The 230,686-nt window shown below is 33.9% G+C and carries 194 protein-coding genes, 5 tRNA genes, 1 rRNA gene, 1 other RNA gene and 3 pseudogenes (1 of these 204 only partly in view); 115 read left to right on the top strand and 89 right to left on the bottom strand.

The genetic code is table 11. From position 1 onward, the window contains the following. The 6 genes from AAGD42_RS01630 to AAGD42_RS01605 form a co-directional block, all read left to right on the top strand. Positions 1-669 carry the 3' end of a hypothetical protein gene (locus tag AAGD42_RS01630; protein ID WP_341753019.1) on the top strand. It extends 2,004 nt beyond the left edge of the window, so only the last 669 of its 2,673 coding nucleotides appear in the window; its start codon lies off the left edge, out of view; its stop codon occupies positions 667-669. A 51-nt stretch (positions 670-720) separates the two neighbouring features. After that, the gene (locus AAGD42_RS01625) at positions 721-7,191 is read left to right on the top strand and encodes a hypothetical protein (RefSeq protein ID WP_341753018.1); all 6,471 of its coding nucleotides are present in this window, start codon (positions 721-723) and stop codon (positions 7,189-7,191) included. Between the two features lie 19 nt (positions 7,192-7,210). After that, complete coding sequence (locus tag AAGD42_RS01620; RefSeq protein WP_341753017.1) at positions 7,211-7,576, top strand: hypothetical protein; 366 nt, start codon at positions 7,211-7,213, stop codon at positions 7,574-7,576. Positions 7,577-7,703: 127 nt separating this feature from the next. Continuing rightward, entirely contained in the window at positions 7,704-8,069 is a 366-nt protein-coding gene (locus AAGD42_RS01615; RefSeq protein ID WP_341753016.1) for a hypothetical protein, read from the top strand. A 10-nt stretch (positions 8,070-8,079) separates the two neighbouring features. Then, positions 8,080-8,358, top strand: a complete 279-nt coding sequence (locus AAGD42_RS01610) for a hypothetical protein (protein WP_341753015.1) — start codon at positions 8,080-8,082, stop codon at positions 8,356-8,358. A gap of 96 nt (positions 8,359-8,454) precedes the next feature. Next, positions 8,455-8,877, top strand: coding sequence for a hypothetical protein (locus AAGD42_RS01605; RefSeq protein ID WP_341753014.1), 423 nt, complete (start codon positions 8,455-8,457; stop codon positions 8,875-8,877). Between the two features lie 415 nt (positions 8,878-9,292). On the opposite strand, the gene dnaK is transcribed toward AAGD42_RS01605, so the two are convergent. Together dnaK and AAGD42_RS01595 are read right to left on the bottom strand one after the other, a co-directional pair. Continuing rightward, positions 9,293-11,182: a molecular chaperone DnaK gene (dnaK, locus tag AAGD42_RS01600; RefSeq protein WP_341753013.1), complete on the bottom strand. Its 1,890-nt coding sequence runs from the start codon at positions 11,180-11,182 to the stop codon at positions 9,293-9,295. A 62-nt stretch (positions 11,183-11,244) separates the two neighbouring features. After that, the gene (locus AAGD42_RS01595; protein ID WP_341753012.1) at positions 11,245-11,910 is read right to left on the bottom strand and encodes a hypothetical protein; all 666 of its coding nucleotides are present in this window, start codon (positions 11,908-11,910) and stop codon (positions 11,245-11,247) included. Between the two features lie 606 nt (positions 11,911-12,516). On the opposite strand from AAGD42_RS01595, the gene AAGD42_RS01590 reads away from it, so the two are divergent. The 4 genes from AAGD42_RS01590 (at position 12,517) to AAGD42_RS01575 (ending at position 14,781) form a co-directional block, all read left to right on the top strand. After that, on the top strand, positions 12,517-12,837 hold the full coding sequence (locus AAGD42_RS01590) for a hypothetical protein (protein ID WP_341753011.1): 321 nt from the start codon (positions 12,517-12,519) through the stop codon (positions 12,835-12,837). A 25-nt stretch (positions 12,838-12,862) separates the two neighbouring features. Next, positions 12,863-13,234 carry a helix-turn-helix domain-containing protein gene (locus AAGD42_RS01585; protein ID WP_341749594.1) on the top strand — a complete coding sequence of 124 codons (372 nt, stop codon included), beginning with the start codon at positions 12,863-12,865 and terminating at the stop codon, positions 13,232-13,234. Then, on the top strand, positions 13,198-13,719 hold the full coding sequence (locus tag AAGD42_RS01580; RefSeq protein ID WP_341749620.1) for an IS630 family transposase: 522 nt from the start codon (positions 13,198-13,200) through the stop codon (positions 13,717-13,719). The genes AAGD42_RS01585 and AAGD42_RS01580 overlap by 37 nt, the downstream gene beginning before the upstream one ends. 243 nt (positions 13,720-13,962) lie before the next feature. Beyond that, complete coding sequence (locus tag AAGD42_RS01575) at positions 13,963-14,781, top strand: hypothetical protein (RefSeq protein ID WP_341753010.1); 819 nt, start codon at positions 13,963-13,965, stop codon at positions 14,779-14,781. Positions 14,782-14,971: 190 nt separating this feature from the next. Here AAGD42_RS01575 and AAGD42_RS01570 read toward each other — a convergent pair whose 3' ends face one another. Together AAGD42_RS01570 and AAGD42_RS01565 are read right to left on the bottom strand one after the other, a co-directional pair. Then, positions 14,972-15,715: a DNA polymerase III subunit delta' gene (locus AAGD42_RS01570; protein ID WP_341753361.1), complete on the bottom strand. Its 744-nt coding sequence runs from the start codon at positions 15,713-15,715 to the stop codon at positions 14,972-14,974. Between the two features lie 143 nt (positions 15,716-15,858). Then, positions 15,859-16,128 (bottom strand): hypothetical protein, encoded by a 270-nt coding sequence (locus tag AAGD42_RS01565; RefSeq protein WP_341760748.1) that lies wholly within the window; start codon positions 16,126-16,128, stop codon positions 15,859-15,861. Between the two features lie 552 nt (positions 16,129-16,680). Here AAGD42_RS01565 and AAGD42_RS01560 point away from each other — a divergent pair. Continuing rightward, the gene (locus AAGD42_RS01560; RefSeq protein ID WP_341753008.1) at positions 16,681-17,232 is read left to right on the top strand and encodes a helix-turn-helix transcriptional regulator; all 552 of its coding nucleotides are present in this window, start codon (positions 16,681-16,683) and stop codon (positions 17,230-17,232) included. Here the strand turns inward: AAGD42_RS01560 and AAGD42_RS01555 are convergent. Next, the gene (locus tag AAGD42_RS01555) at positions 17,161-17,451 is read right to left on the bottom strand and encodes a palindromic element RPE2 domain-containing protein (protein ID WP_341753007.1); all 291 of its coding nucleotides are present in this window, start codon (positions 17,449-17,451) and stop codon (positions 17,161-17,163) included. The two genes, AAGD42_RS01560 and AAGD42_RS01555, sit on opposite strands and share 72 nt — an antisense overlap. Positions 17,452-17,571: 120 nt before the next feature. Here AAGD42_RS01555 and AAGD42_RS01550 point away from each other — a divergent pair, with 120 nt between their 5' ends. The 8 genes from AAGD42_RS01550 to AAGD42_RS01515 all read left to right on the top strand — a co-directional run bounded on the left by AAGD42_RS01550 (position 17,572) and on the right by AAGD42_RS01515 (position 25,598). After that, positions 17,572-17,859: a hypothetical protein gene (locus AAGD42_RS01550; RefSeq protein ID WP_341760747.1), complete on the top strand. Its 288-nt coding sequence runs from the start codon at positions 17,572-17,574 to the stop codon at positions 17,857-17,859. A gap of 798 nt (positions 17,860-18,657) precedes the next feature. Then, a tRNA-Val gene (locus AAGD42_RS01545) sits at positions 18,658-18,733 on the top strand. A gap of 138 nt (positions 18,734-18,871) precedes the next feature. Further along, positions 18,872-20,674 carry a DnaA N-terminal domain-containing protein gene (locus AAGD42_RS01540; protein WP_341753005.1) on the top strand — a complete coding sequence of 601 codons (1,803 nt, stop codon included), beginning with the start codon at positions 18,872-18,874 and terminating at the stop codon, positions 20,672-20,674. Positions 20,675-21,257: 583 nt separating this feature from the next. After that, positions 21,258-21,782 carry a hypothetical protein gene (locus AAGD42_RS01535; RefSeq protein ID WP_341753004.1) on the top strand — a complete coding sequence of 175 codons (525 nt, stop codon included), beginning with the start codon at positions 21,258-21,260 and terminating at the stop codon, positions 21,780-21,782. Next, positions 21,782-22,249, top strand: a complete 468-nt coding sequence (locus tag AAGD42_RS01530) for a hypothetical protein (RefSeq protein ID WP_341753003.1) — start codon at positions 21,782-21,784, stop codon at positions 22,247-22,249. The genes AAGD42_RS01535 and AAGD42_RS01530 overlap by 1 nt, the downstream gene beginning before the upstream one ends. 17 nt (positions 22,250-22,266) lie before the next feature. Further along, positions 22,267-23,166: a hypothetical protein gene (locus AAGD42_RS01525; protein ID WP_341760746.1), complete on the top strand. Its 900-nt coding sequence runs from the start codon at positions 22,267-22,269 to the stop codon at positions 23,164-23,166. A 58-nt stretch (positions 23,167-23,224) separates the two neighbouring features. Then, the gene (locus tag AAGD42_RS01520) at positions 23,225-24,805 is read left to right on the top strand and encodes a hypothetical protein (protein ID WP_341753001.1); all 1,581 of its coding nucleotides are present in this window, start codon (positions 23,225-23,227) and stop codon (positions 24,803-24,805) included. Further along, positions 24,798-25,598: a portal protein gene (locus AAGD42_RS01515; protein WP_341753000.1), complete on the top strand. Its 801-nt coding sequence runs from the start codon at positions 24,798-24,800 to the stop codon at positions 25,596-25,598. Before AAGD42_RS01520 ends, AAGD42_RS01515 begins: the two co-directional genes overlap by 8 nt. A 14-nt stretch (positions 25,599-25,612) precedes the next feature. Here AAGD42_RS01515 and AAGD42_RS01510 read toward each other — a convergent pair whose 3' ends face one another. Then, complete coding sequence (locus AAGD42_RS01510) at positions 25,613-26,134, bottom strand: IS630 family transposase (RefSeq protein WP_341749620.1); 522 nt, start codon at positions 26,132-26,134, stop codon at positions 25,613-25,615. After that, complete coding sequence (locus tag AAGD42_RS01505) at positions 26,098-26,469, bottom strand: helix-turn-helix domain-containing protein (protein ID WP_341749594.1); 372 nt, start codon at positions 26,467-26,469, stop codon at positions 26,098-26,100. Before AAGD42_RS01505 ends, AAGD42_RS01510 begins: the two co-directional genes overlap by 37 nt. A gap of 50 nt (positions 26,470-26,519) precedes the next feature. On the opposite strand from AAGD42_RS01505, the gene AAGD42_RS01500 reads away from it, so the two are divergent. From AAGD42_RS01500 to dnaJ, 5 genes and pseudogenes are all read left to right on the top strand, one after another. Continuing rightward, positions 26,520-27,284 (top strand): portal protein, encoded by a 765-nt coding sequence (locus tag AAGD42_RS01500; protein WP_341760777.1) that lies wholly within the window; start codon positions 26,520-26,522, stop codon positions 27,282-27,284. 10 nt (positions 27,285-27,294) lie between these two features. Beyond that, positions 27,295-27,588 carry a hypothetical protein gene (locus tag AAGD42_RS01495; protein WP_341752998.1) on the top strand — a complete coding sequence of 98 codons (294 nt, stop codon included), beginning with the start codon at positions 27,295-27,297 and terminating at the stop codon, positions 27,586-27,588. 23 nt (positions 27,589-27,611) lie between these two features. Next, complete coding sequence (locus AAGD42_RS01490) at positions 27,612-28,583, top strand: Rpn family recombination-promoting nuclease/putative transposase (protein WP_341752997.1); 972 nt, start codon at positions 27,612-27,614, stop codon at positions 28,581-28,583. 85 nt (positions 28,584-28,668) lie between these two features. Beyond that, a pseudogene (locus AAGD42_RS01485) lies at positions 28,669-29,758 on the top strand (IS481 family transposase). A 408-nt stretch (positions 29,759-30,166) separates the two neighbouring features. Beyond that, positions 30,167-31,303, top strand: coding sequence for a molecular chaperone DnaJ (gene dnaJ / locus AAGD42_RS01480; protein ID WP_341752996.1), 1,137 nt, complete (start codon positions 30,167-30,169; stop codon positions 31,301-31,303). Here the strand turns inward: dnaJ and AAGD42_RS01475 are convergent. The 4 genes from AAGD42_RS01475 to AAGD42_RS01460 form a co-directional block, all read right to left on the bottom strand. Then, positions 31,298-31,954, bottom strand: coding sequence for a queuosine precursor transporter (locus AAGD42_RS01475; RefSeq protein ID WP_341750654.1), 657 nt, complete (start codon positions 31,952-31,954; stop codon positions 31,298-31,300). The genes dnaJ and AAGD42_RS01475 overlap by 6 nt on opposite strands. A 131-nt stretch (positions 31,955-32,085) precedes the next feature. After that, complete coding sequence (locus tag AAGD42_RS01470; protein WP_341752995.1) at positions 32,086-32,649, bottom strand: phospholipase D family protein; 564 nt, start codon at positions 32,647-32,649, stop codon at positions 32,086-32,088. 43 nt (positions 32,650-32,692) lie between these two features. Further along, positions 32,693-33,607: a lipoyl synthase gene (gene lipA / locus AAGD42_RS01465; protein ID WP_341752994.1), complete on the bottom strand. Its 915-nt coding sequence runs from the start codon at positions 33,605-33,607 to the stop codon at positions 32,693-32,695. A gap of 13 nt (positions 33,608-33,620) precedes the next feature. Beyond that, positions 33,621-34,616 carry an Mrp/NBP35 family ATP-binding protein gene (locus AAGD42_RS01460; RefSeq protein WP_341750659.1) on the bottom strand — a complete coding sequence of 332 codons (996 nt, stop codon included), beginning with the start codon at positions 34,614-34,616 and terminating at the stop codon, positions 33,621-33,623. 159 nt (positions 34,617-34,775) lie between these two features. Between AAGD42_RS01460 and hflK the strand changes: the two genes are divergently transcribed. From hflK to AAGD42_RS01440, 4 genes are all read left to right on the top strand, one after another. After that, the gene (hflK, locus tag AAGD42_RS01455) at positions 34,776-35,816 is read left to right on the top strand and encodes an FtsH protease activity modulator HflK (RefSeq protein ID WP_341752993.1); all 1,041 of its coding nucleotides are present in this window, start codon (positions 34,776-34,778) and stop codon (positions 35,814-35,816) included. 6 nt (positions 35,817-35,822) lie between these two features. Next, positions 35,823-36,680 carry a protease modulator HflC gene (gene hflC, locus AAGD42_RS01450; protein ID WP_250310738.1) on the top strand — a complete coding sequence of 286 codons (858 nt, stop codon included), beginning with the start codon at positions 35,823-35,825 and terminating at the stop codon, positions 36,678-36,680. A gap of 149 nt (positions 36,681-36,829) precedes the next feature. Next, complete coding sequence (locus tag AAGD42_RS01445; protein ID WP_341752992.1) at positions 36,830-38,374, top strand: Do family serine endopeptidase; 1,545 nt, start codon at positions 36,830-36,832, stop codon at positions 38,372-38,374. Between the two features lie 366 nt (positions 38,375-38,740). Further along, positions 38,741-39,496 (top strand): rhodanese-like domain-containing protein, encoded by a 756-nt coding sequence (locus tag AAGD42_RS01440; protein ID WP_341752991.1) that lies wholly within the window; start codon positions 38,741-38,743, stop codon positions 39,494-39,496. 8 nt (positions 39,497-39,504) lie between these two features. Here AAGD42_RS01440 and AAGD42_RS01435 read toward each other — a convergent pair whose 3' ends face one another. Together AAGD42_RS01435 and AAGD42_RS01430 are read right to left on the bottom strand one after the other, a co-directional pair. Further along, complete coding sequence (locus tag AAGD42_RS01435; protein ID WP_341752990.1) at positions 39,505-40,074, bottom strand: cell cycle transcriptional regulator TrcR; 570 nt, start codon at positions 40,072-40,074, stop codon at positions 39,505-39,507. 280 nt (positions 40,075-40,354) lie between these two features. Then, positions 40,355-41,068: an OmpW family outer membrane protein gene (locus AAGD42_RS01430; protein WP_341752989.1), complete on the bottom strand. Its 714-nt coding sequence runs from the start codon at positions 41,066-41,068 to the stop codon at positions 40,355-40,357. Positions 41,069-41,245: 177 nt separating this feature from the next. On the opposite strand from AAGD42_RS01430, the gene AAGD42_RS01425 reads away from it, so the two are divergent. The 5 genes from AAGD42_RS01425 to AAGD42_RS01405 all read left to right on the top strand — a co-directional run bounded on the left by AAGD42_RS01425 (position 41,246) and on the right by AAGD42_RS01405 (position 45,527). Then, positions 41,246-42,151: a DMT family transporter gene (locus AAGD42_RS01425; RefSeq protein ID WP_341752988.1), complete on the top strand. Its 906-nt coding sequence runs from the start codon at positions 41,246-41,248 to the stop codon at positions 42,149-42,151. Beyond that, on the top strand, positions 42,144-43,397 hold the full coding sequence (locus tag AAGD42_RS01420; protein ID WP_341752987.1) for an MFS transporter: 1,254 nt from the start codon (positions 42,144-42,146) through the stop codon (positions 43,395-43,397). The genes AAGD42_RS01425 and AAGD42_RS01420 overlap by 8 nt, the downstream gene beginning before the upstream one ends. A 153-nt stretch (positions 43,398-43,550) precedes the next feature. Beyond that, positions 43,551-43,787: a DUF2312 domain-containing protein gene (locus AAGD42_RS01415; RefSeq protein ID WP_094649130.1), complete on the top strand. Its 237-nt coding sequence runs from the start codon at positions 43,551-43,553 to the stop codon at positions 43,785-43,787. Between the two features lie 16 nt (positions 43,788-43,803). Beyond that, entirely contained in the window at positions 43,804-44,721 is a 918-nt protein-coding gene (secF, locus tag AAGD42_RS01410; RefSeq protein ID WP_341752986.1) for a protein translocase subunit SecF, read from the top strand. Between the two features lie 89 nt (positions 44,722-44,810). Next, positions 44,811-45,527 (top strand): polysaccharide deacetylase family protein, encoded by a 717-nt coding sequence (locus tag AAGD42_RS01405; protein WP_341752985.1) that lies wholly within the window; start codon positions 44,811-44,813, stop codon positions 45,525-45,527. Between the two features lie 66 nt (positions 45,528-45,593). On the opposite strand, the gene AAGD42_RS01400 is transcribed toward AAGD42_RS01405, so the two are convergent. From AAGD42_RS01400 to AAGD42_RS01390, 3 genes are read right to left on the bottom strand one after another with little or no spacing between them, the layout of a single operon-like run. Further along, positions 45,594-46,043 carry a type II toxin-antitoxin system RatA family toxin gene (locus AAGD42_RS01400; protein ID WP_341750678.1) on the bottom strand — a complete coding sequence of 150 codons (450 nt, stop codon included), beginning with the start codon at positions 46,041-46,043 and terminating at the stop codon, positions 45,594-45,596. Positions 46,044-46,065: 22 nt separating this feature from the next. Continuing rightward, on the bottom strand, positions 46,066-46,194 hold the full coding sequence (locus tag AAGD42_RS01395; RefSeq protein ID WP_094649133.1) for a DUF1674 domain-containing protein: 129 nt from the start codon (positions 46,192-46,194) through the stop codon (positions 46,066-46,068). A 20-nt stretch (positions 46,195-46,214) separates the two neighbouring features. Further along, complete coding sequence (locus tag AAGD42_RS01390; RefSeq protein ID WP_341752984.1) at positions 46,215-47,015, bottom strand: isocitrate lyase/phosphoenolpyruvate mutase family protein; 801 nt, start codon at positions 47,013-47,015, stop codon at positions 46,215-46,217. A 319-nt stretch (positions 47,016-47,334) separates the two neighbouring features. On the opposite strand from AAGD42_RS01390, the gene AAGD42_RS01385 reads away from it, so the two are divergent. From AAGD42_RS01385 to rpoC, 17 genes and pseudogenes are all read left to right on the top strand, one after another. Further along, the gene (locus tag AAGD42_RS01385; RefSeq protein ID WP_341752983.1) at positions 47,335-48,063 is read left to right on the top strand and encodes a 16S rRNA (uracil(1498)-N(3))-methyltransferase; all 729 of its coding nucleotides are present in this window, start codon (positions 47,335-47,337) and stop codon (positions 48,061-48,063) included. A gap of 61 nt (positions 48,064-48,124) precedes the next feature. Continuing rightward, positions 48,125-48,595 (top strand): crossover junction endodeoxyribonuclease RuvC, encoded by a 471-nt coding sequence (gene ruvC / locus AAGD42_RS01380; protein ID WP_341752982.1) that lies wholly within the window; start codon positions 48,125-48,127, stop codon positions 48,593-48,595. A 33-nt stretch (positions 48,596-48,628) separates the two neighbouring features. Further along, the gene (locus tag AAGD42_RS01375; RefSeq protein WP_341752981.1) at positions 48,629-49,366 is read left to right on the top strand and encodes an RNA methyltransferase; all 738 of its coding nucleotides are present in this window, start codon (positions 48,629-48,631) and stop codon (positions 49,364-49,366) included. 183 nt (positions 49,367-49,549) lie between these two features. Further along, entirely contained in the window at positions 49,550-49,936 is a 387-nt protein-coding gene (rpsL, locus tag AAGD42_RS01370; protein ID WP_341752980.1) for a 30S ribosomal protein S12, read from the top strand. Positions 49,937-49,957: 21 nt separating this feature from the next. Then, entirely contained in the window at positions 49,958-50,437 is a 480-nt protein-coding gene (rpsG, locus tag AAGD42_RS01365; RefSeq protein ID WP_341752979.1) for a 30S ribosomal protein S7, read from the top strand. 18 nt (positions 50,438-50,455) lie between these two features. Continuing rightward, the gene (fusA, locus tag AAGD42_RS01360) at positions 50,456-52,531 is read left to right on the top strand and encodes an elongation factor G (RefSeq protein ID WP_341752978.1); all 2,076 of its coding nucleotides are present in this window, start codon (positions 50,456-50,458) and stop codon (positions 52,529-52,531) included. Positions 52,532-52,856: 325 nt separating this feature from the next. Further along, a tRNA-Trp gene (locus AAGD42_RS01355) sits at positions 52,857-52,932 on the top strand. 21 nt (positions 52,933-52,953) lie between these two features. Next, entirely contained in the window at positions 52,954-53,154 is a 201-nt protein-coding gene (secE, locus tag AAGD42_RS01350) for a preprotein translocase subunit SecE (RefSeq protein ID WP_341751060.1), read from the top strand. A gap of 5 nt (positions 53,155-53,159) precedes the next feature. After that, positions 53,160-53,708: a transcription termination/antitermination protein NusG gene (nusG, locus tag AAGD42_RS01345; protein WP_341751059.1), complete on the top strand. Its 549-nt coding sequence runs from the start codon at positions 53,160-53,162 to the stop codon at positions 53,706-53,708. 208 nt (positions 53,709-53,916) lie between these two features. Beyond that, a pseudogene (locus AAGD42_RS01340) lies at positions 53,917-54,072 on the top strand (palindromic element RPE1 domain-containing protein); the annotation flags it as partial. Positions 54,073-54,130: 58 nt separating this feature from the next. Further along, entirely contained in the window at positions 54,131-54,565 is a 435-nt protein-coding gene (rplK, locus tag AAGD42_RS01335; RefSeq protein WP_341749675.1) for a 50S ribosomal protein L11, read from the top strand. A gap of 3 nt (positions 54,566-54,568) precedes the next feature. Next, on the top strand, positions 54,569-55,297 hold the full coding sequence (rplA, locus tag AAGD42_RS01330) for a 50S ribosomal protein L1 (protein WP_341752977.1): 729 nt from the start codon (positions 54,569-54,571) through the stop codon (positions 55,295-55,297). A 21-nt stretch (positions 55,298-55,318) separates the two neighbouring features. Then, on the top strand, positions 55,319-55,828 hold the full coding sequence (gene rplJ, locus AAGD42_RS01325) for a 50S ribosomal protein L10 (protein ID WP_341752976.1): 510 nt from the start codon (positions 55,319-55,321) through the stop codon (positions 55,826-55,828). A gap of 32 nt (positions 55,829-55,860) precedes the next feature. Continuing rightward, on the top strand, positions 55,861-56,229 hold the full coding sequence (gene rplL, locus AAGD42_RS01320) for a 50S ribosomal protein L7/L12 (protein ID WP_341749672.1): 369 nt from the start codon (positions 55,861-55,863) through the stop codon (positions 56,227-56,229). Between the two features lie 140 nt (positions 56,230-56,369). Next, complete coding sequence (locus AAGD42_RS01315; RefSeq protein ID WP_341752975.1) at positions 56,370-56,594, top strand: palindromic element RPE2 domain-containing protein; 225 nt, start codon at positions 56,370-56,372, stop codon at positions 56,592-56,594. A 623-nt stretch (positions 56,595-57,217) separates the two neighbouring features. Continuing rightward, the gene (gene rpoB / locus AAGD42_RS01310) at positions 57,218-61,324 is read left to right on the top strand and encodes a DNA-directed RNA polymerase subunit beta (RefSeq protein ID WP_341752974.1); all 4,107 of its coding nucleotides are present in this window, start codon (positions 57,218-57,220) and stop codon (positions 61,322-61,324) included. 366 nt (positions 61,325-61,690) lie between these two features. After that, positions 61,691-65,836: a DNA-directed RNA polymerase subunit beta' gene (rpoC, locus tag AAGD42_RS01305; protein ID WP_410520940.1), complete on the top strand. Its 4,146-nt coding sequence runs from the start codon at positions 61,691-61,693 to the stop codon at positions 65,834-65,836. Between the two features lie 359 nt (positions 65,837-66,195). Here rpoC and mgtE read toward each other — a convergent pair whose 3' ends face one another. The 20 genes from mgtE to yidC form a co-directional block, all read right to left on the bottom strand. After that, complete coding sequence (gene mgtE, locus AAGD42_RS01300; RefSeq protein ID WP_341752973.1) at positions 66,196-67,566, bottom strand: magnesium transporter; 1,371 nt, start codon at positions 67,564-67,566, stop codon at positions 66,196-66,198. Positions 67,567-67,806: 240 nt separating this feature from the next. Then, positions 67,807-67,891, bottom strand: a tRNA-Leu gene (locus tag AAGD42_RS01295). A 397-nt stretch (positions 67,892-68,288) separates the two neighbouring features. Beyond that, positions 68,289-69,521 (bottom strand): DEAD/DEAH box helicase, encoded by a 1,233-nt coding sequence (locus tag AAGD42_RS01290; protein WP_341752972.1) that lies wholly within the window; start codon positions 69,519-69,521, stop codon positions 68,289-68,291. 429 nt (positions 69,522-69,950) lie between these two features. Next, a complete protein-coding gene (locus AAGD42_RS01285; RefSeq protein WP_250311867.1) occupies positions 69,951-70,160 on the bottom strand; it encodes a cold-shock protein in 210 nt (69 codons plus the stop codon). Between the two features lie 236 nt (positions 70,161-70,396). Continuing rightward, positions 70,397-73,399 carry an efflux RND transporter permease subunit gene (locus AAGD42_RS01280; RefSeq protein WP_341760745.1) on the bottom strand — a complete coding sequence of 1,001 codons (3,003 nt, stop codon included), beginning with the start codon at positions 73,397-73,399 and terminating at the stop codon, positions 70,397-70,399. Positions 73,400-73,409: 10 nt separating this feature from the next. Then, positions 73,410-74,138, bottom strand: coding sequence for a hypothetical protein (locus AAGD42_RS01275; protein ID WP_341752970.1), 729 nt, complete (start codon positions 74,136-74,138; stop codon positions 73,410-73,412). Further along, the gene (locus AAGD42_RS01270; RefSeq protein WP_341752969.1) at positions 74,080-74,679 is read right to left on the bottom strand and encodes a hypothetical protein; all 600 of its coding nucleotides are present in this window, start codon (positions 74,677-74,679) and stop codon (positions 74,080-74,082) included. Before AAGD42_RS01270 ends, AAGD42_RS01275 begins: the two co-directional genes overlap by 59 nt. 46 nt (positions 74,680-74,725) lie before the next feature. Then, positions 74,726-76,132, bottom strand: a complete 1,407-nt coding sequence (locus AAGD42_RS01265) for a hypothetical protein (protein ID WP_341752968.1) — start codon at positions 76,130-76,132, stop codon at positions 74,726-74,728. 18 nt (positions 76,133-76,150) lie between these two features. After that, the gene (locus AAGD42_RS01260) at positions 76,151-77,878 is read right to left on the bottom strand and encodes a hypothetical protein (RefSeq protein ID WP_341752967.1); all 1,728 of its coding nucleotides are present in this window, start codon (positions 77,876-77,878) and stop codon (positions 76,151-76,153) included. A 151-nt stretch (positions 77,879-78,029) separates the two neighbouring features. Further along, positions 78,030-79,124, bottom strand: a complete 1,095-nt coding sequence (locus tag AAGD42_RS01255) for an efflux RND transporter periplasmic adaptor subunit (RefSeq protein ID WP_341752966.1) — start codon at positions 79,122-79,124, stop codon at positions 78,030-78,032. An 897-nt stretch (positions 79,125-80,021) separates the two neighbouring features. Next, the gene (locus tag AAGD42_RS01250) at positions 80,022-83,270 is read right to left on the bottom strand and encodes a type IV secretion system protein (protein WP_341752965.1); all 3,249 of its coding nucleotides are present in this window, start codon (positions 83,268-83,270) and stop codon (positions 80,022-80,024) included. A gap of 298 nt (positions 83,271-83,568) precedes the next feature. After that, on the bottom strand, positions 83,569-86,274 hold the full coding sequence (locus AAGD42_RS01245) for a type IV secretion system protein (RefSeq protein ID WP_341752964.1): 2,706 nt from the start codon (positions 86,272-86,274) through the stop codon (positions 83,569-83,571). 44 nt (positions 86,275-86,318) lie between these two features. Continuing rightward, a complete protein-coding gene (locus tag AAGD42_RS01240) occupies positions 86,319-89,156 on the bottom strand; it encodes a type IV secretion system protein (RefSeq protein ID WP_341752963.1) in 2,838 nt (945 codons plus the stop codon). A gap of 22 nt (positions 89,157-89,178) precedes the next feature. Continuing rightward, on the bottom strand, positions 89,179-91,191 hold the full coding sequence (locus tag AAGD42_RS01235; protein ID WP_341752962.1) for a type IV secretion system protein: 2,013 nt from the start codon (positions 91,189-91,191) through the stop codon (positions 89,179-89,181). Then, positions 91,178-94,192, bottom strand: coding sequence for a type IV secretion system protein (locus AAGD42_RS01230; RefSeq protein ID WP_341752961.1), 3,015 nt, complete (start codon positions 94,190-94,192; stop codon positions 91,178-91,180). The genes AAGD42_RS01235 and AAGD42_RS01230 overlap by 14 nt, the downstream gene beginning before the upstream one ends. 7 nt (positions 94,193-94,199) lie before the next feature. Then, the gene (locus AAGD42_RS01225; protein WP_341753359.1) at positions 94,200-96,614 is read right to left on the bottom strand and encodes a VirB4 family type IV secretion/conjugal transfer ATPase; all 2,415 of its coding nucleotides are present in this window, start codon (positions 96,612-96,614) and stop codon (positions 94,200-94,202) included. A gap of 27 nt (positions 96,615-96,641) precedes the next feature. Further along, positions 96,642-96,929, bottom strand: a complete 288-nt coding sequence (locus AAGD42_RS01220) for a VirB3 family type IV secretion system protein (RefSeq protein ID WP_341749661.1) — start codon at positions 96,927-96,929, stop codon at positions 96,642-96,644. Between the two features lie 129 nt (positions 96,930-97,058). After that, entirely contained in the window at positions 97,059-97,985 is a 927-nt protein-coding gene (locus tag AAGD42_RS01215) for an acetylglutamate kinase (protein WP_341752960.1), read from the bottom strand. Beyond that, the gene (gene yihA / locus AAGD42_RS01210; protein WP_094648607.1) at positions 97,939-98,547 is read right to left on the bottom strand and encodes a ribosome biogenesis GTP-binding protein YihA/YsxC; all 609 of its coding nucleotides are present in this window, start codon (positions 98,545-98,547) and stop codon (positions 97,939-97,941) included. Before yihA ends, AAGD42_RS01215 begins: the two co-directional genes overlap by 47 nt. Then, entirely contained in the window at positions 98,537-100,228 is a 1,692-nt protein-coding gene (yidC, locus tag AAGD42_RS01205; RefSeq protein WP_341752959.1) for a membrane protein insertase YidC, read from the bottom strand. The genes yihA and yidC overlap by 11 nt, the downstream gene beginning before the upstream one ends. A gap of 492 nt (positions 100,229-100,720) precedes the next feature. On the opposite strand from yidC, the gene clpB reads away from it, so the two are divergent. The 3 genes from clpB to AAGD42_RS01190 are packed head-to-tail and all read left to right on the top strand — an operon-like array spanning position 100,721 to position 105,147. Beyond that, positions 100,721-103,300: an ATP-dependent chaperone ClpB gene (clpB, locus tag AAGD42_RS01200; protein ID WP_341752958.1), complete on the top strand. Its 2,580-nt coding sequence runs from the start codon at positions 100,721-100,723 to the stop codon at positions 103,298-103,300. Between the two features lie 15 nt (positions 103,301-103,315). Then, positions 103,316-104,323 carry a mitochondrial fission ELM1 family protein gene (locus AAGD42_RS01195; protein ID WP_341752957.1) on the top strand — a complete coding sequence of 336 codons (1,008 nt, stop codon included), beginning with the start codon at positions 103,316-103,318 and terminating at the stop codon, positions 104,321-104,323. Positions 104,324-104,376: 53 nt separating this feature from the next. Then, a complete protein-coding gene (locus AAGD42_RS01190; protein ID WP_410520952.1) occupies positions 104,377-105,147 on the top strand; it encodes a TatD family hydrolase in 771 nt (256 codons plus the stop codon). A 237-nt stretch (positions 105,148-105,384) separates the two neighbouring features. Here the strand turns inward: AAGD42_RS01190 and AAGD42_RS01185 are convergent, their stop codons facing one another. The 3 genes from AAGD42_RS01185 to AAGD42_RS01175 form a co-directional block, all read right to left on the bottom strand. After that, complete coding sequence (locus AAGD42_RS01185; protein WP_341752956.1) at positions 105,385-107,457, bottom strand: tetratricopeptide repeat protein; 2,073 nt, start codon at positions 107,455-107,457, stop codon at positions 105,385-105,387. A gap of 4 nt (positions 107,458-107,461) precedes the next feature. Next, positions 107,462-107,641, bottom strand: a complete 180-nt coding sequence (locus tag AAGD42_RS01180) for a hypothetical protein (protein WP_341752955.1) — start codon at positions 107,639-107,641, stop codon at positions 107,462-107,464. A 128-nt stretch (positions 107,642-107,769) separates the two neighbouring features. Then, a complete protein-coding gene (locus AAGD42_RS01175) occupies positions 107,770-107,892 on the bottom strand; it encodes a hypothetical protein (protein WP_341749850.1) in 123 nt (40 codons plus the stop codon). A 431-nt stretch (positions 107,893-108,323) separates the two neighbouring features. On the opposite strand from AAGD42_RS01175, the gene AAGD42_RS01170 reads away from it, so the two are divergent. Next, complete coding sequence (locus AAGD42_RS01170) at positions 108,324-108,854, top strand: acyloxyacyl hydrolase (protein WP_341749849.1); 531 nt, start codon at positions 108,324-108,326, stop codon at positions 108,852-108,854. 25 nt (positions 108,855-108,879) lie between these two features. Here the strand turns inward: AAGD42_RS01170 and AAGD42_RS01165 are convergent, their stop codons facing one another. Together AAGD42_RS01165 and AAGD42_RS01160 are read right to left on the bottom strand one after the other, a co-directional pair. After that, entirely contained in the window at positions 108,880-109,755 is an 876-nt protein-coding gene (locus tag AAGD42_RS01165; RefSeq protein WP_341752954.1) for a bifunctional 5,10-methylenetetrahydrofolate dehydrogenase/5,10-methenyltetrahydrofolate cyclohydrolase, read from the bottom strand. After that, the gene (locus AAGD42_RS01160) at positions 109,755-110,756 is read right to left on the bottom strand and encodes an NAD(P)/FAD-dependent oxidoreductase (protein WP_341752953.1); all 1,002 of its coding nucleotides are present in this window, start codon (positions 110,754-110,756) and stop codon (positions 109,755-109,757) included. The genes AAGD42_RS01165 and AAGD42_RS01160 overlap by 1 nt, the downstream gene beginning before the upstream one ends. A gap of 105 nt (positions 110,757-110,861) precedes the next feature. Here AAGD42_RS01160 and AAGD42_RS01155 point away from each other — a divergent pair, with 105 nt between their 5' ends. The 4 genes from AAGD42_RS01155 to AAGD42_RS01135 all read left to right on the top strand — a co-directional run bounded on the left by AAGD42_RS01155 (position 110,862) and on the right by AAGD42_RS01135 (position 115,302). Beyond that, the gene (locus AAGD42_RS01155) at positions 110,862-111,122 is read left to right on the top strand and encodes a monovalent cation/H+ antiporter complex subunit F (RefSeq protein ID WP_341752952.1); all 261 of its coding nucleotides are present in this window, start codon (positions 110,862-110,864) and stop codon (positions 111,120-111,122) included. Then, positions 111,122-112,279 (top strand): FAD-dependent monooxygenase, encoded by a 1,158-nt coding sequence (locus AAGD42_RS01150; protein ID WP_341752951.1) that lies wholly within the window; start codon positions 111,122-111,124, stop codon positions 112,277-112,279. The genes AAGD42_RS01155 and AAGD42_RS01150 overlap by 1 nt, the downstream gene beginning before the upstream one ends. A 213-nt stretch (positions 112,280-112,492) precedes the next feature. After that, positions 112,493-113,995, top strand: a 16S ribosomal RNA gene (locus AAGD42_RS01145). A 593-nt stretch (positions 113,996-114,588) separates the two neighbouring features. Then, entirely contained in the window at positions 114,589-115,302 is a 714-nt protein-coding gene (locus AAGD42_RS01135; RefSeq protein ID WP_341752950.1) for a hemerythrin domain-containing protein, read from the top strand. On the opposite strand, the gene AAGD42_RS01130 is transcribed toward AAGD42_RS01135, so the two are convergent. From AAGD42_RS01130 to AAGD42_RS01110, 4 genes are all read right to left on the bottom strand, one after another. Beyond that, positions 115,264-115,416: a palindromic element RPE2 domain-containing protein gene (locus AAGD42_RS01130; protein WP_410520939.1), complete on the bottom strand. Its 153-nt coding sequence runs from the start codon at positions 115,414-115,416 to the stop codon at positions 115,264-115,266. The two genes, AAGD42_RS01135 and AAGD42_RS01130, sit on opposite strands and share 39 nt — an antisense overlap. A 20-nt stretch (positions 115,417-115,436) precedes the next feature. After that, the gene (locus AAGD42_RS01125) at positions 115,437-115,625 is read right to left on the bottom strand and encodes a palindromic element RPE1 domain-containing protein (RefSeq protein ID WP_341752949.1); all 189 of its coding nucleotides are present in this window, start codon (positions 115,623-115,625) and stop codon (positions 115,437-115,439) included. A 25-nt stretch (positions 115,626-115,650) separates the two neighbouring features. Continuing rightward, positions 115,651-115,803 carry a Sec-independent protein translocase subunit TatA gene (locus AAGD42_RS01120; protein ID WP_341749841.1) on the bottom strand — a complete coding sequence of 51 codons (153 nt, stop codon included), beginning with the start codon at positions 115,801-115,803 and terminating at the stop codon, positions 115,651-115,653. 317 nt (positions 115,804-116,120) lie between these two features. Then, complete coding sequence (locus tag AAGD42_RS01110) at positions 116,121-117,620, bottom strand: Npt1/Npt2 family nucleotide transporter (RefSeq protein WP_410520938.1); 1,500 nt, start codon at positions 117,618-117,620, stop codon at positions 116,121-116,123. A gap of 286 nt (positions 117,621-117,906) precedes the next feature. On the opposite strand from AAGD42_RS01110, the gene tgt reads away from it, so the two are divergent. From tgt to AAGD42_RS01090, 4 genes are all read left to right on the top strand, one after another. Next, positions 117,907-118,992, top strand: a complete 1,086-nt coding sequence (gene tgt / locus AAGD42_RS01105; RefSeq protein ID WP_341752947.1) for a tRNA guanosine(34) transglycosylase Tgt — start codon at positions 117,907-117,909, stop codon at positions 118,990-118,992. Between the two features lie 204 nt (positions 118,993-119,196). Continuing rightward, positions 119,197-120,279 (top strand): LptF/LptG family permease, encoded by a 1,083-nt coding sequence (locus AAGD42_RS01100; protein WP_341752946.1) that lies wholly within the window; start codon positions 119,197-119,199, stop codon positions 120,277-120,279. Continuing rightward, positions 120,276-121,757: a UbiD family decarboxylase gene (locus AAGD42_RS01095; protein ID WP_341752945.1), complete on the top strand. Its 1,482-nt coding sequence runs from the start codon at positions 120,276-120,278 to the stop codon at positions 121,755-121,757. Before AAGD42_RS01100 ends, AAGD42_RS01095 begins: the two co-directional genes overlap by 4 nt. Before the next feature lie 166 nt (positions 121,758-121,923). Beyond that, positions 121,924-122,439, top strand: a complete 516-nt coding sequence (locus AAGD42_RS01090) for a hypothetical protein (RefSeq protein WP_341752944.1) — start codon at positions 121,924-121,926, stop codon at positions 122,437-122,439. 250 nt (positions 122,440-122,689) lie between these two features. On the opposite strand, the gene AAGD42_RS01085 is transcribed toward AAGD42_RS01090, so the two are convergent. From AAGD42_RS01085 to AAGD42_RS01075, 3 genes are all read right to left on the bottom strand, one after another. Further along, positions 122,690-122,929, bottom strand: coding sequence for an exodeoxyribonuclease VII small subunit (locus AAGD42_RS01085; RefSeq protein ID WP_341752943.1), 240 nt, complete (start codon positions 122,927-122,929; stop codon positions 122,690-122,692). Positions 122,930-122,961: 32 nt separating this feature from the next. Further along, positions 122,962-124,152: a fatty acid desaturase gene (locus AAGD42_RS01080; protein ID WP_341752942.1), complete on the bottom strand. Its 1,191-nt coding sequence runs from the start codon at positions 124,150-124,152 to the stop codon at positions 122,962-122,964. 80 nt (positions 124,153-124,232) lie between these two features. Further along, positions 124,233-124,685 carry a hypothetical protein gene (locus tag AAGD42_RS01075; protein WP_341752941.1) on the bottom strand — a complete coding sequence of 151 codons (453 nt, stop codon included), beginning with the start codon at positions 124,683-124,685 and terminating at the stop codon, positions 124,233-124,235. Positions 124,686-125,113: 428 nt separating this feature from the next. Between AAGD42_RS01075 and AAGD42_RS01070 the strand changes: the two genes are divergently transcribed. The 4 genes from AAGD42_RS01070 (at position 125,114) to AAGD42_RS01055 (ending at position 128,864) form a co-directional block, all read left to right on the top strand. After that, complete coding sequence (locus tag AAGD42_RS01070) at positions 125,114-125,572, top strand: division/cell wall cluster transcriptional repressor MraZ (protein WP_341752940.1); 459 nt, start codon at positions 125,114-125,116, stop codon at positions 125,570-125,572. Then, positions 125,569-126,516, top strand: a complete 948-nt coding sequence (gene rsmH / locus AAGD42_RS01065) for a 16S rRNA (cytosine(1402)-N(4))-methyltransferase RsmH (protein WP_341752939.1) — start codon at positions 125,569-125,571, stop codon at positions 126,514-126,516. The genes AAGD42_RS01070 and rsmH overlap by 4 nt, the downstream gene beginning before the upstream one ends. Continuing rightward, positions 126,506-126,916 carry a hypothetical protein gene (locus AAGD42_RS01060; protein WP_341752938.1) on the top strand — a complete coding sequence of 137 codons (411 nt, stop codon included), beginning with the start codon at positions 126,506-126,508 and terminating at the stop codon, positions 126,914-126,916. Before rsmH ends, AAGD42_RS01060 begins: the two co-directional genes overlap by 11 nt. Before the next feature lie 289 nt (positions 126,917-127,205). Further along, positions 127,206-128,864 carry a penicillin-binding protein 2 gene (locus AAGD42_RS01055; protein WP_341753355.1) on the top strand — a complete coding sequence of 553 codons (1,659 nt, stop codon included), beginning with the start codon at positions 127,206-127,208 and terminating at the stop codon, positions 128,862-128,864. 50 nt (positions 128,865-128,914) lie between these two features. Here the strand turns inward: AAGD42_RS01055 and polA are convergent, their stop codons facing one another. Beyond that, a complete protein-coding gene (gene polA, locus AAGD42_RS01050; RefSeq protein WP_341752937.1) occupies positions 128,915-131,551 on the bottom strand; it encodes a DNA polymerase I in 2,637 nt (878 codons plus the stop codon). 202 nt (positions 131,552-131,753) lie between these two features. Between polA and AAGD42_RS01045 the strand changes: the two genes are divergently transcribed. Then, positions 131,754-132,032 (top strand): CopG family ribbon-helix-helix protein, encoded by a 279-nt coding sequence (locus AAGD42_RS01045; RefSeq protein ID WP_341752936.1) that lies wholly within the window; start codon positions 131,754-131,756, stop codon positions 132,030-132,032. Then, positions 132,032-132,322, top strand: a complete 291-nt coding sequence (locus AAGD42_RS01040; protein WP_341752935.1) for a type II toxin-antitoxin system RelE/ParE family toxin — start codon at positions 132,032-132,034, stop codon at positions 132,320-132,322. The genes AAGD42_RS01045 and AAGD42_RS01040 overlap by 1 nt, the downstream gene beginning before the upstream one ends. 306 nt (positions 132,323-132,628) lie before the next feature. Here AAGD42_RS01040 and AAGD42_RS01030 read toward each other — a convergent pair whose 3' ends face one another. Continuing rightward, complete coding sequence (locus AAGD42_RS01030) at positions 132,629-133,906, bottom strand: MFS transporter (RefSeq protein WP_341752933.1); 1,278 nt, start codon at positions 133,904-133,906, stop codon at positions 132,629-132,631. A 93-nt stretch (positions 133,907-133,999) separates the two neighbouring features. On the opposite strand from AAGD42_RS01030, the gene AAGD42_RS01025 reads away from it, so the two are divergent. Together AAGD42_RS01025 and AAGD42_RS01020 are read left to right on the top strand one after the other, a co-directional pair. Beyond that, complete coding sequence (locus AAGD42_RS01025; protein WP_341749826.1) at positions 134,000-134,425, top strand: DedA family protein; 426 nt, start codon at positions 134,000-134,002, stop codon at positions 134,423-134,425. A gap of 14 nt (positions 134,426-134,439) precedes the next feature. Further along, positions 134,440-137,445, top strand: a complete 3,006-nt coding sequence (locus AAGD42_RS01020; RefSeq protein WP_341752932.1) for a PD-(D/E)XK nuclease family protein — start codon at positions 134,440-134,442, stop codon at positions 137,443-137,445. A gap of 327 nt (positions 137,446-137,772) precedes the next feature. Here AAGD42_RS01020 and AAGD42_RS01015 read toward each other — a convergent pair whose 3' ends face one another. Continuing rightward, positions 137,773-139,626, bottom strand: a complete 1,854-nt coding sequence (locus AAGD42_RS01015) for an AAA family ATPase (RefSeq protein WP_341752931.1) — start codon at positions 139,624-139,626, stop codon at positions 137,773-137,775. Between the two features lie 157 nt (positions 139,627-139,783). Here AAGD42_RS01015 and AAGD42_RS07085 point away from each other — a divergent pair, with 157 nt between their 5' ends. The 4 genes from AAGD42_RS07085 to murA all read left to right on the top strand — a co-directional run bounded on the left by AAGD42_RS07085 (position 139,784) and on the right by murA (position 144,907). Beyond that, positions 139,784-140,080: a transposase gene (locus tag AAGD42_RS07085; protein WP_410521048.1), complete on the top strand. Its 297-nt coding sequence runs from the start codon at positions 139,784-139,786 to the stop codon at positions 140,078-140,080. Between the two features lie 228 nt (positions 140,081-140,308). Beyond that, positions 140,309-142,351: a ComEC/Rec2 family competence protein gene (locus tag AAGD42_RS01010; RefSeq protein WP_341752930.1), complete on the top strand. Its 2,043-nt coding sequence runs from the start codon at positions 140,309-140,311 to the stop codon at positions 142,349-142,351. A gap of 224 nt (positions 142,352-142,575) precedes the next feature. After that, complete coding sequence (locus tag AAGD42_RS01005) at positions 142,576-143,433, top strand: hypothetical protein (RefSeq protein WP_341752929.1); 858 nt, start codon at positions 142,576-142,578, stop codon at positions 143,431-143,433. 199 nt (positions 143,434-143,632) lie between these two features. Beyond that, complete coding sequence (murA, locus tag AAGD42_RS01000) at positions 143,633-144,907, top strand: UDP-N-acetylglucosamine 1-carboxyvinyltransferase (protein ID WP_341752928.1); 1,275 nt, start codon at positions 143,633-143,635, stop codon at positions 144,905-144,907. Positions 144,908-145,326: 419 nt separating this feature from the next. On the opposite strand, the gene AAGD42_RS00995 is transcribed toward murA, so the two are convergent. Both AAGD42_RS00995 and AAGD42_RS00990 read right to left on the bottom strand, forming a co-directional pair. Continuing rightward, entirely contained in the window at positions 145,327-147,597 is a 2,271-nt protein-coding gene (locus AAGD42_RS00995; RefSeq protein WP_341752927.1) for a hypothetical protein, read from the bottom strand. A gap of 180 nt (positions 147,598-147,777) precedes the next feature. Then, complete coding sequence (locus AAGD42_RS00990; protein WP_341752926.1) at positions 147,778-148,815, bottom strand: hypothetical protein; 1,038 nt, start codon at positions 148,813-148,815, stop codon at positions 147,778-147,780. Positions 148,816-149,388: 573 nt separating this feature from the next. On the opposite strand from AAGD42_RS00990, the gene AAGD42_RS00985 reads away from it, so the two are divergent. The 4 genes from AAGD42_RS00985 to AAGD42_RS00965 all read left to right on the top strand — a co-directional run bounded on the left by AAGD42_RS00985 (position 149,389) and on the right by AAGD42_RS00965 (position 155,515). Then, a tRNA-Arg gene (locus AAGD42_RS00985) sits at positions 149,389-149,465 on the top strand. Positions 149,466-150,383: 918 nt separating this feature from the next. Beyond that, positions 150,384-151,895 carry a leucyl aminopeptidase gene (locus tag AAGD42_RS00980; RefSeq protein WP_341752925.1) on the top strand — a complete coding sequence of 504 codons (1,512 nt, stop codon included), beginning with the start codon at positions 150,384-150,386 and terminating at the stop codon, positions 151,893-151,895. Beyond that, positions 151,885-152,691: a division plane positioning ATPase MipZ gene (locus AAGD42_RS00975; RefSeq protein ID WP_250311781.1), complete on the top strand. Its 807-nt coding sequence runs from the start codon at positions 151,885-151,887 to the stop codon at positions 152,689-152,691. Before AAGD42_RS00980 ends, AAGD42_RS00975 begins: the two co-directional genes overlap by 11 nt. A 544-nt stretch (positions 152,692-153,235) precedes the next feature. Continuing rightward, on the top strand, positions 153,236-155,515 hold the full coding sequence (locus tag AAGD42_RS00965) for a Sca4 family protein (RefSeq protein WP_341752924.1): 2,280 nt from the start codon (positions 153,236-153,238) through the stop codon (positions 155,513-155,515). Positions 155,516-155,870: 355 nt separating this feature from the next. On the opposite strand, the gene AAGD42_RS00960 is transcribed toward AAGD42_RS00965, so the two are convergent. Beyond that, complete coding sequence (locus AAGD42_RS00960) at positions 155,871-156,635, bottom strand: SDR family oxidoreductase (RefSeq protein WP_341752923.1); 765 nt, start codon at positions 156,633-156,635, stop codon at positions 155,871-155,873. Positions 156,636-156,894: 259 nt separating this feature from the next. Here AAGD42_RS00960 and AAGD42_RS00955 point away from each other — a divergent pair, with 259 nt between their 5' ends. The 10 genes from AAGD42_RS00955 to AAGD42_RS00905 all read left to right on the top strand — a co-directional run bounded on the left by AAGD42_RS00955 (position 156,895) and on the right by AAGD42_RS00905 (position 161,696). Further along, complete coding sequence (locus AAGD42_RS00955; RefSeq protein ID WP_341752922.1) at positions 156,895-157,236, top strand: TfoX/Sxy family protein; 342 nt, start codon at positions 156,895-156,897, stop codon at positions 157,234-157,236. 457 nt (positions 157,237-157,693) lie between these two features. Next, positions 157,694-157,852: a hypothetical protein gene (locus AAGD42_RS00945; RefSeq protein WP_341752920.1), complete on the top strand. Its 159-nt coding sequence runs from the start codon at positions 157,694-157,696 to the stop codon at positions 157,850-157,852. Positions 157,853-157,880: 28 nt separating this feature from the next. Next, on the top strand, positions 157,881-158,612 hold the full coding sequence (locus AAGD42_RS00940; RefSeq protein ID WP_341752919.1) for an ABC transporter substrate-binding protein: 732 nt from the start codon (positions 157,881-157,883) through the stop codon (positions 158,610-158,612). Continuing rightward, on the top strand, positions 158,600-159,082 hold the full coding sequence (locus AAGD42_RS00935) for a flavin reductase family protein (protein WP_341752918.1): 483 nt from the start codon (positions 158,600-158,602) through the stop codon (positions 159,080-159,082). Before AAGD42_RS00940 ends, AAGD42_RS00935 begins: the two co-directional genes overlap by 13 nt. Further along, positions 159,079-159,825, top strand: a complete 747-nt coding sequence (dapB, locus tag AAGD42_RS00930) for a 4-hydroxy-tetrahydrodipicolinate reductase (RefSeq protein ID WP_341752917.1) — start codon at positions 159,079-159,081, stop codon at positions 159,823-159,825. The genes AAGD42_RS00935 and dapB overlap by 4 nt, the downstream gene beginning before the upstream one ends. 206 nt (positions 159,826-160,031) lie before the next feature. Beyond that, entirely contained in the window at positions 160,032-160,325 is a 294-nt protein-coding gene (rpmB, locus tag AAGD42_RS00925; RefSeq protein WP_341752916.1) for a 50S ribosomal protein L28, read from the top strand. Beyond that, on the top strand, positions 160,322-160,549 hold the full coding sequence (gene rpmE, locus AAGD42_RS00920; protein ID WP_341750292.1) for a 50S ribosomal protein L31: 228 nt from the start codon (positions 160,322-160,324) through the stop codon (positions 160,547-160,549). Before rpmB ends, rpmE begins: the two co-directional genes overlap by 4 nt. A gap of 88 nt (positions 160,550-160,637) precedes the next feature. Then, positions 160,638-160,714 (top strand) — tRNA-Met (locus AAGD42_RS00915). Positions 160,715-160,903: 189 nt separating this feature from the next. Then, on the top strand, positions 160,904-161,047 hold the full coding sequence (locus AAGD42_RS00910; protein ID WP_341752915.1) for a palindromic element RPE1 domain-containing protein: 144 nt from the start codon (positions 160,904-160,906) through the stop codon (positions 161,045-161,047). Positions 161,048-161,279: 232 nt separating this feature from the next. Continuing rightward, positions 161,280-161,696 (top strand): nucleoside triphosphate pyrophosphohydrolase, encoded by a 417-nt coding sequence (locus AAGD42_RS00905; protein ID WP_341752914.1) that lies wholly within the window; start codon positions 161,280-161,282, stop codon positions 161,694-161,696. A 173-nt stretch (positions 161,697-161,869) separates the two neighbouring features. Here the strand turns inward: AAGD42_RS00905 and ruvX are convergent, their stop codons facing one another. Further along, complete coding sequence (ruvX, locus tag AAGD42_RS00900) at positions 161,870-162,337, bottom strand: Holliday junction resolvase RuvX (protein ID WP_341750288.1); 468 nt, start codon at positions 162,335-162,337, stop codon at positions 161,870-161,872. A 39-nt stretch (positions 162,338-162,376) separates the two neighbouring features. Here ruvX and AAGD42_RS00895 point away from each other — a divergent pair, with 39 nt between their 5' ends. Together AAGD42_RS00895 and lpxB are read left to right on the top strand one after the other, a co-directional pair. Then, on the top strand, positions 162,377-163,939 hold the full coding sequence (locus AAGD42_RS00895; protein WP_341752913.1) for a phosphoethanolamine transferase: 1,563 nt from the start codon (positions 162,377-162,379) through the stop codon (positions 163,937-163,939). A gap of 1 nt (position 163,940) precedes the next feature. Continuing rightward, positions 163,941-165,104 (top strand): lipid-A-disaccharide synthase, encoded by a 1,164-nt coding sequence (gene lpxB, locus AAGD42_RS00890; RefSeq protein WP_341752912.1) that lies wholly within the window; start codon positions 163,941-163,943, stop codon positions 165,102-165,104. Between the two features lie 167 nt (positions 165,105-165,271). On the opposite strand, the gene AAGD42_RS00880 is transcribed toward lpxB, so the two are convergent. Both AAGD42_RS00880 and AAGD42_RS00875 read right to left on the bottom strand, forming a co-directional pair. Next, a complete protein-coding gene (locus AAGD42_RS00880; RefSeq protein ID WP_341752910.1) occupies positions 165,272-166,519 on the bottom strand; it encodes a hypothetical protein in 1,248 nt (415 codons plus the stop codon). Between the two features lie 7 nt (positions 166,520-166,526). Continuing rightward, on the bottom strand, positions 166,527-168,215 hold the full coding sequence (locus AAGD42_RS00875) for a LuxR C-terminal-related transcriptional regulator (protein WP_341752909.1): 1,689 nt from the start codon (positions 168,213-168,215) through the stop codon (positions 166,527-166,529). 319 nt (positions 168,216-168,534) lie between these two features. Between AAGD42_RS00875 and AAGD42_RS00870 the strand changes: the two genes are divergently transcribed. Next, positions 168,535-169,158: a bifunctional (p)ppGpp synthetase/guanosine-3',5'-bis(diphosphate) 3'-pyrophosphohydrolase gene (locus AAGD42_RS00870; RefSeq protein ID WP_341750285.1), complete on the top strand. Its 624-nt coding sequence runs from the start codon at positions 168,535-168,537 to the stop codon at positions 169,156-169,158. A 202-nt stretch (positions 169,159-169,360) separates the two neighbouring features. Then, positions 169,361-170,092, top strand: coding sequence for an HD domain-containing protein (locus AAGD42_RS00865; protein WP_341752908.1), 732 nt, complete (start codon positions 169,361-169,363; stop codon positions 170,090-170,092). Between the two features lie 426 nt (positions 170,093-170,518). Here AAGD42_RS00865 and AAGD42_RS00860 read toward each other — a convergent pair whose 3' ends face one another. The 8 genes from AAGD42_RS00860 to AAGD42_RS00820 all read right to left on the bottom strand — a co-directional run bounded on the left by AAGD42_RS00860 (position 170,519) and on the right by AAGD42_RS00820 (position 176,991). After that, positions 170,519-170,713, bottom strand: coding sequence for a palindromic element RPE2 domain-containing protein (locus AAGD42_RS00860; protein ID WP_341752907.1), 195 nt, complete (start codon positions 170,711-170,713; stop codon positions 170,519-170,521). After that, positions 170,713-171,330: a 30S ribosomal protein S4 gene (gene rpsD, locus AAGD42_RS00855; RefSeq protein WP_341752906.1), complete on the bottom strand. Its 618-nt coding sequence runs from the start codon at positions 171,328-171,330 to the stop codon at positions 170,713-170,715. The genes AAGD42_RS00860 and rpsD overlap by 1 nt, the downstream gene beginning before the upstream one ends. A gap of 120 nt (positions 171,331-171,450) precedes the next feature. After that, on the bottom strand, positions 171,451-172,062 hold the full coding sequence (gene ccmA, locus AAGD42_RS00850) for a heme ABC exporter ATP-binding protein CcmA (RefSeq protein WP_341750965.1): 612 nt from the start codon (positions 172,060-172,062) through the stop codon (positions 171,451-171,453). Beyond that, the gene (locus tag AAGD42_RS00845) at positions 172,063-172,947 is read right to left on the bottom strand and encodes a hypothetical protein (protein ID WP_341752905.1); all 885 of its coding nucleotides are present in this window, start codon (positions 172,945-172,947) and stop codon (positions 172,063-172,065) included. It abuts the gene before it with no gap. Positions 172,948-173,429: 482 nt separating this feature from the next. Beyond that, positions 173,430-174,473, bottom strand: coding sequence for a hypothetical protein (locus tag AAGD42_RS00835; protein WP_341752904.1), 1,044 nt, complete (start codon positions 174,471-174,473; stop codon positions 173,430-173,432). 37 nt (positions 174,474-174,510) lie between these two features. Continuing rightward, positions 174,511-175,068, bottom strand: coding sequence for a hypothetical protein (locus AAGD42_RS00830; RefSeq protein ID WP_341752903.1), 558 nt, complete (start codon positions 175,066-175,068; stop codon positions 174,511-174,513). 556 nt (positions 175,069-175,624) lie between these two features. Further along, a complete protein-coding gene (locus AAGD42_RS00825) occupies positions 175,625-176,128 on the bottom strand; it encodes a hypothetical protein (RefSeq protein ID WP_341752902.1) in 504 nt (167 codons plus the stop codon). A 134-nt stretch (positions 176,129-176,262) separates the two neighbouring features. Continuing rightward, positions 176,263-176,991, bottom strand: coding sequence for a hypothetical protein (locus AAGD42_RS00820; protein ID WP_341752901.1), 729 nt, complete (start codon positions 176,989-176,991; stop codon positions 176,263-176,265). A 488-nt stretch (positions 176,992-177,479) separates the two neighbouring features. Here AAGD42_RS00820 and acnA point away from each other — a divergent pair, with 488 nt between their 5' ends. From acnA to AAGD42_RS00795, 5 genes are all read left to right on the top strand, one after another. Beyond that, entirely contained in the window at positions 177,480-180,128 is a 2,649-nt protein-coding gene (acnA, locus tag AAGD42_RS00815) for an aconitate hydratase AcnA (protein WP_341752900.1), read from the top strand. A gap of 18 nt (positions 180,129-180,146) precedes the next feature. After that, positions 180,147-180,503 carry a hypothetical protein gene (locus AAGD42_RS00810; RefSeq protein ID WP_341752899.1) on the top strand — a complete coding sequence of 119 codons (357 nt, stop codon included), beginning with the start codon at positions 180,147-180,149 and terminating at the stop codon, positions 180,501-180,503. 1 nt (position 180,504) lies between these two features. Continuing rightward, entirely contained in the window at positions 180,505-181,335 is an 831-nt protein-coding gene (gene queF / locus AAGD42_RS00805) for an NADPH-dependent 7-cyano-7-deazaguanine reductase QueF (RefSeq protein WP_341752898.1), read from the top strand. Between the two features lie 288 nt (positions 181,336-181,623). Then, positions 181,624-182,283 (top strand): amino acid ABC transporter permease, encoded by a 660-nt coding sequence (locus AAGD42_RS00800; protein WP_341752897.1) that lies wholly within the window; start codon positions 181,624-181,626, stop codon positions 182,281-182,283. Between the two features lie 11 nt (positions 182,284-182,294). After that, positions 182,295-185,327 (top strand): efflux RND transporter permease subunit, encoded by a 3,033-nt coding sequence (locus tag AAGD42_RS00795; RefSeq protein ID WP_341752896.1) that lies wholly within the window; start codon positions 182,295-182,297, stop codon positions 185,325-185,327. 235 nt (positions 185,328-185,562) lie between these two features. Here the strand turns inward: AAGD42_RS00795 and AAGD42_RS00790 are convergent, their stop codons facing one another. The 3 genes from AAGD42_RS00790 to AAGD42_RS00780 all read right to left on the bottom strand — a co-directional run bounded on the left by AAGD42_RS00790 (position 185,563) and on the right by AAGD42_RS00780 (position 187,657). Further along, positions 185,563-185,799: a GapR family DNA-binding domain-containing protein gene (locus tag AAGD42_RS00790; RefSeq protein ID WP_341752895.1), complete on the bottom strand. Its 237-nt coding sequence runs from the start codon at positions 185,797-185,799 to the stop codon at positions 185,563-185,565. A 42-nt stretch (positions 185,800-185,841) separates the two neighbouring features. Further along, a complete protein-coding gene (locus tag AAGD42_RS00785; protein ID WP_341752894.1) occupies positions 185,842-187,077 on the bottom strand; it encodes a D-alanyl-D-alanine carboxypeptidase family protein in 1,236 nt (411 codons plus the stop codon). 79 nt (positions 187,078-187,156) lie between these two features. Next, entirely contained in the window at positions 187,157-187,657 is a 501-nt protein-coding gene (locus AAGD42_RS00780) for a pyrimidine dimer DNA glycosylase/endonuclease V (protein ID WP_341752893.1), read from the bottom strand. 307 nt (positions 187,658-187,964) lie between these two features. Between AAGD42_RS00780 and AAGD42_RS00775 the strand changes: the two genes are divergently transcribed. Beyond that, a complete protein-coding gene (locus AAGD42_RS00775; protein ID WP_341752892.1) occupies positions 187,965-190,007 on the top strand; it encodes a hypothetical protein in 2,043 nt (680 codons plus the stop codon). 302 nt (positions 190,008-190,309) lie between these two features. After that, positions 190,310-190,624: a hypothetical protein gene (locus tag AAGD42_RS00770; protein WP_341752891.1), complete on the top strand. Its 315-nt coding sequence runs from the start codon at positions 190,310-190,312 to the stop codon at positions 190,622-190,624. Here the strand turns inward: AAGD42_RS00770 and AAGD42_RS00765 are convergent. From AAGD42_RS00765 to AAGD42_RS00755, 3 genes are all read right to left on the bottom strand, one after another. Next, positions 190,581-191,267, bottom strand: a complete 687-nt coding sequence (locus AAGD42_RS00765) for a TIM44-like domain-containing protein (protein ID WP_341752890.1) — start codon at positions 191,265-191,267, stop codon at positions 190,581-190,583. The genes AAGD42_RS00770 and AAGD42_RS00765 overlap by 44 nt on opposite strands. 74 nt (positions 191,268-191,341) lie before the next feature. Continuing rightward, positions 191,342-191,500: a palindromic element RPE2 domain-containing protein gene (locus AAGD42_RS00760; RefSeq protein ID WP_341752889.1), complete on the bottom strand. Its 159-nt coding sequence runs from the start codon at positions 191,498-191,500 to the stop codon at positions 191,342-191,344. Positions 191,501-192,026: 526 nt separating this feature from the next. Then, the gene (locus AAGD42_RS00755) at positions 192,027-192,938 is read right to left on the bottom strand and encodes an Rpn family recombination-promoting nuclease/putative transposase (protein WP_341752888.1); all 912 of its coding nucleotides are present in this window, start codon (positions 192,936-192,938) and stop codon (positions 192,027-192,029) included. 183 nt (positions 192,939-193,121) lie between these two features. On the opposite strand from AAGD42_RS00755, the gene AAGD42_RS00750 reads away from it, so the two are divergent. From AAGD42_RS00750 to terL, 3 genes are read left to right on the top strand one after another with little or no spacing between them, the layout of a single operon-like run. Then, entirely contained in the window at positions 193,122-194,288 is a 1,167-nt protein-coding gene (locus AAGD42_RS00750; RefSeq protein WP_341752887.1) for a phage portal protein, read from the top strand. Beyond that, the gene (locus tag AAGD42_RS00745; RefSeq protein WP_341749493.1) at positions 194,285-194,548 is read left to right on the top strand and encodes a hypothetical protein; all 264 of its coding nucleotides are present in this window, start codon (positions 194,285-194,287) and stop codon (positions 194,546-194,548) included. The genes AAGD42_RS00750 and AAGD42_RS00745 overlap by 4 nt, the downstream gene beginning before the upstream one ends. Further along, positions 194,545-195,948 carry a phage terminase large subunit gene (terL, locus tag AAGD42_RS00740; RefSeq protein WP_341752886.1) on the top strand — a complete coding sequence of 468 codons (1,404 nt, stop codon included), beginning with the start codon at positions 194,545-194,547 and terminating at the stop codon, positions 195,946-195,948. Before AAGD42_RS00745 ends, terL begins: the two co-directional genes overlap by 4 nt. A 139-nt stretch (positions 195,949-196,087) precedes the next feature. Here the strand turns inward: terL and AAGD42_RS07080 are convergent, their stop codons facing one another. From AAGD42_RS07080 to coxB, 4 genes are all read right to left on the bottom strand, one after another. Continuing rightward, positions 196,088-196,372, bottom strand: coding sequence for an RDD family protein (locus AAGD42_RS07080; protein ID WP_410520936.1), 285 nt, complete (start codon positions 196,370-196,372; stop codon positions 196,088-196,090). Between the two features lie 180 nt (positions 196,373-196,552). Continuing rightward, positions 196,553-198,130: a cytochrome c oxidase subunit I gene (ctaD, locus tag AAGD42_RS00735; protein ID WP_341752885.1), complete on the bottom strand. Its 1,578-nt coding sequence runs from the start codon at positions 198,128-198,130 to the stop codon at positions 196,553-196,555. 82 nt (positions 198,131-198,212) lie between these two features. Next, on the bottom strand, positions 198,213-199,460 hold the full coding sequence (locus AAGD42_RS00730) for a PD-(D/E)XK nuclease family transposase (RefSeq protein WP_341752884.1): 1,248 nt from the start codon (positions 199,458-199,460) through the stop codon (positions 198,213-198,215). Between the two features lie 289 nt (positions 199,461-199,749). Further along, positions 199,750-200,697: a cytochrome c oxidase subunit II gene (gene coxB / locus AAGD42_RS00725; RefSeq protein WP_341752883.1), complete on the bottom strand. Its 948-nt coding sequence runs from the start codon at positions 200,695-200,697 to the stop codon at positions 199,750-199,752. A gap of 175 nt (positions 200,698-200,872) precedes the next feature. Here coxB and AAGD42_RS00720 point away from each other — a divergent pair, with 175 nt between their 5' ends. The 6 genes from AAGD42_RS00720 (at position 200,873) to AAGD42_RS00695 (ending at position 206,035) form a co-directional block, all read left to right on the top strand. Next, on the top strand, positions 200,873-201,625 hold the full coding sequence (locus AAGD42_RS00720) for a YebC/PmpR family DNA-binding transcriptional regulator (protein WP_341752882.1): 753 nt from the start codon (positions 200,873-200,875) through the stop codon (positions 201,623-201,625). A gap of 1 nt (position 201,626) precedes the next feature. After that, entirely contained in the window at positions 201,627-202,367 is a 741-nt protein-coding gene (locus tag AAGD42_RS00715) for a sugar phosphate nucleotidyltransferase (RefSeq protein WP_341752881.1), read from the top strand. Between the two features lie 3 nt (positions 202,368-202,370). Beyond that, positions 202,371-203,021, top strand: coding sequence for a dienelactone hydrolase family protein (locus AAGD42_RS00710; protein ID WP_341752880.1), 651 nt, complete (start codon positions 202,371-202,373; stop codon positions 203,019-203,021). Positions 203,022-203,033: 12 nt separating this feature from the next. After that, complete coding sequence (gene glyA, locus AAGD42_RS00705; protein WP_341752879.1) at positions 203,034-204,305, top strand: serine hydroxymethyltransferase; 1,272 nt, start codon at positions 203,034-203,036, stop codon at positions 204,303-204,305. Positions 204,306-204,378: 73 nt separating this feature from the next. Further along, positions 204,379-204,909: a hypothetical protein gene (locus tag AAGD42_RS00700; RefSeq protein ID WP_341752878.1), complete on the top strand. Its 531-nt coding sequence runs from the start codon at positions 204,379-204,381 to the stop codon at positions 204,907-204,909. A 316-nt stretch (positions 204,910-205,225) separates the two neighbouring features. Then, positions 205,226-206,035, top strand: coding sequence for a hypothetical protein (locus AAGD42_RS00695; protein WP_341752877.1), 810 nt, complete (start codon positions 205,226-205,228; stop codon positions 206,033-206,035). 329 nt (positions 206,036-206,364) lie between these two features. Here AAGD42_RS00695 and tkt read toward each other — a convergent pair whose 3' ends face one another. After that, a complete protein-coding gene (gene tkt, locus AAGD42_RS00690) occupies positions 206,365-208,344 on the bottom strand; it encodes a transketolase (RefSeq protein WP_341752876.1) in 1,980 nt (659 codons plus the stop codon). A gap of 74 nt (positions 208,345-208,418) precedes the next feature. Between tkt and AAGD42_RS00685 the strand changes: the two genes are divergently transcribed. The 4 genes from AAGD42_RS00685 (at position 208,419) to AAGD42_RS00670 (ending at position 211,756) form a co-directional block, all read left to right on the top strand. Next, on the top strand, positions 208,419-209,279 hold the full coding sequence (locus AAGD42_RS00685; RefSeq protein WP_341752875.1) for a DUF1189 family protein: 861 nt from the start codon (positions 208,419-208,421) through the stop codon (positions 209,277-209,279). A 192-nt stretch (positions 209,280-209,471) separates the two neighbouring features. Continuing rightward, positions 209,472-210,185, top strand: a complete 714-nt coding sequence (locus tag AAGD42_RS00680; RefSeq protein ID WP_341752874.1) for a pseudouridine synthase — start codon at positions 209,472-209,474, stop codon at positions 210,183-210,185. After that, entirely contained in the window at positions 210,182-210,739 is a 558-nt protein-coding gene (gene rsmD / locus AAGD42_RS00675) for a 16S rRNA (guanine(966)-N(2))-methyltransferase RsmD (protein WP_341752873.1), read from the top strand. The genes AAGD42_RS00680 and rsmD overlap by 4 nt, the downstream gene beginning before the upstream one ends. A 228-nt stretch (positions 210,740-210,967) precedes the next feature. Then, positions 210,968-211,756: a hypothetical protein gene (locus AAGD42_RS00670; RefSeq protein WP_341752872.1), complete on the top strand. Its 789-nt coding sequence runs from the start codon at positions 210,968-210,970 to the stop codon at positions 211,754-211,756. A gap of 130 nt (positions 211,757-211,886) precedes the next feature. On the opposite strand, the gene queA is transcribed toward AAGD42_RS00670, so the two are convergent. The 3 genes from queA to gyrA are packed head-to-tail and all read right to left on the bottom strand — an operon-like array spanning position 211,887 to position 215,872. Then, positions 211,887-213,011, bottom strand: coding sequence for a tRNA preQ1(34) S-adenosylmethionine ribosyltransferase-isomerase QueA (queA, locus tag AAGD42_RS00665; protein ID WP_341752871.1), 1,125 nt, complete (start codon positions 213,009-213,011; stop codon positions 211,887-211,889). Further along, entirely contained in the window at positions 212,998-213,177 is a 180-nt protein-coding gene (locus AAGD42_RS00660; protein WP_341752870.1) for a palindromic element RPE1 domain-containing protein, read from the bottom strand. Before AAGD42_RS00660 ends, queA begins: the two co-directional genes overlap by 14 nt. Next, positions 213,155-215,872 carry a DNA topoisomerase (ATP-hydrolyzing) subunit A gene (gyrA, locus tag AAGD42_RS00655; protein ID WP_341760743.1) on the bottom strand — a complete coding sequence of 906 codons (2,718 nt, stop codon included), beginning with the start codon at positions 215,870-215,872 and terminating at the stop codon, positions 213,155-213,157. The genes AAGD42_RS00660 and gyrA overlap by 23 nt, the downstream gene beginning before the upstream one ends. 181 nt (positions 215,873-216,053) lie before the next feature. Between gyrA and AAGD42_RS00650 the strand changes: the two genes are divergently transcribed. Further along, complete coding sequence (locus AAGD42_RS00650) at positions 216,054-216,221, top strand: hypothetical protein (RefSeq protein WP_341752869.1); 168 nt, start codon at positions 216,054-216,056, stop codon at positions 216,219-216,221. A gap of 241 nt (positions 216,222-216,462) precedes the next feature. On the opposite strand, the gene AAGD42_RS00645 is transcribed toward AAGD42_RS00650, so the two are convergent. From AAGD42_RS00645 to gatB, 10 genes and pseudogenes are all read right to left on the bottom strand, one after another. Next, entirely contained in the window at positions 216,463-217,800 is a 1,338-nt protein-coding gene (locus AAGD42_RS00645; protein ID WP_341752868.1) for a hypothetical protein, read from the bottom strand. A gap of 35 nt (positions 217,801-217,835) precedes the next feature. Beyond that, on the bottom strand, positions 217,836-219,008 hold the full coding sequence (locus AAGD42_RS00640) for a palindromic element RPE2 domain-containing protein (RefSeq protein WP_341752867.1): 1,173 nt from the start codon (positions 219,006-219,008) through the stop codon (positions 217,836-217,838). Continuing rightward, positions 218,983-219,285, bottom strand: a complete 303-nt coding sequence (locus tag AAGD42_RS00635) for a hypothetical protein (protein ID WP_341752866.1) — start codon at positions 219,283-219,285, stop codon at positions 218,983-218,985. Before AAGD42_RS00635 ends, AAGD42_RS00640 begins: the two co-directional genes overlap by 26 nt. Positions 219,286-219,612: 327 nt before the next feature. Further along, positions 219,613-220,016: RNase P RNA component class A (gene rnpB, locus AAGD42_RS00630), an RNA gene on the bottom strand. A gap of 49 nt (positions 220,017-220,065) precedes the next feature. Next, complete coding sequence (locus tag AAGD42_RS00625; protein ID WP_341752865.1) at positions 220,066-221,046, bottom strand: pyruvate dehydrogenase complex E1 component subunit beta; 981 nt, start codon at positions 221,044-221,046, stop codon at positions 220,066-220,068. Between the two features lie 4 nt (positions 221,047-221,050). Further along, positions 221,051-222,037, bottom strand: a complete 987-nt coding sequence (gene pdhA, locus AAGD42_RS00620) for a pyruvate dehydrogenase (acetyl-transferring) E1 component subunit alpha (protein ID WP_341752864.1) — start codon at positions 222,035-222,037, stop codon at positions 221,051-221,053. Between the two features lie 312 nt (positions 222,038-222,349). Further along, positions 222,350-222,970: pseudogene (locus AAGD42_RS00615) on the bottom strand (septal ring lytic transglycosylase RlpA family protein); the annotation flags it as partial. Between the two features lie 4 nt (positions 222,971-222,974). Next, positions 222,975-223,601 (bottom strand): BON domain-containing protein, encoded by a 627-nt coding sequence (locus tag AAGD42_RS00610; RefSeq protein ID WP_341752863.1) that lies wholly within the window; start codon positions 223,599-223,601, stop codon positions 222,975-222,977. A 530-nt stretch (positions 223,602-224,131) separates the two neighbouring features. Beyond that, on the bottom strand, positions 224,132-225,172 hold the full coding sequence (tsaD, locus tag AAGD42_RS00605; RefSeq protein ID WP_341752862.1) for a tRNA (adenosine(37)-N6)-threonylcarbamoyltransferase complex transferase subunit TsaD: 1,041 nt from the start codon (positions 225,170-225,172) through the stop codon (positions 224,132-224,134). Further along, the gene (gatB, locus tag AAGD42_RS00600) at positions 225,169-226,617 is read right to left on the bottom strand and encodes an Asp-tRNA(Asn)/Glu-tRNA(Gln) amidotransferase subunit GatB (RefSeq protein WP_341752861.1); all 1,449 of its coding nucleotides are present in this window, start codon (positions 226,615-226,617) and stop codon (positions 225,169-225,171) included. The genes tsaD and gatB overlap by 4 nt, the downstream gene beginning before the upstream one ends. A 645-nt stretch (positions 226,618-227,262) precedes the next feature. Here gatB and AAGD42_RS00595 point away from each other — a divergent pair. Then, positions 227,263-229,881, top strand: coding sequence for a hypothetical protein (locus AAGD42_RS00595; protein WP_341752860.1), 2,619 nt, complete (start codon positions 227,263-227,265; stop codon positions 229,879-229,881). 299 nt (positions 229,882-230,180) lie between these two features. Further along, positions 230,181-230,627, top strand: coding sequence for a hypothetical protein (locus AAGD42_RS00590; protein ID WP_341752859.1), 447 nt, complete (start codon positions 230,181-230,183; stop codon positions 230,625-230,627). Positions 230,628-230,686: the final 59 nt, after the last annotated feature.

Here is a 230,686-nt window from a genome sequence, read left to right as displayed (position 1 = left end):
GCTTTACTTAAGCAGGAGTTATTTGATTATATAAAAGAACACCACTCACAAATACATTATCAAATATTATTTAATACAAGTTTGGACTCACTAGATAAGTTGCTCAATGATGAGTTAGCGGAGCATAGTATAGCTAAAGTATATGATAAGTCTAAACTAATTGGCGAGGAATTAAATAAGTTAATTGATTTGCTTAAGGGTGATGGCGTACAGAATATAGGTAGATTATATCAGATAATTAGTAAGACACTAATAGTTAATCCTGACTTATTTAGTGAATGTTTGCTATTAGTGCAGCGAATAATTTTGCTATACTCAAATGATTTAAAGGAGAGTACAAATGAAGATATTAAAGTAATTAATCAGCTGATAGATTTTAAGCAGATATCTTACCGGGATTTGTGTTGGTTCCTTAGTAAAGGCTGCTACTCGAAGTTATTACATAAGGCTATTGAGGAATATTTTAATAGTAATATTGATAAATTACTAGAAGATTCTCATACCTTGAGAGAGATGCTTGGAGGTCTAAGTTCTTTGGTAGTGATTAGTGGTGATTTAGCTTTAGATACTATTAATAATTTGATTAGTTTAGCTAAGGATTTACCGGCTCAGGCGGTTAATATTATCAGGATTATTCAGCTAAATAAGGCGAATTTAGCTGATTATTAATTTAGCTTATTAGAAGAATTATTTAACAATAGTAATAAACAACTAACCTTAGTGCTATCGAACTTATGGGCTAAGGCTGGTAAACAATTGCTACTTCCTAAGTCAATTGCAGTATTATTTAAATTTTTAGAGTCCAAAACACCCTTGGGAATTTTGCCTACTAGTCAACTTAGAGAGGAAGCAAAAATCTTATTACAATTGCGATCAGCGGATGCCAGTATAGATAAGATATCTCTAATTACCTCTCTGGAAGGTAGAGAATTACAAATAGAGAGCATTAATACCATTTTACACTTAATCAAATCAAAAAATTTGACTAAAGCATGTATTAAAGTTTTAGCTAATTTATTCCCTCCACCTTATTTAGATGAGGAAATAAGTGAAATTATTTGTAAATCCCGTGAGGGGTTAGAGGACGAATATCTTAAGTTAAAGGCATTTTTAACCGGTGATGTGGAGGTTTTTTTACTAAGTGAACAGCAGAGAAGGATTAAAAATATTATAGAGATTAAATTCCCTGATTGGCATTTAACTCATTTCTATCTTGAGCAGTTGGAGAAAAGCTTAAATTATCATTCCGATAGTCCAGAGTTTATGGAGGAAATTTTATTGGGAATAATATTAGAGAAAGCAAGCTCTATAGAAGAATATAGTAATTTCTTGAAATTAATAAACAAGCATAATATTAGCCAACAAGAGATAATAAGTAATTTAGGCTATGCCAGCCTAGCAAATATAATAGATGTTATAGAAACTAAAATATTATCTGAATCATTAGAGAACCTTGAAGGTCTTGGAGCAGACGATATTTTGGCAAGGATTAGGCAGTTTTGCTATCAATTAAAGTCAAAAGGCTGGTCAGTAAGTAACTTAGTTGAGATTTTACAATATATTAATGCAAATAATATATTGTTTTTTGTAAGTGGCTTTACAACTATTTATGAATATCAAATAACCGATGAACAAAGGAACAAAGAAGGTGATACGGTAGTTGATATTGTTAGTAAAGAGCCTGGCAAGAAATTGGAGCCAGCCATTTATACTATTGCTAGTAATCAATTTGAGCATAAATTGGAGAATAAGGGGGCTGAATTACTAAAAAAGTTTGTTGAGCTTAACCCTGATTTAGCAGGGAAAGCTGAAGAATATGTAGCTACTTTACAGAGAATCCAAAGTTTATATTCAGCTAGTGATAATGGGTTAGCTATAAAAGATTGGAATGCAGAACAAGTAAAAGAGTGGGCAATAAAATTTAAGGCTAGTTGTTCACCGGGAAGTGTTATTAGTAAAGATGATCTAGTAAAACTTATAGCAGTACTACAAAGAGCTAATAATCTACATACGGTACAAAATGGTAAAGAAGGGCATTTACTTCGCGATACGCAAATAGCCTCCCTATTATTGTTACTTGATTATGCTCCAATTAACAAAGGTAAATTACTACAAATCGCAACTGGTGAGGGCAAATCAACAATATCTGCCATGCTAGCTGCCATACTAGCCTTAAATGGAGAAAAAGTAGATTTGATCACTAGTTCACCTGTTCTGTCTAGCATTGGTTATGAAGGAGCTAGGGGTTTTTTTGAGTTATTGGGACTAAGCGTTGATATTAATATCGGGAAAGCCAATACGAGTGGAGAAAAAGCTTGTTATTCCTGTGATATAGTATACGGAGATGCATTAAGTTTTCAAACCGACTTTCTCAGTAATACTAGTGGTCAAGGTGCAAGCCGTGGTGATAGAGATTTTGCCGTCACGATAGTAGACGAAGTAGATAGTATGCTAGTAGATAGCAGCAATCATATTGCTAAACAAACAGCACCTGTTCCGTTGATGGAATATTTACTACCTATTCTGACTATAGCATGGAATAATTTTCAGAAAGTCATTCTACCTATGAATTTTGAAGAAAGTTTTGCTATTGAAAGGACTAGGGAAATGATAGAGAGCATTATCGATGCATCACCCATACCAAAACATCTAGTGCAATATGCTAAATTCCAGGCAGGTAATTGGGCGGCAAGTTTAGTAGGAGCTGCACTTAAGTTGCAATTAGATATAGACTATGTAATTAACATTAATGCTGATGGTAAGAAAGTAATCAACCCTGTAGATAGTAGTACAGGGGTAACGCAAGAAAATATGGTATGGCAAAATGGCTTGCACCAATTCTTACAAATAAAGCATAATTGTCGTATTTCTTCAGAAGGATTAACTACCTTTTTTATTAGCAATATTTGTTATTTCCTAAAATATGGCAAAATTCTTGGCATGACCGGTACACTTGGCTCTGATAGTTCACAGAAATTTGTAAAAACTGTATATGGAGTAGATATTACCTTTGTCCCAACTTATAAAGACAAACAGGTTATAGAGTTACCAGCTAGGCTTGAACTAACCTTAGATGATTTAAGAGAGGCAGTATGTGAGAGTAGCTACCAAGAAGCGATATTGCACAATAGAGCTGTACTAATAATATGCAAGAACATCAAGGATGCAGCAGAGCTTTGTACAGCGTTGGAAAATAAATGTGGCAATAAGGGGAAAATTATTAATTATTCAAGAAGTGAAAAGACCTTATATAACTCCGATATAGAGCAATTAGCCCGATCTAATACTATTATAGTTGCAACTAATTTAGCTGGTAGAGGAACTGACATTAAGACTAGTTCAGAGGTTGAGGCAAATGGTGGGCTACATGTTATATCTACTTTCATTGCCGAGAATGCCAGAGATGAAGCACAAGTAAAGGGTAGGACTGCAAGGCAAGGTAATAGTGGAAGTTATCAGATTATCGCGTTAGATAACAACTATTATGAGTATCAATCTCTAGGTATAAGTAGCGAGGAAGTAGTTGCTGCTAAAAAGCAAGAGCGTGATGCACAAGAAAGTTATCATGTTACCCATAGTATAGAGCATACTATACCAGGTTTTCTTGTTCAAGATGACTTATACCAAAAATTTACTTCTGTCTACTCAGAATTCGCTAAAGCAGTTGGGGATAAAAGAAGAGTTGATGGCAAGGTTAAGCAATTCATCGAGGATTTTGGCTTATGGCTAAAAACCCACAAAGAAAGTGATAATATAGATACGTTTATTACCGCTGCTAAAGCTAAGCATCAAGCTGGTAATTATAGCAATCCTAGTTATGTAGTTCTTCACTATTATGGTCTTAGTGATTCTGGAGCTATTCTTAGAACTCTTGGCAAAGCCACAAATATTGATGATATCTATAATTTTGCTGCTCATTATTATACAGCAGAATGCTTTATTAACAGAGGTCCCGAAAATGATGAGAACTATAAAAGTAATGCAATATCGTCGTTACTGGAAACTGGCAACAGATTATCTGAAATTTTATCATATTTAACAGCCATGGCTACAACAGTAGCTACCTCCACCAGTGCTGACAATGAATTATTAAAACAAATTACTACTAAAATTGGTTTTTTTAAGAGTTTTTATGAGCATATAAACTCAGCACTTAAGGTCATTAACGAATCTGGTGAGTTGGAAGTAAGAGTTAAATCAAATATTGGCAAAGACAAACTAGCTCCTGATTTAAGCAAAGACGATATAGTGGAAATCGAGTTTATGGGCATTAGTACAATATTTGAGCTAGATACTTATAAACCACGGCAAGAATGGCAAGATACCATGTTAGTAGCAGTTTGTGCTATTGCCCAAATGGCAGTAGGGGCATTTATTGCTGTTGGGACGCTAGGTGGTGGTATGCCACTTGCTACTAGTATTTTTATTGAAGGGTTGATGGATGCCTATAAGGTAGCTGCTAGCGTTGCTAAAGGTAAAGCAATTAATTTAGAGGATTATTTCCTCGGTAAAGCAATTAGCTATGCGGTAATTGGTGCACAAGTTGGTTGTACTAAACTAGCTGAAGCTTCTGCTGCTAGAAAAGCCGCAGCAGAAGGAACAAAACAAGCAGCAACTGAGGCAACCACGAAAAAATCTTTAGAAACTACAGTAGTTCAAGGAGCTACCAAGAATCTAGAATTAGAGACAGTTAAGCAGCTAGCTAAAACAGCAGGGGTTCAATTCGCTAAAACTATAGCTGTTGAGCAAGCCTGTAATTGGGTAAGTAACGAAATAAGAGAAAATGTCCTAGATGGTGTAGAAGAAAGGATAGCTGGCGGTGTTGCAAAGGTAGCAAGTAATGCTTTAAGTCATAATACTATATTACTAGGCAAGGGTAATGTAGAGCGTCACCAGATGATGACAGAAATACAACATGGTATTTTCCATGCTACTAAGACCAGGGAACATGCTAGGATTATCAATGAGTTAGTGTCTGGAATATCTTCTGCTGCAGCTAAGCATAGTGATTTGGCAGGGGCTATACATACTGTCCATAGAGTAGGCGGTATGATAGATATAGCGAGCAAATTAGAGCCGATCATAGATGATATAAAACATAATATAGAAACTAGCATTAATAAAGCAGGAGGAAGAGCCAAAGCTAAGTTTAAAGATCAGACTATGGAAATGAGTAGTAGCGAGCAGGATAGTAAAATTGCCGATTTATCTAAGGAGATAGGTAATATGGTTGGTAAAGCGATGTTAAATCTTATTCAGGGGAAGCTAGTTAATCCGATTGTAGGTAGTGGTATTAGTCTAGTTGCTGATAAGTTGCTTGAGAATTACCAAAAAGAGCAAATGAATCAATTAAATAAGTATAAGAAAGAAATTGATATGAGAAAGGCTGAACTTGCTGCTTATCGTCCTGCTAGCTATAGTGGTGCTATTCCTAAACTTAGTGGTGGTCCTCCTTACCCTAAACCCAGTGGTCATCCTAACTCCAATAGTTATCCTAACCCCAATAGTCATCCTGAACGAAGTGAAGGAACTAATAAAGCTCCAGATACCAATCTTCCGTGGTTGACCAGCGGCGATCTAGTACTCAATTCGCTATCGAGAAAGTCAGGTTCTATGGTTGGTAATGACTATTCAATGGTATTATTGTCATCTTCATTGAAACAGCCGATCTATGTCTTTGAAAATGGTAAGATGTTGCAATCTTATGGCAAAAGTCAGGGTGGTAAGGCAATTACTATCGGTTATAACCCAACTAACCAGCAATATTTTAGTTTTTCTAATAAAGGTTCGAATAATAGTGGCAGCATATATGATGCTATATCCGGTAGCACTCAAGGTAAGTACTCAGCAGATATCTTAAAGGGCATAGCCTGTCCGATTGTGCCTAAAGAACCCTTAAACCCACCATCACCATCAACTCCTCAACCGAAACCCTTAAGTCCAGCAGAATTATCGGGAGCTAAATTTTTGCTAGCTACTCTAACAGCCGATAAACAGGCAGCACAAGCCAAACAGCAGCAATATTACCAAAACATCCTGCAAATTGCTGGGCAGAATATGCGTGATGCTGAAGCCAAGAAGCTCGCCCGGGATGAAACCTTAATGCAACAAGCTTATGCAGTAGGCGGGGAGATGGGGGGTGCTATAGCTAAAATTATTAAACCAATGGAGGAGTGCAAAACCACTGGAGATACTGATAAGAATATAGCTGACTATTTCAATAATCCAAATAACAAATATGCTAATAATCAGCTAGTTAAGTCAGTAGCCCAGGCTGGAGAAGTGATAGAATGGGCTGGTAGCAATTTTGCATATGCGGTATCGCATATGGAAGGTGGGCGAGAAACACTGGCAGCTATAGGTGCGGTTGTTGGAGGTGCAATTGATGGGGTCAAATATGTTGCCAAGGGTGCTACAAAAATCGTACTGCCTAAAGATGTATATAACCATATAGCACAGCACTATAATGACTTACCACGAGGGGTGCAAATATCGCTAGAAACAGCTTTACTCTCTGCTATGCCAGTTGGGACTGTTGTAAAAGTTGCAGGTAATACTATAGGAAAAATTCCATTAGCTAATGTACCAAAGCTACTTGCTGTGAAACCTATCCCTCATATCCCTATAGACCCCCTCTCTCTGGTTAAATCCAAACATTACAATCCACTATTGGCTATCGAAGATGGAGTTGGTAAAATATCTGTTGACACAGGGGCTGTCCTAACCAAACCAACTATCCCACTGGAAATCAAACCCATAACCTCATCTGTGCTTCCTAAGGTTGAGCATAAATTACCAACTTCTGAAGTGGCAATTGAAAGTAGTGGCAAGGTAATAGAGGGAGTAGGAAAACTGCCTGTTAAATATGAAGGTGAAAGTATATTGTTCCAGTCACGTGATGCTGCAAGACAGTTTGGAGATACCCCGCAAGTACAAAAAGCTGCTAATAAGTTTTTTGGTAGTGCTACTAATGAAATTCATGAAGCTACGAATACTTTAAAATATGGAGATTTTGAGATAATAAAAATGGAAAATGGAAATATAGTTATGAAACATACTGTAAAATCCAAAACTCCTGGATATAATAAAAGCTTCATTAAGATTATTGATAATGATGGTACTACATTACGTCATTTTAAGGAAACAATTGATCCTAGAGGTATTGTTATCGAAATAAAAATAATAAAATAAAAATTTATGGTATAAAATTATGTTAGAATTTGTAGTGGTTACTCGAGAGTATTTATTAAGCTTACTGGATGCTTGGCAACAAAATAAAATAACAGCAGCTGAGCTATATGAAACGGCTAATCAGCTTTATGATGCTGATAACACAAAAGTTTTAGATTGGGAAAATGGAGATGGTTTTTCAGTGACAATGGAAGTGCTACAATATCTTGAGTCGCTAAATATGAATTTTATAGTTCAAGAAGATATTGAACCATGTAAAGAATTTCTGCAAACAAAAATGGGTCATTATAAGGAAGGAACAAAGAAGTGGCAGCAGTATACCTCTTCAATAAATTACGAAGAAAGAATGAAGCAACTAAAAGGTCAATATCCATATATTAGCTAGCTAAATACTGTATCTATTAATACAAGAACTTCCTGCTAGTGAGGCTAGTAAAACAGGGGCATCTCTTGGTGAAAATATCCTAACCAAACCAACTATCCCACTGGAAAGCAAACCCATAACCTCATCTGTGCTTCCTAAGGTTGAGCATAAATTACCAGCTTCAGAAGTGGGAGAGCTATCGCAATCTACTTGGAGTAATTGGGAAGATGTAGAGAAAGTCATTATAAACAATAAAGAGTATGGAAATTTATTATATACTAGACATGCTCTAGAAAATACTTATCCTGCTTCACTAGGTAGGGTGGCTGGACATACATCAAATCACCCACCTGTAGGCATACCGCCTAATTTTGTACAAATGATCATTGAATCCCCTTATACTAAAGTATATGAAAAGGTGAAGGATGGAATAGGACGAACAATATATGAAACTGAAAACATAAGAGTAATTACTGAAAATAATATAGTTGTTACTATTAGTAGAAAGAAATAGGGGTGCAAATATGCATAATGGTAATAAAAATATTTTAAATAGAGTATTTGATAGTATAGAAAAATTTCGTACAAAGCAAATAAATGCAGATGATATGGTAGCAAACTTGAGTGGCAATATCAGCGCACTAGAAGGTGTAACCCAGGAATTCATAGATAATTTTCATGGATTTATAGGAGAAATAGATTTTATTAAATATACTGAAAATTCCAATTTGGTAGATGATCTTATATTAAAGGAGGTTAATGATTACGACAGTTATTTAAGAAAATACTTTAGTAACAGGTAATATGAAATTAACACATTTTATAAAATAACCTAACCAAATTAAATGCTCAAGAGATAGAACCTAAACCTAAATTGGAAAATAAAAAGTAGGATCAAAATGAGGGATTGGTGGTCAAAGCAAGAGAGGAAAGATATTAAAAGAGTCTGTAATAGATGGATTAAGGGTAATTTAACTGCTAAAGAAATCAAAAAAAATATTGGTACGCTATCTTGGGCAGTTAGTTGCTTATTACCTGAATTAGAAAAAGAAGTATATGCTAGCAATGCAGTAGATATATTAATTGATGATATTTTAGAAATGGATTCAATATCTAATGAAGAAAAAGATGAGTCAATACTAGAATTGGTAGAAATTAATAAGGAAGAATTACAATTTCTAGCTAAAAGGGTAATTGAACAAATAGATATTAATACACGGGAATATCTGGAGTGGTATAAAAAAGAAGCAGAGGAGCGTGGTTTTTGCCGTAAATCAACAGAAGAGCTAATAGCAAGACATACCGATACAGAAGATGAATGATCAGCTCCTCGATGATTACTAATAATTTCTTTTAAATTATTATATTTTTTTCATTCTGCTACTTAGTGGTAGTGATTTTTGGTGTATATTATAGCAAGTTAAGAAAATTAGTTGCTATGTTAAATCTTATTCAGGGGAAGCTAGTTATAGCTAACCAGGCTAATATTACGCCGAATTCACAAACGTCTATTAGCGAGAAGGTCACTTTACAACATTACGTCATTGCGAGAAGGCGTGAGCCGACGAAGCAATCCAAGAAAGTGATTAGATTTGGATTGCTTCGTCGCAACAAAGCTACTCCTCGCAATAACGTTTGGGATGTATATACGTCATTGCGAGACCATGTAAATGGTTGAAGCAATCCATTAAACTAGATTGCTTCGGAGGTTTACACCTCCTCACAATGGCATAGTAATTACTTATTACTTACATCCTCGTAATTAGCATCAACTACTTTATCGTCATCACTTGCCTTAGCTTCTGTATTACTATCATCTTCTGACGGAGATTTGTACATAGCTTCTCCAATTTTCATGCTTGCTGCCATAAGAGCGTCAGTTTTCGCTTTAATTTCTTCAGGATTATCTGACTCTAAAGCTGCCTTTAACTCTGTTATAGCATTTTCTACTTGTTGTTTATCACTAACTGATATTTTACCATCATATTCTTTTAGAGTCTTTTCAGTTGAATAAATCAAGCTATCGGCATTATTTTTAGCTTCAATTAATTCACGACGCTTTTTATCCTCATCAGCATTTTTTTCCGCATCTTTGACCATTTGTTCAATTTCTGCATCACTAAGCCCTCCAGAAGCCTGGATAGTTACTTTTTGTTCTTTACCACTAGCTTTATCTTTGGCAGAAACGTGAACTATACCATTAACATCGATATCAAAGGTTACTTCAATTTGTGGTGCTCCTCGTGGGGCAGGGGGAATACCATCAAGATTAAATTGCCCAAGCAGCTTATTAGCAGCTGCCATTTCCCGTTCACCTTGGAATACTCTAATCGTTACCGCATGTTGGTTATCGTCCGCCGTAGAGAATGTTTGACTTTTCTTGGTAGGAATAGTTGTATTACGATCAATCAGCCTAGTAAATACCCCCCCAAGAGTTTCAATACCTAAAGATAAAGGGGTAACATCTAGTAATAATATATCAGTAACTTCTTTGTTTAATACCCCACCTTGAATAGCAGCCCCTAGAGCTACAACTTCATCAGGATTTACTCCTCTATGTGGTTCGCGACCAAAAAATTCTTTTACCTTGTCAATAACTTTTGGCATTCTAGTCATACCGCCAACTAGCACTACTTCCTGAATATCTGAGGCTTTTAGCCCAGCATCTTTTAAAGCTTTCTTACATGGTTCTATTGTATCATCAATTAGCGTTGCCACTAAGGATTCTAATTTTGCTCTAGTAAATTTTATATTTAAATGTTTAGGACCTGAACTATCAGCTGTAATATATGGTAAATTAACATCGGTTTGCGGTACAGATGATAATTCTTTTTTAGCTTTTTCTGCAGCTTCTTTCAAACGCTGTAAAGCTAAAGGATCTTTGCGTAAATCCATACCGCTTTCTTTCTTAAATTCATCGATTAAATAATCTAGAATTCTTGAATCAAAATCTTCCCCACCAAGGAAAGTATTACCGTTGGTAGATTTAACCTCAAATACTCCGTTACCTATTTCTAAAATTGATACGTCAAACGTACCGCCACCAAGATCATAAACTGCAATTATTTTGCTTTCAGCTTTATCAAAACCATATGCTAAAGCTGCGGCTGTTGGTTCGTTGATTATCCGTAATACGTCCAAACCAGCAATTTTTCCAGCATCTTTGGTTGCTTGACGTTGTGCATCATTAAAATATGCTGGTACAGTAATAACTGCTTGCGTTACCTTTTCACCAAGATAATTTTCAGCTGTTTCCTTCATTTTTTGCAGAATATAAGCACTAATTTGACTAGGTGAATATTTTTCTCCGTTAACTTCAACCCAAGCATCATTATTAGCAGCTTTTACGATTTGGTACGGTACAAGGTCTTGATCTTTTTTAACCATAGGATCAGAGAAATTTCTACCTATCAATCTTTTAACGCCATATAAAGTATTCTTTGGATTGGTCACAGCTTGACGCTTTGCTGGTTCGCCAATTAATTTTTCACCACCGCTAGCAAATCCTACCATTGAGGGAGTCGTTCTAACTCCTTCGGCATTTGCTATAACTTTCGGTTCTTTCCCTTCCATTACTGCAACGCAGGAATTTGTTGTTCCTAAATCTATACCTATAATTTTTGCCATATACACTCCTAATTCCGATTAAACAATTCAACTTAACAAGTTCTGATATAGTAATTTACAATCTATTTTACAAGAGGTGGTGGTGAAAAAAAATCGTGAAAATACTTATTATGGGAGAAGGGGATAGGGCATTTGGACGAGTCACCTATTTCACTTTGCACATTTCTACGATTTTGAATTCCCCTAATCTTTTCTTTATTAGAACCTTCTCTTACTTCGATTAATCCTTGCTCTAGATATTTTAACTTAGAGCTTTCAGCATAAAGAACCATATGCTGAAAAAATTTTGTAAACTTACCCACTAACTTATTACCACCATTCCAATACAGATCCTCAATCATCAGCATCTCGTTAGGTTTTAGCTTATCCCAAGACTTACCATAAATATTTTTTAGTTCGATGCGATTAACAGCACTCTTGTAGTCGTATATCATTCGAGATTGTTGAGTTGTAATAGTTTGCTGACCATTATAAACTTTGTCAAATGATATCAAACCCTGAAATATTGCCTGCCAAACAATTTTTGCTTTGGGATTATCCATATTAAAACCTATTCCTATGGTCTTGTTGCCCTTAATATCTTTATATATCTGTAATATTTCATTTTCATTACCTTTAATAAAAACAAATACCATTTCTTGATAAAATTGTAGATGTTGCGGGTTAGAAAGATTTAAACCATGTAATTTATTCCGTAATTCAGCGGCAAATTTTATACTTACTACCATAAATTTATAACCATTATTATCTTAGACTTCTTGCATAAGTCAATCTAGTTGGGGGTTTTGTTGTCGAAACTCGCCTCCGCTCCTCATGTACGTTTATGTACACGAAGGTAGCAGGCTTCGTTTCTCCTAAAAATCCCGAGAGCTTTTTTGACTTATGCAAGAAGTCTCTTGAAAAAATCAATAATAACAGATTTTTAGCTAGCACTAAGAGTGTCAGCACAATTTTTTATTTTTTTTGACTATTTCTTGTATATTCATTTTGAGGGTTCCTTATTAAGTTGTTTGTGAATCCTCACTTATACAATCTTAAGTCGTATTTTCCTATATCTTTTTCATCTCATTTTCCTTGAACTGATGCTTATGCACAATGACGAGACTGTTCTTACCCAAGCGTCACTACGAATACCTTGCAATAGCCCGTCATTGCAAGACCACGCAAGTAGGTCGTGGCAATCTACTATTCATTGGATGTTATTTTTTTATACAACTTTGAAATTAAATATTGACTTCTATATAAAAAACCTATTATATCAATTTAGTTAGTTTTTATTAACTATCTTGTTAAACTAAATGTTAATCAATATTATAAAATAGGAAACAATTTTTATGAAATATTTCTCGCCTTCTCATCTTCTTACCACATCTCTTGTTCTACTTTATACTACAACCTCAACTTTAGCTAAGGTAGTCTTTACAAGAGAAAATACGGGTATAGAAAAAGCTAATGATAGTACTTCCGAGCTAGATGTATCATCATCCCTACCGTCTATTTATCAATATCAGAATGATCCAGCATTGGTAAAAATAATTAAAGAAGCTACTGAAAAACCTACATACGGTGACCCTGTAGCTAAACAACTTAGGTTAGATAGGGAAGAACGCTCAGAACTCAAAGAGTATATAGTAAAGGCAGTTGAGTTATGTTAGTGATTGTGATAATATAAAATGAAAAATGTCAACTAGCCCATACAGTATAGATTTAAGAGAAAAAGTAATAAAATATCTAGAAGCAGGAAATAGTCAAAGGTCAGCATCTAGAGTTTTTCAATTGAGCCCTACAACAGTAAATACATGGCATGTAAGGTATAAGAAAGAAGGTCATTATCAAGCAAGGAAGTATAAAGGAGCAAAGCCTAGTATAGAAATGGATGATTTTATCAAGTATGTAGAAGAAAATCCTAATAGCAAAACGGAAGATATTGGTAAGAAATTTGGGATAAGCGCTAGTGGGGCAAGATATTGGCTAAGACAATTGGGATTTAGTTATAAAAAAAAGCCTTTACCTATGTGGAAGCTAATGCTGAAAAGCGATGTAAGTATTTAGAAGATATCAAAGATCTAGCTACAGATGCGCTTGTGTATATAGATGAGAGCGGAATAGAGATGAACATTACCCAAGATAGAGGTTGGGGAAAGAAAGGTCAAACACTACAAGCAAAGAAGAGTGGGAAGTATTACCAAAGGACGAATATTATAGCAGGTTTGGTAGGTAATAAATCTATAGCCCCTTTTGTATTCAATGGCACCTGTAATACCGAACTATTTAATAATTGGGTAGAGCAATTTTTGATAAAAGAGCTTATAGCTGGTCAAGTTGTGATTTTAGACAATGCTGCTTTTCATAAGTCTAAGAAGACTAAAGATTTAATAGAATCAGTAGGATGTAGGGTAATATTTTTACCACCTTACTCTCCTGACCTAAATCCAATAGAGAAATTTTGGGCTAATATGAAAAGGTGGATTAAACAAAAAATCGGGCTTTCACAAGAATTGTATAACACCATTTGTGCATTCTTTGCTGTAACATAACTTAACTGCTTTTGCTATAATAGTCTAGATGGCGGTGACCTCAACTCTTTATTTAAAGAACCTGTAGATAATTCTGATGTAGTTCTTCATAATAGAAGTAAGCGTGCTGCGGATGAGATCGTAGAAGTAAAGACCCTTACTTTGCCAAATGGTAGCTGCTTGATGGTTGGAAAGGGAGCAGTGTACACTCCTCCGCACTGGCTATTTTCTCCAGAACGAACCAACTTATATGCCAAGTGTTTAGTGGATGAACCCTGCCAAAATCAGAGATTTACTTTAAGCGAAGAAGGGGAGCAAGTTACTTGGGGAGATTCTTTGCGAGAGCTACAACTAACAAGCTCTACGGAGCCGCAAATAGCACAGATAGCTTTTACACATAAGCAATATTATGAGAGTGATGTAAGAAACACTTATGTTAAGAATTACAAATGTGGTTTACCATCTTCATCGCATTATGAACATTTTAAGGAGTGCAAAAGTTTGAAGTCTAAAGGTAAACATGAGGAAGCTCTAGTAGAATGCGCTAAGTCTCTTGAAGCACATCCAAATTTTGCACCAGCCATGGAACTGTTGGATGAGCTAAACACAATACTAGAACCAGTAGTTACTAATATTGAACCATCTTCTTCTGTCTCTTTTATTGAGGAAAACTCTACTACTATAACGGAAGAAACAATTACTCCCGTAGACCCTTCTAATGCTGCATTTAAGGGCATTGCCGCTCCTACAGCAACGCCACAGGAACAAACTACTATAGGTCAAGAAGGAAAAGTAATGGGTGGTCCAGTATACGGAGGAGCTGCAGTTATTGCTGCAGTAGCAGTAGCTGCTACTGCTTATGCTTGCAAGAAAGTTAAGGATATTCATTATAAACGTTGTAATGGCGTGCAAAAAGCAATAGTCGAAGCAGAAGACATCCTGTCTGATACCGGTGAGATTATGTTATCCCTACTACCTGGGACAAACCTCGCGCAAAACGTATTTACAATAGTTGGGAGTACTGTAGATATGGTAGAAGATGTAGTTTCAACGATAGGAAATGGAAGTGAAGCAACAGTGTAGCTGTATAAGTTACCAAAAAAACAGTTAGCGTTCACGGAAAAAAAGTTAAAGTACAAGACGTCTATTAGCGAGGAGGCTCCTTACAACACCGTCATTGCGAGGGGGCGTAAGCCGACGAAGCAATCCAGAAAACGATCAAAAATGGATTGCTTCGACCATTACATGGTCTCGCTAATAGCGTACGATATATTTAAGTTAATTCTTCTATTAATGCTATAGTACTAGCCCTTAGGTCTAGATCATAATCTATAGTATTATTTATTATTCGCTTAATATTGGCAAATTTTGTTACCAAACAATCAGGTGAATTAGAGGATAATTGATTAAATATTTTATTCTCTAATTCATTGGATTCAATATTAATATTAAGAGATTTTTTAGTAATTCTATTCACTAGATATAGCATGCTACAAGCAAAATCTCCCCATAATTCTTTGTTTTTACTGGTAAACTCTGCTATAATATTTAGCCTCACTTTAGGGTCTGAACAATTGGCAATATATGTAATAAATTTAACATATATCTCACTTCCCACTAAGCGATTTTGTGATTTTATATTAATTTTAGCACATCTAGATCTTATAGTGCTGATTATGCCAGCAGCTCTTGAGGTAATTAAGAAAATAAAACTATCTTTTGGAGTATCTTCTAAAAGTTTAAGACAGGAATTTGCTGCATTAAGATTCATTAGATCGGCTTGATAAATAACAGCCACTCTATATTTAGATATTGACGATGTTTTATAAAAAAATTGCTGTAAATCTCTAATTTGGTCAACAGATATATCTTTGACATTAGTGGTAACAGAATTATCCCTTGCTACTAACCGATAATCTGGATGATTTTTTAATTGAATTTTATCTTTAAACAAACTGGTTTCTATAAATATTAGTAAATTCTCTAAAGCTTTTGCCGTATCATCCACGTCAATCAGCTAACTATTATAAAGCCTGCCTTGTTTAAATCTATCTTCAAGATATTCTTTAATCATTCTATTTAACTCCACTTGTCAATTGATCATCCTCATTGTTGCGTGCTTTTTCACTCATCTGACACCGCTCCTTAAATTCCCTGATTTCAGCAAGTAACATTTCGATATATTTTTATCTCTTCTGAAAAAAATAATCCATGTAATATTTTATCTTCTTTCTCACCATTTATATGAATAAGCTTTTTTAATTTTTGGTATAGCAGTTTTACTTCTTCTATATCCTTGGTAAAAATGCTGGAAAAGTCCTTGCTACTCTTGGCAATATGCTCACTGTTAACCCGAATATTGTGAAGCCACTTGATAAAAGTCAAGATTAATATTATTTCTATAATGAGTACGCCAACTACTGAGATCATTAATAATTGTATTGTATGATTCATGCTAGTTAACTATCAGATTATAAAAAAAATAATGAAGTTTGACTAGTTGAAAAAATTCGTGTATGATCACAGTTACACCTCGATAATGGTTGTAATTTAATAGCAATGCTATTGGATTAATTTCACTAGTAAGTACTTTTTGTCTGTAAAACTTTTGAGTACTTACTAGTTTATAACCTAAATGTAACATTCAGGTTTTAGATTTATTAATAAGCTAAACGCTTGAGTGTTACACTGGCTTTTTTAGTTTGAGATTATAGCAACCCGATTAGCATACACCGTCTGTTAGCGAGGAAGCGTAAGCCTCCAAAGCAACCTAAATTTAATTTTTCTGGATTGCTTCGTTGCCACTAAAATGGCTCCTCGCTAATAGACGCTAAGGCTAAATACTAATCGGATAACTAAACCAAAATATATATTTTTGGTTAAAAAATTAGTCAGTAGTTACTGAGCTATTTTTTTGATCCCATCCTATTTTAAGAGTCTAATATAATTATTTGGTGGTGTCAAGAAAAATATTCGTGTTTCATGAATATTTTTATTACAAAGTGTAGTTATATTTTACCCATGCCTCTTGTTTATAAAATACAAAAATTTTTAAAAAGAAAATTCGACAAATTAAACTTAAAAAGAAAGGATTTTGTACAGAAAACCAATATTTCTTATGCTACTATTTGCAAAATTATGAATTTATCTCAGCCTAATCCAGAAATAGGCACTATACTCAAAATAGCGAATTATTTTAAGTGTTCTATGGATGAAGTTGTAGGAAGAAATAAATATGTTACGCAAGACGAATTTATTGATATTTCTTTAAGTAATATTACTTCTAATTTAAGAAGTTTTATTAATAAAAAGCTACAAGAACAGAATTTAAATCCATATAAATTAGGTGGATATATTGGATTCAGTGAAAATCCAATTCAAGATTTTATAAAAGAGAATAGTACTCAAGAGAAACTTAGTAGTCCAATCACCGTAGCCCTAGCAGACTATTTTCAAATATCACTAGATGAAATGGTTGGCAGAATTAAGCCCACTACTTCTAATAATAAACCTTCTCAACAAACTAATGAATAGTGGATTGCCACGACCATTACGTGGTTTCGCTAATATCGTATATGTATAGTCAATTGATGAGAAGTTGGTGACGTCGTCACTCGTCGCTCGTCTATTACTTATAGGCGTCGCTCCATCGCTCCTAGCATCAACTTCTCCTGAATTGACTATATCCCAATCGTCATGGCTCAGAGCAGCTTTGCGGCGACGCGGCAATCCAAATAGTGTTGTGTAAAACAATTTTCAGAATATGTTCACTAATCTATTATTATAAATATTGACATTCTACATAAAATATCTATAATGCACTCCTAGTTATATCCGTTTGTTACGGATATATATGTGATTATTAAGGATTTTATGGCAAAAGGAAAATCCCAGAATAAAGGAAGAGCAGGCAATCAATTTTCTAAAGAATCGTTCGGAAAGCTTTCACAAGATTTACAGATATCAGTGTTGTTAAGATTATGGGATCATTCGCTAACGGAGCCAAAAAGCCTAGATATCTTTAAATTATTATGTCCAAAGCCAGAAGAATATTTTACAGAAACAGTATTATCTTCTACACAATTTGGTTCAAATACAGTAAAGCAAAATATTTGTGATATATTTAAAATACATTTTTATTCTGTCACAGGAAGTAATTAGGGCAACCTAATTAATAGCCTGAAATATTTATTTTCAGATCACAAGTTAAATATTAAAGATTTAATATTAGATAATGATATTAGTTTTGATAGAATTATAATTTATTTAACTGCAACTAAAGGCAAAAAGAAATTACTAGAATATCCTCACCAAGGCAATGGTGTTGATTTGGGAGGCGATTTATACAATGTGGAATCGGATTAAAATGTACTAAAATTAAGAGTGTTAATCCTTATCCTATACTCGCATTAGAAACCCCTTCATTAGACTTCTTTCGAAACTCGCTACTTATCTTCCAGATAAAAAAGTGCTTGAAACGTCTAAGTAATAGGGTTTGCAGAGATTTGTAGTCATGTAAATATCACTTTTTACTTGACATGATTTAAATTAATAGATATAATGTTTTTATGTATATTAATAATATTTTCAAACATCAATTTCCACTGTTAAAGCACATTCTCATCAGCATTTCTTCAATTTATCTGGCATAATGATGCACCAAATGACAACATGTAGTCAGTAAAGAAAATTTAATTTCCTATCCCATATACCGCATACTAATCCCTTTTTATGGCATAATTTTTGCTCCTTCTCATCTGGAAGATAAGACGTGAGGAACGGAGTACCGGTATCACGCACAAATTACCAGCAGAAGTAGAGGTTCGAAAGAAGTCTATTCTTGTATTACCAACATTTCCTTATCTTAAACTCGCATTTATATCTAAAAATTAAATAATTTTAGAAATAACTTGATTTTTCTGAGGAAATGGGGCAATATCTGCCTTAAGCTGAAGAAGCGGGCGATTAGCTCAGTTGGTAGAGCATCTCGTTTACACCGAGAATGTCGGGAGTTCAAGTCTCTCATCGCCCACCATATACCTCTAAGCTTTCAGTTTTTTTATAATCTTAATAACCATTCCATATGTAACTCATATGTCACTTCTCAGACAAAAATCCTGAAAATTGACCTACAAAATAGTCTATTTTTTATCCTATTACAAGGGGGGAAAATATGACAGAATCATTAATTCTTCCTAACGCTTTAGTTGAAAATCCTGATGTTATCTTTTATAATTTTGTTGGTAATTTCGTCCCACCTGAATGGCGAAACCTTACTAATAATTGTGGCAAGCAATTAAGTAAAACTTCTCGTCAACTTCTGTCTTTGATAGTTTCTCGCCTACAGATTTATCAAAAAGATAAACTATCGGAAGAATTACAAGAAGGCTATCACTTTTTCGAAAAAGAGCTAGGAGTTTGTCAAAAACGGGTTAAACAATGTCTAATAGAATTACAAACAAGTGGGTTCATTGATCACTCTTTAATTACTACGATCAAACATAACCTAAAATGCCGCAATATTTTATGTATCAGAATTCTTAAAAAATTTATAAGTTTTCGTAAAGCTAATGATAATTCTTATCACTCTGATTGTATAAATATTCAATCTAGCCATAAAAATATTTCACTTCAACCGGAAAAAAATTACCACTCAACTGTAAAAAAATCAAAAAAAAACACATCTATATATATATCTATAATATCTAGATGCGGTAAAAAGGATTGTTTTTGTGGACAAAATTGTGGACAAAGTTTGCCAGAGCTTGAATCAACTAAGGAGCCAGGCTTTAATTTGCCGCAGGAGGTAAAGGTAAAAAGGGGTGAACAGAATTTACCAGAGCTTGAGTCAACTGAGGAGCCAAGCTTTAATTTGCCGCTTGAAGTAACGGTAAGCTCAGGTGAACAAAATTCGTCAGAGCTTAAGTCAACTGAGGAGCAAAGCTTTAATTTACCTCAGGAGGTAAAGGTAAGCTCAGTAAGTGAAACGTTACCTTACAATTCCCCAGACAGTAATTCCGGCGACGCATCTCCAACTGATGATGAGTCAGACTCAGACTCAGATTTAGACTTAACAGGCGGTTCTTCAAGTAGCAATGAGGCTGAGCAACAGCCGGAAGCTGCAAGTTGGATTAGCAATATTACCAAAAGGGCTAAAGGTTGGTATTTGCCTAGGAAGCTAGAGGAATTTTACCCATTAACTGAGGAAGATGCGGCTTTGTTAAGAAGGAGAACAGGTCGTAACTACGAATTGAGTTATGTTAATAAGCTGTTGATTAAACATAGCGAAAAGTCTCCTAATAATCGCTTTCCCTGCAAGGAAGCAGTGCTGAATTACATGAAAAAAACTTTGATTCATGAAATGCGTCCACCATCTATGGCAAATAACCCAAACTTTAACTTCGGGAAGAATAATGCTATTAAGGCAAGAGAGACGCGTTTACGGAAGGTAGAAAATAATAAGGACACTAAGCCACTGAGTCAGTTGAAACGCAAAATAGTTGGGGCTTTTGACTCTGATATTGCTGATGAAATACTGATGAAGTGCAGTTTTTTTGGAGTATGTGACGATGAATACAAAATTGATTTAGCAGATATCTCTTTGTCAGAAAGTGATAAAGACACATTACTTAAGCAAGTGCAAGAGGTATATGGCAAAGAGGTTCAACAATTGCGTATTACTAACAAAAGAACTCCATCAGATTATTATTTAGAGCTAAGTGAACTAAACCCAGAGTCAGTGTGGTATAAAATACGGAAATATTTGATAAAGTTATACGGTGAACTCATCGATAAAGCGTGGTTCAGCAAGTTAGAAGCAATTGAAGAAGATACTACTTGCAATAAGCTCATTCTTAAACCACCCAGTCCCTTTGTTGGGGATTGGATTATAAATCATTACGGGAGAGTTTTGGAGGAGGCTTGCAGCAGCCATAATTATACTTTTGAGTTTATAAAAGTCGATAGAATGGCTTGACTGTAAGCTATGGCAAATAGAGCAAAAGACTAATTGTATTAAGCAAAAAAAGAATGATTACAAAAGAATTAATAATAATCCACCAGTTACTGAAGGTTGAAAGGTACATACAAATCACATATGAAATTGTAAGGGTTTGGAAAATATGAGAGTAATGCGGCTTACAAGAATAGGATCTTACGTTATTAACGTAACGTTCCGCCTTAAACTGGTTGTTTTTAACCAATTTTTGTCACTTTTTTACATTTTTGGGCAAAAATTGCCCGTGAAATCACCCGGGGGGTGTCCACGTTGCAAAATGGGGTATAGGGGGGCGTTTCGCGAAAAATTTTTTGAGGTAATTAGTCACTTGTTATTAAAAAATTTCACTTTTTTTAGTTTTTATTTTACAAGAATTAGCATTTTTATATTGCTTGAATAAAAATTTAATAATAATATAAAAAATAGAAAATAAGCTATTTACAACAATTACTAGTTGTAATACTATGCAAAACATAAGAGGAATTTTAGTGAATCAACTGGCAAAAAACCTGGAAGTCAGGTATAATAGAGGTTATTACAAGGAATTTTTAAAGAGTTCTATATGATTAAAAATTATGGTTTGTTTGAAAAATATTTAGCAAAGATATCATCTAGTACCATCAGTAAGTTTGGTTCAATAGAGGATATCTCTAATTTCCTATTATATCTTTGTGAGCATGGTAACATAGTTATTGCCGCTAAAAAGGCTGGTTGTATCTCGCCACTTAGGTTGCATCGGATTATTAATAGCGATAAATATTTAGCTAAATGTGTCAATTTAGCTTTAGCAATTGCAGTAGATAGAGCAGAAGGGGTATTATATGATAGGGCAATTAACGGTTATGAGGAAGTGACCTATAACAAGGATAATCAGGCAATTGCTACTAAGAAAAAATATTGTTCTAAGTCTTTACTGGAATATCTTAAAGCTAATTCACAGAAATACCAAACGAGAAAGTATGATACTAGTTATCATAGGAAAAATACTGATGAAGCTGAACAAACAGCAAAAGCCCAAGAAATGGCAAAGATGATTGATGTAACTAATTTTGAAATAGAATCTTATGGGGCAGATAGTTCAATGTGATGGAAACTACTAGTAAAACCAACAAAGAGCTAGCTAATTCTAGCAGCATTAAATTTCCGGTGGAGTGGTCACCCTATCCATTCCAATTACCTTTGTGGAGATATTTATACTCGGGTGGTAAGAAAGCTATTGCCGTTTGGCATAGAAGGGCTGGTAAGGATATTATGGGTATTAACTGGATCACTGCTAGTGCTATTCGAGAAGTTGGCATTTATTGGTATGTCTACCCTACCTATAATCAAGCTAAAATGAGCGTATGGGATGGTATGACATTATCGGGGCGTCCTTATATGTCATTTATCCCTAAAGGCATTATTGCTCGTAGTCAGCAATATAAGCAACGGATATTATTTAAAAATGGCTCAGTGATTCAGTTTGTCGGTAGTGATCGTTATGCTACTATCAGAGGGAGTGGTATTAAGGGAGGGTTATCTCAGAATATTCTTACCATGATCCACGAGCTATGAGTTGCGTTATAGAGCCGATGGTAATTCGTAATAATGCCTGGTTGCTTTATCTTTATACGCCTTCCGATAATCCAAAATTAACCCATGGCGAAGAATTATACCGGAAATATCAGGATAGTTCGGAAGTATTTTGCCAAATAAAAACTATTGAAGATACTACGGATAATGAGGGACAACCATTAGTCGATAAAAATAAGTTGGATTCTGTCGATATGACTAACGAAGAAATTCAAAGAGAGTTTTATTGTGATTTTGCTGCCTATCGTTACAAGAGAGGTGATCAAGGCGGTACCTTTGTTGAACAATTACGGTTAGCTGAAAGTCAGGGGCGTATTGGCTATGTGCCATTTGATGCAAGCTATCAGGTTAATACTTACTGGGATATAGGTATTGTTGATTATACGGTGATTTGGTTCGTTCAAGAGAAACAAGATTATATTGATATTATCGATTTTTATATGAATAGGGGCAAAGATTTAGAGTTTTATCTTAATCATTTAAGAACTAGACCCTATCAATATGGGCGTAACGTATTGCCGCATGATATGAGTCGAAGACAAATGCCGACTTTGGATACTCGATTACAACAAGCTAACGAGATAGCCGAAAAAGTAGGATTCCCACCTTTTGCTATTGGTAGGAAATATTTACGAGAGGAAATGATAACTAAAGCTAGAAATCTGCTAGGCAAGTGCCGAATAGATGCCGAGAAATGTCAGCGTGGTATTAACGGTCTCTATGAGTTTGATGCCACTAAAAGGGGTGTGCATTCTAGCTCCTCAAGAGCTACTGATATAACTGAGAGTTTTTGTTATTTAGCGATGGATGTTAAAACTGGTAATGAGCAACAGCAATCACAATATAACATACTAAAATATCGTAAAGTAATGAATGATTATAATGCTTTGGAGAGGTAAAGATGATGGATGCAAGTAGTATAAATATAAACAACAATAATATAGGCGAGGTAGTATAATGTTCTGGTTACCAGCCCTGGCAGTTGCAAGTATAGTTGGAACTTACTTTAGCCGGGATGTTTCTAATTTTGTTTCTAAGTATGTTCCTGGTGGCAAATATCTCACTGGTTCTGATACAAAAAAGTGCAAGCGTAACTATGAGGAATCGCAGGATCGCCATAATAATTATGCTCGTGAAGCACAAACTAATATCAATAATCTATCTCGCGAAATACAACAATCGATGCAGGGTTTACGTTCTCTAGAGGAGCAAAAATACCAACATAGCAATAGAAGCTATGCGATGGAAAACCAATTAAATCAGTATGCTAGCCAATATGATAGTGGTTTAAAGAACATAGAAGCCCAAAGAGCTAGGCTATCTTTCTCAGGCGAGCAACTTAAACAATCTTTTGCAGCATTGCAACAGAAGGCTCCAGCTCTTGAAGCAAGAATGAGAGAGGTGGAGCAATTACCAGGCGTTTTCCAAAATCTCTACGACCGAGTAGCCCAGCAAAAAGACAGTTTGCGAGGCTTAACCGAAGAAGAAGCAGGCAGCACAATTGCCAAACATCAGCAAGATGTTGATTCGTTAAAAAAACAACGTCAGGCAATAGAAGAGAAAATACGTCATTCTATGAATGATATTACCAGGGAACACAAAAATATAAGTAGTGAAAAAGCAGAGCTTAGGCATCAGTTAGGTAACTATCAAGCAAGTCAAGATCGTCTATTGCAAGATACTGGTAATTTTGATCAGGCAAGACATCAATTAATTAGCTGCATTGAACAATATAAACAACACCAAAACAGAGAAGAACAAATAGCGGCTGATTATGCTAGTAGACAATCGCATATTGAAGGTCTGCAAAACCGATTAAATGATTATGGTTCATCTGCTCAAAGACAGTTGGATAGTTATGCTCACGATGTAAAATGGCGAGCTGGGAAATATGAGGACTCAGCCGACATTACAGGTTTGGTACAGGGGACAGCTCTTGCTGCCTTAACTTTTGGAGCTGGAATGGGACTCACATCACTAGGAGCAGGGGAAGCAGCAACTGTAGCGGGAGGAACTTCAACACTTGGACAGATAGGTTTTGGAGTAAAATGTTTAGCTCCATTGGTTGGTATTGGTCATTACTTGAATACATCAAATATTATGCATAGACTTAGAGGGGGAATTGAACCAGTTGATCTTGCTAATAACCATCAATATGATGGTATGTCAGGTGATTTAGACCAAATGGCAAGATACGGTCGATCAGGACTAGAAAAAATGCCGATAGCTGAACTTGGTGGTTTAAAACAAGCAGTAGAGCATTTTAACATGCGGTCAGTACCACAATTAAAAGATTTACCACAATTATCTGAATCTCTGGGCAAGATAGTATCACTTAAAGATATTGAAGGGTTAACCCTTGGCTTACCTAGCATGACTGCTGCTAGCGGTAAGAAGTATAATTATGAGGTGTTATATGATAACGAGTTCATCAAGAAACTCAAGAAAGTGTCAAAGAAGCTTGGCGAGCCATATTTAAACCCAAACTCAACTATAAACTCAAATTCAACCCGTAATATGGTGACAGCTTATGGCTGATAATGATTTAAACAAAAAGATTGAATATTTTGACAATCTCAAGAGCAAGCGGGAGAAATGGCATCATATATGGGATGAGCTGAAGAAATATGTTTGTCCACAAACTGAGAGTAATAAGGTAATATTTGATTCAACTTCTATTTGGTCAAGAGAGCAATTAGCATCAGGTTTACAAAGCTTGCTGGTAAATCCAGCAATGAACTGGTTTAACCTTACTATAGTATCTGAAAATGACGAGCAGCAGCATTTAGACCCCACTGAACGCAACATGCTAGCCCAAATGCTAGAAAAAACCCTAATTGATATATTCAATAATCCGACTTCTAATTTTTATAGTCAGATTCATCAGTTTTTTCTAAATCTCGCTGCTTTTGGCACTGCAATATTTTATGTTGAAGAAGATATAGAATTAGCACAAACTATGTTCTTCCGTAATATTAATTTACAGGAATGTTATTTTGAAGAGAACAAGTTTGGCTTTGTTAATACAATGTACCGACTATTTAGCATGCCAATTAAAACTGCATCAGCTAAATGGACAGAGTTTGCCCCTTTCAAGGAAAGGTTAGCCCGGAATCCTGATGAAATAGTAGAAATATTGCACATAGTTAGCCCACAAGCTCAAAACCAGAGAAATAAAGGCAGAAAAGCAACGGTAACATCTAGCTCATCAACACTTGAATATAGCTCAGAATATATTTACCTAGCTGAACAAAAAATTATTAGTCAATCAGGCTATTCTTATTTCCCGTTTTTTGTAACGCGGTGGGTAAAAGAAGAAGGTGAAGTATAGTAAAAGCAGTTAAGTTATGTTACAGCAAAGAATGCACAAATGGTGTTATACAATTCTTGTGAAAGCCCGATTTTTTGTTTAATCCACCTTTTCATATTAGCCCAAAATTTCTCTATTGGATTTAGGTCAGGAGAGTAAGGTGGTAAAAATATTACCCTACATCCTACTGATTCTATTAAATCTTTAGTCTTCTTAGACTTATGAAAAGCAGCATTGTCTAAAATCACAACTTGACCAGCTATAAGCTCTTTTATCAAAAATTGCTCTACCCAATTATTAAATAGTTCGGTATTACAGGTGCCATTGAATACAAAAGGGGCTATAGATTTATTACCTACCAAACCTGCTATAATATTCGTCCTTTGGTAATACTTCCCACTCTTCTTTGCTTGTAGTGTTTGACCTTTCTTTCCCCAACCTCTATCTTGGGTAATGTTCATCTCTATTCCGCTCTCATCTATATACACAAGCGCATCTGTAGCTAGATCTTTGATATCTTCTAAATACTTACATCGCTTTTCAGCATTAGCTTCCACATAGGTAAAGGCTTTTTTTTATAACTAAATCCCAATTGTCTTAGCCAATATCTTGCCCCACTAGCGCTTATCCCAAATTTCTTACCAATATCTTCCGTTTTGCTATTAGGATTTTCTTCTACATACTTGATAAAATCATCCATTTCTATACTAGGCTTTGCTCCTTTATACTTCCTTGCTTGATAATGACCTTCTTTCTTATACCTTACATGCCATGTATTTACTGTTGTAGGGCTCAATTGAAAAACTCTAGATGCTGACCTTTGACTATTTCCTGCTTCTAGATATTTTATTACTTTTTCTCTTAAATCTATACTGTATGGGCTAGTTGACATTTTTCATTTTATATTATCACAATCACTAACATAACTCAACTGCCTTTACTATATACGGCTATGCTCCAGCTCATCATGTGCTACCTGATATTAAATTGCTCAATAGTTTAAGGCAAATTACCCTGAAAGTAGCCCAGAAACAACTAGACCCACCATTATTAGTGCCAAAAGACGGATACTACTTACCACTATATACTACGCCAGGCAGTGTTAATTTTTATCGTAATGGTATGGCAGATAAAATAATACCATTAACTGGTATGGAAAATATCTTACCTACTGAGATAGAGCAAAATCAATGTCGGGATGCTATATATAAGGCATTCTATATCGATATATTCAGGATGCAAAAGGAAAATAAAGAAATGACTGCCACCGAGGTACAAATTAGAACGGAGGAACAATATCGTTTAATGTCCCCGATGGTTGGTAGAATCGAGAGTGAGTTGTTAAATCCGTTAATCATGGCGATATATCAGACACTGATTAAATATAACAGAGTACCAATCTTAGAGGGAGCAACAAACCCTCCTGAGATAGAGATTGAATATGTTTCACCATTATCCAGGGCTCAGAAAACATCAGCAATATCTAGTGTTGAGCAAGTATTAGGTTTCTTCCAACGAAGTGGTATCAGTAACTTTTTTCCTGAGATATACGATAATATTAATTGGGATGAATGTTTTAAACTATTTTTTGAGTTGCGAGGAGCTCCAAGCTCAATCCTCAAAAACGAACAAGAACTATTACAAATCAGACAACAACGTAAGATGATGCAAATGCAACAGTTACAACAGCAACAGATACAAGGGTAAGGAATAACCAATGAAACTATCAATTAACTCCTCATCTCCACCAAATTTACTAACAAAAGAGCAATTAAAATCAATTTATTGCAAGCTTTTTAGTGGAGAAGATGGTAAAATAATATTAGAGGATTTAGCTCAGATGAGCGGCATATATCGTAGCAATTTCGTTCGGCAGGAAAGTGAGTACACTGCCTTTCTTGAAGGACACCGGGCTTTGTTCCTATATATATGCTCACAGGCTTCAGAAGATGATGGAGTTAATAATATTGATGGTGCTAAAATGAACCAGATAAATAAAGGCAACATTTAGTAATAATTAAGAGGTTATATTATATGTTTTTATCAAAATTTCTTGATCCTAAAAATGATTTTTGTTTTCGCCAAATATTTGGTACTGAAAAGAATAAAGATATACTTGTTCATTTTTTAAATGATGTTCTCAGCCTTGAAGAAAATGAGAAAATAATTAATGTAACGTTTTTACCAACTAACCAAGACCCAGATATTGCTGCATATAGGCAATCTATTGTTGATGTGCTATGTCAAGATCAAAACGGTAATCAAATAATCGTAGAGATGCAAGTAAGTAAACATAAAGGATTTGAAAAAAGAGCCCAATATTATGCAGCTAAAGCATATTCTCAGCAAATACTTGAGGAAGATGAGGAATACAAGAAAATGGCAGTATATGCCAAATTAAAAGGAGTAATATTTTTAGCAATAGCGGATTTTATGATGTTTGACGATAAAAAACATTGGAAATCAGAGCATCGTCTTTTAGATACAAAGACCTATGCCAATGATTTAAAAGATTTTTACTTTGTTTTTTTTGAGTTGACGAAATTTAATAAAAGTATAGAAAATCTAAAAACTATTGAAGAAAAGTGGATGTATTTTTTTAAGCATGCAGGAGATAGTGCATTAACATTAACAGAAATAGAGCATTTAATAGGTAAGGATGAAATTATTAGGAGAGCCTTTGAGGCTGTAGACCAAGCTAGCTGGAGTGAAGAAGAATTGCGTACCTATGAGAAAATAGTAAAAACTCGTCTTGATAATTTAGCGGTAGAGCAACAAAAAATTGAAGATGCTGAAGCTAGAGGGGAAGCTAGAGGGGAAGCTAGAGGTAAAGCTGAAGGAAAAGCTGAAGGAAAAGCTGAAGGTATTAAAGAAAACGCTATAGTTATGGCAAAAAAAATGTTGGCTAAAAGAAAGCCAATAGATGAAATCATTGAATTTACCGGGCTAACCCTTGAAAAAATAGAAAAGTTAAAAGAAGAAATGGAAAAGCTAAGAGAAGAATAAGCAGATGAGCAAAGAACTAATTTGAAGTAGTTGAGATTTAATCTTACATTTAGTAAAATAAACAAATTATTAAATGGAGATAAAAATGAATTTAAATCAGAAAATAATAAGACCAAAAATAGGATTACTTGAACTAGCAAAAAGCTTAGGAAATGTATCTAGTGCATGTAAGACAATGGGGTATAGCAGAGATAGTTATTATAGATTCAAGGAATTATATGAGAATGGTGGCGATGAAGCCTTGTATGAAATAAGCCGTAAGAAACCCATATTGGCTAATATGAGTTGATCCTATTGTAGAGAAAGCGGTATTAGACATGGCAATAGAGTACCCCGCTTATGGTCAACTTCGTGTATCGAACGAATTAAAAAAAGATGGGATTTTAGTATCTCCCGGCGGCATTAGATCTATCTGGCTTAGGAACGATCTCAATAATCTTAAGAAACGGCTAGTAGCTTTAGAAACTAAAATGGCTCAGGATGGCATTATACTTACGGAAGCTCAATTACGTGTCTTGGAGAATCGTAAGAATCTTAAAGAGGCACATGGGGAAATAGAGACAGAACATCCAGGCTATCTTGGTTGTCAAGATGTTTACTATGTTGGCAACTTTAAAGGAATAGGTAAGGTTTATGGTCAAACTTTTATCGATAGCTATTCCAGGGTGACGGATGCCAAATTATACACAGACAAAACAGCTATAACCTCTGCTGATATGTTAAATGATAGAGTTCTACCTTGGTACGAAGAACAAGGTATTCCTATACTACGTATATTAACTGATCGTGGTACTGAATATAAAGGAAATATAGAACATCATGCCTTTGAATTGTTTTTAAGTATTGAAGGAATAGAACACACCGTTACAAAAGCATATTCCCCTCAAACTAACGGGATATGTGAGAGGTTTCATAAAACCATGAAAAATGAGTTTTATGATACTGCAATGCGTAAAAAAATTTACAATTCACTTTTTGAATTGCAAAAAGATCTTGATACCTGGTTACGTTATTATAATAACGAACGTCCTCATTCTGGTAAGTATTGTTATGGTAAAACGCCTATGCAAACCTTTAAAGATAGTAAAAAATTAGCGTTTGAAAAAAATAATGAGATCTTGTATCTTGAACACTTATCTGACAGTCAAAATTTATCTGACAATCTAATAAGTTAATTTATGGGGTCTGTAAGATCAAATCTTGACTTCTACAAAATTACCGACTATATTATAAAAGATAGTATCGGGGTTTTCAACTAAGTCATCGAAAAAAGTTAACGATTCTGTCATATTCTCTCCCCGTGAAAAACGGTTAAAAATAGACCTTTTTGTAGGTCAATTTTGGGGAATTTTGCCAAAAAAACACTACAAAAGCAATATAGAGGCTTTTTAAGGAATTTACGAAGTAGCTGAAACGGTGATATATATAAGGGTTGGGAAGAATTTTTAAACCCCACTCTTCACTCTTGCGAGGAGGCGTAAGCCGACGAAGCAATCCAGAAAAAATGGATTGCCACGCTCACATACGTTCGCTCGCAATGATGTTTTGGCTAAAAATAAAATTTAAAATAAGATATCCTTATTATGTCTACAAAAGATTATTACCAAGTACTTGGAGTTAATAAAACTGCTAGCCAAGCAGAAATAAAGAAGGCTTATCATAAATTAGCTATGCAATATCATCCTGACCGTAATTCACAGGATCAACAAGCAGAAAAAAAGTTTAAGGAAATAAGTAGTGCTTATGATATACTAAAAGATGAGCAGAAAAGAGCAGCATATGATCGTTTTGGACATGAGGCTTTTCATAATTCAGGAGCAGCATCGTCAGCTGGAAGGCAGGCTTCTAGAGGGGGAAATCATGATTTGAATGATATATTTGGTGAGTTTTTTAATGATTTTATGGGCGGCGGGGCAAGAAGGTCGCACCAGTCCACTAGCGTTAGAGGTTCAGATTTAAAATATGACATCACAGTTACTTTGTCAGAAGCATTTCGTGGTATCGATAAGAATATTAGCTTTACTAGTGAAGTAAAGTGTTCACCATGTAACGGTAGTGGTTCAGAAAATAATGATACTGGCATGACCAAATGTGATACTTGTGGAGGACACGGAGCTACAAGAATACAGCAGGGTTTCTTTACCTTAGATCAAACTTGTGCAAAATGCCAAGGTGCAGGGCAAATAATTAAAAATCCATGTAAAAAATGTCATGGTCAAGGGCGTCATTCACAACATAGGAATTTATTGGTAAATATTCCAGCTGGTATTGAGGAAGGCACAAGAATAAGACTTACTGGTGAAGGAGATGCCGGAATGCGAGGAGGCAGTAATGGAGATTTGTATATTTTTGTTACTATTAAGCCACATGACCTGTATAAAGTTGATGGAATTAATTTGCATTGTCGACTACCTATTAGTTTCATTAAAGCTATTTTAGGTGGAGAAATAGAAATACCAGATATAGAAGGTGGTAAGGTAAAGTTAAAAATACCAGCTGGCACACAAAATGGCGAACAACTAAGACTAAAAGGTAAAGGTATGTCTAAGGTTAGATCAACCATTAGAGGGGATATGTTTGCCCACATCCATATTGAGATACCGAAAAATCTTACTAAAAAACAAAAAGAGTTACTAGAAATGCTAGATACAGAATTGTCAAGCGACAAAGATGAAGATGATGCTAGTTTTTTTAATAAAATGAAAAACTTATGGTCATAACATATTTTTTGGATAAGATAAAGTTCTGATATAATGCACCACATAGTAAAATATCGGAGTGGTTACTATGGTAAAAAACAGTTTGAATAAATAACTATTAAATATTAAAGATATCATTTGTCCGTAAGGTATCACCCCAATAACTGTAACAAAGATAATTACGATCGATGTATCAACAAATAACGATATTGCACTACTCAAATTTCTTAGAAAAAGGTATTTATTATTAGTAAGTTTGCGAATCAGTAAATAAAGTCTTATATCTATCATCTGAGCTGTATAGCTAGCTATCATTGAACCAAACAGTGAAATGCTATATGCCCCAAATACCGAATTAAAAGTATTATTATCAATTTTTGACCAGTCAGTAGCTTGTAGATAACCCATAAAACTGATAATACATAATACTAAAATATTTATACTAGTTGCCAATCTAACGCAAAACTGTGCTTTTTCTTTTCCATAAAATTCTGATATTAAGTTAGTTATTAGAAAAGTGATCGGATAAAAAATTGCACCAACAGATAGCTCAAATGTATAAATAGAGAAAATAGGTAAATAAACAAATTTCTGATATACTAAGTTGCTAACTACTATTAACACAACAAATAAAGCACATAAAAAAACATAAATTTTTTCTTGTAACTGCATATATATATATACTAAAAAGTGATTAACAATGGATTGCCGCGTCGCCGCAAAACGGCTCCTCGCAATGACGCTTGGCGAACAGATTTTTTATTCATAATAAGAAAATAGCAAAAAAACCGTGAACGCTCACATTAATTCTTTGCTCGACGACTAAGCCAACTTTGCAAGTAAGTCTCTGCAATATCACTATTTTCTATTAACAAAACGTTTTCAGCATTTCTATTATCAGCTGCGTTAGTAAAATTGAAACTACCGGTAATCACCTTATTTTTATCAATAATCATAATTTTGTTGTGAGCAATACCTGGTACTTTATCTATTGATACATCAATACCAGCTCGTTTCAATTCATGCATTTTAGAATATCTATCGTGTAAGTTACTACGATCCAGTAATACCCTTATTTCAACACCGTTTTGTTTCGCCTTAATTAATTGATCAACTATCTTTTGCGAAGTTAAGCCAAATGCTTGAATATAGATACTATCCTTAGCCTTAGATATTTCTTCTGCTATTAATGAGCCACAACCGGATGGAGGGGTAAAGCAGACATTCAAATTATCAGTTTCAGTATGAAAACTATGCCAAGAAGTTGTATCATTTATTTCATTATAGCCTACTCCGGTAGCAATACCGAGTAAAAATGATATTATCACTGATAATTTTGTATTATGCTTTTTAGATATTTTTTTCATTTTCTATAATGTTTACAGCTAGGAGACTGCCTACGATAACTAATTAATTATAATTTTGGGATTTGACATTATCCTTTAATTTTTGAAAATCCTCACCAGCATGATAAGAAGAACGAGTTAATGGACTGGCAGAAACCATTGAGAATCCTTTAACTTTGGCAACTCTTTCAAAATATTTAAATTCTTCTGGAGAAACATATCTATCAACTATAGCATGATTTTTGGTTGGTTGTAAATATTGCCCGATAGTTAAAAAATCAACTTTAGCTTCTCTTAAATCGTCCATTACTTGCATAATTTCATCGTTCGATTCTCCAAGACCAACCATCATACCTGATTTAGTGAAAATTTTAGGGTCTAATTTTTTTACATTATGCAAAAGACTTAGTGAATTGTAGTACCTAGCTCCTGGTCTAATAGTTTTATATAAAGAAGGTACTGTTTCTACGTTATGATTATAAACATCAGGTTTTGCTGATGCTATTATGTCAGCGGCTCCTTCTTTCTTAAGGAAATCGGGTGTTAAAACTTCAATTGTGGTACTAGGCGAAGCTAGTCTTATTTCTTTGATACAATTGGCAAAATGTTTAGCTCCACCATCATCTAAATCATCTCGATCAACTGAAGTAATTACCACATGTTCAAGTCCTAATTTCATCACAGCTTGAGCTAATCTTTGTGGTTCATGCGGATCGAGTAAATCAGGGCGACCGGTTTGAACATTACAAAAACGGCAGGCACGAGTGCAAACAGAACCCAGTATCATAACTGTCGCGTGTTTTTTTGCCCAACATTCTCCGATATTAGGGCAGGCTGCTTCTTGACAGACTGTGTTTAATTTTAAATTTTCAATTATCTTTCTTGTCTCATGATATTGATATGAATTTGGTGCTTTAACCTTTATCCAATCAGGTCTTTTTATAGCTGGCACTTCTTCTATTTTGATTATGTTTGACATATAATCCTACTTATTAAACAAATTGTTTTATTGGTAGTTTAATTATATCGGTAAGACTAATACTATTGTCACAATTATAGGATAATTTTGGTTCAATAGGAATCTTACAGATTAAGGGTATATTATATTCTTTGGCAAAATTTTCTCCACTATTGCCACTAAATATCTGGATTTTCTTTCCTGAACTTGCTTCAACTAAATAGCTCATATTTTCTATAATACCTAAAATTGGTAAGTTAAATTTTTTGTATAAATCAATCGACCTAACTACGTCTATTGCTGCCATCTTTTGCGGAGTAGTTACTATTATTACTCCATCTAAGTGATAATTCTCTAAAATACTTAAGTGAATATCACCAGTACCGGGTGGCATGTCAATAATTAAATAATCTAACTCCTGCCAATGAGTGAGAGATAATAGCTGGTAAATGGTTTTGCTAGCCATTGGACCACGCCACACAATGGCAGAATTATTCTGAATAAGAAATCCAATAGAAATAATTTTAATGCCCCGCGATTTTAAAGGGGTCATTTTATTATACACTATTTCTGGCACATCACTAATACCAAATATTTGCGGAATTGATGGCCCATAAATATCAGCATCCACTATTCCTACCTTGTATCCTTCCAGATTTAACTGCTCGGCTATCAATGCGGTTATAGTAGACTTGCCAACTCCCCCTTTACCAGATGCTACCAATATTATCTTTTTCACTCCATCAATGAAATGCCTGATTTTTGGACTAGTTGATTTTCTAGCTAAATTTTTGCTACTAGTTAAAACTATAGTGATTTTGCCAATATTAGCTATTTCATTTAATTTATTGATGGCTTTAATTTTTATTTCATCGACTTCCTTAGGATCCTTGCCAAAAATATCAATTGCAAATCCAATATTTTTATCCTTAATTACAATATTAGATATAATATCGATTAATTTCGTATTGTCACTAAAGGTAATATTTGAAATTTTATTTAGTATTTGTTGCTGGTTTATATCAATCATCGTTTTTAAATAAAGTTACAATAGGTTATTTTTTTGGTAACGAACTTGACGCAGTTAGAGATACAAGATATAATTATATACTAAATTTCTTTTATAAGGTATTAGTGCTAACTATATTTAGTGATAATATACAAATTAACAAAATAGTAATAGCAGAAAATGTTTAATCAAATTTTAAAAAAATCCCCTTGGGACGATTCTGAAGAGGAAGAAAAAAGTGAATATAATATATTTACTAGACCAAGGAAAAAGAATAAGTTTAACTTTCACGAGTTTTTTAATAACTTTGGCTTCAACAACAACATAATGATATTAGTGTTTTTTTCATTAGTTGCCATTTGGTTTGCTTCCGGAATTTATGAAGTTAAGGAAGGAGAGGAAGCTGCTGTAATGAGGTTTGGTAAGTTTGTTCGCAAAGGGTCTCCTGGTTTGAATTATCATCTTCCCATGCCGTTTGAACAGGTAATAGTTGAGAAAGTAAACCAATCTCGAAGAATTGAGATTGGTTATAGATCAACAAGTAACCTTAAACCTAATATGGATAATACAAAAGCTATAACGCTTACGGGTGATGAGAATATTGTTGCACTAAATTGTGACGTAATGTGGCATATTAGCGATTTGGAAAAATATATTTTTAATATTGTCAATCCAGAAGAGTCGGTAAAAATAGTTGCTGAAAGTGCGATAAGAGAAGTGATCGGCAATACCCCTATCTCCTCAATATTATCGGATCAAAAACAAGAAATTACTAATAAAATTGAGGCTTTAACCAGGGAAATCCTTGTTCATTATAATGCTGGTGTTGAAATTGAAAAAGTACAGCTACTAAAAGCTGAGCCACCAGCTGAGGTAATCGATGCTTATAGGGATGTACAAACTTCTAAAGCTGATAAAGAACGTGAGATAAACCAGGCACAATCTTATAACAATGATATTTTGCCTAAGGCAAGGGGTGAAGCTGCTAGAATATTGCAAGAAGCGGAAGGTTACAGGCAAGAAGTTATCTCAAAGGCTGAAGGGGATAGTAAGAGGTTTGTTGCTGTCTATACACAATATGTTGCTAATAAATCGATAACTAAGGATCGTCTTTATTTAGAAGCTATAGAAAAAATTCTAACGGATACCAGTAAGGTTATTATGGGTACTAATGGCGTTTTGCCGCATATGGCAATTCAGCAAAATAAAATTAAGGAGTAGTACTGGATGAAGACAATTTATTATATAAGTTTTGTAGCTCTTGGATTATTCTTAGCAGTTATTAGTGCTTTGTTTACTGTTGATCAACGTTATTCTGCTGTGGTATTTCAATTCGGTGAAGCGGTAAGGACAATTGAAAGCCCTGGATTAAATATCAAAATTCCATTCATTCAAAATGTTGAATTTTTTGATAAACGTATCTTAAATGTAGAGGCAGAGGCAAAGGAGCTAACTGCTTCTGATGGAAAAAGGGTAATCGTTGATGCTTTTGCCAAATTTCGTATTACTGATCCTGTGATGTTTTATAAAACTGTTCATAACTATCAGGGAGTTAAAATTAGGCTTAATAAAAACCTAGAATCTTCAATGAGAAAAGTTATAGGTAGATTACCTTTAACTAGCCTTCTTACCAATGAAAGGTCTGAGATAATGTCAAATATCTTAAATCAAGTTAATCAAGAGGCAAGAAACTTTGGACTTGATGTAATTGATGTTAGAATTTTAAGAGCTGATTTACCGAAAGAAAATAGTGCGGCAATTTATCGCCGTATGCAAACTGCTCGTGAAAAAGAGGCAACTCAAATAAGAGCTGAAGGGCAAGAAGAAGGAGCACGCATAAGATCCAGAGCTGATAAAGAAAGTAAAATATTGCTTGCTGAAGCTTACATGCAATCTCAAATCATTAAAGGAGAGGGAGATAGGGAGTCAGCCAAGATATATAATCTTGCTTATTCTGTTGATCCAGAATTTTATAAATTCTATAGATCGTTGGAAGTATATAAAAATACTTTAAAGAAAGAGGATACTTCTTTTGTGTTGTCTCCAGAAGCCGAGTTATTTAAATATTTAAATTTGGGGAAATAATAGTTAATTGATGACGTTTGGGTTACATATATGTCATTGCGAGACCATGTAATGGTCGAAGCAATCCATTTTTAATCACTTTCCTGGATTGCTTCGTCGACCTTGCGGTTTCCTCGCAATGACGTTTTACAGTTAATTAAATAGATGATATGGTTCAAAATATTGTTAAGTGTAATAATTTACTGAAATATTTGGTTATAGCTCTTCTGATGAACCTATGGCTGGCATCTTCTGTTTTTGCTGAAAATATTCCGTCAAATCAAATTCCATTAACTAAGGGTGCCGCTACTCCTGAAGAATCTAGTAATTTACAGTTGGTGCCAATAAAACCTGAATCTTATAAATATAGTTTTGCCGATATTGTTGAGCCACTTATTCCAGCTGTGGTAAATGTTTATACCGTACAATATAGTCAAAAATCAGAAGATTTTCATAAAAAATCTTTTGAATATTTTCCGTTTGATTATTTAAATGAACTTTTGGAGCGTTTTAATTTACCTTTTAATTTTGATGAAATGTATTCAAACCCTAAATCTGTTCCGCTTGGTTCTGGTTTTATTATAGATGCGGCTGGTTTTATTGTTACTAACCATCATGTAGTTGCCAATGCAGATGAGATTCACGTAAAATTAACTGATAATAGAGAAATGTTAGCTAAATTGGTAGGTAGTGATCAAAAAACCGATCTTGCTCTTTTAAAAATTGAGGCAGAAAGTCCTTTGCCTTTTGTAAAATTCGGTGATTCTGGTAAAGCTAGGGTAGGGGATTGGGTTATTGCTATCGGTAATCCTTTTGGTAGACTTGGAGGAACTGTCACTGCTGGTATCATATCTTCAAAAGGACGTGACATTGATAGTGGGATAGTAGATGATTTTATACAAACTGATGCAGCTATTAATAATGGTAGTTCCGGTGGACCAATGTTTAATATTGATGGTGAAGTTATAGGAGTTAATACGGTAATGTTCTCTCCTTCTGGGACTAATATTGGTATTGGATTTGCCATTCCATCTAATACCACCAAATCAATTATCAACCAACTAAGGCAAAATGGAAAAATTAATCGCGGTGGTCTTGGGGTAATAATTCAAGAAGTAACTAATGAAATAGCTGAAGGATTTGGGCTAAAAGAAACCTCGGGAGCATTAGTAGTGGAAGTACAAAAAGATGGTTCAGGTGAGAAATTTGGTATAAAGCCTGGAGATGTAATAATAGAGTTTGCTGGACAACCAGTAAAAAGTTCAAGAAGGTTACAGGTAATGGTTGCAGAAGCCACCGTTGATCAAGAAGTAAAAATTGTAGTCGTACGCGATGGCAAGAATCACGAACTAAATGGTAAGATTAGTCAAGAAGAGGAACCAGAGGCTAAAAGAGTAATCGACAAGGTGAGTGATAAAACCTCCATTGTAAAAAATGATATTACTTTCAGCAATTTAACTGATAATCTTAAACAAAAATTTGCCATTGGCAATAAAGCAAATGGTGTCATTGTAACTAACCTTGCTAAGGATGGAAAAAATTACCAATTTAAAATTGGTGATTTAGTAGTAGCATGCAATCAACAGCCGATAGTTTCTATAGAGCAATTAAATTTGTTGTATGAAAATGCACAAACTATGAAGAAACAAAATATAATATTGTTGGTACAGAGACGAGGTGTTTCTATGTTTATAGCTTTGCCGGTAACAAATTAGATTTATAGCTAACTTGATTAATATTTGTTTGTCATTGCGAGCGAACGTATGTGAGCGTGGCAATCCATAAAGCTTGTATATGGATTGCTTCGTTGACCTTACGCATAAGCATCAGTTTAAGAAAACAATAATTGAGAAACCGTCATTGCGAGGAGACCGTAAGGTCACGAAGCAATCCAGAAAAGTGATTAAAAATATGGATTGCCACGCCACCTACGGTGGCTCGCAATGACGACTTTTCTACTTTATTTTCTTAAACTGACGCCTATGCACAATGACGCCGTTTGATGCTCCGACTTTACCCAGAGCCTAGGAGACTGTCGGAAATAAATATGCTTTTTAAATTTAAAAAATATAATGTTTACTATGGATAATAATGTTAAAATATCAGTATTAAGTTTTTATAGTTTTACTAAACTAGAAAATCTTGAAGTTTTGCTGCCAAAGATTTTACATCTTGGCAAGAAAAGAGGGGTTAGGGGGACTATTCTTTTAGCTCCTGAAGGGTTTAATGGTTCAATTTCTGGAGCAAAAGAACAGGTAAGTTTTTTATTAGATGAAATTATCAGCCTTACGTTAGCGGAAGATGTAAATATTAAAATAAATTATTGTGATATCCACCCTTTTCAGAAATTAAGAGTAAGGCTTAAAAAAGAAATTATTGCTATGGCAGTTGGGGATATTGATATTGCCAGTCTTAAGGGAGAGTATATTGAAGCAAATGATTGGGACAAGTTTATTAGCCAAGATAATGTGGTAGTAATAGATACTAGGAATGACTATGAAGTGTGTATCGGTACTTTTAAAGGTGCTATAGACCCAAAAACAGAGACATTTAAGCAATTTCCAAAATGGGTAGAACAAAATAAAGACCTACTCGTTGGCAAGAAAATAGCGATGTATTGTACCGGTGGAATTAGATGTGAAAAATCAACAGCCTATTTAAAGAAACTTGGCTTTAATGATGTTTACCATCTTAAAGGTGGTATCTTACAATATTTAGAAGATACCCATAATCATAGCAATTTATGGCAAGGAGAATGTTTTGTATTTGATGATAGGAGAGCTGTGGCAAGTGACCTATCACCGGCTGAAGGGCATTGGTTGCAACGCAGTGATTGACTATAGTCCTATTCTTTAGAGGTTTTTTCTTCTTGTTGGGGTAAAAGTTTTGCTTGCTCAATATTCTTGTCTAATTCCACTTGGCTACAAATTCCAAGTAATACTGGATCACGTGGGCGAATATTCTTCATGTTCCAGTGACTACGATCACGAATAGCATCTATGGTAGATTTGGTAGTACCAACTAACTTAACAATTTGAACATCTAAAATTTCTGGGCAATGTTTAAGTAACCAATATATCGCGTCTGGTTTATCTTGACGTCTAGCGATAGGAGTGTACTTAGATTGTTGTTTTTTCTTGCTATTTATCAAATCGTATGCAACATTAACAGAAATCCTTAAACTACTAGCTGAATCTTTTGTACAACGTATGATTTCTTCTTTGGTTAACTGTCCGCCAGCGATTGGGTCTAACCCCTTAATACCGTGAGATACTTCGCCATCAGCAATGCCTTTAATTTCAAACTCATGAATTCCACAAAAATCAGCTATCTGCTTAAACGTTAATGCAGTATTATCAATTAACCAAATAGCAGTTGCTCTAGGCAGTATAGGTAATTTCTGTTGTGAGTTCATAGTAAACTAATATAATATTAATATGTGATTTTCTAAAAAATATAGTCTCTTCTAGCTGATAAGTCAACAATAGACTTCTGTACAAGCTGCACGGGGCAGTTTAAAAGTTACGGAAAGCAGCTCAGAAACCCGAAATGTCACTGCGAGGGAGGCGTAAGCCAAGAAGCAATCCATTTAGGGTCACTTTTTGGATTGCTTTGTCGCTACTATTAAGTAGCTCTTCGCAATGACGCTGGTTGTTTCTTCGTGACTTTTAAACTACCTTACAGCTGCATCTTACTTAAAACCTAAAACCAACACCTATTGCAATCATTAGCGGATTAAACTTTACTTTAGAGGAGACAGACTTTTTTACTAAAGGAGATTTATAATTAACCTCGGTATTAAGAAAATACTGTTTTATATCTAAATTGATCAATGTATCATCCTTAGCGTATAAATCAACCCCAAGCTGTAACACAGCACCGTGACCATTTTTGACTGTACACCCTTTGGATTTATTGATAAAATAAGCTCCATGATAACCAATACCAATATAAGGTCTGATAGCACCAAAAGGAGCTATATGATATTGTCCTGTAACAGTCAATGGGATCATATAAAGAGATTTTCTTTTACCAACATCCTCTGGATTACCACCATAATTATGAGCCACATTCTGTAAACTACTATTTTTATTACGTAATACATCAAAACCTAAAGATAATTCTGCGGCAACATGACTAGCAAAAAATACCGAGGTGGAAGCCTCTATACCATAACCATTTTCGGCAAAGGTACCAATCGATACTGGATTTTTGGCAGTAGCCTTAGGAAAATCTGTTTGTTTTGCACTAGATTTTATCCCCACTGCTCTCATCTTAAATACTAGATTACCTTCATCCCCATAATAATCAGCATCATAGTCATTATTACCTGTATTATTAGCAAAGATAGAAATACTAGCGCAACTTACCAACAGAAATACCCCTAATTTTTTTGCAACTTTTATCATAACTACTAAACCTTCTCTTGCTTTAAATATATTGCTGTACTATATATATCCTTCTTATCTGGAAATCAAATGATAATAAGATTTTTTTAAACTTGTCTAACAACGATGATACTATAACACTAAATATAAGAAACACTAAGTATAAAAAACAAATAAACTAAAAAATTTTAGGTCTATATGAATAATAAATTAAACACTTATTTTATTGGTATTGGTTGGTTTGTATTAAGTATGATAACTAGTGTAACTAATGATATAACGGCAAAATATCTTGGATTCAGGTTACATAGCTTTGAGGTAGCTTTTTTTCGCTTTCTCTTTAGTGCTTTAATTCTTGTGCCGTTTATTTTTTATTACGGGAAACAGACTTTAATAACTAATCGTCCTTTTGTCCATATTGCAAGAGGGGTTTTGTTATTTTTTGGTATGACATCTTGGACTTATGGCTTACAACTTGCACCAGTGACTACTGCTACAGTTGTTAGCCTAGCTATACCTTTATTTACCTTGGTTTTAGCAGTATTTTTCTTAAATGAGAATATTATTTGGCAAAGATGGGCGGCAACTTTATTCGGCTTTATTGGCATTGTTGTTACTCTGAAACCACATGCTAGTGATTTTAATCCACAAATATTAATTTTTGTATTAGCTGCTATATCTTTTGCTATGTTAGATATTATCAACAAGAAATTTGTAGTAAAAGAATCAATGATTAGCATGTTATTTTATTCTGCTCTAATAACATCTTTAGTATCAATACCACCATCAATAATGTATTGGAAAACCCCTAATGTTTCAGAATTTGTTTTGCTATTTATTTTAGGAGCAGGAGGCAGTTTAATTTTATTCTTTCTATTAAAGGCTTTCGCCTTAGTTGATGCTACTACCATCGCTCCTTATAGATATTTAGAGTTAATCATTTCAGCATCAGCTGGATATATTGTTTTTAATGAAATTCCTGAAAGTAGCACTTTATATGGGGCTCTGATAGTAATCCCTGCAACATTGTTTATAATATATTCTGAGAAAGATAATATTACACAAGAAAATATGATGCAAAATGATAAAATATCGCATGAATAAACGTAAATTAGTTTTTGCAAGCGGTATAGCAAATGCATTTGAATGGTATGATTACGCACTATTTAGTCTTTTTGCCCCTATAATAGGGGCAAAATTATTCCCTGGATCAAACCCTAGCTCGTCTTTATTACATGCTTTTGAGGCATTTGCTCTCGGTTATCTAATGAGACCAATAGGCGGGGTGTTTTTTGGAGTGATTGGAGATCGTTTTGGCAGAAGAACTGCTTTAAGTGCCTCTATATTTTGTATGTCTTTGCCAACAGCCTTAATTGGTATATTACCAACTTATGACGAGATAGGTATTACCGCAACTATATTGATGATTTTAGTTCGAATGTTGCAAGGTTTATCAATGGGCGGAGCACTTACTGGCTCAATTTCATTTGTTATTGAACATGCAGGTGTAGCCTACCGTGGTTTTAGTAGTAGCGTATCAATGTCCAGTATTTGTATTGGTTTATTGTTTGGTTCAGGAATTTCGCAGTGCATACAAAGCCTGTTATCAGCAGAGCAATTTGATGATTGGGGGTGGAGAATACCATTTTTATTAGGAATCTTTATTTTATTTGCTGGACTTTATATCAAGAAATATACAAGTGAAACTCCTAGTTTTCAAAGTATGAAGGAAGATGGTGGAATATTAAAGTCTCCTCTAAAAAAAGTTATCTCTGTCTATTGGTTTGATATGATAATATCCATCTTTATCAATTCCACAGGCTCAGTACTATTTTATTTACAAGCTACTTATCTCATGTCATTTTTGAAGATAAATCGTAATTTTACTAATGATGAAGTTAATAACTTAGCTAATTATTGTTATATAATCATGGCAATTGTTACTTTATGTTCTGGCTATTTGTCGGATATAATTGGTCGCAAGAAAATTTTTGTATTCAATTTATTGGTAATTATTTTAGTTATCCCATTTTTGATACAGGCAATTGAAACTGGCGATTTTTGTGTTATAATTATATCTCAAATAGTATTATCAATTTTAGCTGCCTGTTATATTGGTCCTGAGCCTGCATTGCAAGCTGAATTCTATCCAACCAATGTCAGAAATACGGCTTTATCATTATCTTATAATATAGCAACTAGTATTTTTGGTGGTACAACGCCTTTAGTGATAGCATATCTTGTACAGGAAACTGGTACAATTACTTCGTCTATTTATTACATAATTGCTTGTGCTATTTTAAGTTTAATAGCTCTGTATTTTTATAAGGATCGTTCGACGGTGTCATAACTATTTTAAAGATTTTTCTAGCATTTATAGCAAAATTATCTATAAATTACTTAGTGGCTAATAAAAATAATATATACTATAGATAAACCGAGAAGGGTTAACTAAATATATGGTATAATTATGATGTCTTGATAAACAAAAAATTTTAATTTTATGACAGAAGTGATAGCTAAAGAACAATTAGAACAATATATAAATCAAATAGAAGGGCTTGAACAAGAAAAAGCTGAATTATCTGAAGCAATAAAAGATGTATTTGATGCAGCCAGCTCCAGTGGTTTTGATACCAAGGCTATGAAGTCTGTGTTAAAACTAAAAAAACTCGATAGAAATAAGCTGGCTGAACAAGACGCAATCTTAGAATTGTACAGGCAAGCTTTAGGTATATAAATTAAAGAATTTAATAATGAAATTATATCCGTTAAGACTATTACCTGAGCAAGTTAATTTTGATTTTATCAGATTTAAAAAAGTAAGCTATACGATGTCCATTATTTTGTCTCTTGTGAGCATTATATGGATAGGAATTTATAAGTTTAATTTTGGTATTGATTTTTCTGGTGGAATTGTTATAGAAGTGCGGCTTGATCAATCGCCTGATTTAACCAAAATGCGTGAAGTACTTAATAACCTTAAGATTGGTGAAGTAGTATTGCAAAATTTTGGTAACCAGAATGATTTGTCGATACGAGTTGGTAGCAATAGTGAAGACACTTTAATGCACAATATTGAGCTGATCAAATTGACTTTAAGCAACCAATTTCCTTATAAATTTGAATATCGTAAAGTAGATTTTGTTGGTCCACAAGTTGGAGCTCATTTGATAAAATCAGGAATAACGGCTCTAATTCTTTCTTTTCTTGCCATAATGGCTTATACTTGGGCTAGATTTGAGTGGTATTTTGGTCTTGGTATACTGATAGCTTTGTTACATGATGCTATACTAAGTTTAGGTTTTATGAGTGTGATGAGGTTAGATTTTAATCTAACTTCGATAGCGGCTATTCTTACCATAATAGGTTATTCTGTCAATGATTCAGTAGTTATCTATGATAGAATTAGAGAAAACTTACGGAAATCATATCAGAAAACAATGCCACAAATTATTAATCAGAGTATTAATGAGACTTTGTCTAGAACCATTTTAACAGTTGTGACAACCTTGTTGGCAAACCTAGCTTTGGTAATATTTGGTGGAGAAGCTATTCATAGCTTTAGCTTATTAGTATTTTTTGGGATAATAGTTGGGACATATTCTTCTATCTTCATATCTGCTCCGGTACTAATGTTATTTGTTGCCAAGAAATTTAGTATAACCAAATAACCTGATTTAGGGTAATCTAATTAATTAAGGTAAGTATAATGACAATTATAAAAATTTTCACAAGATTCAACCTTTTTTTGTTACTATTTATGACAAGTATATTTTATTCTGTCTATTCATACGCAAGTCAGACTATTTATATCACTTCAGATGATGGTCCACTTAAAGGAACAGAGAATATCATTACGGTTATGACTGAGGAGAAGATTCCCGTTACCATGTTTATGGTAGGATTACACCACGATTCTAGTAGTTGGTCAAAAAATATTGTGATGCTAGCTAAGAAAAGTCCTTTTATTCAGATAGGAAATCATAGTTATTCTCATGCTCATAATCGCTATCAGCAATTTTATCGTGATATTCCATCGGTAATTAATGATCTTAAAAAGAATAATAATATGCTAGGTTTAAAAGGTTCCCATATTGATACTAGACTTCCTGGGAGAAATGTATTCCGTCTTCCTAACTTAACTAGAGATGATCCGTATATTTCAAAACAGGAAGATCAAGTTGAAAAGATAGATGATGATGCTATATACAAGAATGGTTTTTACCTATATGGATGGGATTTAGAATGGGTGCACTATAATAATGGTCGTCCTGTACAATCTGTTGATCATCTAGTAGAAGAAATAGCAAATAAATTTGCAGAACAAGGTACTGCATTACCTAATAAATTAATTTTATTAATGCATGATGAGATGTTCCAAGATTGCTTTAATGGTAAAGAGAATTTACGAAATTTAATTAGTGCATTGCGTAAGAAAAATTATAAGTTTGATTTTATTAAAAATTATAATCCTTGATAAGCTTCAAAAGTAATTGTGAGGAGCCACTTTAGTAGCTCCTCACTAATAGACTTCCTGCATAAGTCAAACTTTAGTCAACATATTATCGGCTCTTTTTTCAAAGGCATCGACCATTTTTTCAGTAGCATCAGTAAAAAATATACCAACTAATTTGTCAACTATGGCAAACTTCATTTTAAAATCAATAAAGAACTCTACTTTACTACCAATATCTTCTTGAGAAAATTGCCATAAATTTTTTAAATATTTAAATGGTCCGGAGATTGCCTCGACTTCAATGGAGTATCTCTGCTTATTTAAATCATTTGAGTAGATAATTCTTGATTGATAATTGTCTGAAAAACCTTTTAACTGAATTACTAACTCAGCTATAATTTGATTCTCATTTTCTGAGACGATTCTAGCAGCCCTACACCATGGTAAGAATTCAGGATATGACTTCACGTCAAGAACTAAGTGAAATAATTCTTGGGCATTATATGGTAGGATTTTAACTTGATGAAAACTTGGCATAAATTAATTTACAATTGTAGCATTAAAAATCAGTTACCCTGCCTTTATGCTGCCAATCTCCGTGGATAGTTGGTTCTTGACCTTTAAAACCACCTATTTCTTCTGGCTTTTCTTTTTTATCTTTTATGGTAGTATCTTTTTTGTTATCCATAAATGTACTAATCCTCTGTATTACGTCTTTTTATTTTTATCTATACATGTTAAAACTTCAGTTGCCGATTTCTCCAATTCTTGCATTACTGCAATATATGGGAAAGGACCGTAACTAATTCTAGATACCCCTAAATCAACAAGGTTTTTTACTGTCGTTACATCTTGCACCATTATGTTGACAGGAATAGGTGAAGATTCACATAATTGTTTTATAAAATTATCATTTGCTAAGCCTGGTGCAAAAAAACCATCGGCTCCAACTGCTGCATAAGCTTTGCTTCGTTCTATAGCTTCTTTTAAGTCTTGCTCATTATGTTCAGATGTATCTTTTTGAAGAAAGATATCCGTTCTAGCATTAATAAACATATTAGGAAGTAACGATTCCTTTATAGCTTCTTTAACTGCTTTAATTCGTTTACATTGCTCTTCTATAGAGTATCTTGCTTTTTCTTTCCCAATAATTTGATCTTCAAAATTTATACCAACTGCACCTGTTTCAACTATGAGACCAACATTTTTTGTTAACTCACTTAACTCCGATGCAAATCCTGATTCAAAATCAAAACTTACAGGTACTTTAACTTTTTCAATAATATTCTTTAAATCTTGCAAGGCTAATTTAAGGGGCAACTTCTCACCATCTTCATAACCATAAGATTTTGCCACCGCCCAGCTACTTGTAGCTAATGCTTTCGCCCCGGACTTCTCTACAATCTGTGCTGATCCAACATCCCAAACATTATACAACACTAAAGGATTACCCTTTTTGTGAAGTGTTTTAAACAAACTATCTTCTATTTCTGTGAATTTTCTTTTCATACTATATTATCTCCTTCTGTTTGAGTTAGTTTTTTTCATTGTTGTTTCTTCCTTAATAATATATTTTACTTCAAAACATAATTCTAATCATTAAAATCATGTTTTGAAATAAATAAAAAAGTCAAAATGTCTAGGCTCTGTGAACAAAATTTAAATTACTAGATTTCGACTCTTTTTAGCTGCAAATTATAAGATTTTTTTGAAATAGAACTAACTATTCCGGCAAAAATCTTATTAATTTTCGCGTAAAAATACTCAAAATCTAAACAATTAAAATTTTGTTCACAGAGCCTAGCAATTGACCATTGGAGTTAAAATTATGAAAACTTCTTGTCTTCATAGAATATATACCAATATCAAACTAATTGAAAACTGTTCGTTAAATCTTACAGAAGATCATAGTCACTATCTTAAAACAGTATTAAGACTAAAAATTGGTGATCATTTTAGAATCTTTAACGGTATAGATGGTGAATTTATAGCACAAATTACCGATATAACAAAAAATAATTTGTGTGTTAGACTTACTAATATTTTAAGAGAAGCAATAGTTGAACCTGAGCTTACTTTAGGGATATCGATTATTAAAAGTGATAGAATGTTAGATGCCATAGATATGGCTGTACAACTTGGGGTGACAAAAATTATTCCATTAATCGCAGAAAGATCTCAATTCCGTAATATTAATAATCAAAAATTGATGAAATGTATTATCGAATCTACAGAACAATCTGAACGTTTAACACCACCCATTCTTATGCCATTAACGTCACTAGGTCTTTTCCTAGATCAGAACTTAGATAATTCTATAATATATGCTAATGAAAATGAAGATGAAAATAATACATTATTAAAAATTATGCCTATATACTCAAATATTTCAGTTATTGTCGGTCCAGAAGGCGGTTTTTCACCAAATGAACTTAAGATGCTTTCATTGAGACCCAATAGCTTATCAATAAGTCTAGGAGCAAATGTTCTACGAACTGAAACTGCCGTGGCAACGTGTTTAGCACAAATTAAATTATTTATAACTAACGATATTTAGTATCAAATAATTTGAAAAATTAGATAATTTTTATAAGAAATCTATTAGTGAGAGAGTAATTTTGGTTATACTAGGAATTGACCCATCTTTAGCTGGTATGGGATGGGGAGTAATTGATACTAATCCTCTGAAATATTTAGCTAGTGGGGTGATAAAGACTAAATCAAGTGAACTGATGCATAAAAGGTTAGCTTTCATTACGGCGTCCTTGCAAAAGGTAATAATGCAATATCAACCTGTTATTGTTGCAATGGAGGAAACTTTTGTTAATATGGATAGTGTATCATCTTTAAAATTGGGATATGCTAGAGGGGCGGTTATGTCACTTATTGGAGGATATGATGTTGCTTTTCGAGAATTTAAACCTAATGTTATTAAGAAATCAGTAGTGGGATATGGACACGCTGAAAAAAATCAGGTTTTGCAAATGATTAAGCTTTTACTACCAGGGGCAGTTGCTATCAGTAACTTTGATGAAGCAGATGCTCTTGCGGTAGCCTATGTTTGCTTTGCTTACACCCCAAAAGTTTGAAAATTAATACATAATATAATTAAGTATTAGAATATGTCGCGAAATCAAAAACATCCAGGCTCAAAAGATTTGAGCATGCCAATTATTATTTTAGTAGAACCTCAAATGGGCGAGAATATCGGTGCCACTGCCAGAGCAATGAAAAATTTTAATGCTTCAGAGTTGAGAATTGTTACGCCTAGAGATGGTTGGCCAAACAAACGGGCACGTAATGTAGCGGTATCGGCGATAGATATTATAGATGATGCTAAGATTTATGATAGTTTAGAAGCGAGTATCGAAGATATTGATTATTTATATGCAACAACTGTAGCATCACGTAATATCAATAAAGATTATGTTCTGTCAGAGAATTTAAGTCAAGATTGTCCGGCAGGTCTTAAAGTAGGCATTATGTTTGGTCGTGAAAATTGTGGTTTGCAAAATAGGGAGATTACTTATGCCCATAAGATTATTAATATTAATACCGGAGATTTTAATTCTCTGAATATTGCCCAGTCGGTAATTATTATATGTTATGAGTTGTTTCGTAGTAAACAGTCGAGAGTAAATGTTAGTAATGAACAGGAGTTAGCGTCAAGAGGTGAATTAGGATATTTTTTTGAACATTTATTTACTGAATTAAATAATAAGAATTTTTTTAAAGTTCCTGAGAAGAAATTACACATGACGCAAAATATTATGAATATTTTTACTCGTATAGATAAATTATCTAGTGCAGAACTGCAAACTTTAAGGGGGGTAATTACAACTTTAAGTTCACAAAAATAGCTAATATAGCGAGGTTTGTTAAAAACTCTTTGCTTTTATAAAAAAATTAGCTATAGTTCCACCTGTTGCCTCTTAATAGTGAAAGTGGTAGGTTATATAGTTTTTCCGTAGCTTTAAGGATTCTTATATATTCTTATCATTGCAAGAGCCTAAGAGTCAAAAGAAATAATTTTGGAGTATTGGATGCCAACAAATAATCAATTAGTACGTTTTGGAAGAAAGTCGAAGGTTTGTAGAACAAAATCCCCGGCTTTGGATTCCAATCCATTTTTGAAAGGTGTTTGTGTAATAGTGAAAACTGTCACTCCTAAGAAGCCTAACTCTGCTCTTCGTAAGATGGCACGTGTTCGCTTAAGTAATGGGCAGTATGTCAATGCTTATATACCTGGTGAAGGACATAATTTACAAGAACACTCAACAGTATTGGTAAGAGGTGGAAGGGTTCCTGATCTTCCAGGTGTTAAGTACCATATAGTACGTGGTGCTTATGACACTCAGGGTGTAAAAAATCGTAAACAAGGACGCTCACGTTATGGTACGTCCGCGAAACAGCAAGCTGTAAAAAAATAATTTGAAATAGAGAGAGATAAGATGTCACGTCGTCATGCCGCAGAGAGAATGGTTGTCTTGCCTGATATGAAGTATAATAGCCCTCTGCTTGCTAGGTTCATTAATAATATTATGAAAGAAGGGAAGAAAGCTCTAGCTGAAAGAATAGTATATTCTGCTTTTAGTAAGATAGAGAAAAAGCATAAGGTAGACCCTTATGAAACTTTCAATAATGCGATGAATAATGTTAAGCCATATCTTGAGGTTACGTCAGTAAGGGTAGGGGGGGCAAATTATCAGGTTCCTTCTCCTGTCGATGAAAGAAGAGGGTATGCACTTGCATCACGTTGGATTATTAATGCAGCCAATAAACGTTCTGAAAAAATGATGATTGACAAGTTAGCAGAGGAATTATTTGAAGCGTCAAATAGTAGAGGAGTTGCTATTAAAAAGAGAGAGGACACTCATAAAATGGCTGAAGCTAACAAAGCTTTTGCTCATTTTAGTCCTAAAAAATCGTAATCAAGGTAATTAAGTTATATGTCAACTACGGAATTCTCTCTTGCTAATACTCGTAATATTGGGATTTGTGCTCATATTGACGCTGGTAAAACTACTACAACCGAGCGTATTCTTTTCTATACTGGTAAATCACATAAGATTGGTGAAGTCCATGAAGGTGGTGCTACCATGGATTGGATGGAGCAAGAGCAAGAGCGTGGTATTACCATTACTTCTGCTGCTACTACCTGTTACTGGCAAAATAAGAGAATTAATATTATTGATACACCAGGTCACGTAGATTTTACTATAGAAGTAGAAAGATCTCTGCGTGTTCTTGATGGAGCGGTAGCAGTATTTGATGGGGTGGCTGGTGTTGAGCCGCAATCAGAGATAGTATGGAGACAGGCTGATAAATATGGAGTGCCTAGAATGTGTTTTGTCAATAAGATGGACAGAATGGGTGCCAATTTTTACCAATGTGTGGAAATGATCAAAGATCGCCTTGGGGCAAAACCTTTAGTAATTCAGTTGCCAGTTGGTATTGAAGAAAATTTTAAAGGGGTTATTGACCTAGTTAAGATGAAGGCAATAATTTGGAAGGATGAGTCTCTTGGTGCTGAATATGCATACGAAGATATTCCTAGTGATTTGCTAGAGAAAGCTGAAGAATGTCGGGCTTTGCTTGTTGAAATGGTTGCTGAAATTGACGATCATTTGATGGAAAAATATTTGTCAGCTGAAGAGTTTACGGAAGAAGAAATTAAATCAGCAATAAGGAAAGGAACAATCGATAGAGCTTTTTTCCCAGTATTATGTGGTAGTGCTTTTAAAAATAAAGGTGTGCAACCCTTGCTAGATGCAGTTGTTGATTATCTACCTTCACCGGTTGATATTGGAGTCGTTAGGGGAATAGAGGTTGATTCTGGAGAAGAAAAAGACTTTAAAATCTCAACGTCTGAACCTCTTGCTGCTTTAGCATTTAAAGTAATGACTGATCCATTTGTTGGATATCTTACATTTGTTAGAATTTACTCTGGTAAGATTAGTTCTGGTGCTACTGTGATTAATACGGTAAAGAACCAAAAAGAACGAGTAGGCAGAATGCTGCTGATGCATGCTAATGAAAGGGAAGATGTTAAAGAAGCTTTGGCAGGAGATATTGTTGCCTTGGCTGGTCTTAAGAATACAACTACTGGTGATACTTTGTGTGGTGTGGATAAGCAGGTTATTTTGGAGAGAATGGAATTCCCTGAGCCAGTTATTGAACTAGCTGTAGAACCAAAATCAACTGCTGATCAAGAAAAAATGGGAAGGGCATTGTCTAGGTTAGCTGCTGAGGATCCATCTTTTAGAGTGTCGAGTGATCAAGAAAGCGGTCAGACTGTTATTAAAGGTATGGGCGAGCTGCATTTAGAGATCATGGTTGATCGTATGAAACGTGAGTTTAAAGTTGAGGTTAATGTTGGAGCTCCACAAGTAGCTTATCGTGAGACAATTACTCAGCGTTGTGAGATTGATTACACACATAAAAAACAATCCGGTGGAGCTGGGCAGTTTGCCCGGGTTAAAATAATATTTGAGCCTCAAGAAGCTGGGGAAGGATTTCTTTTTGAAAGCAAAATCGTTGGTGGAGCTATACCAAAAGAATTTATTCCTGGTGTTGAAAAGGGTCTAAATAATATTAAGGATACAGGGGTAGTTGCTGGTTATCCAATGATTGATTTCAAAGCAACTTTGATAGATGGAGCCTTCCACGATGTGGATTCAAGTGTATTAGCGTTTGAGATAGCTACTAAGGCTGCTTTTAGGGAAGGTATGCCAAAAGGTAATCCAAAGTTATTTGAACCAATTATGAAAGTGGAAGTGATTACTCCAAATGAATATATGGGTGATATTATTGGTGACCTAAATAGTCGTAGAGGACAAATGCAAAGCATGGATCCAAGAGGTAATGCACAGGTTATAACTGCCAATGTGCCTCTAGCTGAAATGTTTGGCTATATTAGTACTTTGCGTTCTTTATCACAAGGTAGGTCTCAGTATAGTATGGTTTTCTCTCATTATGAGCAAGTGCCGTTACAGGTAGCTGAGACTATTAAGGGTAAAAAATAAAAATATTTTTCACATAAAGTATTAGTGGATCATATATGATGTGATATTATATAATTTATAGCAATACATCGTATATTAGCGAGGAACTACTCTAGTATGGATTGCCACGACCTACTTGCATGGTCTCGCAATGACGCCTGGGGGATGTTGTAATCCTCAAACGTCATTGCGAGGAGACCGTAAGGTCGACGAAGCAATCCAGGAAAATAGTTAGAAATGGATTGCTTCGATCTACTTGCGTGGTTTGGCTAATAGACGTATATTTTAAAATTGCTGTGATTATAATTCATTAAGAAATAATTTGCTTTCTTAATGAAAATGTGATAGGAGTGTAGCTCAATTGGTAGAGCGTCGGTCTCCAAAACCGAAGGTTGCGGGTTCAATTCCTGTCGCTCCTGCCAAATATAATGAGTTCGTATAATATGTTAAAGGAAAATAGAGTCTACAAATTTTATGAGCAAGTAAAGCAAGAAGTTTATAAAATTGTTTGGCTCGGTAAGAAGGAATTGATTACTTCAACTATTATAGTGGTAGTAGCTGTATTTATTTTTAGTATAATTTGTTTGGTATTAGACTACGGTATACATAGCATAATGCAGGTTTTACTTAATATTGGGAAGTAGAAAGAATAGGTTTAAGGAAAATTGTGGTGCAGTGGTACGTTATTCATACATTATCGGGATCAGAAAAGCGTGTAAAGCAAATGATTCTTGATCAAATTGCTAAGCAAGGTATGTCAGAATCTTTTGAAGATATTGTTGTTCCGGTTATTGAAGTACCTGAAGTTAAGCGTGGTAAGAACGTTAAGACTGAGAAGAAATTTATGCCTGGTTATATTCTGATTAAAATGAAGATGACCGATGATACTTGGCATTTAGTAAAAAGTGTTACTAAAGTTACAGGTTTCTTAGGTAGTAAAAGTACTCCACAAGCCCTTAGTGAAAAAGAAGTACAAAATATTTTTAGCAAGCTTGAATCTGAAACCAAAGATGCTAGAACTTCAAAATTGTACGAAATTGGTGAAGCAATAATTGTTACTGATGGTCCGTTTGAGACTTTTACAGGGGTTATAGAAGAAATTGATTATGACAAAAATAAGTTGCGTGTGTCTATATCTATTTTCGGTAAAGCAACTCCTATAGAACTGAATTTTACGCAAGTTAGAAAAAATAGTTAGTTTGCTTTGTGGTGATTAATGGTCATTGCGAGGAGGCGTGAAGCCGACGAAGCAATCTAGGGAAATGATTAGAAATGGATTGCTTCGACCATTACATGGTCTCGTAATGACGTATGATGTTATTGCAAGGAGCTACTAAAGTAGTTCTGAGCCATGACGTTAAGTTATTTTCCTTATGGCTTTTAAATGCCATGTGTAAGGTAAACAAAGACCTCTTGCAAAACTCGCTTATGCTGAGGAATTTGGAGGAAACGCGGAACGGAGAACCGCAGCGTACTCTAGTGTACGTGAGGATTCGAGTACCGCATTGACGTACAAATTACCAGCAGAAGTAGAGTTTTGCAAGAGGTCTAATAGACTAATTGGTAAATTATTATTAAATAATTACCAATTGGTGTTGAATGAATAAAGATAGGATTATAATGGCAAAAAAAATAAAGTGTTATATTAAGTTAACGGTGCCAGCAGGTAAGGCTAACCCAGCCCCGCCTATTGGTTCTACCCTTGGTCAAAAGAAGCTTAATATTATGGAGTTTTGTAAGGCATTTAATGCTGCTACTCAAGACGTTGAACCAGGGATGCCTATTCCAGTTATAATTACTGCTTACGAAGATAATAGTTTTACTTTTGTAACTAAGACTTCCCCGGCATCGTATTATTTAAAACAATTTGCTAAAATTCCTAAAGGTTCTAGTGCTACTAAAAAAGAGGCATTTGTTGGTAAGATTACCATGTCAGATTGTATGGAAATTGCCAAAATTAAGATGGTGGATCTTAATGCTGATGATTTAATAGCTGCCGCTAAAATTATTCGTGGTACTGCTGAATCTATGGGTCTTGAAGTAGTAGGAGATTAATATATGATAGTTGATAAAAAGGATGCTGTGAATAATAGAAAGTTAACTGGTGGTAAGAAGATACAGGCAGCAAGAAAGAATATAGAGCTGGATAGCAACCGTACTTTAGAAGAAGGAATAGAAGCACTAAAGTCTGTATCCTATACTAAATTTGACTCTACTTTGGAAGTGGTGATGAAACTAGGAGTAGATCCTAAACACTCGGATCAAATGGTGCGTGGTGTTGTTGCGTTGCCAGCTGGTACCGGTAAAGTTAGTAGAGTTGCAGTGATTTGCAAGGATGAACAGATAGAAGAAGCTAAAGCAGCTGGAGCAGATATTGCTGGTTCCACAGAAATTATCGATGATATTAAAGCTGGAAAAATTAATTTTGATGTTTGTATTGCAACGCCAAATATGATGTCAGTAATAGGTTCAGTGGCAAGAATTCTTGGTCCAAAGGGCTTAATGCCTAATCCAAAACTTGGGACGGTAACTACGGATATCGTAACGGCAATTAAAAATGCCAAAAGTGGTCAAGTAGAGTATAGAGTTGAAAAGGCTGGTATTATTCATGTTGGAGTTGGTAAATTATCATTTTCCAAACAAGATTTACTAAATAATGCATCAACTTTGATATCTGCTGTAGTTAAAGCAAAGCCTTCAGGTGCTAAAGGAAATTATTTAAAAGCAATATATCTATCTTCTACTATGGGACCATCAGTAAAAATAGATTTAGCAACTATATCGTAAAACACGACAGGGAGAGTTAAGGTGTTAAGATCAGAGAAACATGAGTTTGTCGTAGAACTTGAAGAAGTGTATAAGCGGTCAAACTCCGTGATAATTACTCATTATCATGGACTTACTGTTAGTCAAGTGACTACGCTACGTAGGTCTCTTAAAGCAAAAAATGTGGGATTCAAAGTAGTTAAAAATACTTTATCAAAAATAGCAGCCAATAAGGCTGGTATTGATAATATTACACATTTGTTTGCTGGTCCTACAGCGTTAGCATATTCTGAAGACCTTGTTGAAGCTGCAAAACTTATCGTAGAATTTGCAAAAGCTAATGAATGTTTGAAAATAGTTGGTGGTTTAGTAAATAATCAAGTATTAGATGTCAATTCTGTACAACAACTGGCAAAATTGCCTTCATTAGACGAGCTTAGAGGTAAAATTATTGGGGTTCTACAGGCTCCTGCAACTAAAATTGCTGGAGTTATACAAGCTCCTGCATCTGGACTTGCTAGAGTTTTGCAAGCTTATGCAAATAAAAGTTAATTTAATAAAAAAGTTTTAAAAGGAAGAAAATTATGACAGACCTAGTAAAAATCGTAGATCAATTATCAACTCTTACAGTAATTCAAGCAGCAGAGCTTTCAAAAATGCTAGAAGAAAAGTGGGGTGTAACAGCTGCAGCTCCTGTAGCAGTAGCTGCAGCTCCTGCAGCATCAGAAGTAGTAGCTGAAAAGACAGCCTTTGAAGTTGTTTTAGTTAGTAGTGGTGATAAAAAAATAGAAGTCATTAAAGTAACTAGAGAACTTACCGGTCTTGGCTTAAAAGAAGCTAAAGAGTTAGTTGATGCTGCCCCAAAAACGATTAAGTCCGGTATAAATAAAGAAGAAGCTGAAAGCTTTAAAGCAAAATTAGAAGCAGCTGGAGCAAAAGTTGAATTAAAATAATTTACATAATATCAATTATTTTATGAAAATTATAGCTTAATTCAATTGGTTTCGGTTGTGTTCTTATGCTTTGAAGAATTGCTTTCGCAAGTATTTGTGCTAGTTCTTCAAAGCATAAGAGTATACATGAATAATCCAGCTTGATTTGTTATATCAATTCAGGAGAATTGGGTAGCAGGAATGATGGAGCGAAGCCTATATGTAATAGACGAGCGACGAGTAACGACGTCACCAGTTTCTCATCAATTGAATATAGTAGTTTTTCTTTAAAGCAGAAGAGTATATACGGATCACAGGATTTAGATATCTATATGATATATTTGGTGAAAGCGTTTTTAGTACTAAATCTAGGTTTGTATTGTTGATAATGGGAATGAACTTGTTGTGTGATATTATATTTTGCTTGAGGGTTATGGTACTAGATATATTTTTGTGCCTACAAAAGCTATTGCATTTTTTACAAAAATATAAACAAAAAGCTATTAAACTTCTAAGGCAGATTTCTTTTGCCGTGGGAGAACTTTGTATTTATTTATCCAAAATTCTGAATCAGGTGAAGATTTGCAGCAGATTTGTGCATTTTAGTAATCCACACTATATTTTTACATTAAAAAATTTATTCACACTGTTTAGCGAAAATAAAAATAATTTGAGATTATGCTTGAATAATTTAAAGAATTGGTTCCGTAAAACTACAAATTATGCAGGTGCTTTTGTTCCTAATGTGTATATGTCATACTTCCTTTTTGTTTTATATTACAATTCTTCAAATCATTCGAGTATACATTACTTCTAAATCAAGTTCTTTAAGTGGCTTTTTACTTGGTTTCAAAATAAAAAATTATTAAAAGCTATAATTTTTATCAAAAACATGACAAAAACTTTGTTCACAGTAACAAGTCTATTTTTTCAAGATTATAGCCGAGTTACCAATTATATATATATTGGTAACTCGTGTTAAGATATAGATAATGAATCGGGAGATTATATGGCAACGCAGTCCTTATCAATTGGTAAACGTATAAGAAAGAATTTTGGTCACATAAATTTGGTAGCATCTATACCAAATTTGATTGAGGTTCAGAAAAATTCTTATGAAAAAGGTTTCTTACAGTTTGGAGTTAGAGACTTTGAGCGAGAAAACAAAGGACTACAATCAGTATTAAGTTCAATCTTTCCGATTCATGATCCCTCTAATATTGCCTATTTAGAATTTGCTAAATATGAGTTTGATAATCCTAAATATGATGTTGAGGAGTGTACCCAAAGAGGTCTTAGTTATGCTGCTCCCCTTAAAGTCACATTGCGATTAAGTATTTGGGATATTGATGAAGATACTGGAGCAAGAGAAATCAAAGGCATTAAAGAACAAGAAGTTTATATGGGGGATATACCCCTAATGACCAAAAATGGTACCTTTGTTATTAATGGTACAGAAAGGGTGGTAGTATCACAGATGCATAGGTCACCTGGTGTATTCTTCTATCATGATGAAGGCAAAGTTCACTCTTCAGGCAAGTTTTTGTATTCTGCTAGGGTTATACCTTATAGAGGATCATGGCTAGATTTTGAATTTGATGCTAAAGATGTTATGTATTTTAGAATAGATAGGAAAAGAAAACTTTATGCTACTACTCTTCTTAGAGCTATTGGAATGTCTACCAGTGAAATTATAAAATTCTACTATGATACATTAACCTGTTTTACCAAGAATGGATGTTGGGCAACAAAGTTTATACCTGAGTCTATAACCGCTCATAGACTATCTAATGACTTAGTAGATGCGGATACTGGCAATATCATACTTGCATCTGGTCAAAAGATTACCCCTCGTCTGGCTAAGAAATTTGCTCAAGATGGAGTAAAAAATATTTTGGTAGAACGTGAGTATTTAGTAGGCAAATATTTATCACAGGATCTTATTAATCCGGATAATGGTGAAGTACTAGCTGGCATTGGTGAAATGATTACAATAGATATGCTGGATTCTATTATGACTCTTGGAATTTTGTCTGTTGATGTACTTGCTATAAATACGCAATCAGGTCCTTACATAAGAAATACCTTATTTGCTGATAAAAACCAAAATTATGAATCAGCATTGATCGACATATTTAGGGTATTAAGACCAGGAGAACCAGCTAACATTGAAGCTGCTAAGATATTATTTAATAATTTATTCTTTGAGCCTGAAAGATATGATCTTTCGGAAGTTGGTCGTATTAAAATGAATTCAAGATTGGAACTTAATATACCAGAATCTACAGTTATTTTAACTATTGAAGATATAAAACATATTCTTAAGGTTTTAGTAGATCTAAAAGATGGTAAAGGTTCGATAGATGATATTGATCACCTTGGTAACAGAAGAGTTAGGTCAGTTGGTGAACTAATTGAGAATCAATTTAGGATTGGTCTTGTTCGTATGGAGAAATCAGTACTTGAAAGAATGTCCGTGGTTGAGCTTGATGCTGTTATGCCTCATGATTTAGTAAATTCAAAAGTTTTAGTTTCTGTAGTAAAAGAATTTTTTAGTACTTCACAACTTTCTCAGTTTATGGATCAAACTAATCCATTGTCAGAAATAACTCATAAGAGAAGATTATCAGCTTTAGGACCTGGTGGAATTAGTAGGGAGAGAGCTGGATTTGAAGTAAGGGACGTTCACCCCACCCATTATGGACGTATTTGTCCAATTGAAACACCAGAAGGACAGAATATAGGTTTGATCAATTCCATGGCTACTTACGCCAGGGTTAATAAACATGGTTTCATTGAAACTCCTTATCGAAAAGTTGTAGATGGTCATGTAACTGATGAAGTTGTTTACTTGTCAGCAATTGAAGAAGGGAAATATAAAATTGCTCAAGCTAATGCAGCTACCGATCAAAAAGGTTTGTTACAGGAAGAGTTAATTAATTGCCGAATCGATGGTGGTAATTTTGTTATGCTTACCCCTGCAGAAATAGATTATATTGACGTTACCCCGATGCAAGTTGTTTCTGTTGCTGCCTCACTTATTCCATTTTTGGAAAATGATGATGCTAATAGAGCATTGATGGGATCAAACATGCAACGTCAGGCTGTACCACTTATTAGAAGTGATGCCCCTTTAGTTGGTACTGGTATTGAAGGAATTGTTGCACAAGATTCTGGAGTTTCAGTTGTAGCCTTACATGATGGAATAGTAGAACAAGTTGATTCAACTAGAATAGTAGTTAGAACTAAAGAGCAGAAAACAGATGGCTCACCTGGTGTAGACATTTATAATTTATTAAAATTTCAAAGATCTAACCATAATACTTGTATTAATCAAAAACCATTAATTAATGTTGGTGATTATGTAGTAAAAGGTGAAGTAATTGCTGATGGACCAAGCACCGATAATGGAGAGATAGCTCTTGGTAGAAATGTTCTGGTGGCTTTCTTACCATGGAGTGGTTATAATTTTGAAGATTCAATTTTAATATCAGAACGTATTGTAAAAGATGATGTTTACACTTCAATTCATATTGAAGAATTTGAAATAATTGCTAGAGATACTAGACTTGGGCCTGAGGAAATCACTCGTGATATTCCAAATGTTAGTGATGAAAGTTTACGTCATCTTGACGAAGTAGGTATAGTATATGTTGGGGCAGAAGTAAAATCAGGCGATATTTTGGTGGGTAAGGTTACTCCTAAAAGTGAGTCACCTATGACTCCAGAAGAAAAATTACTTCGAGCTATTTTTGGAGAAAAGGCTTCGGATGTTCGGGACTCCTCTTTACGTGTTCCTTCTGGGATAACTGGTACAGTAGTGGAGGTACGAGTATTTTCCCGTAGGGGAGTAGAAAAAGATGAGCGTGCTATAGCTATTGAAAAACAACAAATTGAAAAATTATCAAAAGATAGAGAGGATGAACTTCGCATCATAGAGCATTTTGTTTTTATGCGTTTAGAGAAGATTCTAACAGGACAAATAGTTGTTAGTGGTCCTAAAACCTTAAAGAGCGGTCAATTAATTAGCGACCAAACCCTTAATTCATTATCAAAAGGACAGTTTTGGCAGCTGATTGTTGAAGATGCTGATGTAATGAATGAAATTGAACAAATTAAACGTCATTATGATGAAAAGAAAGACAGGCTCAATAAGCGTTTTAGTAGTAAAGTAGACAAGTTACAAAGTGGCGATGACTTACCGCAAGGGGCACTTAAAGTTGTGAAAGTATTTATTGCGACTAAACATAAGCTGCAACCTGGAGATAAAATGGCAGGAAGACACGGGAATAAAGGTGTTATCTCTCGTATTATGCCAGAAGAAGATATGCCATTTTTAGAAGATGGTACAGTAGTGGATATAGTTCTTAACCCACTTGGCTTACCTTCACGGATGAATATAGGACAGATTTTAGAGACTCATCTTGGTTGGGCGGCAGTAAATCTTGGTAAAAAAATATCTTCTATGTTGGATCAAGTTCATAACAATAAGACGGATATAGAAGAGCTTAAATCTTTTGTATCAAAGGTATATGGACATAATTCAACGTCAAAAGATATAAAGAAAATGTCTAATGAAGAAATTATGGCATTTTGTCATAATATCGATAAGGGAGTATATTTTGCAACTCCAGTTTTTGATGGGGCAAAGGTTGAGAATGTAAAAGAAATGCTAACTATGGCAGATCAAGATCCATCAGGTCAAACTAGCTTAATTGATGGTAGAACAGGAGAATATTTTGATCGTACTGTTACAGTTGGCTATAAATATTTCCTAAAACTGCACCATTTGGCTGATGATAAAATTCATGCTCGTTCTATCGGTCCTTATAGCTTGGTAACTCAACAACCATTAGGTGGTAAATCACATTTTGGTGGTCAGAGATTCGGTGAGATGGAATGTTGGGGCTTGCAAGCTTATGGTGCTGCTTATACATTACAAGAAATGCTAACTGTAAAATCGGATGATGTGGTTGGCAGAATTAAAATTTATGAATCTATTGTTCGAGGTGATAATAATTTTGAATCTGGTATCCCTGAGTCATTTAACGTAATGATCAAAGAGTTTAGATCCTTATGTTTGAATGTAAAACTTGAAGATACCACAACAGATTAATAATATAGTGAATTAACTTGAATTTGCAACGTTATAAATCCGATGTATTTAGCCTCAGCGTCATTGCGAGAAGCCACTTTAGTGGCGACGAAGCAATCCAAAAAAACGATTAAAATGGATTGCTTCGGAGGCTTACGCCTCCTCGCAATGACGTTTGGCGAGCAGATTTTTTATTTATTATAAGAAAATAGCAAAAAAACCGTGAATGCTTACAAAAAATAAGCAATTCTGCAAAAATAATGAGAATGGCTATTAGTGTAGTATAAAAATCTGCTATATTTATAGATATAACCGAATTTGCAATAACTTGTTATATCGAATTCAGGCTAAACTAGAGCTGATAAAATTTTTTAAGGAAAAATCTTTATGACAACAGGAATGACAAATTTTTATGGGCAATTGAGCAGTACTCAGCAATTTGATCAAATAAGAATCAATATTGCTAGTCCTGACCAAGTGCGTTCATGGTCTTTTGGTGAAGTGATGAAACCTGAGACGATAAATTATCGTACTTTCAAGCCAGAGAAAGAAGGGTTATTCTGTGCTAGGATTTTTGGACCCGTGAAAGACTATGAGTGTCTTTGTGGTAAATATAAGCGTATGAAATATCGTGGCATTACTTGTGAGAAATGCGGTGTTGAAGTTACTACATCTAGAGTTCGTAGAGAAAGAATGGGGCATATTGAACTAGCAGCACCAGTTGCTCATATATGGTTCTTGAAATCTTTACCATCAAGGATTAGTACCTTGCTAGATATGACTATGAAGGATCTAGAAAAAGTTCTGTATTTTGAAAGTTATGTTGTTGTTGATCCTGGGTTATCTGCTCTACAGAAAGGTGATCTTTTATCGGAAGATGGTTTTCAAAAGGCACAAGATGAGTATGGAGGAGATAATTTTATGGCTTCTATTGGGGCGGAAGTGGTTCATCAGATGCTTTCAGAACTTGATTTACCTGAGTTAAAGAAGAGATTGCAGGACGATTTATTAAATACATCTTCGGAAATTAAAAAGAAGAAGATTGTCAAAAGACTTAAGTTAGTTGAAGATTTTCTTGAATCTGAGAATCAGCCGGAATGGATGATTATGACTGTCCTGCCAATTATTCCACCTGAAATTAGACCATTAGTTATGCTTGATGGAGGAAGATTCGCAACTTCTGATCTTAACGAACTTTATAGAAGAGTTATTAATAGAAATAATAGATTAAAAAGACTACTGGAACTAAAAGCACCGGATATTATCATTCGAAATGAAAAAAGGATGTTACAAGAATCGGTCGATGCATTATTTGATAATGGTCGTCGTGGTAAAGTAGTGAAAAATACTAATAAACGTCCATTTAAGTCACTTAGTGATATGTTAAAAGGTAAACAAGGTCGGCTTCGTCAGAATTTGCTGGGTAAAAGGGTGGATTATTCTGGTCGTTCCGTTATCGTTGTTGGACCAGAGCTTAAGTTGCACCAGTGCGGTTTACCAAAGACCATGGCGTTGGAGTTATTCAAACCATTTATTTATTCAAAGCTTGAATTACATGGAGTTGCTACTACTATAAAAGCTGCTAAAAAAATGGTTGAAGCTGAAAAACCAGAAGTATGGGATATTTTAGAAGAAGTTATACGTGAACACCCGGTATTGCTTAATAGAGCACCAACTTTACACCGTTTAGGTATCCAGGCTTTTGAACCTTTACTGATAGAAGGAAAAGCTATCCAGCTACATCCTTTAGTCTGTGCTGCATTCAATGCTGATTTTGATGGTGATCAGATGGCAGTACATATCCCTCTTTCAATCGAGGCTCAGCTTGAAGCCAGGGTACTAATGATGTCGACAAACAACATATTGAGTCCGGCAAATGGTCGTCCGATTATCGTACCTGATAAGGACATAGTACTTGGTCTGTATTATTTAACCATGGTTTTTGACAATGAACCTGGTGAAGGAATGGCATTTTCCAACATGTCGGAGGTTGAACATGCATTGTATAATAAGGTAATAACTATTCACTCAAAGATAAAATTTCGCCGCAATATGCTTAATGCTGAAGAAGAAGTTGTAGCAACTATGGTGGATACTACCCTAGGTAGATTAATGGTCGGAGAGTTATTGCCTCGTAATTATAATGTTGGATTTAAGTTTGTAAACAAAGCAATGACTAAAAAAGATATATCTGCGGTAATTGACTTAGTGTATCGTCATTGTGGTCAAAAGGCTACGGTAATTTTTGCTGATCAGCTAATGAAACTTGGATTTAAATATGCTTGTTCCTCAGGTATTTCCTTTGGTATGGATGATATGGTTGTACCAAAATCAAAAGATACTCATATTAATGCAACATTAACTGAGGTCAAAGAGTTTGAACAACAATATTCTGATGGTCTAATTACCTATGGTGAAAAATATAATAAAGTAATTGATTCTTGGTCTAGATGCACTGATAAAGTAGCAAATGACATGATGAAAGAAATTGCTATGATGCCGGTTAATGATAAGCCTAATCATCAGAAAGTAAATGCTATATATATGATGGCTACTTCAGGAGCAAGAGGATCAGCAGCACAGATTAAGCAGTTAGCTGGTATGCGTGGTTTGATTTCTAAACCGTCAGGTGAAATTATTGAAACTCCTATTATCTCTAATTTCCGTGAAGGTCTTACTGTTCTTGAATATTTTAATTCCACACATGGTGCTCGTAAAGGTCTAGCTGATACAGCATTGAAAACAGCTAATTCTGGGTATTTAACCCGTAGATTAGTTGATGTTGCTCAAGATTGCATAATTACCGATGAAGATTGTCAAACTACAAAAGGCATAGAAGTCAGAAGTATTATTGATGGCGGTGAAGTTATTGTGTCACTGGCAGAGCAAATTCTAGGCAGAACAGTTGCAATTAACGTCTATCACCCGGTTACTAATGCTCTATTACTAGCAGCTGGTGAATTAATTAACGAAGTAAAATTAGAAGAAATTGAATCTTCTGGTTTAGATGTAGTGCTAGTACGATCTGTTTTAACATGTGAGATCGCTGATGGAATATGTGTAAAATGTTATGGTAGAGATCTAGCTACTGGTTCCTTAGTTTCAGTAGGAGAAGCAATAGGAGTGATTGCTGCTCAGTCAATTGGTGAACCAGGTACTCAGCTAACCATGAGAACTTTCCATATTGGAGGAGCTGCAACAAAAGGTGCGGAAATATCTTCAATAGAAGCCTCTCATGATGCAAAAGTAAAGATTCTAGGACGTAATGTTGTTGTTGATTCCGAAGGTCGTAAGATCGTAATGGGTCGTTCATGTGAGTTATTATTGTTGGATAGCGATAACAATGAGAAAGCAAGACATAAAGTACCATATGGTGCAAGATTAATAGTTGATGATTCAGATAAGGTAAAAAAGGCACAGAAATTAGTAGAGTGGGATCCGTATACTATTCCGATTATTACCGAGAAATCTGGTAAAATTGCATTCAAAGATATGGTAGAAGGGGTATCAATTCGTGATATTACTGATGAAGCAACTGGTATTTCTAGCAAAGTCATAGTTGAATCAAAACAATATTTACGTGGAGCAGAGTTGCGTCCTCGTATCCAATTAGTTGATGAGAATGGAGAAACTATTGTGCTATCCAATGGTTTAGAGGCTAGATACTATATACCAGTAAATGCTATTTTAAGTGTTGAAGATGGGGCTAAAGTATCGGTAGGTGATATTTTAGCACGTATTCCAAGGGAATCAGCCAAAACCAAAGATATTACTGGTGGTCTTCCAAGGGTAGCTGAACTTGTTGAGGCTAGACGTCCAAAAAATCATGCCGTTATTGCAGAAATAGATGGTAGAATTGAATTTGGTAAAGACTATAAGTCAAAAAGACGTATTATTATTCAGCCAAGTGAAGGTGGTATGCCAATTGAGTATATGGTACCAAAAGGCAAGCATGTTGTTATTAATGAAGGTGACTTTGTTAAAAAAGGCGATATGTTAATTGATGGCAATCCAGTGCTACAAGATATTTTAAAAGTAATGGGAGTAGAAGCTCTTACAAGTTACATGGTTGGAGAAATTCAAGCAGTATATCGTTTACAGGGTGTAAAAATTGACGATAAACATATCGAGGTAATAATCCGTCAGATGCTACAAAAAGTAGAGATAACCCATTCTGGCGATACGACATTGATGGTTGATGAGAAGATAGATCATCGCGAATTTGCTGAAATTAATGAAAAAGCTATCAAGAATGGTTTAAGACCGGCGGAAGCTCAGGTAATCCTGCAAGGTATTACTAAGGCATCGCTGCAAACTAGATCGTTTATTTCAGCGGCTTCTTTCCAAGAAACAACGAGAGTTTTAACGGAAGCGGCTATAGCTGGAAGAGTTGATAAGTTACGTGGGCTGAAAGAAAATGTCATAGTTGGTAGATTAGTGCCGGCAGGAACAGGTTTCTACATGAATAGAATGCGTAAATTTGCAGCTAGGCTAGATCAAGAAGAGGTTAATTATCAAAAAACTTTAGATTAATTAACCTATCTTTTATAGCTAATCCGGTTATAGTCAATTGATGAGAAGTTGGGGGCGTTGTCGCTCAATGCTCGCCTATTACTTATAGGCGTCGCTCCATTGTTCCTAGCACCAAATTCTCCTGAATTAACTATATGCTGTTGTAATACTTATAGAATAAAAATTGTAGGGTACTATGCCCTAGGCTCTGTGAACAAAATTTAAATTACTAGATTTCGACTCTTTTTAGCTGCAAATTATAAGATTTTTTTGAAATAGAACTAACTATTTCGGCAAAAATCTTATTAATTTTCGCTTAAAAATACTCAAAATCTAAACAATTAAAATTTTGTTCACAGAGCCTAATTCAATCTGTTTCACTATACCAAAAAGATATAAGCTAAAGTTAGGAAGGAAAAATATCCAAACGAGTCGGTTATGGCGGTCAGGAATACACCTGAAGCAGTGGCAGGATCAATATTTAAATAATGTAGAGTAATTGGTATTGCCGAACCAAAAAGACCAGCAATTAAGAAAGTTAGGATAACGGCTATGGAAAAAACTAAGCTAATCTGTGGATCAGAAAGCATTACTAAGATTAACAATGCACCAACTAATGCCAATATAGAACCGTTAAATCCACATACAACCACTTCTTTAAGGAGTACTTTTAACACGTTATTATGATGGATATCTTTATTGGCAAGGGTTCTAACTGTTACTGTCATGGCTTGGGTTCCAGCATTTCCCCCCATAGAAGCAACAATAGGCGTGATAGCTGCCAATGTTATAAATTTGGCAATAGTCACACTGAACTGATTAATAATTATCGATGTCATACAGGCGGTAATTAGATTGACAAATAACCAAGGAAATCTATGTCTTACAGTATAAAATAGATTGTAGAATGTATCTTGGGTATAAACACCACCAAGTGACATTATATCTTTTTCTGTTTGTTGTTCAATGATGTAGAGCATGTTGTCTATTGAAATGGTACCTATTAATTTACCGCTTTTATTGACCACTGGTACAATTGTTAAAGCATATTGTTTGAAAATAAAGCTTAATTCACTTAAGTTGGTAAAGAGATCAGTAATTTTAAATTCAGGATTCATCAGCTCTTTTACTAATTCATCCCCCTTATGCTTAAGTAAAGTGCTTAGGAGTATACTACCTATAGGGCGATATTTATTATCTATCACAATAGCAGCATGAAAATCTTGGGCTATATGTTGCTGTCTAATAAAATCTATAGCCATAGCTACTGTCCAATCTTCTTGAAATGACACAAAATGTCTTTCAATTACTCTACCAACACTGTCTTCTGGATAAGTACACCCTTCGATAATTTGTTGTCTCTTTTCTACTTTGAGATTATCTAAGATCATTTCTTTGGTTATATCATCAAGATCTTCTATAACTTCAACAGCATCTTCTATAGCAAGTTGATTAATTAAATGTACAGTTTTTTCTATACCCAAATTTTGGATTATTAATGGTTTTCTACTTACACTAAGCTGTACTAGAGTCTCAGGCTTTAGTGTATCTTTTAACAAGGGAAGAATTATTTTATATGTTCTATGATTTACATTATCTAAGAAATCTGCAAGATCTGCATAATGGAGATTAGTCATAATCTCCACGGCTTTACCAACCTCATCATTATTCAGAAGATTATTAATTTGTTCAAATGTTGCATCAAATTGGTTTTGATGGATCGGTAACATATTTTTTGGTGGATTCTGCATAACTCCTCGTTTAGTGCATATTCTGGATAACGAGTTATCTAGAATGCAGTTATATACTCAAATGATTTGGAGAATTGGATTTGAAAATGAGGAGCGGAAATACCCAGCGTACGTGAGTATTCAAGTCTCTGATATTTTCAAAGAACAATTCTTCGAATCATTTGAGTATTAATGTAGAAATAATCAGGTTATTTTAACATGTTAGGTTTTATAAGACAACTAAGTTGAAACATATAGAATTGGTGCGGTCGAGAAGACTTGAACTTCCACTCTGTTAAGAACAACCCCCTCAAGGTTGCGCGTCTACCAATTTCGCCACGACCGCATTTAATATAATTATTTCAACAATATCTTAGACTTCTTCAGATATCTGCTATAGCTTCCTAAGAAGGATCGCAAGGATTATATCCGTTGTTCTAAGATAAGGATAGTGCCTAATTCAATCACTTTTACTATAGCTTGAATTTTGGCTATATATAGCAAATTATTCTATATATATCAACATATATACTCAATGAAACTCAACAATATGATGAATAAAAAATCTGCTCACCAAGCGTCTATTAGCTAGACCACGTAGTGGTCGTGGCAATCCATTATTCTTGCTTCGTCGGCTACGCCTTCTCGCAATGATGAAGGAATTATATAGAACATTAACGGGTTAGCTATAAATTAGTTTTAAAAGCAGTTGTATTTTTACTAACACAACTGATTTTACTAAATTAGGACGCTTGGCTATTTCTAGAGCGACCAGAATAAGGCTTTTTATCGTTATTATTACGAGGAAAATAACTTTTTCTACCATTATTGTTATTGTTGCTATTATTACCATTAAATGGTCTTCTACGATTCTTATTTCCGGTCATTTCTTCTCTTGAAGTACTCTCGCCTTGGTTCATTAGACGATCAATAGCTTTCCACCTAATATTATCTTCTGGCGAAATAAAGGATAATGCACAACCTGAAAGACCGGCTCTACCAGTTCTACCTATTCTATGCAAATAATCTTCTGGAGACATTGGTAGGTCATAATTGATCACATGTTGTGTATGCGGTATATCTAAGCCACGAGCCGCAACATCTGTTGCCACCATAATTCTATGGCGAGAAGAGCGAAACGATGCAATTACATGATCCCTTCTACCTTGTGTTAAATCACCATGGATAGCTTCAGCTTTGTGATCTTCAAATTTTAACATTTTTGCCAACTGATCGGCGCCACGCTTAGTTTTCACAAAAATAATTATAGAGCCATCACGTTGGTTTAATTGCTTTATAAGCTCAGGGAATTTCTCTTTATCAGAAATTCGCAAAGTTTCTTGTTTTATTTGAGAAGCAGCCTGAGTAGTTGAACCAATAGTAATACGTTTAGGGTTAATCACATATTTTTGCGATAGTGCAATAATATGTTTTGGCATAGTAGCTGAAAACATTAAAACCTGTCTTTTTTCAGGTATATATTTATTTATTTCTTCCAACTGTTCTTTCATGCCCATATCAAGCATTCTGTCCATCTCATCAAGTACCACTAATTGCACTGTGTTTAATTTTAAGGTGCCACGTAGTAAATGATCTATAATACGACCCGGTGTTCCAATAACCACTTTAGGATTTGCCTTTAGCTGCGTAAATTGTTTATGCATTGGTTCACCACCTATTAAAACCGCACTAGGAAGCTTAATTTGAGTAGTTACATTAGTTAAAGTAGTACGTACTTGACTAGCTAATTCCCGAGTTGGTACAAGTACCAAAGCCATTGATTTAGTCTGTATAAAAGAATTGACGATTGGTAGTAAATAGGCAAGGGTTTTACCCGAGCCAGTTTGACTAGAAGCAAGAATATCACTACCTTGCATCGCAATCGGTATAGCCTCTCTTTGAATTTCTGTAGGAGAGGTGATGTTCATCTGTTCAAGTGATATAATCACTTCGTTTGGTAAATTAAAATTTTTCATTATTAAATCCAATGTTATTTATCGTAAATTAAAAATACTCAAATGATTTGAGGAATTGGAAGGTAAACTGTAATTAGACTCCAACTCTTCAAAGCATCTGAGTGAGCATATATTCTATACCTTAAAAAAGAATAAGTTTATGGTTAAGTTCTTATGTTATAAAGCGGGTTATTAATTGTTGTATAGTAAAAGCGGCTGTAACTATAAATACAATCCTATCATAGATACTCTTTTGCTTTGAAAATCCATTTCCCCAAATCATTCGAGTATACTTAAAATAGTCCAATAAAATTACAGCTTTACTTACAGTGAACACTGAATTATAAAAGATAATGCACAGAGTGTATAAAAAGATGATACTACCCAAAATTCACTAGTTTAATAACCACTCATAAATTTTGAGTAGTTGCTTGTAGTTTTAAATAAATATTATTTTATTTGCAGATTAACAGCAGAAATTTTCCCCTTATTGTCTTCTAGATCAAAGCCTACACTTTGACCTCCATTAAGATTGCGGATCCCGGCACGCTCTACAGCCGAGATGTGAACAAAAACGTCACTCCCACCATCGTCTGGTTGAATAAAACCAAAGCCTTTGGTTGTATTAAACCATTTGACCTTACCTACTTTAGTAATCATAAAAACCTTTTAGTATAGAGTTACTTATCTGAACTTAATTCGAACTCTTCCGTAGAAATTAAACCCAACAACTGGCAGACAGAAATAAGGCTTTCATGCTATTAAAGAGTTAATTATTAAACTCAAGAAACATGGTACTCCTTTTTTTAATAATTGTCAATAAAGGATAAGAAAATATCCATAGATTTTATAATTTTTCTTTGAAACATAGACATTTTAGCACATTTTCTTATTAATTACGTTATACGAGTACGTTGGTAACGAATACGATAAAAACTAATATAAAGTAAAGGGGTTACATAAAGTGTTAATATCGAGCCAACAGCGATGCCTGTTACTAGAACCATAGCCATTTGAAAACGACTATTGGCATAATTCCCACTATCAAAGAAAAGCGACAATAAACCAATACTCATAGCCAGAGAAGTAATTAAGATGGCTCTGATTCTTGATGTGGCTCCTGTTACTATTGATTTTATCCCTCCTTTCCCCTGATGCATTGCACTACATAACAATACACTATGCTTAGTCATTAATCCCGCTAATGTGATAAGTGATATTTGAGTATAGATATTTAACCCCCCTTGAGTAAAATATAAACTCAATAAAGCTATACTTAAAGCTACTGGAATTCCTCCAACTAAAATAACAAATGATAGTAGTAAATCGTTAAAGCGGGCGAACATTAATAAGTAGAGTCCAAATACAGATACTAAAATTAGCAATGTAAATGATGACGTTGAATCTATAAGCATTTTCGTTTGTTCACTATAGCTAATATCACTATCACTTGGCAATTTACCATTTAACTGATCAATAGAATGCACTGCATCTTGCAATTTAACGCCATGTTTAGCAGTGGCAATTACTTCAATAGAATATTGCTCATTATAACGCATAATTTGATTAACTGTATTCACCCTATTAATATCACATATATCCTTAAGCTGAATAAGCTCTTCTCCATTCTTCTGTGTTGTAACAAACATATTTTGTATATTACTTAGCATTTTACCAAATTTGGGGTCTGATTTAGCGACAACATCATAAGTATTATCATAATGCTTAAAGTTTCCTATCTTTCTAGCATTAAACAGAATATCTAAAGTATTTGATATATCTTTCTGACTTAAGCCATATTTGAATAACTTATCTTGGTTACAAGATACTTTATAATCTTGTACAAGTGAAGTGGCAATAGCTGTAACATTATTAAATAAATTCTTTGAATTAGCCTGTATAAAATGCACGGCTTGCCAAGCATTTTCCATGGATGAGTGGTTATTGACATAAAAGCTTAACTCAACGTTACCCTTTGCTGAACCAGTATTTTTTCCCTGGGCAAACTTCACTGAAACATCTCCACCAACCGCTATTTTTGCAATTTTAGCTTCAATGTCATGCAATGTCTGCACCGCTTTAGTTTTATCTTTTAATATTATCCAAACCGTTGAACGTGGCGATTCTTCAATATTCAAGGTATATTTAATATTATCATAACTATTGATTGTTTTAGTAATTTTTTCCATATAATGATGGATATAACTTAAATTTGTATTGGGCATAAAGATGTTGGTAAGTATAATCATATCTTTTTTTTCAAATGGCTCAATTTCTATTTTCATAGAGTTAACTGCAACATATGCACCAGACACTACAACTATAGTAACCAACAATAAAAATACTCTGGCATGACGTATAATAAAAAATAAAGAACCTTTATATTTGCCAGTAATCATATCCAGCATCTTATTAACAATTTGAGCAAATTTGCTTTCATGCTTATTATTTGCTAGTTTTAAAAATAATATGGGGGTTAAGGTAAACGCCACGATAAAGGACATCACTAAACAAGCAATAATTGACAAAGAAAATTCCTGTAAAATTTTTCCTACCTCTCCTTTAATGAACAAAATAGGGATATATATTACCACTAGCGTAAGCATCAATATTAAAATAGATAAAAAGAGGTTATAAATTGCTTGCAATATACTAGTTAAAGCATTTTTACTTTCCCGATAGTAATGCTCAGCATTTTCAATCACTACAATAGAATCATCGACCACCAGCCCTATGGCCAAAACCATTGCCAACATCGTTATTGAGTTGAGTGTAAAACCACACAAATATAGTATAATAAAACAAGCGGCAAGTGAGACTGGAATTGCACAAATTGCAATAATTGAATATCGCAATGATCCCATTAGCAGTAACACAATTACTGATACCAATAACACCGATTCTAACAAGGTTTTTTTTACTTCTTGAAACGCTTGTAAAATATCTTGGCTATCATCGATAACAATTTTAAAAGTTAATTGAGGGTTAGCTTTTTCGTAATATTCTAAGAAATGTTTTACATTTTGTGATACATCGACTGGATTGGCATCTGACTTAGCAAAAATACCTAATAAAATAATTTTATCCTTACCAAAATAGGCAAAGCTAAGTGCCTCTTTATCTGATATCGCAATGCTAGCAATATTTTTTAGCTTTATAGCCACATTATTACTTTCCAGATTGATGTCACCAAAATCACTTAACTTATTGATGGTGGTATCAAAAGAGATATACTCCGTTTTATATTGATTTGATAATTTACCACCAGAGAAATCGGTGTTTTGTAGCGTTAACGAAGCAAGGACACTATCTAAAGGAATATAATATTTTGCAATTTTTTCTGGATCAATATCGATATTAATCACTTTTTCTGTCACGCCAAAACCAGATGAGTTGGCTACACCATCTACATATTTAAGCTTTTTTTTAATTGTCTCAATATCCTCAGCAGTAACTAACAAATTATTATTAGACCCCACAGCAATATACATCATTGGTAAAGCAGAAAAGCTTTCAGTGGAAATTATCGGGTCTTTAGCTCCCTCTGGCAAGAGAGCCTTATTTTTTAGTATCAAATCTCTAACTTGGTTAATTGCTTGTTCTATCGGAACTTTCTTGGTAATACTTAACGTTATTTTACTTTCTCCTAGCTGACTAACAGCAAGAATCGACTCAAGACCATCAACATGTGAAAAAACCTCTTCAAAAGGTTTAGTAATGTATTTCTCTATCAAATCCGGTCTGACGTTCGGGTTGATGATCGAAATGTAAATATTTGAAATAGGTATATTGGGTAAAAGTTGAATTTTTAGCTGCAAATATGTGTATATACCAAACAGTACCACCACAATATTGATCACCATAAAAATGCTACTATGTTCCAACAATTTTTTTATCATAAACCTGTTTTTATGATGCTTTCTTATATGGTGTTATTGTTTTCGTCGGTACAACCGGTTTTTTTACTGAAATAGTGGACTTGGTTTTGGTGCTTAAGCCATCTTCTTCCTTAATAACTTTAGGGGTAGCTCCTACTACTGTTTCTCGACTAATTACCTGAACAGGAGTTGTAGTTACAAGTTGAGTCTTGTTCTGTTTTTCTCCTGATATGTTAGTTTCAACAACTTGATTAGTTGGCGATGATGTCAAATCACCTACACTACCTACACTACCTACACTAGATATACTAATTGAACGATTGCTTCTAGAAGTTACACTACTGTTATTATTACTATTCAATGGTGTACTGCTTCCCTGTATCTTTTTCATTTCATTGTGCGTTTTAGCTAACTCTTGATTGGCTGCTTTTACTGATAAGTTTTGTTGATTAACGGGCTGTCTCCGGACTCCCGGAACATTCGCCTTCTTATTTAGTGGCACCTTTGTTTTTCTCAAAGCTTGCAAAGCAAGAGCATCCCCAGTCATATATTTAAGTGCTTGCATCTCTTTCTTTATTTCGTCTTCTTTTTTTTTGAATTCTTGACGAAGCCGTGCATGCTCATCCTGAAGATTTTTTAGATCGTCAGCTCTTTTCTTATTATTTTTTATAGAAGCTCCCCGAACTTTCTCATGCTCTTCCTCAAGATCTTTTAGCTCTTCTTTTCTTACTTCTGAAGAAGCCTTGCTCAGCCTTATCATAGCCAGCATCAAGCTTTGTTAGTTTATCAGCTCTTTTTTTCTCAGCCGTTACTAAACTTCTTTGCTCAACGGCATGCTTATCCTGAAGTGTTGTTAGCTCTTTGGCTCTTTCTTCCTCTTTTTTCTCAAAGAATTGCTGACCATTCTCCTGCTTCATGTTCAACTCTTTTAACTTCTCATCTATTTTTTCCACATTTTTTGTGAGTAACTTACCAGCCTCTGTACGTTTATTCAGTATATCTTGTATCAAGTTATTTTTGTCATCATCCTCTTTTTCAAACTTTTTCTGAGCAAGTTTAAGTTTGTTCTTAGCTTCTTGTATTTGTTTATCTAATGTTTCTTTGTTATGACTACTCCTGTACTTCACCTCAAGTTTCTGTATATCATCAGTTAGTTTCTTCGCTTCTTTTGTGAAGGTTTGACAATCAGCATCACGCTGAACCCTATGTTCCTGTACCTCTTTAATCGTGTCCTGCTCATATTTAGCGTAGACTCCCTGAAGGTTCGTCTTTCCCTCTATACAATCTTGTATCTCTTGCATTCTTTCTCCATCTTTTGTTTTGAAGTTTGTCCGAGCACTCGCATGCTTATCCAGAAGTGCTGTCACCTCTTTCAAAGGCTCGCAAACCAGCTATTTGCTTCTCCTTAAGTACTTGTATCGCTTGCTCTCTTTTTTCCTCATTTTTTTCGAAATTCTCTACATCTTTTTTACGCTGACTGTCATTCTCTTCTATCTGTTTAGTTATTTGATTCTTTAAAGCTTCTTGGGCTTGTCCAGTAAGCAGTGCACACTGATTCTCAAGCTCTTTTATCTGCTTAACTCTCTTTTTTTCTTTTATTTTGAACTCTTGCACATCCTGTGTACGCTCATTATCAATATCTTTCATCTGTATTTTTATTGCTTCCATTTCTTTTGTTAAGATTTTCACACCTTTAACATAGTCATCATCAATATTTTCTATCTCTTCTCTTATTTCCCTTTCTTCTTTTGCTAATAACTCCACATCATTAGCATGATCATTATCAATAGCTTCTACTCGCTCATTTATAGCTTCCTCTTCTTTTACAAGAGCCTCCACATCCTTAGCATACTGACTATTAATATTTTCTGCTTGCTTATCTATCTCTTCCTCTTCTATGGCTAAAACTTCCTCTTTCTTAGCATGTTCATCATCAAAAACCTTTATCTCCTTGTTTACTGTATCATCTTTAACAGCTACTAATGATTTTTCCTTCTCTACTATCGTAGCTTCGTGGGTCTTAACTAACGCATCTTTTTCTTCAGTCACAGTTACTATCTCAGCTTGTGCAGCTTTAAGATCTGCAGCCAACTTATCTTGCTCAGCTTTGGCAAGTAGTTTAGCATCTTCATAAGCCTTAACCGCTGCAGCTTTTTCTTGCTCCGCTGTAGCCAGCTTAGCCTGAGCTTCAGCCTGAACTTTTTGCAAATTATCTTGTTCAGTTTTGACAAGTTGTTTAGCATCTTCTAATGCTAGTGTATTCTTTTCTATCGCAGCCTGTGCATCTTCTTTCTCTTTAGCCAAAACTGCTATCTGTGCTTTCGATTCTTCATTAGCCTTCTTAGCATATTCTAATGCTAGTGTATTCTTTTCTATCGCAGCCTGTGCATCTTCTTTCTCTTTAGCCAAAACTGCTATCTGTGCTTTCGATTCTTCATTAGCCTTCTTAGCATCTTCTAATGCTAGTGTATTCTTTTCTATCGCAGCCTGTGCATCCTCTTTCTCTTTAGCCAAAACTGCTATCTGTGCTTTCGATTCTTCATTAGCCTTCTTAGCATCTTCTAATGCTAGTGTATTCTTTTCTATCGCAGCCTGTGCATCCTCTTTCTCTTTAGCCAAAACTGCTATCTGTGCTTTTGACTCTTCATTAGCCTTCTTAGCCTCTTCTAATGCTAGTTTATTCTTTTCTATCTCAGCCTGTGCATCCTCTTGTTGTTTATTCAAAGCTGCTAATTCCGTCTCCTTCTCTGCCATCGCAGCCTGTGCAGCCTCTTAAGCTTTAACCGCTACCTCTTTCTCTTGCTCCGCTGCAGTCAAAGCTGCTGTCTGTTGTTGTTCTTTCTCAACCGCTGCAGCTTTCTCTTTCTCCGCTGCAGCCAAAGCTACTGTCTTATCTTTTACAGCTTGCTCCGCTGTAGCCAAAGCTGCGTCTCTTGTAGCCAAAGCTGCTGTCTGTTGTTGTATAACTTGCTCCGCTGCAGTCAACTCTGTTGTTCTTGTATCCAAAGCTACTCTTTGGTTAGCCAAATCTGCGTCTTTTGCAGCCAAAGCTGCTGTCTGTTGTTGTACAACTTGCTCCGCTGCAGTCAACTCTGTTGTTCTTGTATCCAAAGCTACTCGTTGGTTAGCCAAATCTGCTGCTTGTGTAGTCAAAGCTGCTGTCTTATCTGCTGCAGCTTTAACCGCTGCCTCTTTTTCTTCATTCAAAGCTGCTATCTGTGCTTTTGACTCTTCATTAACCTTCTTAGCATCTGCTAAATTCTTATCCTTCTCTGCTATCGTAGCTTCGTGGGTCTTAACTAAAGCATCTTTTTCTTTAGTTACAGTTACTATCTTAGCCTGTGCATCTTTAAGCTCTGCAGCCAACTTATCTTGCTCAGTTTTGGCAAATAGTTTAGCATCTTCGTGAGCTTTAACCGCTGCAGCTTTCTCTTTCTCCGCTGCAGCCAAAGCTACTGTCTTATCTTTTACAGCTTGCTCCGCTGTAGCCAAAGCTGCGTCTCTTGTAGCCAAATCTGCTCGTTGGTCAGCCAAGTCTGCTGCTTGTGTAGTCAAAGCTGCTCTCTTAACTTGTGCAGCGTTATCTACCTCATCTTTTGCAGCTTGATCTGCAGCATTTTGTTGTCGAGGCAAAACTTCTGTCTGTTGTTGTGTTTTTTCAGTAGCCTTTGCTAATACCTTGTCCTCCTTTGGTACTATAGCTTCAGCTGCTTTAACCTTAGCCTGTGCATTCTTTAATTCTGGTTCTTGAACCAAACTTCCCATCTGTTGTTGTGAACCAGCTCTATTTTGTTGAGCCTGCTGACTAAATGAATTAGTTTTTATCTCAGGTTGCTTAGATAATTGGGATTCTAATTTTTCTAGTTTCTCAAATGCTAGTTTTTTCTTCGTGTATTCATTATCCAAATTACTTATGTTGTTTTGCAATTCTGATAATCTCTTTTCAGCTACTTCGATATCCTCATGCAATTTCACAATATTTTCTGAAGGTGCTTTCCGTTCTAAATTCACTTCTTCCCTTTGACCAATTTGGCTGTCTGGTTGCTTATTATCATCTGAAATTATTGCTTGTTGACTAGAATTCCCAGTTGCCTGACTTGGTGATTGGTTAGTTTTAGTATTTTGATCTTTTGTAGTAATATCAAGATTTTCATCATCATTTACATGTTTTTTAGAATCCATTTGAGAGTTTGTATCCTCTTGAGTAATACGCTTATTACTACCAATATATTGTTCTGGGGTAGGATTATTACTAGGAGCAGCTCTTTGTCCAGTACTTGATGAAGAATTTGAGCTATTATTATCGTTACTATTCTTATCGTTATTATTATTTTCGGAATCTTCTAGCTCTGCAGCTTGCTTCGCCACTTCTTGCTCAAGAGCCTGTTTTTTCTTGTTTAGTGTCTGTATTTCCCCAGCTTGTATTACATTCATTCTCCTAAGTTGAGCTGGATTATCAACCTCAGCAGCATGAACAGAACTACAGAATAATAGTATCATAAGAAAGTATAGTTTTTTCATTTATCTAATTAATATTTGTTTTAGTTTTTCAATATAAATAAGGGGAAGGTTAACATTACCCTGTTATTAACTATTCTATAATATAGCAGATTTTTATGTTCCACTAATAGCTATTTTCATTATTTTTATATTATAATTCTGACTTAGTTGTTTCATCTTCAATCGAAACCTTAGCCCCATCATGCAATCCCTTCTTTCCTGAAATAACCACTTGATCATTCGGTTTAATACCACTAACTATCTCTACACTTTGACTATCACTATCACCTATTTCAACCCTTACTTTTTTAGCTATATTATTCTCAATAACATAGACAAAATAATAGGATTCAAAAAAGATAGCTGAGTTTGGTAATTTTATCCTTTGCTTATTGCTATTGAAAACAACATTTACATTAACAAATAAGCCAGGCGTGATTGAATTGTCATCATTTGGAATAAACGCCTCAATATAGACTGAGTGATTCTTATCTTGAGCAATTTCTGAAGTTTTAAAATCGCTTAGTTTAAGGGCTAAATCTAAAGCAGGAATATAGATGTTAACATAACTATCCGGTGAGCTTTTAAATTTTTGATAGTCGCTTTCATCGAGATCAAATGCAACCTTGATAATATGAATATCATAAAGAACGGCTATTTTATCCTTTTGTGTAACAAGTTCTCCATCAGCAACAAGTTTTCGTTCAACAATGCCACTTAACGGAGCAACAATATAATGATTGGTCTTGTCATCAAGTAATGCATAATATTTATGCTTAGCATCAAGATATTCTATGCGGTGGTTTACATATTCTGTATAGCTAATGAGATTCTTATCCGATAGCTGTTTCATCGCATTAGCTTTTTTCTCTTTAAGACGATACTCTTCATTTGCCAGTTCAATCAGGTAGTCAATTTGCGTGGTATCTAATACTGCTAAAATATCACCTTTATTGACATAACTACCTATCGGCAAATCAAGCTCTTTAATTCCCCCTGTTACATTGACTTTAACTGCATGTGTTTCATATGGCAAGGTTTTGCCTGTTGTAACCAATATATCATTTGTTTCCTCTGAATATTGAGCCTTAACCACCTCAACAGGAACCATGGTCGCTTGATTATCAACTTGCTGAGCGGGGATTTGTTTATCATTTGCTTTTTTGATAAAAACTATCACCACAACAATCGCTGTTATAACAAATAATATCCCATATATAACTTTTCTTCGACTTATTAACGCCATATCTACCTGCCTTATGAGTCGTAAGAAAACAACACTTACAAATTAGTTTCTTATAACTCTATGTTATTTAATTAAACACACTATGATTTATAAGAGTTATTATTTTACAACTCCTAAAAGAATAGCTAAACCGACTATTTTCATCCGTTTTATCCGATGCAACATACACATTAAAAATTCATTGTCAAGTTAAATTATTATGTTATTGAAAAAATATAAATTTGATGATTACTTTTTACAAATAGCTTCCTATAGCTAACGCAAATAAGTTTTAGATATCCCAAGCATCATTGCAAGGAGGCGTAAGGCGATAAAGCAATTCATTTATGGTCACTTTTTTGGATTGCTTCGTCGCTAATAGATGAAGGAACTATCTAAAACATTAACGGGTTAGCAACTCTATTACTCGTAACCTGATAGTCTGTATAAACTTTATATCTTTATTATTCTTACATAATTTTAATATATTATCACGAAATAATTAATAAATGTCAAGGATTCCACAGAAATTTACGGTGAGTATTCACGAAGAAAAAGTTAAAGTACAAGACGTCATTGCGAGAAAGCGTGAGCCTAGGCTCTGTGAACAAAATTTAAATTACTAGATTTCGACTCTTTTTAGCTGCAAATTATAAGATTTTTTTGAAATAGAACTAACTATTCCGGCAAAAATCTTATTAATTTTCGCTTAAAAATACTCAAAATCTAAACAATTAAAATTTTGTTCACAGAGCCTAGAAGCGATCCATTCCTGGGCATTTTTGGGATTGCCGCGTCGCCGCAAAGCGACTCCTCGCAATGACTCTTAGCGAGCAGATTTTTTATTCATCATAAGATAAATAGTAAAAAAAATGTAGGATACTATCGATATATACTCAAATGATCCAATAAATTGCTCTAATCTTTTTCATATTTAGACATTTTAGCAGCTAAGCGGTATTGATTAATTCCATCAATATGAGATTTAATTTCCTTTTTAATATGCTCTTTTCTTTCTTCTATTTTTTTCAATACTGCTTCGCTATACTCTAAAGATTGGTTATCACCATTGGCTTGGGCTTTCTCACGCATAACATCATAATATTCTTGTCTACGTACATATCTATCCTCATCAATCATTCTTTGCTCAATCTTATGGGCATTATCAATCATTTCACGAGTTTGAGTATCTGTTGCTTTCTCTCGCATAAATCTTTCCCCCATTAATACCGGATTTTCTCTATTATCTTCGCCTTGAGCAAGAGCATTATATACCTGAAAAGCAAGGTTTTGGTTAGTTAATTCTTCATAATAATCAACATCTGCTGTTCTACCATGTAATTCAAGTCTAGCTAGATATTCAGGAGATGAGATATCTTCCTGAACAGCAATAGTCTCTTTATTGATTTTGGTCTTAAGTTTTTGATATTCCAAAGATCGTTGTTCATCCTTAAGTGATTCAGTATGAGTTCTAAGTCTTGGATCATTATAATTAAAATCTTCCCACTCAGTTCCAGTCAAGTTACCCTCAAAAGCATCCCGTAAATCTTTACCAACAATAGCAGTCAGAGCTTCCCGCTTTAACCCTTCATAACCAGCATATATTTTCTCCCCTATATTCCTACGTTTCCTATCACGCAATTCTTTCTTTTCACCAATACGCTTGTTCATCTCTTGCCAACTTCTTAGAGGGGCTATATTCTTACCGAATAATCCTATTCCTCTTTTTGACATTTCTTGATGCGAATTCATATAAGCTTGCTGGAAATCTTTGGTAAATTTCACATCACTTGCTAATTCTCGTAAAGTTTTACCATCTTTAGTTTTCATTAAGTCATTAAGTTGTTTCTTTTGCTCTTCATCAAGAGTATCATATTTCTTACCTGCCCCAAATTTAAGAGCTGCTAAATGATCACGAAGTTCTGAATAACTACCAGTAAATTCTTTAACTGGTTCATCAGGTTTAATAGTTTTCATAACCTCGCTAATAGCTCTGTGATAATCACTTTCAGCTTTAACATTAACGTCTTTATAGTCTATACCATAATTTCTTTTCACTTCACTTAAAACACTCGAATTTACTGATTTGGGATCAAGTGCCTCTCGTGCTACACCCCCCATCTTCCAATCTTCATACTCACCGGCAAAAAACATACTTACCTTCTCAACTTGTTGATCCGCCCTTTTCTTGACAGCCCCAAAAGCATAGTTTGCAGGTCTCTCTATTTGTTGCTGAATAGGGGTAAAGGCACTTTGTCCAACTCCTTGTAAATTTGTTAGATTACCCGATGTGCTAGATAAGAATTTAGCACTTGAAACAGCTATATCATTAAATTTACTTAGTAAATAAACACATACAAAAATTAACAATAATCCATCCAACTGAACAAACTTACCATTAAAAAAGTTGTTAATTCTTGTTAAATCGTTGACTGGATCTAAAAATGGTAACTCAATATACCTATCTTCAGTACATTCATAAGCTAGACATAGTTTACCCTCCGGCGAACTGCCCTCTGGCGAATCATCCTTTACACGATGATCGACAGGCACTAATATTTTAGCCATTGTCTTCGAAAAATTGTTAGCTTTCATTGGAGATGGAAACCACCAATAAAATATCGAGTCACCAAGACTAGTATCTAAATCTTCATTAATACTACCAAATAGTTCATTTATCGGACCTAAATTTGGGAAGTCATACTTACATACACCAAAACCAAGTGAAGAATATATCTCTGTTCTAATAATCACTGAAATAAACGCTAAACCAGTAAATAATATAATCGGTTGTATAGCATAGGAAATCAGTTGCCTTAACCAATTTTCAAACAATGAGCGGGTGATACCAAATAACATAAAACAAATGAATATTGGTGCCATTATGATAATCATCCCAATAATTATCAATGCCGTAAGATATATAATAGTAGCCTTAAATACCATCATGAAGATATAATAAAGAGCTATCAGGAATAGAATTATATATATAAACCCTAATGGATCGACAAATAGTAACGAAAATAGTTTTGCCATAGTTTGTGGGGCAATCATCAAACCTATAATACTCCAAGACCCAGGCCCAGTCATAGCAGTTTGTTTAATTATTTCTAATATTTGCTCCACCCCTCCTATGAAAAACACGAATAAGTAATCATGGAAAAATTGCCAACTACTAGTGGAGCTAAGTAAAGTAGATACTATACTAACTTTTAATATTCTGATTATTAATTCGGTATGTGTAAGATTAACATTGCCAATCAGAAAAGAAAATCCTGTAAATATGATATACAAAGTTAACAGAGCCGAAACAGATAGACGATATCCTGGTGTTTTTATAATATTCTCGTAAACTGCCCTAACTAGACCCTTTTCTTTATCGTCACCAAATAATTCAACCTTTATTAAATTTGTTAGAAACTCAATAGGATCTGACCTAGTGTCATTAATCCCAGATTTAATAACTACACGATACTGACCATTATTATCATCGTAAAATTTATCTAAAATCTTAAAATATAATGGAGATTTATCGTATTGCCTTTTTTTACCTTGATCTTCATCATATTTATAACTTATCCCTCCAGCTTTTACTAATTCACCTCTTTTATTAAGATCATAAAGTTCATGACCAACAAGAGGCTCACCAAGATGGGCGGTAATTCCTTTTGGTGTACGTTGGGTATCCAATGAAAGATTAGGATTTGTATTATTACGCTCAGCAATCAATAAATATAGTCCCACTCCATTTTTAAATAAGCATGGTGCATTACTAACTTTAGCATCTTTACTATTAGTACACATCTTACCATCTATAAATTTGCATTCTTGTAATCTCTTACAAAATTCAGATAAAGTATTGGTATTATTTTCTTGACCATACCATGCACACCAAGCTGATAACTCTGAAGAGCTATTTTTATCTCCTTTAGCAAAATCCCAAGTTTTTACCAAGATAGTTAGTGGTTGACCATTTACACTATATCCAGTATCAACCCAAGGAGCCGATTGATTATCTTGTTGTTGCCCACTTAACTGTTCTTTTTTATATCTTGAAGAAATTACAAATTTTATAAAGCCAAAATCATCTGCATCAATGCACCTATCCCCAGTACACCCTGAAAGGCAAAATATAGAAATTAATAAAATAACAAAAATATTCTTCATTTAGAAAAACCTAGACTTAAATAGTGACTCACCTTACGCATAAACCCCGTGACAATTTAAAAGTTGTAGAAAAGTACAAGACATCATTGCGAGGAGACATAAGCCAACGAAGCAATCCATAAAAGTAACCAAAAATGGATTGCTTCGTCGGCTTACGCCTACTCGCGATGACGTTTGAGGTACATACACCATCATTGCGAAATCATGTAATGGTCGAAGCAACCCATTTTTAATCATTTTCTTAGATTGCTTCAATGCTACTAAAGTAGCTCCTCGCAATGACGCCAGACTATAGTAATTATTCTGTTTTATTAGATACACCACCTGCTCCACCACCGTCTGAATCATGTCTTGAGGAAAATATTTTGCCTGTATATTCTTTTTTGTTTTCAGAGTCCTCTTTGTTCCTTGCTCTATAATTTTGATCTATTACCTTGTCTTTAAATATCCTAGCTGGAGCAAGAGCTACATCCTTAATAGGTTTTGCTACAGTTCCCATATCCTGCATAATAGATTTTGTAGGATTATCAGGCTCTTGGAAATTCCCCTCCCGCCTTGCAGGTTGTACATTAGTCAATAGGACAACCACTTTAGTAACATAATCCACAAGCCCATGAGCCATTAGGCAATAAGCATAGAATAACAAACAACTGGTAAATATTACCAAAAATGTACCTGTAGAATTTAATAAATCGTTTAAATCATTAATTTCTGTAACTGATGGACTAAAAAAAGGTATCCCAGGTAAAAATGGCAAACTGAAAGAAAAATTAATTGGTATATCTATATGCGTTAAATCTAACCCTATAGCTATTGGTAAGAATCCTGGATTCCAACATGCTCTAACCACAATTTTTAAAAGTTGCTCAGACATTACTTGATCTATTAATAGAAAAAATATTAATAATATGCTTGGTTGCATCATATAACTAAATAAAGTAGATAGCCAGTTATCAAAGATACTTTTCGTTTTTTCAAATAGTACCAAGATTATAAAGAATGGTGCTAAAGATATCATCACTGAAAGACCAATATACGCTATAACGTAACCTATGATGACTTCCAAAATAGCTCTGAAGTAAAGTATAAGAGAATAAATAGTTATGATAGCAACAACAATAAGACCATTATGGATTTGTAGTAGCTGTATAAATAGTAATAACCAAAATCGACCATTGGTATATTTGTCAAATATTGGATCAATAAAACCAAAAATGTTAGACTGAGAACTGGTAAGCCCTACTACATTTTTCATTATATAGTCAGTACCCTTAATAAAAGCACTAAATAAATAGTCATTGAAAAAGCTCCAACTATTTTCTCCTATTAGGATTACTATTAAAGTTATTTTGATAATTCTCGTTAATAAGTCCTTAGCAGTTATTTGGGTAGCACCCGCTAAAAAGGTTAAGGCATATATCATTACGTAGAGAATTAATGCCGATTTGATGATTCGTTGTAATGTTACGTTTTTAGTTAGTTTAGTATAGAAATTCATAGTAAATTCATGAAACTTAGCAGTAATAGGTTCAACGGCTCCTTTATATACGATCTTTGAGAACCAAGTGCTTCCAGTGTAATTAGCATAATTTACGCTAATTGCTCCCATTACCTCTTTATTAGGGTTCTTGACTCTAACCCATAAATAGCCATCTTTGTTAGCATCAATTGAAAAATCTTGGGTAATTTGTGTACCTACGGTCGATTCAGCTGGCGTTTCACCATCGTTCGTTATAATATATTCAACTTCTATGTTTTTTTGTTGTGCATCACTAATAACCTTATCACCGTTACCTATTTCCACAACCATAATGTAGCGTCCAAAATGTAAGAAACTAGCACTCAAATCTACATTGGAGCTATTAATATAAGAATTAAGCTCATTAAGATTAGAAAAACTAGTCCAATCACTCATTAGGGGCTTGTCTAAAGCAGTAAACATACCTTGAATTAACCAGCCAGTTGAAAAATCTAAATCCCCGGCAATATCAGATTTATAATATAAGAAATTCTTTTTTAAAAATTTAGAATATACAAAACTTTCTGTTTCTTTCTTTATAATCTGATTATTCACCCCTATCTTCATTCCTCTTCCTTGATCATAGAAGCATACGGGGGTATTGTTTTTATCATTGGCAGAATCAGGACAACTTGTAATAGCTGAGTAATTCATACGTTGTATAGAAGTTTGAGTTAATGGCTTACCAACTAATATTAGCTTATCTAATATCTTATACTTGGTATTTGTCCCAGTACCACTACACTCTATGCCATTTCTTGAGGGATCAATAGAATCACACAATCTTTCTACAGTTGAATATAGTATTTTATTATCAAGGTTACTATTGGTATAAAGTGACGGGACTGCCAATATATTATTATCAAGTTCTTTATTTAACAAATCCTTGTCAGTAGCTGCACTAAAAAACTCTCCTGCTGCTGCAAGAGTTATGTTTATTACATCACCTTTTTCCACACGAATTTTTTGTCTATTTTTAGCAAAATAGTCTACATAATTTTGCATTTTGTTAAATGCCAAACTAGTCCAATCTTTAGTTGGATCAGTTGTATTAAATTGGGGAAAATTAGTAGCTTCATACTTATGAGTTGAAGAATTAAAAGTTTTAATAAATATTTGAGGTTTATTGAACCTTGGATCTATACGGTAAATCACCAAATATTTTCTTGGATTACTTACAGCTCCAGTAGTACTCCATTCAAACTTAATTGTTTTATCTTTGTTGACATAGTTACCAGTAGAATTCCATATATTTGGTTTTGCAAGGTCTAAAAAAATCCTACCTTCTTGGAAACTATGGAATTTTGGTACTTCTAGGCATGATGAAAATAAAGCACTAAGCCCTCCTAAAGTCGCATTCATCCAATCAAGTTTACTATCATCAGCTTTGGCAGGATGGAAGGCTAAGAGAATTACTAAAGCAACAAATACTTGTCCCTTAAGTAGTAAATCTACCAATAAAATTAGATACTTAAAATTTCTCATCCTATTCACTTAATTAATTTGGATTCGTATTAGAAGTACTTTCACTATTCCCCCTTCTTACCACCACTACTACTTGGATTTTGATCCTTATCTTTTCCATCCTTGGTATCAATTTTTGATCTAGCTTTATTACCCTTATCGAGTGCTTTATTTCTATCTTTTAATCTTTTACTAGCATCTTGCTTGATTGCATCTCTTCCTTGTTTGTCTAAACCAACTTTTTTCAAGGCTCCTTGCTCCATTGCCGATGACATATTTTGTCCCATAGAGGTAGCAGAAGGTCCAGCAGTACTAGTTAATTTTGCCACCATTTGACCAGAAAATTCAACATAACCATACATTCCATAGGAAATGATGATTAAGGCAATATAATGTTGCATATTCATCCCCATCATGCCAGAACGAGGATCCATTCCCCAAGGTGCAAACCAATTAATACAAAAAATCTCTAAATTAGAGAAAATCGCAGGAAGACCTGGAATAGCAGGAAATGGAATTTTTATTGGTAAAGCACATTTCCAACATACACTATAACCAGTTGTAAAATCCAAGTAAATTGTAAATAACTGAGTAAGTATAATAATTCCTGCCATTAAGATTACCGGTTCTATCATATATCTAAAAGTAAATCGCACCCAATTATCAAATAAATATCTAGTAAAATCAAATAGCATAAATGTAAGAAATAGTGGAGCTATGCCGATTAATAAAGCTGTTGCCATAAATGCCATAATATAAACTGCTACCGCCCGAAGAACGGTAATGATTACTATAATTATACTAATAAATAGTATAACAAAATAAATCAGTCCACTAAGGCCCATTGATAATAAAGATAGCACTTGACCAGCAAAAGTTTTACTAAATAATATTTTACTCATTAATGCATCTAAGAACATAAAAGGATTTGATATCTTATCCGTAGATGAAAACATACTATAACCACTCATATTAGAGATTATCCCATCTGAAAAATTAGTGATAAAATCAAATATATATTCATTAAAAAATCTAAAAGTACTCTCATTCATTAATCCACTAACTATGGCAATTTTTGCTATCCTAATTACCAAATCCTGTTGATTGATTTTAACCATGCCTAGTAAAAACATTGCCCCATATAACATAACGTAAAGAATTAACACTGCTTTTATATAGTTAAAAAAGTTACTACAAGTAGTAGTTCCACCACCATAGCAAGTCATGTTCTTAAAAATCGTTACCGCAGCATCCTTGATTTTTCCTTTTAACAACTCAAATAAAGGATTTAGAACATTAAAAGTAAAGCTACCCACCTTTTGTGATGTACGAAATTCTACTTTGTACCTACCATAACTTTCTTTATAATCCTCTTTTGCATTGTAAATTCTCATCCATAAATATCCAGTATCATTCGCCGTAATTTTTGCATTACCATCTGCATCTTTTACTTGAATATTAGTAGTGCTATAAATTGTACTAGTCTTGTTAGGATTTTCACCATATGGCATTACTAAATACTGTACTGCACCACGATTCTCTATAACATCATTAAAACTATTGCCATTACTTCTCCGACATTTGGTTTGCTTAATGTTTAACACATAACCACCAGTATTTTTGCTATAGTCATCATATTTTGACCATAAACGATATTGTAAATAGCTTTTTGCTGGAGCAGTTATAATCTCGTTATAAATAATTTGATATTTACTGTTATCAGCTTTATCATTTATTTTAGCAAATTCATATTTTATTCCTTCTAAAGATTTCGCATTAGTCGGGGTCTCACTGTTATCGATCCTAGATAATAGACCTGTTGGAGCGGAATACCAAAAATATCTTTTTTTCTGGTAGTCTCCTTGTATATACTCTTTATCTTTAATACTATGATCAACATCTGGGCATGTAGAAGATGGAATATTTGAATTATTAGAACATTCCGGATGAAAATCCGTAAATAATTTTCCAACCTCACTAGACCAAGGAGATGTAAAAAAACCATCATCTCGATAAGGTTCTGGTGCTTCCTTCATATCATTAACCCAAGCCCCGTCTTTAGGGCAGCTATAGGTTGTACAACAACCAAATGCTACAGTACAAAAACCACCAATTAGTTCCATACAACCCAAAAAACAACCAGAAGGACAGGACCTTACACTGGAGCCATTATATAAACCATCAACCCATTTACAACCACTAACATATTCCCCATAATATATTGAATATCTACCACATAATGGACTGTATTTTCTCTTTCCTTCTGAGCAATCTGCCGTTTCTATAAAATTTTTAGATTCACCATCTTGCTTAACAAACTTAAAGATATTTTTTACACTAACATTAGCCATATCTGGCAATTTTTTTTGATCCGGCAAAATTGATATTACAACCTCATCATTAGCAAATAATTCAGCTATATTTCGCCATTCATCAGTTTTAGCATCAAAAATTAAAGATAACGGTTCCACATTAGTTTCTTCAACTCTAGGAATGGCAATTCTGTTACCATTGCTATCCAAATCTGAAAGTTGTTGGATATTATTTGGGGGAATATAAGCCCTGCAGAGACTTATATTCCCTTTTATTGAAAACTGAATCTCCTGCTCATTTGTAACAGCTAGGTTAGTATTTAACCATTCTCCGTAATGGTTAGGATCATATTTAGTATTGAGCGAACCATCTGGGTTTGTTTCAGTAATAACAGTATAGTTTCCTGTTGCATTAAGCATTAGCGTATTAGTAATATAATCGGTATTACCACCCTGTGTGTCATCATATCTCATAAGACAACCATTAGTAATTTTTACTGATCCTATCATCGCAAGCACTACCATAACAAGGCTAACCAATAAAGCAATTAGCCCTAGTAGCATTATAAGTTTTGATAAATTTCCTTTCATATGATAATATCCAAGTTAACCATTACCCAGCACCACCAGGACTCATACCACCACCGCCACCACCTCCACCCATACCACCACTACTGGAATCTTTTGCTTCTTCCCCTCCTTTCCTTGGTTTTTCTACGGGATCCTTTTCGGGTACTTTTCCGCTTGATTTTTCTGAAGCATCTGCAATAAAGTCTATCCCTTTCTTAACCATGTCAACTATCTTAGTAGGACTAGCTGTTACAGAATCCATGATAGGACCACCAGTAAGCTCAGCTGCAAACTGACTAATTGATTTTGAGAAATAATAAAAAATAATTGAAAAAACTAATACATATAGTAAATCTATCATCAATGAGAAGATATCTGTAACAATTGATTTAATCGGGAAAAAACTTAAAAGATGATTTTCCCAACCTACTCCTGAATAATATTGTAATAATTTATACCCAGCACTATTTCTACAATCTTCAGGTTTATCTATTGGCAATCTAAGCTCAAAAGTACTAAACTGAACCTCATTATGTACATAGTCATGCCTCATAAACTGGCAATTCTTGTATATTGCCGAATCGTACATAGTAAGCAACAAGGCAATAAAACCAGCTACTACCGCAGGCTGCAATGCACAAGATATACAAATTTTTAGCCATGCGTCAAAATATGCTTTGGTTCTGGTAAATAAAGCCATAGGAATAAATATAGGAGAAATATATGTCATGACATATATGGTAACTAAACATACTAGGTAATGGGTTAAAAAATATAAAATTATTGAAATAAATATTACAGAAAATATTAACCCAGATACTACTATTATGATATTACCAGCTAATAAAAAGCCAAATAATACAGTAAAAAATCTGAATGCCCCCACCTTACCCAAATCATCCGGAGCTTCACTACCAGGTTTTTTAAAATCTTCAATAGCAGTACCTTTAGTACCGTTCGACACAGTACTAGGAACGTTATTTAAAACAGCTTCTGTATTATAGATTAACCCCATACCCAAATAATAAGCTATCCGACAATCAACAGCATCCCAAATGGCATAAAAACTATAACCATTTTTATATTTCTTAGCATCAAATTCACATAGCCCTCTAGAACCACCAGAATTAAAAACTATTTGGGCAAATTGTGGAGTAAGTTCAGTAAGTAACGGTAAACCATACTGCAACATCCCATTGTCAGTAGTTTCTTTACCACCCTTAAAATAAGCTGGTCCAATACCTGTAGCAAAATAAGTCACCATTATTAGTTTCATAACAAAAGTTGCTATTTTATCCAAATTACCATATTCTTTGCTTAGAATCATATTAACAGCAAAAAACATAACATATAATATTAACGCTGCCCTAATAGATATTTTCAAAGATTCTTGAAAGGTTGAGAATGGGTTAAGGGCAACCAAACTAACTTTATCATTTTTTGGATTACAGTTACTATAACGGAAAAAAACTTTATCCAGAGTTTCCTTCATGCAATCTACAGCTAACCCAGAAAAATTAAATAATGACTGACTTCTGGTAGTACCCATATAACAAGTTTTACCTATATTCCGACATTGTTCAGATGGTGGCGGTGGTGGAGCTGGTGTGCTAGTATTCTTACAAGCTAATGGAAGTTGCCCTTTTGAGGTAAACATAACTAAGCATAATTTTTTATTAACAAATTTTACTGTCAAAATAATATCCTTCAACAAGCTGTTACCACCTAAATTGGGATTATTATCAGTGCTTAACTCGCTAAGGTGCTTAGAATCATTTAAATTAAGAGTAATAACTGTACATTCTTTAGGACTCCCTTCTTTATTTTTTAGACAAAATTTAAATTTTGCATCACTTGGATCGCAAGCATCAGGAGCAAGAGGGTTGGTCATATCAATACTATACATAATATGACCATAAGCAGTATTTTGTTTTAAATAATCATCTGTCTCAAATGAAGCTAATGGACACATATCCCCAAAACCAGCAAAAACCTCAACTGCAAAAAATATTAAGCAAAATTGTATAAAAATTTGTATGGCTTTATGAGTTTTCATCAGAGCCATCTTTTTTTACTTTTACATTAGCATTATCAGCTATAACTTGTCTAGCTGCTCTATTTTTAATAGATTTTGCTTTGAAATCTTTAAATGCCTGTTCCTCTAATTTAGCATTTCTATCTTTTATTTCACGATTTCTTATTTCTTGTTTAACGTAACCAGTATCTCCAGGTTTTAAGGTGTGATTCTCCATTTCTTTCGAAGTTTTAGGAACTAATCCATATGATTTTTTTTCTTTTGCTTTGTTTGGCGTTTTTCCTAATTCTTGTTTATTTGTAGCTGCCTGTGATGATTTATTAATAGTATCGTCTGTTTCTACCATTTTAGTAGTTGGAGGTATGATAAGTTCACTAGTACTCTCCAAACTAACTCTTGATTCCTTTGAAGACCCTGCTGCACTTGAAGAGCCTCCTTCAGTTACACCATCTGTAGTAGCTTCTGTGATATGACGGATTGGTAGAGAAGCCACACTACTACCTAAAGACTTAATCGCTCCTCCTACTGCTCCAGCAGCTCCAGATGAGCCAGTGCTTACGGTATCTCCTCCCGTCGCTCCAGCAGAACCACCGGTGCTTACAGTATCTCCTGCTGATTCACCGCCAGTAGTACTACTACTATCTCCAGCTAATTCACCTTTATCGCCACCTTTACCACCACCAGCCAAATCCTTAGCTCCCCCTCCTTTATCAGCTGCTCCCATTTTTCCAGCTGCTCCAATAGCAGCCATACCAGCTTTATATATTGCTTGCGGATGAATTGCAACACTACTAAGTGCCACACCCTCGGTCATATCAGCCGCAAATTCTGCTAACTGAGCACTAAGGTGATACATTAAATACAAAGTAAAGCAGGCAGTAATTAATGCTAGCACAATATCTTTAATTTTTTCAAAAATTAATTTTGGTGATACAAAGAACATACCGGGTCCCATAATAATACCCTGCAGAAACTGGTATTTAGATAAATGACTACTTGTACTACCACTACCTGGTTTTTCTTTGACCATCTCATTTAGGTTATCTTTAGCAAAATCAACAACTGTTGCAAGTGGATTATTAAGCATATAACCTAGGCTATTCTTACAGCTTTTAACATCTTCTACTTTATTATAATTATCCCAGTCATTATCAACAAAAAATATTTTCACAGCTCTTTTTCCGTCGCCACCACTTTCTATACTATTGTTTATGGTTTTACTTGTATATTTACAGTGACCATAAAAACCAAAATCGTAAACTGAAAACATCATAATCATAAAGGTCACCACCACCATAGGTTGTAACAAAAATGATATTAACAACTTTACCCACGATTCGAAGTAACCTCGTGTATATTCAAATAAAAACATTGGTACAAAAAGAGGTGCTAAAACACCCAATATTACTATGGATATCATGCACATCACTGTAGCATTCACCATAAATGCTCCAACAGATATCACTAATAAAGGATAAGAAAGTGCCAAAGACACGAGAGTCATGTTACCTGAAATAATAGCAGGAATCAGTAAATATACATAAGGTGGAGCTGAAAAACTAAAAAAGTCAAAACTTTTGAAATCATGATTTCTATATTGATTTTCTACCATCATCGTTGATAGTATATCTAATCCCAAATAATGACTTACCCGACAATCTAATGCATCCCATAATGGCATATAAGAAAGATTTTTATTGACGTAATCTTTGGGTTCAAATTTGCACAACTCTGATGGTGAAGCATTCATAACCCAACCACCAAGCGTATCTATTCCTCCTAATAACAAAGGAAAAGCCCACTGCACCATACCATCTAGTCGATTATAGTCAGAACCACTACCAGGAGTAATGTTTATACCTACAGAGAAATAGGTTACAAATAACATTTTTAATACAAAATTAATTATTTCATTTTTAGGTGGAATTTCACTAGAAAGTATGATTTTAAAACCAAAGAAAATTACATATATAGTTAATAAAGCGGTAACAGTTCTATGCATATTACGTTGAAATTGAAATAATACACTACTCTCCCTTTTACTGGAATTAATCACTTTATTAACATCATCAAATGTACAAACATCTTTACTAATTAGTAATCTTGCTGTCATTTCTTTAATACATTCTATTAATGGTGAAGAGATGACTATGGCTGTCTTAGAATTCTCATAAGCATTTTGGTAACAACTAGAAGATGACGTGCCACAAGCAACTATTGCCATTGGATCAGTAGGGGTATTCTGACTTTCTTCAGCCTTGCTACTACCCATAAAAGGTCCATATATAGATTCAGGGTAAGGTTCCCTAACATACTTACAACCAACCGCCACCCAATCTGCTAATATAGTGGGAGCAGCCACACACATAGTATCCTTTTGCTTTATTACTTTAAAAATAACTGGCAAAGGTACGTCCAACATTACATCGGTATAACCATCTTTCTTGCCCTCATAAATAGTATGATATGCACCCTTATTGTATTTCCAAGCCTCCATAATACCATCCCACGGGTCTGATCCGGTTAATACGGCTTTAGCAATAGCAATGGCAGATATGGCTATTGCCCCCATCCTAACCTTTGCTAGTTCAATATTATTACAAAATGCAAAGGTTAATTTAGGATCCTTTGGATCAATTTTATTACTTCTTGCACACTGTCCCCCAGGGAATGATTTGTCAAATAATTCATGGTCATTTATTTTAAGACGCAGCATCGTATTGGCATAAACCCCTGGCGAGATTATATTCGCAGTAGCAAAGGAAAAAAATGATCCTGGTATACAAGTGTGAGAAAATTCCGTACGTAATAAGTCACCAACACCCTGAGTTTCACAGGTCAAACTTGAAAGAATATCAATTATAGTATCTAAAGTACCTTTTTCTTCTGCAAAACTATTATGGATAATAGTAAAATTTAATGTACTACATAAAATTAATATCCTAACAAATGTTTTAGCACCATAAAATAGACTTCCTGCATAAGTCAGTCTAGTGGGTGATTTTCTATGTTTGTAATGCATAAATTAACTAAAGTGACTTTACTTCCTCATAAAATATAGGCAACCATTTTTCAGGATCATCACCATATTGCCCTCTAATCCGATTCAACAATAACACTGTTTCAACCCGACCAGACAGAACATTAATAATATCATTCATACCATCTAAACTTATTTTAGCAACAAGCGCATCTACTCCCTGTTTTATTAAAAAATAACGCGATGTTGGATCTGTAGTTTTTATTAAAATATATTCACGTTGACTAAGCATAAAGGCACTACGATAAATATCGGTTGCCTTAAGATTTGGTAAGAATATTTGTGTCGCAGTTTGTTGAATCAGAGTATCACTAATTCTGCTTTTAGCTGCATCTTCAACACTTTGGGTAGCAAAAATTACAAAAGTATTTAACTTACGCAAAACTTTTAGCCACTCCTTAATTTTGGGGGCAAATACTGGATTATCAATCAAAGCCCATGCCTCATCAAGAACTATCATAGTTCTTTGACCATCTAAAGAAATACTAATTCTATGGAAGATATATAGTAATACAGGAGCAAGACTAACTGGATCCTTTAATAATTCAGTCATATCAAAACCAAATACTCGAGCTTTCTGTAAATCAATATTATCTGTCTGATTATCAAATATTCTGGCATACGAACCTCTCCCAACCCACATAGCAATCCTACCTGCCAAACTATTAGGACCATCTATACCCAAAAATGCTACAACATTTTTTAATCTTCTATCTTTCTTCTCCAGCTTAAAATTACCACTTACTGCTTGTGATAAAGTCTTATTATCTTCTGATGATACCGATTCTCCATTAGAAGTAACCAATACTTTAAGCCACTCTAATATAAAGGCTCTATTTTCTCCAGTATCATCAAGTTGCAAGGGATTAAAGTTACATTCTCCCCCCGGATCAATTGTGGTATAAACCCCATTAAGTGATCTAATAAATATTTCAGCACCGTGAGCTTTATCAAAAAAGAACATTCTCGGTTTAAATTTTTGTGCTTGGGCACATAAAAAATTCATTAGCACTGTTTTACCAGCTCCAGTTGGACCAATAATCAAACTATGCCCAACGTCCCTAACATGAAAACTGAAATAAAACGGAGTACCCGAAGTAGTATCGAGTACAGTCACATATTCTCCCCAGTGATTATTAAAAACCTTACCTAATGGATAATTATGCATAGATGCAAAACTAGCCATGTTTAAAGTATTGATAGTCGAACCTCTTACTATATAATCCATATTCCCAGGAAGCTGTCCCCAATAACTCGGTTCCATATTAATTTTTTCTCTAACAGGTTGAATTCCAGAATTGGATAGTTCAACAGAAGCCATAGATAAAGTATCTTCAAGAGATTTTAAATTACTATCAGAGCAGAGAAGTGAAAAATGGTGTTCTCCAAAACCAATATCACCACTGGTAGCCATATCAAGTGCTCGAGAAATTTCGGCAACTTGTGATACAGCCTTATCATCTGCTTGAATCATCCTATTTTGTTGTAGTTGCATTTTATTAATTGCCACTGTTCTATTAGCAAAAATAAAACTCTGAGTCATAACAAATTCAAAGGGCATTTGTAAAAAGCCATCAAAAATTCCAGCCGATGTGGATGGCCCATATTCTAAAATACTTAGTATACCAGCATATCTCCTGCCCGCTGGACCACGTGCTTCTATAGATCTAGAACCAAAAAACAATCTATGGGTTGGAAGATATTGGTCTATTGAGTTTCTGGGAACAACCATTTGCATTGAAGAACCACAATTTACCAGAGTGCCTAAAAACTCCATAATATCACAGCAATAACCACTACTAGATTTGCGTACACCAAGTAGCCTGGCACCGTAACTATGGAATGTATTAACTACTCTTGAGGACATTTCTCGAAGACTTTCCTGCATTTCTCGCATGTCATTTTCCCAAGCCGATTTATTAGACTTTTGCATTAGCTTCTTAATGAAGTACTCGATTACAGCCGCTCCAGCTTTATCTGGTCTATAAAGAATACTAACATACAACTCATTAAAAAACGACTTAGAACCCGCATGTTTCTTACGCCATTCATTTGATAAATAAGTTGTGAAATCATTAGGTACTTTTATGGTAGGGTCATAGGTATATTCAATCTCATCAAAAATTACTGGTCTACGCCTTCTGATCGTATGGAAATACATCACAATATTGCCTGATGACATATTTTTAAGTAACGAATTCCTGATATTTTTTTTAATATCTAAATCTTCATCATCAGCTGTTTCAAAGGAAAACCCCCCTATCTTTACTACTTGTAATAATTCATTATTTTTGGTTAGGATAGTATTACTATCCCAATGGCACTTATAAGGAATAAAGTGAGAAGTAGGTTTTTCTTTCCTAGAACTCGATTCTTTTGCTGTTTTTGTTACAGATAATTTTATCATTTTTTGTCATTTTATACTGTTCTTTTAAATACCGTATGAGTTCGCTCCATAGAATGATTTATTAGGACACTGACTACATTTAGAAGATTTATTTAACAACAATTCTATAAATCTTGGTTCTTTAAAACATATTACATACCCTATCATATGAATTATAAAAGCAACAAGTAAATTCATAATACTATTACTTTGAATAAATAACGACATAGATATGATCATATTAAGTGCTGCAAACTTTATACTTACCCCAAAGATCATTGCCGGTCTTGTTAAACCAACAAATAACGGATCTGATACTAAACTACCTGACATAAATTACCCCTCTTTAACTCTAATTAACCCAAATTCAGTTATATCTATAAATATAACAGATTTTTATGCTCCACTAATAGCTGTTTTCACTATTTTTGTGATATTACTTATTTTTTTGCCCACATATTTTTATACAATTGGTAACTCACGTTCTTTACTTGTAAACATGCTTAATAATATAGAATCAGGGAAAGCTGCATCGAGAAAATGCACGCAATCGGTATTATTTTGAATAGCACTTAAAGCTGTCCCAATCAAATCAACTTTTTTAGGATCAACAGCTTCATTCAGCATTTCTTTCAATACATCAACATCCTGTACACGCATATATTTCCCCCCGGTAAATTCTACCCCATCATATAATAATACTAAATGATCTGCATCTAATGAGGACGCAATTATCGAGGCGGTCATATTTACATCAAGTAGATGTGTATTACCTTTTTCATCACTAGCTACTGGTGATATAACCGGAATAATATTACTATCTTCAAAATTTATTAAAATCTCAGGGTTTACTATAACTGGTTCACTAATAAACCCAATATCTATTACATCTTTATTAGTGTCTCTTTTATGCAATAATTTTGATTTCTTAGCTTGAATAAGATTAGCATCTTTGCAAGAAATACCAATAGCATAACAACCTAAACTACAGAGCTTGGAAACTATACGCTTATTAATATATCCGGACAAAACCATTTCCATAATTTGTGAGCTTTTATAATCCGCTACCTTAATATTATCGATAAATTTTTGATCACAGCCAAATAATTTCAGCGTATCATTTACCAAATTAGTATGATCATGCACTATAAAGATTTTGATGCCACAACTATCAAGCAACTGTATTACTTCTGCAAAACTCGTCAATAATTTGTCATCATCAATAATTAATGACGGTAGCTTAAATACCATAACTTGATCTCTAACTTCACTACTACGTCTTATTATATCTTTAATTAAAGCAGTATCTTTGATATCTGAAAAGCCTTTATCTTCCTTATCTTTATAATTTAATGCATTTTGCCAAACTAAACTGCAATTCTTTTGCACCTTCTTTACTCCTACTACTTGTATAAATTACATTACAGGAGTAGCCTAAAGTTGCAAGAAAATTCTGTGCTGTCGCCGTTAGGTTTTCTTTATCTGTTACCTTATCTGACTTTGTGAAAACAATTTGGAAATCTTTATTGCAAGAAAGTAACAATTTAGCAATTTCCATATCATTTTGCTTTACTCCTCTTCTGGCATCAATCAACAAATTTACTAATTTGAGATTTACACTCATTCTGAGATAGTATGTTATTAATACTTCCCACTGTTGTTTGATATATATTGGCACTTCAGCAAAGCCATATCCAGGAAGATCAACTAAAATAAGTCTATCGATAAGGGAGAAAAAATTTATTTGCCTAGTGCGACCAGGAGTATTAGAAACCTTAGCAATACTTGAATTATTACAGATACTATTAATCAAACTCGACTTACCAACATTTGATTTACCAACAAAGGCAATCTCTGGTACAGATGTATTAGGGAACTGATTTATTTTTGCCACACCAGCTATAAATTTTACCTCTTGCCGGAATAGTTTTGTAACCTTATCAACCGACATTCTTATCTAGCTTATTAATGTAATATTGCTGAATTATCGATAAAATATTATTCCAAGACCAATAAATCACTACTCCCACTGGAGCACTACTAAACATTACTAAAAGAACTAGAGGCATAAATTTCAGTACTTGTGCTTGAATTGGATCGGCTGACTGTTGTGGAGTCATCCTTTGCAATAAGAACATAGTAAGAGCCATGAGAATAGGCCATGCACCAATCATTAGGAAGCTTGGACAAGCAAATGGCAGTAGTCCGAACAAATTAAAAATTGATGTTGGATCAGGAGCAGATAAATCTTTTATCCAACCAAAAAATGGTGCTTGACGCATCTCAATAGTTACGTATAACACTTTATAAATTGAGAAAGATACTGGGACTATTACAATAAGCGGCAGACAACCAGCGAGGGGGTTAATCTTCTCTCTTTTGTACAAAGCCATAACTTCTTGGTTAAGTCTCATTTTATCATCAGCATATAACGCCCTAATTCTCTCTGCTTCTGGCTGAAGATTCTTCATTCTTTTCATAGCACGATATTGTTTATTAGCCAAAGTAAACATTAGTAATTTTATAATAACAGTTACGATCAAGATACTAACCCCGAAATTACCAACGTAATGATAGAAAAAATTCATAACATTAAAGAGTGGTTTAGTGATTATATAAAACCAACCAAAATCAATAGCCCGGTCAAATAATTTAATATTATATTGCTTTTCGTATTTGTCTAATAAGTCAACTTTCTTTGCTCCAGCAAATAATCTTTGCGATATAGTGAGTTTTTGTCCTACTTCTATAGTGTGAGTTGAGGAGATGAAATCAACCTGATATTTTTCAACACCGTTCTTTATTGCGTAATTGAAGTTAGAGCTATACATATTAGCTTTATCTGGAATTAAGGAAGCTAGCCAATATTTATCTGTTATACCAACCCAATCAACAACGCCTTGCAAAAATTTTTCAGTTTTCTTATCTTTTAAATCGTCAAAAGAATATTCTTTAAGTCTACCATCAATAACACCAATTGGTCCTTGATGGAGATTAACCAATTTCTCTTTGCAGCCAGTATATTTACGGTTAATTAGTCCATAATATTGCACTGAGACTGGTTGATTACTATCATTTACCGTAGTTTGATCTATGGTAAATAAATAATTACTATCCATGCTTATAGTAATCAAAAATTTAATCCCATCTTTGTTGATCCATGATAAATTTACAGGTTTTGTAGGCGTTAACTGATCATTATCAGTCTGCCAAAGAGTTTCACTATCAGGAAGAATAATACTACTATCCTTGTTAAACCAGCCTATTTCAGCAAAATAGGCTTCTTCTGACTGAGAATGGGCAAATAACACAACAGGTTTACTGTCTGGTGATAAATCTTGCTTATATTTCAACAAAATTAAATCATCAAACCGAAGTCCTTTTAAAGCAATCGATCCAGAAAGTAGCTCTGAGTTTATCCGAATTCTCTTGGTAGAAATAGGTGATTCAACTTCTTTAGGGATTGCTACTTGAGTATTCTTTTTCTTTAACTCTTGAACTTGCTTGTTATATATTTTATTTTGCTGTTCTAATTTTTGTAATCTTGGTTTATCATAAAAATATTGCCATCCAAAAATAATCCCAAGGGACAAGACAATTGCAGCTGCTAAATTAACTATGTTATGATTCATTACCGATCTAAAAAATAATTTATATTATATAAAATAAAATGGAATACCCTAAATTCAGGGTTTTCATTATACTACTCCTATGAGTTCTATAAGATTTAAGTAAATTAATCAAGAAATTTGATTTATTGATTTAATATACCAGCATCTCTTGTATTATTATTCACCATTAATTATATATTAAAGACTTAGTGGAAGAAAATATTATGATATATTTATAGTATAGCTCATAACAAACTAACGTCATTGCGAGGAGAACAAAGGTCGATGAAGCAATCCATATAACAAGTTTCATGGATTGCCACGCTCACATATGTTCGCTCGCAATGACGGTGGAAACTAAAACGTCATTGCGAGGAGGCTTACGCCTCCGAAGCAATCCAATAAGTGTGGATTGCCGCGACCTACTTGCGTGGTCTCGCAATGACGGAGTAATACTAATCGGGTTGGCTATAATAAACTTTGAGTTAATTTAAAATTTATGAGGTTATGGCAATGAACATAGATAAATTTACTACCCACGCAAAATCTGTATTGTCTAATGCCCAAAGCATAGCAGCAAAAAATGATCATCAGCAAATATTGCCATTACACATATTGGCGAGTTTATTAAACGATGATAGTGGAGTTATTGATAATCTTATTAATACTTTAGGTACTAGCTTCGATGATTTGAATAGAGCTATAACCGTAGAATTAAACAAAATCCCAAAAGTGCAAATAGAGGGAGGAGGACAACTTTACTTATCATCAGAAGCACTAAAATTACTTGATAAAGCATTAGAGCTTGCAAAGAATAATGCCGATAGTTTTATAACTATTGAGAGAATTTTTGAGGCATTATCATATGATAAAACCTCTGCTGGTAAGATTTTATCAGAGAATGCAATAACTAATAAAAAAATAAACGCAGCAATTCTACAGTTAAGAAAAGGTAAGACAGCAGATAATAATTCTTCTGAAAGTAGTTATGACGCCCTAAAAAAATATGGTAGAGATGTAACCGAGCTAGCAGAACTTGGTAAACTTGATCCAATCATCGGTAGAGATGAAGAAATTAGAAGAACCGTGCAAGTTTTGTCGAGAAGAATGAAAAATAACCCTGTACTAATAGGAGAGCCAGGAGTTGGTAAAACAGCCATAATAGAAGGGTTAGCCCAAAGAATATTTAGCTATGATATTCCAGAAACTCTAGCAAATTGTCGAATCATTGAACTTGATATGGGAGCTTTAATTGCTGGGGCTAAATATCGTGGTGAATTCGAAGAACGACTAAAAGCTGTATTAAATGAGATTAAGCACTCTAGTGGGGAGATTATTTTATTTATTGATGAGCTACATCTTTTAGTAGGAACTGGTAAGACAGACGGAGCCATGGATGCATCAAATTTACTAAAGCCAATGCTTGCTAGAGGAGAGCTCCATTGTATCGGTGCTACGACTTTAGATGAATATCGTAAATATATCGAGAAAGATACCGCTCTTGCCAGAAGATTTCAAGCAGTTTACGTTAGTGAACCAACAGTAGAAGATACTATTTCGATTCTGCGTGGTATTAAGGACAAATACGAATTACATCATGGAGTAAGAATTGCTGATAGTGCTATAGTTGCCGCTAGCACTCTATCTAACAGATATATTACCGATCGTTATTTACCAGATAAAGCTATTGATTTAATCGATGAAGCATGTAGTCGGCTAAAAATAGAATTATCTAGCAAACCGGAAGAATTAGATGAGCTTGATCGTCGTATCATTCAAATAAAAATTGAGCTAGCAGCTCTAAAAAAAGAAGATGATGAATATTCAAAAAAGAAAATTATCCAATTAACAGACGAATTAACTAAACTTGAATCTCGTTCTTACGATATGAATGCTAGCTGGCAAGCTGAAAAATCCAAAATACATATTGAACAAAAATTAAAAGAAGAGCTAGAAAAAGCTCGTTTAGAACTTGAAAGAGCAGAAAGAAGTAGTGATCTTGCCCGAGCTAGCGAGCTGAAATATGGTATTATTCCTGATTTGACTAAGAAACTACAACAAGCAATAGAAGGGGGAAATAACAAATTATCAAAAGAAGTTGTATCAGAAAACGATATAGCTATAATTATTTCCAAAATTACTGGTATACCGATTGACACAATGCTATCAAGCGAACGTGAGAAGTTATTAGCGATGGAAGATAAACTACGTCAATCGGTAATCGGTCAAGATGAAGCTATAAAAGGAGTCAGCGATGCTGTGCGTCGTTCTCGTGCTGGAATACAGGATCATAATAGACCACTTGGATCGTTTTTATTCTTAGGTCCAACTGGTGTTGGTAAAACGGAACTAACCAAAGCTTTGGCACTTTTTTTATTTGACAATCGTAATGCCATCCTCAGAATTGATATGTCTGAATATATGGAAAAACACTCTATATCACGTTTGATTGGGGCTCCTCCAGGCTATGTTGGTTATGAGCAGGGAGGAGTTTTAACAGAAGCAGTACGTAGGAGACCTTATCAAGTTATTTTATTTGATGAGGTAGAAAAAGCCCATACGGATGTTTTCAATATCATGTTACAAATTTTGGATGAAGGGCGTCTAACTGATAGTCAAGGAATAACCGTTGATTTTAAAAATACCATCATTGTTCTTACTTCCAACCTTGGGGCTGAAATACTTATTAATCAACAGCAAGATGATGACCAAGATGCAATTAAAGAACAAGTAATGCAATATGTACGAGCAGTATTTAAACCTGAGTTCTTAAATAGGCTAGATGAGATTATTCTATTCCATAAACTAACTCGTGCTGACATACATGATATTGTCAAAATACAACTAGTTAATTTGAAAGAAATTCTTTCACAACAAAATATTACATTGCAATTTGATCAATCGGCAATAAATTACCTGGCTGATAAAGGTTATGATTCAATGTTTGGTGCTAGACCATTGAAAAGAGTTATTCAACGAGAATTACAGAATAATTTCGCCAAAATGATTCTTTCTAATAGTATCGGTAGTGGTGATATTGTAAATATAAAATCAATAAATAGTGAATTAGCTATTGATAAAGTTATAACTTAATAATAATTATGAAAAATGCATAATATTAAACCCAAGATTTGGGTATTAGCTGACAGCAGGGTGGGTAATGTCAATCAAGCTATAGCTTTAGCAGAAAAGCTTGGTCTTGGTTATCAATTAAAACCTATTGAATATAATTTTTGGGGTAAATTACCAAATTTTTTACTAGCCCTTAGCCCTATCCATGTAAAAAAGCAGCTGTTACAATCGTGGGAAATGGAAGGCTTCCCTGAGTTAATAATTTCTGCTGGGAGAAGAACCGCTTCTTTAGCGAGCTATTTAAAACATAAATCTGCTGGTAAAGTAAAAATTGTTCAAATTATGCACCCTAATCTACCATTTAAGCAATTTGATATAATTATTTTACCGCATCATGATAAGGTTAGCAGGGAAGAACTATGCACGAATGACAAGAATATATTGAGAATTACTGGAGCTCTTAATAATGTTCAAGCAAAAATACAGGCTGGCGGTATTGAGTTACGCAAAAATTATCCAGACCTTAAGCAGTTTATATCGGTAATTATTGGTGGTAATAGCAAAAATTATCAATTTACCGATGAAAATGCTCGAGAATTTGCTGCAATATTATCTAATCTTACTAAAAATCAAGATGAAAAACATACCTTGTTTATTAGCTTTAGTCGACGTACTCCTAATTCAGCAAAACAAATTATCAAAAATAAGGTACCTTCATCGGCTATTATTTACGACCCAACAGAGGAAGAAGCTAAACCTAACCCTTATTTTGGTATGTTGGCACAGGCAGATTACATAATTTCTACTGCTGATTCGATTTCTATGTGTAGTGAGGCAGCTTCCACTGGTAAACCTCTTTATATATTCTGTCCTAGTAATTTTAAATCACCTAAACATCTAGCATTTACACAAAATTTGCTAGAATTAGGAATAGCTAAAATACTAGACAAATCTGTAATTCAGCTTGAAAACTATAATTATGCCCCTCTTAATGAAGTAGAAAAAATTGCTAATATCATAATTACAAAAAATTGGATAAAATGATGTTCCGTAATTCGACGACAAAATCACCAACTAGCCTGGCTTATGCAGGAAATATATTAATTGATTCTCATTGTCACCTTAACATGTTAAAAGAAGATTTATCAGCCATAATAAGCAGAGCTGAGAACAATAATGTTAAGTACATGCAGACTATATGTACTACCATTGAGGAATTGCCGGATATTTTAGAAATAGCCGTAAGATACGGTAATATTTTTGCTTCGTGTGGAGTTCACCCCAATGAAGTGAAGGAAATTGTCTCGTGCGAAACTATTATGGAATATTGTAATCATCCGAAAATTATTGGCATTGGTGAAACTGGTCTAGATTATTATTACCAGACATCAGACAAACATCAACAAATTAGTTCTTTTGGGCAACATATACAGGCATCTCAAAGTACCGGCTTGCCAATTATAGTCCATACAAGAGAGGCGGAACAAGATACTATTGATATTTTAAGTAGCGAAATGCAAAATACCGCGTTTCACGGTCTTATTCATTGCTTTACCGCTTCAAAGCATTTAGCAAAAAAAATGCTTGACCTTGGTATGTATATATCGATTGCTGGAATTGTAACCTTTAAAAACGCTACTGCTTTACAGGATATAGTACGTTATATTCCACTAGACCGGTTATTAATTGAAACAGATTCTCCTTATCTTGCCCCTGTTCCGATGCGTGGCAAACAAAATGAACCAGCTTTTGTCAAATATGTAGCAGAAAAAATAGCTGAAATAAAAGAAACAAACCTAGAAACATTAGCAAATGCTACTACCACAAATTTTATATCTTTATTTACTAAAACACATCTTCTTATATAACCCCTCCGTCAAAAATGCTAAAAATTAAGAATTAATCGTTCTTGTTGATACCTTGTCATTTGAGTATACACCTAACCTAGGCTCTGTGAACAAAATTTAAATTACTAGATTTCGACTCTTTTTAGCTGCAAATTATAAGATTTTTTTGAAATAGAACTAACTATTCCGGCAAAAATCTTATTAATTTTCGCTTAAAAATACTCAAAATCTAAACAATTAAAATTTTGTTCACAGAGCCTAGTTTTCTTTTGCCCATAAATCCATATCATATTGTTTACAATACTCAAACATAGATACAGTATTAGGATAATTTATGCCAAACTCCTTTACTTGCGATTTACCAAAGAATTTATAACTATGCAAGTCTTTTGCTTTACATGCCGCTTTAGCTCCTTGACTATATAAGTAACTAACTTGAGCCACATTTTTACGATTATCCCTATATAAATAATGATATATGCTATAAGCCTTCTTGTAGGATTCTATAGCTGCTTTTATGTTATCTTGAGCAAATAAAATATTACCTTGGATTACATAACTTGCTGCTAAATCCGGATCTTCCGAATAATCTGCGTATTTTGGATTTTTATGCTCATTGGCTAAGAATATGGAGATAGCCTGGTTAACATGTTCTGAGGCCTGGTCTAGTTTACCTAGCCCTAATTCACTACTTGCTATTTGGGTGTAAATACGACCTAATATTTCAAGAGCCTCTTTTTCAGAGGATTTACACATGTTATATAAATGCTCAGCTGTGGCATATGCTTCTGGGTATTTTTCAAGATAATTCAATATTTCTACTTTAGATAAATAAGGATTTATAAGTAGCTTGTCATCAAGAGCTAGTCCGTTTTTAATTGATATTTCTATAACTTTATTAATGTTTTCTAATGATTCAATATATTTTCCTTGTATAAATAATAATTTTGTTTTTATATTATGCATATAGCCTATGTTATTTTTATCCATTAAATCTTCATTAAATATTTGTTCCATAATTTGAATATTTTTTTCTGCTTCTTGAGCCTGTCCTAGTGCAATATTAGATATTGTTAAATGATACAATAAATTCCATTTTCTAGATTCATAACCTTTTAAATTCTCAAATATTTCTTTTGCTCTTATAAAATATTTTATTGCCATCTTATAATTAGAATAACCTCTATAATACCCACCTATTGCTTGCACATACCTTGCATATGCACATTTTTCATCATTATTCATCGACCATAAATTAAATTTTCCTTCCTGATCAGCCTTATTAAACCAATTAACCTTTTTTTCTGCATTATAATAATCAAGAGAATTATGATATTGAAGCATTATTTGAAAATTAAGCTCCATAAGTTTATATATATTTGAATTATATTTCTCTGAATTTTTTAAAATTATCTCAAGATTTTCTTGGATAGTTTTAGCATTTCTAAAAATGCGAGCTTGTAATACACTTTTTGGTATACAATTTATTAATTTGGTAATGATATCCTCTAAATAAGCTTTATTACCCTCGCTACAATTAATCTCAGCTATTTTCTGAGCAATAACATCGTGCATTTCAAAGATCGGATTAGTGTCATTATGGTCAATATTAGATATTAAGGCAAATTTAGACAATTGATAAATATCATCGTTTATGGTACTTGGATCATCAGTAATAAAACTTAGTAAGTCTTTTGAAAAACTTTGATTATTTATTAAGGCGATTTTATTTAATAATTTTCTAGCACTTGGTTTTAATTGATTGATAGTTAATATAATGTTCGATTTAATTCTGTCTTTTGATAGTTGGATTTTTTTCTTATACTCTTCCCTATCTAAATCTTGAATTTGATTTAATAATTGGGCTCCTTGTACTATTAAGATAGGGTAACCAACAAATTCTTTTTTCAAGAACTCTGCTAATTTGGGATCGTGATTTTTTAGAATATTATTAGCAAGTGTAATAGCATCACTTTTTTCAAAGGCAGTCATTTTAATTATATTAGGTAATCTTTCACTATCTTGGGAACAAAATATAACATGCCCGTTATTTTCCCAATCAACAAATTCTTGAACTTTTTTATTTTCACTGACTTTCAGATTATCAAATATCAATAACCATTTATCTTGATTCGATAAATAGATTATTACTTCTTGTTGTACTAACCTCATATCTTCTGATACTAGATTAGATTTAGCAGTACTATTAATAGCTTGAGCTAGCTTTAGAAACTCTTGATTAATATCTAAATTACAGTCAATAAACCATATGAGTTTATAATTATTTTGATTCTCATGAGAGTACATTCTGGCAAGTTGGGTTTTCCCCATACCACTAGTTCCTATAATTACTTGCTTGTCGATATTTATCTAAATTATGTTTGAGTAGTTTTAGTTGTTTAGTATGATCGATAAAATAAGTAACTGGTGCAACAAAATTAGATATAGATATTTGTTGAGCTAATGAATTAAGGGGCATTATTACTAATATTAATATTATAAAATATTTATTCATTTTTTGCTCCTAGTGAATGGTTTCAGAAAAATTACATTATTATTTTTACTTAGTGGGGTCTCTATAAGATTAACATGACTGCAACCTATTTTACAATCAAAATTTATCTGACAATCTAATAAGTTAATTTATGGTGTCTGTAAGATCAAATCTTGACTTCTACACTTTAATATTGTCTTACCATTTTTATCTATACCGTGAATTTGAAAAATTCTTTTTGCAATATCTATATCAATTGTGATAACTTCCATATAGGTCTCCTTATTGTTGTTTAGGATTCATTTCCTATCCTAGAAGATTAGCATCTGCGTCTCATTCTGCATATAAGGCATATCCATACCATTATCTTATAATTGAAACAATCTCTATGAATCATACAAATTAGTGCTGGATACAAATCTAAAAATATGTATACTACACGTTGTAGTGACTCTTTGTTCATAAGGCTTACCTAGCATAAGTCAATCTAGCTGGAATTCTGGCGTCGAAACTTGTCTCCGTTCCGTAACAATCGTTTATGTATGCGGGGAGGTAGCCGGCGTTTTTCCTAAGGATTTCTGGGCTATCTTTGACTTATGCAGGAAGTATATAATATACTCTTGTTGAATAGCTGGATATTTATGAATAAAAGTGCATTCATTTAAATTCTATCTCTAATCTTTTTTTAAATTTGTGGTGTACTATGAATCGTTTAATATTAGTAATTTTTTTTAGTATTTCTTTTTGTTTAACTGGGCAAAGAGTTCTAGCTGATGAAATAAGAATAGGAATACTAAAACACGACATAAATGTTAGGTTAAAACACCGTTATGAGAAAGGATACGACGTTAATTTAGAATATCTTTTTGGTGAAGAATACGAATTTTTGCGTGGCTATCCTCATATAGGCGTAGATATTAACAATAGTAAATATGCAAGTAGTGCTTATACTGGGCTTACTTGGCATTTTGATATGATGGAATCTATATTTTGTGAGCTAAGCTTTGGAGGGGCGATTCATAATGGTGAATTGAAAAAATCAGAGAAACAACGAGCCTTAAGAAAGCGTCCCTTAGGATCAAGGCTTTTATTTAGAGAAAGTGTTAGTTTTGGTGTAAAACTTAATGAAATACATGCAATTACATTAATTCTTGACCATATCTCTAATGCTGATATCGTAAAACCTAATGCCGGTCTAACTAATTTAGGCATACGGTATGGTTTTAAATTTTAAGTGGTTCTGTTGCATCTGTTTTGTTTTACAAGTTAGCTATATGAGGTTGTTTTGCTGCTTTAAGTGTGTTCTTGAGCAAAAAAGCAACCGTCATTGGTCCAACACCGCCTGGGACTGGTGATATATATCGTACTTTATCGACAACATTGGCAAAATCAACGTCTCCGACCATTTTGTCACTATGGGCAAGTTTACTAATACCAACGTCAATCACTATAGAATGGGGATTAAAATATTCTTCTGTTAATATCAAAGGAGAACCGATAGCAGATATTACTATGTCAGCACGGGAAGTTATAGCTTTTAGGTTTTGAGTTTTTGAGTGACATAAAGTAACAGTACAATTTTCTCTAACTAATAAAGCTGACAATGGTTTTCCTACAATATTAGAACGTCCTATAACTACAGCATTCTTGCCAGCTAAATCTTTCTCAACTTGTTTAAGTAACTCAATGCAGCCAAGAGCTGTGCAAGGTATAAAGCCATTACCTGAGTTACTATGTAGATAACCAACATTTATAGGGTGAAAACCATCAACATCTTTGCTAGGATCAATAGCAGATAAGATTAAATTTTTATTGATATGCTTAGGTAAGGGAAGTTGTACAATAATCCCCGAGATATTTGAATTATTATTAAGTATATTGATTTCATTCAGTAGATGGTCAATTTGAACTTCATTCGGCAAATTGATTTGCAAAGCATTCATACCAATTTTTGTTGCTGCTTTGAGCTTATTTCTTACATATATACTACTAGCTGGATTATCACCCACTAGTATAATAGCAAGAGTTGGTACCAACTTAAACCGTTCCTTGAGTGAATTAATCTCTATCTTTAGTTTATATAATATCTGGTCTGCAAAATATCTACCATTGATTATATTACCGTGTTCTTTCACTATTTATACACTCCTTTGGTAGTTGAATATTCAAAATGTAAGGCTTTACCTTCAAATACCCTACTATAGGCATGATGTAAACTACTGGCTGCTTCTGCAAAACCACTAAGAATTAATTTTAATTTTGCTGGATAACTAGCAATATCACCAATTGCATAGATACCAGGAATATTCGTTTCAAAATAACCAGGCTCGACAATTATATGATTAGTTTTAATATTTAATCCCCAATTTTTTATCGGACCAAGTTCTTGGGTAAGTCCAAAAAATGGCAGTAATATATTTGCCGGTAAGGTGCGAATATTTTCCTCAAAATCCTTTACTCCAACGGCTTCTAAGATGCCATCTTTTCCTACTAAATGTTCTAGTTGATAATTAATTACCAATTCAATTTTACCATTATCGGCTAATTCTTTGAGTTGCCTTATAGTTTCAGGAGCTGCTCGAAATTTCTCACGCCGATGTACTAAATATATTTTTTTAGCAATTTCGCAGAGTGATATTGCCCAATCTACAGCCGAATCTCCACCACCAGCTATGACTATTTCTTTGTTAGCCAAACTATTGCGGTTATTGATAAAATAAAATACTGATTTTCCTTCAAATGCTTCTATACCAGCTAGTGGAGGTCTGTTAGGTCCAAAAGAACCACAGCCAGCAGCAATAATAATAGCTTTAGCAGCTATTGTGACATTTTTAGAAGTGGTGATTTGGAAATAGTCATCTTCTTTTTTTAATTGTATAACTTGCTGATTGAGATGGTAGACCGGATTAAACGGTTTAGCTTGTAATGCCAATTGTTCTATTAACTCTTCTGCCATAATTTTAGGGTAGGCTGGTATGTCGTATATCGGCTTTTCTGGATAAAGTATACTACATTGCCCGCCTATTATTTCCTGTGAGTCAACAACATGGCAACGCATACCAAGTATCCCAGCTTGGAAAATAGCAAATAACCCAACTGGTCCTGCTCCAATTATTATAATATCAGTATTGTGCATAAAATAAAATTTTATAAATAAAAAATCGTAAAACTCTTAGTGATACCAGGATATTATGTTAGAATGGACAAATAATCAACTAATCAGTTTAATTTAAATAGGTCTATGATAAATTTTTATTTAGTCATCAACATTTTGTTCGTTGCTTTAATGATTTATTTATTGCTTAAAAATGGAAATATTTTTGTAAAACTCTTAGTGCTGAATAGTTTAACTAGTATAATGACTTTATTCATTTGTTTCCTTGGGGCATTTAAAATGAATAATTGTTATTTAGATATTGCTCTGATTTATTTTCTGTTAAGCTTTATAGCAAGCGGAGCATATTTAAAGTATTTTATTGGTCAGTCTAATAACGTAATGTAATGAAAAAAGAAATAGTAATATTAGGTTGTGGTTTAAGTGGTATGCTTACGGCATTATCATTTGCCGGGAAGAATATTAAAACTACGATCCTTGAGTGTCAATCAATAAACTCTAGTAGCTTTTGTGCTGATATCAGGACTACTGCCTTAACTCCTGCTTCTTCACGGTTTTTAGAAACTATTAGTGTTTGGTCTGAGATTGAGCCAATAGCTGGCAAAATGCTGGAAATTTATGTTGTGGATAATAAGGCACCAGAAATGTTGTGTTTGCCAAATATCAAAGGTAATGATGCATTAGGTTATATAGTAAAAAATAGTGATTTTAAGCGAATATTACTAGAAAATGTTAAAAAAAACTCATTGATCAACATAATTGATCAGTGTGGTTATCAAAAGATCGATAGTAAAGCTGATCATTCGATCATCTATTTAGATAATCAGAAAACTATAAATAGTGACTTGTTGATTGTTTGTGATGGGCATAATTCTAAAGCCCGTCAATATTATTTCTTCAATAAAATAGAAAAATCATATAATCAAACTGCCTTGACATTTAATATTAGGCATGAGAAAAATCATGAAAATTGTGCTATTGAACATTTTATGCCATCTGGTCCTTTTGCCATTTTGCCTCTCAAGGATCAAAAAACCTCATCGATAGTATGGACTACCAGCCAAGAGCAGGCTACGTTATTGACCAGTTTGCCGAGCGAAGAGTTTGAGTATTTGGTAGGTAGAAATTGTGGCAATTCTCTAGGAGCTATTGCGGTGGATAGTGATATTAGTTCTTTTCCTTTAAAAGCTCGTGTAACTAGTAAATATTTTCATAATAAGATAGTAGTAGTGGCAGATAGTGCACACGTAATTCATCCGCTAGCTGGTCAAGGCTTAAATCAGGGCATCAAAGATATTGAGACTTTAACTGGGTTAGTTGCAAATAGCGGTATAAATGTAGGGGGGCTGGAACGATATCAAAAATTAAGACAAAATGATAATTGTAATATGTACATGATTACTGAGAGTCTAAATAGTATTTTCTCAAATCATTCAAAACCCTTATGGTACCTAAGACGTTTAGGGCTTAAAGCTATTGATAATATAGAGCCGATTAAGAATTTGTTAAAACAATATGCCATGGGTAAAAGGTTTAATCTTTAAAATTAGAAGGTTATTGTAAAAAAAATCAAAATAGCAGTTGACAGCATAGTAGATTTTGCATATGATTATCCCACGAAAAGATGATTATTCATCAACTCGTAAGCTGTTTTTAAAAGTAAATAATCAGATATAGGTAGTGACAGCAAAATGTACTTATCACTTAAAGTGATAAATTAAACCTGTCAATTTTTTGAATAAAAAGTAGACAGAATCAAACTTGAGAGTTTGATCCTGGCTCAGAACGAACGCTTTCGGTATGCTTAACACATGCAAGTTGAACGGATTAATTTAGGGCTTGCTCTAAATTAGTTAGTAGCAAACGGGTGAGTAACACGTGGGAATCTACCCATCAGTACGGAATAACATTTAGAAATAGATGCTAATACCGTATATTCTCTTCGGAGGAAAGATTTATCGCTGATGGATGAGCCCGCGTCAGATTAGGTAGTTGGTAGGGTAATGGTCTACCAAGCCAACGATCTGTAGCTGGTCTGAGAGGATGATCAGCCACACTGGGACTGAGACACGGCCCAGACTCCTACGGGAGGCAGCAGTGGGGAATATTGGACAATGGGCGAAAGCCTGATCCAGCAATACCGAGTGGGTGACGAAGGCCTTAGGGTTGTAAAGCCCTTTTCAGCAGGGAAGATAATGACGGTACCTGACCAAGAAAGCCCCGGCTAACTCCGTGCCAGCAGCCGCGGTAAGACGGAGGGGGCTAGCGTTGTTCGGAATTACTGGGCGTAAAGAGTGCGTAGGCGGTTTAGTAAGTTGGAAGTGAAAGCCCGAGGCTTAACCTCGGAACTGCTTTCAAAACTACTAATCTAGAGTGTAGTAGGGGATGATGGAATTCCTAGTGTAGAGGTGAAATTCTTAGATATTAGGAGGAACACCGGTGGCGAAGGCGGTCATCTAGGCTACAACTGACGCTGATGCACGAAAGCGTGGGGAGCAAACAGGATTAGATACCCTGGTAGTCCACGCCGTAAACGATGAGTGCTAGATATCGGGAGAAATTCTTTCGGTTTCGTAGCTAACGCATTAAGCACTCCGCCTGGGGAGTACGGTCGCAAGATTAAAACTCAAAGGAATTGACGGGGGCTCGCACAAGCGGTGGAGCATGCGGTTTAATTCGATGTTACGCGAAAAACCTTACCAACCCTTGACATGGTGGTCGCGGGAAGCAGAGATGCATCTCTTCAGTTCGGCTGGACCACACACAGGTGTTGCATGGCTGTCGTCAGCTCGTGTCGTGAGATGTTGGGTTAAGTCCCGCAACGAGCGCAACCCTCATTCTTATTTGCCAGCGGGTAATGCCGGGAACTATAAGGAAACTGCCGGTGATAAGCCGGAGGAAGGTGGGGACGATGTCAAGTCATCATGGCCCTTATGGGTTGGGCTACACGCGTGCTACAATGGTATCTACAGAGGGAAGCAAGACGGTGACGTGGAGCAAATCCCTAAAAGATATCTCAGTTCGGATTGTTCTCTGCAACTCGAGAACATGAAGTTGGAATCGCTAGTAATCGCGGATCAGCATGCCGCGGTGAATACGTTCTCGGGCCTTGTACACACTGCCCGTCACGCCATGGGAGTTGGTTTTACCTGAAGGTGGTGAGCTAACGTAAGAGGCAGCCAACCACGGTAAAATTAGCGACTGGGGTGAAGTCGTAACAAGGTAGCCGTAGGGGAACCTGCGGCTGGATTACCTCCTTTAAAGACTTAATATAGCAAGTATTACTTTTGTAATATTTGCCTAAGTTCGACTTTCGCTGTCACTACCTTTAACTGATTGTTTATCAAATTTTTAAAAACAGCTCTTTCTTTAAGTTTTTCCCTGTACATGTTATAATTAACCTGCTAATCTCTAATAAAGTGATATTAATTATTTTTGCCAGGTCATAATTTGTGTATTATGACCTCTTGTATAACCTAAAGATAATTGAGGAATTTTTAGGAAAAACGAAGTCGAGTACCGCAGCGTACTTAAATGTACGTGAAGAACGGAGACGAGTTTTGACAACAAAATTACCAATTAGATTAGGTTATGCAAGAGGTCTATTCTTGGTTTTCATCGGGTATACATCATAGACTGGTTTTTCCCAAGTTAGGAAAATTTGTAAAGTATCATGATATAATTTGAGTATACTCAGATAAAAAATCAAGAATTGTGTTGTCGTTATTCAAGATACGCAGTGTTCACATACTAATAGTTGTGGGGCAATGCTGAATATTCATGCAAAAAATTGCAACGGGATCGGTATTATGTTAAAATATAATCTTCTAATTTAGTTAAGAAGTATAATAAAATGAAAATAAGGTATGATTTGTATAGAAGCGTACATAAGTTCATTCGTAGGGAGCTGTGCCAGTTTGGAGAAAAGCTAGGTAAAATAGATTTTCAAAAAATAGTAGCTGTAACTAGTATTAAAGATTCTTTTGATAATATTGTATTTGATCTAAAAATGCATGCACAAAAAGAAGAAAAATATTTTACCCCACTGTTTGATAAAAAAGGATCAACCGTGCATAAGCACGTTAAACAAGAACATTTCAACCAGCAAGATGAGTTGATGACCTTTCAGGGGCTTTTTGAAACTGCAATAAAAACAGTGGATGATGAAGAACGGGTTGTACAGGGTCGCCATATCTGCTCCTCATATGATCAGTTTTTGTCTCACAATCTTCTGCATTTTTATCAAGAAGAAAACATATTAATGCCTGAATTATGGAAGCTTTATTCTGATAAAGAGCTGCAGCAGGTTACCATAGATAGTTATAAAGGTCTGCCTAAACATGTTTTATTAGATAGTTCGAGCTTCTTCCTGGTTTTAAATTTTCTTGAAAAGCACACTTATTTACAAGATATTAAAGAAGCTTGTTCACCTGAACTGTTTTTTGAAATTTGGAAGCGTACATTAGTCTTAGAAGGCTGTTTCACTGCTGATGAGAAATCTATTTTTGCCATTGAGTTTGACTTACCCTTAATTGTAGACAGTGCAGAACTTGTTGATATTTCTTAGACTACCAGTAAGATGTTGTGGTTTTCTATAGTCAATTGATGGGAAGTTGGTGACGTCGTCACTCGTCGCTCGCCTATTACTTATAGGCGTCGCTCCATCGTTCCTGCTACCCAATTCCCCTGAATTGACTATATTTATATATTAGACCTCCTGCAAAACTCTACTTCTGCTGGTAATTTGGACAATGATGCGGTACTCGAATCCTCACGTACATTTGAGTACGCTGCGGTTCGAGGTGAAGCGTCTCCTTCAAATCCTTGCGCATAAGCGAGTTTTGCAAGAGGTCTATTATTATCTTTTAAAATATTTGGACATCTTATCAACTGTTTTTAGGCAATGTCATTAACGTTATTCATCTTTCTTCTTATCATCTTTTATTCCTTCCTTAAAAGCTTTAAGACCTTTAGCAAGATCTGACATTACTTGAGGCAATTTACCAGCACCAAACAATACTAAGATAATTAATAAGATCACTAATAAGTGACTGAAGCTCATTCCCATAATATCAATTTTGTAAGTTTTAAGTTAAAGTTACTATAGCAAATTTTGTTCACAGAGCATAGTACTACAGTTGTAAATTAATTTCTTCTGATAATTTGTGCGTCGATCCAGTACTCAAATTCTTACGTACATCTGAGTATACTGCGGTTTTGTGCTCCACGTCTTCTTCAAATTCCTCAGCATAAATTAATTTACAACTGTAGTACTATGCTCACGCCTTCTCGTTAATAGACGTCTTGTACTTTAACTTTTTTTCTGTGAACGCTCACCTTTTTGGTGCGTGAATTTGGTATAATATTAGTCGGGTTAGCTATAGGTTAGACAATTTTCTTATATTCAAAGTATATTTTTCTTACCGAGTAAATCCAGGCAATACAAACAACGATAAATACTACCATTAAAAATGGTGAAATAGAGCTAAAAGTTGCTGTTGGTACTAATGTGAAAATAACTGACTGTATTAATCCGCTCGAAGATTTACCAACTTTTGAGCTAATAACGTCAACAGCTGCTTTACCTTTGGTTTTTAGCTCCTTGTCTAGAGGGATATATAGCATCTCTTTAGAGGTGTCCCAAATTGAATATTTAGTACCTTTCACTAGAATGTTCTGTAAAGCCCCAATTGATACCGCAAGAGCCAGTGGTGTCATAAGAATAGCACTGTCAAATAGAGACAATACTTGGTGGTCAAACACGATTAAAATAAAGAATAATGTACCAGTAACCATCATGATAATTGGCGAAATTACAGCCGCAACAAACCAGCTATGACTACGCATTATATTGTTGCCTATTATAGTCATTATCATGATAGTAACACCAGTCCAAAGAATATAAAGGCTATTAAATTCTGCATAACTATTAACAGTGGGGTATAATTCTTTTATTTTTGCTTTCCATACTACTTCTACCAAATTCATTGATAAACCAAAAGCAGCAGAGCAAATTAGCATTAACCATAAATATTTTGATCTTATGATATATCTAAAACTTTCGATTAATCCCATTCCATCTTTAGTCGATCTAGCAGCTTTAGCCTTTGCGTAAAATGTTGGATTGGTAAAAACATTTTTGCTAATAAATCTTACAAGTAAATATGATATAACAGCTGCAACTACCACGAAACTTGTTGATATTTTTACCAATATAGTTTTATTGTCCGGTACGGTAAAAAAATACTTAGCTATAGTGTTAGCAGATGATAAGTTTGACATCAAAAAGCCAACAAATATTAAAGCAGAATTACCAAATAATGAAAAAAGAGTGTAAAACCTTTTTGCTTCTTCTGTTGTAGTAAGCTCATTAGCAAACTGCCAAAACAGTAAAACATAAAAGATATTGGGCCAAAGCTCAGATAATGTATAAAAAACTACATAACTCCAATTACCAATTAAAGCTATATACCATTTTAAATGAGGATAATTCCCCATAATTTGTTCCAGCGAATTTGGATTAATGTGGAAAATATGGACATTAGGATAAATGATGAAAGCAAAAACAATAAAGAAACTAATAAAAAAGGTAATTAAATAGCCATAAATCTTTTCAAAACTATAATGATTAAGCATCTTAGCATAGATTATAACGAATAGAGCTGCTGCAGGTGTTACACAATAAACTTTAGTGAAACTTACTACTTCAGCACTAATCTCTGAAATTAAAATACTATCTTTTAAAATTCTTAATATATTTTGGTTAAATAAGACACAGAACATCAAACCACACATCGGTATGAATTTTCCAAGTTCATGATTATGGATAGGCCAAAAGATAGTTCTGAATTTGCTGCTAAATGAATTTGACTGTATACTAGTCATAATAAGGGTTCCCTAAGACAAAAAAAAAACTCAATGCATGTATCAACTTAAAGAATGATCTTTTAATGAGTTGAAAATATTCAAGAGTTCTTCCTTAATTGCTTAAGGATTATTTGTACAAAATATACAGGTTAGGAACTTATATATTATTAACCTTCATATGTCAAGCTATTTAGATTTATCTTGTATAAAAAATCAAAAATTGCTATACCAATTAGTAATACTTTGTATAGGGGGAGAGCAATAGGGTTGGATATATGTGTAAATTGATTTAGGTAAATTAGCAGTGCAAAAATTTTCATTTGATTTACAATCTCAACATAAAAAAGCCAGAACTGGTATTATAACTACTAAGCATGGTCAAATACGTACCCCAGCTTTTATGCCGGTTGGCACGAAAGGTACGGTAAAAGCCATGTTACCAGAAGCAGTTGAATCTACCGGAGCTGATATAATACTTGGTAATACTTATCATTTAATGTTACAACCAGGGGCTGAAAGAGTTGCCAAGTTTGGCGGTTTACGTAAATTTATGAATTGGTCAAAGCCTGTACTTACCGACTCAGGTGGTTTTCAGGTAATGTCCCTATCAAAATTACGTAAGATTACAGAAGAAGGGGTAATTTTTAACTCGCATATTGATGGTAGTAAGCATATGTTAACTCCTGAGCGGGCAACAGAGATCCAATATCTTCTAGATAGTACCATTACCATGGCGTTTGATGAATGTACCCCATATCCGGCAACATTTGAGCAAGCAAAATCATCTATGGAATTAACATCTAGATGGGGAGTTCGATCGAGAAAAGCATTTGTTCAAAGAGAAGGTTATGGTCAATTTGGTATTGTACAGGGAAATATCTATCAGGAATTGCGTGCCGAGTCAGCAAAGAATTTGGTAGAATTAGATTTTGAAGGTTATGCTATTGGAGGGCTGGCAGTAGGTGAGGGACAAGAAATAATGTTTAAAGTGTTAGATTATGCTCCAGATTTATTACCTGAATATAAGCCAAGATACCTTATGGGAGTTGGTAAACCAGATGATATTATTGGGGCAGTTGCCAGGGGAATAGATATGTTTGATTGTGTTATTCCAATGCGTTCTGGTCGAAATGGTCAAGCTTTCACCAAACATGGTGTAGTAAATATTCGCAATAGTCAGTATAAGGATGATCAGGAGCCGCTTGAATATGATTGCCCATGCCCAACATGTAAGGATTATAATAAAGCTTACTTGCATCATTTGGTAAAGAGCCAAGAGATTTTAGGAGCAGTACTTATGACTTGGCATAATTTGGTGTATTTCCAAGAATTAATGTCAAGAATAAGGCAATATATTCAACAAGGAAAAGACTTTGATTTTATGCATTAGACCTCTTGCATAACCTAATCTAATTGGTAATTTTGTTGTCAAAACTCGTCTCCGTTCCTCACGTACATCTTAGTACGCTGCGGTACTCGACTTCGTTTTTCCTAAAAATTCTTCAATTATCTTTAGGTTATGCAAGAGGTCTATTAGTTATCAGGGATAATTTTGCATGGTATAGATATTTGAAAGACTATAAATGATTACAGAATGTTGATATATAAAAGTTATATAATAAAAAATATAATACCATCTTTGGTAATAATTATTTTTTCAGTTACTAGCCTTGTATGGATTACCCAGATATTAAAGATGTTGTACTTAATTGATAAGGGCATAAAAGTTCAGGATTTCTTAAATTTAATTATTTTAGTTATTCCATCTTTGTTGTTTATTTTATTACCTTTTGCAACTGTTATTGCTGTTATTTATACTTATAATGCTTTGAGTGAGAGACGTCAGATAATTATTTTGCAAAATTTGGGATTAAATAATATCCAACTAGCTAGTCCATCATTGATTGTAGCTCTGGTAGTTACGTTATTTGCTTATTATATTTCGATTAGTTTATTGCCATTATCTCATAGCAAGCTTAAATCAGATCTTATTTTTATGAGGAATAATTATGCATCCAATATTCTAGATGAGAAGACATTTAATCCAATTTCTAAAGATATAACAGTTTATTTTGATAAAAAATTACCTAATGGTACTATGAAAAGTTTAATCATTTTTGATAATCGTAAGCATGATAACCATGCAATCTTGTTTTCTAAATCAGGGATGTTTACAATATATAATAACAGCTCATCTTTTCAATTAAAAGATGGAGTTAGGCAAGTATATGATCATAATGGTAATTTAAGTAACTTATCATTCGAGCTTTTAACCGTAGAATTAGTTAGTAATGATAGTAAAAATTTGGTAAAGGATGAATATAGTCGAGAAATCAATGAGTATTATATTGATGAATTGTTAAAACCCAACAATATTTTATCAGAGCAAAGGAAGATTAAATTAATTGCTGAGGGACACCAAAGATTGATTTGGCCTATGTATAATTTTGTACTGGTCTTTCTTACATTATCGGTTTTTTTACGGCAGCCTTATAATAAAAAATCTAGTTTAAGACAGATTCTAATTACGGCAGTTTCTGCCGTAATTATCACATACTTGCATTTTGTATTACAAAATCTTGCTTCAAAAGATTTAAATTTTATCTTTGCTTGTTATGCTAACATGATTATTGCTATTATTTTAAGTCTATATTTATATTTCCGTAAAATTATATGAGTTTCCAAGATTTACCACAATTTATAAAACTTCTCGAGCAAAATGGGCTCCTTAAGCGTATATCCTATCCCGTATCATCTAACCTTGAAATAACAGAAATCAGCAGAAGAATTTTAATACAAGATGGTCCAGCTCTGCTGTTTGAAAATGTTATTAAAAATGATGGAACTAAGTCTAATATGCCAGTTCTAACTAATTTATATGCTAGTACTGAGCGAATCGCCTTGGGACTTGGTTTGAAACGTAAAGAAGATTTAAGGAAATTCGGAGAATTGCTAGCTTTTCTTAAAGCCCCCGAACTACCTTCTTCCTTTAAAGAAACCTTTGCCATGTTGCCATTGGCAAAAAGAATGTTGGCTATGTCGCCAAAAATGTTATCAAAAGCTCCCTGCCAGGAAGTTATAATTGATAATCCTGATGTTAATATATTACCGATACAAACCTGCTGGCCTCTTGATATTTCGCCATTAATTACTTGGCCAATAGTTGTTACTAAAGGACCTAGTCTAGAGAAGGTAGATAATTTTAACCTCGGTATATACCGAATGCAAGTAGTCGGGCGTAACAAACTTATTATGCGATGGCTTAAAATGCGAGGTGGATCACAGCAACATAAACGTTGGCAATCATCAGCAAAAAAAGAGCCTTTCCCTGCTGCAGTGGTTATTGGGGCAAGCCCTGCTGTGACTATGGCGGCTGTTATGCCGCTGCCTGATAATATGTCTGAGTATAATTTTGCTGGATTATTAAGAGGCAAGTCAATTGAACTGGTAAATTGTGTTAGTATAGATATGAAGGTGCCTGCTTATAGCGAAATTGTTATAGAGGGACATGTAAGTTTTGATGAATATCTACCAGAAGGACCATTTGGTGACCATACAGGTTACTATAATGACGTTGAATATTTTCCAGTCTTTAACGTTAAGGCTATTACCATGAAAAAGCAACCTATATATTTAAGCACTTATACTGGTAAAGCTCCAGATGAACCATCGGTGCTTGGCGTGGCATTAAATGAAATATTTATTCCGATAATTCAGCAACAATTTCCAGAAATCGTTGATTTTTGGTTACCGCCTGAAGGTTGTTCTTACAGAATTGCCATTGTATCTATCCGCAAGGCTTATCCAGGTCATGCAAAAAGAATAATGATGGGGATTTGGTCATTTTTAAGACAATTCATGTATACCAAATTTATTATTGTGGTAGATGATGATATAGATATTCGAGATTGGAAGGAAGTAGCTTGGGCAATCTCAACTAGGAGTGATCCTTCTAGAGATACTACGTTTATTGATAATTCGCCAATAGATTATCTTGATTTTGCATCCCCTGTATCAGGACTTGGTAGTAAAATGGGGATAGATGCAACTAATAAAATATCCCCAGAGACTAATAGAGCTTGGGGGAAGAAAATAGAAATGACTAGTGAAGTCATTGAAAAAATTGATAAAATTTGGGATATGCTGGGTACCTGAAATATCATTGCGAGGAGCCGCTTTGTGGCAACGCGGCAATCCAAAAAAGTGATCAAAAATGGATTGCTTCTTGGTTTATGCCTTCTCGCTAATAGACGTCTTGTACTTTTTGGCAATTTTTAAATTGCTACGAGGTTTATGTGAGTTAATTAATAAAGATATACCAATGAGTAAAAATCGAATGAACAATTTAGTGTTCAATCTTATCTATGATTCCTTCTTTGATTCGTTTACTATAGCATTCTTTAATAGGCTATCAAAAAATTCAGTATTCTCAAATCATTTAGCTAAAGTAACAAGTTCTATACCACCAGAGTATGATGATCAAGTAAAAAAGATATTATGTGTTTTACATGAAATGAAGTTAAGAAAAATAGGAGATGAATTAGATCATATAAAACATATTATTACTATTCTGCATAATGAACTATTACCTCTAAAATCTTTACCAGTACTTTATCTTAAGGTAATTAAGGAGGCAAATATAGCTGAGCGTAATGACATCTTGAGTAAGTGTAAAGATAGTTCTGAGCTGTTACAGATAAAAAATTTATTATTCCCTATTAATCATGCTATTAACAATACAGACCTTACTACTACTCGGCTTGGACTTATAGAGGAAGAAGATGTTGTTGGGACTATAGGAAATAATGATAATCAATGGAGTGAAACCTCTGTATAGATTAATCATGAACCTTTGTCAATAATCGCTCTTAGTTAGGACTACAGTTGTAGTTTAGATGTGATCGTTCACGATTTTTTTGCTATTTTCTTGTGATGAGTGAAAAATATGATTACCAAGCGTCATTGCGTAAGAGCCGCTTTGCGGCAACGCGGCAACCCAAAAAAATGACCATGAATGGATTGCTTCGACCATTATATGGTCTCGCAATAACATTTTTATGCTGTTTATAATACTTAGGTACTATAAACTATACCTCTATCTTTTCTATAATAATAGCCGAATCTGCTTGCTTAGTGATTTTTTCAATCTTCAATCTAGCCGCTTGTAGCTTTTTTTCACAGTGTTCTTTTAGTAACACCCCTCTTTCAAAGCTACTAATCGATGAATCTAAGCTTTCCTCACCAGTATCAATTTTTTTTACAATTTCTTTTAATTCTGCTAAGGCAGCTTCAAAGCTCATATTTTCAATAGATGTCAAGTCTGGCATCGCCCCTCTATTATTTGTTGTTTCAATTTTATCTAGTTCCTAACATATTTCCTATCTAGTTCATTATATAACCTATAAATTGCCATCTCACGATCTTTAATTTTTTTACTAGCAATTTTTAGTAATCGCTCTGACGATTCTTCTGTTAACTGAATTGATGAATGTAGTTGTTCAGCAAGCTTTTTCAGTGATTCCTGAATTTCTATAAATGATTTTTGTAATTGCACTTTAATCGATATAGAAGAATTTTCAAGCTCGTTAAGTTTTACATATATTCGTTCTCCCAGCTGATTAATTTTATCTTGCAGTAAGCTTAATTGTTGCTTCCTTCCCTCTATTAGGTATTTACTAGTCTCATTCACTTTCGCTTGTATCCTAACTTCAGGAGTAACTTCTAAATTCCAAGCCAGCCCTAATTTACTCATCACATATATTATCCATTTATGGACATCAAAATGATACCATTTAGCACCATTACGGTAATCTGATGGGAATGCATGATGGAAATTATGCCAATTTTCACCTAATAAGAATAATGCCATCCACCAAATATCTCCGGCAGTACCTTTGTAATATTTCTTGCTACCAACAAAATGACATAGAGAATTAACGCAAAAAGTTGCATGTTGTTGTAATGCTCTACCCATACCAATAAACAAGAACCCAGCATAAGCAGAGATTATAGTACCACCAATCAAATAACCTATTAATGCGGGTACTATAGTGTTCATAAATAGAGAAGTTTGCCAATAATACTTTAATTGCCATCTCAGCAATTTATTTTTACCAAGTTTAACCATAGTAATTCGGTCAATGGACTTATAGCTTCCATCAATGATCATCCATCCAATATGTGACCATAAAAACCCTAAAATTCTATTCTCAAACTTTAATGGGCTATGCGGATCTTGATCTTTATCAGTATAAGTATGATGCTTATAATGATTTGATGCCCAAGATAAAACTGGCCCTTGGAAAGTAGCGGCTGACATCATAACAAGAATAAATTCTACCACCTTATTTGTTTTAAATGCATGATGCGACCATAGACGATGCAACCCAACACCAACAGCAATATTAGAGCCGTAATAGCCAGCTATGAACAGACTTATCTCAAATAGACCTATCTTATAGCTAGCATAGTATTTTATAACCAAGCATGAAAGTATAATTGGGTATATAATTAGAACAAAGAAAATGCTCCAAACGATTCTTTTTAGCATATATCTAATTTTTTAATTAAATAAAATTCTTAGGCAGTATTGTAGCATATTATGTCACAATATACAAATAATATGTTGCATTACATTTTACGTTTCCATAATTTATTAAACATACGCTGCCCGAAATAGAAGCTAATAATGCCAGCAAAAATAGCCTGATCGTCTATATTCCATAAAACATCAAGATATTCCACAAGGATTGCCGTACTTTGTATAGTTTTATATTGCACATATTTGACATAGGCATACATAATAAAAAAACTATATGCTAGAACAGGGAGAACTGAACCATTTAAGGCATCAACCCAATTAATGCCTGATTTATATGTTGAATATAAAGTATTATTCTCCGCAATGTCTTTGGAAGTGTTAAGCTCTGAGAGCAGTTTGGTATTCCCTAATTTATGGCTTTCAATTTGCCGATCTAAAAGATTAAGCTCATGTTTTTTATCATTTTGATCCTTTAGAATTTTTAAAATTTCTGGAATAATTGAGCTAATAAAGCCCGTTATTGAAGCAAGTAGTGTAATCATAAAAATCTCATTAATTCTTGTATGATATCATTATACCAAAATTTTTCCTTGCACTAATACCCGTCATCCACTTTTTTTTAAAATTCTAATCAAATTATTTGACTATAAGTATATGCAGGAAATAAGTCACAATTAATAAAAATTCATAAATTTTTTACAGACTATTTAAAACCTTCTTGACTCTATAATTATAGTACAATATCCTAAAAATTCCATATAATCCCAAATTATCCCAAATATGACCAAATCTAATTATGGAATAATTTGTACAACCACGTCATTGCAAGAAGCTATTTTAGTAGCGACAAAGCAATCCAAAAAAACAATTAAAAATGGATGGCTTCGTTTTGTGACTTCCTCGCAATGACACCAAGGTGTGGTTATATACCATGTTTGACACTACCAATTATTGGAAGGTAAATAAGTAAATGAATATTTTTTTGTCAAAATATATAAATAATCTTGATAAGAAAGGTAGGGTTTCGGTGCCTGCTAGCTATAGAGTAGCTTTGTCTAGCCAGTCATTTAATGGGGTTATTGTCTATCCGTCTTTTAGAAAGAAGTGTATTGAAGCGTGTAGTTTAAAGAGGCTTGAGGAGTTAAGCCAAATGATTCAAACCTTAGACCCATATTCTGAGGAACGAGATGCTTTTGAAACAATCATTCTTGGCGGGGCTATCCAGCTTACGTTTGATGGTGAGGGTAGGGTGATTTTGCCTAAATCTTTAATAGAACATTCTGACATATCAGAGCAGGTTTGTTTTGTAGGAAAGGGATTAGTCTTTGAAATTTGGCAGCCGCAAAATTTTGAGACCTATCTTTCCTCAGCTCGGCAAATAGCTCAAAATAACCGTTTAACTCTTAAGAATATTAATAAGGAAATATGATACAAGAGTCCTCTCATACAGCTGTTATGTTAAATGAAGTTAAGGAAGTCTTGTGTCCTAAAGATGGTGGAATTTATCTGGATTGCACTTTTGGTTTTGGTGGTTATAGTCGAATGATACTCGATTCTTGTAATTGCCAATTAGTGGCAATTGATCGTGATCCAAATGTTATAACTTACGCCAATCAGTTGATAAAAGATTATCCTGGTAGAGTGAGATTTATTCAAACAGGGTTTGCTGAAAGCTTTTCAGAATTAGGTTCATTGAAATTTGACGGCATAGTTATGGATTTAGGGGTTTCTTCTATGCAGATTGATTCTGGCGATAGGGGATTTTCCTTTACTCATGATGGTCTACTCGATATGAGAATGAGTGGAGTAGGGCAGAGTGCTGCAGATTTTATCAATAATGCTGATGAACAAGAAATAGCGGATGTGATTTATAAATATGGCGATGAGTCTTATTCTCGAAGAATCGCTAAAAGGATTGTAGAACATAGGAGGTTAGAGCCTATTACCAATACAGCAAGGTTTGCTCATATTGTTCGTAGTAGTATAGGTTTTCGAAAAGGTAAGATAGATACCGCTACCAAGAGTTTTCAAGCAATTCGCATTTACATTAATGATGAATTGGGTCAATTAGAAAGATTTCTAAGTAATAGCAAAAATATTCTAGCAGCAAATGGTCGCCTAGTAATTGTCTCATTTCACTCATTAGAAGACCGAATTGTTAAGAATTTTTTTAAAGCAAATTCTGCTAAGTTAGTTGCCAGGTCTAAATATGCGGTAAAGGTTTTTACTAAAGAAAATTCTAAGGAATGGCTTAAGATTCTTACAAAGAAGCCATTATGTCCATCGTCTAGAGAAATTGCACTTAATCCAAGAGCAAGGTCTGCAAAGTTAAGGGCTGGACAGAAAATAGAGGGTGCTACATATGGCGGTTAGAATATTTAGTTATATAGCTGTCTGTACTATAATTTTTTCCATTTATGGGTTATTTAGAGTGAAAGATAAGGTTATTATCTTACATTATCAGCTTGGAGAGGTTTCAAAACAACTGATTGATGAGGGTAATAGAATTCACGTGTTAAAAGTCGAACAATCATACCTTACTTCTCCAGCTAGACTAAGAAAATTATCATCACTTTATTTACAATTAGATACTGTTAAAGTTAAGCAAATGATTAGTGATCCTTTAATGCCTGAGAGTAAGAAATATGCCAAGTCTCATGAAGTAAGTGGTTCATATTTTAATAAAAGCAATGTTAAGTGGCGTTATAAAACAACTCCTAATAGTAAATACATAAAAACTGTTTCAACTAAAAAATCAGAGTATATTCGATGAAAGGTACTCTTTTTGCCTATGAATACGCCATTGCAAGAAGGCGTAAGCTGATGAGGCAATCTAATGAGTGTGGATTGCCACGACCTACTTGCGTGGTCTCGCTAATAGCGGAAGGACTTCTTAGCCACTGGTCATTGCGAGGAGGTACTTTAGTACCGACGAAGCAATCCAGGAAAGTGATTAGGAATGGATTGCTTTGTTTGAGTTTCGTGGTTTATCGCAATGACGCGAGTAGGTTATGAATAATAATATAGTTTTATTAGCATTGATAAAAAATACTATAACTAAAATGAAAAGAAGTTTTAGTAATATTATTTTATGGGATATTTGTGCTGACAATACTAAAATCAGATTATTCATAGTTAGTTTTTGTTTTGCTGTGTTTTTTTGTGGGTTATCATACCGCTTAATAATTGTTGCGACTAATGGTTATGTTAAGCCAGAATATCAAGTAAAGAGTAGTAACTTTAGAAAAGAGATAGTAGACCGTAATGGTAATTTATTAGCAGTTAACTTACCCTCTTCCTCATTATTTGTTAATCCACAGAAAGTAATCAACCCAGAGCAATCTTTAGAAAGATTATCTAAAATCTTGCCTGAGATTGATAAAACGAAATTACTTGCAGAACTAAAGAGTAATAAAAGTTTTGTATGGGTAAAAAGGGACTTATTGCCAAAAGAGCAAGAGGCGGTGTTAAATTTGGCAATGCCAGGCTTTAGTTTTGAACAAGAACAAAAGAGGATATATACTTTCTCCAATTTATTATCACATGTTATAGGATATGTGGGTAGGGATTTGGCTGGTCTTGCTGGGCTGGAAAGGAGTTATGACAAATTTTTAACTAATTCGGATTTTGACTTAGCACAGCCAGAACAACTTAAAAAACCACTTAAATTATCTATAGATGTAAGATTACAGAATATCCTAAATGAAGAAATAGATAAGACATTAAAGGAATTTAGTGCAATAGGAGCGGTAGGGATAATTGCCAATCCTAATAATGGTGAAATTCTAGCTCTGATTAGTAAACCTGATTTCAATCCACATTACCCGAGTAGTGCAAAGCCAGAAGAGTTATTTAATATGGCAAGTCTTGGTATTTATGAAATGGGGTCGGTATTTAAAACCTTAACTATGGCTGTAGGTTTTGATACTGATGCTATAGCAATGAACGATGCTTATGATATTAGCTATATGAAGGTAGGGGCGTTTAATGTAAAAGATTATCACCCAAGGCATGGATGGCATAGTGTTCCAGAAATTTTTCTGCATTCATCAAATATTGGGGTTAGCCAAATTATGTTAGAAGTCGGCAAAAATGATTTCAAAAAATACTTAAAAAGATTAGGGTTACTAGATCAGCTTAAAATTGAATTGCCAGAGAGAGGCACCCCTCTGTTTCCATCCGATAAGAGATGGAGTGATTTAACGAGTGTTGTCATGTCATATGGCTACGGTATTTCAATTAGTCCTTTACACTTTATGCAAGCAGTATTGCCGGTAGTGAATGGTGGGACATTATATGATTTGACTCTAATCAAAAGACAAGATGAGCGTCTTGTTGGTACAAAGGTTTTTAGTGAAAAAACCTCTAAGCAAATGAGTGAATTATTTCGTTTGGTGGTAAAAGAAGGAACCGGACGTAGGGCTGATGTGAAAGGATATCTTGTTGGTGGGAAGACTGGTACGGCTGAGAAATTAACGGCAGATGGGCATGGCAAAAGAAGATATCTTAAGAATAGCAGAATGTCATCATTTTTAGGTTTATTACCAGCCTCTAATCCACAATATGTTATTTTTATAATGTTTGATGAACCAAAAGGAACGAAGGAATCTTTTGGTTTTGCTACTGCCGGTTGGACTGCTGCTCCTACCGTTGGGAGAGTCCTTGAGCGAATGGTGTCACTCTATGGAATAGAGCCGATTGAAAAAGGCGAGGAATTGTGATAACGAAGAATGGGCGATTGCCTCAGAGCGATGACGTCACCAATTTCTCATCAATTGACTATAGTATGCATATTTATCCAATTATCTCCTACCTTGGTTTCGACAATGAGTGGAACCATTAATTTAGGTGAATTTTCCATAGTAGTTTTAATTAGTTGTGTCGCTAGTTCTACTTCATCAATGGGCGATTCAAAAAGTAATTCGTCATGGATTTGTAAAATTAGCTTGGTTTTCAATTTTAGTTGTTGCATTTTACGGTCAAGATCAATCATCGCTATTTTGATTATGTCGGCACTAGTCCCTTGGATTGGAGCGTTGATTGCTGCCCTTTCGGCAAATTGCTGTAAGGAATGTTTTTTATCATAGATTAAGGGAATAAAGCACTTTCGCCCGAAGAGATTAAGGACATAACCATGCTCTCTGGCGTAGTTTTTTGTATATTCCATATATTTTTGAATTTCTGGATATTCTTCAAAATATTTCTTTATATATTCAGCTGCTTGTGTAGAGCTAATATGTAACTGCTTTGCTAGTCCAAAAGCACTAATACCGTAGATAATGCCAAAATTTATAGCTTTTGCTTTATGCCGATGTTTGGAAGTTAACTGCTCTTTAGTAATTTTAAATATATTACAAGCAGTTTTACTATGAATATCCTCACCATTAACAAAAGCTTGTTTTAAAGAAGGTATATCTGCCATGCTACTTAATATTCGCAGTTCAATCTGTGAATAGTCCGCTGAAATTAATTTATGCTTATCTTCTGCAATAAAAGCTGCTCTGATTTTATTACCTTCTTTCGAGCGAATTGGTACATTTTGTAAATTGGGTTCTTGAGAACTAAGCCTACCAGTACTAGTTGAAGTTTGTAAAAATGTTGTATGTACCCTATGAGTTATCGGATTTACTTGCATAGGTAAACTATCCGTATAGGTATTTTTTAATTTAGTTAGTTGACGCCATTTTAGCAATAAATCAGCAATAGCAAAGCCACTTTCGCTAATTTTTTCAAGAATTTCTGCACTAGTAGAATAAGATTTTGCTTTTGATGACAATTTACCAAAGGGTAATTGCATTTTTTCAAATAAAATTTCTCCCAGTTGCTTTGGTGAAGCGATATTAAACTTTGTGCCGGTAATAGCAAAAATATTATGTTCTAATTGAGTAATTTCACTGCCAAATTCATCCGATAACTGTTTAAGATATGGTGAATTGACCTTAACCCCAATTTTTTCCATTTTATCTATTATATAACATAAAGGTAAATCAATATCTCGATATAGTACTAAGGCATGATTATCTTTTAGTTCTAGCAACAGTTTTTGGTAATTATCACTAAAGCCGGTAACTACTTTCGCTAAATTGTCTAAACTATCCTGTTGTATTCCATCAAATGGATTCTTCTGAGGCTTGCCAGCAGAAATCAGATATTGCATTAGTTCGATATCTTCAACAGAGTATATTTCATTATCGACAAAGAATTTTAATAATGATTTAAGATTATAGGTGATCTTCTTAATAGATTTATTTTTTAGCAATTGAAGAATATCAGCCATAAACCATTGTTCCAGGTAATTTTGACGAAAATCGTAAGCAAGTAAATCAGACATGTTGCCAGAAATTTTAGCAATAAACTTAATATTGTAGCATTTACCATCAATTGATAAAATTATAGAAGGAGTTTGCCCAGGGTAATCCGATAAATGAATATTGACAATCCCATATTCTTCTGCCTTAGTTAGCATAGCATCAAGCTGTTGTTGAGAAGCAACTTCTTGAATTATAATTTGCTTAGTAGGTAAAGATTCGTTGGTAATTTGTATTTGGAATAAGTTCTCCACTCTTTTATTTAGAGACTTGAAGTCATACTCTGCCAAAAAATCAGAAATTTTCTTACTATCAGGTGCGGTATACTGCAATAAACTAAAATCTAAATCGATATCAACATTATAATCTAGACTAAATAATTGCCAGGAAATTAAGGCTAAATCTTTTGAGGAGCTGATGATTGCTCTCTGGCGATCGTTAGTGATTTGATCGAGTGAATTTAACAGCTCTGCTAATGAACCAAATTGTTTAATAAGTGTTGCCGCAGTTTTAGGGCCAATGCTTGGTACGCCCGGTATATTATCGGACTTATCGCCGATCAACGCCATTACTTCCCTGATTTTACTTGGTTCTACACCAAATTTCTCTATCACGTCATCTTCGGAAATATATTTTGCTTTTATTGGGTCATACATTTTAGTATGCGAATTAATTAATTGCATTAAATCTTTATCAGAAGAAATAATGATAGTATTTTGTTGTAATGCAGAAGCTTTATGGGCTAAAGTGGCAATTATATCATCTGCTTCATAACCAGCTTTCTCAATCATTGGAAAATTTAGGCTATTTGCTGCAAGGCGAATAAGTGGTAATTGACTCTTTAAATCCTCTGGTATAGGGGGTCTATTTGCTTTATATTGCTGATAAATTTGATGACGAAAATTCTTACCACCAGAATCAAAAACTACAATAGCATGTTCTGGCTTAAAATCATTCAATAACTTCAATAGCATTGAAGTAAAACCATAAAGTGCTCCAACAGCTAAGCCACTCGGAGAAGTTAATGGTGGCTGAACATGGTAGGCTCTAAAGATAAATCCGTAGCCATCAATTATTAATAAAGTATTTTTATTAGTCATTTTGTTATTAGGTCAAATTGTTCTATTTATGTAGTATACAACAATTATAATCTGCACTAAGCTTTATTAGTAATAATTTTATAAATAATGAGAAGTTGGTGATGTTGTCGCTCATCGATTAACTATAACATGGATTGTAAACACAAAACAAGTAGTGTATAGTATTACCTATAAATACTTAATGCTATAAAGGAGAATTCGTATGAAAAGAGCTGATGAGAATACTGTAGTAAGCGTTAAAATTGCACCGCAAATTAAGAAGAGGTTGCAAGTACTTGGTAAAATTAAGCAACGTTCAACACACTGGCTAATGAAGGAGGCAATTACCAATTATCTCAAATTAGAGGAACATGAAGAACAATTAAAACAAGAGACTATCCAGCGTTGGCAAGAAATGAAAGAAGGTAAATTTTTAGGAAATGACAAAATAACTGAGTGGCTTGATAGATGGGGAAGCGATAAAGAAGAAGAAAGACCTTAATGGAAAGATTAGTATGGTTGGAATCGGCAATTACAGATTTGGTACGACTGAGAAAATTCATTGATAAAAATAATCCTAATGCTGCAAAGAGAGTGGCAGAAGTAATAAAGAAAGCAGTTATCAAACTTATAGAATTTCCTTTAATAGGTAAACCTGTGACTAATCTAATAGATTATAGGGATTTATATATTCGATTTGGCTTATCAGGTTATATACTACGATATCGAATATATGATGATACCATTTATGTAGTTCATATCAGACATGCTAAGGAAATAGAATTTAAATAATAAAAAAGAAATACCAATGTTCGACAGTTGTGCCATTCTAGGAAGCTACCTGCGATAACTATAGTCCATTGATGAGAAGTTGGTGACGTCGTCGCTCAATGCTCGCCTATTACTTATAGGCGTCGCCCCATCGTTCCTGCTACCCAATTCCCCTGAATTAACTATAAAGTAATTCTATATTTGGCTCTTTTTGGCTGCGAATAAACATGATTTTTGGAAATAGATACACTATTCCTGCAAAAATCATATTTATTCTTGCCGAAAAATAGCTCAAAATATAATTAATTAGTTATCGCAGGCAGACTCCTAGGCTGAAACAGGTTCTTCCACAAATCCCTTGATTGATATTTTATTTGACTTTTTAGACAAACAGCAAAAGCCGATAATTCCGATAAGACAACAAATGGGAACTATAGAAATTGCCACAATAAAATCATAGTGACTATAAATAGGAGTGCCAGATTCACTCAGTAAGCCGTCCCAATTATAAGAGATTAAATAACTCATAATTTTGTGAAAGAAATGCCCAAAAGACATGTTGATACAGTTGACTATCGCAACGGCAAGTCCAATAGATTTCTCCGTAACAAGGTTACTGACAATGGTAAAGATTAGAACCTGATAACAACAAAAAATTCCTAATAAAAACATTAAAGAACTACTAGTAAAGAAATTTAATGAAGGACAATATAATAGAATGATAAAAATTACTATTGTCAGCAATCCAGTGATAGTTATTATAGCATCAGATGATTTTACTAAATTAGCAATAAGAGCAAGTATTGGACCGCCAAGACACATCCCTATATAAACAAATGAGGTAGCTAAGTTACTATCCATATCATTCATTTGATAAATTTGTTTAAAAAATGGAATAGCCCATACATCAGCAAAACCTTCCAATGCTCCTACCATTAAACCACCAAAAATCTCGATTAACAGAATAGTAGGGTTTAATAAGAGTTTCAATATCGATAATTCGGAATCTAGAGTAGTAGTAGAATTGCTGCTTACATCATCATTTTTTATCAATAAAATCATTAGCCCAATAATAAATCCGATGGCGGCTAAACTATTAAAAGTTACGTCATAACCAAAATGGGTGAATAATAGTTTCATTGGAGTAATAGCAAATACTGCTCCAATTAAGCCAAAAGTAAAAGAAAGCCCTAGCATTACGGAGTGGTATTTAGCTGGAAAACAGCTTCTAGTAATTTTAGCTACTGATAAAAACCCAACAGCAGAACCAGCTCCAATCATAAATCTACCAATGAGTAAATAATTAAAATTTTCGCTGGCAACAAAAGTTAAAGTACCAAGAGAAGTAACCAAGATAGATATGAATGTAACAATTCTAAAGTTAAATTTATCGAGCATTATGCCAATTGGTATTTGCATCCCTGCATAACCTAAATAATAATATCCAGCAACTGTACCAAATGCTATGGTATCAATGGCAAATTTTTGCATAATTTCTTCTCTAATAATTCCAGTCGAAAGTCTTAATATAAATTGAAAGGCAAAAAACATGCTGGCAAGAGACCATAATAAAAATGGTTTTTTCAAGGATAGAGCTGTATTCATAAAAAATTTAAATTATAATAACGTTGTATTTTAAGGTAACAAATTATAGTATAGGATAATATTTTGTCAAACCTTTATAGACTAGTTTGAATTATGGAGCAGTTTGAAGCCTATTCGTTATTATTTACCGATAGTTTAGTAGGTAATTTAGTTATAAGTTTAGATAGTGAACTAATTGTTCATTCTATGAAAATGTTTGGTGTTTATAATAATTTAATAATAGTGGTGGTAGCAACTATTGCTTCATTAGTTGCTACTAGTATAAATTATTTTTTTGGTATAATGTTATGGAGAATTTTTTATTTTTCTAAAAATACCCAGATTCATACTAACCAGCAATTATTATCTCAGTTTTTTTTAAAATATAACATATTGATATTATGGCTTATATTCATACCATTATGGGGAAAATTCATTCCTTTAATTGCCGGCTTTACTAAAATAAATTTTATAAGGGTTTTAGCTATTAGTGGTGTTATAAAATTATGCTATTATAGCTATAGCATCTATATAATCTAACTAGTACGGAATTAATGAACCTCTATAGAATCAACCCATCTTCATCGTTTTTAGATATATTAGCTGATTTTATCTTAGATAATTTCAGTGAGAAGAATTCTATTAGCAATCTTAAGGTTATATTGCCGAGTGGTTTTGCTTGTTGGAATTTACAAAATATTTTGATTAACAAACAGCATATTGCGATTTTGCCAAATATTATTCCTTGGTCTAATATTATGGCTGAAGGTGAAGAAATTTTTGCTATCGCATCAGAAAATTTACAGCCGATAACGTTTTTGCAAGAAAGAACTATCCTAGCTGAAATCATTCATAATTATCGTGAGTTACAATTTAGCATAACACAATCTTTACAATTTTGTTCAACAATATCTGAGTTATTTTACCAGCTAGCTTGTAATAATTTATCGATAGATTCGGTAAATGAAATAGAAAAAATTAATCCATCGCAACATTGGAGTGTTATTTATCAATTTCTTAAATACGCCCATTCTGAATGGCAAGAGAAGATAAAATTGTTAAGAAAGCAAGATCGGCTAAATTATCAGGTCACTATGATGGATGCAGAGATAGCAAGGCTGAAAAGAGCTGATACTAGTTTGATAGTAGCCGGTATAGTAGGGCATAATCCCATATCATGGAATTTCTTAAAGAATGTTGCTAATTCACCGGATAGTTTTATAATTTTACCGCCTATTAGTACGTGTCATTCCCGCGTAGGTGGGAATCTAGATATCGCACCGAAGCAGGATGACATGATAAATGTTAATCAGGCTATAGTCAATTCAGGAAAATTCGACTATATAGTCAATTCAGGAGAAGTTGATGCTAGGAGCGATGGAGCGACGCCTATAAGTAATAGGCGAGCATTGAGCGACGACGTCACCAACTTCTCATCAATTGACTATAACTATAATCATGAAGAAGATTGCTTATATAACTTTAAAAAATTACTAACAGTTCTAGATAAAAATTTATCAGATTTTCATCCTCTAGGTAATCATCAGCCAGAGTACTTGATTTTCGATAAGATAATTTTTGATGATATAGCTGATGCACCTCAACAATTATACTTAAATCAGAAGAGTATAGCTGTAGATCATATAAAATATTTTGAGCTTGAAGATATTTTTCAAGAGGCAGAACAAATAAGCCTGATTTGCCAACAATCTAGTGATAAGAAAATAGCTATTATTGTCAATAATCAAACAACCAAGAATTTTTATTGTAATTTTTTGACCAAATATTCCTTAGAGTTCCAAGATTTGCTAGGTAATAATTTATCAGAAACGCTAATTAGTTCTCTAATAATTGCCATTAGTGAAATATTATGTAATGATTTTGATATAAAAAAGTTATTTTTACTATTAAAGAATCCTTTGATTAACCGTAAATTAGTTCAAAGATTAGAACTGTTAATGAGCGGCAAAAACCGTTTTATCAGGCAATCTGATCAAATGCTGGCTCTAGTAGAAAAAACCAATGATAATGAATTAATAGAATGGTCTAAGAAGCTAATAAACTTACTTTATAGCAATAGTGGCAATAATTTTGCTAAAATATTAAAATCCTCGATTAGCATTGCTGAAAAACTTTACCGAGATATTTGGCATGAGCAGTCAGCTGCTGAATTATCAAATTTTTTATCGGAGTTAATAAATACTAATTGTAATTTAACCTTAGATAATAAAAAAGATTTTCCAAAGTTACTGAAGGGTTTAATGTCTAATTGTAAGTATTTTGCTCATAATAATTATTCTAAAAATATAATTATTGGTAAAGCAGAAGATTTAATATTGCTTAAATTTGATTTAGTAATTTTAACTGACTTTAATCAAGGATGCTGGTCATCATCCTCATCTATCAGCCAATGGATTAATGAGCAAACGTTAAAAAAATTACATATGGTTGTTGGAACTTCTATCGATCAATATTATTTTTATTTATTTCTGCATAATGCCCAAGTAATAATTACTAGATCAAAAAGACAGGATGGTAAATCTGGTTTGTTACCATCGAATTTGTTACTAAAATTGCAACTTATTGCACAACAGAACTTGTTGCATCAAAGTTTGATTGCAGAAAATTGTTTGACATCAACCCTATGTCATTCCAGCAATCCTTCCTGTCATTCCCGCGTAGGCGGGAATCTAGATCCCGCATTGAAGCAGGATGACATCATTTCTTCGCTAACAGACAACAATTTACTATGGGAAAATACTAATGTGTGTAGCCCCATTTTTCCTGATACAATATCGGTTACTGATATAGAAATGTTAATACGGAATCCTTATAGTTTTTACGCTAAGAAGATTTTGAATGTCAGGAGTAGAGATAGGGTAGGGCAGGAGCCTAAAATATCTGAATTTGGTAGTTTTGTTCATAAGGTTTTAGAGCAATATTCGAAAAATTATAACAAGTTAGAGAATAACAAAATTGGCTTAATATTGGATATTAGTAATAATCTTTTACAAGATGTTATCTTACCAACCTATACGCAAAAAATTTGGCAAATAAAATTTATGCCTATTGCTGAGTCTTTTGTTGAATTTGATGAACAACGTAGAAATGGTTGTAAATATATTTATTCTGAAACTAGAGGAGCAATTTCATTAAATATTGCTGGGCAAGAATTAACAATAATTGGAGTGGCTGATAGAATTGAGATAGATGAGTTTGGGGCAGCGGTCATTATCGATTATAAAACCGGTAGCTTACCGAGTAGAAAAGATATAGAAACTGGGTTATCCCCGCAGCTAATAATTGAGGCGTTAATGCTACAAGAAGGTGGTTTTGGTATAGAAGTTAATAACGTAAAACAGGTTAGTTACGTAAAAATTTCTAGCTCGAAGCCAATAATCCAAATTTTAGAGATAGATCTCACTAGAGAAGAATTGGCTGGGCATAAACAAGGTATGATACGGTTATTGGAATATTATATAATGAATAAAAGCTTTTCATATGATATTGATTTACTAAAACATGATGACTATGCGCACCTGGCTAGGAGAGACGGGTGATAGTATATAATACCAATTCCCAAATTTAATTTAGTATAAAGATTAGAAAAATAGGTTATAATGTAAAAGATAGATAAAATTAGGAATGTAATGGGTACTCATCAAAAATTAATAACAGAAGATTTATACAAACAGGCTATAGCTCAATTTGCAAGTACGAACAAAGAGAATAGGACTGCTATCAGAAATTATCTTTTTTACTTTTTTTATAAAAACAAATAATTAGTTGATTATCTAATAAGTTAATTTATGGGGTCTGTAAGATCAAATCTTGACTTCTACAGCTAATGTGTTTGCTAAAAATTTATACCTATATATCTGCATCCTTTAGGAAATCGTATCTATTTGGTATTCTAGTGCCACTTCCTTGCCACAAAAAGCCATAGCAATTTTGATGATTTTCTGAACATGTGAGTGTTCTTTTATTTTAGCCTCATATTTTTTTCTCACGATTTGATCTAACCCTTCTTTGGCAACAGATTCTAAAATATCAGGAGATTTACATATTTTATATTCAATGATAATAGCATTGTCACTTTTACCTATCTTGGGTAGTAGCACAATATCAGCCCTACCGCTACCGGTTTCTCTTTCACTGTCTATTATATAGCCAAGAGATAACGTGTTAATCAAACCTAGCATAAAACCACTATAAAATAGCTCGGCTTTTTTCTCGCCAGTTTGATGAAAACTAGTAGCGTTTAGTAATAATTCTTGTAATTTTTCTTTAAATTCTTCTATTTTACCTACCGGCAACAAACTAGCAAACGAATAGTATCTAGAACTATCTATCTGTAACTTACTACTCACCCATTGTAATAGCCTGGTTTCATATATATATTCTACTTCCTTATTAGGCACTGATAATTCGTAGATATCTTTTGCAGGTTCGATAGCTGTTGGGTTTAAATAACCACTGAATAATAACAAACTAAATAACCCACTTCGTGTATTAATATCGCTGAAACTGATTTGTTTGGTAATAGTGGAGATAATACTATTACCGGCAGCTAAGTTTTGTAAATCTTCCTGCATCTCATCTGATAACAATGTTTTATCAATAAGCGAAGTACCACCACTATCAAGCCAATAATGATTAAGCTTGCCCTCATTAGATAAACACTGCATAATTGACCAGGGATTGTAGATGATTTCTCCACCAAAGCTGTAACCATTATACCAATATTTAACTTCTTCTGCTTCAGTATTGAGTGGTACTTTAGTTAATAAATCATCAACCTCTGCTTGAGTAAAGCCATAAAATTTGGCAAATTTTTTATCAAGTAAAGTATACTCACTAACATTATTTAAATCCGAAAATAAATTAGCTTTAGCAACCCGTAATATACCAGTTATTATGCCTTTCTCTAAGTAAGGATTGCTCTTTAGGCTACTGCCAAACATTCCGCGGAATAGCTCAAGTACTTGTTCAAACTCATCTGGCTTATTACCAAACTTAATGTACGAACTATTGATCGGCGTGTCGTATTCATCGATCAATATGTAAACTTTTTGACCAAAATGTTTGTACAGTACTTCACTCAAAACACGTAAACTATCTTTTAAGTCATTTTTTTCAAGTTTCCCATCAAAATATCTCCTTAGTTTTTCTTTTTGGGCATTATTTAATAGTTCTGTATCTTCTGTTACATGATGATTTAAGTAATGATGACTTGCAAATAATTCTATAATTTGATCCTTAATACTTAGTTCTATTTCCTGATAACTACTGCCTTTCACATCTTTAAGATTGAGCAAAATTACCGGAAATTGACCCTGACGTTTCATGCTACTTGCATCACTCGCAATTTTCAAAGGTTTTAGCTCTTTAATTTCGTCAAATCCTAAATCTACTGTACCACCAGTAAATAGCTTGTTATTTACTCTACCTTCTTCAGCTAAAGGCATACCTCTCTTATCCACTTCTATTTCAAAAAATTTCTGGAGCATGTTCATATTCAAACTCTTACCCCAACGCCTTGGTCTAGTAATTAGGATAACCTTACCATTGTCCTCTAGTAATTCTTGAATCATTAGACTTTTATCAACAAATACATCACTATTAACAACCAAGTCATAGAACTCATCCGTACCTACTAGCATTCTTGGCAGCTTATTTTTACCTTGAATGGTACTAATATCTTTAACTGTTGTATTAAGATCAGAAAGTTTAAAAGTCATATTATTATATTATATTGGATTTAAGAAAGTGTACCATAAATAAGCTAACTGCACCAGCAATTATCTTTTGAGTCCTTAACTATTAACCTAAAGCTATTCTTGAAAAAGACTGATGATAACCTATATAAGTTCCTAGGCTCTGTGAACAAAATTTTAATTGTTTAAATTTTGTTCACAGAGCCTAGTAGTTTGTGACGGTGCATCTGCCCATAAGATAAGCAAGGAAGCATTACCAAGCAATATGCAATTAACATTTCTACCGCCATATAGTCCGCAGTTGAACCCTCAAGAGAATATATGGGATGATATGAGGGAGAAATTTTTTTACAACGTTGTTTTCAGCTCAATGAACGGAGTAGATTCTATCTTGATTGATGCTTGCAATCATTACGAAAATAACCCATCGGTCTTAAAACCAATTGCTACACGGTCGCTCACGCCCGCACAGCAATAGTCATTATTATGGCTATTGCTGAATACCCCCTTAAAGTCAGTATAAATCATTATTTACATTGACTTCAATATCTATTATACCATACTTTTAACTTACAATTGCTTATTGGCTTAAGTCTTCTTGCTAATAGACGTCTTGTACTTTAACTTTTTTCCGTGAACGCTCACAGATTTCTTGCGTCGCATCTAATAGTAGACTATTTTAAAAATAACTCTATTATTAGATGTAATGATCCTAGGAAATTATAAGTTAACTCTTAATTTTTTCACAAGCATTTTAGAACAAGAATATCACCATCTCAGTCTTTGGTATTTTGTTAGTTTCATTTGTGGTATTGGTACTTATTTTACCTTAAGTAAGGAACCTTCTTTTATATCTATTCTAACTATTTTCACAATTTCCTTATCGCTACTAATTTTAAGAAACAATATATTTGGGCGATTTATTTCGGGAATAATTATTGCATTTTTTTGTGGTATGCTAGTTGGTAAATATCACGTATCAAATTTACATGTTGGTACTATTAACAATCCAATAATCTCAAGAGTAAGTGGTATCGTAGAATCGATGAAACCAACTACTCATGGTATGCAGGTTATATTATATCAAGTAAAAATTCAAAAACTTAAACAAGTTTTACAAAAAGTCAGAATAAGTATGCCGGCAAAATATGCCCAAAAAATTAATATTAACGATAATATTAGCCTAGTGGCAAGGCTTTATAAACCACAAAGCAGTATTCTGCCGGGTGGTTATGATTTTGGCTTTTATGCATATTTAGCGGATATTAATGCTACTGGCTATGCACTGTCCCCCCTTAAAATTATAGCACATAGTGATCTCTACACTAATAGTTTTGTCTATAAAATTAAAAAAAATATTTACAACCGCCTGATCCAAATACTTGGTTCTATAAAAGGTAATTTCGCCGCTGCGATATTACTAGGTGAAAGCAAAGCCATCGATCGAAAATTAATGAAAGAAATGAGACAAAGCGGTATATCCCATATACTTTGCGTCTCCGGCTTACATTTATCATTGGTAGCAATGCTGTTTTTCATATCCACCAGATTCTTGTTAAATTTATCAAACTATATTGCTTATAATTATGATATAAAGTTAATTGCAGCAATTTGTTCTTTAATAGGAAGCTATGGTTATTTGCAACTAAGCGGTATGCAAATTGCTGCCACCAGAGCCTTCATTATGACAGCAATCTTTATTTATGCGGTTATGATAGGACGCAAGCCATACCCTCTAAGGTCATTAGCAATTGCGGCGTTCATCATATTATCAATGAATCCAGAATATATATTTCACCCCAGCTTCCAATTGTCTTTTGTCGCAGTATTATCACTAACTGCTGGTTATGAATTTTACATAAGGAATCAATGGATCTTAGGTGAAAGTAAGGGCATCTTTTCTTCAATAAATTTTTATATTGCCTCTAATATTTATTCAAGCTTCCTTGCCAGTATAGTTACTGCTCCCGTTGTAATAAACCAATTTTATACATTTCCTACTTATTCTATTCCGATGAATCTTATTGCTATACCAATAATGTCTTTCTTTTTGATTCCATTATCTATTATCTCCGTATTTTTAATGATCTTTGGTATAGACCAGTATTGTCTAAAATTAATAGGTTTTTTCATTAATATAATTATTGAAGCGGTGAAATTTACTAACACGTTACCATTATCAGTATGGTATTTTGGCTATATAAGCAAAGTTAGCTTAATTACTTTCTTATTTGGCTTTTTATGGCTTTGTTTGTGGAGAACTAAATGGCATTTTCTTGGTCTAATTATAATTATTATATCGGTAATTTTAATGCTGAATTCTCCCAAACCTAATGTCATATTTGATATAAATTTAAATGCTGTTGGTATAAAAAATAACAATGGTGAACTTGACATTTATGCCAATGAAATGCCAGAATTTAAACGTTTATATTGGGCTAACTGGTTTGGTCAAAAGGATGCTAAAATATTTCCCTTAAAATTCCCCTTAGAAAAAAATATTTTTACTTCCCATGGATACACAATTTTGATAGATTCTAGTTTGATAGATTTGAAACAAGTTGCTTCGAATGAAATATGTAAAAATGTCGATATATATATTAATCTGCTAGGTAACAACCAATGTAAAGGCAATAAGATTACTGTTAGTAGAGAATTTTTAAAAGAATTTGAAGTAATAATGATATTTTGTAATCAGCATCAATGTATCATTGAAACCAATAGTAACAAAAGGTTTGGTTTTAGGTAAAAATATATAGTACCCTACATAAGAGTCATTGCGAGACCATGTAAGTAGGTCGTGCAATCTATTGTTTTTGGATTGCTTCGTCGGCTACGCCTTCTCGCAATGACGTTTGGGTTGCATTCCTGTCATTACGAGGATTACACAAACCTCAGGCGTCATTGCGAGACCATGTAATGGTCGAAGCAATCCATTACTCAAGCTAAATAACATTAATTAAAGATATTTTTATGCCATTAGAAAAATTTAAATCAGATATAGCTGATATTGTTGGTGAATCAAAGGAAGGATTTGTAGAGGAAGTAAATCGCTTAAAAAGTCTGCTCAATTTTAGCTTTGATTCGCGATATGGTTCTGAACTTGCCAAAGCTGTAAAAAAGATGGGCATAGAACAAGAAACAGTAATACAGGTATCTTTGGATGATGATACCGCAAATGTACTGTCACCAACTGAAAAAGATATTGGACAAAATTTTGGTGAGTTTAAAGGCAATATTGGTACCACTATCAATGCTCATGGCGAACTTGCTAAAGGATATGCTGCTGAATATGCTCAAGGACAACCTCATTTAGATAAATTTGGTCAGCAAGCTAAACAAATGAATGTGTTGATAGATAGATTACCACATAATTCCTTGCAGGAAGCAACTGAACAAATTGAAACCATTGCAACTATAGGGGCTGGTACAGACAAAATATATTCGAAATTACAATCTTCCCCAAATGATCTAAAGCATACTATACATCCAGAACATATTATAACTATCAATAAGTTAGGGGCAGGACTTAGGAAATATATTGAATCATTTGTTAAATCACCTGAAGAACAAAAAGAAGCTTTTATGCAAAATGGGGTTGATACGATTCAAGCTATTGATAAAGCTAATAAAACTGATGGATTGCAAAATAGTAAGACTGCATTAGAAAAAATATTAAGCAAATTTCACAGTACAGAAACAGCTGGTTCTAAATTATATCACCGTCTAATAAAAGTTCTAAAGAAAGATGATATATCTTTAAGCAACACTATTAAACCCGACACCACCCCTTCTAACATACAGCACTCTAATAGAGATAAGGGACGGTAGGATCCATTTCTAACCATTTTTTGGATTGCATCAATGCTACTAAAGTAGCTCCTCGCAATGACGGTGTGCGGATAAGTTCTATAACTTTTTTATTTAACTAATGCAGATTGCTATGCCGTTTTAAACCTGATTGACTTCTACCCCTGAATTCGATATAACTTGTTATATTGAATTTTAGGCTACTATATAAGGGATTCCTATGGACAGTTTAATAATTAAAGGTGGTATCCCCCTTGAAGGTAATATTAGCATTAGCGGAGCTAAAAATGCGGCATTACCGATTATGACAGCTGCATTGCTTACGGATAACCTTAGCATTAATAATATTCCAAAGCTTACCGATATTCTCACAATGAAGAAATTACTTGAGAATTTAGGCAGTGTTGTCACGGTAACTGATCATCAAGATTACTTGAGTATGGATATCGATAGTAGCAATATTAATAATTTTACTGCCCCATATGATATAGTACGTAAAATGCGTGCTTCTATTTGGGTTCTTGGATCATTACTCTCTAGATTCTCTAAAGCTAAAGTTTCCTTACCTGGAGGATGTGCTATAGGGGCTCGACAAGTAGATTTACATATAGCAGCATTGCAAGCTATGGGAGCAGATATTGATGTTGATCATGGCTATATTAATGCTAAAATCACAGGCAGATTGAAAGCTGTACATTTTGTTTTTAAACAAATATCTGTTGGGGCAACAATTAACGCCATAATGGCAGCTACTTTGGCTGAAGGAGAAACGATATTATCTAACTGTGCTAGAGAACCAGAAATTGTTGATCTATGCCATTGCCTTAACAAAATGGGGGCAGAAATAAATGGAATTGGTACAAGTGAAATAACAATTATTGGTAAATCTTATTTAAAACATACCAACTATTCGATCATGCCGGATCGTATTGAAGCTGGTACTTACATGATGGCTGCTGCCATTACTAAAGGAAATTTAAATATTTATGGAATTAACAGCAATATTGTTGAAAATATAGTATTAAAACTCATTGAAGCTGGCATAAAAGTTGAATCCATTGATAATGGTTTAAGAGTTTCTTATGTAGATAAATTAAATCCTGTGGATATCCATACAAGCCCATATCCAGGTTTTTCAACAGATTTTCAATCTCAGTTTATGAGTCTTATGACTCTTTGTAACGGTTCTTCTACAATCACGGAAACTATTTTTGAAAACCGGTTTATGCATGTTCCTGAATTATGCCGAATGGGTGCAAATATAACAATTAAAGGAAATAGTGCTATAATACACGGTGTACCTTTTTTAACGGGAGCTGAAGTTATGGCAAGTGACCTCAGAGCATCGGTATCTCTAGTATTAGCTGGGCTTGCCGCCAATGATACAACAAAAATACATCGAATCTACCACTTAGACCGTGGATACCAAACATTGGAAAAAAAACTAATCAATTGTGGGGCAAATATAGTACGAGTTACAGGAGATAGTGTTTGAAAAATCGTGAGCATTCACGGTTTTTTTGCTATTTTCTTATGATGAATAAAAAATCTGCTTGCCAAGTATCATTGAGAGAAGCCAGTTTGCAATACATCGTCATTATGAGGAACCGCTTTGCGGTGATGCAGCAATAAAAGTTGATTAGAAATTGCTTCGTCGGCTATGCCTCCTCGCAATAACAGCACGATGGGTGCTTATTCGGCACTAATTCAGGTTAATTGACTATAAGACAATATCCCTAGGCTCTGTGAACAAAATTTAAATTACTAGATTTCGACTCTTTTTAGCTGCAAATTATAAGATTTTTTTGAAATAGAACTAACTATTCCGGCAAAAATCTTATTAATTTTCGCTTAAAAATACTCAAAATCTAAACAATTAAAATTTTGTCAACAGAACCTAGGTAAGTATATTGTTCAGCGTTGATTTTCTATAGCTTTAGCTTTATTTCTTACTGTTGTTATTTTTTGCACCTTTTTATCATTAGCATCCATAACAATATGCTTTATGGTATGCTTAATTGTTATATCTTTGAAATCCATCTCTTTAAGGTCAATCTCAGGAAATAATTTTTGTTTTTGTTCTTGTTTTTTTGTTGTAATTTTAGCAATGTCACTTTTTGGAAATACTGTTTCATCAAAATTTTGGGGACTAATTCTCTTAAGAGCAGTTAATTGTTTATCTGTGATATTCTTAATATCTACAGTCTTGTTATCATTAAAAACACCCAATCTATTTGCAGCTTCGTTAATGTTATCAGTTGCTAGGAGCTTTGATATTCTCTCTTTAAGAATGCTATTAGTGACTTGATGAGCAACAAGTTTCTCATTAATCTCCATACTTCCTGTCTTTAACTCCTCTGCCGCAAATTCATTGCTTTTACTTTCATGAGCTACCATTAAATTTACAGCAATTTTATCTAATGTTTTCTTAGCAATAGTAAAAATTTTATCCTTTCCTTCATTTTTGCCACTAAATGCGATATTATCAGCTATATATTTTGTAATTTTCTGGCGATTAACATTTAAATATTGCGGATCCAAACTTGATAACGATGAATGTAGTATAGAAAAAATTTTCTCTTTTTCTTTTGGTTTTAATGATACTCTTGGTTTTCCTTCTTTCTGTGTTACACTGTTAATAACGTCTACTAATATATCTGTAGCAAAAGATTTACTATCTCTTGAGCTATTCCCCTCTTTAGTAAGTTCATCAAACCGTGCTTTACTTGTAACTTTACTCTGAGCTATTTCTGTCAATCTTTCTTTAGGAAACATAATTTCATCAAATCGTTTTGGATTAAACTTCCTAATGTCTACTATTTTTTCTGTTGTACGTTCAGATGGTTCACTAGATTTTATTTTTTTTACTAGTTCAGATTCCGGATTAAAGATTGTTGTTAAAAACTGCGATAACTTTTCTGCTATCTGTGAATCTTTCAACTGATGGTTATAAATTCCTTCATTAATCTTCTTAGCAGCAAATTTATCACTTTTAGCACCGTCAAGTCTTTTTATGTCATCTGCATATTTAGTTAATATTTTATCACTAACAGTAATGTTATTGCTAAATAAGCTCTTACTCGCATCTTTTTTAATATTTTTTGCAATAGTTTTGGCAATAGCTTGCTCTTCAGTTTTTAAATAGTCGACGTCAAGTTGTGATAATTTATCAGATAATTTCACAATAATTTTGTTTTGTTGTGAATAGTCTAATTTTCGTTTTCCTCCTTCTTCAACTAGTTTAATAGCTTTATGTATTATATGCGTACTTAATACCATCTCTTTAACATTATCTGAAACCCCTAGTCCTGTAGATTTCTCTACCTCTACACTATTATTGACCTGGGCTTCTCTTGCAAGCTTAAATTCTTTTTCAAAATTCGTTGGCGCTATATCTCTAAACCATTGCCATTGTTCTCCTGTAATATTGGCGGCTTGTTCTGCAGTTAATTGTATCTTATCATCTTGCAGCGATGGTTCTGTACCTAAAATAACTCTCATTTCATCAACTGTAACTGCATTATTTTGTATAAAATTTGATAATGTTTCTGCTAACTCAGTAACATTAGTCATTTCTGGATTAATTTCTAGAGGAAATTGTTCTTTACTGGCAGTTGATTTTTCTACAACAGCCTCTTCTACTACTTCAGCTACTTTTGACAATATTTCTTGTTGCTCACTAAATTGCTTATTAATATTATCAGCAGAGATGTTTGTAACTTCTTGCGGTACTTGCTCTGTTATATCTTGTCGTTGTACTTGTTGTGTTACGTCTTGCTGCTCTTGTTGTACTATATTTTGCGATAGAATATTTTTTTCTGGCTGCTGAATATCCTCATCCATAGAAACATATCCTTCGTCTTCCAACTGTTGGCGTTGCTCCATCTCAAAACTGTGCTGTTGAACTTTTTCAGTCTCTACATTTATAGATTTAACTTCATCTGGTATTTCTTGAAACAAATTTCTATTAAATCCTACTGGGTTAAATCTTATTAATCCCTTGAGTTGCTCGGCAGTAATATGTTCAACTTGTTTGTCAGTTAAGCTTAGCGATTTTGCATTACCAGTAATTTTATTCTCTTCAGATAACCTCAGTACTGCACTTACATCATTAAGAGAAATCTGGTTCTCTTGTATAAATGTTGATAATCTCAGAGCCAACTCATCTTTCTTTGCATTAAGCAAAGGATTAATTTTTTCTTCAATAAATTGGTTATTTCGTTCAGCATATTTTTCAGTTATTTTCTGAGCTATTTTTTTAACTTTATCCCTAGCAATGTGACCTTCCTTTCTTAATTCAGAGAGAGCCGTTTTACCTTGTTTTATCTCATGGGTAATATTTGTTATAATAGCTGTTTTATTCTCCTACAGAAATTGTGGATCAAATTTATCTAGTACCTGAGATAAATTCTTCTTAATTTTCTCTGCAGTTGCATTAGAAATCTTTAGCTTTAATTGTTTTATAGATTCATCTATTGTACTACTTACCATTTCTTTAGCTGCTTGCCAGTCTTTTGTTTTTTGCTCACCAATATCCAAAGCAACTTTTTGTGAGTTATCCTGTTGAGGCATAGATTTTTGGGGAACGAGCTGTCTACCCTTCTCCAGAGAAGTGTTCTCAGCCTTTCCATTCTCACTCTCTAATTCCTTGATAAAAGCATCAACCGATTTAATAGCTGCACTTGAAATCTCCTCTTGGTCAAGTTGAGAAAGTTTGTCATCCCTATCTATCAATTGACCATTTTTTACTTTTAAGGATGTATCTCCTTGCCGAACAAAATTTTTAAACTGCTGTAGTTTTTCAGCAGAAAAGTTTTGCTTATCTTGGTTAAGAATTTCCATAGTTCTAGCAACAACTTTATCTGCATATTCACCCTTGGTAAGCTTCTGTCCTTGTAATTTTAGCAAAGCCTCTTTAGTAGCTTCCATAGGAATTTTATATTCCTCTCTATCTAACCCAAAATTTGTTAGTTTACCAGCGAAAGCACTACGCTCTTCAAGTGGCAAAACAAAACCTTTTAAGGCACCTTCAGTCTTTGCAACTTTAAGTTTAAGTTTATCTAATTCTTGATCAGTGCTTATAAATTTAGAGCATAATTCTGAATTTAAGGCAATAGTATCAACAAATTGTTGTATTTTGTCATCTGATAGACTTGTACGAAAATTTTCTGCTCCCAAACTTTCTATTACACTCATAGATGCTTCATTAAACTGTAATATCTCGTCAGCATAAATCTTCACATTAAAAGTTTCTTTATACTTACCTAACCTACCTATCAAAGCATCTATATCTTTAATTTTTTCCGCAGCCACTCGTGATACCTTATTAGGTACAACCATACTCTCATTATCTGAACCATAAGCTGAATCTAAACTAACATCATCACCATCTTTTTTAGACATACTATCCTCTTAAGCATCTTAAATTTTATTAGTGAGTAAACGTAAGTATTGGCACTTACGTCCCTCATTAGATATAATGTTGTCTTCAAATTTCAAAGCCACTGTCAACCTATCAACATAATTAAAGATTAAATCACAAAAATATTATTACCTCAAGAATAATCGTACTTTAGGTTCTTATATCTTGAAAATGTGATATAAGAGCCTAGGAGGTTACCTGCGAAACTAAAGTAATTCTGTGCTTGCTCGCCCCTTATTTTCAAGCCCAATTCCCCAAATCATTAGAATATAGTTTTTGTTGGAGCAGTTTAGAGAAATTCAAGCTATTCTCTTAAAAATTAGCTGACATTTGAAAGTTTAAAATTCGTTAGCACTTCCTAAGTTTTTATAGTATAATGTAGTTAGATGATAGATGTATGCTCTTCTGCTTTGAAGAATTGTTTTCGCAAAACTTTGGGGCATTTGTGTTCTTACTTAGGTTTACTAAGCTGTTCTCGTTCACCCCTTGTTTTATGACATAATTTTTTAAACTATTCGAGTATATTTTTTATTTGAGGTATATCAACAAATTAAGCATTCGTAGCTCAGCTGGATAGAGCGTTGCCCTCCGAAGGCAGAGGTCGTTGGTTCGAATCCAATCGAGTGCACCATTCTTTGATTTTGGTACATTTTACGAACATATTAAACGGTGGACGTAGCTTAAAGTCTAGGAGGCTGCCTACGATAACTAATTAATTATATTTTGAGCTATTTTTCGGCGAGAATAGATATGATTTTTGCAGGAATAGTGTACCTATTTCAAAAAAATCATGTTTATTCGCAGCCAAAAAGAGCCAAATATAGAATCACTTTAGTTATTGCAGACAGCCTCCTATATCTGAAAACAATATCATTATAGAATAAAATTTGACTAGCACTAAGTATAAATTTAAAAAAATATAATAATTTTTTAAATATTTTATATAGCTAACTCGAGAAGGTTTTAGTCATAGTAAACTAACATCATTACGAGGAAGACTGCATAAGCGTCAGTTCAAGAAAACAATAATTGAGAAACCGTCATTGCGAGGAGACCGCAGGGCGACGAAGCAATCCAGAAAAGTGATTAAAAATGGATTGCCACGCCACCTACGGTGGCTCGCAATGACGACTTTACTAGCTTTTCGCCTTCTTACAATGACGAATTATAGGCACATGCATCTATAAATAGACCTCTTGCATAACCTAAAGATAATTGAGGAATTTTTAGGAAAAACGAAGTCGAGTACCGCAGCGTACTAAGATGTACGTGAGGAACGGAGACGAGTTTTGACAACAAAATTCCTCAATTATCTTTAGGTTATGCAAGAGGTCTAATATAAAATTAATCACTTTTTCACTTAGTGGAAGAAAATTTTATAGTATACTCAAATAATCACTTATATTAACTATAGTGTCAATTGATGAGAAGTTGGTAACGTCGTCACTCCTGCTACCTAATTCTCCTGAATTGATTATATAGGATTTTTTATACTTGCAAAGTAAACATACATCAATAGAATTAGACCATTAAATTATAAGAGGGATTTATGCTCAATAACATTAACTTCATCAGTAAGGAATTATCAAATAATCAAGCAACTATAGTGTTTATTAGTGAACAGCTGAAATTAGACAGTAATTTATTACTACTTGATCAACAACATCATGGTTTAATTTCTAAAACTATTCAAAATAAATTACTATTTACTGGAAAATTTGGACAAATTAAAATTGTTAATTCTATCGCTAAAGATGGAGAAATAAAATATTTAATTATGGTTGGCACTGGTGATGAAACAAAATTAACAACCTCTTGCATTGAAGAGCTTGGAGGAAGAATCTTATCCTGTAGTACTTGCAGTAAAATTAGTACTATTGGCATAAAAATTTCTCATAATATCGGACAACATCAACCAGCTATTGTTGCTTCTCTTATAGCTAGCGGCTGTTTGCTTGCTTCATATAGATTTGATAAATACAAAACTACTCAAAGTGAAGGAGAAAAATTTGTTGTAGACTCTCTTGAGATTTCTATAGATGATCAGTCTAAAGCAGAGGAATTGTTTAATGATAAAAGATCATTAGCTGAGGCAGTATTTTTTGCCAGAGATATGATAAATGAACCAGCCAATATAAAAAATCCTCAATCTTACTCTGAAAAAATATTAGAACATCTTGAACCGCTAGGAGTTGAAATTATCATTATCGGTGAAAGAGAAATGAAAAATCTTGGTATGGGAGCTTTACTTGGTGTTGGACAAGGTTCACAAAATGAATCCAAACTTGTAGTAATGCAATATAATGGCTTGGATGATGATACCCCACCTGTCGCTTTTGTTGGTAAAGGGGTTACTTTTGATAGTGGTGGGATTTCTATTAAACCAGCAGCCAATATGGGAGATATGAAATATGATATGGCCGGTTCAGCTGCAGTAGTTGGAGTAATCATGGCTTTGGCTAGTCGTAATGCACAAGTTAATGTGGTCGGGGTTGTTGGTCTTGTAGAAAATATGCCTTCAGGCAATGCTCAACGACCAGGAGATGTGGTAACCACTATGTCCAAAAAAACAGTGGTGGTGGATAATACTGATGCAGAAGGTCGGTTAGTCTTGGCTGATGCAATTTGGTATACTCAAGAAAAGTTTAAGCCTCAATGTGTAATCGATCTGGCTACCCTTACTGGAGCTATTGTTGTCGCTCTTGGTAAAACTTATGCTGGGTGCTTTACCAATAATGATGAATTAGCTGGTAAGCTAATAGATGTTGGCAATAAAGTTAATGAAAAATTATGGCGTATGCCTCTAAATAAAGATTTTGATGAGATGATAAAGTCAGACATTGCTGATCTTGCTAATATTGGTAACGTCCCTGGAGCAGCTGGTAGTTGTACAGCAGCTCAGTTTATAGGGAATTTTATTAAAGAAGGTATGGTTTGGGCACATCTTGATATTGCCGGTGTTGCCTATAATAAAAAAGGCAATCCCCTTGGTCCTAAAGGAGCAGTAGGTTATGGTGTAAGACTTCTTAATCAATTTATTCAAGATCACTATGAAAAATAATCAAACAAATCGTATTTTTGTACTTGGGGCTGAAAAAGGTGGAGCTGGTAAAAGTACCTGCTCTATGCATCTAATTACCGGTTTATTGTATAATGGTTATACGGTGGCTAGTATTGATACTGATTCACGTCAGGGGTCTTTAACAAATTATTTAAAGAACAGAGATGATTACAATTTAAAGAACCCGGACAATACGGTTAAAACTTCTCAGCATTTTCATTTGACTGAAAGTCAAGAACAAGTCGTTGCACTTAAAGAAGAGGATGAAAGAACTAGGTTTGAACAGATAATTGAACAGACAAAAAATGCTGATTATCTAGTAATCGATACACCAGGAAGCTACTCTTTCTTATCTAGATTAGCTCATTCTTATGCTGATACGGTAATTACCCCAATTAACGACAGTTTTCTTGATTTTGATGTATTAGCCAAAGTTAACGCTGACAATTTGTCAATTATTGCCCCATCAATCTATAGTCAAATGATTTGGGAGCAAAAGATGCAGAAAGCTAATCGTAATGGCGAGACAATTAACTGGATTGTTATGCGTAATCGATTAAGCAACTTGGATGCAGTAAATAAAAGGAAAGTGGGGGCTGCTCTTGAACAATTAGCAAAAAGAATTAGCTTTAAGATTGCTCCAGGCTTTAGTGAAAGAGTAATTTTTCGGGAATTATTTTTACAAGGACTAACATTACTTGACTTAACAACAGCTAATCATGGTAAAACACTTAGTATATCTCATGTAGCTGCTCGTCAAGAATTGCGAGATTTTTTAAACTTTCTTGGTATATGAGAGTGAGCGTTCACGAAAAAACGTCATTGTGAGGAGACCGTAGCACAACTGTTGAAATAGAAGGTAAAGCGGGTTTAGATAGCTTTTCCGTCATTGCGAGCGAACGTATGTGAGCGTGGCAATCCATAAATTGTCATATGGATTGCTTCGTAGGCTAACGCCTCCTCGCAATGACGGCTTTCCAATTATTACCTTCTTAAACTAACGCCTATGCACAATGACGTTGAAAGATATTGCAAGTCTCGCAATGACGCTTGGCGAGCAGATTTTTATTATCATAAGAAAATTTGCAAGAGTCTAATGAAAAAAATAAGCAATACCGCAAAAATAATGAAAATAGCTATTAGTGGAGCATAAAAATCTGTTATATTTATAGATATAACCGAATTTGCAATATAGTCAATTCAGGGGAATTTGGCACTAGGAACGATGGAGCGACGCCTATAAGTAATAGGCGAGCATTGAGCGACGACGTCACCAATTTCCCATCAATTGACTATAGCGGGTTATATCAAATTCAGGTTAAACTAAATAGGGATAATAAATGTCAGAATTTACCAATTTGCAATATTATAAAAAAAAGGAAGCTGGAGCTAATGAAGCTGGAGAATTAGGGGGGATATATAGCAGTCAAGATAATATTCTATTTATGGTTAAAAAGGAAAATAAGCCTGAAAAAAATATATCAGAGTTTTTGGGTTCCCAAATTTTTCAAGCAACAAATCCAGAGTATGGAGCCAAAGTTTCGCTCATTGTACCTAATCATCTTACCACGAAAGTAGATCAAGAAGGAGGTCTGCAAAATGATGGTTCTGAAGTATATGTGCAATCTGAATTTTTTAAGAATTACAGTGGAGACATGTATGTTGATATGGATAACCACATGTCTAAAAAAACTAAGCCAGGCGGTTGGTTGCGAAAAGACGGAGGAAGACCGCTTTTTATGGGAACAAGAGAATTACTATCTAGTACTTTAACTAAAGCTTTTGAAGAACTGCATTATAGCGATTTTGATAAAATAGCTCCAACTAGCTTATTAATAGGCGATTTTGATATTCATACAGGTAATATAGGAGTTGTAAGAGATCCTAACAATTCTACTATTCCTCCTAGACTAGTTAGGTTAGATTTTGCTGGAAGTTTTGACCAATTAGATGATGAGATACGTCCACATTCTTGGTCTAGACATCTACCCTTACTAGGACCAACTAATCATTTTAGAGAATTTCCAAGTACCATAAAGTATAATGATTTATTTGTAAAAGGTTTACTTGATACTGCACAAATTGATTTAAACAATACTATTGACAATAGCTTCGTTGAATTATCAAAATATTATAGTGATAAAGCACTAGCAAATTGGGCAAAAATGACAATGAGCCAGAAATTTAAAAATATAGCACCAGAAAACATAAAGATTGCTGATGTTAAAGATGCTCTTAAAGAAACTATGCAAAAGAGACAACAATCATTAAAAGAATATGGGTTGCAAATTAAACTCGGTCTTTTAGTAACAAGGGGAAAAATTAATAAGCTAGAATTAAAAAAATTAGTTCAAGAACACTTCGATTATTTTAACAATATAATCGACCAAAGGAAAAGACTAGAATTGAAGAAGAAAACTGAGGGAAACTATGTTGAATATATTTTAGGTAATAAAACTCGAGAAGTACTGTTAATTAAAGAAATAGCTCAAATAGTAAAAGAACAAAAAAAAGCACTAACAAACCCTACTTTAGAAAGAACTGATCTATCTGTAGCATCTAAAAAAGCACTAGATGTTATGCATATTAATGACACGATAACAACAACTACTGAAACTCAAGCTACTGAACAGACCTCACCCTACAAAGTAGCTCCATCTGAAATAGTCCCAGCCATAGTAGCACAGAGCAAAGTAGCCACGATTGAAGTAGATTCTGTAACATTGGCTTTTAGACAAGAAATTATTGCTAAGCAACAAACAACATTAAAAAACATCCTTGCTGAAGCAAATATTACAGCAATCTCAGTGGCTAATCTTGCTGTTAATTCTCAGCAATTTAAAGAATTTGTAGAAAATAACAACGAATTAATACAAAAAACCTGGGCTAACTCTATTACAAAGAGTACTGTGACTCAAGCGATGAATGATGAAGTGCAAAGTTATGCAAAAATCCATCAGGCTAATAATTTTAAACCGTTAACTTGGAGCAATCAGCCACCAATAGACAATACAACTGATACCAGGTCAAGAGTTATTAAAGTCAAAGATGAAGAATTATTTAAATTAACAGAAACTAAGGTTAAAACCTCTACTAAAGTAATTTTAGAAGACGGAGTAACGGAAAAAGAGATTAGCAATTATCGCAATATTAATTTACCATTAACCATCAAACCATCTGGTACAGCTGTGCATCTTTCGTTTCCAATACAAAACGAGAAAGGTGAAAATATTGAGGTCTCGAAGGCACTTTATTTTACTACTCACTATAACGAGCAAGGAAAACTAGTAGAAATAACCAACCCATTATCATTAAAGTTCACTGGAGATGATAAAGGTGCTATAGGCTATATACAAAGAGGGAAGCATATTTACACTATCCCGGTGACCAAGGGTCAATATGAAGCAATGCTACAAGAAGTAGCAAAAAATAAAGGATGTAATATTAATATGTCACAAACCATTATGCCCCCTGAGGCAAGTGACGCTATAATGCATAGTGAATTAAAGCAAATTCAAAGTAAGTTAAAACGTCATGTGAGCATAAACAATGAAGTACCTAAGATAGCACCCAAAATGCTAAAGACATCATCCCAACAGCAATATTATGATAGAACTTGAAAGTAGCACGGTTAAAATTCTCCCAAAAATGATTTCAAGAATTGGATTTGAAAATGAATGTTGAACGCGTGCAGCATATACTATCAATGCGAGTGTAGGATAAGGGAAGTTCAGAAGTATAGGAATGATGAGGGTTGTAAGTAAGGAAGTGTTGAGGTATGGCTCTGTGAACAAAATTTAAATTACTAGATTTCGACTCTTTTTAGCTGCAAATTATAAGATTTTTTTGAAATAGAACTAACTATTCCGGCAAAAATCTTATTAATTTTCGCTTAAAAATACTCAAAATCTAAACAATTAAAATTTTGTTCACAGAGCCTAGACTTTCTGCATAAGTCAAAGATAGTTGTTAGTGTTACTTGCCTCCCCAGGAAACGCCACCATCAACTGTAATACATGAACCTGTAACATAGCGAGATGCTTTGTTTGAGGCAAGGTATAAAATTGCACCGTCAAGGTCATTAGGTTCTGCTATAAAATTTAGAGGTGTAAGTTCTGATATTGCTTTACGTTTTTCTTCTGTATTTAATTTGTAATCTGTAAGCGGTGTATGAAATATACCAGGTATAATACAATTAATCCGGATATGGGCTTTTGCCAACTCTCCGACTAATGCCTTTGTCATTTGGATAACAGATGCTTTAGAGGCACAATAACCAGCGATATTTTCGCTTAAACGGTTGGCTCCATTGACACTACTAATATTGATAATACTCCCATGGACTCCATGGTTTCTCATATGATTAGCAACTTTCTTGGTAACGTACCAAACTCCCAGTACATTGGTTTGCATAATAGACTCGAAATCATCTAGTTCACATGATGTAAAGATTGGTGTAGGTTTTGCAATTCCGGCATTATTAATGCAGATATCTATGAGTTCTCCTTGTTGTTTTAGCGTATTAAAGGCTCTTTGAACAGAGTTCTTATCTGCCACATCCATTTCCAGGGCAATAGCATTGCTAAGCTCAGAGGCTAAAGCTTGCAGTTTATCTAGTCTTCTACTAGCCAATATGATTCGTACCCCTACGCTAGAAAGAAGGCGAGAGGATTGCTCTCCAAGACCACTGCTTGCACTTGTAATGAGGGCTGTTTTGCCTGTTAAATTGAAAAGTTGCATTGTTTTAATCTCAATTACCAATTATACTTAAATGATACTATGCATTGGAATATAGCTAACTCGTTAAGGTTCTAGATAACTCCTTCATCTATTAGTGAGGGGCTACTTTAGTAGCGATCAAGCAATCTAAACTTATAACAACAATATCAGAACTTATTCGACTTAGCTATATAAAACAAGGGATAAGCGATTGCAGTATAGTAAAGTTCGTATAATATCTTGTGGTAATTTCTCGTACAGAACAACCGATAGGTTAATTATGAAAAGTAATGAATTTATTGAATATATTAAAGATATACTAGCCCCTTTTGGTCAAATCACTACTCGTGCAATGTTTGGTAGTTATGGCATATATAAAGATGGAGTAATAATAGGAATAGTTGCAAGAAATGAGTTGTACTTTAAAATAGATAACAAAGTAGTTGAGTATTTAAAATCTTTTGTTTCCGAACCATTTACATATAATAGCTCAAATAAGTTGATAACTATATCATATTGGAAAGTGTTACCTGAGATTTTAGAACAAGAAGAAAAGTTAGTGAATTTAGTCTCTATGGCATTTGATGCATCTATTAACTCTAATAATAAAAAGTTACTTTAGTAAGATTCAATTTAATAACACGGTGACCCAAATATAAAAATAGAACTTACACAAAAAAAGTTATTGACTCCCTTTTCTGGATGCTGACTAATAAAAAGTAAATAAACTGTATTAAATTTCCTCTAATATTTTGCTAGCTAATGCGTATAGTTCCTGTTCTATCCGTGTTACCCGAGCTAGTCTTGCCAGAGGTATAAAGTCGTGTAAAGTATCCAAGGCAATTCTTTTTTCTTGTTCTCTTGACTTAATACGATGAAGGGTTTGCATTTTATAGTCAATTGATGAGAAGTTGGTGACGTCGTCACTCGTCGCTCGCCTATTACTTATAGGCGTCGCTCCATCGTTCCTAGCCCCAACTTCCCCTGAATTGACTATATCATTAAAGATGCACCTAAAATTTACTTTCTTGATAGACCTCCCACAATAGAAGAAGAGAAAAATATCTTGATTCCTATGGATGAAGATTTATATTCCCCGCTACTACGGGCTGCCAAATGGTGTCCAAAGTAAAGTAATGCTACTTGCTCAACAACAAATATTTACTTTCTTTCATGAGGTAGTTCAGCTAATTTCAAAAAGTTTGTTGTATATGATAGTAAGAAGTGCGATAATATAGCAATAATTAACATAGTTATTTGATTTTTATGAGATTAATAAAATGCTTTTTGCTTATTATATGTTCTTTTTTAATAGTTAGTTGTGATAAACCATCTCAAGAAAAGAGCTTAATAGTTGCAACTTCTGCAGATAATCCCCCTTACGAATTTATTCAAAATGGGCAAATAGTGGGACTTGACATTGATATTATTAATGCTATAGGAGAAAAATTAGAGAAGAAAGTTATAATTAAAAATTTTGATTTTAATGGCTTACTTGCATCCTTAGCTAGTGAAAATGTTGATATAGTAATCGCTGGATTAACAGTGACTGAAGAACGTAAGAAACACATTAGCTTTTCAGCCCCTTATGTAACAACTAACGTATCAGTATTATATAGAACAGCAGATGATTTGAAAAATGTTGGAGATTTGGATAATAAAATTGTTGGTGTGCAACTTGGTACAACATGGGCGGTGATAGTTCAGGATTTAGCCAAGCAGTTTAATATTAGAACAAATTATTTGTCAAATAATTTAATGCTAGTCGAAGAATTGAAATCGAAAGTTGTAGATGTGGTAGTATTAGAGGAATCGCAATCTAAGAAATTTATTGAGAATAATCCTGATCTTGCTAGTTTTAGTTTAACAGAATTCTCATCTGAACTTGCTATCGCTATGCCAAAAGATTCTAAACTTGTTGAAAATGTTGATAAAGCTATTAGTGAATTAAAAAAAGATGGTACAATTAGTCGCATTACTAAAAAATGGCTGCAATAGTGGATTCGGAACAATTTAAACAAGCTCTTAGCACTTTGCCTACGGGCGTTACTATTATCACTACTTTATATAATAACAAGCTATTTGGTTTTACGGCAGACTCTTTTACCTCGGTTTCCTTATTACCGCCATTGGTATTGTTTTGTATTGATAAAAAATCCTTTAGTATGAGTGCTTTTACTGGTAGTGAGTATTTTGCTGTTAGTATTCTAGCTGAAAATCAAGAGAATATTTCTAGACATTTTTCTAAGTTTAATGCTGATAAATTTGCTGGTATTTCATATAATTTAGGACAAATTACTAATTGCCCTTTGATTGAAGGAGCAGTTTGCCATATTGAGTGCAACAAGTTTAGTCAATATGAAGTGGGGGATCATGTTATATTGGTTGGTAAAGTGATAAGTGCTATGGTAAAAAGTAATTTAAAACCATTGGTGCATTGTTTAAGGCAATATAGAGAGTTAAAATGATTTCTATAGGTATTTGTGGTGCTACCGGTAAAATGGGGCAGATGATAATTCAAAAAATGCATGGATTAAATAGCTGTACTCTTTCTGCTACATTTTCTAGAAAAAATAGCATAAGGGATTTTGCTGAATTTTGTCAAAATTCTGAGGTGATTATTGACTTTTCTAGTAGCGAGATATTGGACAAACTTCTTGATTATGCCATTATGTACAACAACAAATTAGTTATTGGTACTACTGGTCTGACTAACTATCAACTTGATAGTTTACATGAATTTTCCAAAAATTTGGCAATATTCTATTCAGCTAATATGAGTTTAGGGGCAAATTTACTAGCGATGCTAGCGAAAAAGGCAGCAGAAATTCTAGATAATACTTACGATATAGAGATTTTAGATTGTCACCATCGTATGAAAAAAGACGCTCCGTCTGGTACGGCGATAATGTTAGGTAAGGCTGTGGCAAAAGTTAGAAATTTAGACTTTAATAAATGTGCGATATTTGACCGTACTGTAAAAGAGCAAAGGCAAACTGGCGAAATTGGCATTGCTTCTATTAGGGGAGGGCATTTACATGGAGAACATCAGGTGTTATTTTTAGGGGATAACCAAACCCTTACTCTAAAACATCAGGGATCAAGAGAGTCCTTTGCTGATGGGGCAATTCAGGCTGCCATCTGGATATCTGATAAACCACCTGCTCTTTATTCAATGAACGATATGTTGCCATCTCTTCAAAAGTTTTAACTATAGTCAATTGAGGAGAAGTTGGTGACGTCGTCGCTCAATGCTCGCCTATTACTTATAGGCGTAGCTCCATCGCTCCTAGCACCAAATCCTCCTGAATTGACTATATTAACAAATATTTGTATTATTTACAGCTGTACATATTGACATAAAGCCCTAATAGTAGTATAATTACGTAATATTGATGAACAATTATAGGAGTCACGATGTCTCGTAGGTGTGAGCTTAGTGGGGTTGGTGTTTTACACGGTAATAAAGTGTCACACTCGCAAAGAAAAACTAGAAGACGCTTTGAGCCGAATCTAAGAGTGGTGAGGTTTGCAAGTGTTCTCACTGGGCAAGAATATAAGCTTTCGGTAAATGCTAAATGTCTACGTTCTGTTGAGAAAGTAGGTGGTTTTGATGAATATATGCTTAAAATATCAAGTGATATACTTTCCGATAAAGCACAGGTAATTAAAAGAAAGATAGCTGAAAAAAAAGTTGGTGCTGCATTATGAAAGCTGGAATACATCCAAAATATAAAAAGTTCAAAATTATCATTAGTAATGATGTTTTTGAGACAAATTCCGGTGGTCATGCAGAAGAGATTTTGATGGATGTTGATTACAGGAAACATCCAGCATGGACTAAAGAATCTGGAAATGTTGTTAACCAATCTAACAAAAATGTTAGTGACTTTAACAAAAAGTTTGCTGGGCTTAGTTTCGGTAAGAAGGTTTAAGCAAGTTTTACTTGTTCATGAAATTGAAGCATATCATTTGCTAACAAATAAAAGAACAATTTTTGAAATCAGAAGAAATTGATATTATCGTGGGGTGGAGCAGTCTGGTAGCTCGTCAGGCTCATAACCTGAAGGTCGTTGGTTCAAATCCAACCCCCGCAACCAACTGTAACGGTATTAGACATCCTGCAAAACTCGCTTATGTGTAGGGATTTGAAGGGACGCTTCACTTCGAACCACAGCGTATTCTAATGTATGTGAGGGTTTGAGCATGTACCCTACAATTTTTATTCTATAATTATAACAGCATAAAAACGTCATTGCGAGAATAGACTTCTTTCGAAACTTGCTTATGTGCAAGGATTTGTAGGAGATACTTCACTTCGAACCGCATCGTACTCTAATTTACGTGAGGAGCAGAGTACCGGTATCACGCACAAATTACCAGCAGAAGTAGAGTTTCGAAAGAAGTCTAATGTCACAACTGTCGAAAGTTAGAAGAGGAAGGGCTTTTAGACAAGAGGGGTTAAAAGTTGTATGTGGTTAACGTTTATTAGCGAGGAAGACCGTAAGTCGACGAAGCAATCCATAAAAGTAACCAAAAGATGACCTGTAAAACTGCTTCCTCTTCTAACTTTCGACAGCTGTGGGTCTCATGCCTTTTCGCAATGATGTCTGGGATATCTAAAACTTATTCGGGTTAGCTATAGGAGATGGGTATAAGAAAATTATGACGAAAAGATATTGTTTCAAAATTGATAAACTTATTCGTGATTTAGTACCAGGAATTATGCGTTCGCGTGGTGTTTCGGTATTTGAACGCAGTATGAAAGAAGATGAATATATTCAGCGTCTTAAAGATAAATTGTTGGAAGAAGCACAAGAAGTGATTGATGCAAAAACACCAGATGAAGTTTCTGAAGAACTAGCTGATTTGCTTGAAGTGATTTATGCGTTAGGCAAAGAATACAACTTATCGATGGAACAAATTGAAACAAAGCGGCTTGTTAAGAAGCAGCAAAATGGTGGTTTTGATAATCGTATTTATAGCTCTCATATAGAAATGTCCTCTGACAACAAAGATATTGGTTGTTTTTTAGCTAGACCAGAAAAACATCCTGAAATAAAACTATCTGATACGAAATAATTGTGAGCGGTCACGGTTTTTAGGTCATACGTCATTGCGAGGAGCCGCTTTGCGGCAACGCGGCAATCCAAAAATGGTTAGGAATGGATTGCTTCTTGGCTTACGCCTTCTCGCTAATAGACGTCTTGTACTTTAACTTTTTTTCCGTGAACGCTTACGGTTAAGCTATATATCTATCGAACTTTCTTAATAGAATCTAAAGTAGTCTCTAAAATCATACTTGCTGCAATTGAATCGTCTTTTTGGTTACGTTCTCGTCTCTTTACCCCTAACGATTTTAATAAGCTATTGGCAGCAAGGGAAGTAAGTCTTTCATCTTGTAGATATATAGGAAGATTTGTCGCAAAGCTTAGTTTTGTGCTGAATTTTAAAACAATTATAGTTTGTTCACTAGATTGACCATTCATACTAATAGGCAAACCTATGACTATACCACAGATGGAATAAGTTGCGATTAAATCTAATATTGACTTAATCTTATTTTCTTCTATCGTTTCATAAATAGTTTTTATCGGCATAGCGATGCTCTGTTCTTGATTTGAAATAGCGATGCCTGTTTTCCGTATTCCATAATCTACGGCAATAATTGGTTTATTAGCTTGTAGAAGTTGAAAAAATTCTTGCAATGTTGCTATTATCATGATACCTAAGTTACAATTTATACAAAGTACGTGTTTATTATGTCAGAGCTAATTCAAAAACACCTAGATAGTAAATTAATAAAACTATCTTTAGTTTTTGCCCTTATTTATTTCATATTTTTTAATTCAGTAGTTTCTTGTTACAAATTCAGTTACTACAAGGTAACTTTTGTAAAAGCGATATTGGAGTTAGGTAAAGACTTTCTGTATATTTACTTTACTTGTTTTATCATTTTTTTTGGTTTAACTATCCATCGGCTTGTTTTTATAATTGGAACAATATTTTTATTTATAACAGGGGCAATTGCCAGCTATTACCTATATTTTTTTAGAATTTCTCCTACAAAAGAAATGATGGGTAGTTTTTTCTCCACCGATTTTAATGAAGTATACGAAATAGTCAGCATCAAGCTAATTGTTTGGTTAGTTTTCAGTTTATTTAGCTGTGTTTATACAATGAAACACTTCTCCATTTTAGATAGTAAACTATTTGTTACAAAATTACTATCAGCAATTTGCCTTTTAATTACCGTTAATAATATTATCACACCACAGTTTAAATTGCTAGACAGTTATTTTCCTATTCAATATCTACATAATACATATTTATGTTTTTCTAATAGTAAACACACCATGCGTGAGGATATAAACAAGAAATTTTCTTTTGCCGATCAATCTGATCAAAATATTATAGCGGTACTTGTTATAGGAGAATCAGCCAGGTTTGATCATTTTGCTATTAATGGTTATACCAGGGATACTACGCCATATTTAAGTACTGTTGAAAATCTTTTTTCATTTAAAGCACAGTCTTCGTCTAATCATACATATATTTCAGTTCCATCTCTTATGTCTCGCCATCCTGCTAGAGATTTAGAGAAAAGTATGGAAGACACGAGCTTCTTATCAGTTTTCACCACACTTGGTTTTAATACTAATTGGATTGGAACTCAAAGGTTGTTACAATGTTTAGATAGTAAAAACAAATTTGCCATTTATGATGAGGTTAAGTTTACCATAGTACCAGGCGGCTCTGCTTTGTTAAGAATGAATGAGTATGATGAAAAAATGTTACCTTATGTTAAAAGTATTGTAAATAATTCTACTACTAAAGAGGTTTTAGTTATTCATACAAGTGGTAGCCATTGGAAATATTCTGCTAGATATCCTAAAGAATTCCAAAAATTTATTCCTAAGTGTGATTCTTATGCTATGGTAGATCAAAGTGTTTGTAAGCCTGAAGAGTTAATTAATGATTACGATAACACTATTGCATATACTGATTTTTTTTTATATAATGTAATAGATTTATTAAAAAATAATAATGCCATTTTAATGTATGTTTCTGATCACGGTGAATCTTTAGGAGAACATGGTTATTACGGTCACGGTGGAACAATGACTCCAGAACAAACCACAGTACCTTTCTTAGTTTGGGTATCGGATGAATTTAAAAAGAAACATCCTGATTTGGTGAGTTCTATAGCTAATCATTTAGGTACTGAAATTAGTCATGACTATGTATTTCATTCGATTCTTAATTGTGTTGGTATCCGTTCGACAGTGATTGAAAAAAGTTTAAGCCTATGTGGTAAGAAGTAAAATGGCTAAAATTTACCTAATTGCTGGTGAAATATCAGGGGATTTTATAGGGGGTCGTTTGATACGAAGTCTAAAAGAACTATATAAACTGGAGGAAATGAAGTTAGAGTTTGTTGGTGTTGGGGGAAGCCAGATGGAAGAGGCGGGGTTAGAGCGTAGTCTTTTCTCGATGAGTCAAATAAATCTCATAGGCTTCGTCGAGATTATACCACATATTTTTAGGATCACTAAGTTAATTCAACAAACTATTGACGATATTATTCAACATAATCCAGATTTATTAATTACTATAGACTCACCAGAATTTACTTATAGGGTGGTAAAGAAGGTTCGAGAAATTAGACCTAACTTAAAGATCATGCATATTGTTGCCCCATCGGTCTGGGCATACAAGCCTTCCCGGGCTATGAAATACGCTAAAATTTACGATTATTTGTTAGCTTTACTGCCATTCGAGCCGCCATATTTCCAAAAAGTAGGGCTAGATTGTCGATATATTGGTCATCCAATATTAGAGCAGTATTTTTATGATGATAAAGATAAACAACAGTTAAAGCAGGAATTACAAATACCTATTCATTCAAAATTATTATGTGTTACTTGCGGTAGTCGTAAAGGTGAGATAATAAGACATGCACCTATCTTTATAGAAGCAATTAATTTACTAGCAAGGCAGTTCCCTAATCTTCAAGTGATATTTGTCCTGGCTGCTCCTAGTCATCAGTCTTTAATTGAACAATTTTTATCAGAGGCAGTATTTAGCTATCATTTCTCAAGTGACAGACTTAAGATTTTTGCTGCATCTGACCTTGCTCTAGCAAAATCGGGTACTAATACTTTAGAAATTGCTGCTTGTAATACGCCAATGGTTGTTGCATATAAATTAAATATCGTAAGTTTTTTTCTAATAAAATTATTGATAAAAATACCTTACATTTCTTTGATTAATATTATTGCTAATAGGGAAATATTACCAGAATTCATTCAATTTAACTGTACTAAATCAAATATAGTAGCAAGGCTTACATCACTGTTAGTTGATAAAGAAAAAGTTGCTGAACAACTAAGAGAAAGCCAAAAAATCTTAATAGAATTAGGTTTAAAAGGGCATAATTCTTCATCAACTGTTGCAGCCCATACTATAAAGTCAGAATGTTTAAGCTGAAAAAATAAAAATAGACCTCTTGCAAAACTCTACTTCTGCCGGTAATTTGGACAATGATGCGGTACTCGAATCCTCACGTACATTTGAGTACGCTGCGGTTCGAGGTGAAGCGTCTCCTTCAAATCCTTGCGCATAAGCGAGTTTTGCAAGAGGTCTAATATTCAATTTTATTGCAATAAGCTCTTAATAGTTTTTTCTTTACTGTTAATATTGTTTAGCTCACTCTTAAGATGCAATTTTTCTGCTTGTTGTTTAGCTTTATCGCAATATTCTAAAGCTTTGTTGAAATCTCCCTTGCTAAAATAAGCATCTGAATAAGTTATATAAAAAAACATTTTTATTAGATTATCAGCCTTTTTTTCGATTAAATCATTATGCTTATTAAACTCTACTATTACTTTATCAACTTGATTGGTTAAAATGAGTAGTTTCCCATACAACTCTATTGATAGTAAAAACTCTCTAATGTTGTGAATTTTATGGAATAGCTCTATTGCTTCTTGAATTGATTTTATAGACGCCTCTATTTCTGGTGTATTTGTATTAATTGTATCTGTTTTTTTATTTACACTATTTTTTGCTAAGACAAGATTAGCTTTATAGTACAATAATTTTGCCTTTAGACTTTGCATATCACTATCCTTTATTGACTTATTTACTGTTATATTATTGTATCTGTTAATTGCTGTATTTATTTTTTGTTCTGCCTTTTGATAATTACCAATTTTACAAAAATATGCCGAGTATATATATAGAATTTTACATTTTAATATTTCTAAGCCTTCAGTTTTCTTCAAATATTTATTAACCTCATCAACTATCTTGAGAAAATCTTCATATTTCTCTTGATAAAAGTATACTGAAGAAATCATTAAATCCATTGCCGCAAGATTTTCATTATAGTTATCCTGAAATTTATTTTTAAATTGTTGACTAGTTTCAATAAGTTGTTGAAAAGAATGAATAAGCTTAAATTCATGTTCATTCTCTATAAAAAATTTCAATAGTGATTCAAACCACTTTAAATTTAAGGTAGAATAAATATTATTTTTACTGTCTAGTGCTTGACTAAGCTGATGACGTAACACTGCTTGTACTAAGCGATGAATAGTAATGTTATCATTACCATCATAATTGATCATGGAATATTGCCATAATAGAGCAATATGCTTATTTAACGTTAATTTTGGGGACAATAAATGTGGGTAAGCTATTTGTAGCCATTTGAGTAATAGTTTACGAGAGATTTTATTTGGTGCTAGATAAGCATATACTGTTAAAAGTTCAATAGCTATAGGTGGTTCATTGTTAATCTCAGTATCTTTAACAATTGCCTCTAAACTAATATTCCAGGTTATTGCCACTGGGTAGTTATAGTTATTTGTTTCTTCTAAAAATGTGTTATCCGATAGCAATTCTGTTTCATACTTTTTGTAATGCTAATGGTAAATATCCTAAAACTCCAACTAATTGTTTTATATCATTCTGTTCTTCTGCTATATTTCGTTGTATTAAAGTCTTTATTGTTTTGATAGCCTCTTCTTCTGTCATGATATTAATAGGCAATACTGAGAACTTTGTTGGCCAATAACGCTGACGAGTTGTTAAAATCACATATCCACCAGATTCTGGTAAAAATGGTTCGATTTCACGATAATTGTTTACTTTGTCATAAACTAAAAGCCATCCTGAGTTTTCAACTAACCATTGTTTAACATAAGCAATAATGTTTTCTTTTGTATATATGACTTCCGCGTGTCCTAATAATTTAGCGAATTCAATATATTTATTATATAAATGATCAATATTTTCTGCAAGAAACCAAACTTTAAGTGTATAAGGATGTTTTGTATGATTTATATATTGCAAGGCTAATTGTGTTTTGCCTATTCCGCCAAGTCCAGCACATGCAGTAATTGCTAAATTACTTGTTACATCAGATGTATGATTGTGATGTAATTTATTATACAAATCCCTCAATAGTTTTTCTCTACCAATAAAAACATGATCTTGTCTAGGTATATTCCAACTAGTTATATTCTTCGGAAATGTTGTTGTATCTTGTAGCTTAGACCATTGCACTTCTGATTCTTGATTCTTAACTGTTTTTTCAATAGTTGGGCTAAATATTAAAAGATAAGTACTACAAATAATCAAAACCAATACACCAATTATTGGCAGATAAATATTCTTAGCTTTACCTTGAATATTTTTATCTGTTAAATGAGATTGAGGAGAAAGTGAATCAGAATTATTTGATATAATATTATTATATCTTTCACTAAACTTAAGAATAGTGTTGTCTACATTCACATTAGAAAAAATTCTTGCGATAATTTCTAAGAAAATAAAATAATATTGCTTGGATGGGGATATGTCAATATATTCAAAGTTAGCTTGTTTAGGTAAAAATTTTATATATTGTTCTTCTTGCGGTGTAAGGAAAAATACTTTAGATATATCCTGATCATTAGACATAATAACAGAACTATCACCTTCCTGTTGTTTAGCTATATTAGCTTCATTTACCTCTAAAACATAGATGGTACATTGCCTTAATTGCTTTTTGCCTATGTGCTTGTGCTTGCCTAAAACTATAGGAGTATTATTAAGGTATTCTAGCAGTTCTACAAAAACAGTTATTCCTATAAGTTGTAAATCACTACGTATCTTATTGAGCAACAAGTTTAAATCATTGTTTCCTGAGCCATTATTTTTTAGGTCTTGCAAAACAATAAAAAATGATATGTTATCAGATTTTGTTAATATTAATATTTCCTTCAAGACTTTTCTGAATTCTTGTTGAATTAATAAACTGAAATAATAACTCTGTATTAGTTTGTATTTATCAGATTTTTCTATAAAGTTTATAATCCCCTCTCGGGCATTTGTTGATATTTTTCGTTTGATATTAGAAATATGACTTTCAATAGTTCTAATTTCAAGCTGTTTATCCTCATTTGATAGAAAATTAGCTATTCCCTTTGTGTTTTTCCCATGCATAATGCATGCTATTACATCTATTTTTCTTGATGTAAATCTAATATTGTTAATTGTTAGCAAATATTTTTTACAAATCTCTTGTGGACACAAGTTCTCTTTATTTTCCATAATATATATAATTACTTAAACTACTAAATTCATACTCTTGAGGCATTGTATTTTAAATATAAGACATAGTCTGCTTAATTCTCTGAATTATGTCTATGTATTTTTTACTTACGTATAATACTTAATGCTTTTTAATAATTGAAATAATATTTAATATTTTTTAATTAATTAAATTTTTAAGGTTTTAATAAATATCTTCCAGGCTAGAGTTAGTTTAGTTATTTTAGACAGCCTCCTAGGAAGTTAAACTATAATTTAAATTATTGTAAAATAGAAAATATTTTAAATAGGCTCACTGCAACTATAGTAGATATTAATTATGCAAGATACAAATACTAACGATTTATGTAATATCATAAGTTCTATTAGTAGTAAATTGGACAAAAATGATATAGTAGCTGAAATACATTTACATTATAGGTTAAAAGATACTTGTTCTGTTTTAAAGAAGATATTAAGAAAAACTATCGCTTTGAAAGAATTAACGGATATAATTGCTTTTAGAGTTATAGTTGATAAAAAAGAAGACTGTTATAAAGTATTGGCTATTATTTACAGTCTCTACTCTATTAATATCAAGAAGTCTAAAAACTATATTGCTAATCCTAAGGATAATGGCTACCGTTCCTTACACGTCATAGTTGTAGTTGGTATCTATGAACGTAATATAGAAATACAAATACGGAGCAGGAGGATGCATAATATCGCAGAATCTGGCACAGCAAACCATGATAAATATAAAAAAAAGCAGGAAGTAAAGCTAAGAAAGTTACTTTCTAAACAGAAGATTAATACAACTGCTATTAATACTGAGATCAATAACGCATATAATATTTTTAGGCAATTTAATTGGACTATAGCAGAACTCGTTGCTTATGAGCAGGCAATTGAAAATCTTTGTTATAATTTGTACGATGTACAATTGAATAAAGTTATTGAGTAATTTTTCTGCCTGTCCAAAAGCTAAAAAAATTAAAAATAAATTAAAATTTAAAACCTTATACTAATTTGCATTAGAAAATAAAGAATGTAACGTAAATATAACAAAATACTTATTATTTTAAGAAATATATAATAAATTATTTAGTAGTATTTTAATTTTTAGTTTAATATACTTTATAATTAAAATAATATTATGTATTAAAATGGAAGATATTAATAATTGTCAGTATGATTGGGAAGCAAGATACACAAATTGTCATTATGCCGAAAGGCTACTCAATAAATTATCTGAACTGAACCATCAAGTAACGCAACCAGTAGATATGAAGGAGGTTGGAAGAGGTATATGTTACGCCAAAAAATATCATGGCAACCAAATGCGACAATCCGGCGATCCGTATTACTCCCACCCGATAGAGGTAGCATATATGGTTGCTGAATATACCGCACTAAATATACCAAAATATTACAGAACTGATATGATCATTACCAGCTTACTGCATGATACTATTGAAGATACAACTCTTACCGAAGATATGATTGGTAGAGTTTTTGGTGAGCAAGTTGCTAGTCAAGTGGCAGATTTGACCAGGGTGAAATTTTATGGGAAGATTAGTGCGGCAGAGACACTGAATATATTATTTCAACAAAAGAAAAATGATATTTTAATAATAAAACTCTTTGATCGACTTCATAACATGCAGACTATTGCTGCTAAGTCTCCTGAGAAGATTAAGAAAATTATAGAGGAAACTTTACAAGGGTTTGTAATCCTCGCTATATATTTAGAGATACCAGAAATAAAATGGAATTTTATAAAAATGTGCTTTCAACATTTATCAATCACACACTGTTCGACATTGGATTTGCACAGTCTTTTGGATAATTTCCCGTTTCTTTTTCCAATTTTTCAAAGTTTTATTCGGAATAAATAGCCACCGTCTCTATGAGCAATAGGTAAATCGCCCACTCTTTTGCCAACTTTTCAAAATACAATAGCCCGTAAGCAAAACCAATAATTATCGGAACATAACAACCCATAATCCCCTTTTAATAGCTCCACAGTTAACAGTCTTGCAAGAAGTAGCAGTATATTTATTTAGAGCTTGTAAATAAGGAGTATTATTAAGTTGTTCAATACTAAAGTACCTAGGCTCTGTGAACAAAATTTAAATTACTAGATTTCGACTCTTTTTAGCTGCAAATTATAAGATTTTTTTGAAATAGAACTAACTATTCCGGCAAAAATCTTATTAATTTTCGCTTAAAAATACTCAAAATATAAACAATTAAAATTTTGTTCACAGAGCCTAGATTCTCCTTTTTGTTCTATATTTTCAGGATAACGGTAGGCTAAATCCTCAGCAGGAGTAATAGATGTTTTTAGTAAATAAGGCTCTATAGTCAATTGATGAGAAGTTGGGGACGTTGTCGCTCGTCGCTCGCCTATCAGTTATAGGCGTCGCTCCATCGTTCCTAGTACCCCCCCCCCTGAATTGACTATAACTTTCGACAGTTGAACTACTATCTTCCTCGCTAATAGATGGTTGATCCACTATCTTGAATAAAGTTCAATTACTAAATGTACTTCTGGCTCAAAAGGGTATGGAACATCAGAAATTACTGGAATTCTGACGAACTTACCAGACAATGAATGGGCATCAAAAGTTAAATAACCTGGTACGGTATTTTCTTGTTTGCTAGCTGTTTCGAGTATTACAGGAATTTGTTTTGCTGATTCCTTTAGCTCGATGACATCGCCTTCTTTTAATCGCATGCTTGGGATATCAACCTTTTTGCCATTTACCTTAATATGACCATGGGTGACAAATTGTCTTGCAGCAAAAATCGTTGGGGCAATATTCATTCTGTAGATAACAGCGTCAAGCCTTCTCTCTAATAGACCTATAAAATTTTCACCAGTATTGCCTTTCATTTTTTGTGCAAGAGCAAAGGTGTTTCTAAATTGTTTTTCGTTAATCCGACCATAATGACATTTAAGCTTTTGTTTAGCTTTTAAGTGTACACCATAATCAGAAGTTTTAACCATACTATTCTGACCATGTTGACCAGGACGGTAATTTCTTGTATTGAAGGCATCTTTGCTATCGCCCCACAGGCTTACACCTAGTCTTCTGCTTGCCTTATATTTAGAACTAATAATTTTTGTCACGCTCTATAAATCTCATAATTTTGACATTATTAACATATACATTGAAATTCATCAAGTATATATCAAAATATATATATTTTAACAACTAAAGTCAACCCTCATTTCTTGAAATATCAAAAGTTATTTGTTCAACAACAGATAATCCTCAAGATTAATTATTTGTGCTGACTTAATATCTATATTGGAGTGGGAGGTAGCCAAAATCACCCCCCCATTATTTGCTTTTGAAATCATCAAATTATATAGCAATTCTTTATTTTCTTGATCTAGATTTGCTTCTACTTCATCTAATAACCATAAATTTGATTGGCAAGCAATGAGCTTTGCTAAGGCAACCTTCTTTTGGTTGCCAGCAGAAAGCCTGTAACATTTCTCATGCAAAATGTTATATAACTTAAAATAATGTACCGAAGATTCTAATGTTTCAAGGGAATCATAAATTGTAGACCAAAATCTTAGATATTCTAATACAGTTGTTTGAGATTTTAATCCAAGATTATGTCCAATATAATTACAATAAGGTTTCTTTAAATATTTGCAGTTCAATGTTCTATACAAAATATTGCCACTTGTTGGATTTTGTATATTAGCAACAATTCTAAGTAATGAAGTCTTTCCACAACCATTGGTTCCTTGAAAATAAACTATAGATGACGGTAAAAAAGTCATACTAATATTAGTGAAGATACTTTTTTGCTCTATAATAAGAGTGACTTGCTCAAATGACAGCATTTATGCTTGAGTATCCTCTGTAAGCTCCGCCATAAGTGCTACATCATCAAGTTCTAATGTATAGTCAATTGGTGAGAGGTTGGTGACGTCGTCATTCGTCGCTCCATCGTTCCTAGTACCAAATCCTCCTGAATTGACAACATTGTTTACAGGAGTTAAAAAATCTGATGGATCAAACGTATCCATCTCTTTATTTGACTCTTCTTGTGTTTCATTACTACAAAACTTATTTTTGATGAACATAGTAGCAGCACCTAGTATAGTTAGCCCTAAAGAAGCTATAGAATATAAGCAATATGACCACAATTTTTGACTTGAGGTTTGCTCTTGAGAGGATGCTGTAGATGAAACAGTAGAATTTGTTTCATCTGTAATAGTAGTTTCCGCAGGAGTAGTAGAGTTTACTTCAAGTGGAGTAGCAATAGAATTTGTCTCAGCTGTAGTAGTACTTTCCGCAGAAGTAGTAGAGTTTACTTCAAGTGGAGTAGCAGTAGAATTTGTCTCGGCTGTAATAGTACTTTCCACAGATGTGTTTAAAGGGGGATATTTTGTATTATACTCCTTCCATTCAGGAAGATCGTCGAATGGTTCAAAAGAATCGTCATCCAATGTGTTTGAAAATGAATCTTCTTCATATAGTTTTTGTGATACAATTAAAGAGTCATTCAATTTTTTTGAAAAATGGTTCAATGTTTCTACAGAATTGTTCACAATGTAACTTCCTTCATGCTTACTTGAAAGTGTATGATCCTCTGGGCTAGTAGAATAAGCATCACTAGGGAGTATACTAGTGGTGCTTTCTGTAGGAAAGGAATTAACGGTATGATGTAAGGCTGAAGTAGCCAGTAGAAATGTTGATCCAGCAGAACTAGAGAAAATTTTCATAAAATTTGTTTCCTATTTAAGAATATTAATTGATATTTAGTTGTATAGTCAATTGATGAGAAGTTGGTGACGTCGTCACTCGTCGCTCGCCTATTACTTATAGGCGTCGCTCCATCGCTCCTAGCATCAACTTCTCCTGAATTGACTATAACAAGATAGTTAACGTCAACTATCTAAATTGATAAAATAGGTTTTTTGTATATAAGTCAAGGTAATTCAAAGTTGTGTATAAAAAATAAAATAGTGAAATCTGGTTTTTTTGCTATTCTTGCTTCTCCTTGTTATTCCCGCTTCGGTGTGGATCTAGACCCCGTACCAAAGCAGGGGTGACACTAAGTTAAGCAGGAATGACACAAAACATGATTGCTTCGTTGCCATTAAAGTGGCTTCTCGCAATGACGAGTTTTACCCAGGTCATTGCGAGGGGCTATAAAGAGCCTTAGTAGATTAGTTATAGTATCGGTTTGTGTTTTTTTAGCGACTTATACCTCTGATGTTACTAGGTCTTCAGCTCCTGTCAGTGAAACTGATAAATCTTGTATCACCTTTGCATCACCGTTATCATTACTTGGGATGAATTGATCTGACTCAAGTAAACCATGCCCATTACAATCTTTAAGTTTTGGGTCTGATTTACTCAAATACTCCAGACAAGCCTCGTAAATATCGCTACCTTTCTTGTAAAGAAAAGCACCAGCAGCCAACACTGTAAGTATTGCAACCCCACTGGAAACTGCAGTATCCACTATATTTTTCACTGTCCATTCTTTAGCGGAAGGGGGAGTTTGGTCTTGTGGTGTTGTTGGTGTAGAAGATTCTGCCTGGGTAGTGTTTTTTGCTACAGTAGAAGCTTCTGTAATTAAAGAAGCAAGAAATGCTTCGGTAATTTGTTCCGGCGTAGTAGAAGTTGTTGTGCTAGAAGATTCCTTAATTGAAGGGGTTAAAACTGGTAAGTCACATACATGATCAATTGAATGAGATTCGAATAATCTGCTATCGGGAGAATAATATCTAAAAGATACCTCAGCTGTATCATTATTTTTTCCAGTTTTTATTGATATGTCATCTAAATTCTCTCCCCAACTAAGATTGGCTTCGTTTTCCCCTGAAGAAAATGATTGATTGTTGCAAGGTTCAGGAAGACACTTACCATATAATCGGCTCCATGCCGTAGGGAATTCTTTAGTAGGAGTTTGTGGTGATTCTCCAGCTATCATGCAATTATCATTTGGCAAAGTATGGTAGATTGCTTTGGATATTTGTTTATTATTATCACGTGACAGCGTATCACTCCGGGAAGCTTTTAAATCGCATGAATGAATTACCTCACCCTGATGCATCTTCGCATCAAGGGCATCATAATATGAAAAAGTTGCTTTTCCTGTTTTGTCATCTACCGCTTCTATATTCAGATTACTTGCTCTATAGTACCATTCATTGTATGTTTCTTTATTCTGAGTATATTTCTCACCACAAGGAGTATTATAACACTGCATATATATCTTAGAGTATAATATTTGGATCATTTCCCCCTTATGAGTTGATGCCTGAACTGCAATGCAATTACCATTTTCCAAAGTAAGTTTTTTTTTCTGTTAAGTGCAAGGGTAGTGGTGATTCAGCCCGAGCGCTCCTATGATGAACTACATAAGAACTCTCTATGGGTTCTGCAGATTGATGATTAGGATTATATTCTGTAGGAAATGCACCAACGCTTTTCAATGCTTCGCTGGTCATTAGCCCTAAGACAAGTCCTTTAGGAATAGATGAAATAACCTTAGCAACCATATCAAGCAAACTGCTTGATTGAGGATTTGCCTCAGGTTCAATGAGTTTAAGACTGATAGCTTCGCTTTGCTCTGTCTTGTTAAGCATATCTTTGTCAATGTTTCCTTGCTCGTCAAGGGCGGCGTATTTTTTTATAATATATTTTAGGAAGGCTGTTTTTTTTGAATTAGAGAATTTTTTAAGTAACTCTTCACTATCTGGGTGGTTAAAGGCATTTTCCAGACTATTAAGCTGAGTTTCAGTAAGACTTTGTTCTACGTTCTTAGCTTCCTTTTTCTTAGTTTTAAAATACTTACTACGTGTAGATGCTTTAATATTGTGTTTGGGTGTCATAAAAATTTATTTCCTATTTCATAATATTAGTTAATGTTTTCTTTAACAAGATAGTTAACATAAACTATCAGAATTGATAAAATAGCTTTTTCATAAAGAAGTCAAGATTTAATTTTAAAATTGTTTAATAAAAAATAAAATAGTGAAATCTGGTTTTTTTGTCATTCTTGCTTCTCCTTGTCATATATGGACGAGTGAATTTGTCAACAAAGAAAATAAAAAAATAGAGCCACAAAGGAAGCGGTCATATATTCGGCATCGAGTGCCATAATGGTTTCTGCATTCTTATAAATATCCTTGAGTAACCTCTCATTCCCACGGCTTCTAGAGCCTCGACATAATTACGGATTTTGTTCATTCCCGCTTCGGTGCGGAATCTAGACCCCGCACCAAAGCAGGGGTGACACTAAGTTAAGCAGGAATGACACAAAACATGATTGCTTCGTTGCCATTAAAGTGGCTTCTCGCAATGACGAGTTTTACCCAGGTCATTGCGAGGGGCTATAAAGAGCCTTAGTAGATTAGTTATAGTATCGGTTTGTGTTTTTTTAGCGACTTATACCTCTGATGTTACTAGGTCTTCAGCTCCTGTCAGTGAAACTGATAAATCTTGTATCACCTTTGCATCACCGTTATCATTACTTGGGATGAATTGATCTGACTCAAGTAAACCATGCCCATTACAATCTTTAAGTTTTGGGTCTGATTTACTCAAATACTCCAGACAAGCCTCGTAAATATCGCTACCTTTCTTGTAAAGAAAAGCACCAGCAGCCAACACTGTAAGTATTGCAACCCCACTGGAAACTGCAGTATCCACTATATTTTTCACTGTCCATTCTTTAGCGGAAGGGGGAGTTTGGTCTTGTGGTGTTGTTGGTGTAGAAGATTCTGCCTGGGTAGTGTTTTTTGCTATAGTAACAGCTTCTGTAGTAGTGATTTTGGCTAATTCTGCTAATACTTTATCCCTACCGTCCAATGCAAGAGAATAATCCTTACATAGCTCAAGAGCAGCCTGATATTCTTCTAGAGCTTTTAGAAGGTTCCCCTTAGCAAGCAAACGGTCGCCAGCCTCTACAAGCGGATAAGCTGGTTCATTGCATGTAACCGCTGGGCTGCTGGTAAGTGGTTCAGTCTTGTTAAACGTATAGCGTATTATTTCTGATTGGTTATCAGGGTGTTCATGTCTTGTGCCTATCCAGATACTTGGTATGTCTTCGTGGATAGATGATTTTTTTCAGCAATATACACTGAGTTATAGGTCGTGCTATTAACTGGAGGATCGCAAGGAACCGCCCAACATCTAATATATAGTTGTGTATAACCTTCGTTTTCGAGCCTAAAATTCTTTACGATCGTTCCTACGCAGTGTTGATTTGGTAAAGTATGCGAGCTAAATATCCTAGTTTCATCATGCCCCGCAGCCCGAGCGCTCCTATGATGAACTACATCAGAACTCTCTATGGGTTCTGCAGATTGATGATTAGGATTATATTCTGTAGGAAATGCACCAACGCTTTTCAATGCTTCGCTGGCCATTAGCCCTAAGACAAGTCCTTTAGGAATAGATGAAATAACCTTAGCAACCATATCAAGCAAACTGCTTGATTGAGGATTTGCCTCAGGTTCAATGAGTTTAAGACTGATAGCTTCGCTTTGCTCTGTCTTGTTAAGCATATCTTTGTCAATGTTTCCTTGCTCGTCAAGGGCGGCGTATTTTTTTATAATATATTTTAGGAAGGCTGTTTTTTTTGAATTAGAGAATTTTTTAAGTAACTCTTCACTATCTGGGTGGTTAAAGGCATTTTCCAGACTATTAAGCTGAGTTTCAGTAAGACTTTGTTCTACGTTCTTAGCTTCCTTTTTCTTAGTTTTAAAATACTTACTACGTGTAGATGCTTTAATATTGTGTTTGGGTGTCATAAAAATTTATTTCCTATTTCATAATATTGGTTAATGTTTTCTTTAACAAGATAGTTAACATAAACTATCAGAATTGATAAAATAGCTTTTTCATAAAGAAGTCAAGATTTAATTTTAAAATTGTTTAATAAAAAATAAAATAGTGAAATCTGGTTTTTTTTGTCATTCCCGCCCACTATTGTCATTCCCGCGTAGGCGGGAATCTAGACCCCTGCTTTCGCAGGGGTGACACTAAGGTAAGCAGGGATGATATAAAATATAAATATTTTTCAAATTAAATTGCATGAAAAGCTTAGTGTTAGGTATTTTTAGTGTATACTCAAAATGAAAGTTAATGGTAGTGGTCGTGGCAATCCATTTGGGTTGCTTCAATGCCACTAAAGTGGCTTCTCGCAATGACGGTTGGGGTTTGTGTGCTTCTCGCAATGACGTCTGGGATATCGAGAACTTATTCGAGTTAGCTATAAAACAAATTTGGAGTGGTTAATATGAATTATGATTATCTTAAAGAAATATCTGTTGGAGAGGATGTTTATAAAATTTTTGATATAAATAAGGCGGCAAGTGATATTGGGCTTGAGTTAAAGCGTTTACCTTATAGTTTAAGGATATTATTTGAAAATGTTCTGCGTCTAACTGGTAGCCAAGAGAAGTTGTTGCTATTTAAAGAATGGCTTAAGGCAAGGAAATCCGAGGCTGAGATACCATTTATGCCAGCTAGGGTACTGATGCAGGATTTTACTGGCGTTCCGGCTATTGTTGATTTAGCTGCTATGCGTGATGCTATGAAAAAACTAGGGAAGAATCCATTAAAGATTAATCCTTTGATACCTGTTGATCTGGTAATAGATCATTCGGTACAAGTCGATTATTATGGAACAAGTGAAGCTTTTGATAAAAATGTTACAATGGAAGTAGCTCGGAATATAGAGCGTTATGAGTTTTTAAAATGGGGGCAGGAAGTATTTGATAATTTTAAAGTAGTACCCCCGGGAACAGGTATTTGTCATCAGGTTAATTTGGAATATTTAGCTAATGTTGTGTGGACTAAACAACAAGAAGGGGTAACTTTCGCTTATCCGGATACATTGGTTGGTACAGATAGTCATACTACGATGATTAATGGTCTGGCAGTTCTTGGTTGGGGAGTAGGGGGGATTGAAGCTGAGGCGGCAATGCTTGGTCAGCCTTTATCAATGATTATACCCGAGGTAATTGGCTTTAAATTGACTGGCTCTTTAAATGGGATGATTACCGCTACAGATTTGGTGCTAACCGTTACCCAAATGTTAAGGAAGAAAAATGTCGTTGGCAAATTTGTCGAATTTTATGGAGATGGATTGGACTTTTTAACATTGGCAGATAGGGCAACTATTTCAAATATGGCTCCTGAATATGGTGCTACTTGTGGCTTCTTTCCAATTGACAATGAGACTATCAAATATCTTAACTTGACGGCTAGAGAGCCAAATCGCATAAAATTAGTAGAGCAATATGCTAAGCTACAGTCATTATGGTACGAAACGACAATTATTCCAGAATATACTGAGACATTAGAGCTGGATTTATCTACTATCGAAGCTTCTTTAGCAGGGCCAAGACGTCCACAAGATCGAGTTAACCTAAGAAATGCCGCCAGTAATTTTAACAGTGAACTAGCTTCTTTAACCAAAGGTGATGTTAATATTGATAAAAAATACCCTGTGACTGATGAATATGCAATCAGTCATGGTGATGTCGTAATAGCGGCAATTACTAGCTGTACCAATACTTCCAATCCTAATGTAATGGTTGCTGCTGGCTTGCTGGCTAAAAAAGCAGTAGAACTTGGACTAGTGAAAAAGCCATGGGTTAAGACCTCATTGGCTCCTGGTTCAAAAATAGTAACGGAATATTTGAAAAAAAGTGGGCTTGAGCAATATCTCAATGATTTAGGTTTTAATCTTGTTGGCTATGGGTGTACTACTTGTATCGGCAATTCTGGGTCACTGTTGCCGGAAATAGAAGAGACTATTACCAAAAACAATCTGGTTGTTGCTTCGGTATTATCTGGTAACAGAAATTTTGAGGGTAGGGTACATCCTTTAACCATAGCTAGTTATCTTGCCTCTCCGCCGCTAGTTATTGCTTATGCTATCACCGGTACTATCAACATTAATCTTGAGACTGATGTGATAGGAAAAAGTCATGATGGTAAGGATGTTTATCTTAAGGATATTTGGCCTACTCAACACTCGATACAGAAAATAATTGAGGAATCTATTGACTGTAAAATGTTTAAGGAGAAATATAGTGATATATTCTTAGGTGATAAGGAATGGCAAAATATTAAGGTAACTAAAAGTGATACTTATAATTGGAATAAAAATAGCACTTATATCAATAATCCACCTTATTTTGAAGGTATCGAGCATATATCCAGTGAATTGGGGGATATAGAATCTGCTAGGATATTAGCCATCTTTGGCAATTCTATTACTACTGATCATATATCGCCAGCCGGAAATATTAGTAAAACAAGCCCTGCTGCTAAATATTTAACTGAGCAGGGTATTTTACCAGCAGATTTTAACTCTTATGGATCACGACGTGGCAATCATCAAGTAATGATGCGTGGGACTTTTGCCAATAATAGGATTAAAAATGCTATGTGTCCTGGAATTGATGGGGGGATAACGATCAATCAACGGAATGGTCAACAAATGAGTATTTATGACGCCTCTCAGGATTATAAGGCTCATTCTATCCCTTTAGTAATTTTTGCAGGTAAAGAATATGGCTCTGGTTCGTCGAGAGATTGGGCAGCAAAAGGTACTAGTTTACTAGGAGTAAAAGCGGTAATTGCTGAAAGTTTTGAAAGAATTCATCGGTCAAATTTAGTTGGTATGGGCGTATTACCGCTTGTACTCACTTCTACTACGGTAAGTGATTTAAAACTTGATGGTTCTGAATATATTACAATTACAGGCTTAAGTAATAAAGTAGGGCCTTATAAACAACTTAGTTGTGTTATCAAGAGGAAAAGTGATATAATTGAAACTATCGGCGTAATATTACAAGCTTTTACAGATAATGAGATAGATTATATAAAATATGGTAGTATAATGCACTTAGTGGTTAAGAATTTTAGTAGTTAAAAAGTTGAAGAGATGAAAATGGATAAGGAAATTAAAAAATATATAGCAGCAGGAAAAACTAATCTTGTCGTAACTTATATATTATTTTTATGTGGAATAGTTGCTCCGTTATTACCTATTATTGGTGCAGTTTTTTCCTATATTAATAAGGATATTAAAAATAAATATTTATCTAGCCATTATATTTTTATATGGCGGACTTTTTGGATAGGATTCGTTGGTATGATGATATCTATAATAACCACTATAATACTAATTGGTCCTGTATTGTATGTATGTTTGTTGGTGTGGTTTATATTAAGGATTGCTATGGGTTTTAAATATTTATTAAATGGTGTGGAGCATCCGAACTACATGACTTACTGGATAAAATAAAATGGATTTGGAAACTATACTTGGCAAACAAACTTCATATATAGATGTGTACGATAATAGTTTATTACAACCAATTAGTCGTAAATTTGCTAGAGAGCAATTACAGATAATAGGTGATTTACCTTTTTATGGCTTTGATATTTGGAATTGTTATGAGGTCTCTTGGCTAAGCCAAACTGGTAAACCTGAGGTATGGATATTGGAATTTATGGTGAGTAGTGATTCACCTAATATTATAGAATCAAAGTCACTAAAGCTTTACTTAAATTCTTTTAGTAATACTAAGCTTAGCAGTTCAGAGCAAGTAATAGAGTTAATTACCAGGGATTTAGGTCTAATATTTGGGTCAGATGTAATAGTGTTTTTAAAAGATTTAGAGTCATATGATGGCACTAGGCTGCAGTCTTTTTCAGGTGTAAATCTCGATAAATTAGATGTGACAATTACTAGTTTTGAAATTAGCCAGAACTTGCCAAAATTGTTGGAAGATGATACGAATATCGTCGATGAGGTGCTATATTCTAATTTGCTCAAATCAAATTGTTTAGTTACTCAACAGCCAGATTGGGCATCAGTACAGATTAGTTATCGAGGCAGAAAAATTGACCATAGTTCTTTATTAAAATATTTGGTGTCATTTCGTAATCATAATGAGTTTCATGAACAATGTATTGAGCGTATTTTTTGTGATATTAGTAAGTTTTGTATTCCCGATGAATTAACTGTTTATGCCAGATATACAAGACGTGGCGGCATAGATATTAACCCTATAAGGTCTAGTAGCAATCTAGATGTTACGAAAATTAGCAATTTAAGACATATTCGTCAATAATTACTGAGTAGCTAACATTAATTTGTTGTATATATATTTATAATAAGGTATTTTTAGTGGAAAAAATATGGGCAAAAGTAAGTTATAGCTAATAGTATCTGTATATTAGCGAGGAGTCGGTTTGTAACACCTCGTCATTGCGAGGAGCCGCAAAGCGGCGACGCGGCAATCCAAGAAAGTGATTAGAAATAGATTGCTTCGACTACTATATGGTCTCGCAATGACGTATAGAAATAGATTTAATTATCTCCTGTATTGAAACGAATTCAGGAAATTTAAGAGTGTTAGATGTTTGAGCAATTACTTGATTTTTCTTCTATATATTTTATTATAGAAGGGATGGTAGTAACACTAAAATATAGCTTAGTTTCAGTGTTATTTGGATTGATTATCGGTACTTTACTAGCAATTTGTAAGGTAAGCAAAAGTCATGCCTTAAGGCTATTTGCTAATTTTTATACATCAATTTTTCGTGGTACACCACTACTTATCCAACTTAGCATAATTTATTTTGGTTTGCCTGGGGTAATTGGTATTAAGCTTGGGGTATTCGCTGCAGGTACCATAGCTTTCTCATTAAATTCAGGGGCATATGTTTCGGAAATAATTAGAGCTGGAATGAATGCTGTTGATAAGGGGCAGATTGAAGCGGCTAAGGCGTTAGGCATACCTGAAAGATTAATGATCAAAGATATCATCTTACCGCAAGCTATAAGAAGTATTTTACCTTCACTGGTTAATGAGCTTATTAACCTAATCAAAGAGTCGTCGATTATATCAATGATCGGTGAAATGGATTTAATGCGGAGAGCTCAGCTAGTATCACTGGAACATTATACTTATTTTACGCCTTTGTTAATAGCAGGGCTTTGTTATTATGTTATGGTAATAATTATTAGTAACTTAGCCAAAATTCTTGAGAAAAAATTAACAATTGGTATTGAGTAGGATTTGTTTATATGTATTTAAGTGAAATATGCATCAAGCGTCCAGTATTTGCAACAGTTCTGAGTCTAGTAATTGTTATTTTAGGAGCTGTATTTTTTACTAAACTACAAATTAGGGGGATTCCCGATATCTCTTCTTCTGTAATAACAGTATATGCAGATTATCCTGGGGCGGATGCTCTTTATATGGAAAAAGAAATTACCACTCGTATTGAAAAGGCTCTAAAAACTATAAAAAATCTTGATTCTATCACTTCCCAAAGTGCGACAGGTAGTAGCCATATCTCTTTAACATTTTTATCATCGGCTAATATCGAAGCATCCTTAAATGAGGTTCGGTCTAAAATTGCTGAGATAAGCTATATATTTCCCAAAGATATGCAAGCCCCTTATATTGGTAAGCACGATGCTAATAATTATCCTAGTTTGTTCTTAAGCATTAGTAGTGACGTATATAATAATTTGCAATTAACTCAGATTGCTCAAGAGAATGTAGTCAACCTTTTAGAAAAACTTGAAACAATAGGTCGAGTAGAAGTGCATGGTGGTAAATATTATTCTATGCGGATAGAGCCAGATCCGGTAAAATTATATCAGCATAAAATGTCGGTGTTGGAAATTGAAAATGCTATAAAAAAACAAAATATCTATTATCCGGCAGGAATTATTAAAACCGCCATCCGTGATTTTACTGTAAGATTAGATGGGTCTTTAAGTAAACCGGAACAGTTTGAACAAATTATACTAAAAGTAACAGATGCCAGTATATTAAGATTGCAAGATATTGCTAAAGTGTATTTAGCTCCTCCAGAAAATAATACAATTGTTAGATATAACGACAAAAGTGCATTAATACTTGGTCTTGTCAAACAATCAAAGGCAAACATACTTGAGTTATCTAAAGAGGTTAGGTCGTCACTAGATAAAATTAAAAAGAATTTACCTAATGGGGTAACAATTGATATAGCCTATGATGAGTCAATTCCAGTTAATGCCTCAGTCAAATCAGTATTCTTCACGATCTTTGAAGCATTAATTTTAGTTATAATAGTAGTATATTTATTTCTGGCATCAGTAAGAATCACTCTGATACCACTTGTAACCATTCCGGTATCGCTGATTGGTACATTTATTGTCATGTATTATTTAGGATTTTCTATTAACATATTTACCCTTTTAGCAATGATATTGGCTATTGGTTTGGTGGTAGATGATGCAATAGTAATGCTGGAAAATATTTTTAGATACAATGAGATGGGACATTGTGCTATGGAATCTGCCATCCTGGCATCTAAGGAAATTGGTTTTGCTATTATAGCAATGACTATAACACTTGCCTCAGTATTCTTACCAATAGGTTTTATTGACGGATCTATGGGTAAGTTATTCATTGAATTTGCTTGGACCTTAGCATTCTGTGTGTTAGTTTCTGGTTTTGTTGCTTTAACTTTGACGCCAATGATGGCAAGTCGCATGATTGGCAAAAATGACCAACCTTCCTTAGGGTTTTTAGTTAAATTTGACCAGTTTATTAAATTAGTCCAAAGCAAGTATTTGGTCTATTTAAATCTTGCTTTTGATCATAAAAAGCAATTCTCACTTATTATTGCCCTATCTTTAGTGGTGCTAGTCGTTAGTTTTATCTTTGTTCCAAAGGTGTTTATTCCTCAGGAGGATGATGGCATTGTGAATCTTTCCTTCGTTGGTCCTCAAGGTTCTAATAGTGAACAATCAGAAAGATCAATAATAGAAGTTGAAAAAATACTTAGTTCTTACAAAGATATCGCAGGTTATTTGATAGTAATAAAAGGGGGGCGTGGTCATGGTTTTATACCTCTTAAAGATTGGAAAGTAAGGTCAATGTCACAAACAACTATAATAAACTTACTTAATCAGCAATTTCAACAAATAGCTGGAATATCAATTTTTGCAGTGGAACCACGCTCAATGGTTAGTGATAATGCTGGAAGTCCTATGGAATTTACTTTGCAATCCTCGCTTGAATATGAGCAATTAGTTCAAATATCAGAGAAATTCGTCGATACTATGAAGAAAAAACCAGCTTTTATGAATATTTACAGTAATGTAGATTCCTCTATGCCGACCATTGACGTAATTGTTAACCGAGATAAAGCTTACCTTTATGGTGTGAGTTTAGAAAATATAGGGTTAACATTGCAATATTTGCTAGCAGGAAAGCAGCTTGGTGATTTTAGAATGGGCAATGAATTGTATGATATAACTATGCAGTATAATTTAAAACATCGTAGTAATATCGATCACTTTAGTAAGATACTGATACCAACCAATAAACCAACTAATAATTTATTGCCATTAAATGTCGTGGCTAATATAGTTGAGAAAGTATCTATCAAATATTATAATCATTATAATAATGCTAGATCAGTAACCATCTCGGCAGATTTAGCCCCAAACCAAAAAATTACCGATGCAATAAAGCAAGTGAATAACATAGCTAATGAATTATTGGATAATAATACCACTATTCTAGAATATATTGGCGAAATTAAGAAAAAGGCTGAATCAGAAGGTACTATGACTACTACGTTCTTATTTGCTTTATTGTTTATTTACTTAGTGCTTTCAGCACAATTTGAAAGTTTTACTGATCCGATATTAATCCTTATTGCTGTACCATTTTCATTTACTGGTGGCGTATTAACACTCTGGATATTTGGTAATACGTTTAATATGTATAGTAGTATTGGCTTGCTCACTTTAATTGGTTTGATCACAAAAAATTCTATTATGATCGTAGAATTTACTAATAACTTAAGAAGCCAAGGATTAAATATTAGAGAAGCTGTAACTAAAGCTTCTAGCTTAAGGCTTAGACCAATTCTAATGACTACTCTAGCAACCATTTTTGGAGCAGTATCATTAGTTATCGCCTCAGGAGCAGGAGCCGAAGCTCAAAAGTCTATTGGTTTGGTAATAGTTGGGGGTATGACTATTGGAACTCTGTTTACTATATTTGTTATTCCAGTTTTATATCAAAGTTTTAAAAGGGAATCATTAACTTAATGTCGAATACTCTTACCTAAGCTGTCATTGCGAGGAGCTACTTTAGTAGCAGCGAAGCAATCCATTTCTAACCATTTTCCTGGATTGCTTCGTCGGCTTACGCCTTCTCGCAATGACGTCTTGTACTTTAACTTTTTTCCCGTGAACGCTCACAAAACCTAATATATATAATATCGTGAGTACTAAATTCAATAAGAGTCGACGTTTAATTATAGCAATATTTTGCAAATAATTGTTAAATATTCAACGCTCCACGATATATCTCTATTAGGCTATCTTCTTCAGCAAGATCATCTTTATCTTTTTTCTTAAGTTTCAGAACATGCTTAATTATCTTAATATCATAGCCTTTATGTTTAGCTTCTTCATAAGCATCCTTTATTAGATCGGTCAGTTCGGTTTTCTCTTCCTCTAATTTTTCAAGTTTACTGATAGTGTCAATTAAATCTTGTGAATCGATTATCTCTGTCATAATTATAAATATTATAAGTTTAGTAAAATGCCAATTACCAAATTATTTGCTAAAAAACAAATAATTAAAGTAGCAAGCTATTCTCTTCAAAAATCCTACTTTGTCAATGGATTCTTTAGCAAGAAGAGCTATTTCTTGAACATCATTGTCAACAGTTACAGTTATTTTACCAACAATATCCCCAGCCTTTAAAGGAGCTGAAACAGTTGACGGTATCGATATTTTTATATCAATTTTTTCTTGGTTAGAACGTGGCACAACCATTGACAACTTTTCTGCTGCTACAAGTTGCACTTTATCCTTTACACCAAGCCATACATCAGTTTCTGATATTATATCACCTTTGGCATAAAACTTTTTGTTAATAAAGTTTTGCTTAATCCAATCTAATAGCATTAGAGATTCATCAGCTCGCTTTTTCATAGAACTAAGACCATTAATAACCATAATATAGCGACGCCCATCATCTATACATGATGCTACCATACCATAACCCCCATCATCAGTATATCCTGTTTTAATACCATCACATCCAACTTCTTTATATAATAAGGGATTACGATTTCCTTGAATAATAGGGCGACCTTTTTGATCTTTACCGAAAGTAAAATATTTTTCACTATAAATGCGATAAAACTCTGGGTGGTTTTTAATAAGAGCTCTGCTAAGTAGTGTGAGATCATAGGCGGTACTATAATGATTTTCTGCTGACCAACCACTAGCATTAACAAAATGAGTATCCTTCATACCTATTTTCTGTGCTTGTAAATTCATAGCCTCAACAAAATTTTCTTCCGTTCCGTACAACCCTTCAGCCGCTACAATACAAGCATCATTTCCTGATTGAATAATAATACCATTCAAAATATCTTCAAGACGTACCATTTCACCTAGAGGCATGAAAGATTTTGACCCTCCCATACGCCAAGCTTTCTCACTTACAATAAAATGCGAATCAAACGACACCTCGCCCTTCTGAATTTTCTCTTCAATAAGATAAGATGTCATTATTTTGGTCATAGATGAAGGAGTCATACGCTCATAAGCATTCTTTGCCAACAACACTTTACCTGTAGCGTAATCTATGACTATTGCTTGCTTTGCTTCAAGGGTTATTGCATTACTATCAGAATGATGAATCACATTATTATTTTCCTCTGTGCTAGATGTCACTGCTTTAATAGGAGACTCTGCCTTAACAGTAACAATAGGTAATATTAAGAGACAAATTAATATCAAATATAGTGTAAATATCGAAATTTTATAAATCTTGTTCATGTAATGCCATAGTTGTCAATTTTATTTCCACATCATAATATTTATTTCAACACATGAAAGGATAAAACTTAATATAAAATCAGTTATTATACCATAAAGGTGGTTCTCTGTTAATCCATTTCGGTGGTAATTTATCATGGTGCCATTTTGCATTGAGATATTTTCTATAAGCTTCACAAGGATCGCTAATATGCTTAAAATCCACCTGCATGCTCTCTGATTTAGTACAATTAGCAAATGGAGTTATTATGCCATCTTGAATATCAGTTCTACGTTCTAACAAATATGGTAATAACCTTGTGGAAGCATGTTTTTTGTTATAACGAAAATTATATTCTTCGCATAATGCTAAAAAATGCTGAAATAACCAGTCCCAATTGCCAATATTCAATGCCGCCCAGATAGTACATGGGTGCTTCATGTGAGTTGGTTTGTAGATATGATCATATATAACGCCGCTATTAATGAATATTGCGGTACTTAACAATTGTGCTGTTTCTAAAACCATTTTAACTACACGTTTGTTATCCAAGGCATGTGCAGATATTACAGGACAGTTATTAGTAACAAAAATATTCATAATTTTTATCGATTAAATAAATAACAATATAATTTATTATTCTAACCTGAATTAGATATAACAAGATAAATATAACAGATTTTTATGCTCCACTAATAGCTGTTTTCATTATTTTTGCAATATTGCTTATTTTTTTCATTCTCTAACTCAGTACATCATAAGTTTTTACAAGAATTTTCAAATAACTGCTTGCATAAAGCGAGAATTTAGTATATGTTGCTGCAGCAGCAAAGGTCGTATTAAACGGCTTTATTGTAAAAATAATACACAATCTAAATGTATTAACACATTAAACTTGAGGTTTTACATGAATTTAACTAATCTTCTTATCTGGCTCTCTCCTTTGGTGAATAACATTACCGGTGCTTATAGCTCTAAAAATACTAATGAAGTAGATACAAATGGCGCATCATCCGTATCTTACGGTGATAATGATATTTTAGACTCATTTAACCCTAAAATACCTTTTGATTTACTTGAGCAAGAAAAAATTGATCCGTATTTTATGAAAAATTTAGAATCTAGAACAGTACCTATAGAGAAATATTTTGTTCCAGCATTATTCAGAACTACAGATGCAAAAATATCTGACGATAATACTCCATATTTTCAGATAAAGCATCCTTTAAAAATGAATATAACTCTCAAAGGCTTTACTGCTGATCAGATATTAAAGGTTAAAGCCAGTATTCGTGAATCAATTAAAACATTTGACAGCACAATTGGAGTAATACCATCTAAAATGGAACATAAATGTACCCTTACCAAGTGGGATACCCCTCATGGAGTCATAGCGGGACAGTATATACCTGGAGGTAACGATCCAGAAAATCCCAATATTATGCGATGTGCAATGACAGCTGTAATAGGAACAACAGAAGAGTATGATGGTAGTGTTGTGGTACATGAAGTAGCTCATGCCATTCAATATTATAACACTGATGGTAGAGGGATAAGGACATTATTATCTGAAGGAATTGCAGCATTTGTTGAACGTAATAATGACAATTCTAAAAATTTGATTAATTCAGCTCGCTCTCTTTTTGATAACAAGGCATTGCAAAATTATAATGACGATCAAGTTCTAGAGAACTCTATTGGACGATATACAATAGGACCTGTTATAATAAAGTATTATCAAGAATATACACCAGGGACAATAAGAAACTTTTTAGAATGTCGGAAAAATGAAGAAGAACGACAATGTGTAACTACACACTTAAAACCATACTTTGATGTATCAAAGTTCAAAAAATGGCTAAGTAATAATTCAGATCCTGTCGCAGCAAAGGATACACCCTTTGTTATTATATGCAACCCTAACAGTTCAAAATATGAAATATCGTCTTGCGATTCAGGTACAGTGAAATGGGCTGAGGAAAAACTTAATAACCATACCGCAATGTATCAGAGAGTCCAAGGTTGTTTCCCTCATAAACAAAAACATATACCTTCAGATAGTGATATTATAGTCTATTATGATAACTACAAAATATCCTATAATACTACAGCAGGGGCATCACTTACTACAATCCACCAGAGTTCTGATACAACATATAATTGTGGTACCCATTGGGGAGATTGGCTCTTAGAACTAATACATAGAATGGAAGATGATATAAGTGATAATAAGAGTTGTGCCTTAATACAACAAGAGATAGGTCAGAGTATAATTGAGGGTATGCAGAATTGTCCTGCTACTAATAGTGTACAGCCTACTACAACTGTACAGCCCACAAGTGTAGAACCTACTACAACTCCTTATCATGTAGATAAAATATTACTAATAAAATGTGATTCTTCTGACTCACCATGTGCAGTATTTCATTGCAATACACTTAATGGTCTGAATATAGTAGATTCTTATATTAGAAATCATTGTCAAAAAATACCAGTTACAACTGATAATCATCATGGTAATAACAATATTGCAGTTACTATAGTCAAAAATGACAACACTATTCAACAGTTTGAGTGTATTAACGGTTGGGGTGATTGGTTAATGCAACAAATTCAAGATTCTACTATAAAGAGCTTGTTTGCTAATAGAGATATTCCTGGTGGTTGTAGAAGCACAACAAGCACTACTCCATCTACTACTCACACTGAAGATAATAACACCGAAGAATCAACAAGCTCTTCTATACCACTAGCCATAGTTGGAACAGGAATAGCAGCAACCACACTAATAGCAGCCATAATATATGCCCTAAAAAAATTAAGAGTGGTGACGATTCAATTGGTCATCAAGAGAAGTCCCCTATTAAGACAGCACTTGGTAACATATTTTCACATCAAAATGCTGAACCTCTTTATGCAATACCTGATCAGCCAAAAACGATACATGTAATAACAAAGAAAGATATTACATCACCTAATCTAAATACGACGACACTCTCGCCAACAATAGCACTTATTAATATATCTGGTACTGAGAATTCAGCAGAGCCATTATTAGGGATAGACGAGCATATATATTATGAGGTACCATTTGAATCACCGTTATTAGGTCAGCATGTCACAGTACATATTGAGAATGATTGAGCTTTGTATAGCTAATCCGATGAGTTATATACTCAAATGATTTGAGTATACTAAACTGACTCTTTATGGTAATTTAATATATAGCATAAATTTAGATAGGTTTATAAAATGCCAAACCCAACAACTTATACAATAGAAAACTTAGGTGATGCACGAGAGTTTTTATCTGAATTTCACGATCCTGTTATTTTAACTAATAAAAGTGGTAGTACGAGATATTACGGTATGCTAGTGCTTGATTATATGTTTAAGATATTAACCAAAGAATTCCCCCAAATCATAAAAATTATTGTTAATGTAGAGAACGATCACCCAGCTTTGTTTACTGTTATCAAACTTAATTACCAAAATATAATTTATACTGGTGAATCATCAGAAGCTAAGAAGTTGGCTGTTCTTCCAGTTCTAGACGAGCAACATTAGTTAAAAACCAATCTGTATTTTTAGAAATAAGGCTTCTAGAGAAAGTCCATTCTTCTTGTATGTTTTTTATCTTACTAGTTATATTTTCGCCAGTGAATAATACTTTTATAAAAATATTATTAGCAAATGTATAAGCTTCAGAAATTTGGGCATCTAGTACGCTACCATGGACAAATTCTCCATAGGTTTCAGAAAAAATATGAAATTCCTGTATATATCTTTTATCCACCAATGTCAGTAAATCTTCAATATCGTCATCATTAGAAGCTTCAATGATCAGCTCAAAGGCTGCTTTTGCACTATATAAAAATTTCCTTGCTTGAAATGATGGAAGTTTAGCAGATATAGCTGCAATCCCAGCTATTATAGCCACAGAATTTTCGTAAACTATTAACCCATCAAACTCCATAGGATTGATAGGGGCTGGTTTTACCATATTTTGAGGTAATTTTTTCTTAAAAATACTACTAGTAGCAGCTTTTGCTGTACAAGTAACGTCTCTGATTCCTGTTTCACCGAAAAAGGAAGATTTATGTTTAGTTGGATCCTCATCTGACGTAGAGCCAAGCGTAGCAATTAGCCTATTTATAATAAAAAAAGCAACCCCAGCAAAAATTAATAACTCTATTATTTGAGCAGACATTTAATATAACTCATTGTTTAAATTCTTTACATTAATGCATCTTGCATTAATGTTTTAATGTTTGCAACACAACGTCATGGCTCAGAGCTACTTATAGTATAGTCAATTGATGAGAAGTTGGGGACGTCGTCACTCGTCGCTCGCCTATTACTTATAGGCGTCGCTCCATCGCTCCTAGCCCCAAATTCTCCTGAATTGACTATAGCGACGAAACAATCCCTAAAAGTAACCACAAATGGATTGCTTCGTCGGCTTTATGCCTCCTCGCAATGACGTCATATTAGCTGCAACATTATTTTATACCGTAAAATTTCTGACCTTATATTTGGGTTCTATGTTGGCACAAGCAAGCATTGGTGCTATCAAAAGAATAGCTGTAAACGAATATTTTAAATATTTAAGAGTGTTGAACATATAATAATTGCCTTGATAAAATTGTTATCATTAACACCCCATAACTTATTAGGCTAGTACATACTAATACTTTAATAGAATGGAAACAAAATGACAAGCAATTTTATTAAGTTTGTTGTGAACATTTTTCTTTATAGCTAATTCGACCATAGTCAATTCAGAAGAATTTGGGGTTAGGAACAACGAGTGACGACGTCACCAATTTCTTATCAATTGATTATAACATTACTTCGTCATTGCGAAGCGACGTAAGCCGACGAAGCAATCTTAAATTGTCGTTCCTGCGTATCTTGCCATCCTAGCTTCGGTGCGGAATCTATAATATTTCAGAGCTTTTTGTAATAATTATACCATCAACTCTTCTATTACTTTTTTAGACAACCCAGTAGATGTAGAGATGATATCAATTGACACACCAACTTTAAGTAAATTTTTAGCTACAGCCATAGCTTTTTTCTCTTCTCCTCTGATCTCTCCTCTAGCTTCTCCTTCATCGATATATTTTTGTGCAATGGTTCTCATAATATTCCCTTTTTCTTCTTCAGATAAATATTTAGCTAGTAGCTGTTCTAATTCCGATTGCCTTTCTTCAGGCAACTTGGCATCAGTATACCATAAAAACGATCTTAAGTAAATATAACCATTCTCTTTATCCACTAATATTTCTAACTTAAACCTTTCTAAAAACTGCTCCCATAATTTTATCATATCTCGCTGATGTATATGCTTCATCACATATTCCATCATCCCTAAATGTTTTTTCTGCACTATCTCATCATCAGACATACTCTGTAAATCTACCAATTGGTAATCTTCCGTCATCAGTTTTTTAGCTTGCTCAGAATCTGTAAATAAATTCCATAAATTCCTTGGAGCATGATATTTCTCTACACCATTATACATGATAATCGGACAAATTAATGGTAGTTTATCCTCATTCTTTTTATGCCTTTCACATAATAATAACGTGTACCTCCAAAGTCTTAGTGCCATCCAATAATCAGATGTCGATTGATGATCAAGCAAAACATAGATGAATGCAGTCTCGTCATTTTTAGTTTTTACCGAATAAACTATGTCACTATATTTTCGTCTCAAACTCTCTTCAATATAACTTTCTTGCTCTATTTTGATCTTTGATAAGTCTATCTTTTCTTTAAAATTATTCGGTAAATAATATTCTAAAAATTCCTGGGCTGCTATTTCATTGCCCATTATTTTCTTAAATAACTGGTCATGTTTTGGTCTTTTCGTCATCTTAATTATCCTTAGACATATTATTTTTTCTTGTTTATTGCTTAGTTGATTTATTTGTAATCAAGGGAGGTATGTAATGCAATAAAAAAAATTTAAATATTTGACGAATATTTATGCGTCAACACTTAGTGCAGCAATAAAATAATGTTATAAGTAATTACAAGAAATTTATTTTAGGTAAGTATGATAACAGAATATCTTAAAAAGGTCTTTAAAGCCAAAAATTGTAAATCTCATACATTTATTGATTTTAATAGTTTAGGGAATTCAGAATTTAGGGATGTAAAAGTTGGGATAGAGGCATATCGTAGAAATGTTATAGTTTATCGATGTGTGAATTTAATAGCCCAGTCAGCAAGTCATGTCCCTTGGATAGTTAGTAAAAACAACCGAGGGGCTTTTGAAAAAATGCCAAATCATCCTGTTTATAATTTATTGAAAAAACCTAATCCAGAAAAAGCTGGAGCAGATTTTTTTGGTGAAGTGATAGCAAGTAAGCTGTTATATGGTAATGCTTATATTTTAGCAACATTAATAAATAATCGCCCCCGAGAAATTTACTTATTACCTGCCAATTCAACTGAATTAGTATTAGAGAAAAATTCCCCAGTAGCATATAGATATATAAATAGCAGCGGAGAAAAAATTTATCCTATTTCACCAATTGATCGAATGAGCAAGGTGTTACATTTGAAAAACTATCATCCTACCAATTGTTATTATGGATTATCTTGCCTCGATGCTGCTTCCTTGTCGATCGATCTGCATTTGCAAGCTACTAGCTGGAATAGTTCTTTACTGAGGAATGGAGCTCGTCCAAGTGGAGCATTGATAGTCAAAGAAACTAATGGTTATCTTAGTGATGAGCAGTTTGATAGGTTACACGAGCAACTTACCGAAAAATTTACCAGTAGTAATAATTCTGGTAAGCCTCTTCTTTTAGAAGGTGGGCTTGATTGGCAGGAAATGAGTATTAATCCCAAGGATATGGATTTTATCGAGGCAAAAAACTCTGCAGCTAGGGAAATAGCTTTAGCTTTTGGTATTCCCCCTCAATTGCTAGGTATTAATGGCGATAATACTTACAGTAATATGCAAGAAGCTAGATTAGCTCTGTGGGAAGAGACGTTAATTCCGTTGCTTGATAAATTATCAGACGCCTTAGGTAACTGGTTGTCACACTGGTATCAAGAGGAAATTATTATTGATTTTGATCGAGATAGTATTTCAGCATTGACCGAAAAACGAGAGAATTTATGGGCTAAAATCTCCAATGCTAGTTTTATGACTTTGAACGAGAAAAGATCTCTTGTCGGTCTTAAACCAATAGATGGTGGAGATAGATTATGACAAACGATACAATTACTACATTATATGGTTTTATTGCTAAGATAGTTTCTCTGCTTGAAGATGAAATAGATGAACTAGAATCAAAAAAATCCAAGGGGGAGATAGTAGTTAAAAAGAATATTACTGAAACGCTGAATAAATTAGTCAATTTAATTATTCAGCTAAATAAACTTAGCAAAGATGAGTATTTAAATGAAAACACCATAATGAAAGAAGAGGACAAAGAAATTATAGCTGAATTTTTGAGTAAATATCAATGACTTATCCGAAGAAGTTATTACATGCAATATTGAGGCAAGATTTTAATAGTTTTATCAATAAAGTATTTAATACCATTAATCCTGGAGTAGAATATCAAGCCAATTGGCATATTGAGCTAATTGCTGAATATTTGCAAGCAGTACAGAATGGAGATATTAAGAGGCTAATCATTAATATGCCGCCTAGGTCTCTAAAATCTGTATGTATTGGAGTAGCATGGCCAGCCTGGATATTAGGACATGATCCAACAAAAAGGATTATGTCTGCCAGCTATTCTCAAGTATTAAGTGTAAAACATTCTTTAGATTGTCGTTTGATACTTACTTCCGATTGGTATCAGCAAATTTTTCTGAAGACTATTTTAAGTAAAAAACATAATCAAAAAAGTAAATTTCTGACAAATAATAATGGTTTTAGGTTTGCTACGTCAGTTGGTGGTTCGGCAACAGGTGAGGGGGGTGATATACTCATTATTGATGACCCACATAACCCTACTCAAATCAATTCCCCCAAAATGCGTAAACGGGTGATTGAATGGTTTGAACAAACTTTTGTCACCAGACTTAACAACAAAAATACCGGAGCAATAGTATTAGTTATGCAAAGATTACATGAAGAAGATTTAAGCGGACATTTATTGGCAAATTCCAATTGTTGGCATCATTTAAAAATTCCAGCTATGGCAAAACGAGAACAAATATTTTCAATCAATAAGTATAAATATCAATATGTTACAGGTGATATTTTACATAGTTTTCGCGATAATTCTGATTATCTGATAAAATTAGAACAAGAAATTGGTGTGCATAATTATGCTGCTCAATATTTGCAAGAGCCAATATCTAATAATTGTATATTGTTAAATATTGAGGATATTAGTTTTTATGAAACCATACCAAAAAAATTTGATTATTTTGTGCAAAGTTGGGATACCGCCATTAAAATTTCAGAAAATGCTGATTATAGCGTTTGTACCTCTTGGGGTATTTTAGATAAGAAATATTATCTTGTATCAATGTTCAGGCAAAAAGTTACTTATCCAGAGTTAAAGGGGCAAGTAGAAAAACTAGCCAAGAAATATTGTCCTAGATATATATTAATTGAAGATAAAGCCAGTGGTCAGCAAGTTATACAAGACCTAAGATTAGATGGGATTGTTAATATAGTTGCCATAAAGCCCCGACTTGATAAAATTACTAGATTCTCCTCAGTTTTAGCTTTATTCCAATCTACAGCCGTAGTTTTGCCAAAACAGTCGGCTTTTAATACTATATTGCTCAACGAATTGTTAAATTTCCCACATTGCAAAAACGATGACATAGTTGATTCAGTTAGCCAATTTTTGAATTTTATCAAAGAGCGATCTAACAAATCAATAGCAAGGATACGGGGGTTTTAATTGGCGAAGTGAGGAATTGCTAACCCGACTAACATTACGCTTCATCACTAATAGACGTTAGTTTACTATGGCTAAATACTAGGCTCTTATATCTTGAAAATGTGATATAAGAGCCTAGGGTAGCTGCATAATATTAAATTTATTGCCTTATCATTCTGGTGCCAAACAATATGTCATGTAGAAACACTTTTTCATTGGTACATATAATGCAAGCAATATTTGGGATTATCAATATCCCAGTACTATTTATCAATACTAATGTAATAAATCTAAACAAAGATTTAAAAAAGCTTATTCGAGTACCATTTTTGTTTATAATTTTCATGTCCAAGATATAACAGCCAGGAGTTGCTTGCATTGAAGATGACTCGAATATTGGAATATATAAGAATAGTAGTAATGTGGTTGGAAAAGTCCAATCCATAAATATTTCCGCTAAAAAAAAGAAATATTTGTTAAAAAAAGCCAAACAACACCCATAACTATACATACAAGACCTATAACTGTACATATTAATGTCATAATAATGTAATTAAACAATCCAGCTGCTATTCTTCGCCAAAAGCCACAATATATATATTCACCTATCAAATTATTACCTCTATTAAATTTTAGGTGGTACTTCAAAAGTATGGAATGGTGGGGGAGAAGAGACTGTCCACTCAAGAGTATTAGCCCCATCACCCCAAGGATTATTTGGGCATTTTTTGCCGTATTTCAGAGTGTAAATAACAATGAATACAAAGTAAAGAGCCGCAATAAAGGAAATAACTGCTCCGATAGATGATACCATATTCCAGCCGGCAAAAGCATCCGGATAATCCGGTATTCTTCTTGGCATCCCAGCTAATCCAAGAAAATGCTGAGGGAAAAATGTCAAATTAACGCCGATAAACGTAATCCAAAAATGAATTTTGCCCATCATTTCAGAATATTGTCTTCCTGACATTTTACCAAACCAATAATAGAATCCAGCAAATGCAGTAAATAAAGCCCCAAGCGACATAGTGTAGTGAAAATGTGCTACCACATAGTATGTATCATGTAAAATTCTATCGATTGCCGAATTTGATAATATTATGCCGGTAACTCCGCCAATAGTAAATAACAAGATAAACCCTATAGAAAATAACATAGGGGTTTCAAAAGTAATTGACCCTCCCCACATTGTGGCAATCCAGCTAAATATTTTAATACCAGTAGGCACCGCGATAATCATTGTACCAGCGGTAAAATAGATTAATGTATTGTATGAAAGACCAACAGTAAACATATGATGAGCCCAAACTATAAAACCGACAAATCCTATAGTTACCATAGCTACTACCATACCTAAATAACCAAATACCGGCTTACGAGAGAAAGTAGAAAGAACCTGACTAACTATCCCAAACCCCGGCAATATTACGATATATACTTCTGGATGACCAAAAAACCAAAATAAATGCTGAAATAATACTGGATCTCCGCCCCCTTCAGGTTTAAAGAAAGTAGTACCAAAGTTTCGATCAGTTAATAACATGGTTATTGCACCACCTAATACTGGAATTGCTAGTATCAGTAAAAAGGCAGTGATCAAAATTGACCAAATAAATAGAGGCGTTTCAAATAACCCCATACCATCGGTTCTCATATTAAAGATAGTAACAATCATATTGATTGAACCAAGAATAGAAGAAAGCCCTGTAATATGTAAACTTAAAATAGCCATATCGACTGCCGCCCCAGGATGTCCGACTAGAGTACTTAGAGGGGGGTAAAGCGTCCAGCCAGTACCTGCACCACCATCAACAAAAGCCGAAAGCATTAATAACATAAAAGCAGGAACAAGCAGCCAAAAACTTATATTATTTAGCCTTGGAAAAGCCATGTCTGGTGCGCCTATTAAAATTGGTACAAAGTAATTACCAAACCCACCAAATAAAGCTGGCATAATCATGAAAAATACCATAATTATCGCATGAGCAGTAATTAATACATTATATAGTTGGTAATTTTCCCCTAATATATGCCCACCGGGCATTGCTAATTCTAGCCTAAAAATAACAGAAAATAACCCTCCAACGATCCCAGCAAATATGGCAAATATAATATACATTATGCCAATATCTTTGTGATTGGTAGAGAAAATCCATCTTTTTATACCTTTAGGGGTTTGGTAATGATCTGTTGTTTGGTTCATAAATTATCCTTTTCTATCATGTCATTCTGAAATTGTTTTAAGTTCTTAATATCTTTAAATTATGATATAATACCCTAGTAGGTCAGTCATCTTTTAAGCTTTCTATTTGAGATTTACTAAGTCCAGTAGATGTACAAATAACATCAATAGATACTCCAGCTTTAAGCAAATTCTTAGCGATAGATTTTATTGCTTTTGCTTCTCCTCTAGCTTCAGCACCTTGTAGTTCATCTCTATCATTATAAAGCTTCTTTCTGTAATAGGAATAGTTTGCCCTTTCTTCAGGTGTCATTTTTAGGATATTAAGCTTTTCCGCTACTTGGCTCATATAAGGCGAATGGTAAGTTGGTGGTACTTCATCATATTTCAGGACATGCAACCAATCATCGATCTCTTTTTCTAGACGATCATTAAACAACGGCACTGATATATAAAAATATTCTGGTAAGATATTGGTTGCATCAAAAATTTCGTGAGTTTCCTTATTTTTAATATGGACAGTTAAACGTTCATTACTCTCTATTTCATGTATGATAGTCTTGCCATGATAAATAGTACCATTACCGCTACCTATAGGGAAATAAAGCAGAGAGATATGAAATATTTTGATAATTTGGGTATAGTCCTCTCTTTGAGCAAGATTATCAACAATAAGCCTTGCAGTATTAAAACAAGCCTTATGGATGAAAGAATCCTTAACAGTACGCTCAATTTCAATAATATATTTATGGTGTTCTTCATCTTCAACAATTAAATCAGCTAGGCTTCTTTTGCTTTTACTATCTTCTTTGTTACTTTCACTTTCAAGAAGAGATATTATTTTAATATCTTTATAGCCCTTAGTTTTAATAATTCTACTAGGATTACCTGCAACGATAGAGTAGGGGGGTACGTCCTTGGTCACCACTGCATATGCTCCGATAATTGCTCCATCTCCTATTGTTACTCCCGGTATAATCACTGCATTAGTACCAAACCACACATCATTACCAACTATTGTACTTCTTCCTTTATTAGGAGTTGGTGTATAATTATTCCAACCTTCGAAAATAAAAAATGGATAAGTAGAAAAACCATCCATTGGGTGATTGACATCATCTGCAATAAAAATAGTTCCTTTAGCAATAGCACAAAACTTACCAATAATTAATTTACACTGATAATATCCTACAACGTTATTACATTCAAAATGTTCTGGATATCGGTGATCATGATAATAAGTATAATCACCTACCATTATGTTAGGATTATGAATAAAATGTTTTAAAAATACAATTTCTTTAACCTGTTTTGGGTAAATATGTGGATAAAGATTATTATGGCTTACCATATGACTCTCGTTCATTTAGTTAATGTTATCCTTGCTCATAGGCATCAGTTTAAGAAAGTAAAGTAGAAAAGTCGTCATTGCGAGCCACCGTAGGTGGCGTGGCAATCCATTTTTAATCACTTTTCTGGATTGCTTCGTGACCTTACGGTCTCCTCGCAATGACGGTTTTTCAATTATTGTTTTCTTAAACTAACGCTTATGCATACCTAAGATAGGTTGTCATACCTGCATAAGCAGGTATCTAGATTCCGCACCGAAGCGAAAATGACAATTTATTGCTTCGGCATCCTCATGGTTTCATCGCAATAACGTTTGTCTTTACTTTCATAGAGAATTTTGTTTTTGCCGCAATCAACCAATCTTGAAATTCTTCTTTGCTTACTACTTCAATGGCAATAGGCATAAAGCCGTGATTAACACCACAAAGCTCTGAACATTGACCATAATACACACCTTTTTTACTAATTTTAGTCCAGGTTTCATTAACTCTGCCAGGCACAGCATCGATCTTTATACCTAATGCTGGTACTGCAAAACTATGTATAACATCCCCTGCAGTAATTAAAAATTTTACGGTAGTATTTTCTGGTATAATAATACGATTATCAACTTCTAATAATCTTTTTTGACCAGGTTTTAAGTTTTCATCAGTAATTAAACAACTATCAAATTCCATATTATCATAATCAGGGTAGATATAGTGCCAATACCACTGATATCCTACAACTTTAACCGTCATGTCTATTTCAGGAATATCTTCTGCAATACGTGCAACACGAAATGATGGTACAGCAATAATAATTAAAATAACTATAGGAATTATCGTCCAAATAATTTCAACCAATATATTATCAGAAAATTTTGCTGGAATAGGATTGGCTTTGGCATTAAATCTGATGCAAACATAAATTAATAAAACAATAATAAAAGCAACTATTCCTCCTGATATGAGCAGTAGGAAATTATGAAACTCCTGAAGCTCTTCCATAAGATGACTGGCTGGAGTCTGTAACAGCATTTGCCATGCCTGAGGTTCTGATGCTAGGCAGTCGTGAGCAAATAAGAGATATAAAATTAGACTTGCTACATAAGTCAATCTAGTTGATGATTTTGTCGTCGAAACTCGCCTCAGCTGCTCATGTACGTTTATGTACACTGCGGTACTTGGCTTCGTTTCTCCTAAAAATCCTTCAACTATTTTTGACTTATGCAGCAAGTCTATTATAAATTTTTTCATAAATAGTACTTAGTGGACTCAATTCTATATGTTATAGTTAGACAATATAAGACGATATACAGTTTTATTAAAGTAAAAAATAAAGTATGGTGAAAAAACTTGAGGAATTTACTATTGACTTTAAATTGCCTTCTGATACGATTCGGCTTACTCAATAATGATTTAAGATTACAATATGGCAGGTCATTCAAAATTTAAAAATATTCAGCATCGAAAAGGTGCACAAGATAAAAAAAGGGCAAAAATTTTTACTAAGTTAGTTAGAGAAATTATTACTGCTGCTAAATTAGGGTCTGATATAAGCAATAATCCACGGTTGCGGAGTAGCATAGCTGCCGCTCGGAGTCAAAATTTGCCAAAGGATCGAATAGATAAGGCAATAAGTGCGGCAAGTGATTCGAATAACAACGAAAATTATACCGAGATTAGGTATGAGGGCTTTGCTCCCGGTGGAATTGCAATAATAATAGAGGCTTTAACTGATAATAAAAATCGTACGGCTGCGGAAATTAGGGCGGCTTTTAGCAAATTTGGTGGCAATTTAGGTGAAACGGGTAGTGTCAGCTATATGTTTGATCATCTCGGAGTAGTACAATATCCGGCAAATTTAGCCACAACAGAAGCTATGTTTGAAAGTAGCCTAGAGGCTGGAGCAAAAGATATGATTTCTGAAGAAGATACATATTTAATCTATACAGATATTGAGAACTTTGTGCAAGCTCTTGAATTTTTGACCAGTAAATATGGACATCCTGAAGAATCTTACATAGGTTGGGTGCCTAAAAATACCATAATTATAGAAGAGAATGATAAAGCCGAGAAGTTGTTAAAATTAGTGGATATTTTAGAAGAAAGTGATGATGTGCAAAAAGTTTTTGGTAATTATGAATTATCTGACACAATTTATGAAACTATGAAGGACGTTTAATATGGACTGCCAAGTTATTGTTCTAGCTGCAGGTAATGGTAGAAGAATGGAATCTACCTTACCAAAAGTAATGCATAAAGTTGGTGGTAAATCGATGCTTGATAGGGTAATAACCAATGCCCAACAAGTTAGCAATGAAGTTATCTTAGTCCACTCCTGGCAATTAGAAAAACATATTGTTTGTTATAAAGATAGTTGTAAATTTGTTTTACAGCCAGAACCCCTTGGTACTGCTCATGCGGTATATAGTGCTTTGGACTTAATTGATGACAATAAAATTGTAGCCGTACTTTATGGAGATAATCCTTTAATTACGCCAGAGATTATTAATGATTTACTAGAACATCTAGTTTCGACAAATTCTGCCATAACAACCTTGTGTTTTGAGCGAGATAATCCTGGGCAATATGGGCGAATAGTTACTGATGAATTAGGAAATTTTTTGAAAATTGTTGAATTTAAACAAGCAACGAGTGAAGAACTAGCTGTAACAATTTGTAATTCTGGTATTATGGCTTTTGCCAATGGTGTATTAAAAAAATATTTACCTACTATTTTTTTAAAGAATCCTGATAAATCAAAAGAGTTGTATTTAACGGAACTGGTAAAAATTGTTAAGGATAATGGCGAAAAAGTATCGTATTTGCTATCCGCCAACCACGACATAGTGGTCGGAGTAAATACTAAACAAGAGCTAGAAGAAGCTAATAGAACTATTGCTAAGTTAACTATAGGAACTTAAAAAATGACTAAAAATGAAATATTATCTTACCCAGAAGTAAAAAGTTTGAGCAGTGAATGTAAAAAACTTGTGGTATTGTTACATGGGCTTGGTTCAGATGGCGATGATTTAATAGGATTAGTTCCTTTTATATCTAAGGAATTACCCGATTGTCACTTTATTGCACCACATGGCGTTGAAAAATTTGATAATGCCCCTTACGGTAGACAATGGTTTAGTCTAAATAATCGTACCCCTGACATAGTCAGGGAATTAGCAGCTAAAAATAGTGGCTTAGTTGCTAGCATAATCCAAAAGAAACAAGCTGAGCTAAATTTAACTAATAAAGATACCATCATCATTGGTTTTTCACAAGGCACCATGATGGGGTTATATTTAAATTTTATACAAAAAGAACCTTTTAATTGTGTGGTAGGGTTTTCTGGCAGATTAATTGCTCCACAACAATGTATCAATAAAACTACACCAGTTTGCCTGATACATGGCGAATTAGACGATGTGGTTGATGTAAGTAGTATGGATGAAACAGTAGAATATCTAGAGAAATATGATATTCCTTATAGTAAATACAAAATACCAAATCTTGTACATTCTATTGATGATAAGGGGCTACAATTTGCTGTCAAGTTTATAAAAACACACCTCATTAAATAGTAGGTTAAATTAATGAATATCTTTACTAAAAAATTATCTGAAACAGATAATGCAATATATCAAATTATCGATGGTGAAAAAAAACGTCAGCATGATTTTATTGAATTGATTGCTTCTGAGAATTTTGTAAGCCCGGCAGTATTAGAAGCCCAAGGCTCGATTCTGACCAATAAATATGCTGAAGGATACCCGGGAAAACGTTATTATAACGGTTGTAGTGAAGTTGATAAGGCTGAGCTTTTGGCTATAGAGCGGGTAAAAACACTATTTAATTGTAAATATGCTAACGTTCAGCCTCATTCCGGCTCTCAGGCTAATCAGGCAGTATTTTTGACTCTATTAAAACCACATGATACTATACTTGGTATGTCGCTAGATACAGGGGGGCATTTGACGCATGGTGCTCCGCCTAACTTGTCTGGCAAATGGTTTAACTCGGTGTTCTATTCTGTAAATAAGGAGAGTTATCTAATTGATTATGCCCAAATAGAGCAGTTGGCAGTGCAACATAAGCCTAAATTGATTATAGCTGGTTATTCTGCCTATTCGCGTCAATTAGATTTTGCTAAATTTAGGGAAATTGCTGATAGAGTAGGAGCGTATTTGCTAGCAGATATTGCCCATATTGCTGGACTGGTTGCGGTAGGTGAGCATCCAAGCCCTTTGCCTTATGCTCACGTTGTGACTTCTACTACTCACAAAACTCTGCGTGGTCCACGTGGTGGTCTTATTCTGTCAAATGATGAGGAATTGGGTAAGAAGATAAATCTTGCTTTATTTCCTGGGTTGCAGGGTGGTCCATTAATGCATATTGTTGCAGCAAAAGCAGTAGCATTTTTGGAATGTTTACAGCCAGAATATCGCCTTTATATAAAACAGGTTATCAGCAACGCCAAGGCTCTTGCTAATAGTTTGATGGCAAGAGGCTATGATATTTTAACTAATGGTACTGATAATCATATAGTATTAGTGGACTTACGAAAATATGGTATAACTGGTAAGGTGGCAGCAGATTCGTTGGAAAGGGCAGGTATAACCTGCAATAAAAATGCGATACCATTTGATGCCACTTCACCATTTATTACTTCTGGTATTAGGCTCGGCACTCCAGCATGTACCACTAGAGGATTCAAAGAACAAGAGTTTATAGAAGTTGGTAAGATGATTAGCGATGTATTGGATGGGTTGAAAGATAAAAATGATGGGCAAGATAATAGTGATTGTGAAAAAAAAACTTTCCAACAAGTTGAAAAATTAGTAGATAATTTCCTAGTTTACGTTTAAGATATAAACCATAAGTTAAAAGGCTATAAGAAATTATTGCTATCCGTTATAACGTTTTAAAAAGGTAAAGTTTATGAGGTTTTATACACGTAGGAATAAATCTAAATCTGATATACAAGCTCCCAATGATAACTCACGTTCTATAGAGTTGCAAGCCATTTCGAGTATAAATAATAGTGCAGTTGAGCTAACTAAAAGCGCACTATTTTTTGCTGTATCTTTCGAACCACGAAAAAGAGCATCCTCTTTTGACGAACCAAGTTCAACTAAAATTAAGCTAACTAAAAGAGCATTCTCTTTTGAAGAACCAAGTTTAACTAAAATAGCTAAACTAGCTGAATCTATAGAAAAAACACCTAAAGATATAACATTAGAAGAAAGCTCAGCAGCATTAGTAGCAGTAATCGGATGCTGCACACGAATATGTATGTTTTTAAAGCATATTTTTACTCATGATATTCCCAATCCTAGTGATGATTGTTTTGTTGATTTTAGTGATTTTATTAACCCTGATGAAGCGGTTTCTTTCCCTGGTATAGTTAATCCTGGTTATACTGATCACCAGGACGATATTAGTTTAGCAGGAGCTGAAGTGCAACAGTAGGTGAAATTAACTGAATTGTGAGCGTTCACGGTTTTTTTTTGCTATTTTTTATGATGAATAAAAAATCTGCTCGCCAAACATCTATTAGCGAGGATCAGCTTTGTGGCGATGTGGCAATCCAAAATTAGAAATGGATTGCCACGCCACCTACGGTGGCTCGCTAATAGACGCCTTTTCGACTACTATTTTCTTAAGTTGACACCCATGGGTAATGACGTAATTTTTTATATTTTTAATAATTTTTTAAAATCTTCTTGACAGGTTATAGGAAGTTGATATTGTCCGTTCGTAACGATTTAAAATTAAAGGAGAATTTATGACGGTTTTTGATGATCATTTGCTAAGAAGGATAACATCTAATACATCTGACGGTGCTATTGACTTACGGGAGGAGAATATAGGAGATAAGGAAGTTAAAGCTTTAGGAGAAGCCCTTCAGAATAACGATAAAGTTTGGTACGTTCAATTACCAGGCAAATATGGTAATATTACTTATGATGGGCTTAAGTCTTTTGCAAAAAAGATTGCTCTTAGAAAAGAGCTGCTTGTTGTCGAGACTAATAAGGAGCAGTGGAATTACGCATTTAGGTGTATTGAGAAGAGCAAAAGGTTAGGAAAAGAAGTCGATGAACTTGATGATTTCTTACCTACTGATATTCATAATGTGCAAAATGATAAATCAACAAGTGATTTAACTGATTCATCTAAATCTACAACATCACTAGCTTTAGAAGAAGACAAGCTAGTACAAGCAGCTTCAGTGGTAGAAGAGCTAATAGATAAAGCGGAAGAAGCAAAAGAGGATTTAGTAGAATCTACTGAATCGTTAGAATCGCTGCTATATTTAGATGATTCTGTAAATGTAGTATCAGAAAGTTTCAATACAAGTTACCAAGAAGATTCTGCTACTATTTCATCTAATGATATAAAAACTGCAAAAATAAAACCAACATCGTTCTTCGCAAAGATATCTAATACTTTTACAACTATTAAGTATACAGTGGCTTCATTATTTCATAATACTACTAAGGATCACGATTCTTCAAAGTTCTGTGTTACAAACGATGATATGTCCGAAGAAAATACTGATGCTTTAGGGTGTGTGGATGATATTCATAACGACTAAAATTTAAGTAAGTAGTAATGTATAGCTAACCCGTTAGTATTTCATAAGCGTCAGTTTAAGAAAACAATAATTGGGAAACCGTCATTGTGAGGAGACCTTAGGTCGACGAAGCAATCCACTCTTTTATGGATTGCCACGCCACCTACGGTGGCTCGCAATGACGGTTTTTCTACTTTTCCGGAATTTTTAAATTGTCATGGGGTTTATGCGTAAGGTGAGTGAAGTAATCCAAAAAACGACCCAAAATAGATTGCCACGCCACCTATGGTGGCTCGCAATGACAGATAACGTCATTGCGAGAAGGCGTTAGCCGACGAAGCAATCCACTTCTAATTTTTCTGGATTCTTGCCATAATCTTTTCGGAAATATTTGATGAAGTAAGACCGAAATATGAGTATAAATCATTAGAGGGAGCGGAGAGTCCAAATTGTTCCATTCCGAAGAACATTCCGTTCTCTCCAATGATTCGATGCCAGCCAAAACTACTTGCAGCTTCTATAGCAACTTTTAATTTGGCATTGGACAGGATATTTTGGATATAGCTAGGCTGCTGTTTAAAAAACAACTCAAAACATAACATTGAAATCACATTGGTACTAAAGCCATTTTTGCTTAGTATATCTTTTACCTCTAATGCTATTGACAATTCAGAGCCGGTGGCGAAGATAGCAACATCTACTGTTTCTTGATTATTCCCTGACAGTATATACCCACCTTTAGAGCATAAATTTTGCGAAATATTTCGGCTAACTATTTGAGATACTGACTGTCTGGTTAAAGCAAGAACAGAAGGACCCTCTTTATTAGCTAAAGCAATTCGCCAAGATTCAACTGTTTCAAGATAGTCTGCCGGGCGTAATACCATCATATTTGGTAAGCTTCGAAAGGATGCTAGATGCTCTATTGGTTGGTGAGTAGGGCCATCTTCTCCTACCCCAATTGAATCATGGGTCATGATGTAGATCACTTGCTGCTGCATAATAGAAGAAAGCCGCATAGTTGGTTTCATATAATCAGAAAATACTAGGAAAGTAGCCCCTACGGGTAAGAAGCCTGATAATGCGAGTCCGTTCATGATAGCCCCCATAACATTCTCACGAACCCCATAATGGATGTAATTGCCAGTAAAATCATCTTTATTAATTATGTTACTAGCAGTATTTTTGATATTGTTGGATAATGATAAATCAGCTGAGCCAAAAATAATTTTATCTGATAGTTTGCTTAGATATTCTATAACTCTACCAGATGAACAACGGGTTGCTTCAGCTTTTTCTGGAATAAGGATATTATCAAGAAAAGAGCAATCTATATCAGCTTTATTGCAATAGGCTTTTTGCTCTTGAGTTATATCAGCAAACTTCTCTTGCCAATTAGTATAACTCGCTTGATTTCTTAACCAAGCTGTACCCCATATCTCTTGTAATTCCTTTGGTATAGTAAACGCCTGATCATTAAAACCTAAATTTTCTTTAAGAAGTTTAACCTCATCTTTGCCGAGCGGGCAGCCATGGGCGGCATTTGAATTCACCTTGTTAATAGAGCCTTTGCCAATTAAAGTACGGCAGGCAATCAAGTATGGTTTATCAGAATTTTGTGCCTTAATTAGGCTGGCATTAATTTGCTCAAAATCATGCCCATCAATAGATTCGGTATTCCAGCCCATGGCGGCAAATTTCAGCAGATGGTTTTCAGATACAGTAAGGTTGGTAGAGCCGTCGATGGAAATTTTATTATCATCAAATAAAACTATTAAGTTATTTAGGCATAAATGCCCAGCTAAAGAAGCAGCTTCATAGCTTATACCTTCCATTAGGCATCCATCTCCAATTATACAATAAATTTTGTGTGCACTAAGCTCTTTGCCCAATTTTTGTTGATATTTTTTTTGGGCAATCGCCATCCCAACTGAAGTACCAAACCCCTGACCTAAAGGCCCTGTAGTAGCCTCAATAGCTTCATACGCCCCATATTCTGGATGTCCAGGAGTTTTGGAATGTAATTTCCGAAATTGTTTCAAATCTTCTAGGTGAAAATTTTTATAATTTGTTAAATAATAAAAACTATAAAGCAACATAGAACCGTGCCCAGCTGATAGCACCAGGCGATCACGGTCAAACCAAGTTGGATCATTAGGATTGAATTTTAGAAAATTAAATACTAGCATGGTCATAACATCTGCCATACCAAGAACCATACCTGGATGCCCTGATTGAGCATATTCTATACTATCACTTGCTAAAACTCTAATACAATTACTTAATTTAGAATATTCTTCTGAATATTTTGGTATTTTATTAAACTTCATTATAATAAATATTAATTTTGTGTTAAAAGATATTGATAAAAAATTTTTTATGAATCTACATCAAAATAGATATTATGACAACAAAACTATTATCCGTTTTCTCATGGTTTAGCACTTTATTGCATCAATTATGGTTATCAATTAGTTCAGTAAATTTCTACCAAGATGTTTATAAGTCATATAAAGGATACGGGATTAAGTATATATTTGCTGTGTCTTTTATATCATCATTAATCTATTGTATTGTTATATTTAATTACTTGTTAGTCCTCACCGATTACTTTACTGAGAATCGTTTAACAAAAGGCACTATAACTATTGAACATATATTAAAACAATTACCGGAAATCTATTATGATGGTAATAAAATTTTAGTTGATCAGGATGAACCTATATATTTACTTGATGAGAATGGTAATAAGCTTGCGGTTATAGACTCAAAAAATCAATTATCTTATAGTGATAAAATTAAAATTCCTATCCTGTTTGGTAGTAACAATATAACCCTTACTACAGTAGAAATAACCGATAAAAAAAAGAGCATGTTCAGTATAGGATATTCTAAATTATTTACTCCTGATCAAAAGATTCTCACTGAAGAAGTCATTAAAAAGCATTTTGCCAAAACCCTAATACAAGCACCAAAGATATTTATTTACATTTTAATGCCGATAATAATAGTTTTTCGTTTTGCAACAATTTTATTTGAAAAAAGCTTTATTATCATCTTAGTATATTTGTTAACTAACTATTTTGGTCCTAAATCCTCTTGGCAAACCTGTATCAGGATAACCTTATTTTCAAGTGGCATAGCAATTTTATTACAACCTATGATGGTTATATTTTTGCCAGAATTTAGTAGTATTATATTTTTTATACAGATGTTCACCAGTTTGTTACTGCTTTTAGCAATGTTGAGGATACGAAACAAATAGGGAAGGGGGTATTCCAGGAATAGTATATACTTGTTTATACAATAAATTGCTGTAGGTAATGAATTGTGGTAACATAAAGTGATTAGAAATAGATTGCTTCGTCGCTACTAAACTAGTTCCTCGCAATGACGCTTGGGAATTAGTGACGGCACGGTAATCCAAACTACTTAAATTATATTTGGATTGTTTTTTTTGAAACAGGATAGTACACAAAGGCTAGCAAAAGCGATTAGTAATGCAGGGATATGTTCAAGGCGTGATGCAGAGCTGCTTATCAAAAATAGTCAAGTAATGGTAAATGGGGTGATTATCGATTCGCCTGCCACCTTGGTTGATAATACTAGCATTATTGAAGTATCAGGAAAAGTAATAGATCAACAACAAACTCCGCGTTTATGGACATATTACAAACCTGTTGGCTTAATTACCTCACATAAAGATAATTATGGTAGAGAAACTGTCTTTGAAAATCTGGTATTACAGAATATGCCTAGGGTAATTTCAATAGGGCGACTAGACCTCAATAGTGAAGGGTTACTATTACTTACCAATAATGGTGACTTAGCAAGGAAGTTTGAGCTACCATCAAGCAAACTCGAACGTGTATATAAAGTCAGAGCCCATGGTAATCCAAGCCTGTTGCTTAAAAATTATAAAAATATAGAGATTGATCAAATACGTTATGATCCTAAATTAATTAAATTAATAAAATCAGGAAAAACTAATTGTTGGTTTGAAGTAATTTTGACTGAAGGCAAAAATCGTGAAATTAGGAAGATATTTGAATATTTTGGTCTAAGTGTTAACCGGTTAATTAGAATTAGTTATGGGGGGTTTATATTAGGTGATTTGCAACCAAATCAGTATAAAGAAATGCCATTTGAGAAATTTAAGAAATTTTTATGATACGAATTATCGCCGGCAAACATAAAAACCGGATAATACCCACCTTAAAAAACTCTAATTATCGTCCTTCTACTGGCAAAATTCGAGAAGCGATTTTTAGTATATTAACTTCAGGAGAATTTAGTGATGGTAGGTTATTTACCAAGGATTCTAAGGTTCTCGATTTATTTGCCGGCACTGGTAGCTTAGCTTTTGAGAGCTGTTCTAGAGGAGCAGGGGATATTACAGTAATTGATATAAATGCTGATTATTTGCGGGCAGCAAAAGCATTTGCTAGTAAAATAGGTGAAATGGATAAAATGACTTTCCTAAATATCAATGCTACAGCTTTGCCAAAATGTAAAAACAGCTTTGATCTAATTTTTATTGATCCACCATACTATCAAAATCTTGTATCAAAGGCAGTAAATGCTTTGAAAAAAGGTCAATGGTTAAAAGATGGAACAATTATTGTCGTTGAATTTGCTAAAAATGAGCATCTTACAGATGATTCTTTAGAAACGATTAAAGAAAAAATATATGGTGATAGTAAATTGCTTATTTTACGCTCCTAGCTTAAACTTATTTGTATACAATAGTTCTATAATATATATTATGGAAAATAGTTTGTTATTAGTGGCACTAATTTTAACAAGCAAGGTAATCATATTATACCCTGTAGAGGAGAGGTAATTAGAAAGGAACAAATAAAAAGGATTGCTGAAGTATTAGAAACAAATGAAACAGTTACTACACTATCATATTGTAGCAGTTCTGGATATGAACCTACGGGATATGAACCTATGGGAGATGAAGTGGCAGAAGCATTTGCTAAAATGCTAAAAAACAATAAAACAATTACAGTAAAACAATTACAGAGTTTTATTTTAAGCTGCCATAATATAGGAGATGAGGGTATTAAAGCTATTGTTCTAGCGTTAGAACATAATAAAACTATTACTAGCGTTAATTTTTCTAATTCAGAGCTTACTGATGATCAAATTTTAGTCTTTACGGACAGTCTAAAGAAGAATAAGACAGTTACTGATGTTACTATAGTTGGGAATAATAACGAGATAACAGCGGCTGGTATCCAGCACATTTATGATATGCTAGATAGTAATCCTAGGATTATTACAGGACATTTTTATCTTAGTCCTGGTGAAGGAATGCAGGAATCTGAGAAAGCATCATTTTTATCTACTCTTGAATCCTGTAAGTACAACCTAAACCCCCTATACAAGTTAGCAAAGTTTGTTAATAATAACCTCGAATCTTTTGTTGGGGAATTTGATGTTACATCTAACCCCAAACATCTATCTGCTTTAAAATTTTATCAACAATCTAACAAAGATTTGTTATCTAAGATGTTAGAAGTAGTCAACCCAGCTATAAACCCAGAAAAGGTTTTGACGCAACTTAATTCGTATATAAACTATAATTTGTTTTCTTTAACTGGAGTATTTAAAACTCCCCAACCTGAAAATAATTCTGATACCAAAGGTTTATTCAGTCTAAATGAAGACGTACTTTCGGTGATTGGAGAACATTTAAACTTATGGGATATTAAGTCAGATGATATTGTGAATTAATCACTTCGATAGCGTCATTGTGCATAAACGTCAGTTTAAGAAAACAATAATTGAGAAACCGTCATTGCGAGACCACGCAAGTAGGTCGTGGCAATCCATAAAACTTGTCATATGGATTGCTTCAATGCTACTAAAGTAGCTTCTCGCAATGACGTTTGAGGTTTACGCACTCCTCGCGACGGTGTAGCTGATAAAGAAGCGTTGCATCACCATAACTAAAAAACCGCATTTTTTGATCTATAGCATATTTGTAGATATTAGTTATTTCCTGATAGCCAGCAAATGCACAAACTAACATGAATAATGTAGATTTTGGCAAATGAAAATTGGTAATTAACATATCGACAATTTGAAATTTAAATCCTGGTCTAATAAAAATGTCTGTTTCAAATCCACCATTTGTTATTTGCCCATTATTTGCTATGGCGTTACTTTCTAATGCTCGTAAGGTGGTAGTGCCGACGGCTATTATTCGTCTATTTTCTTTTTTTGCCTTATTAATCATATCTTCAGTTTTTTTATCTATATGATAATACTCTGAATGCATTTGATGTTGATCAATATCTTCAGTTTTAACTGGTAGGAACGTCCCTGCCCCAACATGCAAGGTAATAAAGGCAGTTTCAATATTTTTTGCTTTAACTAATGCCAACAACTGTTCGGAGAAATGTAGCCCTGCAGTTGGGGAGGCTACTGCTCCAGGGTTATTGCTATAAACTGTTTGATATCTATTATAGTCAAATTCTTCTGAATTGCCTATATCATCCTCTAGATTAGCGTCCTTTGGTAACCTTTCTCCCCTTTTTATATAAGGAGGTAGCGGAATTTCACCATATTTCTCTAAAAACTCAAAAATTGAGATATTATCTAGAGCAAAAGCCACCTCAACTTGTCCCATTCCAAGCTTTTTACTTATAATAATCTTATTACCAGCAAACTCAAACTGATCTTCAATGGCAAGTCTTTTTGATGGTTTGGCAAAACCATGCCAATAATTATCACTTATTGCCTTGTTTAGGTATAATTCGATCTTTTTACCAGCTTTATTCAGTAGCAATTTGGTGTTAATAACTTTAGTGTCATTAAATACCATTAAATTACCAGGGCATAGATAGTCGATTATATCATGAAACTTGGTCTGCACTAAGTGATTATTTGGGGCAGCTACCAATAAATTAGACTCATCTCGTTTTTTTGCTGGGTTCTGGGCTATTAATTCACTCGGTAAGGTAAAATCAAAATCAGATAACTTCATTAGACCTCCTGCAAAACTCTACTTCTGCTGGTAATTTGTGCGTGATACCGGTACTCTGCTCCTCACGTACACTTAAGTATGCTGCGGTTCTCCGTTCCTTGTCTCCTACAAATTCCTCAGCATAAGCGAGTTTTGCAAGAGGTCTATTCAGGCAATACTTCCCCATCGTCACTATCATCTTGCATATTCTCTTCTTCTGTTTCAGGACTTTCAGCAATCAACGCAACAGAAACTACTTTTTCTTCTTGCTCGGTTTTAAATAATATTACCCCGCTAGTATTACGTCCAGTGATACGTACCGATTCAAGTTTACATCTAATTAGTTTGCCGTTATTAGTAATTAGCATCAACTCATCGGACATATTAACCGGCATTACGCCAACAACCAAGCCTGTTTTATTAGACACATCCATATTAACAACACCACTCCCACCACGATTAGTAATCCTATACTCATATGCCGAACTTCTTTTGCCAAAACCATTTTCCGTAACAGTGAGGATAAATTCTTCAGACAGTGCCATTTCCAAAATCTGTTCTTTAGTTAAATTTACCCCATATTCTTCCGGAGTAAATTCTTTACCATCAGCTATTAACAATCTTTCCTCTAGAGGAATTGATCGGTAAGTTTCTCTTTCATCCATAGTGCAGGAGATGCCTTTTAATATGGTCATAGAGATAACATAGTCGCCTGAAGCAAGTCTCATCCCTCTTACCCCATCAGAAGTGCGGCTTTTAAATACCCTAACTGAACTAGCAGGAAATCTTATAGCTTTACCAGATTTTGTTGCCAGTAACACATGATCTTCATCTTTACAAACTTTAACATCTATTAAAAGGTCATTATCATCAAGCCTAATAGCAATTTTACCATTTGATTGAATACGTTTAAAGTCTGATAAATCATTTCTCCTGATATTACCTTGGCTTGTAGCAAAAATAATATTCAAACTATCCCACTCATCCTGATTCTCAGGTAATGGCATAATATTATTGATATGCTCTCCTTTTTTTAAAGGTAAAATATTGACTATTGGTCTGCCCTTACTCTGAGGATTACCGAGCGGTAATTTGTATAATTTTAAGCTATATACTTGACCAATATTTGAGAAAAACAACATTGGTGTGTGAGTACTACCAACAAATATTTGAGTAGTAATATCCTCGTCTCTCATTGACAGCCCTGACCTGCCCTTCCCTCCCCGGTTCTGTGCTCTATAGGTAGCAAGAGGTACGCGTTTAATATAACCGCCTAATGTTACGGTCACAACCATTTCTTCTCTTTGGATAAGATCCTCTATATCCTGATCGAAGTCACCAAATTCAATACTAGTAAGACGTGGTGTAGCGAATTCATCTTTAATTCTAATTAACTCGTTTTTTAAAATTTCTAGAAGTCTCTCACGTGATGATAAAATAGCAGTATAGCCTGTAATTTCCTCAGCAATTTCTGCTAGATCATTTTCTAATTTATTCTTCTCCATAGCAGTTAAACGTTGTAACCGCATTTCAAGAATAGCTTTGGTCTGTGTTTCAGTAAAATAACAGTTACCATCATCGGCTATCACCGCTCTATCATCAACAAGTTTTACTAAATTTATGATAGTTGAGGCATCCCAAGTCCTTTGCATTAATTGCTCTTTAGCACTTGCCGGATCACTTGAAGATTTAATAATTCTAATAACTTCATCAATGTTACTAACTGCAATAATTAGTCCCAATAAAATATGAGCTTTATCCCGAGCCTTATTTAATAAATATATCGTTCTCCGAGTGATTACTATTTCTCTAAAATTAACAAAAGCCGCTATTACTTCTTTTAAGTTCATAACTTCTGGTAGCCCGTCTTTTAGAGCTAACATAATCACCCCAAAACTGGTTTGTAACTGAGTATAAGAATATATTTGGTTTAGCACTACTTCAGCTACCACGTCTTTCTTTATTTCAATTACTACTCTAATACCATCTTTATTTGATTCATCTCTAAGATCGCTGATACCCTCTATCCGTTTTTCTTTGACTAATTCAGCAATTTTCTCAACTAATTTAGCTTTATTAACCATATATGGTATTTCTGTAATAATAATAGCCTGTCTATTATTAGCAATCTCTTCAATTTCTGCCCGACCTCTAGTTAGAATACTCCCCCTGCCCGTTAAATAAGCTGACCTAATACCGCTTGTACCAAGCACAATACAAGCAGTCGGAAAGTCAGGTCCTTTAACCACTGACATAAGATCTAATATTTCTATATCATTATTATCAACATATAGGCAGCAAGCATCAATAATTTCTCCAAGATTATGAGGTGGAATGTTAGTAGCCATACCCACAGCAATACCATTAGTGCCATTCACTAAGAGATTTGGAAACATTGATGGCAATACTGTAGGCTCTCTCTCAGAACCATCATAATTTGGAGCAAAATCAACGGTTTCTTTGTCAATATCTTCAAGCAATGTATGAGTGACTTTAGCCAGTCTTGACTCTGTATACCTCATAGCAGCAGGTGCATCACCATCTCTCGAACCAAAATTACCTTGACCATTAATTAGTGGTAATCTTAAAGAAAAATCCTGTGCCATTCTCACTAATGAGTCATAAATTGCCGCATCACCATGTGGATGATATTTACCCATTACATCACCAATAATTCTCGCTGACTTACGATGAGGTTTGTTAAAGTAGTTAGAAGCTTCATACATTGCATAAAGGATTCTGCGATGTACTGGCTTTAGACCATCGCGTACATCTGGAATAGCCCTACTGACAATTACACTCATTGCATAATCTAAGTATGAGCCTTTCATCTCATCTTCAATGTTAACAGATATTAAGTTTTGATGATCTATAATAGCCACAGTTAGAACCCACATTTATTAAAGTAATATTCGAATGGTTTAAGTATAGTACATATTCGGAAAGAAATCTATCGTTGAATGAGCATAGACTAGCTAGGAAAGATATTTTTTAAGATGATTGAGATTATATATGTAATGATATATAATAATTATTTGAGGTAAGTATATTTAGGAAATATTTATGGCCAATGAAAAACTAACATGGATGGAAATTTTTGAAAAATTGTCACTAATACCAACAGGGGATTTTTTTGATAAAGAAGGTAGAGCAGATTCACCAACTGAAGAAAAAGGGGAATTAAACAAACCTAAATATAATGATACATATCCCTACTTCAGTGATTTTTGATAAGGTACAAGTCTGAAAGACCGTTGTATAAGGGTATAAGATTCTAAGGCTGACATCTCCTCGCAATGACGATTGTGTAATAAGTACTCTTGTCATTGCGAGACCACGCAAGTAGGTCTTGGCAATCCATTTCTAATCACTTTCCTGGATTGCTTCGTTGCCACAAAGTGGCTCCTCGCAATGACATCTTGTACTTTAACTTTTTTCCGTGAACACTCACATTCAACCTACAACTGTAGTACTAGATAGCCTCTTTTGTCACTTTGGAATGTCTGAACTTTAGATAAATTGGCAGGCTAAATAATGTTAACACTCTTATGACATAGTAGTAACGGTAATCACATGCCATAGTAGCAAAAAATAATACTACCGAAAAGACAAGACCTATCGCAACAATATAAGTTAAAATAACCTTCTCAGGATTATTAGATTGTTTATTTGTTAAAATAGCTGCTAAATAAACAAATATTAGTATAAAGCTAATAAAATTCTTAGTTATTAGCCTTGGAAATGCTTTTAAGTAGGCTATCACTAGGTCTTTTACATGATTCTTTTTAAGATAAATGCCATATTTTTCAGCTTCATTAGGATCAATAAATAAATCGTCACTATAATACTCTGCACTCTTCATTAATAAGATGAAATTCTTTATACGATGTTTAAGAAAAGCTAGTGGATAATGGGTTGCAGCTTTTACATAACTAGATTCCAGCTCTTGTAGCTTTATAGGGTCTGATGTTGAATTATAAATTCGAACATCACCAAAAACTAAAGCATTAACTAAAGTTGGTGTATAGAGGGATTTAAGCTTTTCAAAACTATATAAATTTTTATCTTCTTTGACATAATCTGGTAGTAAATAATCATTATCTATTGCAACAATCACTCCTGCTATGTCAAATAGTTGGCGTAATTGGTTTGCATGACTATCCGTAGAAAAATGCTTAGCAAGATAATTATTCCCCTCTATTATTACTAAAGAAAGAATAATAGTTACTATTATCCTAATAAACCAGTTAGCTTTAAGAGAAACTGATAATACAAACAAAATTAAAATTGGGGCAATAAATTGTGCTTGAAATTTAACACCAACAACATAAAAAATAACTAATAACAGTCCAATAGCTGCCAAATAAGATGGTCGTTTTTGATGATAGCTATAAAAAATACAACTAGCTATTACAAAAAAACTACCTAAGCCAAACCCTATATCTTTCCAAATTACACCGGATTGAGCTAATATATTTGGAAGAAATGGTATTACAAAATAAAGATATCTATATTTATTTTGTCGATCAGCATAAAAAAGCAATAATACCCCACCCCACAACAATACTAAATGCCATAATAGCATTATCTGTGGCCCTTGATAGATATGATTGAGTAACGACCATATCATTGACATTAAAGGTGGATGATGAGAAAAATAATTTCCACTAATACTTTGTTCATATTGAGAAAAGCTATCAACCGTCATTCCACCAGGATAGGCTGATAGAAAGTGAAAAAACATTAAAGTGAAACATAAAATTATGGGATAATATTTACACCAAAATTCTGTATAAAAAATATTTTTCATAATTTAAAAATCCTTGAGATATTATAAATTCTCGCCTATACACCTACACGGGAATGAAATTTGTTACTTCCATGTCTAAACTTCAGATAAATTGGCAGACTAAATAATGTTAACACTCTTATTACATAGTAGTAACAGTAATCAGATGCCATAGTAGCAAAAAGTAATACTACCGAAAACACAAGACCTATAGCAACAATATAAGTTAAAATAACTTTTTCAGGATTATAGTCAATTGATGAGAAGTTGGGGACGTCGTCACTCATCGCTCGCCTATTACTTATAGGTGTCGCTCCATCGCTCCTAGCCCCAAATTCTCCTGAATTGACTATATCAGATTGTTTATTTGTTAAAATAGCTGTTAAATAAACAAATATTAGTATAAAACTAATAAGGTTGGTTGTTAAAATCCATGGGTATTTTTTTAAATATTTTGTTATCGCCTTTTTTAAGTGATTATTCTTAATATCTATATTATGTTTTTGAGCTTCGGTAGAATCAATAAAGCCATAGCGATAGAATCGCGTTTTGGTCATTAAAAAAGCAAAATTGACCATTCGATGTTTTAAAAAAATTAGAGGATGGTACATTATAGCTTTTATATAAGCAGACTGCATATCTTGCAATTTTATAGGGTATGATGTTGAATTATAAATCCTAGTATCACCAAAGATTAATGTATCAACCCACCTTGCAGTATATTGTGCCTTGAGCTTTTCAAAACTATATAAATTTTTGTCTTCTTTAACATAGTCTGGTAATAAATCATCATTATTTATGGCGACACTCACTCCAGCAACATCAAAAAATTGAGGTAATTGCTCTGAATGACCCTCTGTAGAAAAATATTTAGCAAGTGTAATATTACCATATATGATTATTACGGAAATAATACTAGTAGCTGTTATTCTTATCAAAATATTGGTTTTAAGATAAACTGACAATATAAACAAAATCAAAATTGGTGCAATAAATTTAGCTTGAAATTTAACCCCAACAATATAAAAGCAAATCAATAATAATCCAACAATCACCCATAAAGGTGGTGTTTTTTGTCGATAAGTAAAAAAAATACAAGTAGCTATGCAGAAGAAACTACCTAAGGCAAAAACTACATCTTTCCAAATTGTTGCAGATTGAGACAATATATTAGGCGAAAGGGCAATTACCAAATATAAATATCTATAATTTATTTTGTTGATCTGCATACAGAAGTAGTAGTATTCCACCCCATAAAAATGCTAAATCTACCAATAGCATCAATTGTGGACCTTGATGGATATGATTAATTAACGACCATACTATTGACATTAAAGATGGGTGATGAGAATTATAATTTCCACTAATACTCTGCTGATATTGATCAAAACTATCAGATGACATACCACCAGGATAGGCTGATAAAAAATGAAAAACCATTAAGACGAAACATAAAATGACGGGATAATATTTACGCCAAAATTCTGTATAAAAAATATTTTTCACAATCTTAAAAATCCTTGAGATAATCTATTCTTATGGAATGGATTGTTTCAACCCTTGCATAGTTTCGCAATGACGCATAGGTATCTCAAGCGTCATTGCGAGAAGGCTTAAGCCTCCGAAGCAATCCATTTAATCGTTTTTTCTGGATTGCTTCGTCGACCTAAGGTCTCCTCGCAATGACGACTTTTTTACTTTATTTTCTTAAACTAACGCCTATGCGTCATTGCGAGACCACGCAAGTAGGTCGTGGCAATCCATAAAGCTTGTCATATTGCTTCGTCATCACTAAAACATCTCCTCGCAATAACCTTTGGGTAAAAGTCTTATAAAAAATGATGGTCTATAAGCCGGATTTTGTATAGATAATATTTCTATTATTTATTGCAGTTATTTATCTAGGATAAATGTTACCATTTACCTCAAGCGATCTACCCGCACTACTTCTAGCCAGAGATGCCTAGGAACACGTAAGTTCTGTAGTGCCTATTTGATCTTGCTCTTGGTGGGGTTTACCATGCGTAGCTTGTTACCAACCTACCGGTGTGCTCTTACCACACCATTTCACCCTTACCAAACTATGTTAAATTATAATTTGGCGGTATATTTTCTGCGGCACTTTCCCTAAAAGATTACTCTTCCGCTGGACGTTAACCAGCACCATATCTCTGTAGAGTCCGGACTTTCCTCGTAAATTCCAGTATAGATTTTTACGCAACTGCACGACCATCGAGATGATTATGTTTTAATATAGTTGCCTCGTCAATGATTTTTTTACAAATATCATTGAACATAACACACTTTCTTCACAGCATTAATAACGTCTTCAATAGTTGGTAAGGCTAATTTCTCTAAATTAACAGCATATGGTAAGGGGACATCCTTAGCCGAGATAATTTCTATAGGAGCATCTAGATAATCAAATGCCTGACTCATCACCATGCTAGCTATAGTTGCCCCAACCCCGGCAAAAAACCAACCTTCTTCTATAATAACCAATCGATTAGTCTTTTTGACTGATTGTAATATAGTTTCTATATCCAAAGGCTTGATCGTTCTAAGGTCAATCACCTCACAGTTAATGCCATTATTCTGCAAACTATTTGCCGCATCTAAAGCCAACTTAACTTGTAAGGAAAATGTTACTATGGTAGCATCATCACCTTCAATAAGTTTCTTAGCTTGCCCAAAAGGAATAGGCTCGATTATTTCTGGAACTTCAAAACTATGCCCATAGAGAATTTCATTCTCTAGAAAAATTACTGGGTTATCATCACGAATAGCCGTCATTAACAACCCTTTGTGATCTTCTGCACTATAGGGAGCTACTACTTTTAACCCCGGAATATGACTATAACAAGCTGTATAATTTTGACTATGTTGTGCAGCAACTCGACTTGCTGCTCCATTTGGTCCACGAAATACTATTGGACATTTAATAATTCCACCAGACATATAATGAGTCTTAGCTGCAGAATTAACTATTTGATCCATTGCTTGCATAGCAAAATTAAATGTCATAAATTCAACAATTGGACGCAACCCCGAAAAAGCTGCACCAATAGCCACCCCAGCAAAGCCATGTTCTGTTATTGCTGTATCAATTACTCTTTTTGCCCCGAATTGCTCTAACAATCCTTGGGTTACCTTATATGCTCCTTGATACTTGGCAACTTCCTCTCCCAGAATAAAGATACTATCATCTCTCAACATTTCTTCCTGCATTGCCTGACGCAAAGCTTCCCGTACTGTTATTTGTAACATCTTCCTACTCATTCACAACATAAATATTAGTATATAGTTCTTTCTCATCCGGTAAGGCTGAGCTTTCTGAAAACTCAACTGCTTCTGCAATAATATCTTTGACCTCTTTGTCAATTTCTTTCAACTGCTGCTCACTAGCATATTTGTTAGCTAAGATTATATCTTTCACTTGTGATAAGGGATCTTGTTCTTTATAGATTTCCACTTCTTCCTTAGTACGATATTTGGCTGGATCAGACATTGAGTGTCCTCTGTAACGATAACAATCCATTTCTAATATTATTGGTCCATCACCATTTCTTGTAAATTCTGCAGCTTGCCGAGCATAATCATAAACTGACTCTAACGACATACCATTTACTCTAAATCCGGTAATACCACACGACTCCCCTTTCTTGTAAAGGTCAGTCATAAAGGTCGAACGGGCTACTGAAGTACCCATAGAATATTGATTATTTTCAATAATATAAATTACCGGTAAATGCCATAATGCCGCTATATTAAAAGCTTCATATACTTGCCCCTGATTAACTGCCCCATCTCCTAAAAAGGTAAAACACACATTATCAGTATTTCGATATTTTTCAGCAAAAGCCAGACCAGTACCTATCGGCACCTGGGCTCCTACAATGCCATGCCCACCGTAAAATTTGTTTTGTACATCAAACATATGCATTGAACCACCCTTGCCTTTCGAACAACCAGTTTCCTTACCCATTAGCTCTGCTAACACATATTTTGCTTCAGTCCCGGCTGAAATAATATGAGCATGATCCCTATAACTGGTAATAGTATTATCACCCGCCTGTTTTACTAATTTTATACCGGTAATTATCGCTTCTTGTCCAATATATAAGTGACAAAACCCACCTATTAGACCCATACCGTATAATTGTCCACATTTTTCTTCAAATCTTCTAAGCAACAATATCTTTCTATAAGACTCGAGATATTGAGTACTGTTTAGTTTATATTTCCCAGGAACAATCATCTATGACTCCTCTATATTCTCAATTATATATACTATAAATATAGCAGATTTTTATGATCCACTAATAGCTGTTCTCATTATTTTTGTGATATTGCTTATTTTTTCTGGATTGCCACGCTCACTATGTGGTCTCGCAATGACAGATAACGTCATTGCGAGGAGGCACAAGCCGACGAAGCAATCCAGAAAGGTGTTTAAAATGGATTGCTTCGACCATTACATGGTCTCGCAATGACGTAGATGCACCCCAAACGTCATTGCGAGTGAGCCAGTTTACTGGCAACGAAGCAATCCACTACTATCCTAAAATTATCAAGGATTAACTGTCAATTTATGTTTTAGATTTACTAATTTTATATGACAATTAACGCTACATTTAGGATTGGCTACTTTTTTTTGGGCAATACAATTTTCCTTAGGTCTTAAAGCAATATTATGCAAAAATTCTTTAGTCTCCTTACCCATATATTGCACTCTAACCTTTGCTATACCACGTCTTTTAAATCCTAAAATCTCAGCAGATTTTTCTGAAACATCTATAATACGGTTCTTTTTAAAAGGTCCACGATCATTAACCATCACAATCAGGGACTTATTATTACTTAAGTTAGTAACTTTGACCAAACTAGGCAACGGCAAACTACGATGAGCTGCACTTAGCATATGTTTATTATAGGTATCACCATTGGCTGTTTTTTTTCCATGGGTATTATCCTTGAAACCATACCAAGATGCCATACCTACTTCATTGCAATTAACATTTTCCTTAGGCTTATAAGTCTTACCTTTAATAGTATATTTTTTGCCTATCTTATAATGTCCCTTATAATGAATATTTTTAGGATCTTCCTTCGATAATTTGCTATATAGGCTAGTCTTTGGTGAAGTAGAACAAGAGCTAAGTCCTATACAATAAACTAGCAACAAAAGAATAGGTCTAAATTTCACTTTCATTTATATCATGTTCATTATTAATCTTTTTAGTTTCCTTCATTTTAACATGACAGATTACTCTTTCCACCCCATTAATCTGAGAAGCAATAGAAGTGACCATTTCTAACTCCTCCTCAGACCTTGCTAAACCAAATATATATACTATATTGTTAACTGTAACAATAGTGTAATTTACCCATTTTATATCTCGCTTAATAAAAGTCCTAGCTTTAATCTGACTAGTAATTATAGCATCTTTAGTATATTGCACTAAGTCAAAATGATCACTTTTTTTATCTATTATCAATTCATTAATAACTTCACTAACTCCTGTTATATCCCAGACAAGTTCTACAGCTTTTAATGCCTCTTCTTTTTTGTCTATGGTTCCAGTAAGTAGCACCCTACCCTGTTCTACCTCAACCTTAATCTTAGTGTATAATTCCCTGAAATTATTTTTCATGAAAGAAGCTTTGATCTTCGTTGATATTTTTATGTCATCAATTGTTTCGGAAATTGATTGATCTTTTGCCGCTGCGATAGTAGAACTAGTTGTTGCAGTAAAAATTGCTGGAAAACATCCTGTGAGTATGAAAGATAAGATTATAATAATAAAGTTAATTCTATACATAACCCTCCTTACGTCTACGTAATATCCGCCCTTAAGATAAAGCTAACCCGTTAATGTTCTAGATAACATCTTCGTCATTGCGAGACCACGTAGTGGTCGTGGCAATCCATTTCTAATCAATGTTTGGATTGCTTCGTCGGGTCATGCCTCCTCGCAATGACACCTAGGATATCTAAAACTTATTCTGATTAGTTACAAAGCTTTCTAAATAATTTATTATAGTAAATTTTATAGTAAGCACAACTAATTTCTGCCAAGAAATTCTAATATAACAACCCGAATAGGCTTTTGATATTGTTATAACTCCTTAAATGTATGTCAGTGAGGAGCTGCTCTGTAACACCCCGTCATTGCGAGCGAACGTATGTGAGCGTGGCAATCCACATTCTGGTGTCATTGCGAGGAGGCGTAAGCTGACAAAGCAATCCATTCCTGACCATTTTTTGGATTGCCGCATCACCGCAAAGCGGCTTCTCGCAATGACGAAGTGTTACAGAGTAGCCTCCTCGCACAATGACGTATATACTTGGCTAGCTATATAAATCCTCTAAGCTCCATTTTGCTCTAGGGCAGAAATCAAGTGAGTTAGTAAGATTATTTTGCAGCCGTTCTAGCCCAGCATAAGCGATCATAGCAGCATTATCGGTGCATAAATGTGCTGGTGGTACTAAAAGTACATATCCTTGTTTTTCTGCTTGATGCTTAAGTATAATTTTCAAATAAGTATTAGCGGCAACTCCACCGGCAAGTACGCAAGTGTTTTGTAGTAATGCCGACTTACCGATAAATTCCTCATACATTTTAAAGCTATTAAGCATTTTTATTGACAAGATTTCTCCAACTACATATTGGAAACAGGCTGCTATATCATTAATTTCTTGACCACCTATAGGTTGTAATTTGGATATTAATATCCGTACTGCTGTCTTTAAACCTGAAAATGACATATCACAGCCAGCTTGATGAATAATAGGCTTTGGCAAAATATACTTAAATGGGTTGCCAAACTTTGCTCTTCTCTCAATTTCTACTCCCCCAGGGAAAGGTAAATTCAGCATTTTAGCTACTTTATCAAAGCATTCTCCTACCGAATCATCGATAGTTTGTCCTAAAATTTTATACTTACCCAACGCTTGAACAGCAACAAACTGGCAATGTCCTCCCGAAACCAACAGTAATAAATAAGGATACTCAGCCTTATTGGTTAATCTGGCAGTAAGTAAATGTCCTTCTAAATGGTTAACTGCAATAAATGGCTTTTTTAAAACGCTAGCAACTGTTCTGCCAAACATTGAGCCAACTATCACCCCACCTATCAAGCCAGGGCCGGAAGTAGCTGCGATTCCATCTATATTAGATAGTTCAAGATGAGTTTCATCTAAAACATACCTAACTGCTTTTTCTAAATTTTGCAAATGTGACCTAGCAGCGATTTCCGGCACCACCCCTTGAAAAGCCTTATGCTCTTGGTGTTGGGAAATAACAATATTTGATAAAATCTCTTTATCTGAGGTAACTATTGCTACGCCAGTATCATCACAACTTGATTCAATACCTAATATTTTAATTATTGTAATTTCTCCTTTAATAAATCATTCACTAGGTTAGGGTTTGCTTTTCCTTCAGTTTTTTTCATTACCTGTCCAATGAAAAAACCAAATAATTTATCTTTACCACTTCTATAAGAATCAACAGAGTCCGGGTTTTCCAACAATATTCTGTCAATTATAGCAGTTAGTATACCACTATCTGACACTTGCACTAAGTCTTTTTCTTCAATAATTTTTTCCGGTTCTTGTCCAGTTTCAAACATAGTTTCAAAAACTACTTTGGCAATTTTGCCGGAAATTACCCCATCTTCTATTAGCTTCACCATTTGAGCAAGCATTTTTGGGGTAATTTTACAGTCACTTAAGCTAATGGAATTTTTATTAAGCTGACCAAATAACTCACTAATAATCCAATTAGCAAGTATCTTTGGATTACATAAGCTAACTGCTGCTTCAAAATAACCTGCCACCTGTTCATCAATTACCAAAACTTCAGCATCATAAGCATTTAAACTATACTCTGTCATATATCTTTGAATTTTTGCATCCGGTAATTCTGGTAGCTCTTGAGCTAATTGTTCTATTAGCTCCTCAGATATAACTATTGGCAATAAATCTGGGTCAGGGAAATATCGATAATCATGAGCTTCTTCTTTTAGACGCATCGTTCTAGTCTCCCCAGTATCTCCATCAAATAATCTAGTTTCCTGTATTATTGTCTGCCCATCTTCAATTAAATTTACTTGCCTATTTGCTTCAAACTCTATTGCTCGCATGATATTACGAATCGAATTGATATTCTTGATCTCACACCTTGTGCCAAGTGGAGCCCCAGGAAGCCTAACCGAAATATTAGCATCACAACGTAATGAGCCTTTTTCCATATCACCATCACAACTTCCTATATATCTTAACAAAGTCCTGAGTTTACGAACAAATGCTGCTGCATCTTCCGGCGAATCAAGGTCTGGCTCAGTAACAATCTCCATTAATCCTACACCAGAACGGTTTAAATCAATGAAGCTATAATGAGCTGATTGATCATGAATGGACTTACCAGCATCTTGTTCTAAATGCAAACGATTAATTCTAATTCTTTTGGTTGTTTTCTGTTCAGTTACTATATCCAAATAGCCCTCTTGGACAATTGGATGATAAAATTGGGAAATTTGATAACCCTGCGGTAGATCAGGATAAAAGTAATTTTTACGATCAAATCTTGAATTAAGATTAATTTTCGCATTAAGTCCAAGACCAGTTTTAATTGCCTGATGAACACAATATTCATTTAACATTGGTAACATTCCAGGCATTGCTGCATCAATCAAAGATACTTGTGAATTAGGGGGAGCGGCAAATTCGTTAGAACTACCAGAGAAAAGTTTGGATTTTGAAGAAATTTGGGCATGTATCTCAACGCCTATCACATATTGCCATTTACCTGTATTACCAATAATATAAGCCATTTAAAATCTCTTTAAGTTTAGTATTAATATAACTTTTACCCAACATCATTAGCCGTCATTGCGAGGAAATCGTAAGCTGACGAAGAGCAATCCATATGATGAGCCTCATAGATTGCCACTCTCACGTACGTTCGCTCGCAATGACGTATGTGAATTTGGTACAATGCTAATCGGATTAACTGCACATAAGTGTTTATCATATTTTCAATAAAAATTGTAGTTTTTTATAATTTTTATTTTCTGGAGGATAACGAAGCAGTTTACAAAAAATATTGAAATTTAATTACTTTTTCTCTTAGTGGAAGAAAGTTTTGATATACACTGTAAATCACTTGAATAATTTAGATTTTGCAAAAATATCATAAATTACAGAAAAGTTACTAATTATTGTCTATATTTTAAGAAAAAGTGTTTAATATTACTTGATTATTACTTACAAATCTGTCTTAATTTAAATAATAGGTTCCTTGTATAGCTTTATTGAAAGAGAAATTTGGAAAAAAAATTAAGCAAAGAACTTCCACTAATAAAATATTTAGTATGATTTTTTGCTTAATTTTGACAACAAAATTACCTTACAATTAGTAAAGTTATGCAAAAATCTGTTACTAAATAATAATTATAATGAATATATGAGAGGATATTATGTCTAAGACCCAAAATGAGAACAATGATAGCGTAGACTCAGATTCTATAACATTCAAAATAGAAGGCTTGATTAACAGGCTTAATCGTCTCCAAAAGATTGGTGATATAGCTATAGTTAACACCCCTCTAGACAACTATTCAGACGCCCTGAAGGAATATAACGCACTTAAGTACAAGGCAACACACACCAAGCAATTTTCATCCCCTGCTGACAAAGCCGCATTTTTGTCTGACTTAAACAAGTGTCAAGCCATTATTGCCTTCCGAGCAGGTCAAGACGCAAGTACATATTTAAAGGCGTGGGAGAAAAATACTAGTACTAATGCAGATGACTTTATGACAGGGCTACAAACAATCCTTGAAGGTCGTATTAAATTTCTTCAAGAAAATGGCAATATAACAAAAATTAATGAGCCTCTTGATTCATCGGAATATAAATCAAGTAAGAGCATATATGATAGTTTAGTTAAAACTATCAAGGACTATTCGCTTTCAGATAAGATCAAAACAAAACTATCTTTTGACTTAAACAAGTGTCAAGCTATTAGTGCTGTCCGAGTAGGTAAGAAGGAAGATGTACTTAAATACTTATTAGATATGCGTACAGCAGATAGGCTTAACACAGATAAATTTATATTGGAACTAGAACCATCAGCTAAAAAATATGCAGAAATGAAGAAAAATGGACAAATTGTTAACGATGAATATCTTGAACTATACAGCTATTTACAAGAAACTGTTCGGACAAAAGTGGAATCACATTTAAAAAATAAAAAATATACAGAGGCTTATAATGAGACGATGTATTTACGGGAAAAGGGCAATAGTCTTAAGGTATTTAAGTTATACTTAAACTGTATAGAAGAAGATGACTCCTTTGAGAGTTTACAAAACAAAGCAGATGCATACATAAAAGCTTTTAATGAGTTTAAATTAAAAATTTCTTCATCCCAAATTCCTGAAGGTAATAAAACTATTTGTGGTATGTATAAAGATTTACAAACTGCATTGCAAAATATATCTGATAAAATTGTATTTACTAAAAATACTGAAAATACTAAAAGTGCTGATTATATACTCAAGAATAACTGCAATACTCTTGCTGCAGAAGCTGGGACTCTTGCTGAACAATATACCCCTAAACAAAAACAGGAAGAGGCGCAGGAAAAGGCACAGGTATCTCCAACTGTTACTTTAACTCCGGCACAACAAAAAGTACAAAAAGAACTTAAGGTACTGGAAAAGGCAAAAGTAAAACTTGGTGCGAAACTTGTTAATACTCAAGCTAAGGCTGAAGTAATCAATGTAGAAACCCAATTTAACACTGAACTAGAAGCCGCAACAGCTAAACTTACGGCTGAACTCGCAGCTCAAAAAAATCAACAACTAGCCCAAATCGAAGATGAAAAAACTAAACAACTAGCGACATTACACGATCAAGGTCCATATAAAGCCAGTGCTCCTCTTCTTTCAGATTTGCCTCCTTCGGTAAAGGCAACTCAAGGTCAAGGTTCATCTGTTAAAGAAGAAACTACAGCCAGTGACTCTCTTCTTTCAGATTTGCCTCCATATGAGTCTGTTGTCACGAATCCTGTCTCCAATAAGCCTGTCTCCAATAGCAACCTATATCCGGATCCTTTTAAAGTAGCAGCCGATATCGCCGCCATTGAGACTGCTGCCGCTGAGGTTCTTAAAACAACTATACTAGAAAATGTAAAGGAGTTTATTACTTCAAGCAAAACAGATACTATGAAGCAAATTATAGTAGATTGTGATAATGCTATTAAGAAAGGCATTAATGTATATGAAACCGTTAATGATGTAAAAACTTTGGAGGTCTTAGCTTCTGGATTTTTATCTTTAAACAACCAAGAAAAAGCTGAAGAAATTTGTGGTAAAATTGCTACAATATCTCCAGAGGCATATAGGGGCATTAGGGATAATAAAGTTTTGAGTTTATTAGCTAAGAAATATAGTGAACTAGAGCTTTATAATAGTTGTATTGAATCTTGTAAAAATTTAAGGGCAACTTCTGAAGAGAATTATCAGTTATTAAAAACAATAGCAGAAAAAACAACAGATACAGATATACAGCTTGCTGCTCTTACTGCTGCTAAAAGTAAAACGGACAACCTTAAACAGCAAGCTGAACTCTTTCTATCTAAAGGTAAGATTCTCTTGTCTTTAGGAAAGAAGGAGCAAGCTTCAAATGAGTTTGGGGAGGCTGCTGCTTATAATCATGATATATATAAAGATGTTGCTGAGGAAACTTTAAAGTCCCTATATGAATCAGGTAATCATGAAGTAGGGTATTGGTACTTATCTAAGACACACAATTTTAACCATAAGAATCCAAGCATTGCTAAAAAATTAGTAGAATTTTCCCACTATGTGAACTTAGTCCACGGTGTTCAAGGAGAGGTAGCATGTTTTATAAAAGCTTACCTTTGTGCACCCAATGCAGCTGCATTAGTAAAAGTTCAAAATGATTTATCTATAATGACCTCCATACCTTACGCAGCTGACTATTACAAAAATTATTGTGCAGTTCGTGACACAGCCCAGATAGAGACGTATCTCCAAGGTATTGTTCCGGTGATTGATGAGCATATGTAGAAAAACAGCTATGTCATCCCACCTAGGCGGGAATGATGCTTAGTCGGCTATACCTCCTCGCAATGACGATTTTAGCTTCCAACGTCATTGCGAGACTACGTAGTAGTCGAAGCAATCCATAAAAACAACAAAAAAAAATGGATTGCTTCGTTGGCTCATGTCTCCTCGTAATGACACGGTTATTTTTCCGTAACTTTTAAACTGCCATGATGCCCTCTAAAACCTTTCTACCTTCTAACTTTTGACAGTTGTGGGGTATGTGTAAGGTAAGTAAATAAATACAAAAAAAAAAGAATAAAATGAATAAATATTTTATAATATTAATGTTATTAATAATACCGCATACTTCATTTGCTCAACAACAAATATTTAATTTTGTGACACCAGTTAGTTATTTTGTCAACCATGTCAAACAACTAAATCTACTCAAGAATAATTTAACTAAATACAGACAAACAAGCATAGTAGGCACCAGTGGTATGGGGAAAACACAACTTACTAGAATGTATTGTTATGAGAATCAAAATAATTACAAACTTATTTGGTTTATTGACTGTAATTTAGATATTAATGAAGAGTTGCTAAAGCTAGCAAAAGCTATTAATAGTACTGATAAATCTAATCTAATATTATCAGAAGATATAACATTAATACGAAAAGAAATAATGAACTATTTATTGAATCAAGATAAATGGTTGTTGGTATTCGATAACTTAAAGATAAGTGAAAATAAAAAAGTTCAATAGTTCGTTGATTGGGAACATAATGGACAGGTTATATTTTGTTCCCAAGATAGTGAAATATT

The organism is Candidatus Tisiphia endosymbiont of Dioctria linearis, assembly GCF_964026545.1.
Taxonomy (GTDB): Bacteria; Pseudomonadota; Alphaproteobacteria; order Rickettsiales; family Rickettsiaceae; genus Tisiphia.
This window is presented reverse-complemented; position numbering and strand designations above follow the sequence as displayed.

What these genes read in the sequence shown, in the direction of transcription:
- AAGD42_RS01620 (WP_341753017.1), top strand. Translation starts at nt 7,211, where the DNA reads ATGTTAGAATTTGTAGTGGTTACTCGAGAGTATTTATTAAGCTTACTG.
- AAGD42_RS01610 (WP_341753015.1), top strand. Translation starts at nt 8,080, where the DNA reads ATGCATAATGGTAATAAAAATATTTTAAATAGAGTATTTGATAGTATA.
- AAGD42_RS01605 (WP_341753014.1), top strand. Translation starts at nt 8,455, where the DNA reads ATGAGGGATTGGTGGTCAAAGCAAGAGAGGAAAGATATTAAAAGAGTC.
- dnaK (WP_341753013.1), bottom strand. Translation starts at nt 11,182, where the DNA reads ATGGCAAAAATTATAGGTATAGATTTAGGAACAACAAATTCCTGCGTT.
- AAGD42_RS01595 (WP_341753012.1), bottom strand. Translation starts at nt 11,910, where the DNA reads ATGGTAGTAAGTATAAAATTTGCCGCTGAATTACGGAATAAATTACAT.
- AAGD42_RS01590 (WP_341753011.1), top strand. Translation starts at nt 12,517, where the DNA reads ATGAAATATTTCTCGCCTTCTCATCTTCTTACCACATCTCTTGTTCTA.
- AAGD42_RS01585 (WP_341749594.1), top strand. Translation starts at nt 12,863, where the DNA reads ATGTCAACTAGCCCATACAGTATAGATTTAAGAGAAAAAGTAATAAAA.
- AAGD42_RS01565 (WP_341760748.1), bottom strand. Translation starts at nt 16,128, where the DNA reads ATGATCTCAGTAGTTGGCGTACTCATTATAGAAATAATATTAATCTTG.
- AAGD42_RS01560 (WP_341753008.1), top strand. Translation starts at nt 16,681, where the DNA reads ATGAATATTTTTATTACAAAGTGTAGTTATATTTTACCCATGCCTCTT.
- AAGD42_RS01550 (WP_341760747.1), top strand. Translation starts at nt 17,572, where the DNA reads ATGGCAAAAGGAAAATCCCAGAATAAAGGAAGAGCAGGCAATCAATTT.
- AAGD42_RS01540 (WP_341753005.1), top strand. Translation starts at nt 18,872, where the DNA reads ATGACAGAATCATTAATTCTTCCTAACGCTTTAGTTGAAAATCCTGAT.
- AAGD42_RS01535 (WP_341753004.1), top strand. Translation starts at nt 21,258, where the DNA reads ATGATTAAAAATTATGGTTTGTTTGAAAAATATTTAGCAAAGATATCA.
- AAGD42_RS01530 (WP_341753003.1), top strand. Translation starts at nt 21,782, where the DNA reads ATGGAAACTACTAGTAAAACCAACAAAGAGCTAGCTAATTCTAGCAGC.
- AAGD42_RS01525 (WP_341760746.1), top strand. Translation starts at nt 22,267, where the DNA reads ATGGTAATTCGTAATAATGCCTGGTTGCTTTATCTTTATACGCCTTCC.
- AAGD42_RS01520 (WP_341753001.1), top strand. Translation starts at nt 23,225, where the DNA reads ATGTTCTGGTTACCAGCCCTGGCAGTTGCAAGTATAGTTGGAACTTAC.
- AAGD42_RS01515 (WP_341753000.1), top strand. Translation starts at nt 24,798, where the DNA reads ATGGCTGATAATGATTTAAACAAAAAGATTGAATATTTTGACAATCTC.
- AAGD42_RS01505 (WP_341749594.1), bottom strand. Translation starts at nt 26,469, where the DNA reads ATGTCAACTAGCCCATACAGTATAGATTTAAGAGAAAAAGTAATAAAA.
- AAGD42_RS01495 (WP_341752998.1), top strand. Translation starts at nt 27,295, where the DNA reads ATGAAACTATCAATTAACTCCTCATCTCCACCAAATTTACTAACAAAA.
- AAGD42_RS01490 (WP_341752997.1), top strand. Translation starts at nt 27,612, where the DNA reads ATGTTTTTATCAAAATTTCTTGATCCTAAAAATGATTTTTGTTTTCGC.
- dnaJ (WP_341752996.1), top strand. Translation starts at nt 30,167, where the DNA reads ATGTCTACAAAAGATTATTACCAAGTACTTGGAGTTAATAAAACTGCT.
- AAGD42_RS01475 (WP_341750654.1), bottom strand. Translation starts at nt 31,954, where the DNA reads ATGCAGTTACAAGAAAAAATTTATGTTTTTTTATGTGCTTTATTTGTT.
- AAGD42_RS01470 (WP_341752995.1), bottom strand. Translation starts at nt 32,649, where the DNA reads ATGAAAAAAATATCTAAAAAGCATAATACAAAATTATCAGTGATAATA.
- lipA (WP_341752994.1), bottom strand. Translation starts at nt 33,607, where the DNA reads ATGTCAAACATAATCAAAATAGAAGAAGTGCCAGCTATAAAAAGACCT.
- AAGD42_RS01460 (WP_341750659.1), bottom strand. Translation starts at nt 34,616, where the DNA reads ATGATTGATATAAACCAGCAACAAATACTAAATAAAATTTCAAATATT.
- hflK (WP_341752993.1), top strand. Translation starts at nt 34,776, where the DNA reads ATGTTTAATCAAATTTTAAAAAAATCCCCTTGGGACGATTCTGAAGAG.
- hflC (WP_250310738.1), top strand. Translation starts at nt 35,823, where the DNA reads ATGAAGACAATTTATTATATAAGTTTTGTAGCTCTTGGATTATTCTTA.
- AAGD42_RS01445 (WP_341752992.1), top strand. Translation starts at nt 36,830, where the DNA reads ATGGTTCAAAATATTGTTAAGTGTAATAATTTACTGAAATATTTGGTT.
- AAGD42_RS01440 (WP_341752991.1), top strand. Translation starts at nt 38,741, where the DNA reads ATGGATAATAATGTTAAAATATCAGTATTAAGTTTTTATAGTTTTACT.
- AAGD42_RS01435 (WP_341752990.1), bottom strand. Translation starts at nt 40,074, where the DNA reads ATGAACTCACAACAGAAATTACCTATACTGCCTAGAGCAACTGCTATT.
- AAGD42_RS01430 (WP_341752989.1), bottom strand. Translation starts at nt 41,068, where the DNA reads ATGATAAAAGTTGCAAAAAAATTAGGGGTATTTCTGTTGGTAAGTTGC.
- AAGD42_RS01425 (WP_341752988.1), top strand. Translation starts at nt 41,246, where the DNA reads ATGAATAATAAATTAAACACTTATTTTATTGGTATTGGTTGGTTTGTA.
- AAGD42_RS01420 (WP_341752987.1), top strand. Translation starts at nt 42,144, where the DNA reads ATGAATAAACGTAAATTAGTTTTTGCAAGCGGTATAGCAAATGCATTT.
- AAGD42_RS01415 (WP_094649130.1), top strand. Translation starts at nt 43,551, where the DNA reads ATGACAGAAGTGATAGCTAAAGAACAATTAGAACAATATATAAATCAA.
- secF (WP_341752986.1), top strand. Translation starts at nt 43,804, where the DNA reads ATGAAATTATATCCGTTAAGACTATTACCTGAGCAAGTTAATTTTGAT.
- AAGD42_RS01405 (WP_341752985.1), top strand. Translation starts at nt 44,811, where the DNA reads ATGACAAGTATATTTTATTCTGTCTATTCATACGCAAGTCAGACTATT.
- AAGD42_RS01400 (WP_341750678.1), bottom strand. Translation starts at nt 46,043, where the DNA reads ATGCCAAGTTTTCATCAAGTTAAAATCCTACCATATAATGCCCAAGAA.
- AAGD42_RS01395 (WP_094649133.1), bottom strand. Translation starts at nt 46,194, where the DNA reads ATGGATAACAAAAAAGATACTACCATAAAAGATAAAAAAGAAAAGCCA.
- AAGD42_RS01390 (WP_341752984.1), bottom strand. Translation starts at nt 47,015, where the DNA reads ATGAAAAGAAAATTCACAGAAATAGAAGATAGTTTGTTTAAAACACTT.
- AAGD42_RS01385 (WP_341752983.1), top strand. Translation starts at nt 47,335, where the DNA reads ATGAAAACTTCTTGTCTTCATAGAATATATACCAATATCAAACTAATT.
- AAGD42_RS01375 (WP_341752981.1), top strand. Translation starts at nt 48,629, where the DNA reads ATGTCGCGAAATCAAAAACATCCAGGCTCAAAAGATTTGAGCATGCCA.
- rpsL (WP_341752980.1), top strand. Translation starts at nt 49,550, where the DNA reads ATGCCAACAAATAATCAATTAGTACGTTTTGGAAGAAAGTCGAAGGTT.
- rpsG (WP_341752979.1), top strand. Translation starts at nt 49,958, where the DNA reads ATGTCACGTCGTCATGCCGCAGAGAGAATGGTTGTCTTGCCTGATATG.
- fusA (WP_341752978.1), top strand. Translation starts at nt 50,456, where the DNA reads ATGTCAACTACGGAATTCTCTCTTGCTAATACTCGTAATATTGGGATT.
- secE (WP_341751060.1), top strand. Translation starts at nt 52,954, where the DNA reads ATGTTAAAGGAAAATAGAGTCTACAAATTTTATGAGCAAGTAAAGCAA.
- rplK (WP_341749675.1), top strand. Translation starts at nt 54,131, where the DNA reads ATGGCAAAAAAAATAAAGTGTTATATTAAGTTAACGGTGCCAGCAGGT.
- rplA (WP_341752977.1), top strand. Translation starts at nt 54,569, where the DNA reads ATGATAGTTGATAAAAAGGATGCTGTGAATAATAGAAAGTTAACTGGT.
- rplL (WP_341749672.1), top strand. Translation starts at nt 55,861, where the DNA reads ATGACAGACCTAGTAAAAATCGTAGATCAATTATCAACTCTTACAGTA.
- rpoB (WP_341752974.1), top strand. Translation starts at nt 57,218, where the DNA reads ATGGCAACGCAGTCCTTATCAATTGGTAAACGTATAAGAAAGAATTTT.
- rpoC (WP_410520940.1), top strand. Translation starts at nt 61,691, where the DNA reads ATGACAACAGGAATGACAAATTTTTATGGGCAATTGAGCAGTACTCAG.
- mgtE (WP_341752973.1), bottom strand. Translation starts at nt 67,566, where the DNA reads ATGCAGAATCCACCAAAAAATATGTTACCGATCCATCAAAACCAATTT.
- AAGD42_RS01290 (WP_341752972.1), bottom strand. Translation starts at nt 69,521, where the DNA reads ATGAAAAATTTTAATTTACCAAACGAAGTGATTATATCACTTGAACAG.
- AAGD42_RS01285 (WP_250311867.1), bottom strand. Translation starts at nt 70,160, where the DNA reads ATGATTACTAAAGTAGGTAAGGTCAAATGGTTTAATACAACCAAAGGC.
- AAGD42_RS01280 (WP_341760745.1), bottom strand. Translation starts at nt 73,399, where the DNA reads ATGATAAAAAAATTGTTGGAACATAGTAGCATTTTTATGGTGATCAAT.
- AAGD42_RS01275 (WP_341752970.1), bottom strand. Translation starts at nt 74,138, where the DNA reads ATGATAAGGCTGAGCAAGGCTTCTTCAGAAGTAAGAAAAGAAGAGCTA.
- AAGD42_RS01270 (WP_341752969.1), bottom strand. Translation starts at nt 74,679, where the DNA reads ATGCAAGAGATACAAGATTGTATAGAGGGAAAGACGAACCTTCAGGGA.
- AAGD42_RS01265 (WP_341752968.1), bottom strand. Translation starts at nt 76,132, where the DNA reads ATGGCAGAGAAGGAGACGGAATTAGCAGCTTTGAATAAACAACAAGAG.
- AAGD42_RS01260 (WP_341752967.1), bottom strand. Translation starts at nt 77,878, where the DNA reads ATGATACTATTATTCTGTAGTTCTGTTCATGCTGCTGAGGTTGATAAT.
- AAGD42_RS01255 (WP_341752966.1), bottom strand. Translation starts at nt 79,124, where the DNA reads ATGGCGTTAATAAGTCGAAGAAAAGTTATATATGGGATATTATTTGTT.
- AAGD42_RS01250 (WP_341752965.1), bottom strand. Translation starts at nt 83,270, where the DNA reads ATGAAGAATATTTTTGTTATTTTATTAATTTCTATATTTTGCCTTTCA.
- AAGD42_RS01245 (WP_341752964.1), bottom strand. Translation starts at nt 86,274, where the DNA reads ATGAGAAATTTTAAGTATCTAATTTTATTGGTAGATTTACTACTTAAG.
- AAGD42_RS01240 (WP_341752963.1), bottom strand. Translation starts at nt 89,156, where the DNA reads ATGAAAGGAAATTTATCAAAACTTATAATGCTACTAGGGCTAATTGCT.
- AAGD42_RS01235 (WP_341752962.1), bottom strand. Translation starts at nt 91,191, where the DNA reads ATGAAAACTCATAAAGCCATACAAATTTTTATACAATTTTGCTTAATA.
- AAGD42_RS01230 (WP_341752961.1), bottom strand. Translation starts at nt 94,192, where the DNA reads ATGCATTACAAACATAGAAAATCACCCACTAGACTGACTTATGCAGGA.
- AAGD42_RS01220 (WP_341749661.1), bottom strand. Translation starts at nt 96,929, where the DNA reads ATGTCAGGTAGTTTAGTATCAGATCCGTTATTTGTTGGTTTAACAAGA.
- yihA (WP_094648607.1), bottom strand. Translation starts at nt 98,547, where the DNA reads ATGTCGGTTGATAAGGTTACAAAACTATTCCGGCAAGAGGTAAAATTT.
- yidC (WP_341752959.1), bottom strand. Translation starts at nt 100,228, where the DNA reads ATGAATCATAACATAGTTAATTTAGCAGCTGCAATTGTCTTGTCCCTT.
- clpB (WP_341752958.1), top strand. Translation starts at nt 100,721, where the DNA reads ATGAACATAGATAAATTTACTACCCACGCAAAATCTGTATTGTCTAAT.
- AAGD42_RS01195 (WP_341752957.1), top strand. Translation starts at nt 103,316, where the DNA reads ATGCATAATATTAAACCCAAGATTTGGGTATTAGCTGACAGCAGGGTG.
- AAGD42_RS01185 (WP_341752956.1), bottom strand. Translation starts at nt 107,457, where the DNA reads ATGGGGAAAACCCAACTTGCCAGAATGTACTCTCATGAGAATCAAAAT.
- AAGD42_RS01180 (WP_341752955.1), bottom strand. Translation starts at nt 107,641, where the DNA reads ATGAATAAATATTTTATAATATTAATATTAGTAATAATGCCCCTTAAT.
- AAGD42_RS01175 (WP_341749850.1), bottom strand. Translation starts at nt 107,892, where the DNA reads ATGGAAGTTATCACAATTGATATAGATATTGCAAAAAGAATTTTTCAA.
- AAGD42_RS01170 (WP_341749849.1), top strand. Translation starts at nt 108,324, where the DNA reads ATGAATCGTTTAATATTAGTAATTTTTTTTAGTATTTCTTTTTGTTTA.
- AAGD42_RS01160 (WP_341752953.1), bottom strand. Translation starts at nt 110,756, where the DNA reads ATGCACAATACTGATATTATAATAATTGGAGCAGGACCAGTTGGGTTA.
- AAGD42_RS01155 (WP_341752952.1), top strand. Translation starts at nt 110,862, where the DNA reads ATGATAAATTTTTATTTAGTCATCAACATTTTGTTCGTTGCTTTAATG.
- AAGD42_RS01150 (WP_341752951.1), top strand. Translation starts at nt 111,122, where the DNA reads ATGAAAAAAGAAATAGTAATATTAGGTTGTGGTTTAAGTGGTATGCTT.
- AAGD42_RS01135 (WP_341752950.1), top strand. Translation starts at nt 114,589, where the DNA reads ATGAAAATAAGGTATGATTTGTATAGAAGCGTACATAAGTTCATTCGT.
- AAGD42_RS01120 (WP_341749841.1), bottom strand. Translation starts at nt 115,803, where the DNA reads ATGGGAATGAGCTTCAGTCACTTATTAGTGATCTTATTAATTATCTTA.
- AAGD42_RS01110 (WP_410520938.1), bottom strand. Translation starts at nt 117,620, where the DNA reads ATGACTAGTATACAGTCAAATTCATTTAGCAGCAAATTCAGAACTATC.
- AAGD42_RS01100 (WP_341752946.1), top strand. Translation starts at nt 119,197, where the DNA reads ATGTTGATATATAAAAGTTATATAATAAAAAATATAATACCATCTTTG.
- AAGD42_RS01095 (WP_341752945.1), top strand. Translation starts at nt 120,276, where the DNA reads ATGAGTTTCCAAGATTTACCACAATTTATAAAACTTCTCGAGCAAAAT.
- AAGD42_RS01090 (WP_341752944.1), top strand. Translation starts at nt 121,924, where the DNA reads ATGAGTAAAAATCGAATGAACAATTTAGTGTTCAATCTTATCTATGAT.
- AAGD42_RS01085 (WP_341752943.1), bottom strand. Translation starts at nt 122,929, where the DNA reads ATGCCAGACTTGACATCTATTGAAAATATGAGCTTTGAAGCTGCCTTA.
- AAGD42_RS01080 (WP_341752942.1), bottom strand. Translation starts at nt 124,152, where the DNA reads ATGCTAAAAAGAATCGTTTGGAGCATTTTCTTTGTTCTAATTATATAC.
- AAGD42_RS01075 (WP_341752941.1), bottom strand. Translation starts at nt 124,685, where the DNA reads ATGATTACACTACTTGCTTCAATAACGGGCTTTATTAGCTCAATTATT.
- AAGD42_RS01070 (WP_341752940.1), top strand. Translation starts at nt 125,114, where the DNA reads ATGAATATTTTTTTGTCAAAATATATAAATAATCTTGATAAGAAAGGT.
- rsmH (WP_341752939.1), top strand. Translation starts at nt 125,569, where the DNA reads ATGATACAAGAGTCCTCTCATACAGCTGTTATGTTAAATGAAGTTAAG.
- AAGD42_RS01060 (WP_341752938.1), top strand. Translation starts at nt 126,506, where the DNA reads ATGGCGGTTAGAATATTTAGTTATATAGCTGTCTGTACTATAATTTTT.
- AAGD42_RS01055 (WP_341753355.1), top strand. Translation starts at nt 127,206, where the DNA reads ATGAAAAGAAGTTTTAGTAATATTATTTTATGGGATATTTGTGCTGAC.
- polA (WP_341752937.1), bottom strand. Translation starts at nt 131,551, where the DNA reads ATGACTAATAAAAATACTTTATTAATAATTGATGGCTACGGATTTATC.
- AAGD42_RS01045 (WP_341752936.1), top strand. Translation starts at nt 131,754, where the DNA reads ATGAAAAGAGCTGATGAGAATACTGTAGTAAGCGTTAAAATTGCACCG.
- AAGD42_RS01040 (WP_341752935.1), top strand. Translation starts at nt 132,032, where the DNA reads ATGGAAAGATTAGTATGGTTGGAATCGGCAATTACAGATTTGGTACGA.
- AAGD42_RS01030 (WP_341752933.1), bottom strand. Translation starts at nt 133,906, where the DNA reads ATGAATACAGCTCTATCCTTGAAAAAACCATTTTTATTATGGTCTCTT.
- AAGD42_RS01025 (WP_341749826.1), top strand. Translation starts at nt 134,000, where the DNA reads ATGGAGCAGTTTGAAGCCTATTCGTTATTATTTACCGATAGTTTAGTA.
- AAGD42_RS01020 (WP_341752932.1), top strand. Translation starts at nt 134,440, where the DNA reads ATGAACCTCTATAGAATCAACCCATCTTCATCGTTTTTAGATATATTA.
- AAGD42_RS01015 (WP_341752931.1), bottom strand. Translation starts at nt 139,626, where the DNA reads ATGACTTTTAAACTTTCTGATCTTAATACAACAGTTAAAGATATTAGT.
- AAGD42_RS01010 (WP_341752930.1), top strand. Translation starts at nt 140,309, where the DNA reads ATGATCCTAGGAAATTATAAGTTAACTCTTAATTTTTTCACAAGCATT.
- AAGD42_RS01005 (WP_341752929.1), top strand. Translation starts at nt 142,576, where the DNA reads ATGCCATTAGAAAAATTTAAATCAGATATAGCTGATATTGTTGGTGAA.
- murA (WP_341752928.1), top strand. Translation starts at nt 143,633, where the DNA reads ATGGACAGTTTAATAATTAAAGGTGGTATCCCCCTTGAAGGTAATATT.
- AAGD42_RS00990 (WP_341752926.1), bottom strand. Translation starts at nt 148,815, where the DNA reads ATGTCTAAAAAAGATGGTGATGATGTTAGTTTAGATTCAGCTTATGGT.
- AAGD42_RS00980 (WP_341752925.1), top strand. Translation starts at nt 150,384, where the DNA reads ATGCTCAATAACATTAACTTCATCAGTAAGGAATTATCAAATAATCAA.
- AAGD42_RS00975 (WP_250311781.1), top strand. Translation starts at nt 151,885, where the DNA reads ATGAAAAATAATCAAACAAATCGTATTTTTGTACTTGGGGCTGAAAAA.
- AAGD42_RS00965 (WP_341752924.1), top strand. Translation starts at nt 153,236, where the DNA reads ATGTCAGAATTTACCAATTTGCAATATTATAAAAAAAAGGAAGCTGGA.
- AAGD42_RS00960 (WP_341752923.1), bottom strand. Translation starts at nt 156,635, where the DNA reads ATGCAACTTTTCAATTTAACAGGCAAAACAGCCCTCATTACAAGTGCA.
- AAGD42_RS00955 (WP_341752922.1), top strand. Translation starts at nt 156,895, where the DNA reads ATGAAAAGTAATGAATTTATTGAATATATTAAAGATATACTAGCCCCT.
- AAGD42_RS00945 (WP_341752920.1), top strand. Translation starts at nt 157,694, where the DNA reads ATGAAGATTTATATTCCCCGCTACTACGGGCTGCCAAATGGTGTCCAA.
- AAGD42_RS00940 (WP_341752919.1), top strand. Translation starts at nt 157,881, where the DNA reads ATGAGATTAATAAAATGCTTTTTGCTTATTATATGTTCTTTTTTAATA.
- AAGD42_RS00935 (WP_341752918.1), top strand. Translation starts at nt 158,600, where the DNA reads ATGGCTGCAATAGTGGATTCGGAACAATTTAAACAAGCTCTTAGCACT.
- dapB (WP_341752917.1), top strand. Translation starts at nt 159,079, where the DNA reads ATGATTTCTATAGGTATTTGTGGTGCTACCGGTAAAATGGGGCAGATG.
- rpmB (WP_341752916.1), top strand. Translation starts at nt 160,032, where the DNA reads ATGTCTCGTAGGTGTGAGCTTAGTGGGGTTGGTGTTTTACACGGTAAT.
- rpmE (WP_341750292.1), top strand. Translation starts at nt 160,322, where the DNA reads ATGAAAGCTGGAATACATCCAAAATATAAAAAGTTCAAAATTATCATT.
- AAGD42_RS00905 (WP_341752914.1), top strand. Translation starts at nt 161,280, where the DNA reads ATGACGAAAAGATATTGTTTCAAAATTGATAAACTTATTCGTGATTTA.
- ruvX (WP_341750288.1), bottom strand. Translation starts at nt 162,337, where the DNA reads ATGATAATAGCAACATTGCAAGAATTTTTTCAACTTCTACAAGCTAAT.
- AAGD42_RS00895 (WP_341752913.1), top strand. Translation starts at nt 162,377, where the DNA reads ATGTCAGAGCTAATTCAAAAACACCTAGATAGTAAATTAATAAAACTA.
- lpxB (WP_341752912.1), top strand. Translation starts at nt 163,941, where the DNA reads ATGGCTAAAATTTACCTAATTGCTGGTGAAATATCAGGGGATTTTATA.
- AAGD42_RS00875 (WP_341752909.1), bottom strand. Translation starts at nt 168,215, where the DNA reads ATGGAAAATAAAGAGAACTTGTGTCCACAAGAGATTTGTAAAAAATAT.
- AAGD42_RS00870 (WP_341750285.1), top strand. Translation starts at nt 168,535, where the DNA reads ATGCAAGATACAAATACTAACGATTTATGTAATATCATAAGTTCTATT.
- AAGD42_RS00865 (WP_341752908.1), top strand. Translation starts at nt 169,361, where the DNA reads ATGGAAGATATTAATAATTGTCAGTATGATTGGGAAGCAAGATACACA.
- ccmA (WP_341750965.1), bottom strand. Translation starts at nt 172,062, where the DNA reads ATGCTGTCATTTGAGCAAGTCACTCTTATTATAGAGCAAAAAAGTATC.
- AAGD42_RS00845 (WP_341752905.1), bottom strand. Translation starts at nt 172,947, where the DNA reads ATGAAAATTTTCTCTAGTTCTGCTGGATCAACATTTCTACTGGCTACT.
- AAGD42_RS00835 (WP_341752904.1), bottom strand. Translation starts at nt 174,473, where the DNA reads ATGATCCAAATATTATACTCTAAGATATATATGCAGTGTTATAATACT.
- AAGD42_RS00830 (WP_341752903.1), bottom strand. Translation starts at nt 175,068, where the DNA reads ATGACACCCAAACACAATATTAAAGCATCTACACGTAGTAAGTATTTT.
- AAGD42_RS00820 (WP_341752901.1), bottom strand. Translation starts at nt 176,991, where the DNA reads ATGACACCCAAACACAATATTAAAGCATCTACACGTAGTAAGTATTTT.
- acnA (WP_341752900.1), top strand. Translation starts at nt 177,480, where the DNA reads ATGAATTATGATTATCTTAAAGAAATATCTGTTGGAGAGGATGTTTAT.
- AAGD42_RS00810 (WP_341752899.1), top strand. Translation starts at nt 180,147, where the DNA reads ATGGATAAGGAAATTAAAAAATATATAGCAGCAGGAAAAACTAATCTT.
- queF (WP_341752898.1), top strand. Translation starts at nt 180,505, where the DNA reads ATGGATTTGGAAACTATACTTGGCAAACAAACTTCATATATAGATGTG.
- AAGD42_RS00800 (WP_341752897.1), top strand. Translation starts at nt 181,624, where the DNA reads ATGTTTGAGCAATTACTTGATTTTTCTTCTATATATTTTATTATAGAA.
- AAGD42_RS00795 (WP_341752896.1), top strand. Translation starts at nt 182,295, where the DNA reads ATGTATTTAAGTGAAATATGCATCAAGCGTCCAGTATTTGCAACAGTT.
- AAGD42_RS00790 (WP_341752895.1), bottom strand. Translation starts at nt 185,799, where the DNA reads ATGACAGAGATAATCGATTCACAAGATTTAATTGACACTATCAGTAAA.
- AAGD42_RS00785 (WP_341752894.1), bottom strand. Translation starts at nt 187,077, where the DNA reads ATGAACAAGATTTATAAAATTTCGATATTTACACTATATTTGATATTA.
- AAGD42_RS00780 (WP_341752893.1), bottom strand. Translation starts at nt 187,657, where the DNA reads ATGAATATTTTTGTTACTAATAACTGTCCTGTAATATCTGCACATGCC.
- AAGD42_RS00775 (WP_341752892.1), top strand. Translation starts at nt 187,965, where the DNA reads ATGAATTTAACTAATCTTCTTATCTGGCTCTCTCCTTTGGTGAATAAC.
- AAGD42_RS00770 (WP_341752891.1), top strand. Translation starts at nt 190,310, where the DNA reads ATGCCAAACCCAACAACTTATACAATAGAAAACTTAGGTGATGCACGA.
- AAGD42_RS00765 (WP_341752890.1), bottom strand. Translation starts at nt 191,267, where the DNA reads ATGTCTGCTCAAATAATAGAGTTATTAATTTTTGCTGGGGTTGCTTTT.
- AAGD42_RS00755 (WP_341752888.1), bottom strand. Translation starts at nt 192,938, where the DNA reads ATGACGAAAAGACCAAAACATGACCAGTTATTTAAGAAAATAATGGGC.
- AAGD42_RS00750 (WP_341752887.1), top strand. Translation starts at nt 193,122, where the DNA reads ATGATAACAGAATATCTTAAAAAGGTCTTTAAAGCCAAAAATTGTAAA.
- AAGD42_RS00745 (WP_341749493.1), top strand. Translation starts at nt 194,285, where the DNA reads ATGACAAACGATACAATTACTACATTATATGGTTTTATTGCTAAGATA.
- terL (WP_341752886.1), top strand. Translation starts at nt 194,545, where the DNA reads ATGACTTATCCGAAGAAGTTATTACATGCAATATTGAGGCAAGATTTT.
- AAGD42_RS07080 (WP_410520936.1), bottom strand. Translation starts at nt 196,372, where the DNA reads ATGGATTGGACTTTTCCAACCACATTACTACTATTCTTATATATTCCA.
- ctaD (WP_341752885.1), bottom strand. Translation starts at nt 198,130, where the DNA reads ATGAACCAAACAACAGATCATTACCAAACCCCTAAAGGTATAAAAAGA.
- AAGD42_RS00730 (WP_341752884.1), bottom strand. Translation starts at nt 199,460, where the DNA reads ATGGTAAGCCATAATAATCTTTATCCACATATTTACCCAAAACAGGTT.
- coxB (WP_341752883.1), bottom strand. Translation starts at nt 200,697, where the DNA reads ATGAAAAAATTTATAATAGACTTGCTGCATAAGTCAAAAATAGTTGAA.
- AAGD42_RS00720 (WP_341752882.1), top strand. Translation starts at nt 200,873, where the DNA reads ATGGCAGGTCATTCAAAATTTAAAAATATTCAGCATCGAAAAGGTGCA.
- AAGD42_RS00715 (WP_341752881.1), top strand. Translation starts at nt 201,627, where the DNA reads ATGGACTGCCAAGTTATTGTTCTAGCTGCAGGTAATGGTAGAAGAATG.
- AAGD42_RS00710 (WP_341752880.1), top strand. Translation starts at nt 202,371, where the DNA reads ATGACTAAAAATGAAATATTATCTTACCCAGAAGTAAAAAGTTTGAGC.
- glyA (WP_341752879.1), top strand. Translation starts at nt 203,034, where the DNA reads ATGAATATCTTTACTAAAAAATTATCTGAAACAGATAATGCAATATAT.
- AAGD42_RS00700 (WP_341752878.1), top strand. Translation starts at nt 204,379, where the DNA reads ATGAGGTTTTATACACGTAGGAATAAATCTAAATCTGATATACAAGCT.
- AAGD42_RS00695 (WP_341752877.1), top strand. Translation starts at nt 205,226, where the DNA reads ATGACGGTTTTTGATGATCATTTGCTAAGAAGGATAACATCTAATACA.
- tkt (WP_341752876.1), bottom strand. Translation starts at nt 208,344, where the DNA reads ATGAAGTTTAATAAAATACCAAAATATTCAGAAGAATATTCTAAATTA.
- AAGD42_RS00685 (WP_341752875.1), top strand. Translation starts at nt 208,419, where the DNA reads ATGACAACAAAACTATTATCCGTTTTCTCATGGTTTAGCACTTTATTG.
- rsmD (WP_341752873.1), top strand. Translation starts at nt 210,182, where the DNA reads ATGATACGAATTATCGCCGGCAAACATAAAAACCGGATAATACCCACC.
- AAGD42_RS00670 (WP_341752872.1), top strand. Translation starts at nt 210,968, where the DNA reads ATGGGAGATGAAGTGGCAGAAGCATTTGCTAAAATGCTAAAAAACAAT.
- queA (WP_341752871.1), bottom strand. Translation starts at nt 213,011, where the DNA reads ATGAAGTTATCTGATTTTGATTTTACCTTACCGAGTGAATTAATAGCC.
- AAGD42_RS00660 (WP_341752870.1), bottom strand. Translation starts at nt 213,177, where the DNA reads ATGGGGAAGTATTGCCTGAATAGACCTCTTGCAAAACTCGCTTATGCT.
- AAGD42_RS00650 (WP_341752869.1), top strand. Translation starts at nt 216,054, where the DNA reads ATGGCCAATGAAAAACTAACATGGATGGAAATTTTTGAAAAATTGTCA.
- AAGD42_RS00645 (WP_341752868.1), bottom strand. Translation starts at nt 217,800, where the DNA reads ATGAAAAATATTTTTTATACAGAATTTTGGTGTAAATATTATCCCATA.
- AAGD42_RS00640 (WP_341752867.1), bottom strand. Translation starts at nt 219,008, where the DNA reads ATGCAGATCAACAAAATAAATTATAGATATTTATATTTGGTAATTGCC.
- AAGD42_RS00625 (WP_341752865.1), bottom strand. Translation starts at nt 221,046, where the DNA reads ATGTTACAAATAACAGTACGGGAAGCTTTGCGTCAGGCAATGCAGGAA.
- pdhA (WP_341752864.1), bottom strand. Translation starts at nt 222,037, where the DNA reads ATGATTGTTCCTGGGAAATATAAACTAAACAGTACTCAATATCTCGAG.
- AAGD42_RS00610 (WP_341752863.1), bottom strand. Translation starts at nt 223,601, where the DNA reads ATGTATAGAATTAACTTTATTATTATAATCTTATCTTTCATACTCACA.
- gatB (WP_341752861.1), bottom strand. Translation starts at nt 226,617, where the DNA reads ATGGCTTATATTATTGGTAATACAGGTAAATGGCAATATGTGATAGGC.
- AAGD42_RS00595 (WP_341752860.1), top strand. Translation starts at nt 227,263, where the DNA reads ATGTCTAAGACCCAAAATGAGAACAATGATAGCGTAGACTCAGATTCT.
- AAGD42_RS00590 (WP_341752859.1), top strand. Translation starts at nt 230,181, where the DNA reads ATGAATAAATATTTTATAATATTAATGTTATTAATAATACCGCATACT.